Source organism: Streptomyces sp. HUAS 15-9, from assembly GCF_025642155.1.
GTDB lineage: Bacteria > Actinomycetota > Actinomycetes > Streptomycetales > Streptomycetaceae > Streptomyces.
The window spans coordinates 7655109-7885794 of the sequence record NZ_CP106798.1 but is presented as its reverse complement, the minus strand read 5'-3'; the positions used below and the strand labels follow the sequence as shown (position 1 = coordinate 7885794).

Annotated in this window: 195 protein-coding genes, 3 tRNA genes and 11 pseudogenes (2 of these 209 only partly in view); 103 read left to right on the top strand and 106 right to left on the bottom strand. The window is 71.6% G+C overall.

Going from position 1 to position 230686, the window contains the following annotated elements:
• Nucleotides 1–1098, top strand: the 3' portion of a protein-coding gene (locus N8I87_RS35895) for a LutB/LldF family L-lactate oxidation iron-sulfur protein (RefSeq protein ID WP_263215022.1). It extends 414 nt beyond the left edge of the window; the window shows 1098 of its 1512 coding nt (coding positions 415–1512); its start codon lies beyond the left edge, outside the window; its stop codon occupies nt 1096–1098.
• Nucleotides 1095–1736: a LutC/YkgG family protein gene (locus N8I87_RS35890; RefSeq protein WP_263215021.1), complete on the top strand. Its 642-nt coding sequence runs from the start codon at nt 1095–1097 to the stop codon at nt 1734–1736. Before N8I87_RS35895 ends, N8I87_RS35890 begins: the two co-directional genes overlap by 4 nt.
• A 28-nt stretch (nt 1737–1764) precedes the next feature.
• Here the strand turns inward: N8I87_RS35890 and N8I87_RS35885 are convergent, their stop codons facing one another.
• On the bottom strand, nt 1765–2664 hold the full coding sequence (locus tag N8I87_RS35885) for a hypothetical protein (RefSeq protein ID WP_263215020.1): 900 nt from the start codon (nt 2662–2664) through the stop codon (nt 1765–1767).
• Between the two features lie 220 nt (nt 2665–2884).
• On the opposite strand from N8I87_RS35885, the gene N8I87_RS35880 reads away from it, so the two are divergent.
• The 4 genes from N8I87_RS35880 to N8I87_RS35865 all read left to right on the top strand — a co-directional run bounded on the left by N8I87_RS35880 (nt 2885) and on the right by N8I87_RS35865 (nt 7298).
• Nucleotides 2885–3742, top strand: coding sequence for an AAA family ATPase (locus tag N8I87_RS35880; protein WP_263215019.1), 858 nt, complete (start codon nt 2885–2887; stop codon nt 3740–3742).
• The gene (locus N8I87_RS35875; RefSeq protein WP_263215018.1) at nt 3739–5097 is read left to right on the top strand and encodes a VWA domain-containing protein; all 1359 of its coding nucleotides are present in this window, start codon (nt 3739–3741) and stop codon (nt 5095–5097) included. Before N8I87_RS35880 ends, N8I87_RS35875 begins: the two co-directional genes overlap by 4 nt.
• Before the next feature lie 63 nt (nt 5098–5160).
• On the top strand, nt 5161–6135 hold the full coding sequence (locus N8I87_RS35870; protein ID WP_263215017.1) for a D-cysteine desulfhydrase family protein: 975 nt from the start codon (nt 5161–5163) through the stop codon (nt 6133–6135).
• 191 nt (nt 6136–6326) lie between these two features.
• Nucleotides 6327–7298 carry an NAD(P)-dependent alcohol dehydrogenase gene (locus tag N8I87_RS35865; RefSeq protein ID WP_263215015.1) on the top strand — a complete coding sequence of 324 codons (972 nt, stop codon included), beginning with the start codon at nt 6327–6329 and terminating at the stop codon, nt 7296–7298.
• A gap of 67 nt (nt 7299–7365) precedes the next feature.
• Here N8I87_RS35865 and N8I87_RS35860 read toward each other — a convergent pair whose 3' ends face one another.
• Complete coding sequence (locus tag N8I87_RS35860; RefSeq protein ID WP_263215013.1) at nt 7366–7731, bottom strand: cupin domain-containing protein; 366 nt, start codon at nt 7729–7731, stop codon at nt 7366–7368.
• Nucleotides 7732–8132: 401 nt separating this feature from the next.
• Here N8I87_RS35860 and N8I87_RS35855 point away from each other — a divergent pair, with 401 nt between their 5' ends.
• Nucleotides 8133–10007 (top strand): glycoside hydrolase family 47 protein, encoded by a 1875-nt coding sequence (locus tag N8I87_RS35855; RefSeq protein ID WP_263215011.1) that lies wholly within the window; start codon nt 8133–8135, stop codon nt 10005–10007.
• A 7-nt stretch (nt 10008–10014) separates the two neighbouring features.
• Here the strand turns inward: N8I87_RS35855 and N8I87_RS35850 are convergent, their stop codons facing one another.
• Nucleotides 10015–10689, bottom strand: a complete 675-nt coding sequence (locus N8I87_RS35850; protein ID WP_263215009.1) for a transmembrane-type terpene cyclase — start codon at nt 10687–10689, stop codon at nt 10015–10017.
• A 56-nt stretch (nt 10690–10745) separates the two neighbouring features.
• Between N8I87_RS35850 and N8I87_RS35845 the strand changes: the two genes are divergently transcribed.
• Nucleotides 10746–11345 carry an HD domain-containing protein gene (locus tag N8I87_RS35845; RefSeq protein ID WP_263215008.1) on the top strand — a complete coding sequence of 200 codons (600 nt, stop codon included), beginning with the start codon at nt 10746–10748 and terminating at the stop codon, nt 11343–11345.
• A gap of 2 nt (nt 11346–11347) precedes the next feature.
• The gene (locus tag N8I87_RS35840; protein ID WP_263215007.1) at nt 11348–11893 is read left to right on the top strand and encodes a GNAT family N-acetyltransferase; all 546 of its coding nucleotides are present in this window, start codon (nt 11348–11350) and stop codon (nt 11891–11893) included.
• Between the two features lie 9 nt (nt 11894–11902).
• On the opposite strand, the gene N8I87_RS35835 is transcribed toward N8I87_RS35840, so the two are convergent.
• Nucleotides 11903–12808, bottom strand: coding sequence for a LysR family transcriptional regulator (locus tag N8I87_RS35835; RefSeq protein WP_263215006.1), 906 nt, complete (start codon nt 12806–12808; stop codon nt 11903–11905).
• A gap of 167 nt (nt 12809–12975) precedes the next feature.
• Between N8I87_RS35835 and N8I87_RS35830 the strand changes: the two genes are divergently transcribed.
• The 6 genes from N8I87_RS35830 (at nt 12976) to N8I87_RS35805 (ending at nt 16614) form a co-directional block, all read left to right on the top strand.
• Entirely contained in the window at nt 12976–13305 is a 330-nt protein-coding gene (locus N8I87_RS35830) for a TfoX/Sxy family protein (protein WP_263215004.1), read from the top strand.
• A gap of 142 nt (nt 13306–13447) precedes the next feature.
• Entirely contained in the window at nt 13448–14413 is a 966-nt protein-coding gene (locus tag N8I87_RS35825) for a pirin family protein (protein WP_263215002.1), read from the top strand.
• A gap of 90 nt (nt 14414–14503) precedes the next feature.
• On the top strand, nt 14504–14992 hold the full coding sequence (locus tag N8I87_RS35820; RefSeq protein WP_263215001.1) for a MarR family winged helix-turn-helix transcriptional regulator: 489 nt from the start codon (nt 14504–14506) through the stop codon (nt 14990–14992).
• The gene (locus N8I87_RS35815) at nt 14989–15456 is read left to right on the top strand and encodes a MarR family winged helix-turn-helix transcriptional regulator (RefSeq protein ID WP_263215000.1); all 468 of its coding nucleotides are present in this window, start codon (nt 14989–14991) and stop codon (nt 15454–15456) included. The genes N8I87_RS35820 and N8I87_RS35815 overlap by 4 nt, the downstream gene beginning before the upstream one ends.
• Before the next feature lie 62 nt (nt 15457–15518).
• Nucleotides 15519–15866: a tetratricopeptide repeat protein gene (locus N8I87_RS35810; protein WP_263216829.1), complete on the top strand. Its 348-nt coding sequence runs from the start codon at nt 15519–15521 to the stop codon at nt 15864–15866.
• A 94-nt stretch (nt 15867–15960) separates the two neighbouring features.
• Nucleotides 15961–16614: a peptide deformylase gene (locus tag N8I87_RS35805; protein WP_263214998.1), complete on the top strand. Its 654-nt coding sequence runs from the start codon at nt 15961–15963 to the stop codon at nt 16612–16614.
• Nucleotides 16615–16658: 44 nt separating this feature from the next.
• On the opposite strand, the gene N8I87_RS35800 is transcribed toward N8I87_RS35805, so the two are convergent.
• Nucleotides 16659–18089 carry a dihydrolipoyl dehydrogenase family protein gene (locus N8I87_RS35800; protein WP_263214996.1) on the bottom strand — a complete coding sequence of 477 codons (1431 nt, stop codon included), beginning with the start codon at nt 18087–18089 and terminating at the stop codon, nt 16659–16661.
• Between the two features lie 120 nt (nt 18090–18209).
• Between N8I87_RS35800 and trxA the strand changes: the two genes are divergently transcribed.
• Nucleotides 18210–18590: a thioredoxin gene (gene trxA / locus N8I87_RS35795; RefSeq protein ID WP_263214994.1), complete on the top strand. Its 381-nt coding sequence runs from the start codon at nt 18210–18212 to the stop codon at nt 18588–18590.
• An 88-nt stretch (nt 18591–18678) separates the two neighbouring features.
• Here the strand turns inward: trxA and N8I87_RS35790 are convergent, their stop codons facing one another.
• Nucleotides 18679–19725, bottom strand: coding sequence for a LacI family DNA-binding transcriptional regulator (locus tag N8I87_RS35790; RefSeq protein WP_263216828.1), 1047 nt, complete (start codon nt 19723–19725; stop codon nt 18679–18681).
• Between the two features lie 136 nt (nt 19726–19861).
• On the bottom strand, nt 19862–20542 hold the full coding sequence (locus N8I87_RS35785) for a TetR/AcrR family transcriptional regulator (protein WP_263214992.1): 681 nt from the start codon (nt 20540–20542) through the stop codon (nt 19862–19864).
• A gap of 100 nt (nt 20543–20642) precedes the next feature.
• Here N8I87_RS35785 and N8I87_RS35780 point away from each other — a divergent pair, with 100 nt between their 5' ends.
• Entirely contained in the window at nt 20643–21200 is a 558-nt protein-coding gene (locus N8I87_RS35780; protein ID WP_263214991.1) for an NADPH-dependent FMN reductase, read from the top strand.
• 65 nt (nt 21201–21265) lie between these two features.
• On the opposite strand, the gene N8I87_RS35775 is transcribed toward N8I87_RS35780, so the two are convergent.
• The 5 genes from N8I87_RS35775 to N8I87_RS35755 form a co-directional block, all read right to left on the bottom strand.
• Complete coding sequence (locus N8I87_RS35775; protein WP_263214989.1) at nt 21266–22147, bottom strand: LLM class F420-dependent oxidoreductase; 882 nt, start codon at nt 22145–22147, stop codon at nt 21266–21268.
• Between the two features lie 244 nt (nt 22148–22391).
• Nucleotides 22392–22862 (bottom strand): (2Fe-2S)-binding protein, encoded by a 471-nt coding sequence (locus N8I87_RS35770; RefSeq protein ID WP_263214988.1) that lies wholly within the window; start codon nt 22860–22862, stop codon nt 22392–22394.
• Between the two features lie 31 nt (nt 22863–22893).
• Nucleotides 22894–25005 (bottom strand): xanthine dehydrogenase family protein molybdopterin-binding subunit, encoded by a 2112-nt coding sequence (locus N8I87_RS35765; protein WP_263214986.1) that lies wholly within the window; start codon nt 25003–25005, stop codon nt 22894–22896.
• A gap of 192 nt (nt 25006–25197) precedes the next feature.
• Nucleotides 25198–29217, bottom strand: coding sequence for a bifunctional nitrate reductase/sulfite reductase flavoprotein subunit alpha (locus N8I87_RS35760; RefSeq protein WP_411577404.1), 4020 nt, complete (start codon nt 29215–29217; stop codon nt 25198–25200).
• A gap of 240 nt (nt 29218–29457) precedes the next feature.
• On the bottom strand, nt 29458–30846 hold the full coding sequence (locus N8I87_RS35755; RefSeq protein ID WP_263214984.1) for a glycoside hydrolase family 43 protein: 1389 nt from the start codon (nt 30844–30846) through the stop codon (nt 29458–29460).
• A gap of 213 nt (nt 30847–31059) precedes the next feature.
• Between N8I87_RS35755 and N8I87_RS35750 the strand changes: the two genes are divergently transcribed.
• The 5 genes from N8I87_RS35750 (at nt 31060) to fxsT (ending at nt 40540) form a co-directional block, all read left to right on the top strand.
• Nucleotides 31060–32484, top strand: a complete 1425-nt coding sequence (locus tag N8I87_RS35750) for an amidase (RefSeq protein WP_263214982.1) — start codon at nt 31060–31062, stop codon at nt 32482–32484.
• Nucleotides 32485–32638: 154 nt separating this feature from the next.
• A complete protein-coding gene (locus N8I87_RS35745) occupies nt 32639–33592 on the top strand; it encodes an effector-associated domain 2-containing protein (protein WP_317633520.1) in 954 nt (317 codons plus the stop codon).
• On the top strand, nt 33589–35094 hold the full coding sequence (locus N8I87_RS35740; RefSeq protein WP_263214981.1) for a VMAP-C domain-containing protein: 1506 nt from the start codon (nt 33589–33591) through the stop codon (nt 35092–35094). Before N8I87_RS35745 ends, N8I87_RS35740 begins: the two co-directional genes overlap by 4 nt.
• The gene (locus tag N8I87_RS35735; RefSeq protein WP_263214980.1) at nt 35091–36164 is read left to right on the top strand and encodes an AAA family ATPase; all 1074 of its coding nucleotides are present in this window, start codon (nt 35091–35093) and stop codon (nt 36162–36164) included. The genes N8I87_RS35740 and N8I87_RS35735 overlap by 4 nt, the downstream gene beginning before the upstream one ends.
• A complete protein-coding gene (gene fxsT / locus N8I87_RS35730) occupies nt 36161–40540 on the top strand; it encodes an FxSxx-COOH system tetratricopeptide repeat protein (protein ID WP_317633519.1) in 4380 nt (1459 codons plus the stop codon). The genes N8I87_RS35735 and fxsT overlap by 4 nt, the downstream gene beginning before the upstream one ends.
• Nucleotides 40541–40546: 6 nt before the next feature.
• Here fxsT and N8I87_RS35725 read toward each other — a convergent pair whose 3' ends face one another.
• Genes N8I87_RS35725 through fxsA form a run of 3 tightly spaced genes read right to left on the bottom strand, consistent with a single transcriptional unit; the run spans nt 40547 to nt 43205 of the window.
• On the bottom strand, nt 40547–41770 hold the full coding sequence (locus N8I87_RS35725) for an aKG-HExxH-type peptide beta-hydroxylase (protein WP_263214978.1): 1224 nt from the start codon (nt 41768–41770) through the stop codon (nt 40547–40549).
• Nucleotides 41767–42996, bottom strand: a complete 1230-nt coding sequence (locus N8I87_RS35720) for an FxsB family cyclophane-forming radical SAM/SPASM peptide maturase (protein ID WP_263214976.1) — start codon at nt 42994–42996, stop codon at nt 41767–41769. Before N8I87_RS35720 ends, N8I87_RS35725 begins: the two co-directional genes overlap by 4 nt.
• The gene (fxsA, locus tag N8I87_RS35715; RefSeq protein ID WP_263214975.1) at nt 42993–43205 is read right to left on the bottom strand and encodes an FxSxx-COOH cyclophane-containing RiPP peptide; all 213 of its coding nucleotides are present in this window, start codon (nt 43203–43205) and stop codon (nt 42993–42995) included. Before fxsA ends, N8I87_RS35720 begins: the two co-directional genes overlap by 4 nt.
• Before the next feature lie 259 nt (nt 43206–43464).
• Between fxsA and N8I87_RS35710 the strand changes: the two genes are divergently transcribed.
• The 4 genes from N8I87_RS35710 (at nt 43465) to N8I87_RS35695 (ending at nt 47416) form a co-directional block, all read left to right on the top strand.
• Nucleotides 43465–45048, top strand: coding sequence for a chloride channel protein (locus N8I87_RS35710; RefSeq protein ID WP_263214974.1), 1584 nt, complete (start codon nt 43465–43467; stop codon nt 45046–45048).
• Between the two features lie 44 nt (nt 45049–45092).
• Complete coding sequence (locus N8I87_RS35705; protein ID WP_263214972.1) at nt 45093–45311, top strand: NfeD C-terminal domain-containing protein; 219 nt, start codon at nt 45093–45095, stop codon at nt 45309–45311.
• Between the two features lie 131 nt (nt 45312–45442).
• Nucleotides 45443–46924: a flotillin family protein gene (locus N8I87_RS35700; RefSeq protein WP_263214971.1), complete on the top strand. Its 1482-nt coding sequence runs from the start codon at nt 45443–45445 to the stop codon at nt 46922–46924.
• A 45-nt stretch (nt 46925–46969) separates the two neighbouring features.
• Nucleotides 46970–47416, top strand: a complete 447-nt coding sequence (locus tag N8I87_RS35695) for a type II toxin-antitoxin system PemK/MazF family toxin (protein ID WP_263214970.1) — start codon at nt 46970–46972, stop codon at nt 47414–47416.
• Here N8I87_RS35695 and N8I87_RS35690 read toward each other — a convergent pair.
• Nucleotides 47401–48228, bottom strand: a complete 828-nt coding sequence (locus tag N8I87_RS35690) for a TIGR02452 family protein (protein WP_263214969.1) — start codon at nt 48226–48228, stop codon at nt 47401–47403. The two genes, N8I87_RS35695 and N8I87_RS35690, sit on opposite strands and share 16 nt — an antisense overlap.
• A 269-nt stretch (nt 48229–48497) precedes the next feature.
• Here N8I87_RS35690 and egtA point away from each other — a divergent pair, with 269 nt between their 5' ends.
• From egtA to egtD, 4 genes are read left to right on the top strand one after another with little or no spacing between them, the layout of a single operon-like run.
• The gene (gene egtA, locus N8I87_RS35685; protein WP_263214967.1) at nt 48498–49859 is read left to right on the top strand and encodes an ergothioneine biosynthesis glutamate--cysteine ligase EgtA; all 1362 of its coding nucleotides are present in this window, start codon (nt 48498–48500) and stop codon (nt 49857–49859) included.
• Nucleotides 49856–51172, top strand: a complete 1317-nt coding sequence (gene egtB / locus N8I87_RS35680; protein WP_263214966.1) for an ergothioneine biosynthesis protein EgtB — start codon at nt 49856–49858, stop codon at nt 51170–51172. Before egtA ends, egtB begins: the two co-directional genes overlap by 4 nt.
• A complete protein-coding gene (gene egtC / locus N8I87_RS35675) occupies nt 51172–51951 on the top strand; it encodes an ergothioneine biosynthesis protein EgtC (RefSeq protein WP_263214965.1) in 780 nt (259 codons plus the stop codon). The genes egtB and egtC overlap by 1 nt, the downstream gene beginning before the upstream one ends.
• Nucleotides 51948–52916: an L-histidine N(alpha)-methyltransferase gene (egtD, locus tag N8I87_RS35670; RefSeq protein ID WP_263214963.1), complete on the top strand. Its 969-nt coding sequence runs from the start codon at nt 51948–51950 to the stop codon at nt 52914–52916. The genes egtC and egtD overlap by 4 nt, the downstream gene beginning before the upstream one ends.
• A 54-nt stretch (nt 52917–52970) precedes the next feature.
• On the opposite strand, the gene N8I87_RS35665 is transcribed toward egtD, so the two are convergent.
• Nucleotides 52971–54242 (bottom strand): extracellular solute-binding protein, encoded by a 1272-nt coding sequence (locus N8I87_RS35665; RefSeq protein WP_411577322.1) that lies wholly within the window; start codon nt 54240–54242, stop codon nt 52971–52973.
• 213 nt (nt 54243–54455) lie between these two features.
• Between N8I87_RS35665 and N8I87_RS35660 the strand changes: the two genes are divergently transcribed.
• Complete coding sequence (locus N8I87_RS35660; RefSeq protein ID WP_263214961.1) at nt 54456–54671, top strand: dodecin; 216 nt, start codon at nt 54456–54458, stop codon at nt 54669–54671.
• A gap of 36 nt (nt 54672–54707) precedes the next feature.
• Here the strand turns inward: N8I87_RS35660 and N8I87_RS35655 are convergent, their stop codons facing one another.
• Nucleotides 54708–55199, bottom strand: coding sequence for a phosphatase domain-containing protein (locus N8I87_RS35655; RefSeq protein WP_263214959.1), 492 nt, complete (start codon nt 55197–55199; stop codon nt 54708–54710).
• A 206-nt stretch (nt 55200–55405) separates the two neighbouring features.
• On the opposite strand from N8I87_RS35655, the gene N8I87_RS35650 reads away from it, so the two are divergent.
• A complete protein-coding gene (locus N8I87_RS35650; protein ID WP_263214958.1) occupies nt 55406–56428 on the top strand; it encodes an LLM class flavin-dependent oxidoreductase in 1023 nt (340 codons plus the stop codon).
• Here the strand turns inward: N8I87_RS35650 and N8I87_RS35645 are convergent.
• Entirely contained in the window at nt 56410–58881 is a 2472-nt protein-coding gene (locus tag N8I87_RS35645) for an ATP-dependent Clp protease ATP-binding subunit (RefSeq protein WP_263214956.1), read from the bottom strand. The genes N8I87_RS35650 and N8I87_RS35645 overlap by 19 nt on opposite strands.
• Before the next feature lie 150 nt (nt 58882–59031).
• On the opposite strand from N8I87_RS35645, the gene N8I87_RS35640 reads away from it, so the two are divergent.
• On the top strand, nt 59032–59223 hold the full coding sequence (locus tag N8I87_RS35640; RefSeq protein WP_263214954.1) for an antitoxin: 192 nt from the start codon (nt 59032–59034) through the stop codon (nt 59221–59223).
• 83 nt (nt 59224–59306) lie between these two features.
• Nucleotides 59307–61640 (top strand): excinuclease ABC subunit UvrA, encoded by a 2334-nt coding sequence (locus N8I87_RS35635; RefSeq protein WP_263214952.1) that lies wholly within the window; start codon nt 59307–59309, stop codon nt 61638–61640.
• 3 nt (nt 61641–61643) lie between these two features.
• Here N8I87_RS35635 and N8I87_RS35630 read toward each other — a convergent pair whose 3' ends face one another.
• The 6 genes from N8I87_RS35630 to N8I87_RS35605 form a co-directional block, all read right to left on the bottom strand.
• The gene (locus tag N8I87_RS35630; RefSeq protein ID WP_263214950.1) at nt 61644–62549 is read right to left on the bottom strand and encodes a lysophospholipid acyltransferase family protein; all 906 of its coding nucleotides are present in this window, start codon (nt 62547–62549) and stop codon (nt 61644–61646) included.
• Nucleotides 62549–63325, bottom strand: a complete 777-nt coding sequence (locus N8I87_RS35625; RefSeq protein ID WP_263214948.1) for a GNAT family N-acetyltransferase — start codon at nt 63323–63325, stop codon at nt 62549–62551. Before N8I87_RS35625 ends, N8I87_RS35630 begins: the two co-directional genes overlap by 1 nt.
• 156 nt (nt 63326–63481) lie before the next feature.
• On the bottom strand, nt 63482–64507 hold the full coding sequence (locus N8I87_RS35620) for a hypothetical protein (RefSeq protein WP_263214946.1): 1026 nt from the start codon (nt 64505–64507) through the stop codon (nt 63482–63484).
• A gap of 117 nt (nt 64508–64624) precedes the next feature.
• Nucleotides 64625–65374 carry a succinate dehydrogenase/fumarate reductase iron-sulfur subunit gene (locus tag N8I87_RS35615; protein ID WP_263214945.1) on the bottom strand — a complete coding sequence of 250 codons (750 nt, stop codon included), beginning with the start codon at nt 65372–65374 and terminating at the stop codon, nt 64625–64627.
• Nucleotides 65371–67320 (bottom strand): fumarate reductase/succinate dehydrogenase flavoprotein subunit, encoded by a 1950-nt coding sequence (locus tag N8I87_RS35610; RefSeq protein WP_263214944.1) that lies wholly within the window; start codon nt 67318–67320, stop codon nt 65371–65373. Before N8I87_RS35610 ends, N8I87_RS35615 begins: the two co-directional genes overlap by 4 nt.
• Nucleotide 67321: 1 nt before the next feature.
• Nucleotides 67322–67993 carry a succinate dehydrogenase gene (locus N8I87_RS35605; protein ID WP_263214943.1) on the bottom strand — a complete coding sequence of 224 codons (672 nt, stop codon included), beginning with the start codon at nt 67991–67993 and terminating at the stop codon, nt 67322–67324.
• A gap of 120 nt (nt 67994–68113) precedes the next feature.
• Here N8I87_RS35605 and N8I87_RS35600 point away from each other — a divergent pair, with 120 nt between their 5' ends.
• On the top strand, nt 68114–68998 hold the full coding sequence (locus N8I87_RS35600) for a LysR family transcriptional regulator (protein ID WP_263214941.1): 885 nt from the start codon (nt 68114–68116) through the stop codon (nt 68996–68998).
• Nucleotides 68999–69372: 374 nt separating this feature from the next.
• Here the strand turns inward: N8I87_RS35600 and N8I87_RS35595 are convergent, their stop codons facing one another.
• The 3 genes from N8I87_RS35595 to N8I87_RS35585 all read right to left on the bottom strand — a co-directional run bounded on the left by N8I87_RS35595 (nt 69373) and on the right by N8I87_RS35585 (nt 73716).
• Nucleotides 69373–71514 carry a putative bifunctional diguanylate cyclase/phosphodiesterase gene (locus tag N8I87_RS35595; RefSeq protein ID WP_263214939.1) on the bottom strand — a complete coding sequence of 714 codons (2142 nt, stop codon included), beginning with the start codon at nt 71512–71514 and terminating at the stop codon, nt 69373–69375.
• Nucleotides 71511–72323: an SAM-dependent methyltransferase gene (locus tag N8I87_RS35590; RefSeq protein WP_263214937.1), complete on the bottom strand. Its 813-nt coding sequence runs from the start codon at nt 72321–72323 to the stop codon at nt 71511–71513. The genes N8I87_RS35595 and N8I87_RS35590 overlap by 4 nt, the downstream gene beginning before the upstream one ends.
• Nucleotides 72324–72750: 427 nt before the next feature.
• On the bottom strand, nt 72751–73716 hold the full coding sequence (locus tag N8I87_RS35585) for an SCO0930 family lipoprotein (protein ID WP_263214935.1): 966 nt from the start codon (nt 73714–73716) through the stop codon (nt 72751–72753).
• Nucleotides 73717–74036: 320 nt separating this feature from the next.
• Here N8I87_RS35585 and N8I87_RS35580 point away from each other — a divergent pair, with 320 nt between their 5' ends.
• Together N8I87_RS35580 and N8I87_RS35575 are read left to right on the top strand one after the other, a co-directional pair.
• The gene (locus N8I87_RS35580; protein ID WP_263214934.1) at nt 74037–74513 is read left to right on the top strand and encodes a hypothetical protein; all 477 of its coding nucleotides are present in this window, start codon (nt 74037–74039) and stop codon (nt 74511–74513) included.
• Between the two features lie 42 nt (nt 74514–74555).
• Complete coding sequence (locus N8I87_RS35575) at nt 74556–75320, top strand: bestrophin-like domain (protein ID WP_263214933.1); 765 nt, start codon at nt 74556–74558, stop codon at nt 75318–75320.
• Between the two features lie 329 nt (nt 75321–75649).
• On the opposite strand, the gene N8I87_RS35570 is transcribed toward N8I87_RS35575, so the two are convergent.
• Entirely contained in the window at nt 75650–76666 is a 1017-nt protein-coding gene (locus tag N8I87_RS35570; RefSeq protein ID WP_263214932.1) for a hypothetical protein, read from the bottom strand.
• Nucleotides 76667–77000: 334 nt separating this feature from the next.
• Here N8I87_RS35570 and N8I87_RS35565 point away from each other — a divergent pair, with 334 nt between their 5' ends.
• Nucleotides 77001–77672 (top strand): class F sortase, encoded by a 672-nt coding sequence (locus N8I87_RS35565; protein ID WP_263214931.1) that lies wholly within the window; start codon nt 77001–77003, stop codon nt 77670–77672.
• Between the two features lie 28 nt (nt 77673–77700).
• Here the strand turns inward: N8I87_RS35565 and N8I87_RS35560 are convergent, their stop codons facing one another.
• Together N8I87_RS35560 and lysX are read right to left on the bottom strand one after the other, a co-directional pair.
• Complete coding sequence (locus N8I87_RS35560; protein WP_263214930.1) at nt 77701–78534, bottom strand: polysaccharide deacetylase family protein; 834 nt, start codon at nt 78532–78534, stop codon at nt 77701–77703.
• A gap of 89 nt (nt 78535–78623) precedes the next feature.
• Complete coding sequence (lysX, locus tag N8I87_RS35555) at nt 78624–81902, bottom strand: bifunctional lysylphosphatidylglycerol synthetase/lysine--tRNA ligase LysX (protein WP_263214929.1); 3279 nt, start codon at nt 81900–81902, stop codon at nt 78624–78626.
• Nucleotides 81903–81989: 87 nt separating this feature from the next.
• Here lysX and N8I87_RS35550 point away from each other — a divergent pair, with 87 nt between their 5' ends.
• Nucleotides 81990–82460 (top strand): universal stress protein, encoded by a 471-nt coding sequence (locus N8I87_RS35550; RefSeq protein WP_263214927.1) that lies wholly within the window; start codon nt 81990–81992, stop codon nt 82458–82460.
• Here the strand turns inward: N8I87_RS35550 and N8I87_RS35545 are convergent.
• Nucleotides 82396–83676 (bottom strand): MFS transporter, encoded by a 1281-nt coding sequence (locus N8I87_RS35545; protein WP_263214926.1) that lies wholly within the window; start codon nt 83674–83676, stop codon nt 82396–82398. The genes N8I87_RS35550 and N8I87_RS35545 overlap by 65 nt on opposite strands.
• 76 nt (nt 83677–83752) lie before the next feature.
• Between N8I87_RS35545 and N8I87_RS35540 the strand changes: the two genes are divergently transcribed.
• Both N8I87_RS35540 and N8I87_RS35535 read left to right on the top strand, forming a co-directional pair.
• Nucleotides 83753–84715: a LysR family transcriptional regulator gene (locus N8I87_RS35540; protein ID WP_263214925.1), complete on the top strand. Its 963-nt coding sequence runs from the start codon at nt 83753–83755 to the stop codon at nt 84713–84715.
• A gap of 51 nt (nt 84716–84766) precedes the next feature.
• Nucleotides 84767–86179, top strand: a complete 1413-nt coding sequence (locus N8I87_RS35535) for an amino acid permease (RefSeq protein ID WP_263216823.1) — start codon at nt 84767–84769, stop codon at nt 86177–86179.
• Nucleotides 86180–86197: 18 nt separating this feature from the next.
• On the opposite strand, the gene N8I87_RS35530 is transcribed toward N8I87_RS35535, so the two are convergent.
• A complete protein-coding gene (locus N8I87_RS35530) occupies nt 86198–87349 on the bottom strand; it encodes a CapA family protein (protein ID WP_263214924.1) in 1152 nt (383 codons plus the stop codon).
• A gap of 228 nt (nt 87350–87577) precedes the next feature.
• Here N8I87_RS35530 and N8I87_RS35525 point away from each other — a divergent pair, with 228 nt between their 5' ends.
• The 3 genes from N8I87_RS35525 (at nt 87578) to N8I87_RS35515 (ending at nt 89589) form a co-directional block, all read left to right on the top strand.
• A complete protein-coding gene (locus N8I87_RS35525) occupies nt 87578–88126 on the top strand; it encodes a sigma-70 family RNA polymerase sigma factor (protein WP_263216821.1) in 549 nt (182 codons plus the stop codon).
• Nucleotides 88127–88272: 146 nt separating this feature from the next.
• Nucleotides 88273–88788 (top strand): hypothetical protein, encoded by a 516-nt coding sequence (locus N8I87_RS35520; protein ID WP_263214923.1) that lies wholly within the window; start codon nt 88273–88275, stop codon nt 88786–88788.
• 141 nt (nt 88789–88929) lie between these two features.
• Complete coding sequence (locus tag N8I87_RS35515; protein ID WP_263214921.1) at nt 88930–89589, top strand: zf-HC2 domain-containing protein; 660 nt, start codon at nt 88930–88932, stop codon at nt 89587–89589.
• 7 nt (nt 89590–89596) lie between these two features.
• On the opposite strand, the gene N8I87_RS35510 is transcribed toward N8I87_RS35515, so the two are convergent.
• From N8I87_RS35510 to N8I87_RS35500, 3 genes are read right to left on the bottom strand one after another with little or no spacing between them, the layout of a single operon-like run.
• Entirely contained in the window at nt 89597–90460 is an 864-nt protein-coding gene (locus N8I87_RS35510; RefSeq protein WP_263214920.1) for an Fpg/Nei family DNA glycosylase, read from the bottom strand.
• A 31-nt stretch (nt 90461–90491) separates the two neighbouring features.
• Nucleotides 90492–92579, bottom strand: coding sequence for a SpoIIE family protein phosphatase (locus N8I87_RS35505; RefSeq protein ID WP_263214918.1), 2088 nt, complete (start codon nt 92577–92579; stop codon nt 90492–90494).
• A 59-nt stretch (nt 92580–92638) separates the two neighbouring features.
• Complete coding sequence (locus tag N8I87_RS35500) at nt 92639–93970, bottom strand: DUF6777 domain-containing protein (RefSeq protein ID WP_263214917.1); 1332 nt, start codon at nt 93968–93970, stop codon at nt 92639–92641.
• 101 nt (nt 93971–94071) lie between these two features.
• Here N8I87_RS35500 and N8I87_RS35495 point away from each other — a divergent pair, with 101 nt between their 5' ends.
• Nucleotides 94072–95493, top strand: coding sequence for a lipase maturation factor family protein (locus N8I87_RS35495; RefSeq protein WP_263214916.1), 1422 nt, complete (start codon nt 94072–94074; stop codon nt 95491–95493).
• On the opposite strand, the gene N8I87_RS35490 is transcribed toward N8I87_RS35495, so the two are convergent.
• From N8I87_RS35490 to N8I87_RS35455, 8 genes are read right to left on the bottom strand one after another with little or no spacing between them, the layout of a single operon-like run.
• Entirely contained in the window at nt 95481–96320 is an 840-nt protein-coding gene (locus N8I87_RS35490) for an amidohydrolase family protein (protein WP_263214914.1), read from the bottom strand. The genes N8I87_RS35495 and N8I87_RS35490 overlap by 13 nt on opposite strands.
• Nucleotides 96317–96631 carry an L-rhamnose mutarotase gene (locus N8I87_RS35485; RefSeq protein WP_263214912.1) on the bottom strand — a complete coding sequence of 105 codons (315 nt, stop codon included), beginning with the start codon at nt 96629–96631 and terminating at the stop codon, nt 96317–96319. The genes N8I87_RS35490 and N8I87_RS35485 overlap by 4 nt, the downstream gene beginning before the upstream one ends.
• Nucleotides 96628–97596 carry an aldo/keto reductase gene (locus N8I87_RS35480; RefSeq protein WP_263214911.1) on the bottom strand — a complete coding sequence of 323 codons (969 nt, stop codon included), beginning with the start codon at nt 97594–97596 and terminating at the stop codon, nt 96628–96630. Before N8I87_RS35480 ends, N8I87_RS35485 begins: the two co-directional genes overlap by 4 nt.
• Entirely contained in the window at nt 97593–98348 is a 756-nt protein-coding gene (locus N8I87_RS35475) for an SDR family NAD(P)-dependent oxidoreductase (RefSeq protein ID WP_263214909.1), read from the bottom strand. Before N8I87_RS35475 ends, N8I87_RS35480 begins: the two co-directional genes overlap by 4 nt.
• On the bottom strand, nt 98345–99685 hold the full coding sequence (locus N8I87_RS35470) for an L-fuconate dehydratase (protein ID WP_263214908.1): 1341 nt from the start codon (nt 99683–99685) through the stop codon (nt 98345–98347). Before N8I87_RS35470 ends, N8I87_RS35475 begins: the two co-directional genes overlap by 4 nt.
• 41 nt (nt 99686–99726) lie before the next feature.
• On the bottom strand, nt 99727–100752 hold the full coding sequence (locus tag N8I87_RS35465; protein WP_263214906.1) for an ABC transporter permease: 1026 nt from the start codon (nt 100750–100752) through the stop codon (nt 99727–99729).
• Nucleotides 100745–102247: a sugar ABC transporter ATP-binding protein gene (locus tag N8I87_RS35460; RefSeq protein WP_263214905.1), complete on the bottom strand. Its 1503-nt coding sequence runs from the start codon at nt 102245–102247 to the stop codon at nt 100745–100747. Before N8I87_RS35460 ends, N8I87_RS35465 begins: the two co-directional genes overlap by 8 nt.
• Nucleotides 102244–103323 (bottom strand): sugar ABC transporter substrate-binding protein, encoded by a 1080-nt coding sequence (locus N8I87_RS35455; RefSeq protein WP_263214904.1) that lies wholly within the window; start codon nt 103321–103323, stop codon nt 102244–102246. Before N8I87_RS35455 ends, N8I87_RS35460 begins: the two co-directional genes overlap by 4 nt.
• Nucleotides 103324–103487: 164 nt before the next feature.
• On the opposite strand from N8I87_RS35455, the gene N8I87_RS35450 reads away from it, so the two are divergent.
• Nucleotides 103488–104189: a FadR/GntR family transcriptional regulator gene (locus N8I87_RS35450; RefSeq protein ID WP_263214902.1), complete on the top strand. Its 702-nt coding sequence runs from the start codon at nt 103488–103490 to the stop codon at nt 104187–104189.
• Nucleotides 104190–104204: 15 nt separating this feature from the next.
• Here N8I87_RS35450 and N8I87_RS35445 read toward each other — a convergent pair whose 3' ends face one another.
• Genes N8I87_RS35445 through N8I87_RS35415 form a run of 7 tightly spaced genes read right to left on the bottom strand, consistent with a single transcriptional unit; the run spans nt 104205 to nt 114125 of the window.
• Nucleotides 104205–104672 carry a DUF4231 domain-containing protein gene (locus tag N8I87_RS35445; protein ID WP_263214901.1) on the bottom strand — a complete coding sequence of 156 codons (468 nt, stop codon included), beginning with the start codon at nt 104670–104672 and terminating at the stop codon, nt 104205–104207.
• Between the two features lie 7 nt (nt 104673–104679).
• Nucleotides 104680–107715, bottom strand: coding sequence for an alpha-mannosidase (locus N8I87_RS35440; protein ID WP_263214900.1), 3036 nt, complete (start codon nt 107713–107715; stop codon nt 104680–104682).
• A 29-nt stretch (nt 107716–107744) separates the two neighbouring features.
• On the bottom strand, nt 107745–109745 hold the full coding sequence (locus N8I87_RS35435) for an endo-beta-N-acetylglucosaminidase (protein WP_263214898.1): 2001 nt from the start codon (nt 109743–109745) through the stop codon (nt 107745–107747).
• Nucleotides 109742–110998: a glycoside hydrolase 5 family protein gene (locus N8I87_RS35430; RefSeq protein ID WP_263214896.1), complete on the bottom strand. Its 1257-nt coding sequence runs from the start codon at nt 110996–110998 to the stop codon at nt 109742–109744. Before N8I87_RS35430 ends, N8I87_RS35435 begins: the two co-directional genes overlap by 4 nt.
• A 29-nt stretch (nt 110999–111027) precedes the next feature.
• A complete protein-coding gene (locus tag N8I87_RS35425; RefSeq protein WP_263214894.1) occupies nt 111028–111933 on the bottom strand; it encodes a carbohydrate ABC transporter permease in 906 nt (301 codons plus the stop codon).
• Complete coding sequence (locus N8I87_RS35420; RefSeq protein WP_263214892.1) at nt 111930–112826, bottom strand: carbohydrate ABC transporter permease; 897 nt, start codon at nt 112824–112826, stop codon at nt 111930–111932. The genes N8I87_RS35425 and N8I87_RS35420 overlap by 4 nt, the downstream gene beginning before the upstream one ends.
• 6 nt (nt 112827–112832) lie before the next feature.
• On the bottom strand, nt 112833–114125 hold the full coding sequence (locus N8I87_RS35415) for an ABC transporter substrate-binding protein (protein WP_263214890.1): 1293 nt from the start codon (nt 114123–114125) through the stop codon (nt 112833–112835).
• A gap of 220 nt (nt 114126–114345) precedes the next feature.
• Here N8I87_RS35415 and N8I87_RS35410 point away from each other — a divergent pair, with 220 nt between their 5' ends.
• Entirely contained in the window at nt 114346–115413 is a 1068-nt protein-coding gene (locus N8I87_RS35410; RefSeq protein ID WP_263214889.1) for a LacI family DNA-binding transcriptional regulator, read from the top strand.
• 74 nt (nt 115414–115487) lie between these two features.
• Here the strand turns inward: N8I87_RS35410 and N8I87_RS35405 are convergent, their stop codons facing one another.
• Nucleotides 115488–116618 (bottom strand): RNA-guided endonuclease InsQ/TnpB family protein, encoded by a 1131-nt coding sequence (locus tag N8I87_RS35405; protein WP_411577403.1) that lies wholly within the window; start codon nt 116616–116618, stop codon nt 115488–115490.
• Nucleotides 116619–116700: 82 nt separating this feature from the next.
• Between N8I87_RS35405 and tnpA the strand changes: the two genes are divergently transcribed.
• The 4 genes from tnpA to N8I87_RS35385 all read left to right on the top strand — a co-directional run bounded on the left by tnpA (nt 116701) and on the right by N8I87_RS35385 (nt 119354).
• Complete coding sequence (tnpA, locus tag N8I87_RS35400) at nt 116701–117099, top strand: IS200/IS605 family transposase (protein WP_263216820.1); 399 nt, start codon at nt 116701–116703, stop codon at nt 117097–117099.
• A 124-nt stretch (nt 117100–117223) separates the two neighbouring features.
• Nucleotides 117224–117517 carry a hypothetical protein gene (locus N8I87_RS35395; protein ID WP_263214886.1) on the top strand — a complete coding sequence of 98 codons (294 nt, stop codon included), beginning with the start codon at nt 117224–117226 and terminating at the stop codon, nt 117515–117517.
• A 2-nt stretch (nt 117518–117519) separates the two neighbouring features.
• Entirely contained in the window at nt 117520–117882 is a 363-nt protein-coding gene (locus N8I87_RS35390; RefSeq protein WP_263214884.1) for a hypothetical protein, read from the top strand.
• A 128-nt stretch (nt 117883–118010) separates the two neighbouring features.
• Nucleotides 118011–119354: an amidase gene (locus tag N8I87_RS35385; RefSeq protein WP_263214882.1), complete on the top strand. Its 1344-nt coding sequence runs from the start codon at nt 118011–118013 to the stop codon at nt 119352–119354.
• A gap of 22 nt (nt 119355–119376) precedes the next feature.
• Here N8I87_RS35385 and N8I87_RS35380 read toward each other — a convergent pair whose 3' ends face one another.
• Both N8I87_RS35380 and N8I87_RS35375 read right to left on the bottom strand, forming a co-directional pair.
• Nucleotides 119377–119862 (bottom strand): GNAT family N-acetyltransferase, encoded by a 486-nt coding sequence (locus N8I87_RS35380; protein ID WP_263214881.1) that lies wholly within the window; start codon nt 119860–119862, stop codon nt 119377–119379.
• 55 nt (nt 119863–119917) lie between these two features.
• The gene (locus N8I87_RS35375; protein WP_263214879.1) at nt 119918–120091 is read right to left on the bottom strand and encodes a hypothetical protein; all 174 of its coding nucleotides are present in this window, start codon (nt 120089–120091) and stop codon (nt 119918–119920) included.
• 448 nt (nt 120092–120539) lie between these two features.
• Between N8I87_RS35375 and N8I87_RS35370 the strand changes: the two are divergent.
• Nucleotides 120540–120945: pseudogene (locus N8I87_RS35370) on the top strand (HD domain-containing protein).
• Nucleotides 120946–120970: 25 nt separating this feature from the next.
• Nucleotides 120971–121834, top strand: a pseudogene (locus N8I87_RS35365) (SDR family oxidoreductase).
• A 46-nt stretch (nt 121835–121880) separates the two neighbouring features.
• On the opposite strand, the gene N8I87_RS35360 reads toward N8I87_RS35365, so the two are convergent.
• The 6 genes from N8I87_RS35360 to N8I87_RS35335 form a co-directional block, all read right to left on the bottom strand.
• Entirely contained in the window at nt 121881–123374 is a 1494-nt protein-coding gene (locus N8I87_RS35360) for an SDR family NAD(P)-dependent oxidoreductase (RefSeq protein WP_263214877.1), read from the bottom strand.
• A 115-nt stretch (nt 123375–123489) separates the two neighbouring features.
• On the bottom strand, nt 123490–124827 hold the full coding sequence (locus tag N8I87_RS35355) for a wax ester/triacylglycerol synthase family O-acyltransferase (protein WP_263214876.1): 1338 nt from the start codon (nt 124825–124827) through the stop codon (nt 123490–123492).
• A 145-nt stretch (nt 124828–124972) separates the two neighbouring features.
• On the bottom strand, nt 124973–127294 hold the full coding sequence (locus N8I87_RS35350; RefSeq protein WP_263214874.1) for a GH92 family glycosyl hydrolase: 2322 nt from the start codon (nt 127292–127294) through the stop codon (nt 124973–124975).
• Nucleotides 127295–127428: 134 nt separating this feature from the next.
• Nucleotides 127429–128649: a glucose-1-phosphate adenylyltransferase gene (gene glgC, locus N8I87_RS35345; protein WP_263214873.1), complete on the bottom strand. Its 1221-nt coding sequence runs from the start codon at nt 128647–128649 to the stop codon at nt 127429–127431.
• 52 nt (nt 128650–128701) lie between these two features.
• Nucleotides 128702–129871 (bottom strand): glycogen synthase, encoded by a 1170-nt coding sequence (gene glgA / locus N8I87_RS35340; protein ID WP_263214871.1) that lies wholly within the window; start codon nt 129869–129871, stop codon nt 128702–128704.
• Nucleotides 129872–129909: 38 nt separating this feature from the next.
• Nucleotides 129910–130686, bottom strand: coding sequence for a (2Fe-2S)-binding protein (locus tag N8I87_RS35335; protein WP_263216818.1), 777 nt, complete (start codon nt 130684–130686; stop codon nt 129910–129912).
• Between the two features lie 210 nt (nt 130687–130896).
• Between N8I87_RS35335 and N8I87_RS35330 the strand changes: the two genes are divergently transcribed.
• On the top strand, nt 130897–132072 hold the full coding sequence (locus N8I87_RS35330) for a DMT family transporter (RefSeq protein ID WP_263214869.1): 1176 nt from the start codon (nt 130897–130899) through the stop codon (nt 132070–132072).
• On the opposite strand, the gene N8I87_RS35325 is transcribed toward N8I87_RS35330, so the two are convergent.
• Nucleotides 132062–133282: a transglycosylase family protein gene (locus N8I87_RS35325; RefSeq protein WP_263214868.1), complete on the bottom strand. Its 1221-nt coding sequence runs from the start codon at nt 133280–133282 to the stop codon at nt 132062–132064. The genes N8I87_RS35330 and N8I87_RS35325 overlap by 11 nt on opposite strands.
• Nucleotides 133283–133620: 338 nt before the next feature.
• Between N8I87_RS35325 and gnd the strand changes: the two genes are divergently transcribed.
• Complete coding sequence (gene gnd / locus N8I87_RS35320) at nt 133621–135060, top strand: NADP-dependent phosphogluconate dehydrogenase (protein ID WP_263214867.1); 1440 nt, start codon at nt 133621–133623, stop codon at nt 135058–135060.
• A gap of 439 nt (nt 135061–135499) precedes the next feature.
• Here the strand turns inward: gnd and N8I87_RS35315 are convergent, their stop codons facing one another.
• The 4 genes and pseudogenes from N8I87_RS35315 to N8I87_RS35300 all read right to left on the bottom strand — a co-directional run bounded on the left by N8I87_RS35315 (nt 135500) and on the right by N8I87_RS35300 (nt 137498).
• Nucleotides 135500–136150 (bottom strand): aspartate/glutamate racemase family protein, encoded by a 651-nt coding sequence (locus tag N8I87_RS35315; RefSeq protein WP_263214865.1) that lies wholly within the window; start codon nt 136148–136150, stop codon nt 135500–135502.
• Nucleotides 136150–136502: pseudogene (locus tag N8I87_RS35310) on the bottom strand (GNAT family N-acetyltransferase). The gene N8I87_RS35315 and the pseudogene N8I87_RS35310 overlap by 1 nt, the downstream one beginning before the upstream one ends.
• Before the next feature lie 42 nt (nt 136503–136544).
• Nucleotides 136545–136964: an aspartate 1-decarboxylase gene (gene panD, locus N8I87_RS35305; protein WP_263214863.1), complete on the bottom strand. Its 420-nt coding sequence runs from the start codon at nt 136962–136964 to the stop codon at nt 136545–136547.
• A 330-nt stretch (nt 136965–137294) separates the two neighbouring features.
• On the bottom strand, nt 137295–137498 hold the full coding sequence (locus N8I87_RS35300) for a hypothetical protein (protein ID WP_263214861.1): 204 nt from the start codon (nt 137496–137498) through the stop codon (nt 137295–137297).
• 360 nt (nt 137499–137858) lie between these two features.
• Between N8I87_RS35300 and N8I87_RS35295 the strand changes: the two genes are divergently transcribed.
• The 4 genes and pseudogenes from N8I87_RS35295 to N8I87_RS35280 all read left to right on the top strand — a co-directional run.
• Nucleotides 137859–140639, top strand: a complete 2781-nt coding sequence (locus N8I87_RS35295) for a SpoIIE family protein phosphatase (RefSeq protein ID WP_263214860.1) — start codon at nt 137859–137861, stop codon at nt 140637–140639.
• A gap of 299 nt (nt 140640–140938) precedes the next feature.
• Nucleotides 140939–142078, top strand: a complete 1140-nt coding sequence (locus N8I87_RS35290) for an ABC transporter substrate-binding protein (RefSeq protein ID WP_411577321.1) — start codon at nt 140939–140941, stop codon at nt 142076–142078.
• Between the two features lie 221 nt (nt 142079–142299).
• The gene (locus N8I87_RS35285) at nt 142300–142506 is read left to right on the top strand and encodes a hypothetical protein (RefSeq protein WP_263214859.1); all 207 of its coding nucleotides are present in this window, start codon (nt 142300–142302) and stop codon (nt 142504–142506) included.
• 1917 nt (nt 142507–144423) lie between these two features.
• Nucleotides 144424–146121: pseudogene (locus N8I87_RS35280) on the top strand (SpoIIE family protein phosphatase); the annotation flags it as partial.
• A 467-nt stretch (nt 146122–146588) separates the two neighbouring features.
• Here the strand turns inward: N8I87_RS35280 and N8I87_RS35275 are convergent.
• Nucleotides 146589–148466, bottom strand: coding sequence for an ABC transporter ATP-binding protein (locus N8I87_RS35275; protein WP_263216814.1), 1878 nt, complete (start codon nt 148464–148466; stop codon nt 146589–146591).
• Nucleotides 148467–148637: 171 nt separating this feature from the next.
• On the opposite strand from N8I87_RS35275, the gene N8I87_RS35270 reads away from it, so the two are divergent.
• The 4 genes from N8I87_RS35270 to N8I87_RS35255 all read left to right on the top strand — a co-directional run bounded on the left by N8I87_RS35270 (nt 148638) and on the right by N8I87_RS35255 (nt 154195).
• Nucleotides 148638–149612 carry a lysylphosphatidylglycerol synthase transmembrane domain-containing protein gene (locus N8I87_RS35270; RefSeq protein ID WP_263214858.1) on the top strand — a complete coding sequence of 325 codons (975 nt, stop codon included), beginning with the start codon at nt 148638–148640 and terminating at the stop codon, nt 149610–149612.
• Between the two features lie 64 nt (nt 149613–149676).
• Nucleotides 149677–150441: a crotonase/enoyl-CoA hydratase family protein gene (locus tag N8I87_RS35265; RefSeq protein ID WP_263214857.1), complete on the top strand. Its 765-nt coding sequence runs from the start codon at nt 149677–149679 to the stop codon at nt 150439–150441.
• A gap of 275 nt (nt 150442–150716) precedes the next feature.
• Nucleotides 150717–151808: a mechanosensitive ion channel family protein gene (locus N8I87_RS35260; RefSeq protein ID WP_263214856.1), complete on the top strand. Its 1092-nt coding sequence runs from the start codon at nt 150717–150719 to the stop codon at nt 151806–151808.
• A 167-nt stretch (nt 151809–151975) separates the two neighbouring features.
• Nucleotides 151976–154195, top strand: a complete 2220-nt coding sequence (locus tag N8I87_RS35255; RefSeq protein WP_263214855.1) for an NADP-dependent isocitrate dehydrogenase — start codon at nt 151976–151978, stop codon at nt 154193–154195.
• 222 nt (nt 154196–154417) lie between these two features.
• Here N8I87_RS35255 and N8I87_RS35250 read toward each other — a convergent pair whose 3' ends face one another.
• Nucleotides 154418–154759, bottom strand: coding sequence for a DUF5713 family protein (locus N8I87_RS35250; RefSeq protein WP_263214854.1), 342 nt, complete (start codon nt 154757–154759; stop codon nt 154418–154420).
• Between the two features lie 83 nt (nt 154760–154842).
• Between N8I87_RS35250 and N8I87_RS35245 the strand changes: the two genes are divergently transcribed.
• Together N8I87_RS35245 and N8I87_RS35240 are read left to right on the top strand one after the other, a co-directional pair.
• Nucleotides 154843–155655, top strand: a complete 813-nt coding sequence (locus tag N8I87_RS35245; protein WP_263214853.1) for an N-formylglutamate amidohydrolase — start codon at nt 154843–154845, stop codon at nt 155653–155655.
• Between the two features lie 71 nt (nt 155656–155726).
• Nucleotides 155727–156958 (top strand): annotated as a pseudogene (locus tag N8I87_RS35240) (cytochrome P450); the annotation flags it as partial.
• Nucleotides 156959–157006: 48 nt separating this feature from the next.
• On the opposite strand, the gene N8I87_RS35235 reads toward N8I87_RS35240, so the two are convergent.
• The 3 genes from N8I87_RS35235 to N8I87_RS35225 are packed head-to-tail and all read right to left on the bottom strand — an operon-like array spanning nt 157007 to nt 159611.
• Nucleotides 157007–157531: a hypothetical protein gene (locus N8I87_RS35235; protein WP_263216813.1), complete on the bottom strand. Its 525-nt coding sequence runs from the start codon at nt 157529–157531 to the stop codon at nt 157007–157009.
• A 5-nt stretch (nt 157532–157536) separates the two neighbouring features.
• Nucleotides 157537–158139 (bottom strand): RNA polymerase sigma factor, encoded by a 603-nt coding sequence (locus N8I87_RS35230; RefSeq protein WP_263214852.1) that lies wholly within the window; start codon nt 158137–158139, stop codon nt 157537–157539.
• A 35-nt stretch (nt 158140–158174) separates the two neighbouring features.
• A complete protein-coding gene (locus N8I87_RS35225) occupies nt 158175–159611 on the bottom strand; it encodes a S8/S53 family peptidase (protein WP_263214850.1) in 1437 nt (478 codons plus the stop codon).
• 171 nt (nt 159612–159782) lie between these two features.
• Between N8I87_RS35225 and N8I87_RS35220 the strand changes: the two are divergent.
• A pseudogene (locus N8I87_RS35220) lies at nt 159783–162348 on the top strand (CHAT domain-containing protein).
• A 93-nt stretch (nt 162349–162441) separates the two neighbouring features.
• Here the strand turns inward: N8I87_RS35220 and N8I87_RS35215 are convergent.
• Complete coding sequence (locus N8I87_RS35215; RefSeq protein WP_263214849.1) at nt 162442–164244, bottom strand: LuxR family transcriptional regulator AbsR2; 1803 nt, start codon at nt 164242–164244, stop codon at nt 162442–162444.
• 76 nt (nt 164245–164320) lie between these two features.
• Between N8I87_RS35215 and absR1 the strand changes: the two genes are divergently transcribed.
• Nucleotides 164321–165406, top strand: a complete 1086-nt coding sequence (absR1, locus tag N8I87_RS35210; protein ID WP_263214847.1) for a beta-glucuronidase AbsR1 — start codon at nt 164321–164323, stop codon at nt 165404–165406.
• 119 nt (nt 165407–165525) lie between these two features.
• Here absR1 and N8I87_RS35205 read toward each other — a convergent pair whose 3' ends face one another.
• The gene (locus N8I87_RS35205) at nt 165526–165966 is read right to left on the bottom strand and encodes a GNAT family N-acetyltransferase (RefSeq protein ID WP_263214845.1); all 441 of its coding nucleotides are present in this window, start codon (nt 165964–165966) and stop codon (nt 165526–165528) included.
• A 106-nt stretch (nt 165967–166072) separates the two neighbouring features.
• Here N8I87_RS35205 and N8I87_RS35200 point away from each other — a divergent pair, with 106 nt between their 5' ends.
• From N8I87_RS35200 to N8I87_RS35145, 12 genes and pseudogenes are all read left to right on the top strand, one after another.
• A complete protein-coding gene (locus tag N8I87_RS35200; RefSeq protein ID WP_263214844.1) occupies nt 166073–166429 on the top strand; it encodes a hypothetical protein in 357 nt (118 codons plus the stop codon).
• 175 nt (nt 166430–166604) lie between these two features.
• On the top strand, nt 166605–167411 hold the full coding sequence (locus tag N8I87_RS35195; protein WP_263214843.1) for a hypothetical protein: 807 nt from the start codon (nt 166605–166607) through the stop codon (nt 167409–167411).
• 53 nt (nt 167412–167464) lie between these two features.
• Entirely contained in the window at nt 167465–168625 is a 1161-nt protein-coding gene (locus tag N8I87_RS35190; RefSeq protein WP_263214842.1) for an NAD(P)/FAD-dependent oxidoreductase, read from the top strand.
• Nucleotides 168622–168915, top strand: a pseudogene (locus N8I87_RS35185) ((2Fe-2S)-binding protein); the annotation flags it as partial. The gene N8I87_RS35190 and the pseudogene N8I87_RS35185, both read left to right, overlap by 4 nt.
• A 58-nt stretch (nt 168916–168973) precedes the next feature.
• Nucleotides 168974–170379: pseudogene (locus tag N8I87_RS35180) on the top strand (FAD-dependent oxidoreductase).
• Between the two features lie 59 nt (nt 170380–170438).
• On the top strand, nt 170439–171335 hold the full coding sequence (locus tag N8I87_RS35175; protein ID WP_263214840.1) for a dihydrodipicolinate synthase family protein: 897 nt from the start codon (nt 170439–170441) through the stop codon (nt 171333–171335).
• Between the two features lie 15 nt (nt 171336–171350).
• Complete coding sequence (locus tag N8I87_RS35170; protein WP_263214839.1) at nt 171351–172352, top strand: proline racemase family protein; 1002 nt, start codon at nt 171351–171353, stop codon at nt 172350–172352.
• Nucleotides 172353–172404: 52 nt separating this feature from the next.
• Complete coding sequence (locus N8I87_RS35165; protein WP_263216810.1) at nt 172405–173112, top strand: GntR family transcriptional regulator; 708 nt, start codon at nt 172405–172407, stop codon at nt 173110–173112.
• A gap of 217 nt (nt 173113–173329) precedes the next feature.
• A complete protein-coding gene (locus N8I87_RS35160) occupies nt 173330–176083 on the top strand; it encodes an ATP-binding protein (protein ID WP_263214838.1) in 2754 nt (917 codons plus the stop codon).
• Between the two features lie 357 nt (nt 176084–176440).
• On the top strand, nt 176441–177469 hold the full coding sequence (locus tag N8I87_RS35155; protein ID WP_263214837.1) for a polyprenyl synthetase family protein: 1029 nt from the start codon (nt 176441–176443) through the stop codon (nt 177467–177469).
• 64 nt (nt 177470–177533) lie between these two features.
• Entirely contained in the window at nt 177534–178700 is a 1167-nt protein-coding gene (locus N8I87_RS35150) for a terpene synthase family protein (protein ID WP_263214835.1), read from the top strand.
• On the top strand, nt 178697–180085 hold the full coding sequence (locus N8I87_RS35145; RefSeq protein WP_263214834.1) for a cytochrome P450: 1389 nt from the start codon (nt 178697–178699) through the stop codon (nt 180083–180085). The genes N8I87_RS35150 and N8I87_RS35145 overlap by 4 nt, the downstream gene beginning before the upstream one ends.
• Nucleotides 180086–180157: 72 nt before the next feature.
• Here the strand turns inward: N8I87_RS35145 and N8I87_RS35140 are convergent.
• Nucleotides 180158–180231: transfer RNA gene (locus N8I87_RS35140), tRNA-Pro, on the bottom strand.
• 43 nt (nt 180232–180274) lie between these two features.
• A complete protein-coding gene (locus tag N8I87_RS35135) occupies nt 180275–181702 on the bottom strand; it encodes an MFS transporter (RefSeq protein WP_263214833.1) in 1428 nt (475 codons plus the stop codon).
• A 187-nt stretch (nt 181703–181889) separates the two neighbouring features.
• Here N8I87_RS35135 and N8I87_RS35130 point away from each other — a divergent pair, with 187 nt between their 5' ends.
• Nucleotides 181890–182468: a TetR/AcrR family transcriptional regulator gene (locus tag N8I87_RS35130; protein WP_263214831.1), complete on the top strand. Its 579-nt coding sequence runs from the start codon at nt 181890–181892 to the stop codon at nt 182466–182468.
• A 2-nt stretch (nt 182469–182470) separates the two neighbouring features.
• Here N8I87_RS35130 and N8I87_RS35125 read toward each other — a convergent pair whose 3' ends face one another.
• Both N8I87_RS35125 and N8I87_RS35120 read right to left on the bottom strand, forming a co-directional pair.
• Nucleotides 182471–183685 (bottom strand): serine hydrolase domain-containing protein, encoded by a 1215-nt coding sequence (locus tag N8I87_RS35125; RefSeq protein WP_263214830.1) that lies wholly within the window; start codon nt 183683–183685, stop codon nt 182471–182473.
• A gap of 67 nt (nt 183686–183752) precedes the next feature.
• Nucleotides 183753–184262: a hypothetical protein gene (locus N8I87_RS35120; RefSeq protein WP_263214828.1), complete on the bottom strand. Its 510-nt coding sequence runs from the start codon at nt 184260–184262 to the stop codon at nt 183753–183755.
• Nucleotides 184263–184393: 131 nt separating this feature from the next.
• Between N8I87_RS35120 and N8I87_RS35115 the strand changes: the two genes are divergently transcribed.
• Complete coding sequence (locus tag N8I87_RS35115) at nt 184394–184738, top strand: cupin domain-containing protein (protein ID WP_263214826.1); 345 nt, start codon at nt 184394–184396, stop codon at nt 184736–184738.
• Here N8I87_RS35115 and N8I87_RS35110 read toward each other — a convergent pair.
• Nucleotides 184728–185738: a LacI family DNA-binding transcriptional regulator gene (locus N8I87_RS35110; RefSeq protein WP_263214824.1), complete on the bottom strand. Its 1011-nt coding sequence runs from the start codon at nt 185736–185738 to the stop codon at nt 184728–184730. The genes N8I87_RS35115 and N8I87_RS35110 overlap by 11 nt on opposite strands.
• Nucleotides 185739–185867: 129 nt before the next feature.
• Here N8I87_RS35110 and N8I87_RS35105 point away from each other — a divergent pair, with 129 nt between their 5' ends.
• On the top strand, nt 185868–187028 hold the full coding sequence (locus N8I87_RS35105; protein ID WP_263214822.1) for a Gfo/Idh/MocA family protein: 1161 nt from the start codon (nt 185868–185870) through the stop codon (nt 187026–187028).
• Here the strand turns inward: N8I87_RS35105 and N8I87_RS35100 are convergent.
• A complete protein-coding gene (locus tag N8I87_RS35100; protein WP_263214821.1) occupies nt 187009–188040 on the bottom strand; it encodes a LacI family DNA-binding transcriptional regulator in 1032 nt (343 codons plus the stop codon). The two genes, N8I87_RS35105 and N8I87_RS35100, sit on opposite strands and share 20 nt — an antisense overlap.
• Nucleotides 188041–188149: 109 nt before the next feature.
• On the opposite strand from N8I87_RS35100, the gene N8I87_RS35095 reads away from it, so the two are divergent.
• Both N8I87_RS35095 and N8I87_RS35090 read left to right on the top strand, forming a co-directional pair.
• Nucleotides 188150–188926, top strand: coding sequence for an SDR family oxidoreductase (locus N8I87_RS35095; RefSeq protein ID WP_263214820.1), 777 nt, complete (start codon nt 188150–188152; stop codon nt 188924–188926).
• Nucleotides 188927–188986: 60 nt separating this feature from the next.
• On the top strand, nt 188987–189991 hold the full coding sequence (locus N8I87_RS35090) for a Gfo/Idh/MocA family protein (protein ID WP_263214819.1): 1005 nt from the start codon (nt 188987–188989) through the stop codon (nt 189989–189991).
• Nucleotides 189992–190085: 94 nt separating this feature from the next.
• Here N8I87_RS35090 and N8I87_RS35085 read toward each other — a convergent pair whose 3' ends face one another.
• From N8I87_RS35085 to N8I87_RS35060, 6 genes are all read right to left on the bottom strand, one after another.
• A complete protein-coding gene (locus N8I87_RS35085) occupies nt 190086–190274 on the bottom strand; it encodes a hypothetical protein (RefSeq protein WP_263216997.1) in 189 nt (62 codons plus the stop codon).
• Nucleotides 190275–190324: 50 nt separating this feature from the next.
• Nucleotides 190325–191578 carry a serine hydrolase domain-containing protein gene (locus N8I87_RS35080; protein WP_263214818.1) on the bottom strand — a complete coding sequence of 418 codons (1254 nt, stop codon included), beginning with the start codon at nt 191576–191578 and terminating at the stop codon, nt 190325–190327.
• 169 nt (nt 191579–191747) lie between these two features.
• Nucleotides 191748–192650 (bottom strand): sugar phosphate isomerase/epimerase family protein, encoded by a 903-nt coding sequence (locus N8I87_RS35075; protein WP_263214817.1) that lies wholly within the window; start codon nt 192648–192650, stop codon nt 191748–191750.
• Between the two features lie 2 nt (nt 192651–192652).
• Entirely contained in the window at nt 192653–193561 is a 909-nt protein-coding gene (locus N8I87_RS35070; RefSeq protein WP_263214816.1) for an ATP-binding cassette domain-containing protein, read from the bottom strand.
• Between the two features lie 4 nt (nt 193562–193565).
• Nucleotides 193566–194642 (bottom strand): ABC transporter permease, encoded by a 1077-nt coding sequence (locus N8I87_RS35065; RefSeq protein WP_263214814.1) that lies wholly within the window; start codon nt 194640–194642, stop codon nt 193566–193568.
• Complete coding sequence (locus N8I87_RS35060; RefSeq protein ID WP_263214813.1) at nt 194642–195661, bottom strand: sugar ABC transporter substrate-binding protein; 1020 nt, start codon at nt 195659–195661, stop codon at nt 194642–194644. The genes N8I87_RS35065 and N8I87_RS35060 overlap by 1 nt, the downstream gene beginning before the upstream one ends.
• A 220-nt stretch (nt 195662–195881) precedes the next feature.
• Here N8I87_RS35060 and N8I87_RS35055 point away from each other — a divergent pair.
• The 7 genes and pseudogenes from N8I87_RS35055 to N8I87_RS35025 form a co-directional block, all read left to right on the top strand.
• A pseudogene (locus N8I87_RS35055) lies at nt 195882–195983 on the top strand (5-dehydro-2-deoxygluconokinase); the annotation flags it as partial.
• An 81-nt stretch (nt 195984–196064) separates the two neighbouring features.
• Entirely contained in the window at nt 196065–197936 is a 1872-nt protein-coding gene (gene iolD, locus N8I87_RS35050; protein WP_263214812.1) for a 3D-(3,5/4)-trihydroxycyclohexane-1,2-dione acylhydrolase (decyclizing), read from the top strand.
• A 71-nt stretch (nt 197937–198007) separates the two neighbouring features.
• A complete protein-coding gene (locus tag N8I87_RS35045; RefSeq protein WP_263214811.1) occupies nt 198008–198793 on the top strand; it encodes a GntR family transcriptional regulator in 786 nt (261 codons plus the stop codon).
• A gap of 270 nt (nt 198794–199063) precedes the next feature.
• Nucleotides 199064–200377 (top strand): ABC transporter substrate-binding protein, encoded by a 1314-nt coding sequence (locus N8I87_RS35040; RefSeq protein WP_263214810.1) that lies wholly within the window; start codon nt 199064–199066, stop codon nt 200375–200377.
• Nucleotides 200378–200385: 8 nt separating this feature from the next.
• Nucleotides 200386–201366 carry a carbohydrate ABC transporter permease gene (locus tag N8I87_RS35035; RefSeq protein WP_263214809.1) on the top strand — a complete coding sequence of 327 codons (981 nt, stop codon included), beginning with the start codon at nt 200386–200388 and terminating at the stop codon, nt 201364–201366.
• Nucleotides 201363–202259 (top strand): carbohydrate ABC transporter permease, encoded by an 897-nt coding sequence (locus tag N8I87_RS35030; protein WP_263214807.1) that lies wholly within the window; start codon nt 201363–201365, stop codon nt 202257–202259. The genes N8I87_RS35035 and N8I87_RS35030 overlap by 4 nt, the downstream gene beginning before the upstream one ends.
• Before the next feature lie 118 nt (nt 202260–202377).
• A complete protein-coding gene (locus N8I87_RS35025) occupies nt 202378–204396 on the top strand; it encodes a beta-galactosidase (RefSeq protein WP_263214805.1) in 2019 nt (672 codons plus the stop codon).
• Here N8I87_RS35025 and N8I87_RS35020 read toward each other — a convergent pair.
• The 6 genes and pseudogenes from N8I87_RS35020 to N8I87_RS34995 all read right to left on the bottom strand — a co-directional run.
• Nucleotides 204393–205264: pseudogene (locus N8I87_RS35020) on the bottom strand (aldo/keto reductase); the annotation flags it as partial. The gene N8I87_RS35025 and the pseudogene N8I87_RS35020 sit on opposite strands and share 4 nt — an antisense overlap.
• A 94-nt stretch (nt 205265–205358) precedes the next feature.
• Nucleotides 205359–206027, bottom strand: coding sequence for an NUDIX domain-containing protein (locus N8I87_RS35015; RefSeq protein WP_263214803.1), 669 nt, complete (start codon nt 206025–206027; stop codon nt 205359–205361).
• 62 nt (nt 206028–206089) lie between these two features.
• On the bottom strand, nt 206090–206338 hold the full coding sequence (locus N8I87_RS35010; protein ID WP_263214801.1) for an NAD(P)-dependent oxidoreductase: 249 nt from the start codon (nt 206336–206338) through the stop codon (nt 206090–206092).
• Nucleotides 206335–206730 carry a hypothetical protein gene (locus N8I87_RS35005; protein ID WP_263214800.1) on the bottom strand — a complete coding sequence of 132 codons (396 nt, stop codon included), beginning with the start codon at nt 206728–206730 and terminating at the stop codon, nt 206335–206337. Before N8I87_RS35005 ends, N8I87_RS35010 begins: the two co-directional genes overlap by 4 nt.
• A gap of 147 nt (nt 206731–206877) precedes the next feature.
• Nucleotides 206878–207186, bottom strand: a complete 309-nt coding sequence (locus N8I87_RS35000) for a hypothetical protein (RefSeq protein ID WP_263214799.1) — start codon at nt 207184–207186, stop codon at nt 206878–206880.
• A gap of 1180 nt (nt 207187–208366) precedes the next feature.
• Nucleotides 208367–209143, bottom strand: coding sequence for an MBL fold metallo-hydrolase (locus tag N8I87_RS34995; RefSeq protein WP_263214798.1), 777 nt, complete (start codon nt 209141–209143; stop codon nt 208367–208369).
• Nucleotides 209144–209195: 52 nt separating this feature from the next.
• On the opposite strand from N8I87_RS34995, the pseudogene N8I87_RS34990 reads away from it, so the two are divergent.
• Nucleotides 209196–209336: pseudogene (locus N8I87_RS34990) on the top strand (IS5/IS1182 family transposase); the annotation flags it as partial.
• A 363-nt stretch (nt 209337–209699) separates the two neighbouring features.
• On the opposite strand, the gene N8I87_RS44520 reads toward N8I87_RS34990, so the two are convergent.
• From N8I87_RS44520 to N8I87_RS34985, 3 genes are all read right to left on the bottom strand, one after another.
• Entirely contained in the window at nt 209700–209849 is a 150-nt protein-coding gene (locus N8I87_RS44520) for an effector-associated constant component EACC1 (protein ID WP_411577320.1), read from the bottom strand.
• Nucleotides 209850–209886: 37 nt separating this feature from the next.
• Entirely contained in the window at nt 209887–210063 is a 177-nt protein-coding gene (locus N8I87_RS44515; protein WP_411577319.1) for an effector-associated constant component EACC1, read from the bottom strand.
• Between the two features lie 232 nt (nt 210064–210295).
• Nucleotides 210296–210369 (bottom strand) — tRNA-Pro (locus N8I87_RS34985).
• 105 nt (nt 210370–210474) lie between these two features.
• Between N8I87_RS34985 and N8I87_RS34980 the strand changes: the two genes are divergently transcribed.
• Both N8I87_RS34980 and cobF read left to right on the top strand, forming a co-directional pair.
• Complete coding sequence (locus tag N8I87_RS34980; RefSeq protein WP_263214797.1) at nt 210475–211011, top strand: DUF309 domain-containing protein; 537 nt, start codon at nt 210475–210477, stop codon at nt 211009–211011.
• A gap of 56 nt (nt 211012–211067) precedes the next feature.
• Nucleotides 211068–211841, top strand: coding sequence for a precorrin-6A synthase (deacetylating) (gene cobF / locus N8I87_RS34975; RefSeq protein WP_263214796.1), 774 nt, complete (start codon nt 211068–211070; stop codon nt 211839–211841).
• Nucleotides 211842–211848: 7 nt separating this feature from the next.
• Here the strand turns inward: cobF and N8I87_RS34970 are convergent, their stop codons facing one another.
• Complete coding sequence (locus N8I87_RS34970; RefSeq protein ID WP_263214795.1) at nt 211849–212595, bottom strand: cobalt-precorrin-6A reductase; 747 nt, start codon at nt 212593–212595, stop codon at nt 211849–211851.
• A gap of 112 nt (nt 212596–212707) precedes the next feature.
• Between N8I87_RS34970 and N8I87_RS34965 the strand changes: the two genes are divergently transcribed.
• Nucleotides 212708–213493 (top strand): HAD-IIA family hydrolase, encoded by a 786-nt coding sequence (locus N8I87_RS34965; protein ID WP_263214794.1) that lies wholly within the window; start codon nt 212708–212710, stop codon nt 213491–213493.
• Here the strand turns inward: N8I87_RS34965 and N8I87_RS34960 are convergent.
• Nucleotides 213482–214255: a sulfite exporter TauE/SafE family protein gene (locus N8I87_RS34960; RefSeq protein WP_263214792.1), complete on the bottom strand. Its 774-nt coding sequence runs from the start codon at nt 214253–214255 to the stop codon at nt 213482–213484. The genes N8I87_RS34965 and N8I87_RS34960 overlap by 12 nt on opposite strands.
• A 93-nt stretch (nt 214256–214348) precedes the next feature.
• Entirely contained in the window at nt 214349–215536 is a 1188-nt protein-coding gene (locus N8I87_RS34955; protein WP_263214791.1) for a thiolase family protein, read from the bottom strand.
• 133 nt (nt 215537–215669) lie between these two features.
• On the opposite strand from N8I87_RS34955, the gene N8I87_RS34950 reads away from it, so the two are divergent.
• Nucleotides 215670–216479, top strand: coding sequence for an alpha/beta hydrolase (locus tag N8I87_RS34950; RefSeq protein ID WP_263214789.1), 810 nt, complete (start codon nt 215670–215672; stop codon nt 216477–216479).
• A gap of 25 nt (nt 216480–216504) precedes the next feature.
• Here N8I87_RS34950 and N8I87_RS34945 read toward each other — a convergent pair whose 3' ends face one another.
• Together N8I87_RS34945 and N8I87_RS34940 are read right to left on the bottom strand one after the other, a co-directional pair.
• Nucleotides 216505–217437: an NADP-dependent oxidoreductase gene (locus N8I87_RS34945; RefSeq protein ID WP_263214787.1), complete on the bottom strand. Its 933-nt coding sequence runs from the start codon at nt 217435–217437 to the stop codon at nt 216505–216507.
• A gap of 71 nt (nt 217438–217508) precedes the next feature.
• A complete protein-coding gene (locus N8I87_RS34940; RefSeq protein WP_263214786.1) occupies nt 217509–218390 on the bottom strand; it encodes a Cof-type HAD-IIB family hydrolase in 882 nt (293 codons plus the stop codon).
• A 153-nt stretch (nt 218391–218543) separates the two neighbouring features.
• On the opposite strand from N8I87_RS34940, the gene N8I87_RS34935 reads away from it, so the two are divergent.
• The 4 genes from N8I87_RS34935 to N8I87_RS34920 are packed head-to-tail and all read left to right on the top strand — an operon-like array spanning nt 218544 to nt 222525.
• The gene (locus N8I87_RS34935) at nt 218544–219356 is read left to right on the top strand and encodes an SAM-dependent methyltransferase (protein WP_263214784.1); all 813 of its coding nucleotides are present in this window, start codon (nt 218544–218546) and stop codon (nt 219354–219356) included.
• 35 nt (nt 219357–219391) lie between these two features.
• A complete protein-coding gene (locus N8I87_RS34930; protein ID WP_263214783.1) occupies nt 219392–220795 on the top strand; it encodes a type I glutamate--ammonia ligase in 1404 nt (467 codons plus the stop codon).
• Between the two features lie 2 nt (nt 220796–220797).
• Entirely contained in the window at nt 220798–221955 is a 1158-nt protein-coding gene (locus N8I87_RS34925; RefSeq protein ID WP_263214782.1) for an amidohydrolase family protein, read from the top strand.
• 42 nt (nt 221956–221997) lie between these two features.
• On the top strand, nt 221998–222525 hold the full coding sequence (locus tag N8I87_RS34920; RefSeq protein ID WP_263216809.1) for an NUDIX hydrolase family protein: 528 nt from the start codon (nt 221998–222000) through the stop codon (nt 222523–222525).
• A gap of 6 nt (nt 222526–222531) precedes the next feature.
• Here N8I87_RS34920 and N8I87_RS34915 read toward each other — a convergent pair whose 3' ends face one another.
• Together N8I87_RS34915 and N8I87_RS34910 are read right to left on the bottom strand one after the other, a co-directional pair.
• The gene (locus tag N8I87_RS34915; protein WP_263214780.1) at nt 222532–223461 is read right to left on the bottom strand and encodes a carbohydrate kinase family protein; all 930 of its coding nucleotides are present in this window, start codon (nt 223459–223461) and stop codon (nt 222532–222534) included.
• Complete coding sequence (locus N8I87_RS34910) at nt 223458–224144, bottom strand: class II aldolase/adducin family protein (protein ID WP_263214779.1); 687 nt, start codon at nt 224142–224144, stop codon at nt 223458–223460. Before N8I87_RS34910 ends, N8I87_RS34915 begins: the two co-directional genes overlap by 4 nt.
• Before the next feature lie 57 nt (nt 224145–224201).
• Here N8I87_RS34910 and N8I87_RS34905 point away from each other — a divergent pair, with 57 nt between their 5' ends.
• Nucleotides 224202–224858: a TetR/AcrR family transcriptional regulator gene (locus N8I87_RS34905; protein ID WP_263214778.1), complete on the top strand. Its 657-nt coding sequence runs from the start codon at nt 224202–224204 to the stop codon at nt 224856–224858.
• Nucleotides 224859–224906: 48 nt separating this feature from the next.
• On the opposite strand, the gene N8I87_RS34900 is transcribed toward N8I87_RS34905, so the two are convergent.
• Nucleotides 224907–224980, bottom strand: a tRNA-Pro gene (locus tag N8I87_RS34900).
• Between the two features lie 122 nt (nt 224981–225102).
• On the opposite strand from N8I87_RS34900, the gene N8I87_RS34895 reads away from it, so the two are divergent.
• Both N8I87_RS34895 and N8I87_RS34890 read left to right on the top strand, forming a co-directional pair.
• Complete coding sequence (locus tag N8I87_RS34895) at nt 225103–225810, top strand: thiamine pyrophosphate-binding protein (RefSeq protein WP_263214776.1); 708 nt, start codon at nt 225103–225105, stop codon at nt 225808–225810.
• Between the two features lie 34 nt (nt 225811–225844).
• Complete coding sequence (locus tag N8I87_RS34890; RefSeq protein WP_263214774.1) at nt 225845–226756, top strand: transketolase family protein; 912 nt, start codon at nt 225845–225847, stop codon at nt 226754–226756.
• Between the two features lie 46 nt (nt 226757–226802).
• Here N8I87_RS34890 and N8I87_RS34885 read toward each other — a convergent pair whose 3' ends face one another.
• From N8I87_RS34885 to N8I87_RS34865, 5 genes are all read right to left on the bottom strand, one after another.
• A complete protein-coding gene (locus N8I87_RS34885; protein ID WP_263214772.1) occupies nt 226803–227162 on the bottom strand; it encodes an MmcQ/YjbR family DNA-binding protein in 360 nt (119 codons plus the stop codon).
• A gap of 130 nt (nt 227163–227292) precedes the next feature.
• A complete protein-coding gene (locus N8I87_RS34880; protein WP_263214770.1) occupies nt 227293–228195 on the bottom strand; it encodes a LysR family transcriptional regulator in 903 nt (300 codons plus the stop codon).
• 31 nt (nt 228196–228226) lie between these two features.
• Nucleotides 228227–229426 (bottom strand): glycine C-acetyltransferase, encoded by a 1200-nt coding sequence (locus N8I87_RS34875; RefSeq protein WP_263214768.1) that lies wholly within the window; start codon nt 229424–229426, stop codon nt 228227–228229.
• Nucleotides 229427–229453: 27 nt separating this feature from the next.
• On the bottom strand, nt 229454–230482 hold the full coding sequence (tdh, locus tag N8I87_RS34870; protein ID WP_263214766.1) for an L-threonine 3-dehydrogenase: 1029 nt from the start codon (nt 230480–230482) through the stop codon (nt 229454–229456).
• A 194-nt stretch (nt 230483–230676) separates the two neighbouring features.
• Nucleotides 230677–230686: the final stretch of a GAF domain-containing protein gene (locus N8I87_RS34865; protein ID WP_263214764.1), read on the bottom strand. It continues 563 nt past the right edge of the window; the window shows 10 of its 573 coding nt (coding positions 564–573); the start codon falls outside the window, past its right edge; it ends in the stop codon at nt 230677–230679.

The following is a 230686-nucleotide window of genomic DNA, read 5'->3' as shown; positions in this document are numbered from 1 at the left end:
GGCATCCGCGCCTACGAGACCGATCTCGCCGAGCTGATCGTGCAGTTGGGCAAGGACCGGCCCTCGCACATCCTGGTCCCGGCGATCCACCGCAACCGGGGCGAGATCCGGGACATCTTCCGCGCCGAGATGGGCGAGTGGGGCCGCCCGGCCCCCGAGGGCCTGACCGACACGCCCGCCGAACTGGCCGAGGCCGCCCGCCTCCATCTGCGGGAGAAGTTCCTGCGCGCCAAGGTCGGTGTCTCCGGCGCCAACTTCATGGTCGCCGAGACCGGCACACTGGTCGTGGTCGAGTCGGAGGGCAACGGCCGGATGTGCCTGACCCTGCCCGAGACCCTGATCTCCGTCGTTGGCATCGAGAAGATCGTGCCGGCCTGGCGGGACCTGGAGGTGTTCCTGCAGACCCTCCCCCGCTCCTCCACGGCCGAGCGCATGAACCCGTACACGAGCATGTGGACCGGCACCACGGACGAGGACGGCCCCAGCACCTTCCATCTGGTCCTGCTCGACAACGGCCGCACCGACACGCTCGCCGACCAGGTCGGACGCCAGGCGCTGCGCTGCATCCGCTGCTCGGCGTGTCTCAATGTGTGCCCGGTGTACGAGCGTGCGGGCGGCCATGCGTACGGCTCGGTCTACCCCGGCCCGATCGGCGCCATCCTCAGCCCCCAGCTCCGGGGCACGGCGAGCGAGATCGACGCCTCCCTCCCCTATGCCTCCTCGCTCTGCGGGGCCTGTTACGAGGTGTGCCCGGTGGCCATCGACATCCCCGAGGTGCTGGTGCATCTGCGCGAGCGGGTCGTGCAGGGCGGTCGGACGATCCGGGACGGCAACAAGGTGGTGCTGCAACCCGCGAAGGGGCATGCCGCCGAGCGGGCCGCCATGCGCGCGGCGCGTTGGGCTTTCACCCACCCGGGCGCCCTGCGCACCGGCCAGCGGCTCGCCTCCCGCACCCGCCGCCTGCATCCCCGTACGCTCCCGGGCCCCGGCCGGGCGTGGACCGGCACCCGCGATCTGCCGACCGTGCCTCCCGAGCCCTTCCGTGACTGGTGGCGGCGCACGAGCGGCGAGAACGGCGACAAGGGGGCCGCCAAGTGAGCAGCAGGGAACGCATCCTGGGCCGGGTGGAGCGCGCGCTCGCGGACGTCCCGCGGGACGACACGCCGTACGAGCAGGCCGTCCCCCGGGACTATCTGCGCGAGCACGGCGAGCGCACCGGGACGGAGACGGTGGACGTGCTCGCGGAGAACCTGGCGGACTACCGGGCGCTCGTGCACCGCTGTACGGCCGCTGAACTCCCTTCGGTGATCGCCGGGTTGCTGGCCGCGCGGGAGTCGGCCTCGGTGCTGGTCCCGGCCGGGCTCGACGAAGCCTGGCTGGCGGCCACGGAGGTCGCGCGGGTCGCCGACCGGCCGGACAGCACCCCGCAGGAACTCGACCGGGTGGACAGCGTGGTCACGGCGTGCGCGGTGGCGATCGCCGAGACGGGCACCCTCGTGCTGGACGGCGGCCCCGACCAGGGGCGCCGCCGGATCACCCTTGTCCCCGACCATCACATCTGCGTGGTCCGCGTCCCCGGGCAGGTCGTCTCCGCCGTCCCGCAGGCCCTGGAACGCCTGGACCCGACCCGCCCGTTGACCTGGATCTCCGGGCCGTCGGCGACCAGCGACATCGAGCTGGACCGGGTGGAAGGGGTGCACGGGCCGCGGACCCTGGAGGTCGTGCTGGTGAACTGACACCGGGGCCCCGGCCGTCGGTTCCGGGTCAGCTGCCGCTGGTGTCGGTGGTCGGCGCCTGGCGCGGGGGCTGGTCACGGCGGTCGGTCCGGGAGCGGTCAAGCAGGCCGAAGGCCCAGCGCTCGTTGAAGCCGGCCAGGAAGCCGACCGCACACCAGAAGCCCCAGAACGCGGTGCCCGCCCCGTCCGCGTGGGCGGCGCAGATCTCGCCGGTGGTCGCGGGCGTGTCGATCACCTGCACGATGTCCGCGTTGAGCAGGAAGTACACCGCCAGGGCCAGGATCCAGCCGACGAACACCCGGTACACGCCCTCGTGGCGCATGCCGCGCGCCAGCTGCCCCGGGGCCACGGTGCCACGGTCGCCGTTGGTCCGCCGGCGGACGAGCGCCTCCCCGTTCCTGCGCAGCCGTACCAGCACGCTGAGCACCGCGCCGAACGCGCCCACCCCGCCGCACACGAAGGCGCCCATCAGGTTCCACCGGTCGCTGCACCCGATGTCCACGCTCAGGACGTCGAGCAGCCCCGCGGCCCCCACCACGAGCGGCGCGCTCAGCAGCACCAGGCTGATCAGCGCGCCGAGGCTGAGTCCGACGTTGATGCCGCGGCTCACGGCGAGCGCGCAGTCCTGGTCGATCCGGGCCCGCAGGCCCGCGATCTCCTTGTTGAGGTACTCCTTGAGATGCCTGTCGCACTCCCCGCCGGCCAGCCGCGGGTCGCGCAGTACATTGCCCAGGACACAGCCGACCGTGATCCGCAGCGACTGCCGGGTCTCGTACTCGAACGACCGCTGTGCCTCGCCGTGGATCAGCTGGAGGTTCATGTGCTGGCCGGGACAGCCGACGATGAACTGCTCGTACGCCGCCTCGCGGCCCGGTTCCACCAGGTTGGCCAGTCCGTCGGCCTTCGTGTCGGTGCGGGCGCCCAGCACCGCGTCGCGTAATCTCCGCCACCTCGATCGGCGGCAGCCCCCGTTGCTCGTCATGGACAACCTGTACCCGCACCGCCGCCCGACGGGAAGGCGGGCACGGCACCAGTACGGTCACTGTCGTCACGGAGCGGTCACCACCGCGGTACCCAGGTGACAGGGGCGCTGAACAAGCGCTTAGATAGGGACCTGGACACCGAACCCGAACCAGCCGGAGGCCCCGTTGTTCACTTCCGTAGACGACGTCTCCGCACGCCTCGCCGAGACCGGCTATCTGGCGTCGCCCGCCGTCGCCACGACCGTCTTCCTGGCCGACCGGCTGGGCAAGCCGCTGCTGGTGGAGGGCCCCGCGGGGGTCGGCAAGACGGAGCTGGCCAAGGCCGTCGCCCAGGTAGCGGACGCCCGGCTGGTACGGCTGCAGTGCTACGAGGGCGTCGACGAGTCCCGCGCGCTGTACGAGTGGAACCACGCCAAGCAGCTGCTGCGGATCACCGCCGGCAGGGACGAGACCTGGGACGAGACGCGCACGGACATCTTCAGCGAGGAGTTCCTGCTCGCGCGTCCGCTGCTGACCGCCATCCGCGGCGACGACCCCAAGGTGCTGCTGATCGACGAGACCGACAAGGCCGACGTCGAGGTGGAGGGGCTGCTCCTGGAGGTGCTCAGCGACTTCCAGGTGACCGTCCCCGAGCTGGGCACCATCGCGGCCACCCGCCGCCCGTTCGTCGTACTGACCTCCAATGCCAGCCGTGAGCTGTCCGAGGCCCTGCGCCGGCGCTGTCTGTTCCTGCACATCGGCTTCCCGGACGAGGAGCTGGAGCGGCGGATCGTACGGCTGAAGGTGCCCGGCCTCGGCGAGGCGCTGGCCGAGTCCGTGGTGCGGGTGATCGGCGCGCTGCGCGCGATGGACCTGCGGAAGGTGCCGTCGGTCGCCGAGACGATCGACTGGGCGCGCACCCTGCTGGCGCTGGGCGCCGACACGCTCGACGAGACGGTGGTACGGGACAGCCTGGGCGTGATCCTCAAGCACCAGGACGATGTCCTCAAGGCGGCCGCCAAACTGGACCTGGACAACCTGTGAGCACCCCCGGCGGCGTCACCGAGCGGCTGACGGGCCTGGTCGGGGCGTTGCGCGCGCACGGCGTGCGGGTCGGCACCGGGGAGAGCGTGGACGCGGCCCGCGCGGTGGAGGCGCTCGGGTTCGCCGACCGGGAGCTGCTGCGGGAGGGCCTGGCGGCGACGCTGCTGCACGGGACGGGCCAGCGGGCCGTGTTCGACCCGGTCTTCGACCTCTACTTCCCGCGGCGCGTCGGCGCGCCCGGCACACGGTCCACGGACCGGGAGGAGCTGCGCGACCGGCTCGCTAAGGCGCTGGCGGCGGACGACCGGGACATGATGGCGCGGCTGGCGGCGGAGGCCGTCGACGGGCTGGGCGGATACGGGAGTTCACCGGAGTCGGACGGCTGGTCGTCGTACCAGACCCTCGACCGGCTCCGCCCCCAGACGCTGCTGGCCCGGGTGCGGATGGACGTCCGGCAGCGGGACGGGGGCGCGGGCTTCGCCGACCGGCTGCTCGACGACGAGATCCGGCGCCGTATCGAGGCGTTCCGTGGGATGGTCGCGGCCGAGGCGCGGCGGCGGGTCGCCGAGCGGCGCGACCGGGACATGATCGCCCGGCGGGCGGTGCGCCCGACCGCCGACCGGGTGGACTTCCTGTTCGCCGGTCGGGACCAACTGGCCGAACTGCGCAGGACCGTTCAGCCGCTCGCCCGCAAACTGGCCACCCGCCTTGCCGCGCGGCGCCGCCGGGCCGCGCGCGGCACCATCGATCTGCGCCGCACCCTGCGCGGGTCGCTGTCGACGGGCGGTGTGCCGATGCGGCCGGTGCTGCGCAGGCGCCGTCCGGTGCGGCCCGAACTGGTCCTGCTGTGCGATGTGTCGGGCTCGGTGTCGGGCTTCTCCGACTTCACGATGCTGCTGGTGCAGGCGCTGCACGACCAGTTCAGCAAGGTGCGGGTGTTCGCCTTCGTCAACCGGATCGACGAGGTGACCGGCCTCCTCGACCACGGCAGGGCCGACCCCGAGGGCCTGAGCGCCCGCATCCGCGCGGAGGCGACGCTCACCGGCTGGCACGGCAGCAGCGACTACGGCGTGGCCCTGGGCGAGTTCGCGGAGCGCTACGGCGACGCGGTCGGCCCGCGCACGACGGTGTTCGTCCTCGGTGACGCCCGTACGAACATGAGCGACCCGAATCTGCCCGCGGTCCGCCGGATCGCCGAACGGGCTTGCCGTGTCTACTGGTTGAACCCCGAGCAGCGCTCCCAATGGGGCACCGGCGACTCCGCCGCGCCCGCCTACGCGGAACTGGTGGAGATGCACGAGTGCCGCACGGCGCGGCAACTCGGCGGGCTGGTCACGAGGCTGCTGCCGGTGTGAGGCGGCCGGGGCCGATGTGTGGTCGACTTGCGGCACATCCGCCCGCAGACGAGGACGTACGACATGACCCACCCGCCCGTGGAACTCGGCACCTTCCCCACTCCCGTGGAACCGGCGCCCCGGCTGGCCGCCGCGCTCGGGCTCGGCCCGGACGACCTGTGGATCAAGCGGGACGACCTGACCGGTCTCGGCGGTGGCGGCAACAAGATCCGCAAGCTGGAGTGGACGCTGGGCGCGGCGCTCGCGGAAGGGGCCGACACACTGGTGACCACCGGCGCGCCGCAGAGCAACCACGCCCGGCTGACGGCGGCCGCGGGCGCCCGGCTGGGCCTGGACGTCGTCCTGGTGCTGCGCGGCTCGCCGGGCGTGTCGCGCTCCGGGAACCTCGCGCTCGACGGGTTGTTCGGGGCACGGCTGGTCTGGGCGGGCGAGGTCGACCGGGCGGGCCTGGACGCGCTGGCGGACGAGGTGTGCGAACGGCTGCGGAAGAACGGCTCCCGGCCCGCGCTCGTCCCGTTCGGCGGGTCCAGCGCGCTGGGGGCGCGCGGCTATGTGCGGTGCGGCGAGGAGCTGCGCCGGCAGGTCCCGGACCCGCGGACCGTGGTCGTCGCGCTCGGATCCGGCGGCACCATGGCAGGACTCGTCGCCTCGCTCGGGACGGAGGCGGTGCTCGGGGTCGACGTGGGCGCGCTGCCCGACCCGGCCGCCGCCGTCGCCAAGTTCGCGGCGCCGCTCACCACGCAGGCGGTCACCCCGGACCGACTGCGGGTGCGCCGCGACCAGGTGGGCGACGGCTACGCGACGCTCACCGCCCCCGCGGCCGAGGCACTCCGGCTCGCCGCCCGCACCGAGGGACTCGTCCTCGACCCCATCTACACGAGCCGCGCCCTGGCCGGGCTGACCGCCGCCGTCCAGGACGGCGACATCCGGCCCGGCGAACGGACCGTGTTCATCCACACCGGCGGACTACCCGGCCTGTTCGGACACGCGAAGGCCGTCGCGTACGCCGAAGAAGGGATCGTCACCCACGAGGCCTGACGGCACCCGACCCCGGCACGCGACACTCACCGACGCTGCGGCTCGCCGCCCGCATCGACAGACGAGCCTCGACGGCACCCGGCCCCTTACACGCACCCGCGCTCCTCCTTCCCCGGAACTACGGCACTTCCCCGATGCCCTGTCGGCGGGCCTGCCCCTAACCTGCCAGTACGTGGCAAGGGGGCGATGACATGAAGGCAGTCGTCCAGGACCGGTACGGCTCACCGGACGTGCTGGAGCTCAGGGACGTGGAAAGGCCCGTGCCCGGTGACGACGAGGTGCTGGTGCGGGTGCGGGCCGCCGGGCTGAACGCGTACGACTGGCACCTGATGCGCGGTGACCCGTACGTGGCCCGGCTGGCGCTGGGGCCCCGCGCGCCCCGCGCCCGGATCCGGGGCCGCGACTTCGCGGGCGAGGTGGAGGCGGTCGGCCGGAACGTGGCGGGTCTCCGGCCCGGCGACGAGGTGTTCGGCGAGGTCGACGGCACCTTCGCGGAGTATGTGTGCGTCCCGGACGCCTGGGTGGAGCGCAAGCCCGCCGCCCTCACCTTCGAGCAGGCGGCGGCCCTGCCGCTGGCCGGGAACACCGCCCTGCGCGGACTGCGTGACGTGGCGGGGGTGCGGCCGGGCCACCATGTGCTGGTCAACGGGGCCTCCGGCGGGGTCGGCACGTTCGCCGTGCAGATCGCCAAGTCACTCGGCGCCGAGGTGACCGGCGTGTGCAGCACACGCAACGTCGAACTGGTCCGCTCACTGGGCGCGGACCACGTCGTCGACTACACGCGCGAGGACTTCACACGCGGCGGGCGACGGTACGACGTGATCCTCGACCTCGCGGCGAGCCACGGCATCTCCGGCCTCCGGCGCGCCCTGACACCCACCGGGACGCTGGTCCTCGGCAGCGGGGGCAGCCCGGGGCAGGTCCTCGGGGCGCCCGTCCTCATCCTCAAGGGGCTCGTCCTCTCCCCCTTCGTACGCCAGCGGCTGCGCCCGCTCATCGGCCCGGCGCCCAGCAAGGCGGTGCTGGCGAAGCTGCGGGAGCTGGCCGACTCCGGGAAGCTGGCCCCGGTGATCGACCGGACGTACGCGCTCGCCGAGGCGCCCGAGGCCATCCGGTACCTGGAGGACGTGCACGCCCGGGGGAAGGTCGTCGTCACGGTGTGACCGGGCCGGCCCGTTCATGCCGGTGCCCCGCGGAGCCACACGCACCGCGGGGCACATCGGGATCCGCTCAGGTCCCCGGAGCCTTCGCGTAGTCCTGTGCCATGGCCCCCGCGAAGTCGTACACCACGCACTGTTCGTCGCCCACGACCCAGGCGTCGTGGCCGGGCGGGCACACGAAGACGTCGCCGGGGCCGACCTCGCCCTCGCCGCCGTCGTCCATGCGCAGATGCATCCGCCCTCGGACCACATAGCCGTTGTGGTGGATCTGGCAGGTCTCGGTGCCCACGACCGGGCCCACGGACTCCGACCAGCGCCAGCCCGGCTCGAACGTGGCCACGGCGAAGTCGAGTCCGGTCAGATGGACCGCTTCGAGGTGGCCGCGGGGGAAGTCGCGCCGCTCGTCAGGCTTGTCGACCGTCTTCACTTCCAACATGACGGTGTCCTCCCTTCCGGCCGCTCACCACGGCCGGGGCCGGTCTCCGTCTCCCGGCGGCCCCGGGCGGCACCGGGCGCTCGGACGGCGGCCGTGCCCCACCACTCCATCGTCTGCCCGTCAACTGGGCGCCGCCATTCGGGGAACGGCGGAGTCCGGCGGGGCTCCTGGGGCGTCGAAATCGACTCGCGCTCGACTCGCGCGCAGGATTGACATGCTCATGCAATTCACCCCAGACTCGGCCGTCCGCGCTCCGCTCCCCCCGTTCGGCCGACCCGCGCACGTACGCCCGACTCCCCGCGACGCACGGTCCGTTCACCGAAAATCCCGTGCCATCCCCGCATGCTGAGCCAGGAACCATGCCGAGACAACGTTGTCAACGCCCTGGACGGAGGCCCCTCATGACAACACCCCCCACCAGCAGTTTCCCGGTCGGACCGCCGGGCGCCCGGCTCACGCGCCGCTCCCTGCTGCGCACGGCAGCCGGGGCCGCGGCCGCGCTCACCGCGCTGGGCGGACCCGCAGCGGCATCCGCAGCGTCCGCGCCCGGACCGGCCGACCCCGACCTCGCCGAGGACGTGCGCCAGGAGTTCCTCACCTCCTGGACCGCCTACCGGCGGCTGACCTGGGGCCACGACGAGCTGCGCCCGGTGTCCGGCACCGGCTCCGAGTTCTTCATCAGCGGGGTGCCGCTGGGGCTGACCGTCGTGGAGTCGCTGGACACGCTCTATCTGATGGAGCTGGACGGCGAACTCGACACGGCCGTCTCCTGGATCAGCGGGAACCTGGACTTCGACCGCAACGCGAGTGTGCAGGTCTTCGAGACGATCATCCGACTGGTCGGCGGTCTCCTCTCCGGCTACCACTGCACCGGCAACGCGCTCCTGCTGACCAAGGCCCGCGATCTGGCCGACCGGCTGCTGCCGGCCTTCACATCGTCGCCGACCGGGGCGCCGTACCGGTACGTCAATCTGCGCACGGGCGCGGTCAGCGGCAGCCAGGTGCCGCTCGCCGAGCTCGGCAGCAACATCACCGAACTGGGCTGGCTGTCCCGGCTGACCGGCGACCCGAGATACTTCGACGCGGCCAAGAACGCCCTGAAGGCCCCGTACGACCGGCGCTCCTCGCTGAACCTGGTCGGGACGACGCTCGACGTCGACACCGGCGCCTGGACCGACGCCACCGCCCGGGTGGACCCGCCCGTGGACTCCTACTTCGAGTATCTGTGGGACGCCTATCAGTTCTTCGGCGACACCGAGATCCGCGGCTGGTACGAGACCCTTACCTCGGCCGTCCTGCAACGGCTCGGGGAGACCTACGACGGGCGGCTGTGGTTCAGGTCCGTGAACATGAACAGCGGGGCGCTGGTCAACCGGAGACAGTCCGAACTCAGCGCGTTCTACGCCGGGTTGCTCGCCCAGGGCGGCAACCTGAACGAGGGCGAGTCCTACCACTCCTCGTGGGCGGCGGCGCTGGAATCGTTCCGGCTGCCGCCGGAGAAGATCGACTACGCGACGCTCTCGGCGACCAGCACGCAGTACCAGCTGCGCCCCGAGTACGTGGACTCCGCGCTGTTCCTGTGGCTGCTGACCGGCAAGGAGGTCTACCGGGACCGCGCCAAGTGGCTCTGGAGCGCGCAGAAGAGCCACTGCAAGGTCACGAACGGCTACTCGATCGTGTCGGACATGACGACGACCCCGACGACCAAGGGGGATCTGACACCGGCGTACTGGTTCTCGGAGAACATGAAGTACTTCTATCTGCTGTGGTCCGGTGCGCCGCGCTTCGACTACACCGCCAACTACCTGACCACCGAGGGCAATGTGCTGCGCGGTGCCAACCGGGTCGCCGCGCCCGCGCCGAGCGGCACCTTCCGGCTGGTCAACCGGGCGACCGGGCGGGCCGTGGACGTGAGCGGGGCATCGACGGCGGACGGTGGCGCGGTGATCGCGTGGACCCCGCACTCCGGCGCCGACCAGAGCTGGATCGCCACCACTTCGGGCGGCCTCACCAAGCTGACCAGCCTCAACAGCGGCAAGGTGCTGGAGGTGCCGCGCTCCTCCACCGCGGACGGCACGGCGCTGAACCAGTGGGCGCACAACGGCAGCGCCACCCAGCAGTGGACGCTCCAGGCGATGGGCGGCGGCTACCAGCGCCTCGTCAACCGCAACAGCGGCAAGGCCCTGGACGTCGACGGCACCGCCAACGGCGCGGCGGTGGTGCAGCGGACGGCCGGTGACGCGGCCTCGCAGCAGTGGCGGCTGGAGAAGGTGTGAGGGCGCGTCAGCCCTGGACGGCACTCTGCGCGGCCAACTCGCCGGGAACGGCGGCGCCTTCGGCACGGCGTACGGCGAACACCGCGTACACGTAGGCGAGGTCGACGACGAGGCAGCCGATGTAGAGGTAGTACATCAGGGCGTTGTCGTAGCGCGGGTCCCCGTCGGGGTCGCTGAGCATCGTCAGGGAGGCGCAGGCGGTGCCCAGGAGTTTGGCCAGCGCGATGCCCACGGACTGGCCGCGCGTCCCACGGCGCGCGGCCAGCATCGCCAGGAACATCCCGGACATCGCCAGGTTGCTGCCGAACGCGGTGAGGACGCCGTCGCCCGCGTCGAACTCCTCGGAGACGTAGTTCATGCCCGGATAGGCAAGGAGCAGCAGTGCGGCCAGCGCGGGCAGGAACAACCGGTCGGGCAGGTAGGGGAACTCGGCCCGGCCGAAGCGGACGACGGTGTAGCCGACGGCCACGTCGAAGCAGAACCACACGATGTTGATGACGTGTCCGAGACCGGACGGCGGCCGCACGAAGGCGAACATGAACTCCCAGCTGATGTTGGTGGCGAACGCCACGACGGGCATGCCGAACGTCCGCTCCCGTGATCCGGTCCGGATCAGCAGCACGTAGGCGGTGGTCCAGAAGACTCCCGTCCCCAGGAGAAACACCGTGTGCACCGCGTGCATGGATACCCTCCGTAGGCCGTTACGGTCCGGCTCGCGCCGGTGACTACTCTGGCACGGTGACCCTCACGAACGTGCTCTCGATCGCCGTGGACGAAACCCGGGACCCGCCGCTGAGACCGCTTCCGCCGAGGGCCGCCGCGCTGCTGCAACGACTTGATGCCCCGCCCCGCCTGGTCGCCCACCTCCGGGCGGTGCACGATGTCGCGGCACGGCTGGCCGGCTGGGCCCAAGAACACTGCCCGGCACTGGAGTTCGACCGGGACGCGGTGCTCTTCGGGGCCGCCACCCATGACATCGGCAAGACCCTGCGCCGCGGCGAGCTCTCCGGTCCCGGCGCGCGGCACGAGGAGGCCGGACGTGAACTCCTGCTGGCGCACGGGGTCGAGGCGTCACTGGCCCGGTTCGCCGGTACGCACGCGTCCTGGGACGTCCCGGGGGTCGGGGTGGAGGACCTGCTGGTGAGCCTGGCGGACAAGGTCTGGAAGAACAAGCGGGTCCCCGCCCTGGAGGACTCGGTCGTGGCGCGGCTCTCCCGGGCCGGCGGTCGGCCGGAGTGGGAGGAGTTCCTGCGGCTGGACGAGGTCCTCACGGCCATCGGTGAGGTCGCCGACCGTAGGCTGGCGTACCAGATGTCCCATCCCGTGACACGAAGGTGACGATGTACGCGACTTCCCTGGGCGACGACGGCGCCGTGCTCTGCCCCCTCGAGCCGTGTCAGGCAGGGGAGTTCCTGGCCCATGTGGACCGGGGGCGGGAGTTCATCGGCCGGTTCAACGGGCTGCCGGACGTCGTCAAGGACCTGGAGTCGAGCCGGGCGTTCCTGCGCGCGTACGCGGAGAAGGCCGCGTCGGACACCGGGCGGATCGCCGGGATCCTGGTGGACGGCGATCTGGTCGGCGCGGTCGTGCTGCGCCGGCTGGACGTCGGGCAGGGGATCGCCGAGGCGGGCTGCTGGCTGGAGCCCTCGGCGGTGGGCAGGGGGCTGGTGACGCGCGCCGCGCGCGTGCTCATCGACTGGGCGGTCAGGGAGCGCGGAATCCACCGCGTCGAGTGGTGGGTGTCCCCGGAGAACGCGCCGAGCATCGCCGTTGCCCGGCGGCTCGGGATGAGCAAGGACGGGGTACTGCGGGAGAGTTACCTCTATCGGGGGAAACGGCACGACGAGGAGATCTGGTCGGTGCTGGCACCGGAGTGGCTCCGCTGACGGCGGTCGCTACCAGGACCGCGCGATCTGCAGCAGATGGTCGCGGACGCGGGCCACGTCGGGGTTCTCGGACCGGCCGGGGCGCTGGACCAGGAAGGCCGTGTTGATGGGCGGATCGGCGGGCTCGTGGAGCGGTACGAGGGCGCCGGAGGCCAGCTGATCGCGGCAGAGGTAGCGGGGCAGCACGGTGAAGCCCGCGCCCGCGGTCACCGCCGCCAGGACGCCGCGCAGATCGGGCACCGTCAGGGCAGCGGGGCAGGAGAGCCGCCGGCCGAAGACATGGCGCCAGTAGCGGCGGGCGATCGGAAGGTCCTCGGCGTAGGTGATCAGGGGCACCAGATGCAGCACGGCGGGGCCCTCGACGGCCAATTGCCGTTTCAGCCGCTCGGCCCACACGGGAGCGGCGACCAGCACGAACTCCTCGTCCGCGAGCGGGACCGCGCTCAGAGTGCGGCCGCGCGGACGGGTCGTGGAGATCACCAGGTCGTGGCGGCCCGCGCGCAGTTCGTCCAGCAGCGGGTCCGTGAGCCCGGTCGCCACGCGCAGCCGTACGCCCTCCGCCACCAGCGGTGCAAGGGCGGGCAGCACACTGATGCACAGGAACTCCGCGGGCCCGGCCAGATGGACCGGGTCGGTGCGGCCGCCCGGCCCGGGGTGCGGGCTTACCACGGCCGCGAGTTCGTCGAGCGGTGCGGCGATCCGCGCGGCCAGCTCGTCGGCGACGGCCGTCGGCGCGACGCCCCTGGGAAGCCGCTCGAACAGCTCCCGCCCGGCCTGCCGCTCCAGGGTGCGCATCTGGGTGGTCACCGTGGGCTGCGACAGCCCCAGCAACTGCCCGGCACCGGTGAAGGAGCCCGACCGGTAGACGGCCAGGAAGGTGCGCAGCAGGTTCAGGTCGAGGGAGGAGCTGTCCACCCGTCCGAGTATGGTCCGCGACCCATAGATCTTCCAATGCCGGACAGCGGCTGTCTCGGCGATTGCCTATGGCTCGCCGCCTTCGACGCCGACGATCGCGGATCCTGGAGCCACGACAGGCCGGTGCGACGGCATCCACGGTGGCCCGGCCGGAAGCGAGGCTCCTCATGGCGTACGACGAAGGACTGGCCCAGCGGATCCGGGAGCGGCCGGGCGGGGATCCGGACATCGTGGAGAAGCGGATGTTCGGCGGGACCGGCTTCCTGTGCCGCGGCAACATGGCCGTGGGCGTGAGCGGTGACGACCTGATCGTGCGCACCGCCCCCGACGCCACGGATGCGGCCCTGGCCCGCCCGGGTGCCCGCCTCTTCGACCGGCCCGGGCGTCCGATGCGCGGCTGGATCCTGGTCGCCGGCCCGGCCCTGACCGACGACGCGGTACTGGGCGAGTGGATCGACGAGGGACACGGCTTCGCGGCGGGCCTGCCGCCCAAGTGAGGCGCGCGTCCCGGGCGAGGACCACGACGGCATGGCCACGGGCTGCCGGGGCGACGTCGGCGGGTGCGTGACCGGCCGAACGGGCGGCCGTACCGAGGCGTTGGTCTGCCGGTGAGGCCGCGCCGGGGCTAGGTTGTGCGGCATGAGCAATCTTGACCGTCATGCGGTCCCCAGTGTGTGCGGCGGCCGGGGTTTCGTCGTCGCGGAACCCGTCCGGGAGCTGCTGAGTCCTCGTCAGGTGCGGCTGGGCGAGTCGACCGAGGTACGGCGGCTGCTGCCCAACCTGGGGCGCCGCATGATCGGCGCGTGGTGCTTCGTCGACCACTACGGCCCGGACGACATCGCCGACGAGCCGGGCATGCAGGTCCCGCCGCATCCGCACATGGGACTGCAGACGGTGAGCTGGCTGCACGAGGGCGAGGTGCTGCACCGCGACTCGACCGGCAGCCTGCAGACGATCAGGCCGAAGGAGCTCGGGCTGATGACCTCGGGCCGGGCCATCAGCCACTCCGAGGAGAGCCCGCGGCCGCACGCCCGCTTCCTGCACGGCGCACAGCTGTGGGTCGCGCTGCCGGACGCGCACCGCGACACCGACCCCCACTTCGAGCACCACCCCGACCTGCCCACGGTCACCGCCCCCGGTCTCACGGCGACGATCGTCCTGGGCGCCCTCGACGGCTCGGCCTCGCCCGGTACGGCGTACACACCGATCGTCGCCGCCGACCTCGCGCTCAGCCACGGCGCCGACGTCCGGCTGCCCCTCGACCCCGACTTCGAGTACGGCGTCCTGGCGATGTCCGGCGAGGTGCACGTCGACGGGGTGCCCGTGCTGCCGGGCTCGATGCTCTACCTCGGCTGCGGACGCACCGAACTGCCGCTGCGCGCCGAGTCCGACGCGGGGCTGATGCTGCTCGGCGGTGAGCCGTTCGAGGAAGAGCTGATCATGTGGTGGAACTTCGTCGGGCGTACCCAGGCGGAGATCGAGCAGGCCCGCGCGGACTGGACGACGGGCTCTCGCTTCGGTGAGGTCAAGGGGTACGACGGCGCTCCGCTGGCGGCGCCAAGCCTGCCGCCGACGCCCTTGAAGCCGCGAGGCCGCACGCGGTAGCGGGCCCCCGGGGCCGTGCCGCGGTCGCCCTGAGCTTTCACACGCCATAAATAGTAGCCATGGACATAGTAGCCATGTACTGTATCCGCCATGAGCAAAGGTTCCGCAGGGGCCACGCCCGGCTTCCTGGTGTGGCGGCTGTCGATGAAGTGGCGGGTCGCGGTCGACCGCGCGGTGGCTCCGCTCGGACTCACCCACGCGCAGTACTCGCTCGTCGCGTCCCTGTACGGCATGCGACGCTCCGGACTGCGGCCCAGCCAGCGCCGCCTGGCCGACCACACCGGACTGGAGGCCCTGTACGTGTCCAAGCTGGCCCGCAGCCTGGAGTCGGCCGGCCTCGTCGAACGCGCCAGGGATCCGCACGACCCCCGTGCCGTACAGCTGGCACTCACCGAGGAGGGCCTCGAGGTCACCCGGCGGGCGATCGATGTCGTCCAAGGACTCCTGAAGCAGCTGCTGGAGCCGCTCGGCGGGCTCGACAGCCCGCGGGCCCGGGAGTTCACCCGGGACCTGGCAACCCTGCTCGACGCACCACTCGATCCGTTCAGCACGTCCGACAACGAGACGGAGCAGTCATGACCACCAGCGCACCCGTCGTCGACGGCCGCGTCGTCGGCCTGGCCCACTACGCCGCGCGCGCCGTCCTGGAACGCGTCCTGTCCGCGCACGACGTCACCTTCCAGCAGTTCATCACCCTGCGCCTGGCCGCCGCGGCGGACGGCCCGGTCGAGCTCGACGCGCTCGTCGACGGCGTCACCGGCGCCGTGAAGGTCGACGCGTCCGATGTGTACGTCACGGTCGACGAGCTGATCGCCGTGGGGCTGCTCGCCGAGGAGGAGCCGTCCCGTGTGCGGATCACGGACGTCGGGCGGGAGTTGTACACCAAGGGCTCCGCCGAGACCGCGGCGGCCGCCGCCCGGATCTACGCCGGTATCTCCGAGGAGGACCGGGCCGTCGCGGGCCGGGTGCTGACGCTGGTCACGGAGCGGGCCGACGCGGAGCTGGCCGCCCTGAGCGAGCAACCGGCCACCCCGAGCAAGTAGTGGAATATTGAACCATCGGGTTCCGTTGTCGGCCTCGAAGGAGGTCACGAGTGGAAACCCAGATGGACACGACGTACTACGACCACGGAACCGCGGCGGAGCGCTGGGAGCGCGCCCAGCAGTTCTTCGACGCCAAGGACTACGCGCGAGCGGCACGCGTCCTGGCCGGGCTGGTCGAGGAGGCGCCGGAGCAGACCGGACCCCGGCTGCTGCTGGCGCGGGCCTACTACCACTCGGCCCAACTGCGCCGCGCGGAGGCCGAGTTGCGTGTCATCGTCGAGCGCGACCCAGTGGAGCACTACGCCCGGCTGATGCTGGGCCGCACGCTCCAGCGGCAGGCACGGCACGAGGAGGCGGAGCGGCACCTGCGGATCGCCTCGGCGCTCGCGGGCGACTTCGACCGCGGCTGAGAACGGCACCCGGTACACGGGGGCCCGGTTCACCGACCAGGAACCGGGCCCCCGTTGGTCCGGACAGGGCGCAGTGTCGTGTCATGCTGACGCGATGCCGACTCCCCATGACCATGCCCCTCGTGCGCCCCTCGCCGAGCGGGTCGAGCAACTCCTCACCGCTGACGGTCCGTTGCCCATCGTCGCGGCCGGCGACCCGGTGCTGAGGCGCGACACCGAGCCGTTCGACGGGCAGTTGGAGCCCGCCCTGCTGACGCGCTTCGTCGAGGCCCTGCGCATCACCATGAACGCGGCCCCGGGCGTCGGGCTAGCCGCGCCGCAGGTCGGCGTGGAACTGCGGATCGCGGTCATCGAGGATCCGGCGTCGGTACCGGAAGAGGTACGGCTGGCCCGGGGCCGGGTGCCGCAGCCGTTCCGCGTCCTGGTCAACCCGTCGTACCAGCCGGTCGGCACCGCCAGGGCGGCGTTCTTCGAGGGCTGCCTGAGCGTCCCGGGCTGGCAGGCGGTGGTGGCCCGGCACGCCGAGGTGCGGCTTCGCGCCCAGGACGAGCACGGCCGCACACTCGACGAGCTCTTCACCGGCTGGCCCGCCCGGATCGTCCAGCACGAGACGGACCACCTCGACGGCATGCTCTACCTCGACCGCGCGGAACTCCGCTCGCTGTCCTCGAACGAGGCGATGGCGGAGCGGTGGACGCAGCCGACACCGCGAAGGGCGGCCGAGGAGCTGGGCTTCCGGCTGCCGTGAACCGGCAGGGCCCGCGACGCCGGGATGATCCGAACGACACCCCCCTAGCCCCGGTACGCCTCCAGCAACCGCAGCCACACCTCGCTGATCGTCGGATACGACGGCACCGCATGCCACAGGCGGTCGACCGGGACCCGGCCGGCGACCGCGATCGTCGCCGAGTGGATCAGCTCGCCGACTCCCGGGCCCACGAAGGTGACGCCGCGCAGGATCTCTTCGTCCAGGTCGACGATCATGCGGGCGCGGCCGCGGTAGCCGTCGGCGTACAGGCCTGCTCCGGCCACCGAGGAGAACTCGACGTCGACGGCGCGGACACGGTGTCCGGCCTGTTCCGCCTCCGCCAGGGAGAGGCCCACGGCGGCGGCCTCGGGGTCGGTGAAGACGACCTGCGGTACGGCGTGGTGGTCGGCGGTGGCGACGTGGGCGCCCCAGGGGTCCGTCTCCAGGATCGGGACTCGCAAGGCGCGGGCAGCGATCACGGCGCCCGCGATGCGGGCCTGGTACTTGCCCTGGTGGGTGAGCAGGGCGCGGTGGTTGACGTCGCCGACCGCGTAGAGCCAGTCGCTGCCGGTGACGCGGAGGCTGTCGTCGACCGGCAGCCAGGAGCCGGGTTCCAGGCCGATCGTGTCGAGGCCGATGTCGTCGGTGCGCGGGGCGCGGCCGGTGGCGAAGAGGATCTCGTCGGCCTCGATGCGGTCGCCGGCGTCGGTGATCGCCACGACGGTGCCGTTCTGCCTGGTCACGGACTGCACGGAGGTGCCGGTGCGGATCTCGGCGCCGGCCTCGGTGAGGGACTCGGCGACCAGTTCCCCGGCGAAGGGCTCCATGCGGGACAGCAGGCCCTTGCCGCGGACCAGCAGGCTGACCCGGGATCCGAGGGCCTGCCAGGCGGTGGCCATCTCGGTGGCGACCACACCGCCGCCCACCACGATCAGCCGGCCGGGGGCGGCCTGCGCGGCGGTGGCCTCGCGGCTGGTCCAGGGCTTCACCTCGGCGAGCTCGGGCAGGCCGGGCAGCTGGGCGCGGGTGCCGGTGCAGACGGCGACGGCGTGCCGCGCGGTGAGCGTCCTCGTCACGCCGTCGGGGCCGGTCACGGTGACCGTGCGGGGTCCGGCGAGGCGGCCGTGGCCGCGGTGCAGGTCGGCGCCGATGCCGTCCAGCCAGCCCACCTGGCCGTCGTCCTTCCAGTGCGAGGTGTATTCGTTGCGTCGGGCCAGGACGGCGGCCGTGTCGAGGGGGCCCTGGGCGGCCTGGCTCAGGCCGGGCAGGCGGCGGGCGTCGGCGCGGGCGATGACCGGGCGCAGCAGGGCCTTGCTGGGCATGCACGCCCAGTACGAGCATTCGCCGCCGACCAGCTCGCTCTCCACGACCGCGGTGGACAGTCCGGCCGCGCGGGTGCGGTCGGCCACGTTCTCCCCCACGGGTCCGGCCCCGAGCACCACGACGTCGTACGCGATGGATTCCGTTTCCGTCATGGGGTCAGTCTGGTGGGTGGTGTGCGCGGTGGCCACATGGGTAAGCGCGCGGAATAGGTACCCGGGCCGCCGTGTTGTGCGGACGGTTTCGCCCCCCGCAGCAGGAAGTAGGGATCACGCATGAGCAGCACCGTGGAGCTCACCAAGGAGAACTTCGACCAGACGGTCACGGAGAACGAGTTCGTCCTGATCGACTTCTGGGCGTCCTGGTGCGGGCCGTGCCGTATGTTCGCCCCGGTCTACGAGAAGGCCGCGCAGGAGAACCCGGACCTGGTGTTCGGCAAGGTGGACACCGAGGCCCAGCCGGAGCTGGCGCAGGCCTTCGGTATCCAGTCGATCCCGACGCTGATGATCGTCCGTGACCAGGTGGCCGTGTTCGCTCAACCGGGCGCGCTGCCCGAGGCCGCCCTGACCGATGTCATCGGGCAGGCCCGGAAGCTGGACATGGACGAGGTCCGCAAGAACATCGCCGAGCAGCAGGGCGGCACGCAGGGCGAGTAGCCCGCGCTTCCCGGGAACGGCCGTGCCCCTGGGAGGGGTACGGCCGGGAGCGGTACGGCGCCCGTCAGGGGCACGTCGGCGGCAGCCGTCAGCTGGAGTCCCGGGGGACCATCGACGCGCCCAGGACCTTGTGCGTCTCGGGTGCCGCGCCGGGGTTGCGTACCGCGCGGTCGACCAGTTCAGCCAGGTCGCGGCCGGACGGCAGTTCGATGTGGACCGTGCTGAGCCGGGGCCGCAGCAGCCGCCCCAGCATCAGGTCGTCGGCACCGATCATGGCGGTGTCCTCGGGTATGCGGACGTCCTCGTCCTGCAGGGCGCGCATCAGGAGCATCGCGTACTCGTCGTTGTAGGCGAACACCGCGTCCAGGTCGAAGTCCCGCCAGCGGGCGGCGAGTTCGGCGGCGGCCCGTTCGTCGTAGGCGAGGGGCAGCTCGGTCACCGTGGCGTCCGTGCCGTGCAGGGCCTCGCGCAGGCCCTTGAGGCGGGGCCGGGAGAAGGCCTCCAGGCCGGGTTCCTCGGGGACGACCACGCCGATGCGGCGCCTGCCACGGGCATACAGATGGGCGCCGGCACAGTGGCCGACGCCGTCGTGGTCCATCAGCAGGGCGTGGGCGCCCTCGACGCCCTCGGGGCCGAGGGTGACCACCGCGCGGGCGCCGGCGCGTTTGAGGACGGCGACTCCCTGGGGGCCGAGTCCGGTGCCGGGCACCAGGACGGCGACCGGCCGCAACTCGGCCCAGGCGCGGGCGGCTTCGTCGCCCTGCAGTCCTGCGGTGCCGTACTGGACGACCGTGTAGTCGAGGCGGCCGAGTGCCCACTGGAGTTCGTTGAGGAACTGGCCGTAGAGCGGGCCCACCGGGATGGCCGGGGCGGGCATCAGGACCATACGGCTGTGCCCGGCGCGCAGGCTGCGGGCGGCCGCGTGCGGCACGTACCCGAGTTCCTTCGCGGCCTCGTGGACGCGGCGGCGCGTGGGCTCGCTGATCCGTACGGCACTGGTGTTGTTGAGGACGTAGGAGACGGTCGCGCGCGAGACGCCGGCCAGGCGGGCCACATCGGCGCTCGTGGGGACGGAGCGCGGTGCGGGCGACGCGGACGAGGGCGTGTTCGGTATCTGCACCATGACGTACCGCATCTTGGCAGAAGCGCCGAGCGACGGTCGCGGCGGGGGAACGTCATTCACGATTGCACCAGAGCGGGCGCACAACGGGCACAGGTGCCCGGCAGCTCTGCCGCCGCGCCGGCCGCCTACGAGGAGCGGCTGTTCGGGGTCAGGCGGGTGGTTCCGTACCGGTCACCCGGGCGACGAGGTCGGTCCAGCCGGCCTCCAGCCGCTCCATGGGCATCTGGCACTGCCTGGTCAGATGGTTGATCAGGGCCGGGTCGAGATACGCCAGCAGCGTCTGTGCGAGGAGCTCGCAGTCGGCGTCGGGCAGGATCTGCCGCAGCAGCATCGTGACGTGTGTGCGCAGCGCCTGCACCGAGGGGTGGGAGAAGCGGCGGGTCGGCTCCGGCTGGGCGGCCAGTTGCAGGTCCAGCTGTTCCTCCGCGCGGTACAGCACCGCGATGCCGAACGCGCGCAGTCGCTCGACGGGCGGCGCCCCGGGGCCCAGCGGCGGCGGGCCGCCGAGGAAGTCGGCCTGCAGTTGCCGCGACGAGTGGTCGAGCAGCGCCGTCAGCAGGCCGGTGCGGTCGCCGAAGCGCCGGAAGACGGTCCCCTTGCCCACCGCGGCGGCCGCGGCCACCGCCTCCATCGTGACCCCGGCCACCCCGTGCTCGGCGATCAGCCGGGCCGCGGCCTCCAGCAGCCGGGCGCGGTTGCGGGCCGCGTCGGCGCGCAGGCACGGCTCATCGGGCCCCAAGCCGACCTCCAGAAGCCGAGGCGCGTCGAAGGGCTCCTGGGGCTTCGGGAAGGGCGGCGGAGCGCTGGACATGGAGACAGCGTAAAGCACCGGGAAGAAAACTGGACCGTGGTCCGGTTATGGTGTTACAACGATAAGCGGACCCCGGTCCGGATCGTGACCGCACCGTTTCAGCCCCCTGGAGTTCCCCATGTCCGTCCGTATCCTCGCGCTCGTCGGCAGCCTTCGCGCCGGTTCGACCAACCGCCGGCTCGCCGAAGCCGCCGTCAAGCACGCTCCCGAGGGCGCCGAGATCGCTCTGTTCGAGGGCCTGGCCGACATCCCCTTCTACAACGAGGACATCGACGTCGAGGGCAACGTCCCCGAGGCCGCCGTCAAGCTGCGTGAGGCCGCTCGGGCCGCCGACGCGTTCCTGCTCTTCTCCCCCGAGTACAACGGCACCATCCCGGCGGTGCTGAAGAACGCCATCGACTGGCTGTCCCGCCCGTACGGCGCCGGCGCCTTCGGGGGCAAGCCGGTCGCCGTGGTCGGCACCGCCCTCGGCCAGTACGGCGGTGTGTGGGCCCAGGACGAGGCCCGCAAGGCCGTGGGCATCGCCGGCGGCAAGGTCCTCGAGGACGTCAAGCTGTCCATCCCCGGCTCGCTGACCCGCTTCGCCGAGACCCACCCGGCCGATGACGCCGAGGTCGCCGCCGCGCTGACCGACGTCGTGGCGCGGCTGCACGGCAACGTGGGCGCGGCTGCCTGAGCCGGGCCGTCGCGAGTCCCGCAGGGGCCGGAGCTCCCAGAGCTCCGGCCCCTGCCGCATCCCCCTCAATCCAGCTCGGCCAGCCGCTCGACCACCGGGGCGGCGAAGCGCTCGATCCATCCGGCGGGCTCACCCAGGAACGGGAAGAGGACGACGGTGTCGATGCCGAGCTTGGTGTAGCCGCCGATGTCGGTCAGGAACGCGTCGAGGTCCTCGGCGGTGGCCGACTCGCCCATGTAGCCGATGGTCTTGCGGATCGCGTCGTAGTCACGGCCGAGGGCGTCGCAGTGCCCGCGCAGCACGTCGAGCTTGTGGCGCAGCTGCTCCGGGGACGTGGCGATCAGATTGCAGGCGTCCGCGTACTGGGCGACCAGACGCAGCGTCTTCTTCTCTCCCGTGCCGCCGATCATGATCTCCGGGTGCGGGGCGCTGACCGGGCCCGGCACGCACAGCGTCTCGGCGAGCCGGTAGTACTCCCCCTCGAACGGCCCGTTGTTCTCCGGGTCCCACATCTGCAGGCAGATGCGCAGGGTCTCCTCCAGCCGCTCGAACCGCTCCGCGAGCGGCGGGTACGGCACGCCCAGCCCGTGGTGCTCACGGTCGTACCAAGCCGCTCCGATGCCCAGCGTGGCCCGGCCGCCGGACAGGACGTCGAGGGTGGTGACGATCTTGGCGAGCAGGCCGGGGTGACGGTACGTCACACCGGTGACCAGCGCGCCGAGACGGACGGTCGAGGTCTGGCCCGCGAGGTAGCCCAGGGTCGAGTAGGCCTCCAGCATGGGGTCCTCGGCGCCGCCGTTGATCTCCATCTGGAAGTAGTGGTCCATCACCGAGAGCCAGCTCACGCCCGCCGCCTCGGCCGCGCTGCCCGCCGCGGCCAGTTCGGCGGCGAGCGCGGGAGCGCCCTCGGAATGGTTGAACCGGTTGATGTGCACGCCCACCCGCATGTCCGTCTCCGCTTCGCCCAGGCCCTCAACGACAAGAGCGAGGTTAGGACTTGAAGCGCGGACTGGGCCAAGGTCCTTCAGCGGTCCTCGATCCGGGCGCTAGCGGTGGCCTCGCGGCACACAGCTCCTGATACGTCCGAACCGGCCACCGCGGCAGCGGGCACAGCTCCGCCCCGTCGCGGAACCTGGGCACACCGGCCGGGCTTCACGCCTGACCAGCCGCGCCGCCCGATCATCCGGAGGGTCAGTGATCATTCCGGGGGCCGGCGCCCGACGCCTTCTTGATCGCTTCTCGGACCCGGAAGTACGTGCCGCAGCGGCAGACGTTCTCGATGCGGTCGATGTCGTCGTCCGTCGGGTGGGGTGTCTTCTTCAGCAGGGCCGCAGCGGCCATGATCTGGCCGGGCTGGCAGAAGCCGCACTGCGCCACGTCGCAGTCGATCCAGGCCTGTTGCACGGGGTGGAGGGTGTCACCGTCGGCCAGGCCCTCGATCGTGGTGACGCTGCGGTCCGCGCAGTCCGCGACCGGTACGACGCAGGGCTGGATCTCCGCGCCGTCGAGATGGCTGGTGCAGGCGCGGCAGACGCCCACCCCGCAGCCGTACTTGGGGCCGGTCACCCCGAGCATGTCGCGCAGCACCCACAGCAGCGGCATGTCGGCAGGTGCCTGCACGGTGACCGGTTTCCCGTTGAGGACGAAGGAGTACGAACGCATCGGAGCCTTCTCGGAGTCGATCGACGGCTGATCAGAAGTCGAGGGGGAAGCGGCGGGGCTTGGTGCCGGTCGCCCGGGCGTAGGCGTTGGCGACGGCGCCGGAAGCGGCCGGCACGCCGAGTTCACCGGCCCCGCCCGGCTCCCGGTGGGAGGGCATGACGTGCGCCTCGAAGTGCAGCGGGGCCTGCGCCTGACGGGCGTAGCGGAAGTCGGCGAAGCTGCCCTCGCGGACGGCTCCCCGGTCGATGTGCAGACCCGCCTGGAGGACGGTGGAGATCCCGTCCATCGCGGTACCCATGAGCTGGGCCTGAAGACCGCGCGGGTTGACGGCGGTCCCGACGTCGGCGGCCATCACCACCTTGGTCACCCTGGGATGCTTCGGGTCGGTGGCGTCGATCTCGGCGAGACAGGCCACGCAGGAGCCGTACTCCTCGTGGACGGCCACCCCCTGGGCCGTGCCGGGCGGCATGGCGCGGCCCCAGTGCCCGGCGGCCGCGACCTTGTCGAGCACGGCCTTCACGGTCTTGCTCCGCAGCGTGGTGCGCCGGAACGCGACCGGGTCCTTGCCCAGACTGCGGGCGACCTCGTCGACGACGACCTCCTCCGCGGTCCGCATCGTGCCGGAGTCCACCGACCGCCAGGCCCCGAGCGGTATCGGCAGCTCGATCCCGCCCGAATTCCCCGACACCCGGCCGAAGTTGTACAGGCCGCTGTCGCTGGGCAGCGGTCCGGCCGCGGGCGTACGACGGGTGACGAGCGCGGCGGGGACCGCACCACCCTGCGCGGTCAGTCCCTTGCCCTGGGACGACTCCCCCACCGAGGCCATCGCGTGCTCGAAGGCCACCACCCGGCCGCGCGCGACGCTGGCCCGGATCCGGTGGTGGCTGGCCGGGCGCATCCGGCCGTGCCGTATGTCGTCGTTACGGGTCCACATCAGCTTCACCGGGCGGCGGGCCGCCTTGGAGATCAGGGCCGCCTCGATCGCGGCGTCGAAGTTCAGCCGCCGCCCGAACGAGCCGCCGCCGCGCACCACATGGACCCGGACCTTGGACTTCGGCAGCCGGAGCAACTCGGCCAGTGTGTCCCGGGCGTCCATCGGTGTCTGCGAGGAGAACCAGAACTCCGCGTGGTCGGCGCGTACGTCGGCCACCGCGGTCAGCACCTCCATCGGGGCATGGCTGACGAAGGCGAACTCGAACTCGCCCTGGACCTGCGTCGATCCGTGCGGCGGGGTGGAGAGCCGGGGCACCGCGCCCTTGAGCCGGGTGCGGATACCCGCGTCCGAGAGCGGGGCGAGCGGGCCCGGGGCCCAGGCGACGCGCAACGCGTCCCGGGCCTTGAGGGCATGGTGGAAGGTCTCCGCGACGACGGCGACACCACCGGCCGCCCTGACCACGGCGAGGACCCCCGGCATGGCACGGGCCGCGGCGGCGTCGACCGAGACGAGCTTCCCCCTGACCGTCGGCGGCCGGGCCACCACGGTCGGCTTCGCTCCGGCCGCCGACAGGTCGCCCGTGTACTCGGCCCGGCCGGTGACGATGTCCCGGGCGTCGATCCGGTTCGCCGGCCGTCCGATCACCCGGTGCCGGGAAGCCGGCTTAGGCCGGTCGGGCACGGCCGGGCGGCGGATGCGCGCGGCGCTCGCGGTGAGTGACCCGAAGGTGGCGGTGCGCCCGTCCGGCGCGACGACCATGGTGTCCCGGGTGTGCAGCAGCCGCGCGGGCAGATGCCACTGGCGGGCGGCAGCGGTCACCAGTCTGGCGCGTGCGGTGGCGGCGAGCTGCCGGGCCGGTCCGTACAGCGAACTGACCGAACTCGAACCACCGGTGTACTGGTTGCCCTTGGCCCGGGCGTCGGCGAGCGGAATGCAGACATCGGTCAGGCGGGCGTCCAGCTCCTCGGCGATCATCATCGCGACCGCGGTGGTGATGCCCTGGCCGACCTCGAGGCGGGGCAGCCGTACGACGATCCTGTTCGCCGCGGTGACCTCCAGGACCAGCATCTCCTCGTCGGTGCCGGTCACCAGGACGTCGGAGGCCCGGCGCGCGTCCGCCGCGGTGGGTTCGGCGCCTTCCGCGGACGGTGTGTCGCAGCCGAGCGGGGCGGCGACGGTCAGCGTGGTCGCCGCCACTGTGTAGACCATGAATCTCCGGCGGGACACCCCGTCGGCCCGACGGGGCCGCGGGGACTCGTTGGCGTCCAAACGAGGGCTCCTGTCGATTGTCGGTGCGTCACGACTGCCTGTGCGTCACGACTCGTCTCGACAGATATGAGGGACCGGCCGCGCCGTCGGTTGCGTGCCGGGGCCGCCGACCGCGGGCGGGGGCCGCCACGGTCAGTAGACGTCCCGGACGTATCGCCGGTCGGTGCCGAGTTGCTTGACGTAGGCCGCCGCGTCCTCCTCCGTCAGCCCGCCGTGCACCACGGCGATGTCCCTGAGCGCCCGGTCGACGTCCTTGGCCATGCGGGAGGCGTCCCCGCACACATAGAAGTGGGCGCCGTCGCGGAGCCAGGACCAGAGCAGGGGGCCGTGTTCGCGCATCCGGTCCTGGACGTAGACCTTGGCCCGCTGGTCCCGGGAGAAGGCGGTGTCGAGGCGGTCCAGGGTGCCGTCGGCCAGGAACGCGGTCAGCTCCTGCTCGTAGTAGAAGTCGGTGGCCCGGTGCTGCTCGCCGAAGAACAGCCAGTTGGGGGCGCGGTGGCCGCGGGCCCGGCGCTCCTCCAGAAAGCCGAGGAAGGGCGCGACGCCGGTGCCGGGACCGACCATCACCATGGGCGTCGCCGGGTCGGCGGGCGGCCGGAAGTGCGGCGAGCGCTGCACGTGCACCGGTACGGCCGTGTCCGGCCCGGCGTCGGCGAGGAACGGGGAGCAGACGCCCTGGCGGGGGCGGCCGTGCAGGTTCTCGTACCGCACGACGGAGACCGTCAGCGACACCAGGTGCGGGTCGGTCAGCGGGCTGGAGGAGATGGAGTACAGGCGCGGTTGCAGCCTGCCGAGCACGCCGGCCCATTCCTCTGCCCCGGCACGGATCCCGAACTCGGCGGCGACGTCGATCGCCTGCCGTCCCCAGGACCACTTGGCCAGCTCGTCCTTGTTGTCGGGGCGCAGGAGCTTGCGCAACTCACGCGGGTCACCGGCGTGTTCGGCGACGAAGCGGAGCAGGTCCGGGGTGATCCGGGTGATGTCCAGATGCCGCAACAGGGCCTCGGAGAAGCGAACTTCACCGACTCCGTCGACCGCCACTGCGGTTGCGGCGTCGAGCCCGGTGACGGTCAGCCATTCCTCCACCAGATCACGGGAGTTGAGGGGGCGAACGCCCAGCGCGTCGCCCGCCTCGTAGACCAGCGGCGTCTCGGTGTCGCGGGTGTCGAAGGTGAAACGGCGGACCTCCTTGCCGGCGCCGGGCAGGCTGAGCAGCCGGTTGCCGACGAGCCGGGCGGTGACCGGGGCGGGGCGCCGGGACCTGGCGGGGGCGGGGGCGGGGGCGGCCACCGGAGAAGGCTCGGACTCGTCCTTGAGCGCGGTCAGCACCTGGTCCAGCCAGGCCTCCGCCTGTCTCCCGTAGTCCGGTTCGCAGTCGGTGCGCGGCGCGAGCCGGACCGCGCCCAGTTCGTCCATACGGCTGTCCAGGCGCCGTCCGTGCCCGCAGAAGTCGTCGTAGCTGGAGTCGCCGAAGGCCAGGACGGCGTACCGACGGCCGGTCAGACGCCCGGCGTCGAGGGCGGCGAGACCGTCCCAGAAGCCCGCGCCGTTGTCGGGGGCGTCACCGTCGCCGAAGGTGCTGGTGATCAGCAGCAGATCGGCGCCCGCGGGCAGGGCGGCCGGGTCGGCCTCGTCCATGGCGACGAGGGAGGCCGCGTGGCCGCCCGCGGTGATGCGCTCGGCGGTGCCGGCCGCGAAGTCCTCGGCGTTGCCGGTCTGCGAGGCCCAGAGGACGACCACTTGGCGGCCGGGTGCCTGAGCCGTCACGGTGGCCGCGGCGGACCGGGAGTACATGCCGGCGAGGGTGCCGTTGACCCACAGGGCGTGTGCGGGGCTGAAGGGCGCGTCCGGCGGCAGGACGGGAACGCCGGGGGCGCCGACCGGGATGCCTGCGAGGAAGCCGACCAGGTACTGCCGTTCGCGGTCGGTGAGGACCGGCGGCGGGGCGGGCTCCAGGCCGAAGGCGGAGGCGACGGAGGGCAGCACGGCCGTGGGCGTGAGAGGACCGGGCGTAGGTGTGAGAGGACCGGCCGGAGTCTGCTCGGTCCCCGGCGTCTGCACGGCGACCGGTGTGGACACCTTGGTCAGCGACACCGCGCACACCTTCAGCTCCGGCTGGAAGGACAGCGGGTCGACCGCGTCGCTGGTCACCGCGTTGACGCTCAGATACTCACCGAACAGGTCGTTCCAGTGGAAGGGTGCGAAGCAGCAGCCGGGCCGTACCCGGTCGGTGACGACCGCGGGCAGTACGGCCCTGCCGCGCCGGGAGGCGACCTCCACCGAGTCGCCGTCCTCGATGCCGAGCCCGGCCGCGTCCTCGGGGTGCAGTTCCACGAAGGGCCCGGGGTTGAGCTTGTTGAGCCTGTCCACCTTCGCCGTCTTGGTGAGGGTGTGCCACTGGTGCTGGAGGCGGCCGGTGTTGAGGACGTACGGGTAGTCGTCGTCCGGCAGCTCGGCGGGTGGGAGGTGCGGGCGGGCGTGGAAGACGGCCCGGCCGGTGGCGGTGGGGAAGGTGAGGGTGCCGTCCGGGGCGACGTACCGTACCGGGTTGCGGTCGGGGCCGTCGGGGGTGGGCGCGGGCCACTGGACGGGGGTGGAGCGCAGCCGCTCGTAGGTGACACCGTGCAGGTCGTAGCCGGTCTTCGGGTTCCGGGCGCGTTTGATCTCCTCGAAGACCTGCTCGGCGCTGTCGTACGCGAACCCCTTCTCGTAGCCCATCGCGCGGGCGACGGCCGCGATGATCCGCCAGTCCGCCATGGCCTCGCCGGGCCGGTCGGCGGCGGGCCTGGCGAGGGTGAGGTTGCGTTCGCTGTTGACGAGGACGCCCTCGGTCTCGGTCCACAGCGCGCCGGGCAGTACGACGTCGGCGTACGCGTTGGTCTCGGTGTCGGTGAAGACGTCCTGGGTGACGACGAACTCGGCGGCCTCCAGGCCCTCGATGACCGTCTTGCGGTTGGCGACGGAGGCGACCGGGTTGGTGCAGATGATCCAGCAGGCCTTGATGTCCCCGTCGGCCATCTTCCGGAACATCTCGACGGTGCCCTTGCCGACGCCGTCCGCGCGGATCGTGCCCGGGGGCAGCTCCCACAGCTCCTCGACGAAGGCGCGCTCGTCGTCGACGAGGACGGACCGCTGTCCGGGCAGCCCCGGGCCCATGTAGCCCATTTCCCGTCCGCCCATCGCGTTGGGCTGGCCGGTGAGGGAGAAGGGGCCGCTGCCGGGGCGGCAGATCGCACCGGTGGCGAGATGGAGATTGATGAGCGCGTTGGTGTTCCAGGTGCCGTGCGTGGACTGGTTGAGGCCCATCGTCCAGCAACTGGTCCACTCCCCCGCCTCGCCGATCAGCCGGGCGGCCTCGCGGAGATCGGCCTCGGGGATGCCGGTGAGCTCGGCGACGGTGGCGGGCGGGTAGTCGGCGAGGAACCCGGGCATCGCCTCCCAGCCCTCGGTGTGGGCGGCGATGAAGCCGGGGTCGGTGTGGCCGTTCTCGTGCAGGAGGTGCAGGAGGCCGTTCAGCAGGGCGAGGTCGGTGCCGGGCCTGAGCTGCAGGAAGAGGTCCGCCTTCGCGGCCGTCGCGGTGCGGCGCGGGTCGACGACGATCAGCTTGGCGCCGGCCGACTTCACCCGGTCCATCATGCGCAGGAAGAGGATGGGGTGGCAGTCGGCCATGTTCGAGCCGATCACGAGGAAGACGTCGGCCTTGTCGAGGTCCTGGTACGAGCCGGGCGGGCCGTCCGCGCCGAGCGAGAGCTTGTAGCCGGTGCCGGCGCCGGCCATGCACAGCCGGGAGTTGGACTCGATCTGGTTGGTGCGGATGAACCCCTTGGCAAGCTTGTTGGCGAGGTACTGCGCCTCCAGGCTCAGCTGCCCGGAGACGTAGAGGGCGACGGCGTCCGGGCCGTACCGGTCGATGATCGCCCGCAGCCGCGTGGCGGTCTCGTCGATCGCCACGTCCATGGGCACGGGGACCGGCTCCTCACCCCGCTCGGGCCGCAGCAGAGCCGTGGTCAGCCGCCCCGGGGCGGACAGCATGTCGGCCGTGGTGGCACCCTTGGTGCACAGCCGCCCGAAGTTCGCCGGGTGCTCCTTGTCCCCGGAGGCCTTGAGCACCGTACGACGGCCGTCAGGTGCCCGTCCGACATCCAGGACCATGCCGCAGCCCACGCCGCAGTACGAACAGACCGTCCGCACCGTCGAGCTGCCGTCGGTCCGCGGGTCGGGCGTGGCCACGGGCGCTTCCTCTCCCTGGTGATCGGCCGGTTCGTACAGGGAGAACGTACGTAACGCTGATTACGTCGAGATCACCTCGGCCGATCATCGGGAGTTAAGCCCACCGCACAGGACCCGACGGGCCGCTGTGAGCGGGGCCGCCGCCGGGCTCCGTCCGGCCACTCAGCCCCAGGCCGTCACCGACACGAACGAGCTGTCCTGCCGGAACAGGTCCGTGCCGTTCGAAACGTCCACGCGGAGCTGGTAGTTGTAGTGGCGCAGGTAGGAGCCGGGGTAGTTGTACGACTCGAAGCGCACCGAGCCGGTGGTCGGGCCCAGCCGCGCGATGAACGTGGCGTCCTCGGCGAACGTCGTCGTGCCGTCGTCGGCGTCGAAGCGGGCACGGAAGTCGTAGTGGCGGAGGTAGTTGCCGGACGCGTCGCGGAACGAGTAGCCGTTGGCGTCGGCCAGGCCCGCGACGACCGTGAATGTCGCGGCCTGCTTGTCGGCCGTGGCGCTGGAGCCGCTCACCACCGGCAGGTTGAGCAGGGTGGACTGCTCCGCCCAGTACCGGGTCGGGTAGTTGGCGGACCGGAAGGAGCGGGTGGCGTTCCGGGTGATGCTCGGGCCGCTGGAGACGGTCTCCTTGACGACCGTGAAGTGGCGGGCCGTGCCCGAGATGCCCGGCAGTGCCTTCGGCGCGGTCCAGGTGGCGAAGGAGTCGTAGCTGTCGCTGTAGTAGTAGGTGCCGTCGCCGTAGCCGTCGAAGAAGATCCGCCAGCCGCCGTTGTCGAGCTGGATCACCGACGGGCCCTCTCGGTAGCTGCCCCAGCCCGCCCAGTCGCCCGTCCTGGAGATCGTGTACGGGCCGGTGAGGCTGAAGGCGGTGCCGTATTCGATGTACTTGGCCGTCTCGTTCTTGGTGAAGGCGTGGTAGGTCGAGCCGGTCCGCACGATGTACGTGTCGATGTGGTTGCTGCCGATGCCGGACAGGGCGACCGGTGAACTCCAGGCGGTGAGCGTGGAGTTGGTGGCCTTCAGCACATACGGCGTGAAGTTCCATTCGTTGTCTGCGGTCGAGCAGGACACGATGACGTGGACGCTGCCGTCGCCGTCCACGAACCACTCCGGCGCCCAGGCGCGGGAGAGGTTGGTGATCGGGACCGGATAGTCGTACAGGTAGGTCCAGTTGACGCGGTCGGAGCTGCGGGCGAAGCCGATGGTGGTGCTGACGTCCTGCCAGGTGTGGGTGGTGTAGGTGAGGTAGTAGGAGCCGTCCGTGTGCTTGAGGACGCTCGCGTCCCGGATGCGGTTGGCGGGCGGGGTGTACGCGGAGGCCCGCAGCAGGCGGAAGTCGGTGGCGTCGTCGGACTGGTAGACGTTCACCGTGCCGTCGTCACTGTTGAGGAACGGCACGATGGTGTAGCGGGTGGCGGAGCCGCTCGCGGGGGCGGCGACCGCGGCCGTGCCGAGCAGTCCGGGCAGTTCGCCCAGGGCGAGGGCCGACACGGGCAGGGCGGCCATCGCGCGGAGCAGGGCGCGACGCGAGGGGGTGGAGGGACGTGGGGTCACGGGCGGCTCTCCCTGGGGTTCGTGCATCTCGTGCACACTCCGCACGTCCGAGATTTCGGACGAGGTTCGAGAAGTCGAGCAGAAAGTAGATGGACGGCAGGTGCACGTCAATGCTTTCGACACGGCTCGCCGTCACCTGTGCGAAACATGTACTGCGCCGCCCGTTCCGACGTTACTCTCCGGTAAACAACGTGCTCCGGAGGTGGTCCCGCAATGTCGCTCGACCGTGCCCAAGGCCTGGCCGAGTCCGCCCGCGCACTGGCGGCGGGGGAGGTGACCTCCCGTCGCCTGGTCGAGCAGGCCCTCGCCCGCATCGAGGCCACCCAGGGCTCCCTGAACGCCTTCCGGATCGTACGCGGCGAGGCGGCGCTCGCCGAAGCGGACGCCGCCGACCGGGCGTTGGCCGCGGGAGAGAGCGGCCCGCTGCTCGGCGTGCCGGTGGCGGTGAAGGACGACACGGACGTCGCGGGCGAGCCGACCGCCTTCGGCTGTCCGGGCGACTTCCCGCCGGTGGCCGAGGACGGCGAGGCGGTACGGCGGCTGCGCGCGGCCGGAGCCGTGATCGTCGGCAAGACGAACACCTGTGAGCTCGGGCAGTGGCCGTTCACCGAGGGGCCCGCGTTCGGCGACACCCGCAATCCCTGGCACACCGACCACAGCCCGGGCGGCTCCTCGGGCGGTTCGGCGGCGGCGGTCGCCGCGGGGCTCGTCCCGGCCGCGCTCGGCTCCGACGGTGCGGGGTCGGTGAGGATCCCGGCCTCCTGGACCCATCTGATCGGCATCAAACCGCAGCGCGGCCGCATCTCCACCTGGCCCCGCGGCGAGGCCTTCCAGGGCATCACGGTCAACGGCACCCTGGCCCGGACCGTGGCCGACGCGGCCCTGCTCCTCGACGCGGCGAGCGGCAACCACGACCTGGACCCGCACCAGCCACCCGCGCTGACGGCCTCGGACGCGGTCGGCCGGGACCCCGGGCGGCTGCGCATCGCGCTGTCGCTGAAGCCGCCGTTCACCGCGGTACCCGCCCGACTCCAGCCTGCGGTGCGCGCCCGGGTGCTGGAACTCGCCGAGAAGCTGGCCGCGTTGGGCCACACCGTGGAGGAGGCCGATCCGCCCTACGGCCAGATCGGGCTGACCTTCGTACCGCGTGCCACGGCCGGCATCGCCGAGCACGTCGCCGACACGCCCGACCCCGCCCTGCTGGACCGCCGCACCCGGGACGCCGCCCGGCTGGGCCGGCTGCTCGGCGGGGCGCCGCTGCGGGTGGCCCGGCGCGCGGAGGCGGCCCTGCACCGGCGGATCGGCGGCTTCTTCGGGACGTACGACGTCATCCTCGCCCCGACGACGGCCGCTCCCCCGCCCCGCATCGGCTCGATGCTGAAACTGGGCGGCCTGGCCACCGACCGCGCCATCATCGCCGCGTGTCCGTACGCCTGGCCGTGGAACGTCCTGGGCTGGCCCGGGGTGAACGTCCCGGCCGGCTTCGTCGACGGTGGGCTGCCGGTCGGCGCCCAGCTCCTCGGCCCGGCGAACAGCGAGGCCCTGCTGATCTCCGTCGCCGCCCAGCTGGAGGCGGAGCTGCGCTGGCACGAGCTGTGGCCGCCGGAGCCGGGCGCGGCCGCGTCGCAAGCCGCGTGACGACGCGGGCGCGAGCCGCCGAATCCCGCTTCTCCAGCCACTGCTGACACACCCTCACAGTGGCCGGGAAGCTCGGTCGCAGGATTGGGACACATGCCTGTTACCGGCCGCCGTTGTCTGTCAACATCGTGTCAAGACAGAGCGAACGGGGCGCGTGGTGTCGCAGTCGATCGAGGACTCATGGCGAGTACGCCTGCTCGGCGCGGACCACACACCAGTGGGGTCGGGTGTTCTGGTGCACGGGGGAAAGATACTGACATGTGCTCATGCGGTACAGGCGGCACTGGAGCTGGAGGACCATGAGCATCCCGGGCAGCGGCGGGTGGCACTCGACCATCCGGCGTCCCGGACCGGCGGGGTGTCGTACGCCACGGTCCTGTCGGGCGGGTGGGCACCCGCCGACGGGCAGTTGCAAGACGTCGCGGTCCTGCGGCTGACCGATCCGGCGCCCGCCGACTGCGAGCCGGCCCGGCTGCGGCCGTGCGGTCCGGCCCGCGGCCGTACGGTGCGGATCTTCGGTCAGGCCACCGACGATCCGCCCGGTCTCTGGGTCGCCGCCCGGCTGCTCGGGGCGGCGGGACCCGACTGGATCCAGCTGGACAACCTCGACGCCGCGGCCTCCCGGATCCGCGGCGGATACAGCGGCGCCGGGGCCGTCGACGAGCACGGCGACGTCGTCGGCATCGTGGTCGCGGCCCTCCGGTCGGGGGCGGCCACCGCCTGGATGATCCCGGTCGAGGCCGCCGTACGCCACTGCCCGCCGCTCGCCGACGCGGTGGACGACGGGCCCGAGGTCACACACCGGCCCTGGCCGCGCGGCGCCGGCCGGGAACTGGCGGCCGCCCTGGTACGGGTGCCGAGCATGCGGGACCCGCAGCGCCGGGACAGCGTGCTGCGCGACACCGGTGAGGACATCTTCGGCCTGGCGGAGCGGTCGCCCGTCCTGATCGAGGATGTGCGCGCTGTGGTCGAGCTGTGCCTGCAGTACGCCGACGGCATCGACCGGCTCGTCGACGCCCTGCGCTGGTACGAGCAGGGCTCGCTGCCGATGCGGGAGCTGGAGCGGGTCGTCCTGCGACTGCGCGGCACACCCGGGCCGACGCCGTGAGAGGCACCGGGGCACCCCGCACGAACCTGTTCTGGGAGCTGGCGGGGCTGATCGCGCGCATTCCCGGCCTCGGCCAGCGGGCCCCGCTGCGGCGCGCCGCCGACGCCTTCACCGAGCAGATCGGACCGTTGGACGTCGAGCAGTCGGGCATGCTCCAGGAGGATCTCTACGCGGTACTGCGCCGGTGCGACGACTATCCGAACGGGCTGCGGTTCTATCTGGACACGCTCGGCAGCAACCGCACCAACACCCTGGCCTGGGCGGAGGTCGAGCGCCTGTACCGGCGTCTGTGCCCGGAGAGCCTGCTCACCCCCGCCGAGCGCGACGAGCTGAGCACCCTGCTGGGCGCCCGGCGCTCCGACCCGCCCCTGGAACGGGTGGCGCTGCGCTTCCTGCCCTGCCTGCCCTCGGCCGCTCCCGGCGGTTCCCCGCGGCGGGACACGACGGCGGAACTGCTCGATGCCCTGGAGGACGCCGTCGTCCTGCCGGACGAGGCCCATCCCCTGCTGTCCTTCGTCGAAGCCGTCGCGGTCCACCAACCGACGCCTCTGGAGGCGGAGTTACGGGCCTGGAACGAGAAGGTCGCGCACCGGATCGGCGGTGAGCCACGGCTGCTGGCACGCGTCAGGGCACTGGAGTCGGCCCGGCTGGGGCGTCCCTTCGAGCCGGGCCGGCTGCTCGTGGAGATCGTGGCCCACCCCGCCGTACCCGACGAGTACCACGTACGGGGGTCGCTGCTGGCGCCGGGCGAGGGGCCGCAGGCCCTGCTCGCCGACTGCCGGGTGACCTCGCGGCCCGCACTGGAGGAGACGGTCGCGCAACTGCACCAGCGGGTGCTGGACCGGCTCGGCGAGCTGAGCGCCGGGCTGACGGTCGAGTTCCTGCTGCCGCGGCCGCTGCTGTGGCTGGACGTGGACCAGTTCGCGGTCAGACCGGCCGGGTCGGTGGCCCGCCCGATCGGCGCCGACCACACCGTGCTGGTGCGCAGCCGGGACCGGTTCAGCAACCGGCACTGGTGGCCGGCGCTGCACCGGCGTCTCGCCTGGCTGGAGTCCCACCCGAACGGGGCCTTCGACACCCCCGCCGTACGGTTCGTCCCGGCCGGCCGTCCCCCGGAGCCGTATGATCTGCTCCGTCAACTTCGGGACGAGGAAACGCCGTTCTGCTTCGTTCTCCTCGAACCTCCGCCCTATGAAGGGGACTTGGCGACGGATCCGGTCTACGTCCTGCTGGAGGTCGGCATCCCGGCCATCGTCGCGCTGCGCGGTGGCGGCCGACGTGCCGACGCCCGGCCGGAACTGGGGAAAGTACTGGCCGGCAGGTTGGCCGCGCTGCCCGAGCGGGTACGACATCTGCGGGGCGGCGCCCCTGCGTGCAACGGTGCTCCGTCGGTGACGCTGGACCTGCATCGCCACGTCACCCTAGTGTGGGACAGCCGTGACGGACTGGAGGGGGCGGAGGCCGCACTGGGGCATCCGCGGACCGGGGGTGGCCATCCATGAACCGGGAGTCGACCGACCTGCGACAGGCGCGACCCCGGCCTCCCTCCTGGTGGGTGTTCCGGGACAACGGCGCCCGGCACGCGCCCTCCGACCCGCTGCCGCCGCTGCCCACCCCACCGCCCTGGCGGCGCTTCCGCCCCGACACCGACAGCCCGCCGCTGGACGTCCCCGTCCCGGCCGACTCCGCGGACACCGAGCGGAAGCTGGGCGCGCGCCGGGCGGGCACCCTGGACCCCGCGGTCGTCGACGTGATCAACGCCGCGATCCAGCTGCGCCGCCCGCTGCTGGTCACCGGACAGCCCGGAACCGGAAAGTCCAGCCTCGCCCATCAGATCGCGGCGGAACTGGGACTGGGCCGGGTGCTGTGGTGGCCGGTGGTCAGCCGCACCACCCTGCGCGACGGGCTGTACGACTACGACGCGATCGGCCGGGTGCAGGACGCTCCCCTGGGCTCCGGCTCCGGCGGCGAGCGCGGCCCGCTGCCCGACATCGGCCGCTACCTCACGCTCGGCCCGCTGGGCACGGCTTTGCTGCCGTGGAAGCGGCCGCGGGTGCTGCTCGTCGACGAACTGGACAAGAGCGACGTCGACCTGCCCAACGACCTGCTGCACATATTCGAGGAGGGCGAGTTCCGCGTCAGGGAGCTGGAGCGGCTCGGCCAGTCGCGGCGCGAGGCGAGCGTCGGCACCGCCGACCACGGCGCTCCGGTCGTGGTGCGCGACGGCAGGGTGCGGTGCGCCGAGTTCCCGGTGGTCGTCATCACCAGCAACGGCGAGCGGGCCTTCTCCCCCGCCTTCCGGCGCCGGTGTCTGGAGGTGGAGCTGGCCGCTCCGGACGAGGCCCGGCTCGCGGCGATGATCGAGGCGCACTTCGGTCCGCAACCGGACCCGCGCGCCCTGGAGTTGATCCGTTCCTTCCTGGAGGAGCGCGGCGACGCCTCGCTCGCCGCCGACCAGCTGCTCAACACCGTGCACATGCTCACCAACGGCGCCGCCGACGCCGACGAGACGTCCTGGACGCGGTTGCGCGCGGCCCTGTGGCGCAATCTGGCCACGGACTCCTCGCCATGACCGGCGAGGCGGGCCGGGGGCCGAGCGCGCGCGAGTGGGCGGAGGCGATATGGCTGGCGCAGCGAATGCGCAGGGACGACGGGGCGTTACCGGACGGCACACCAGCACCGACGAGGCGGGACGGGCAGACGCCCCGCAGCGCGCCCTCGTCCCCGCCTTCGTCCCCGTCCGCTTCCCCGGCTCCACCTGAGCCCGCACCCGCGCAACGCCCCGACGTCCCGCCGCCCGGCCAGGTGAAGGACACCCGCCGACCGCGGGTGGACGCATCACCGGGAAGGGGCACGGTCGCCCCGGCTCCCGCCGGCCGGCCCCCCGCGGCTGCGGGAACCGCGCCCGTCCGGACCCCGCCTCCTCTCTTCGACGCAGACACCCGCCCGGGGGTCCTGCGCGACCCGCTCCGCCTCGCCCGCGCCCTGCGCCCCTTCAACCGGCGGATCCGCTCCCGGCACCGGTTCGCCCTCGACGCCGAGGAGACGGCGGTCAGGTCCGTGGAGCTCGGCCGGTGGCATCCCGTACTCACGGCCGAGCCGGACCGCTGGTTCGAGGTCGCACTCGTCGTCGAGCAGAGCGTGTCGATGGCGGTGTGGCAGGGCGTCGCCGCGGACCTGGCCGAACTCCTGCGCCGGCAGGGCGCGTTCGCCGACGTACGGATCTGGCGGCTGGACACCCGCGGTGGCAAGGCGGCCCAGTTGCGGCCCGAGCGGGGTGGCCCACCGCGCGCCCCCGAGGAACTGTTCCATCCGCACGGCAGACGCCTGGTCCTGCTGATGAGCGACTGCGTCGGCGACGCCTGGGCGGCCGGCACGGTCCCCAGGCTGCTGCACCGCTGGGCGCGCCACGCTCCGGTCGCCGTGCTCCAGCCACTGCCCAGCCGCCTGTGGGACCTGTGCGAGGCGGTGCCCCGCGATGTGCGGGTACGGGCCGACGGGCCCGCGGTACCGAACGCGCGGCTCCTGCTCCGGCACGGCGGGCGCTGGGCGCGGCCGGGGCCGGTGGCCGTACCGGTACTCGAACTCGAGGCCGCCTGGTTCTCGGGGTGGGCGCGTCTGGTCACGGGTGAGCCGGGGGCGCACGGCGACGTGACGGCGCTCCTGCTGGACGGGGAAGGTCTGGTCCGGGCGTCCCTGCCGCCGCTCGACCCGGAGCGCCGGTCCCGTCCGGTCTCCGCCGACCAGGCGGTGCGCCGCTTCCTGCGGCACGCCTCGCCCCAGGCCCGGCGGCTCGCCGCCCGCCTGGCGATGGTGCCGCTGCGGCCGGAGGTGGTCGGCGCGGTGCAACGGCTGCTGGGACGGGCCGACGGGCCGCTTCCGCTCGCCGAGATCCTGCTCGGCGGGCTGCTGTCGGCACGCACCGACGGCGCCGAGGACGAGTGGGCGGGCGGCGGCCCGCGCTACGAGTTCCTGGACGGCGTACGCGACCGCTTGCTGCACGGCCTCGGCCGCACCGAGACCCTGCGGACCCTCCAGGAGGTCTCGGCGGTCGCGGGACATGCGATGGGAACGGACTCCGGTCTGCTCGGCACCCTGGTGTCGGCGCCCGAGGAACTGGACGACGTCACGCTCGACGCCGCGGCGCGGGAACTGCTGTCGGCGGCGGTGCCGGCGCTCGCCGCCCTCGGACCGGCCTACGGAAGTGCGCTGGCCCGCGCACGGGAGCGCGTGTCTTTGGACGGTACGGGCGCGGGGCAGGACAGCCCAGGTGGCGGTGGGCAGGACGGCCCGCCTGGACAGGTCCCGTCCAGCCCGCTCGAGGTGCCCGCCACTTTCCGGCCGAGGGACCCGGCTCTGCTCACGGAGGTCGTGTCGATGGATCCCACATCTTCCCGCACCACCCCGGCGGCGACCGGCGGCGGAACGGGCGTCCCGGCCCGACCGCGGCTCCCGGCCCGGCTGCCGCGTGCCATGCCCCTTCCCCAGGCCTCCTACTTCACCGGCCGTGAGGCCGAACTCGACCGGCTGCGGGCGCTGTTGAACGCGGGCGACCGCGCGGCCGTCCTGCCGTACGCCCTGTACGGCCTGGGCGGAGTCGGCAAGACCCGGCTGGCCGTGGAGTATGTGCACCGGCATCACACCGAGTACGAGCGCATCTGGTGGATCGACGCCGAGCAGCCCGCCGTGATCCGGGAGCAGCTCGCCTCCCTCGTACCGGACTTCGGGTCGGCCGCCGAGGGGGCCGGGGACCCTGTCGACCGGGTGCTCGCGGCGATGGCGACCGGGAGCCCGTTCTCGCGCTGGCTGCTGGTGATGGACAACGCGGGGGCGCCCGAGGACGTCGTGCCCTACATCCCGTCGATGCTCGGCGTGACCGGCGGTGCGGGCCATGTGCTGGTGACCTCGCGGCACTCGGGCTGGGCCGAGCGGGTCAACGCGCTGCGCGTCAGTGTGTTCACCCGGGAGGAGAGCATCGGCTTCCTGCGCCACCGCACACCGTGGGCCACCCGGGAGGAGGCGGACCGGCTCGCCGAGTCACTGGGTGATCTGCCGCTGGCGCTGGAGCAGTCGGTCGCCGCGCAGGCGCAGTCCGGCATCCGCACCGGCGCCTATCTGGACCTCCTGGAACACCGCCGCAGGGAAGTGCTCGCCGAACCCACCGCCTCCGGCACCCGGCCCGTGGCCACCACCTGGCGCACCTCCGTGGACCTGCTCAGCGCTCAGCATCCGCACGCGCTGGAACTCCTGCGGCTGCTGGCCTTCTTCGGGCCGGAGCCGATCGCCCAGGCGTTCCTGCGCGACGCCCGGTTGCTGCCCCTGCCCGACTCCCTCGCGCCGGTGGCCCGCGACGAGCTGGCCCGGGGGCGGGCGATCCGGGCCATCAACCAGTTCTCGCTGCTGACCGTCAACACGGCGACCGGCACCCTCCAGGTGCACCGGCTGCTGGCCGGCGTCCTCCAGGACGAACTGCCCGACGACGAACGCACCGAGCTGCGCCACCTGGTGCACCGGATCATCGCCGCGCACGACCCCGGGGACTCCCAGCGTCCGGAGCACTGGCGCAACTACGCCGACATCCTGCCCCACCTCGAGCCCACGCGCCTGCTGCACTGCGGGGAGGAGGCCACCCGGGACACGGCGCTGAACATCCTCGGCTATGTGATCGCGCGCGGCGACTTCCCCGGGGCCGTGCAGCTGGGGCGCAGGATCGCCGACGTCTGGACGGGCACCCTGGGGCCCGACCACCTCCAGACCCTGTGGGCACGGCGCCAGCAGGCCAGCGCGCACTGGCAGCTGGCCGAGTTCGAGGAGTCCCGGCGGATCAACGAGGACGTGCTGCGGCGGCTGCGGTCCACCGTGGGCGACGACCACGAGTACACCCTCGCGGTGGCCGGCGCGACCGCGGCCGACCTGCGCGCGGCCGGCCGCTTCGGCGAGGCGCTGGCGCTCGACCGCGACGCCTACGAGCGCAGCGTCCGGCTGCACGGCGACGACGCGCCCAAGGTCCTCACCGTCGGCCACAACTACGGGGTCAGTCTGCGCGTCAACGGCCTGTACGAGGAGGCCCTGGCGCTGGACGAGCACATCCACGAGGCCCGGCTGGAGATCCTCGGTCCGACGGCCCGCTCCACCCTCTTCTCCATCAACAACGTCGCCCGCGACCTGCGCGAGTGCGGCCGGTACGTGGACGCGCTGGTGCTGCAGACCAGCACGCTGGCCCGGTACCGCGAGGAGTACGGGGACCAGCACCCGCACACCCTTCGGGCCATCAAGAACATGTCGGTGACGTGCCGGAAGGCGGGCGAGTTCGAGCAGGGCCTCGCGCTGGCGCAGGAGGTGCTGGACCTGTACCGGGGACACTTCGGCCTGGAGCACGTCGACACGCTGGCGGCGCTGACGAACATCTCCAACGACCTGCGGCTGACGGGCGACCCGGAGGCGGCGCGTGCCCACAGCGCCGAGGCGCTGCACCGCTACCACGCCGTCCTGGGACCGCGGCACCCGCTGTCGGCCGTCGCCGGGGTGAACCACGGAGCCGCGCTTCGCGCGACCGGTCAGTACGGCGAGGCCCGCCGGGTCGACCAGGAGGCGGTGACCGCGCTGGCCGGGGCGCTCCCGGAGGACCATCCCTGGCTGCTGGTCGCCCGGGTGAACCTCGCCACGGACCTGTCCCTGGCCGGCGACCCGGCGGCCGCCCGAACACTGGGCGAGGAGTGCGCCCGGAGCCTGGAGACCCGCTACGGCGACCGGCACCCCACGACCCTGGCGGCCCTCACCAATGTGGCCCTGGACATGACCACGCTGGGCGACGGCGAGGCGGGCGGTGAGCTGCTGGCCTCGGTGCAGCGCCGCTATCTCGCGACGCTGGGGCCGGACCATCCGGAGAGCCGGTCGGCCGCGGCCGGAAAACGCGCGGAGTGCGACATCGAGCCGCCACCGGTCTAGTCACCCCTAGGCCGGCCGCTCCGGTCCGCGCAACCCGTCCTCGGCGTCCCACTCGCCGAGGACCTTCAGCAGGGCGTCCACCAGCCGGTGGCCGTTCGCGGTGAGCCAGTCGCCGCGCGCGAGTTCGTGGGCGGCGAGGTGGGCGGTGCGCCGCCACCGCTCGTGTGGCGCGCGGGCGACCCCGTTGCCGTGGGCCGACTCGGTGCGCCAGAAGGCCGAGGTGACCAGGAACGCGGCCGCGCCGTGCAGCAGTGCCGAGGGCGGCCGGGGACGGTCGCTCCAGGGCGCCGCGCCACGTGTCCCCGGCGGTGCTTCGAGGAGCGGGGTGAGGTCCTGGAGGGCGTAGAGCAGGGAGTGCTGGGTTTCGTGGACGAGAGCGGCCGCGATGTCGGCCGGGTCATCCAGGGGTGCCAGGGCGACGAGCCCGAAGGCGTCGCTGAAGGACGCGCTCAGCCACGGCGCGTCGGGCCGCGGGGCGAGCGGGACCACGGCACGCACCGTCCCGCGCACGGCGTCGGCCCGGCCGGGATGCCGGGCGACGAGCAACTCCCAGGCCGCCCCGAGCCGCCGCGGCCCGTCGGGGAGGGAGCCCTCCGCCCCCGGCGGGCCATCGACGGCCGGGCCCGCAACGGCGTCGGTGTCCAGGCGCACGGTCCACCGTCTGCCCTGTGCCGTGAACCGGAGCCGGGGCAGCGGTGTCCAGCCGGGGGCGCCGTCCTGGGGCCGGTCCGGGATCCGCACGGGAGCGGGCGCGGCCGGCGCGGTGACCGTCGTACCGTACGCGCCGCGCTCCACGCGCGCGGTGACGGTGTCCGGCGGCACGGTGACATGGCCTAGCCCGGGCAGGGCGAGGGTGCCGTCGCGGACCGGTATCTCCAGGCGGAACGGGATCCGGGCACGGTGTCCGGCGACGGCGGCGAGCACGGGCACCGTGTCGAAGCGGCCGCCGCGTACGGCATCGGCGAGCAGGACTCCCGTGGCGGGGTCGGTGATCAGCGCGTCGAAAACGGCGGGGGCGCGCCCGCGCACGGCCGCCAGGAGCGCGCTCGCCGGACCTCGATCGGCGCTGCTCCGCGGGTCGTTGTGAAGGGCGCGCAGCAGCAGGAGGTTGCGGCTCGCGCGGGCGGCGCGCAGCAGCCGAAGGACGGCGGGGTCCGGCGTACCGTGCGCGATCTGCCGCCACAGCCGGGGCGGCAAGGGCAGCGCGGCGGCCCGGTGACGGTCGGTCAAGGGCGCGCCTCGGCGGCTCGGGCGAGATCGGCGCGGACCGTGTCGGCCACGTGCCGGATCAGTGCCATGAGGTCCGGGCAGTAGACGGAGGGGTTGAGGTAGCCGTGTCCGGCGCGGTAGCGGTGGGGGTAGTGCCCGCCACCGCAGACCGCGACCACTGGGCAGGCCCGGCACTGGGCGGCGAGCCCTCGTGCCGCCGACTGCCTGGCCACCACCCCGGGATGGTCCAGGAGCGCGTCGAAGGAGTGGTGGTGGACGTCGAGGCCGCTGCGGTCGGCGCCCTCGTACGCCGACTTGAGCTGGTCGGAGAGGGTGAGCGAGCCGTCCGTGTCGACGACGGCGAGTTGGGAGGGCGCCCCGCCGATGGTCTCGGTGCGGGTGACTCCGCCGAGCAGCAGGTCCAGGACCGATTCGAAGAACGCGATGCGCACCGGTGGCCGGGGCTCGCGGTACCAGCGGTCGAACACCGCGCCGAGCCAGTCGCCGTAGGGCGTGCGGGCGGGGTCGGCGGTGCGCTCCGGCGGGCGGTGGGTCCAGTTGCCGAGGGGCAGCAGGAGGCGGAGCGCGGGCGGGTCGTACGACAGCAGGTGCTCGTAGGCGGCGACGGGGTCGGCGGTGACGTCGACGGTGCACAGGATGCCGGCCCACAGGGCGCGGTGCTCGGGTGCGGCGAGGCGGCGCAGCGCGGCGGCGACCCGGGCGTGGCTGCCGCGTCCGGCGTGGTCGCGGCGGGCCTTGTCGTGCACCTCCGGGACACCGTCGAGGCTCACCGCCACGGTGATGCCCTCGTCGTGGCACAGGCGCAGCACGTCGTCGTCGAGGAGGATGCCGTTGGACTGGATGACGACCTCGGCGCGGGTGGCGGCGGGCAGGGACCGGCGCAGGGTGCGGGTGAGGTGCCGGAGCAGCGGAAGGCCGGCGAGCAGGGGTTCACCGCCGTGCAGGATCACGCGCAGCGAAGCCGGGCGATGACGCTCGGCGTGCTCGCCGATCCGGTGGCACACCTGCTCGGCGGTCCGCCGGGACATGGTGTGCGGCTGGGTCCGCCAGAGCTGGTCGGCGGCCTCGTACACATAGCAGTAGGTGCAGGCCAGGTTGCAGCGGCTGTGCACCTTGAGGACGAACTCCCGGAAGGGTAAGGCCTGTTGTCCTGCGCTCCGCAGGGCGGCGACGTCGAGGAGGTCGTCGGGCCACCGGCCGTGCGGCGCGTCGGCCGTGGAGGTCACAGTTCCGGTGCGGCGTGCGGAGGGGGGCCTTCGGAGCTGTCTCCCCCGGAGTCGTAGGCGGCCACGGGCAGTTCCTCGCCGGCCAGGTGGCGCAGCACGCGGTGCAGCGCCGCCGCGAGCGCCGGGTCAGCCCCGTCGAGGATCCGTTCCAGGGGCAGCCCCGTCAGATCCGGCATGTCCGCCGTGCGCTCACCGGCCCTGCTCGGCATCGGCCTCAGCCCCCCTGTCGCTGTCCCGATGACTGTCTGTTGAACCGACTTTGAGGATAACCAGAGAAGCGTGCGCAGGTCTGCCCGCGATCCGGGCGCTGCGCAGCGCTTCTGCCGGGGTGCGGGTGACGGTTGTGCGCTGTCGCGCGGCCCCGCGCGCCCTGGCGGCATCAGCCCTGCGGCGCGGCGCCGTTGACCTTGCCACGCCCGCCCGTCACCCTCACAAGGGACGAGGAAGTCGACTGTCGGGAGTGTGCGGGTGGAGACGGGGGCGCGAGGTACGCGAGGGCGTTCGGGACGGCGTTCGTTACGGGTTCCGGCCCGGTTCTTCCCACTGCCGGACACGGACGACTCGCTCGCCCGCTGGGTCCTCCCGGCCGCTCTGATCGGTGTGGTGGCCGGTCTCGGGGCGGCCGCGCTGTTCGGACTGCTGCATCTGTGCACGGGCTGGCTGCTGGAGTCGGTGGCCGGTTACCGGCCCTACCGGACATCCGGCGAAGGTGGTTTCCGAGCGCTGTCCGGATCCGACCGGCCGTGGCTGGTGCCGTTGGTGGCGGCCGGCGGCGCGCTGGTCGCCACGGCGTTCGCCGTCCGGCTGGCGCCCGAGGCGCGCGGCCACGGCACGGACGCTGCGATCGCGGCGGCGCACCACGATCCAACGGGCATGCGGGGCCGGGTGACGGTGGTGAAGCTGGTGGCGTCGGCGGTGACCATCGGCTCCGGCGGCTCGGGCGGCACGGAGGGGCCGGCCGCGCAGATCTCCGCGGCGTTCGGCTCCGTCATCGCCCGGCGCACCGGCATGACGCGCGAACAGGCCCGTACGGCGCTGGTGATCGGTCTCGCGGCGGGCGTCGGCGCGATCTTCCGGGCGCCGCTGGGCGGGGCGCTGCTCGGGGCGGAGCTGCTGTACCGCAGAGACATGGACGCCCGTGTGCTGCCCAAGGCGCTGATCGCCTCCGTGGCGGGCTGGCTGGTGTTCGGCGCCTGTCACGGCTTCTCGCCGTCGCTCGGCGGGCACGGCGGCCATGGGGTCGGCGGGGCGACGGGGCTGGCTCTGGTCGCGGTGGTGGGTCTGGTCGCGGGCAGTGTCGGACGGCTGTACACGGCCTGCTTCTACGCGGTGCACACGCGCGTCGAGAAACGGGCGCGCGGGACGTTCGCCCGGGTCGCGGCGCCCACGGTCGCGGGGCTGCTGGTGGGCGGGCTGGGGCTGCTGGTGCCCGGGGTGCTGGGCACCGGATACGGGCTGATGGAGGCGCTGACCTCGCGGAGTGTGCTGCTGGACCTGCCGTTGGCGGTGGTGCTGGCGATTCCGCTGGCGAAGATCGTGGGCACGGCGCTGACGGTGGGCTCGGGCGGTTCGGGCGGCATCTTCGGGCCGTGCATGGTGGTGGGCGCCGGGGTGGGTGCGGCGGTGTGGCGGCTGGCGGAGCCGCTCGGGCTGGCGCCCGGCAGCCCGCTGGTCCCGGTGGCGGTGGGCATGGCCGCCTGTCTGGGCGCGGTCGCGCACGCGCCGCTCGGTGTCCTGGTGATGGTCGCGGAGATGCTCGGGGACGCCTCGCTGCTCGGCCCGGGCATCCTCGCGGTGCTGTGCGCGCGGTCGGTCACCGGGGGCGTGACGCTGTACCGCAGCCAGTTGGAGCGGATCACGGACGAGCCCGAGGACCGGATCGCGGACCGGGCCCCGGACCGGATCGGGGACGAGCCCGAGGACACTCCGCCCCCACCGACCCTGCCCGGCCCGGTGGTCCTGGATCGCCGCGCGAGGCTCGCTCCGGTACGGCGGGAGCCCGTGGGCCCGGGCCCGGTGACGGTCAACTCGGCGGACCCCGCACCGGACTGAGCCCGCCCGGTCCCGTGAGCGATGCGCTGACCTACCCTGTGACCATGGACGATGCGTCGATGGTCGGGCTCATGGGGCGGGTCACCGGAACGATCGGGCCCGGGCTCGTCGGCGAGGTGATGGTCCGGGTGCGCGGGGGTGCGGAGCACTTCCTCGCGTACGCCGCGGACGGCACGGGGCGGATGGAGCGGGGCACGGTGGTGATGGTGGTGGAGCACCTGCCGCCGCGGACCGTCTACGTCACTGCTGCGTACGACAGTTGAGCATGCTCCGCCCCAGGTGAGAGCCGCGTATCAAGATTGCGACAAGGATCCGTCAGCGTCTTCTCCATGGGCCCCCGCGAGAGCACACTCCCTTCGTTCGGTGCCGAAAGGGCACCATGCAAAGGGGGCGTATGCCGATGGTTGTCGGCGTCGTTGCGGGGGCGGCGGTCGTTGCCGTCCTCGTGTTGATCGGTGTGTTCAAGATGATGTGGCGGGTCGCCGAACCCAACGAGGCGCTCATCATCTCCGGTTCGAAGCATCGGACCGAGGGCCTCGAGGAAGGCATGGGATTCCGTATCGTCACGGGGCGCGGCACGCTGGTGCTGCCCGGTGTGCAGGCGGTGCGCAAGCTCTCCCTCGACCTGAACGAGACCGAGTTGTCGGTGGACTGCGTGACCCAGCAGGGCATTCCGCTGAAGGTGCGGGGTGTGGTCATCTTCAAGGTGGGCGACGACTTCGTGTCGATCGCCAACGCGGGCCGCCGTTTCCTGGACCAGCAGAAGATGATGTCCGAGCGGGTGCACAACGTGTTCGCGGGTCATCTGCGGTCCATCGTGGGCGGACTGACGGTCGAGGACATGATCCGCGACCGGGAGAAGCTCACCGGGCAGACCCGGGCCGCCTGCGGCACGGAGATGGAGAAGCTGGGGCTCATCGTGGACTCCCTGCAGATCCATGAGATCGAGGATCCGACCGGGTACATCCAGAACCTGGCGATGCCGCACGCGGCGGCCGTCCAGCGGGACGCGCGGATCGCGCAGGCGGAGGCGAACCGTCTCGCCACCGAGGCGGAGCAACAGTCGTTCGCCCGGATGGCGGAGGCCACCCGGGACAGCGAGATCCTCCAGGCCGGCTACCAGGCCGAGCGTGACAAGGCGGCGGCCCAGGCCAGGCAGGCCGGTCCGCTCGCCGACGCGGCCGCCCGGCAGGAGGTCGTGGTCCAGGAGACACGGGTCGCCGAGCTGGAGGCGCACCGACGGGAGCAGCAGCTCCAGGCGGACGTCCGCAAGCCGGCCGACGCCCGGGCCTACGAGAAGCGCACGCTGGCCGAGGCCGAGCGTGACGCGCGTATCTCGGGGGCCCAGGCCAAGGCGAAGGAGACGGAGCTCGCGGCGGCGGCCGAGGCGACCCGGGTCAAGACGGCCGCGAGCGCCGAGGCCGAGGCGACGAAGGCCCGAGGTGTGGCATCGGCCGCGGCGACCCGGGCCACCGGTGAGGCCGAGGCGGCCGCGGCGCAGGCGAAGGGCCTGGCGGACGCGGAGGCGACCAAGGCCAAGGGTCTCGCCGAGGCGGAGGCCATCAAGGCGAGGGCCGCGGCCCTCGCCGAGAACCAGGAGGCGGTCGTCGCCCAGCAACTCGCCGAGAACTGGCCGGAGATCGTGAAGGCCGGCGCGTCCGCCTTCGGCAACGTCGACAACATGGTGTTGCTCAACGGTGCCGACGGCATGGCCGACATGTTCGCCAAGGCGCTCACCATGGGCGGCACCGGTCTCGGTCTGGCGCGTCAGCTGCTGGCCTCGATGAACCAGAACGGGCAGACCTCGAACGGGACTTCGTCCCTCAACGGGATCACGACGCCGCCGGCGCAGAAGGTGCCGGTGGAGAAGGAGTAGGTGACGGGCTGACACGGTCACGGGGGCACCCTCTAAGGTGCCCCCGTGACTGCGTTTACCGAAGAGAACGTCCCGGGCCGGCACGGCCCCACCGCCACCACCGAGGCCGACCCCCGTGCGGTCGGCCGGGTGCGTACCGAGTACTCCCCCGCGCACGACGGCGATCCGGATCCCGGTGAGATCGTGTGGACCTGGGTGCCTTTTGAGGAGAACGACGGACGGGGCAAGGACCGGCCGGTGCTGGTCGTGGCACGGGAGGCCGAGGGGACGTTCCTCGCCGTCCAGCTGTCCAGCAAGCGGCACGACGGCGACCGTGAGTGGGTGGCCATCGGCAGCGGGCCGTGGGACCGGTCGGGGCGCGACTCATGGGTGGACGTCGACCGTGTCCTGCGGCTGCACGAGGAGGGCATGCGCCGGGAGGCGTGCGCGCTGGACCGCGGCCGGTTCAACCTGGTGCGGCAGCGGCTGCACGAGCGCTACGGCTGGACCTGACGCTCCGCGAACGTCCGTTCGAAAGCTGCTCGCACCACGGCTCCCGGTGTGCGGTCCAGGATCCCGAACACGATGTGTTCGAAGGCTCCGGCGAACCGCCCGCCGGGCCCGAGCAGCCCGTGGAAGGCGTCCGCGACCTGCGCGGGGTCGTTGCGGAAGACTCCGCAGCCCCAGGCGCCGAGGACCAGCCGCCGGTAGCCATGCGCCGCGGCCGTCTCCAACACCCGCTCGGCCCGCACCGCGAGGGCCCGCGGCAGATCGGGCGCCCGCTCCGGAACCGTACGCAGGACGACTCCGGCGTTGGGGGCCGGAGAGGTCAGGAAGCCGGCCGTGTACGGCTCGTCGAGCAGCCGGCCGCGGTCGTCGCGGAAGACCGGCACGGCCGGTGAGTGGATGACACGGTCCGTGTAGAACGGGTCGCGGTGGGCGCGGTGATGGTCGTAGAACTCCGGGGCCCGCAGCAGGCACGTGTACAGCGCGGAGGCGCGGCACAGGGCCTCCTCCTGGGCCTGGGCTCCGTTGAGATAGCCGCCGCCCGGGTTGCGGGCCGAGGCGAAGTTCAGGACGGCGACCGGTCCCGGCAGACGGCGGGCCGCCTGAAGGCTGCTCTCGCCGGTGACCTCCAGGAGCGTTGCCGTCGAGGAAGGGACGGGGGCGAACGGGACCGGGTCGGGCCCGTGCATGCGCGTGCCCGCCCGCGCGGCCTCGATCCAGGCCGCGAGCGACACCTCGTGACCGCCGGGCGCGCGATACGCCCCCTGCGCCACGATCCGCTCGGTCTCCGTCGCGATACCGCGCAGCCGCGCGCTCATGGCGCCACCCCCGTGTGCGCCACGACCGCGTGCCGCGCGGCCTCCCCCGTCGTCCTCATGAACGCATCGTGATCGATGCCGGTCCTGCGGTGCAACGGAGTTTCCCGGCCCCGAGAACGCGCGGAAAACGGATATGACGAGACGCGAACGCACCGATGTGCACCCTTGTGCGAATCGAGGCGAGGGTCTTGGGTGGGACGAGTGCCGCCGGGCGGGGCCCGTCGAACGCCCGACCGGTGGCATCGCGGAATCTCTGAGAGGATCGCGATATGTCCGATACATCCAGTGTCGGTTCGGTGGGTGACTGTAGCGACTGTACGCAGCCACGCACCGCCGTCACCGAAGCCGAGGTGGAGGCCCTGGTCCGGGGCATCTGCTTCAAGACCGGCCCGCCCCGCTGCCTCGGGGTCGAAGTGGAATGGCTGGTCCACGAGCTGCGGCAGCCGCAGCTCCCCGTGACACCCGAACGACTCGAAGCGGCCTATGCCGCACTGCGTACCGTGCCTCTGAGGTCGGCGCTCACCGTCGAGCCCGGCGGCCAGCTCGAGCTCAGCTCGCCGCCCACCGCCTCCCTGATGGAGTGCATCGGTACCGTCTCCGCCGATCTGGACGCCGTCCGCGCGGTCCTCGCCGAGGACGGCCTCGGTCTCGTCGGCGTCGGTCACGACCCCTGGCACCTGCCCCGCCGGTTCCTGCGCGATGCGCGCTACGAGGCCATGGAGACCAGTCTCGACCGCAGGGGCACGGCCGGCCGGCACATGATGTGCGCCTCGGCCTCCGTCCAGGTGTGCGTGGACGCCGGGTACGAGGAGCCCGGCCCGCTGGGCCACGGCCGCCGCTGGTGGCTGGCGCATCAGCTGGGCCCGGTGCTGGTGGCCGCGTTCGCCAACTCCCCGCTGGTGGGACGGCAGCCCACGGGCTGGCTGTCCACCCGGCAACTGCTGTGGCTGGAGATCGGCCCCGGCCAGGCGGGCGCTCCGCCGCTGGACGGGGAGCCGCGCGACGCCTGGGCCCGGCATGTCCTCGACGCCCCGGTGATGTGCGTACGGCACGACGACGGCCCGTGGGAGGTGCCCGAGGGGCTCACCTTCCGGGAGTGGACCCGCTCGAAGGCGCCCCGGCCGCCCACCCGCGAGGACCTCGACTACCACGTCACGACGCTGTTCCCGCCGATCAGACCGCGCGGCCACCTGGAACTGCGCATGATCGACGCACAGCCCGGCGACGACGGATGGATCGTGCCGCTCGCGGTGACGGCGGCGCTGTTCGACGACCCGGAGGCGGCCGAGACCGCGTACCGGACCGTGAAGCCGCTGGCCGAGCGGGCCCTGTCACGCCCCGCGCCGCACAATCCGCTGTGGATCGACGCGGCACGGACCGGGCTCGCCGACCCCGAGCTGCGCGATGCCGCCGTCACCTGCTTCACGGCGGCGCTGGAGGCCCTGCCCCGCCTCGGCGCGACCCACGACGTCACGGCCGCCGTCGCGGCGTACCTGAACCGCTATGTCGTCCGGGGCCGCTGCCCCGCCGACGATCTGCGGGACCGTCTGCACGGCACGGAACTCCCCCGGTCCCGGCTCCGCTCGACCGGAGGGACGCCCACCGCCCACGGGAAGGACATCCTCACATGACCGCCCCCGAGACCGACTCCGAGACCCTGCGCCGTCGGGCCCTGACCTCGCTCACCACGGCCCGCGACCGCACCACGCTGCTGACCAGCTGCGTCGAGGAGCCCGACCTCACCGCCCAGCACTCTCCGCTGATGTCCCCGCTGGTGTGGGACCTCGCCCACATCGGCAACCAGGAGGAGCTGTGGCTCCTGCGCTCGGTCGGCGGCCGGGAGGCGATGCGACCCGAGATAGACAGCCTGTACGACGCCTTCGAGCACCCGCGTGCCGAGCGGCCGTCGCTGCCGCTGCTGCCGCCCGCCGAGGCCCGCCGCTACGCGGCCGAGGTGCGCGGACGCGCCCTGGACCTGCTGGAGAGCACGGCGTTCGGCGGCACCCGGCTGACCGAGGCGGGCTTCGCCTTCGGGATGATCGCCCAGCACGAACAGCAGCACGACGAGACCATGCTGATCACCCATCAGCTCCGCAAGGGCCCACAGGCCCTCACCGCCCCGGACCCGGACCCGGCACCGCTGTTCACCGGCCCCGCCGAAGTGCTGGTGCCCGGCGGCCCGTTCACCATGGGCACCTCCACCGAGCCGTGGTCGCTGGACAACGAACGCCCCGCGCACCAGGTCGAGGTGGCACCCTTCCACCTCGACACCACCCCCGTGACGAACGCCGCCTACCAGGCGTTCATCGAGGACGGCGGCTACGACCAGGAGCGCTGGTGGACGCCGGAGGGCTGGGAGCACATACGCCGGCAGTCGATCACGGCACCGCTGTACTGGAGCCGCGACGGCGGGCAGTGGCTCAGACGCCGCTTCGGCGTCACCGAGGTGGTGCCGCCCGACGAGCCGGTGCTGCACGTGTGCTGGTACGAGGCGGACGCCTACGCCCGCTGGGCCGGTCGCCGGCTGCCGACCGAGGCGGAGTGGGAGAAGGCGGCCCGCCACGACCCCCCCCAGGACCGCTCCACGCGCTACCCGTGGGGCGACGCCGATCCGGCGCCGGTCCACGCCAACCTGGGCCAGCGCCATCTGCGGCCCGCTCCGGCCGGCAGCTATCCGGCCGGTGAGTCCCCGCTGGGGATACGGCAGTTGATCGGCGACGTATGGGAGTGGACGGCGAGCGACTTCCTGCCGTACCCGGGGTTCGCGGCGTTCCCGTACAAGGAGTACTCGGAGGTGTTCTTCGGGTCCGAGTACAAGGTGCTGCGCGGTGGTTCGTTCGCCGTGGACCCGGTGGCCTGCCGGGGGACGTTCCGCAACTGGGACTACCCGATCCGGCGGCAGATCTTCTCCGGATTCCGCACCGCCCGCTCGGAGTCCGCCTGATGTGCCGTCATCTGGCGTATCTGGGACCCGAGGAGCCGCTGGGCCGGCTGCTCGTGGAGCCCCCGCACGGTCTGTACCGCCAGTCGTGGGCGCCGCGCCGACAGCGGTACGGGACGGTCAACGCCGATGGCTTCGGGGTGGGCTGGTACGCCCCGGGCGATCCGGTACCGGCCCGCTACCGGCGCGCCGGGCCGATCTGGGCGGACCTCTCCTTCGCCGATCTGGCCCGCGTCGTCCGCACCGGAGCACTGCTCGCCGCGGTGCGCGACGCGACCCTGGCGGGCGCCGACGCGGAGGCCGCGGCGGCACCGTTCGCCGCGGGCCGCCTGCTGTTCAGCCACAACGGCGCCGTCGCGGGCTGGCCGCAGTCGGCGGCGCCGCTCGTCCCCGGACTGCCTCCGGTCGATCTGCTGTCCCTGGAGGCGCGCAGCGACTCGGCGTTCGTATGGGCCCTGGTCCTGCACCGGCTGCGCGGCGGCGACGACCTGGGCCGGGCGCTGGCCGGCACGGTGCGGCAGGTCGCCGAGGCGGCCCCGGCCTCCCGGCTCAACCTGCTGCTCACCGACGGCGAGACCGTCGCCGCCACCGCCTGGGGCGACACCCTCTTCTCTCTCGCAGAACCCGGCGGACGCACCGTCGTGGCCTCCGAGCCGTACGACGACGACCCGCACTGGCAGGAGGTCCCCGACCGCACGCTGTTCACGGCGAGCCGCACGGGGGTGCTGCTCACCCCGGTCGAGGACCCGGCCTCCGTACCGAAGAAGGAGCCCTGTACGTGAGTTCCCTCCGTGTCACCCGCACGCTTCCCGAGGACGCCACCGACGCCGCGCTGCGCGCCGACGTCCGCGGCGGCCTCACCGTCACTCCCAAGACCCTGCCGCCGAAGTGGTTCTACGACGCCCGGGGCAGCGAGCTGTTCGACAAGATCACCGAACTGCCCGAGTACTATCCGACGCGCGCCGAACGCGAGATCCTTCTCGCCCGGGCCGGCGAGATCGCGGCGGCATCCCGCGCCCGCACCCTGGTCGAGCTGGGTTCCGGCTCGTCCGAGAAGACCCGCTTCCTGCTCGACGCACTCACCGACCTGCACACCTATGTCCCCGTGGACGTCAGCGAGAGCGCGCTCGTCCAGGCCGGACAGGCCCTCGTCGAGGAGCGGCCGGCCATCGACGTACACGCCCTGATCGCGGACTTCACCGCCCGGCTGGCCCTGCCGGACACGCCCGGTCCACGGCTGGTCGCCTTCCTGGGCGGCACCATCGGCAATCTGCTGCCCGCCGAGCGCGCCGACTTCCTGGCGTCGGTGCGCGGGCTGCTGTCGCCGGGCGACGCGCTGCTGCTCGGCACGGACCTGGTCAAGGACGAGGAGGTGCTGGTCAGGGCGTACGACGACGCGGCCGGGGTGACGGCCGAGTTCAACAAGAACGTCCTGGCCGTGGTCAACCGCGAACTGGGCGCCGACTTCGATCCGGACGCCTTCGACCATGTGGCGCTGTGGGACGCCGGGAACGAGTGGATCGAGATGCGGCTGCGCTCCCGTACGGCCCAGACCGTGAAGATCCCCGCGGTCGATCTGGCCGTGGAGTTCGCGGCGGGCGAGGAACTGCGCACCGAGGTGTCGGCGAAGTTCCGGAAGGAGGGGATCTCCGCCGAACTGGCCGCGGCGGGGCTGACGCCGACCGACTGGTGGACCGACCCGCAGAACCGTTTCGCGCTGTCGCTGAGCACGGTGCGCGATCTCTGACCACCATGCGGGATCACTGACCACGGTGCCGGTCACCGAGCAAGGTGCCGTGCCTCAGCCGAACTTCGGTGCGAGGGCCTCGGTGATCCGCCGGGAGGCGCGGCGCGCCTCGGTCGCCGGGTCCGCGCCCTCGAGCACCCTGGTCATGTACTCCTTGATCGGGTTGTCGGCCTCGACCGCGGTCCACTGAGGTGTGCTGGGGGTCGCCCGGCCGTGCGCGGCACCGGCCGCCATGGCGGCGACCCCCTCCTCCCCGGCGACCGCGCTCGCCAGGGTCGGCTTGTTGGGGACGTAGTTCATGGTGCGGGCCAGCTCGGTGTCCCACTTGGCCCCGGCGAGCGCCCCGATGACGGCCGCGGCGTCGTACGGCCGGTCGGTGTTCTGCGGTACGACGAGGTCGGAGCCGCCGGTGAAGACGGTGCCGGGACGGGCGGCGGTCTTGCCGGGGACGGGGAAGTAGCCCAACTGGTCGGCGAGCGCGGGGTTCTGCTGCGTGATGGCCTGGGCGAGTCCCGGCACGGCCACGATCTGCGCCACCTTGCCGTCCGCGAACACGCCCGCCTGGGGCGGGTGTTCCTCGTCGGCGCCGACGGGCCCTCGGCCCAGTGCCTGCAACCGGCGGTAGAACTCCATGCCGCGCAGGGCGGCCGGGGTGTCCAGGGTGCCCTTCCAGCGTCCGTCCGACTCCCGGGCGAGGTCGCCGCCCTCGTCCCAGATGAACCCGGAAAGGGTGTACCAGTCCTGTCCGGCGAGGTAAATGCCCTGGCTGCCGCCGGAGTTGAGCTTCCGGGTGTCGACGAGCCACTCCTCGCGGGTCTTCGGCGGCGCGTCGATGCCGGCCTTCTCGAACATGTCCTTGCGGTAGATGACGACGCGGTTGGCCGCGTACCAGGGGATGCCGTACTGCTGGGTGTTGTCCCGTCCGGGTTCGGCGAGGCCGGGCAGCCAGTGCGTCATCCCCCAGTCGCGCGCGGACTCCAGCGTCAGGTCGGTGAGCCGGCCGTCCTCGACGTACTGCGGGACCTGGGTGTTGCCGACCTCGATGACGTCGGGGCCGTCCTTGGACGGCGCCTTCAGGGCCGACTGCACCTTGTCCACGATGCCGGTCCACTGCTGGATGCGGATGTCGAGCCGGATGCTCTTGTGCGTGCGCTCGAAGTCCTCGGTGAAACGGCTCAGGAACTCCTTCGACGCGCTGTCCTTCATCAGCCACACCGTGACCGTGTGGCGCTCGTTCCCGCCGGGCAGGACGCCGCAGCCCGTGGCGAGGGAGGCGGACACACAGATGAGGGCGAGCAGCCGTCGGCGCGCCGGTTCGAGTCTCACGAGGGGTCCTGTTCTGTCTGGCGGACAGGGGAAGAGGCCCGACGTGGGGGGACGAGCGCGGGGCTCGTACGGGTGTGGAGGATTTTGGTATGGACCAATGCGGCGGTCAAGGGCTACCGGGGGTTCGGACGTGACGCCTCGCGCTCCGCCTCCACATACGGCACGGTGGAGTGACGCGTGACACACCAGTCACGGAGAGAGAGGAGCACCCGCATGACCAACCACACCTACCGGGTCACGGAGATCGTCGGCACCTCCCCCGAGGGCGTCGACAAGGCCATCCGCAACGGCATCGCCCGCGCCGCCCAGACCGTGCGCAATCTGGACTGGTTCGAGGTGACACAGGTCAGGGGCCAGATCGCGGACGGGCAGATCGAGCACTGGCAGGTCGGCCTGAAGGTCGGCTTCCGCATCGAGGACGAGACCTGACCCGACCGGGGCCGGGACCCGACGTGCCCGGCCGGCTCAGGTCCGCCCCTCCCGTTCCTGGGCGTCCTCCAGCGCGGCCGACCGGTCGGCCCAGCGCGCCCGTACGACGGTGAATCCCGCCCGTTCGGCGTCCTCGCACACCAGCTTGTCGTCGTCCACCAGGACACGGATCTCGCGGTCACGGGCGAGTCGCCGCAGGATCTCCAGCTTGGTGTGACGGGCGCCCCGGCGGTCGGCGTCGCGCCGCATGAAGACACATCCCTCGGGCAGCCCCTGGGCGGCCAGCCAGTCGACCGTGTCGCGCCGGCACCGCTCGGGCCGCCCGGTCAGATACACGACCTCGCACTCCAGCGCGCTCTCCAGCACCAGCGCCACTCCCTCGGCGAGCGGCGGATCCAGCGACGCCGCGGCGAAGAAGCCCTCCCAGTCCCGCGGCTTGTCCTGAAGAAACCGCTGCCGGTGCGCGGTGTCGGCGAGCGTGTTGTCGAGATCGAACACGGCGAGCGGTCGCGTACGGCTGTCATTCACCCGGCCACCCTAGTCAGCGCCGGCTCCCGGGACCCGGACGGAGCCCCTCCGGCCGACCCGACGCCCCTGCGCCCTCGTCGTGTGCCGGGGCTGCCGCTGCGGCGACCCGCGCAAGCATCCCGGCACGGACCACGTCCGGCAGCTCGACCGACTGCCTGGGCCCCTGCGACCAGGAATGCCGTGGGCGCCGCGGTGTTCTACCTCGTATGAGTTCCGCTCTCGCCTCGGCCCGCTTCTCCGTTCTCGACCGCTCCCGCACCCGGGAGGGTCATCCGCACGCCGAGGCGCTGCGGGACACCGTCGCGCTGGCGCGGGAGCTGGAGGGGCTCGGGTATCACCGGCTCTGGGTCTCCGAACACCACGGCGTGCCCGGTGTCGCCGGGTCCGCGCCGACCGTGCTGGCCGCCGCGGTGGCCGCGGCCACGCGCACGATCCGGGTCGGCACCGGCGGAGTGATGCTGCCGAACCACCGACCCCTGGTCGTGGCCGAGCAGTTCGGGGTGCTGGAGTCCCTGTTCCCGGGGCGGGTCGACATGGGTCTGGGCCGGTCCGTGGGCTTCACCGACGGGGTGCGCAGGGCGCTGGGACGCGGCAAGGACGACGCGGAGGACTTCGCGGCGCAACTGGACGAACTGCTCGGCTGGTTCGAGGGGACCTCCCCCACCGGGGCGCACGCGCGCCCGGCGGAGGGACTGCGCGTGCCGCCGTTCGTGCTGGCCGTGGGCGAGGGTGCCGGGATCGCGGCCCGCGCCGGGCTGCCCATGGTCATCGGCGACCTCCGCAACCGGGAGAAGATGCTGCGCGGCATCGACCACTACCGCACCCACTTCCGGCCCTCGCCCTGGGCGTCGCGGCCGTACGTCGTCGTCTCCGGCACGATCGCGGTGGCCGCCACGCCCGAGGAGGCCCGGCGCCTGCTCGTCCCGGAGGCCTGGTCCATGGCGTACGCGCGCGCCCACGGCACGTTCCCGCCCCTGCCGCCCGCCGAGCGGATCGAGGCGCACACGATGACCGCGAAGGAGCGGGGCCTGTACGAGTCCGGCCTGGCCGGGCACATCGCGGGCACCGAGGATCAGGTGGCCGACGAGCTGGAAGTGGTGTTGAAGGACACCGCCGCCCAGGAGATCCTCGTCACGACCAGCACGTACGACCGACCGGCACTGCTGGACTCCTACCGGCGGCTCGCCGGGATCGTGAACCTGGAGGGTCCTCAGACGGCGGCCGCCTGATCCGTCCGGATCGCGATCGTTCCGTCGGACGCGTCCACCACGGCCCGGTCGCCCGCGTTCAGCTGGCCGGACAGGAGCAGGTCGGCGAGCCGGTCGTCGACCTCGCGCTGGATGGTGCGGCGCAGTGGGCGGGCGCCGAACTCCGGCTGGTGGCCGATGTTCGCGAGCAGGTCGGCGGCCGCGTCGGTGACCTCCATCGAGACGTCCTGCGCGTGCAGCCGGCGCCGGGTGTGTTCCAGCAGGAGATCGACGATCCGGCGCAGTTGGGCGCGGTCCAGGCCGCGGAAGACGATGATCTCGTCGATGCGGTTGAGGAACTCGGGCCGGAAGTGCTGGTTCAGGACGGGCATCACCGACTCGCGGACCTTGGTGTAGTCCTCGACGCCGGACGACAGGATCCGATCGGCGCCGATGTTCGAGGTCATGATCACGACGGTGTTCTTGAAGTCCACCGTGCGGCCCTGGGAGTCGGTGAGGCGGCCGTCGTCGAGCAGTTGCAGCAGGGTGTTGAAGACGTCGGGGTGCGCCTTCTCGACCTCGTCCAGGAGCAGCACGGCGTACGGCTGCCTGCGCACCGCCTCCGTGAGCTGGCCGGCCTCCTCGTGGCCGACGTATCCGGGAGGCGCCCCGACCAGCCGGGAGACGGTGTGCCGCTCCTGGAACTCGCTCATGTCCAGGCGGATCATGCGGTTCTCGTCGCCGAAGAGGGCGGCGGCGAGCGCGCGGGCGAGTTCCGTCTTGCCGACGCCCGTGGGGCCCAGGAACAGGAAGCTGCCGACCGGGCGGTTGGGGTCGCTCATGCCCGCGCGGGCGCGGCGGACGGCCCGGGCGACGGCGGTGATCGCCTCGTCCTGGCCGACGACCCGCTCGTGGAGGTGCTCCTCCAGCTTCATCAGCCGCTCGCGCTCCTCCTCGGTGAGCTGGGCGACGGGGATGCCGGTGGTGCGGGAGACGACCTCGGCGATGTCCTCGGCGGTGACCTTGGGCGCGTGCTCCTCGGCCCGGTCCGACCCGGCCAGCTGCTCCTCGGCGTCCTTGATCCGGTCGCGCAGTTCCTTGGCGCGCTCGTACTCCTCGTCGGCGACCGCCTGGTCCTTCTCCCGGTTGAGGGCGGCGAGTCGGTCCTCGATCTCCCGGGTGTCCGACAGGGGCGTCTTGGACCGCAGCCTGACCCGGGCGGCGGCCTGGTCCATCAGGTCGATGGCCTTGTCGGGCAGGAAGCGGGAGGTGATGTAGCGGTCGGACAGCTCGGCCGCGGCGACCACCGCCTCGTCGGTGATACGGACCTGGTGGTGGGCCTCGTAGCGGTCGCGCAGGCCGCGGAGGATCTCGATGGTGTCGTCGACGGTGGGCTCGCCGACCAGGATGGGGGCGAAGCGGCGCTCCAGCGCGGCGTCCTTCTCGATGTGCCTGCGGTACTCGTCGACGGTCGTCGCGCCGATGAGGTGCAGTTCGCCGCGGGCCAGGGCGGGCTTGAGCATGTTGCCCGCGTCCAGGGCGCCCTCGCCGCCCCCGCCGGCCCCCACGACGGTGTGCAGTTCGTCGAGGAACAGCACCAGTTCGTCGCCGTGCTCGCCGACCTCGTCGAGCAGTTTCTTCAGCCGCTCCTCGAACTCGCCCCGGTACTTGGTCCCGGCCACCATCCCGGCCAGGTCCAGGGAGACGAGCCGCTTGCCCTCCAGGGTCCTGGGGACGTCGCCCGCGACGATGCGCTGGGCGATGCCCTCGACGATGGCGGTCTTCCCGACGCCGGGGTCACCGATGAGGACCGGGTTGTTCTTGCTGCGCCGGGAGAGCACTTCGATCGTCTGTTCGACTTCCTCGTCCCGTCCGATCACCGGGTCGAGCCGCCCGGCCCGGGCGTCCTCGGTGAGGTCACGGCCGTACTCGTCGATGGTCGGCGTGCTGCTGGGCCTGCGGCGCTCCGCCGCCCCCTCCGCGGGCATCCGGGTCGGCTCCCAGCCGCTGTCGCTGAGCTCCCGCGCGGCCACCGACTCCGGGTTGGCGGCGAGCGCCCGCAGCAGATGCTCGGGGCCGATGTAGGAGGCGCCCTCGGCGCGGGAGATCTGGTAGGCGTCCAGCAGCGCACGCTTGGCGGCCGGGGTCAGCGTGGTGGGCTCGGACTTCTCGGTGCCGCCCGGGGGCGTGCCGAGCCGCTCCCGGATCCGGTCGGGGTCCGCGCCCGCCTCGGTCAGCAGCCGGCGGGTGGATTCGTGCTCGGTGGCGGCGGCCAGCAGGTGCCGCGCGTCGAGCTCCTCGCTGCCCTCCACGGCGGCGATGTCGCGTGCGTCCGCGACCAGCTCGCGGGCGCGCTCCGACAGCAGGCTGCCGATGTCGATCCGCTGCACCCGCCTGCCGGACGAGGCCGGCCCGGATCCGCCGAAGAACCGATTCATGAGGTCGTCGAACTCTTCGAAGGGGCTGCGTCCGAAACCGAAACCGGGAGTAGTCATGGGAACGGGCCTTTCTGGTGCGCCAGGCATACCGCGTCTTCCAAGCTCGCACAGGGTGGGCACGCCCGCACGGGGACGGCCGCCGAGATGCGGACGGCGCCCGGGCCGACCAGGCTGGCAGAGGGAACGTCTACCGGCTGGGAGGACCCCATGTCCTTCATGGACAAGATCAAGGGAATGCTCAAGGGCCACGAGGACATGGCCTCCAAGGGCATCGACAAGGGCGGCGACTATGCCGACCAGAAGACCGGGAACAAGTACCAGTCCCAGGTCGACACCGCACAGCAGAAGCTGAAGGACGAGCTCGGGGGCCAGGAGCGGGACATCCCGCCGCACCCCTAGGCCCCGCTCCCGGGGGGCCGCGGGCGCCGGACTAGAATCGTGGGGTCTGCCCCCGCCCGGCCGGCCCGTACGGAGTACCCCCCATGCACAGCGCCCACGATCCGTACGTCCGTGTCCGCGGCGCCCGCGAGCACAACCTCAAGGGCGTCGACGTGGACATCCCACGGGACGTGCTGGCCGTGTTCACCGGCGTGTCCGGCTCGGGGAAGTCGTCGCTGGCGTTCGGCACCATCTACGCGGAGGCACAGCGTCGCTACTTCGAGTCGGTGGCGCCCTATGCCCGGCGGCTGATCCACCAGGTGGGCGCGCCGAAGGTCGGGGAGATCACCGGGCTGCCACCCGCGGTCTCGCTCCAGCAGCGCCGCTCCTCCCCGACCTCCCGCTCCTCGGTCGGCACGGTCACCAACCTCTCCAACTCGCTGCGCATGCTGTTCTCGCGGGCCGGCGACTACCCGCCGGGAGCCGAGCGGCTCGACTCCGACGCCTTCTCCCCCAACACGGCGGCCGGGGCCTGCCCCGAGTGCCATGGGCTCGGTCAAGTGCACCGTACGACCGAGGAGTTGCTGGTCCCCGACCCGTCGCTGTCGATCCGCGAGGGCGCGATCGCCGCCTGGCCGGGCGCCTGGCAGGGCAAGAACCTGCGCGACATCCTCGACGTCCTCGGCCACGACGTGGACCGGCCCTGGCGCGAGCTGCCGGCCGAGCGGCGGCGGTGGATCCTCTTCACGGAAGAGCAGCCGGTCGTGACCGTGCATCCGGTGCGGGACGCCGACCGCATCCAACGGCCTTACCAGGGCACGTACATGAGTGCCCACCGGTACGTCATGAAGACGTTCTCCGACTCCAAGAGCGCGTCCCTGCGGGCGAAGGCGGAGCGCTTCCTCACCAGCGCGCCCTGTCCGGTGTGCGGCGGTGGCAGGCTGCGGCCCCGGGCGCTGGCGGTGACCTTCGCGGGCCGTACGATCGCGGAACTGGCCGCGGTGCCGCTCGCCGAGCTGGCCGGACTGCTCGAGGGCACGTCACAGACCGCGCGTGTCCTCACCGAGGACCTCAAGTCCCGTATCGCGCCGGTCGTCGAGCTCGGCCTCGGCTATCTCAGCCTCGACCGCGCCACACCCACCCTCTCGGCGGGCGAGCTGCAACGGCTGCGGCTGGCCACCCAGTTGCGGTCCGGGCTGTTCGGTGTGGTGTACGTCCTCGACGAGCCGTCGGCCGGTCTGCACCCGGCGGACACCGAGGCCCTCCTCACGGTCCTGGCCCGGCTGAAGGCCGCGGGCAACTCGGTGTTCGTGGTGGAGCACCATCTGGACGTGATGCGCGGCGCCGACTGGCTGGTGGACGTGGGCCCGCGCGCGGGCGAGCACGGCGGACAGGTGCTGCACAGCGGCCCGGTGACGGAGCTGGCGGGGGTCGACGGTTCGGCGACAGCACGCTTCCTCTTCGGCCGCACGCCCACGCCGGCGCGTCAAGTCCGCTCTCCGCAGGGCTGGTTGACGGTCGGTCCGGTGACCCGGCACAACCTGCGCGTGGTGACGGCCGAGTTCCCGCGCGGTGTGTTCACCGCGGTCACGGGTGTCTCGGGCTCCGGGAAGTCCACGCTCATCGGCGAGATCACCGAGGAGGCGGCCGGGGTCGGCCGGCTGGTGTCGGTCGACCAGAGGCCGATCGGGCGGACCCCGCGCTCCAACCTCGCCACGTACACGGGTCTGTTCGATGTCGTACGGAAGGTGTTCGCGACCACCGACGACGCTCGCGCATGGGGCTACGGCGTGGGGCGGTTCTCCTTCAATGTGGCGGGCGGGCGCTGTGAGACCTGCCAGGGCGAGGGGTTCGTGAGCGTCGAGCTGCTCTTCCTGCCGAGCACCTACGCGCCGTGCCCGGACTGCGGCGGGGCGCGCTACAACCCCGAGACGCTCGAAGTGACGTACCGGGGACGGAACATCGCCCAGGTCCTCGACCTGACCGTGGAGAGCGCGGCGGAGTTCTTCGCGGACACCCCGGCCGTGGCCCGCAGCCTGGGCACGCTGCTGGACGTGGGGCTCGGCTATCTGCGGCTCGGGCAGCCCGCGACCGAGCTGTCCGGCGGGGAGGCTCAGCGCATCAAGCTGGCGAGCGAACTCCAGCGCGCCCGCCGGGGTCACGCCTTCTACCTCCTCGACGAGCCGACGACCGGACTCCACCCGGCCGACGTCGAGGTACTGATGCGTCAGCTGCACGGCCTGGTCGACGCCGGACACACGGTCGTGGTCGTCGAACACGACATGACGGTCGTGGCGGCCGCGGACTGGGTGATCGACCTGGGCCCGGGCGGCGGCGACGCGGGCGGCCGAATCGTGGCAGCGGGCCCCCCGCACAAGGTGGCACAGGCCCAGGGGAGTGCGACGGCACCGTATCTGCGGCGGGCACTCCCCCAGTGATCTTCAGGCGCGCTCCAGGTCCTCCCGGGAATCCGGGTGCACCGGCGGCGCACCCGAACCGGGGCGGGCCTCGGCACGAGAGCGATCGCTGAACACCTGCTCGCGGGCCACCAGGGCCGCGTGGGTCCAGGTGGGCCCGTGTGTGGCCGGTTCGGCGGCTCGGGCGAGGGTGCGGCGGTCGGGGTGGGTGCCCGGTGGTATCGCCGGCAGCACCTCCACCTCGGCCACCAGGCCGCGCGCCGACACCACCCGCCACACCGAGGCGAACAACGTGTCCTCGCCCACGAACGCGGGCGCGGTGCTGGCCGCGCCACCGGCGATCCGGTAGTGCAGCCGCACCGGCTGGACGGGGACCCCGGCGTCGAGCGCGGCCTGGAAAACGGCCCGGTGGAAGCGGCCCTGGGCGCGGCCGCACCACGTGCTGCCCTCGGGGAAGGCGACGACCGCGGCGCCGTGACGCAGGGCGTCCGCGATGCGGGCGACCGTCTCCGGGAGCGCCCGCAACCGGTCGCGCTCGATGAACAGGGCCCCGCCGCGTGCCACCAGGGCCCCGGCCACCGGCCACTGCCGTATCTCCGTCTTGGCGAGCATCCGCGCCGGACGCACGGCGCCCAGCAGGGGGATGTCCAGCCAGGAGATGTGGTTGGCCACCAGGAGCAGCCCGCCGGTGGGTGCGGCGGCGCCGGTGAGGCGGACCCGGACCCCGGCGGCCCGCACGATCACCCGGCACCACCGCATGACCAGCCCGGCGGGGATCAGCCCACCGAGCGGGGCCAGCACGATCCCGGTCAGGACCAGGAGCGTGACCACCGTGAGCCGCAGCACGGCACGCGGTACGGCCGTCGCGGACACCGTCGGCTCCACACACGCCCCCGGGGTGCAGGGCGCGCTCGGCAGCCAGACGCTCATCAGGCCGGCACGAGAAAGAGGAAGTGCCGCAGATAGCGCGGGTTGACCCGGCGCATCGACAGCAGCACGTACAGGTCGGCCACCCCGAAGTCCGGGTCGTGCGCGGGCTCGGCGCAGACCCAGGCGCCCAGGCGCAGATAGCCGCGCAGCAGAGCGGGCAGTTCGGTGCGCGCGGCCTGGGCCGGAACCTCGGCGTCCGGGACCCAGGGCAGCAGCGGCCGTACCCGGAACTCCTCCGGGGCCAGGTGCTTGGTGCGCACCCGCTCCCAGGTGGCGGCGGCCAGGGCGCCGCCGTCGGCGAGCGGGATGGAGCAGCAGCCGGCCAGCCACTCGTGGCCGCGGTCGACCATGTAGCGGGCGATTCCGGCCCAGATCAGGCCGATGACCGTGCCGTCGCGGTGGTCGGGGTGCACACAGGAGCGGCCGACCTCGACCAGGCCGGGCCGGATCGTGTCGAGCGCGGCCAGGTCGAACTCGCCCTCCGAGTACAGCCGGCCGGCCACCGCGGCCCGCTCCGGCGGCAGCAGCCGGTAGGTGCCGACGATCTGCCCGGTCGCGGTGTCGCGCACGAGCAGGTGGTCGCAGTACGCGTCGAAGGCGTCGATGTCGTACCCGGGCTGCGGGCTCGACAGCAGGGCGCCCATCTCCCCGGCGAACACCTCGTGCCGCAGCCGCTGCGCGGCACGGACATCGGCCTCGTCATGGGCGAGGGTGACGGTGTAGCGGGTGGGGGCCGCAGGCTGCGGGGGACGGTCGAGGGTGGAAACGCCGGTCATGGCTCTCTCCTGGTCATGGGCCGGTTCGGCGGGGGAAGAGGGCGGACCGGGTGCGTACGGGCCGCCGCTCCTGTTCTTCCGATGCCGGTTGGCCTGCGCGTGACCTGCGCCAGGAGAGTGGATGTGGGGATGTTGAACGCCGGGGTTACCGACCGGTCAGCCGTCCTTGGTCACGCATCCGGCGAGCAGCCGCCCGGCCTCCTCCGGGGCGAGCACCCGCTCCAGGACGAGGTCGCCGGTCATGTTCGGGAAGAACCGGCCCGAGGGCCAGCTCCGCTCGTAGGGCGGGGGGTCGAGGACGAGCAGCCGTACTCCGTCGACGACGGGGATGTCACTGGGCGTCCCCTCGTTCCACACCCACTCCCCGGTGGGGGTGACGAGGTTGAAGGAGCCGGTGGTGTGCACCTGTCCGGGCTGGTCCCGGCACACGGCCGCCTCCTGGGCGGACGGGGCGCGGCCGGGCACGTGGCCGCCGCCGACGAGGACGTCGGCGAGCAGGGTGTGCAGCTGGAAGTTGTCGCCGATGCCGCCCATGCGCATCGCGTAGCCGGTGCCGGTGGGGCGGTGCAGCACCATCAGCGGCTCGTCGAGGACCAGCAGGGCGTACGCCAGACACTTGAAGCTGTGCCCGGACGCCTCCGCGACGGACCCCACGGCCCGCAGCAGCCGGTCGCGCAGGGAACCGTCGAGCGCGGTGCGCACGGCCGCGTGGCTGAGCATGGCCACGGAGGCCATCTCCCACTGGGGCAGCGTCAGCCAGGCCAGGGCCTGCTCCGGGCCCACCCGGTCGAAGAGGGCCGGGTCGGGCTCACCGGCGTCCGGGTCGGGGAAGTCCCCGCCGCCGGTCTCCTCCCAGCGTTCGCAGAACTCACCGACCGCGGCGAGCGTCTCGGCGAGCTCCGCGAAGACGTACGGCGCGCAGGGCACCGCGTCGGCGCCGCGCTCCACGCAGGCGCCGACCATCACGGCTATGGTGCCGCGCGGCCCCGGCGGTACGTCGGGCAGCAGCGCGGCGAGCCGCGGCGCGGCCTTGCCGGCCTCCTGCTCCCCCGCCTCCCCGATGCTCCGGTACAGCTCTCCGAACGCGCGCTCCGAACGGTCCACGTCCCGCTCGCGCACAGCGGCCTCGAAATCCGTGACGGCCTCGAGGAACCGCTCCCTCCCGTTGTTCTCGAAGATCATGCGCGCAGCCTATCGAGGGCCGGGTGCCCGGCGGGGCCGGGGGAGGAACACCGCTCCCGGCCCCGCCCGTCCGCACCCGCCCGACGAACGGCCGACGGCCCCGCGCCCACAACAGCCCTACCGCTTGCCCGCCTTGCGCGTGGCCCGCAGCCACTCCTTGTTCATGTTCGTGATGGACGTCAGCGGAATGCCCTTGGGGCAGGCCGTGTGGCACTCCCCGGCGAGCGTGCAGCCGCCGAACCCCTCCTCGTCCATCTGCGCCACCATGTCCAGCACCCGTGTCTCCCGCTCGGGCGACCCCTGCGGCAGCACGTTGAGGTGGTTGACCTTGGCGGAGGTGAACAGCATCGCCGCCCCGTTCGGGCACGCGGCCACGCACGCCCCGCAGCCGATGCACTCGGCGTGCTCGAAGGCGAAGTCGGCGTCCGGCTTGGGCACCGGCGTGGCGTGGGCCTCGGGGGCGGCACCCGTCGGCGCGGTGATGTAACCGCCCGCCTGGATGATCCGGTCGAGGGCGGACCGGTCCACGACCAGGTCCTTGACCACCGGGAAGGCGGACGCCCGCCACGGCTCGATGTCGATCGTCTCGCCGTCCTTGAAGGACCGCATGTGCAACTGGCAGGTGGTGGTGCGCTCGGGGCCGTGCGGGTCGCCGTTGATGACCATCGAGCACGCGCCGCAGATGCCCTCGCGGCAGTCGTGGTCGAAGGCGACCGGGTCCTCGCCCTTGAGGATGAGCTCCTCGTTGAGCGTGTCGAGCATCTCCAGGAAGGACATGTCGGAGGAGATGCCGTCCACCTCGTACGTGGACATGGCGCCGTCGGCGTCGGCGTTCTTCTGCCGCCAGACGCGCAGGTTGAGCTTCATGCGTAGCTCCGCTGAGTGGGGTGGACGTACTCGAAGACCAGGTCTTCCTTGTGCAGGGTCGGGGCCTCACCCGTACCCGTGAACTCCCAGGCGGCCGCGTAGGAGAACTCGTCGTCCTTGCGGGCGGCCTCGCCGTCGGGTGTCTGGGACTCCTCGCGGAAGTGGCCGCCGCAGGACTCCGAGCGGTGCAGCGCGTCGAGGCACATCAGCTCGGCGAGCTCCAGGTAGTCGACGATGCGGTTCGCCTTCTCCAGGGACTGGTTGAGCTCCTCGCCCGTACCCGGAACCTTGATGCGCCGCCAGAACTCCTCGCGTATCTGCGGGATGCGCTCGAGGGCCTTGCGCAGTCCGGCGTCGGTGCGTGCCATGCCGCAGAACTCCCACATGAGTTCGCCGACCTCGCGGTGGAAGGAGTCGGGGGTGCGGTCGCCGTCGGCGGACAGGAGCAGGTCGAGCCGGCCCTGGGTCTCCGCCAGCACCTCCTGGACGACCGGGTGTTCGACCGTCACCGCCTCCTGGTGAGGGTTGCGGGCGAGGTAGTCGTTGATGGTGGCCGGCAGCACGAAGTAGCCGTCGGCCAGGCCCTGCATCAGCGCGGACGCGCCGAGCCGGTTGGCGCCGTGGTCGGAGAAGTTGGCCTCGCCGACGGCGAACAGGCCCGGGACGGTGGTCTGCAGGTCGTAGTCGACCCAGAGGCCGCCCATCGTGTAGTGCACGGCGGGGTAGATGCGCATCGGCACCTCGTACGGATCCTCGTCCGTGATCCGCTGGTACATGTCGAACAGGTTGCCGTACTTGGCCTCGACGGCCCCCCGGCCCATCCGCGCGATCGCGTCCGCGAAGTCCAGGTACACGCCCTGCCCGCCGGGGCCCACTCCCCTGCCCTCGTCGCAGACGTTCTTCGCGGCGCGGGAGGCGATGTCGCGCGGGACCAGATTGCCGAAGGCCGGGTAGATGCGCTCCAGGTAGTAGTCGCGCTCGTCCTCGGGGATCTGGTTCGCGGGCCGGGTGTCGCCCTTGGCCTTGGGCACCCAGATCCGGCCGTCGTTGCGCAGCGACTCGCTCATCAGGGTGAGCTTGGACTGGTGGTCGCCGGTGCGCGGGATGCAGGTGGGGTGGATCTGGGTGAAGCAGGGGTTGGCGAAGTACGCGCCGCGCCGGTGCGCCCGCCAGATCGCGGTGGCGTTGGAGTTCATGGCGTTCGTCGACAGATAGAAGACGTTGCCGTAGCCGCCGCTGGCGAGTACGACGGCGTCCGCGAAGTAGGTGTCGATACGGCCCGTGATCAGGTCGCGTGCCACGATGCCGCGCGCCCGTCCGTCGATGACGATCAGGTCGAGCATCTCGGTGCGCGGGTGCATCTCCACGTTCCCGGCCGCGATCTGCCGTGACAGCGCCTGGTAGGCGCCGAGCAGCAGCTGCTGGCCCGTCTGACCGCGGGCGTAGAACGTGCGGGAGACCTGGACACCGCCGAAGGAGCGGGTGTCGAGGAGACCGCCGTACTCGCGCGCGAAGGGCACGCCCTGGGCCACGCACTGGTCGATGATCTCGACCGAGATCTGCGCGAGGCGGTGGACGTTGGACTCGCGTGCCCGGAAGTCGCCGCCCTTGACGGTGTCGTAGAACAGCCGGTACACGGAGTCGCCGTCGTTGCGGTAGTTCTTGGCCGCGTTGATGCCGCCCTGCGCCGCGATGGAGTGGGCGCGGCGCGGCGAGTCCTGGTAGCAGAACTGGACGACGTGGTAGCCCTGTTCGGCGAGGGTGGCGCCGGCAGAGCCGCCGGCCAGGCCGGTGCCGACGACGATCACGGTGTGCTTGCGGCGGTTGGCCGGGTTGACCAGCTTGGCCTCGAAACGGCGCTTGTCCCAGCGCTCGTGGACCGGGCCCGAGGGCGCCTTGTCGTCGACGACGGGCGCGCCGTTCTCGTAGTTCGCGTAGGTTGTCATGTCAGCTCACCACTCCGGTCATGACGCCCACGGGTACGGCGACGAAGCCGGCCGTGAGCAGCAGCGCCAGTACGTTGGCGACGGTCTTCAGGGCGCGGTCGCGGGCGCGGCTGCCGACGCCGAGGGTCTGTGCGGCGCTCCAGAAGCCGTGCCGGATGTGCAGGCCGAGCGCGAGCATCGCGACGATGTAGATGACGTTGCCGTACCAGGTGGAGAAGGTGTCCACGACGTTCTGGTACGGGTGGCCGTCCTGGAAGCCGCCGGGGTGCACGGTGCCGGTGGTCAGGTCCAGGAGGTGCCAGACGATGAACAGGCCGAGGATGATCCCGCCCCAGCGCATGGTGCGCGTGGCGTAGCTCGCCCGGGGCCTCTTGTGCACGTACTTGGTGGGGCGCGCCCTGATGTCACGGCGGCTGAGCTGGTAGGCGGACGTGGCGTGGGCCACCACGGCGACGACCAGGACGACGCGGATGAGCCACAGCGTCCACTCGTAGTGCATGAACGGTTCGCCGACGGTGCGCAGCCAGTGGGCGTAGTGGTTGAACTCGCCCGCCCCGAAGTAGATCTTCAGGTTCCCGATCATGTGCGCGACCAGATACAGCAGCATGATCAGGCCGCTGACCGCCATCACGGTCTTCTTGCCTACGGTGGAGTCCCACACCGTGCGTGCCATGGACGGCCCTCGGTCCGTCCGCGTTGCCAGAGCCATGAGTCAGAACGCTAGGGCCGATGGTCCCGATCGGTCCAAGACATGGTCCGGCTTGTTTCAATAGGCTGGGGCTATTCTGAAACCATGCAGTTCCAACAGCTCCAGTACTTCGTGGCGGTCGCCGAGACCCGGCACTTCACCCGGGCCGCCGAGCTGGTCCATGTCGCACAGCCGTCCCTGTCCCAGCAGATCAAGGCGCTGGAGCGGGAGCTGGGGGCGGATCTGTTCCTGCGGGCGCGCGGCAACATCACGCTCACCGATGCGGGCGAGGCTCTGCTGCCGCTGGCCCGGCGGATCCTGGCCGACGCCGACACGGCCCGGCACGAGGTGCAGGAGCTGGTGCAGCTGCGCGGTGGCCGCGTCCGGCTGGGCGCCACGCCGAGCGTGTGCACCGGGCTGCTGCCGGACGTGCTGCGGGCCTTCCACGACCGCTATCCCGGCATCCGGCTGCTGATCGAGGAGGGCGGCTCCCTCGATCTCGTACGGGAGCTGGCGCGCGGCGCCCTGGACCTCGCCCTGATCGTGCTCCCGCTGCCGCCCGCCTCGCCCGCCCTCACCACGGTGGAACTGCTGCGGGAGGACCTGGTGGTGGTGTCGTCGCCGGAGGCGCCCGCACCGGGGCGGGGCGAGCCGGCCGTGCGCATCGCCGACCTGGAGGGCGAGCGTCTGGTGATGTTCCGGCACGGCTACGACCTGCGCGAGCTCACGGTGGCGGCGTGCCGCTCCGCGGGGTTCGAGCCGGACTTCGCCGTGGAGGGGGGTGAGATGGACGCGGTGCTGGGGTTTGTGCGGGCGGGGCTCGGCGTGGCCGTCGTACCGCGGATGGTGGCGACGCGGTCGGGCCGGGGCCTGCGGGTCACTCCGCTCGCTCGGCCGGGGTTGTATCGGACGATCGCGTTGGCACATCGCAGCGATGTGGCTCCGCCTCGGGCCGCGCGGGAGTTGCAGCGGATGTTGCTCGAGCGGTGAGGTTGCTTTGTGCCCGGGGGCGTGTGCCTCGGAGGCGCCGTTCGGGGGTGCGGGTGCATGGTGGCTTGTCGCGCAGTCCCCCGCGCCCCTGGGGAACTGCGCCGGCCGTGCTCCAGAGGGTCAGGCCGGGTGATGTGCGCCCGGTTGCGTCTGCCTCGCAGGCGCCTTCGGGGGGTGCGGGTTGTGTGTGGTTGCTCGCGCAGTTCCCCGCGCCCCTGGGGAACTGCGCCGGCCGTGCTCCAGAGGGTCAGGCCGGGTGATGTGCGCCCGGTTGCGTCTGCCTCGCAGGCGCCTTCGGGGGGTGCGGGTTGTGTGTGGTTGCTCGCGCAGTTCCCCGCGCCCCTGGGGAACTGCGCCGGGCGTGCTTCGGAGGTTCAGCCCGTTGCGTCCACCAGGGCCAGGTCGTGCAGGCGGTCCGGGGGGCCCGGGCGGGCGTAGTACCAGCCCTGGGCCGTGTCGCAGCCCAGGATGCGCAGTTGTTCGGCCTGGGCGCCTGTTTCGACTCCCTCCACCGTGACCGCGAGGTCCAGGCTGTGGGCCAGGGAGACGATTCCTTCGACGATCTTGAGGTCTACCGGGTCCGCCGGGAACTGCTGCATGCTCTGGGTGAAGGAGCGGTCCAGCTTGAGGATGCTCACCGGCAGACGACGCAGGTTGGCCAGGTTGGAGTAGCCGGTGCCGAAGTCGTCGAGGGCGATGTCGACGCCCATCTCGGCGAGCCTGCGCAGCGGTTTGAGCAGAGCGTCGTCGGCGCCGATGAGGGCGGACTCGGTGACCTCCAGGCACAGCGAGTCGGGCGCGACGCCCGCGCGTTCCAGGATCTCCACCGTGTCCTGCACCAGACCGGGATGGGTGAGCTGGCACGGCGAGAGGTTGACGTTGATGCGCAGCGGCCCGTCGGCCGCCCGGTCGTGCCGTTCGCGCCAGTCGCGGGCCTGGCGGACGGACTCCTCGAGGACCCAGCGGCCCAACGGCACGATCAGGCCCGTGTGTTCGGCGAGCGGGATGAACCGGTCGGGGCCGAGTACGCCGTGCTGCGGGTGCAGCCAGCGCACCAGGGCCTCGGCGCCGCGCACGCTGCCGTCGCCGAGGTGGACCAGCGGCTGGTACTCGATGAAGAACTCGCCTCGGTCCAGGGCCGCGGGAAGCGCGGTGGTCAGACCGTGCCGGGTGATGGCGCGGGCGTCGGCCTCGGGGTCGGCCAGCTCCGAGCGGTTGCCGCCCGCCGACTTGGCCCGGTACATGGTGATGTCGGCGCTGCGCAGCACCTCGGCCGGGGTGCGCTCGCCCGCCGGCCCCTCGACGATGCCGATGCTGCCGCGGACCAGGAGTTCGCGGCCGTCGATGCTGATCGGGGTGACGAGCGCGTGCATGATGCGATCGGCGAGCTCGTCGACCTCGCGCTCGGTGCCGGGACCGGTGGTCAGCGCCACGAACTCGTCGCCGCCGAGCCGCGCCACCATCTCACCGGGCGCGGTCGCGCAGGACTGGAGCCGGTCGGCGACCTCGACGAGCAGCCGGTCGCCGGCCGCGTGACCGAGGCTGTCGTTGATGGTTTTGAAGCCGTCGAGGTCGAGGTAGCACAGGCCGAAGCGCTGGCCCTCGCCCGCGGCCAGGGCCTTTTCCAGACGTTCGAAGAACAGGGTGCGGTTGGGCAGGCCGGTGAGCGCGTCGTGGGTGGCCTCGTAGCGCAGCCGCAGATTGAGCAGCCGGCGCTCGGTGGTGTCCTCCATCAGGGCGAGCTGGTACTGCGGACGGCCGTCGGCGTCCCTGAGCAGGGAGACCGTGAGATTGGTCCACAGGACCGTTCCGTCGGTGCGGTTGAAGGCCTTCTCGACGTGGTAGTGCTCACGGTCGCCGCGCACCAGCTCGTCGTAGAGCCGCCAGGTCTGGGGCGCGTCCTCGGGATGGGTCCACTCCATGACGTTGCGGCCGAGCAGACTCTGCTCGGAGCCGCCGAACATGCGCAGCAGCGCCCCGTTGACCTGGAGGACGTTACCGGCGAGGTCGGCGATGCCGATGCCTATGGCGGCGCCCTCGAACACCGCACGGAACCGGGCCTCGCTGGCGTGCAGCGCCTGGGCGACCACGCCCTGGGCCAGCAACGCGGCCTGGGCGATGGCCTCCTGCTCGGCCAGGGTCCGCTCGCGCAGCGCCTGCGCGAACCCGGCGGCCATGGAGTGCTGGACCCGCGAGGAGCGCATCCGCAGCTCGTCCTGGGGGCCGTCCTCGCCGCAGTAGAGCACCAGGTAGGCGTCGACGCAGTCCAGGGTGCGGGTGAGCGCCTCGGGGTCGGTGCAGTGCGCCTCGATCAGCGCCGCGCCGACCGCCCGGGCCTCGTCGGCGTCGAAGCTGCGGGCCCGCAGCGCGTCGCTCAACCGGCGTGCGAGCGGCAGGAGTCGCTCTTCGAACTCCGGCCGGGTCAGCGACGTGGAGGTCACCGGGAAGACGGCCCGGCTCCAGATCGTCGCGAACCGGCGCAGTCTGCCTTCCGGCCCGTCGGGCTCCGCGGTCACGCCGTGCGCCCCACGCCGGCGAATCCGGAGAAGGCGTAGGGATCCTCGTCCTCCGGCGCCGTCTGCGGCCGCCAGTGAGGCATCGGCACCAGCCCGGGTTCCACCATGTCGTACCCCTCGAAGAACCGCGCGATCTCGTCGCGCGAACGCATGATCAGCGGGTTGCGAATGTCCTTGTATACGTCCACCGCACCCTCCGCCCGCTTCGGTGGCAGCGGGATTCCCTCGTACGAGGCATGCGTGAGGATCAGCAGGCTGCCGGGCGCGAGCGCCTCGCGCAGCTCGGCCACCGCACTGTACGGGTCGTCCGCGTCTTCCACGAAGTGCAGTATGGCAACGAGAAGCAGCGCCACTGGCCGATTCAGGTCGATCAGACGCTCCACTTGGGGGCTCGACAGGATCTCCTGGGGCTTTCGGAGGTCCGCGGCGACGACATCCGCGCGCTCGTTGCCCGCCAGGACCGCCTGGGAGTGCGTCACGGCCACCGGGTCGTGGTCGACGTACACGACGCGGGCGTCGGGCCGGGCCGTCCGGGCCACCTCGTGGACGTTGCCGAAGGTCGGGATGCCCGAGCCGATGTCGAGGAACTGGTCGATGCCCTCCTCGGCCGCGAAGGTCACGGCCCGGCGCATGAACGCCCGGTTGGCCTGCATGATCTTCGGGAGGCCCGGCATGAACTCCATGGCCTTGCGGGCCGCCTCGCGGTCGACCTCGAAATTGTGCGATCCGCCCAGGTAGTAGTCGTAGATACGCGAAACGCTCGGCACCGTGATGTCGATGCTTCGTGGGGCCCAGGCGGGACGCTCCATGTATCTCTCCAAGGCGTAGGCGACAGGTCAGCCGATCCGGTGTTCGAGCAGAGGCTACTGATCGCCCGCCAATGGAGCGACCCGAACCGGAAATTGACCGTCCGTTCCCGGTCACTGCCTGCAGCAACACCGGGCTGCGCTTTGGGGTGTGTTCGGCCCGTCGGTCGGGTGCGGGCGGTTCGTGGCCAGTCGCCCCGTTCCCCCCGTCTCCGTTCCCCCCGTCGTCTCCGTTCCCCCCGTCTCCACAAAGCGCGCGGCCCCGCGCCCACGCGAAGAGGTCCGCCCCCTCCGTGCGGTGCGAAGGGGGCGGACCTGTGGTCGCGCGCCGATTGTCGTGCGTCCGGCACTCTCGCTCGTCCTCGTCCCTCCCTTCCGCGGTGGGTCCGATACGACATGGGCGAGGCGATCAACCCTGGGGAGGTGATCTCTACTCCGACGCGCCGACCAGCTTTCCTTCGGGCGAGACGGCGTACCACGTGCCGCCGACGCCCTGACCGTTGGTGTCCCCGGGGGCCTTGTCACCGGAGAAGGTGTAGATCGGCCAGCAGTTGACCGTCATCTGCTTGGTGCCGTTGTCGGGCCGGGTGAAGCCCATCAGGCCCTTCTTCTTGACGCCCTTGGTGTCGTTCGCGCTGACCTCGGCGACCGCCGGCCACTTCTCCAGACAGGGCCCGGTGCAGTTCGAGACGGACTTGGGCCATGCCTTGTCCTTGATGAAGCGGTAGACCGTCATGCCGTTCTTGTCGACGACGATGTCGCCGAGCTTGGCGTCCTTGCGGACGGACAGACCGGGCAGAGCGGAGAGGGTCGCCTTCTTGCCATTGGGGGCGAGCGCGAACCACTTGCCGCCCACACCCTGGCCGTTGACGTCACCGGCGTTGACGTCCTTGGCGTAGCGGTACGCCGGCCAGCCGCCGATGGTCAGCTGCTTGGTGCCGTCGGAGCGGGTGACCTCGCCGAGGAGCGACTTGTCGATGCCCTCACCGGCCGTGGCGTCGTCCGCGGGAACCGGCGGCCAGGTCGTGGCGCAGTCGCCGTCGCAGTTCGACTTGGGGGGATTGGCGGTGTCCGCGTCGAAACGGTAGAGGGTGAGACCGGAACCGTCGGTCAGCACCTTGCCCAGGTCCGGGTTGGCGGCCACGGACAGCTTACCGGCGGGGGCCGCCGGGCTCGGGGAACTCGAACTCTGGCTGCCGTCGGCGCCGTAGCCGTTGCCGGCGCCGGTGCCCGCACCGGCGGTGGCGCTGCCGTAATCGCCCGCCGCGGCCGTCGCACCGACGTTCTGGGCCGCCGACGACGGAGTGGTGGCATTGTCCTGACCGCACGCCGTCGTGAGCATCAGCACCGACGCGGCCGTGGCCACAAGTGAGGCGCTCCGCCAGGAGGTCTTCATCGTCAACTCCCCATAATTGCCTGGATATTGCAGGGCCTCTGCGCCGCCGCACGACATTGGGTACGGATGGGGACGGCCGTTGTGTTCAACCGGCGCACAAATTTCTTTCCGCACGCTGTGCCACACCCCGCCGCACACCGCACGCGCGTGCGCAGTCGCCCGGCCGCCGCGCCCCGCCGTTCAAACCGCCGTGCGGCGTCGGTCCCCCCTTCGGGGCAATCCCCGGGCACGGCGGCGTGGGGCGGTGTTCCGCTGCCCATGATCTCCTCGTGCATGGACCCGAACGGACCCGACTCGCGCCCGCTCCAAGGGCGTTGGCGGTGCTGGCGCTGACGTGGACCCTGGTAGGCTGCCCGGCGGGACCCGCGGCGGCCGACGCCTGCGCGTACGCCTCGGCCGGCCCGGACGGCATGGTCGCGGTGGCCGTCGCCGGGGGCCGCTCCTGGCCCACGCCGCCCGCCTGCCCGTCGCCCACTCCCACGCCGACGCCCACCCCGGCGCCGCCGAGGCCGCCGCCCGCCCCGCGTCCGACGCCGCCCCCGCCGCCGAAGCCCGCGCCGAAGCCGCCGCCCGCCCCCGCGCCGCCCCCGCTCCGGCCGACGCCCACTCCCCCGCCACCGAAGCCCAGGCCCAGGCCGAAGCCCACCCCGCACCCGTCGCCGACGCCGGTGAGGTACCCGCACTACCGGCCCAAGCCGACCGGCGGGACGACGCACGGGCGTACGTCCCCGGTCACCTACGTCCTGCTCATCACCGTCCCCGCGGTGGTCGCCGTCGCCGCGCTGCGTCCGCGCTGACGCGTCGACGCACGGACACGCGCTGTTCTCTGGAGGCACCTGTTGTCGGAATGGCTTGTTCTCGCCCTCGCGATGCTGGGCGCGTGCGCCGTGGTGGTCATCGTCACCCTCGTACGGCATCGCACGGCCGCCGAGGACGACGATCCCAGCGAGACCCCCGACGTCATCGAGTACATGACCATGTGGATCGGCGTCGTGTACGCCATCGTGCTGGGCCTGGCCATCGCCGGGGTGTGGGAGGCACGCAGCGCCGCCCAGGACCACGTACAGGCGGAGGCCCAGGCGCTGCACGAGGTCTCGGAGCGGGTCCGGGTCTATCCGCCCGATGTCCGCGACCGGATTCGGGCCGATGTCAACGCCTATGTCGGACACGTCGTCACCACCGAGTGGACGTCGATGACCGACCACGGCCGGCTCACCCCGCGCGGCACCGAACTGCTCGACCGTGTCCGCCACGACGTCACCGACTTCCAGCCGAAGACGGATTTCCAGGCACAGGCCTACCAGCCGCTGGTCGACCAGGTGGCCACGGCCGACCAGGCGCGCAACGCCCGCGCCGACTCGACCGGGGCGACGATGCCCGGCGTGGTGTGGTTCGGGCTGCTCACCGGGGCCGCGGTCACCATCGGCATGGTCTTCGCCCTGCAGATCAGACGCACCACACGCGAACTCGTCCTGGCCGGGCTGTTCTCCGCGACGATCGCCTTCATGCTGTTCCTCATCTGGGACTTCGACGCGCCCTACAGCCGGGGCATCGCGGCGACGGCCGAACCGTTCCTCGCGTTCTTCCCGCACGTCAAGGGATAGGGACGCCGACGGCCGGGGGACGTCCCCTCACCCGTGCGGCCCACGGGCCCAACCCGTTCGCCCCACCCCGATCGCGCCCGTGGGCCGACATGCCTAGCGTTCGAATCAGCGAGGTGCATGTCAGGCGCGAGCGGAGCGGTTCCGCCGCCGCTCCTCGGTGACCGGAGGGACAGACCATGGGCGCGATACGCGTTGCCTCGGACGGTGTCCGCGCCCGTCAACGCCCTTGCAGGCCTTCGCCCCGGGATCCGTCGAGGACCGGGGCGAAGGCCTGTCACCGTGCGCTGCTCTCTCCGAAGGGGACCTTGCCAGGGAGAGGGGCCGCCCGGTCAGATCCGCTTCTCGTGCCTGCGGCGCACCCAGAAGGCCCCGCCGCCGATCACGGCCGCGGCCACCAGACCGCCGCCGATGGCCATGTCGGTCTTCGTCGCCCCGGACGAGACGCTGCCACCGACGCCGCCGTTGACGCCGCCGAGCACATTGAAGGCCGCCGGGCGGGTCAGTGTACGGCCGTTGCAGTTGACGTCGATGTCGAACGGTCCGGCCAGGGCGTCGTTGTTGACCGTCGCGATGCCCCGCGCGGTGTCGGTCGTGCCGGCGAGCGGCGACAGCGCGATGGCGCGGAAGGCACGCGAGGACGCCGTGCCACCGCCCCGGCAGCCCTCCGCCGTGATGGTGAGCCGGCCGCCCGCGGCGATCGCGTTGGGCGCGGCGTTGATGTTCCGCGCGAAGTCACCCAGGTTGTTGTTGCCCGGCCCGTTGTTGTTGTCGGCGCCGTTGTTGCTCCCTGGCCCGTTGTTGCTCCCGACGCCGTTGTTGGTGCCGACCCCGTTGCTGTTCCCGGCGCCGTTCTCGGTGCCCTGCCGGGATTCGTTGTTGTTCCCGGCACCGTTGTTGTTCCCGGCACCGTTGTTGTTGTTCCCGACGCCGTTGTTCCCCGAACCGTTGGCATTCCCGTACCCGTTGTTGTTGCCGGGCCGGTTCTCGTTTCCGTTCCCGGAACCGTTGTTGTTCCCGTACCCGTTGTTGTTCCCCGGCCGGTTCTCGTTGTTCCCGTTGTTGTTGCCGTTGTTGTTGCCGTACCCGTTGTTGTTGCCGGGGCGGAGCCCGTTGTTGCCCTGATCACCCCCGACGAGCACGCCACCTACACCGCCGACGCCGCCCACACCCCCTACACCGGCCACGCCGCCTACACCACTCACGCCGCCTACGCCGCTCACACCGTTCAGATCGGTGCTGCTCGGACCGCCGCCGCTGCCCACACCGTCCGCGACGGCCGCGGGGGCGGCGAGCCCGAGGGCGGCGGCCGTCAAGGCCGCGGCCGCCAGGGCACGTGTGTTCCTCATGTGATCCTCCGCGGGAGGCACCCCGGGACCCGTCCCCGGTCGATCGGCGAGAAAGCACCTCCAGGAAAGACCCTCGGGCGCGGGGAACACGCCCGCATGTCGAGAATGGTCCGTCCTGGTGAGTGGACACGCCGACGGAAAACCGCATAATCGGACAACATCGCAGGTCACGGACCGTCAGAAAATTTCCGGCCGATGGCAACTCGGATGGCGCACCCATGGGCGTCCGGGCCACCCGTTCGCCGTAGGCCCCGTCGCCGGTCGCGCGTGCGGGACTTAGCGTTCTCGTATGCGTGAATGACGTGGCGACGGCTTCGTCGAGAGGGGATGGCGAATGTATGCGTCCGGGCTCTCCGAGCTCGTCGAAGTGGAGGAGCGGAAAAGGAAGCGCGCCCCTTGGGGCGTGATAGCGCTTGTTCTGCTGACCGGGCTCGCGCTCATCCGCAACGGCTCGGGGGAGTTCGACGTCGGGCCGCCGCAGCCCGCCCAGGCAGCGGCCGCGGACAGCCGGGTGCCCGGTGCCACCGTCGCGGGGGGCCGGCAGGCCCTGCCGTTCGCCGCGCCCGACCGGGTCAGGATCCCCTCGATCCGGGTCGACGCACCGATCATCACCGTGGGCCTGGACTCGAACGGCTGGGTCGGCGCGCCGCCGCCCGAGGACCCGAACCTGGCCGGCTGGTTCACCGGCGCCGTCTCGCCCGGCGAGAAGGGCACGGCGGTGATCGTCGGACACGTCGACAACAAGCAGGGCCCGGCCGTGTTCTACGGACTCGGGTCGTTGAAGAAGGGGAACCGCATCGAGGTCGCCCGCAAGGACGGGAAGACGGCGGTCTTCGAGATCTACGGCATCGAGGTCTTCGCGAAGAACAACTTCCCCGGCGACCGGGTCTACGGCTCCAAGGGCACGCCCGAGCTGCGTGTCATCACCTGCGGAGGCGGATTCTCCAAGCAGCACGGCTACGACGGCAACGTCGTCGTCTTCGCCCGCCTGGCCGAGGTGCGCTGAGCGTTCCCCGGCGGGGCGGGCCGGTCCCTCAGGCGGTGCGGCGTCGGGGAACGGTGAAGTGGTAGCCGTCGTCGAGCAGATGGGGCAGCCACTTGCGCAGTGCCCGCACGGTCTGCGAGCGGTCGCCCCCGGCGTCGTGGGAGAGCACGACGACGCCGGGGGCGGCGCCGTTCTCGACCCGGTCGATGATGGTGCGGGTGCCCGGGGTGGTCCAGTCGAGGCTGTCGACCGTCCAGGCCAGCGGTTCCATCCCCATCTCGGCGCCCAGCTGGAACGCCGCGCGGTTCCAGGCCCCGTAGGGCGCCCGGAACCACCAGGGCCGTTCCCCGTAGGCGTCCTCGATGACATCGCTGGTGCGCACCATCTCGGAGCGGATCTCGGCGCGGTCGAGCTGGGTCAGCAGCGGATGCGTCCAGGTGTGGTTGCCGACGATGTGCCCGGCCTCGGCCATCCGGGCCAGCAGTTCCTTGTTGTCCACGGCCATCTCCCCGCACACGAAGAACATCGCGCGGACGCCGTACTCGTCCAGGGTGTCCAGGATGTCGGGGGTGTAGCGGGGGTCGGGTCCGTCGTCGAAGGTCAGCACCATGAGCCGGCCGTGCACGGGCAACTCCATGATGGGCTCGCTGCGCACCGCGACCCTGCCGGGCCGCCTGCGTGGCGGTGCGTCACCGGCGAGGGGCTGGAGCCGGTAGGCGCCTGGCTTGAGCGCGGCACGCGCCTGCGGGCCCCAGGCGGGCGCCGCCGACCGTACCGATTCGCCGCCCGTGCCGGACATGAGCAGTCCCGCGGTACCGGCGGCTCCCAGAGCGGCGGCACCGAGCAGCACCCGGCGCCGTGTGAGCAACAGATCCTTCTGCATGACTCATCAGTCGCCCGAAGAGGCTCCGGCACACCACAGCGACACCGGTACGGCCCCCGGAAAGCACCCGCTCGGCCCAGTCCCGGCGGTCAGCGATGGCGCACAAGGGGGAACGGCAGCGTCTCACGGATCGTCAGTCCGGTGAGGAACATGACCAGTCGGTCGACGCCGACGCCGAGTCCGCCGGTGGGCGGCATCGCGTATTCCAGGGCGTCGAGGAAGTCCTCGTCCAGCTCCATCGCCTCGGGGTCTCCCCCGGCGGCGAGCAGGGACTGGGCGGTGAGGCGGCGGCGCTGTTCCACGGGGTCGGTCAGTTCGGAGTAGGCGGTGCCGAGCTCGGTTCCGAAGGCGACCAGGTCCCAGCGTTCGGCGAGCCGCGGGTCGGTGCGGTGCTGCCGGGTGAGCGGGGAGACCTCGGTCGGGAAGTCCTTGTAGAAGGTCGGCTGCTGGGTCCTCTCCTCGACGAGCCGCTCGTACATCTCCAGGACGATGTCGCCGTGCCCGTCGTCCGGGGTGTACGGCACGCCCGCCCGGTCGCACAGCCGGCGCAGCCGCGCCGGCTCCGTGCCGGGACCGATCTCCTCCCCCAGCGTCTCGGAGATCGCGCCGTAGACCGTGCTGACCGTCCAGCGCCCGGAGATGTCGTACTCCTTGCCGTCCTTGTGGGCGACCGGGCGGCCGTAGGCGGCGGTGGCCGCGCCCTGGACGAGTTCGCGGGTGAGGTCGAGCATCACGTCGTAGTCGGCGTGGGCCTGGTAGGCCTCCAGCATCGTGAACTCGGGGTTGTGCTTGTGGGAGACGCCCTCGTTGCGGAAGGTGCGGCCCAGCTCGAAGACCTTCTCCAGGCCGCCGACGCACAGCCGCTTCAGATACAGCTCGGGGGCGATCCGCAGATACAGGTCGAGGTCGTAGGCGTTGATGTGGGTGGTGAAGGGACGGGCGTTGGCGCCGCCGTGGATCTGCTGGAGCATCGGGGTCTCGACCTCCAGGTAGCCACGGTCGAGGAGGCCCTGGCGCAGGGCCTGTACGGCGGTGGAGCGGACGCGGACGATGTCGCGGGCGGCGGGGCTGGTGACCAGGTCGAGGGAGCGCATGCGCACCTTGGCCTCGGGGTCGGTGAGGCCGCGGCGTTTGTCGGGCAGGGGGCGCAGGCACTTGCCGGTCAGCTGCCAGGAGGTGACGAAGACGGTCGGTTCGCCCTTGTCGCTGCGGCCGGCGCGGCCGGTGGCGGTGATGTGGTCGCCGATGTCGGTGTCGGCGGTGAAGCGGTCCAGTGCGGGCCCGGAGTCGCGGCGGGTGAGGGCGAGTTGGTGGTCGCCGGACCAGTCGCGCAGGACGACGAAGACGATGCCGCCGAAGTCACGGACCAGCATGATCCGGCCCGCGACGGTGACTTGCCGGCCTTCGGTCACCTCGGCGAGGGCGTGGGTGGGCCGGGGGCTTCCCACGGGGTAGGGGTCGGTGCCGTCGGCGCGCAGCCGGTCGAGCCTGTGGTGGCGGACGCGGACCTGTTCGGGCAGGCCCGCGTCCACGGCCGCGGGCCCGGTCTCGCCCCCTCCGTCGAGACCGAGCTCCGCCAGGGGCGGCAGACCCTCGGTGGCCGTGGGCCGCTGCCCGGCCTTCGAGTGCCCCTTTCCCCAGAGTTTGCGCAGCGAGGGTACGGCGACGAAGCCCTCGGCGATTCCGGAGGCGAGGCCGATGCGGGCGAGGGAGGCGGTGTCGGCGTAGCAGATGAAGCGTGGGTACCACTCGGGCAGGTACTTGGCGTTGGAGCGGTACAGGGCTTCCAGCTGCCACCACCGGGAGAAGAACAGCAGCAGTCGGCGCCAGAGCCTGAGGACCGGTCCCGCGCCGATGCGGGCACCCTCCTCGAAGACCGAGCGGAACGCCGCGAAGTTGAGGGAGATGCGGTGCACGCCCAGTTTGGGGGCGGCCGCGCAGAGTTCGGCGACCATGAACTCCATGACGCCGTTCGGGGCGGTGCGGTCACGGCGCATCAGGTCGAGGGAGACGCCGTCGCCGCCCCAGGGCACGAAGGAGAGCAGGGCGAGGAGCCGGCCGTCGTCGCTGAGGGCCTCGACGAGGAGGCAGTCGCCGTCGGCCGGGTCGCCGAGCCGGTCCAGGGCCATGGAGAAGCCGCGTTCGGTCTCGGTGTCGCGCCAGGCGTCGGCCTTGTCGACGACCCCCTCCATCTCCGCGTCGGTGAGGGCGGCGTGGCGGCGCACGCGGCAGGTGGCGCCGGTGCGCCGGACCCGGTGCACGGCCTGCCGGGTGACGCGCATGTCGCGGCCGTCCAGGTCGAAGCCGGGTACGTGCACGATGGCCTCGTCGCCGAGCTGGAGCGCGCCGAGTCCCGCGCGGACGTAGGCCCTGGCGCCGTCCTCGGAGGCGCCCATCACGGCGGGGGCCCAGGCGTGGCGGCGGGCCAGGTCCAGCCAGGCGGCGATGGCGTGCGGCCAGGCCTCGCGGTCGCCGACGGGGTCGCCGCTGGCCAGGCAGACGCCGGCCTCGACGCGGTAGGTGACGGCGGCCTTGCCGCTGGGCGAGAAGACGACGGCCTTGTCGCGGCGGGTGGCGAAGTAGCCGAGGGAGTCGTCCTCGCCGTACGCCGTGAGGAGGGCGCGGATGCGGGCCTCCTCGTCGCCGTGCAGGGCGGCCTCCAGGCGCTGTGAGCGGAAGAGGGTGGCCGCGGCGTTCAGCAGGGCGAGCGCGCCGAACAGGCCGAGCACGAAGGTGACGGCGCGGGGCGGGCGGCCGTCGAAGGACTGGTCGGAGACCAGACCGCCGCACACCCGGTCGGCCGCCCAGGCCAGGTGCTGGCCCTCGGGCAGGGTGCCGGGAAACAGCGCGACCAGGCTCCAGCCGACCAGGATCGCCACGGCGAGTCCGGCGACCAGGACGGCGAGCGCCCGCCATACGGCTCCGCGCCGGGAGGCGGCGTAGAACTCCTTGCGGGCCACGACCAGCAGGAGCAGCGCGAGACCGCACACCACCAGGGACGGGACCGACTCGCCGTACTGGCCGAGCACGAGGCCGAGGATGTCCGAGAGGACGATCAGGCCCAGATAGACGACGACCAGCCACCAGGCGACCTTCTTGCGCGCGCCGGTGGCGGCGGCCAGCAGGAACAGGAAGACGGCGTAGGCGAGGTTGGCGCTGACCGGGACGGGGAGCAGGTCGAGGATGTGGACGAGCGGGCGCAGCAGCACGCGCAGCGGGGCGATGATGGCGAGCAGCCCGCACAGGAGGCCGAGGGCGCCGAAGAACGTCGCGAAGTCCTCGGGCACCCGGCTGAGGAAGCCGCTCGCGGGCGGCCGTATCGGGCCCGCGGCGCCCTTGCCCGTGGCGGCCTCCGCGGTGGCACTCATGTTCCGACTGTAGGAAGGCGCCGTGCGGCTCGCTCGTCGAGCGGTCCCGTGATCGCCGGAGCGGGGTGTTCCGATAGCCTCACGGCTGTGACGGAACAGCACGAACAGCACACGCACCGGTTCGAGCGGGGCACGGACGGGCCGAAGGTCATCGTGGTCGGCGTGGACGGTTCCGACTCGTCGCTGCGCGCCGCGGCCTATGCCGGCGGGCTGGCCCGGCGGCAGCGCGCGTTGCTCGCGGTCGTGTATGTGCAGCCGTTGCTCACGGCGGGCGCGGCGATGGGGGCGCCGGTGGCGGAGACGACCGAGGAGATCGCCGAGGATCTGATCGGGCAGATCCGGGACGCGGCCGAGCGGGCCAAGGGGATATTCGAGGTGCGCTGGGAGTTCCACACGTTCCGCGGCGACCCGTACAACGGCCTGGTGAAGGCGGCGGACGAGCTGAAGGCGGACGCGGTGGTGGTGGGCGCCTCGGAGCAGGCGGGCCACCGCATCATCGGCTCGGTGGCGATCCGGCTGGTGAAGGCGGGGCGCTGGCCGGTGACGGTGGTGCCGTAGCCCTTCTGGGTGCCCGCAGGAGCAGCGGTGGGGTCGCCAGCAGCAGGACACCGGCGAGGGCGATGGCGGTGCGCGGTCCGGTGAGGCTCGCCAGCAGCCCCCACAGGGCGGTCAGGGCGGCAGTGGTGGCCTTGCCGGTGACCGACCAGGCGGACAGGGTGCGGGTGATGCGGTCGTCGGGGGTGCACTGCAGGCGGTGGGTGGCGGAGACCGGATTGAAGACGCCCGCGCAGGTGATCAGCCCGAGTTCCACGGCCATCACGAGCAGCAGTCCGGGCAGGCCGGGCCGGACGAAGGCCAGTCCGACGGTCCACAGGGCGCGCAGGGTGCCCGCGGTGCGCAGCACCCGCCGCTGCCCGTACCGGGTGACGAGCGGGCGGGCCAGCCGGGAGCCGATGAGGCCGCCCAGGCAGGGCACGGCGAAGGCGAGGCCGTACTGCCAGGGGACGAAGCCGAGCGGGCCGAGCATGAGGACGGCCAGCGGCGGTGCGGCGGCCATGATCAGGCCGTTGACCGCGAGCGTGTTGAGGAACAGGGGCCGCAGGTCCGGGCTGGTGAGGAGGTGCCGCCAGCCGTCGAGCAGGTCGGCGGCGCGCAGGCGGGCGGTGCCGGTGCGTTGGGGGCGGTGTTCGCCGCCGCCGACGGCCCGGATGCCGAGGGCCGACAGCAGAAAGCTGACCGCGTTCGCCACGACCGTCGTGACCGGTCCGAACAGGCCGAACGCGGCGCCGCCGAGGGGTGGTCCGAGAACCGTGGCGGTCCAGGTCGTGGATTCGAAGCGGGCGTTCGCGGTGAGCAACCGGTCTGCCGGTACGAGCCCTTTGAGGAAGGCGCCGGAGGCCGCGTTGAAGGTGATGTCGGCAGCTGCGACGACGACGGAAACGGCAAGGAGCTGGCCGAGGCCGAGGACACCGAACGCGTAGGCGGCCGGGATGCTGAGCAGCGCGGCGCAGCGGACCAGGTCCGTCCCGGTCATCACCGGCCGTTTGCGTCGGAACTCCACCCACGGCCCGAGCGGCACCGCGAGCACGGCGCCCACGGCGGGTCCGGTCGCGGCGAGCAGCGCCACCTGGGCCGACCCGGTGTGCAGCACGAGGACGGCGATCAGCGAGAACGCGTCGAAGGCGAGCCAGGTACCGAACGCGCTCACCGAGTACGCGGCCCACAGCCACCCAAAGCGCCGTCCCACGCACAACCTCCCGTTGACCGGGCCCATGAAAGCGAGCGGGTGGCCACGGGATCAAACAACCAGCGGCCCATGAGCCACAACCATCGGTTGTACGGTGAGGGGCATGGACCTCAAGGCGGTGCGCACCTTCGTCGAGGTGGCGGACTCGGGACAGTTCCAGGAGGCCGCGGCGGCGCTGATGGTCACCCAGCAGGCCGTGTCCAAGCGCGTGGCCGCGCTGGAGCGGGAGCTGGGTGTGCGGCTGTTCGCCCGGACGCCGCGCGGGGCGGAGCTGACCATCGACGGGCAGGCGTTCCTGCCGCATGCCCGCGAGCTGCTGCGGGCCGAGGAGCGGGCGGCGGCCTCCGTGCGGCCGGGCCGCCGGGCGCTGCGCGTCGACGTGATCGGTCAGCGCCTCGCGCCCGCGGCACTGCTGCGCGGCTTCCATCTCGCGCACCCCGGGACCGACCTCGACGTCGTGACCCTCTTCGACGCCGACGCGGCGGTCGCCGCCCTGCGCTCCGGCACGATCGACGCGACCTTCCGGGCCGTCACCATGCCCGGACGGCAGCTGCCCGAGGGCGTGGAGGCGGCCCGGGTCCTCGACGAGCCCCTCCAACTGCTCACCGGGCCGGGCCACGCGCTCGCGGCGGTCCGCTCGGTCACGCCCGCACAGCTCGCCGGGCACCGGATCTGGATGCCCGGGATCGTCCAGGGCACCGAGTGGGCCGCCTACTACGAGGCCCTGGCCGCCGAGTTCGGGCTCACCATCGACTCGATCGGGCCCAACTTCGGCATCGAGGCGCTCCTGGACGCGGTCGCCGACTCCTCGGCGCTGGCGACCTTCGTCGGCGAGCAGACCCGGCTCGTCTGGCCCGCCGGCCACGATCTGCGCCGGATCACCGTGCGGGACCCGACGCCGGTCTATCCGCACTCGCTGCTGTGGGAGTCCGCCAACGCCCATCCGGCGCTCGCCGCGCTCCGCTCGCATCTCGCCGCCGCCCGGCCCGCCCGCGCCGGGGCCAGGACCTGGACGCCCACGTGGGCCGAGGCCGTGCGTGGCGTCTTCCGCGAGGAACGCCCCTGAGCCATCATGATCGGCCGTCAGCCGTTTCCCGTCGGCGAAGAGGTGAGCCAGATGGCCAAGGTGCGCATGGGTGAAGGCATTCTCCGGCGCAAACCCATCGAACACATCGAGGAGACGGAGATCAGCGCGGGCCCCCGGCTCGACCGGGCGCTCGGCCTGTGGCAGCTGACCGCGATCGGTATCGGCGGCATCATCGGCGCGGGCATCTTCACGCTCGCGGGCACGGTGGCCAACGGCGTCGCCGGACCCGCGGTGGTGATCTCATTCCTCATCGCCGGTGTGGCGAGCGCGGCGGCCGCGCTGTCGTACGCCGAGTTCGCCGGGCTCATCCCGAAGGCGGGCTCGGCCTACACCTATGGGTACGCGGTGCTCGGCGAGTTCGCGGGCTGGTTCATCGGCTGGGACCTGCTGCTTGAGTACACGGCGATCGTGGCGGTGGTCGCGATCGGCATCTCCGGGTACTTCGGGTTCCTGGTCGAGGACATGGGCGCGCACCTGCCCGCGTGGATGCTGGGCGCGCCGGGGACCGGGCACGGGCACCGGGTCGATCTGTTCGCGGCGGTCCTGTGTCTGCTCATCGCCTGGCTGCTGAACCAGGGCATCCGCAGCGCGGCCCGCTTCGAGACGTTCGTGGTGGCGCTGAAGGTGCTGGTGGTGCTGGTGGTGATCGGCGTGGGTGTGTTCCACATCAACAAGGCGAACTACCACCCGTTCTTCCCGTTCGGCATCAGCGGGGTGTTCACGGGTGCGGCGACGGTGTTCTTCGCGGTCTTCGGGTACGACGCCATGTCGACCGCGGCCGAGGAGTCGAAGGACGCCGCGCGGCACATGCCGAAGGCGATCATCTACTCGCTCGCGATCTCGATGGTGCTGTACGTGGCGGCCTGTCTGGTGCTGACCGGCATGCAGAAGTACACGGAGATCGACCCGGAGAGCGGCTTCTCGTCGGCGTTCAAGTCGGTGGGCCTGAGCGCGCTCGCGGACGTGATCGCGGTGGGCGCGATCATCGGCATCCTCACCGTGATGTTCACGTTCATGCTGGGTGTGACCCGGGTGTGGTTCTCGATGTCGCGGGACGGGCTGCTGCCCGCGTGGTTCGCGAAGACGCACCCGACGCGGCATGTGCCGACGCGCGTCACCTGGATCGTCGGCTTCGCGTCGGCCGTGCTCGCCGGGTTCGTGCCGATCGGCGAGGCGGCCGAACTCACCAACATCGGCATCCTGCTGGCGTTCGTGGTGGTGTGCACGGCGGTGATCGTGCTGCGCTACCGGCAGCCGGAGCTGCCGCGCGCCTTCCGTACGCCGTGGATGCCGTTCGTGCCGGCGCTGGGTGTCGTCTTCTCGATCTGGCTGATCACGTTCCTGAAGTGGCAGACGTGGGTGCGGTTCGCCGTGTGGTTCGTGGTCGGGTGCGTGATCTACTTCGGTTACTCGTACAAGCGGTCGAAGCTCGCCGAACGCTGACCACCGCGGGGCACCGCGTCACTGACCCATGATCAGGCCGTCCTTGGCGGCACCCCGGCTGAGGACGACATCGCGGATCCGGTCGCGCACTCCGGTCAGTTCGGCGCCCTGCGCGATGGCCGCGTCGAGGTTGACGACACGGCCGGCGTCGAGGTCGTAGAGCTCCGGGATGAACTCGGCCCTGGTCACCTCCCAGCGGCCGCCGGGCCGGGTGGGCGGGGCGAAGGTGAAGCGGCCGAGCGTGGACTGGTTGCCGTGCAGATCCAGGGCTCCCTGGCCGTTGCGCAGATCGCCTACGACCTGGTCGCCCAGACCGTAGGCCACCCAGGTTCCGTTGACCTTCTCGTAGGGCTGCGGGAGGCGGGCGTGGCTGCCGAGGATCAGGTCGATGTCGGGGCGGCCGCCGGTGTTCGAGGCGGTGAGCCGCTTGGCCAGGGTGACCTGCTGGTCGTCGGGGTCCTCCCGCCATTCGGCGCCCCAGTTCAGGGAGACGACCACCACATCGGCGCCCGCCTGCCGCGCGGCCCGGGCGTCGGAGACGATCCGGCGCTCGTCGATCAGGTTGAGGGCCCAGGGCTGGTTCGGCGGGAGCGCGAGGCCGTTCGTGTCGTAGGTGTACGACAGGTGGGCGACCTTGGCCGAACCCGCGGGCATGATCGTGGAAGTGCGCGCCTCGCTCTCGGTGCGTGCCGTTCCGGCGTGCCGCACGCCCGCCCGGTCCAGGGCGTCCAGGGTGCGGCCGATCCCGGCGGCGCCGTCGTCCAGCGCGTGGTCGGAGGCGGTGGAGCAGCTGTCGTAGCCGGTGGCGACGAGGCCGAGGGCGACTTCCGGCGGATAGGTGAAGGCCGGGTAGCCGGTGCGGTCACTGCCCGCGCCGTAGACGGACTCCATGTGACACAGCGCCAGATCGGCGCCGGCGACGACCGGTTGGACCCCGGACAGCATCGGACGGAAGTCGTAGCCCTGGCCGCCGGCGTCGAAGCGGGCCCGGTCCATGACCGGGGCGTGCGGCAGGATGTCGCCGGAGGCGACGAGGGTGAAGCCGCGGGCGGCGGCCGGCGCCGGACGGCCGGGCGGGTCGGCGGCCTGCCGCTCCTGGGCCTGGCAGGCGGCGGCCGTCGCGAGGAGCGCGGTCAGCGCCAGGGCCACCTGTCGTCTGCGTGCGATCATCAACTCACCCCAGAGTCGTCGTATGAGCGGACAGTCATATCGATAGCCACATGGGTACGAATCTGGATGCCGTCGCAAACGGCTTCGGCCGTCTCATTAGCCCGTCCGGTGTCCGGGACCGTGTCTGACGGACCGTTCGTCGCACCGTTCGTCGACGCGATCGACCGTCCGTCGCAGATCCCGGTGCGCACCCTGTCCCGGCAGCGCGCCCTGCGATGCCATACGGCCATGACGGCCGGAACCACCCTTCCCCTTGGGACGACGACCGCCGAGCACGAGCTCGCCGCGCTGCAGCGCGAGCACGGCCGACCCCTGTTCGCGCTGCTGCTGCGGCTGTGCGACGGCGACCGGCAGCGCGCCGAGGACCTCGTGCAGGAGACCTTCGTACGCGCCTGGCAGCATCCCGAGGCACTGCGCGCCGACGACTTCGACTCCGTACGGCCCTGGCTGCTGACCGTGGGACGGCGGCTCGCCATCGACGCGCGGCGGGCCCGGCAGGCGCGCCCGCCGGAGGTGGGCGACGCGATCCTGGAGAACTCACGGGTGATCGCCGATCACGCCGAACGGTCGGCCGCGGCCCTGGACGTCCGCAAGGCTGTGAAGACACTCACTCCCGAGCACCGTGAAGTCCTGGTGCTGGTGTATTTCCATGGGGCGAGTGTGGCGGAGGCCGCGCAGGCCCTGGGAATTCCGCCCGGTACGGTGAAGTCTCGCGCGTACTACGCGCTGCGCGCCCTGCGCCGGGTGCTTCCGGGATACGCGGCCGACCTGCGGTGAAACCAGGGTCGCCGTAAAGCCTTCGCAAAGCGCCTTGCTGAGGACCACGTTTGAGCAATCAGCTGTCTTCATCCGTGTTCCGGATGGGGCCCTGCCCCAGGCCCGGGTTCGGGCGACGCGCACGCACCGGAGGAAGGCAGGAAGGGATGCTGCACAGAGGTCAAGAGAGCACGGACGGCACCGGCGGCGGTGAACTGACCGTCCCCATGGCGTGGTTGTACGCGGAGTACATCGCCGACGAGCTGCTGCGCACCGGCGACCTGATGCCACCGACGTCCTTCGAGTTCCGGGCCGGCCGGGACGCGCTGGCGCTGACCGTCTTCCTGTCCGACACCGACGGCGAGCTCTCCGGCATCCGGGTCGTCACCCAGCTGGAGACCTGGCTTTCGCTGACGGCGTACGACCAGCCGTGGAAGGACTGGGTGGCCGAGCGGATGGCCCAGCTGGCCGCCGCCGCGGCCGAGTCCGGCGCCCCGTCGCCCGACCTGGACCTCGCGGCCGGGGCCTGGCGCTGGCTGGAGGAGACCGAGCTGCTCGCCCCCGACCTGGACGCGGTGCCGGGCGGCGGTGCGGTGGTCGGCGAGGAGGACGGACCGAAGGTCTGGACACCCGCCTGGCAGCTCGGACTGCCCCTCGGACATCTCGCGATCCATCTTTTTTGATTCAGGACCAATCCGCGGGCCCGGCCGCTCCGAATCCCTTGATTACGATTCTGTGGGTGCCTTGAGTGATTCGGCTGTCTGGTGCGTACGGGTGGGAGCAAGGAGTAACCCCACCCACACCCTTCGGCACGAGGATTCTGCATGAGGTCCCTGGAAAGGCATCGCGACGTCGGCGCGTACGCGCTCGGCGTGCTGGACGAGGCGGAGGCCTTCCGCTTCGAGGACCACCTCATGGAGTGCGCTCGCTGCGCGGCACACGTGACCGAATTCGGGCCTGCGACACGGCAGTTGATGCTGTACCGGCGGGCCACGCCGCGCTTCGTGCACCCCATGACCCAGGCCGGCCCGCGGCTCCTGGACCGCCTGCTCGGCGAGGTGGTCGTACGGCACCGGGCGCGCCGTCGGCGCTTTCTGTACGGCCTGGCCGCCTCGGTGGTGTTCGCCGTGGCCGGTCCCGGGATCGTCGCCTACGTCGGCCATGACAGCCAGGCCGTCCGGGTCACGGCGGCGACCGACGCGAAGTCGGGCGTGTGGGCGCAGGTCAGGACCGCGGACGCGGACTTCGGCAGCCAGCTGGAACTGAAGGTGAAGGACGCGACGGGAACGCTCTCCTGCAGCCTCGTCGCCGTCGGCCACGACGGCTCGGAGGAGATCGTGACCAGCTGGCGCGAGAGCGGCGACGGCACCGGGACGAACACCATGCGCGGCGGCTCCGCGATGCATCCCGAAGAGATCGCCCGGTACGAGGTGCGCAGCGCGACCGGGGAGCGTCTGCTGACCATCGAGCCCCGACAGGGGTGAGGCGGGCTCACTTCAGCAGTCGGGACATCCTGCGGTCCGCCAGGGGCTTGCCGCCCGTCTGGCAGGTGGGGCAGTACTGGAGCGAGGAGTCGCTGAAGGAGACCTCACGGATGGTGTCGCCGCAGACCGGGCAGGGCTCACCGGTGCGGCCGTGAACGCGCAGGCCGCTCTTCTTCTCCGACTTGAGCCTCCCGGCGGCCAGCCCCCGGGAACGCTCGACCGCCTCGGCAAGCGTGCCGCGCAGCGCCTCGTGGAGTCGCCGGGTCTCCTCCGGGGTCAGGGACGCGGCGAGCTTGAACGGGGACATCTTCGCCGCGTGCAGGATCTCGTCGCTGTAGGCGTTGCCGACTCCCGCGATCAGGCTCTGGTCGCGCAGGGCGCCCTTCAGCTGCCGCCGCTCGTCCTTCAGCAGGGCGGCGAGGCGGGCCTCGTCGAAGTCGTCGGCGAGCGGGTCGGGACCGAGGCGGGCCACGCCGGGCACCTCCTGCGGGTCCCGTACGACGTACACCGCGAGGCGCTTTTGCGTGCCGGCCTCGGTGAGGTCGAAGCCCGCACCGGTCTCCAGGGCGACCCGCAGGGCCAGCGGGCCCTTTCCGGGGCGCGGCGGGCCGTCGGGCAGCCGGTCCTTCCACTGCAGCCAGCCCGCGCGGGCCAGGTGCGTCACGAAGTGCAGGCCCTTGTCCCCTTCGATGTCGAGGAACTTGCCGTACCGGCGCACGGCGGTGATCTCGCTGCCCTCGAACGCGCCGACCGGAGGGTCGTACGTCTTCAACACGCTGACCGCGACCGGCAGCACCCGCACGACCTCGTGCCCGACCAGCTGCCCGGCCAGAAAGTCCTTGAGCGCTTCCACCTCGGGGAGTTCCGGCATGGCTCCAGGGTGCCATCCGAAGCCGCCCCGGTCAGCCGCGCTCCGGTGCCAGGAACTCGCACCACACGCATTTGCCGCCGCCCCGTGCCTCCACGCCCCACACGTCTGTGAGCATGTCCACGAGCAGCAGCCCGCGCCCGGAGACCCCCGACTCCCCCGCCTCGCGGCGGCGTGGCAGGGCGCTGGAGGTGTCCTCGACCTCCACGCGCAGGCGTCGGTCGCTGCCGGTGAGGACTCTGAGGGTGACCACCGCGGAGCCCTCCGTGTGCATCAGGGCGTTGGTGATCAGCTCGTCGGCGACCAGTTCGATGTCGTCGGCGCGGTCGCCCGCGCCCCAGGCGCGGACCGCGGCGCGGATCATGTGCCGGGCCAGTGTCAGCGCCTCGGGGTCACCGGGGGCCACGTGCTGCTGGAGCCGGGCGGGGGTCCGCACGCTGTCCAGGACCCGGCGGCGCAGCAGAAGCAGGGCCACGTCGTCGTCGCCGCCGCGCGCCTCGGCCACCTGGATGAGCCGGTTGGCGAGGCTGCGTACGTCGTCCGGGCCCGTGGCGATCAGCGAGGTGAGGGTCCGAACGCCGTCGTCCAGGTCGGCGCCGGGCTGCTCGACGAGTCCGTCGGTGCACAGCAGCAGGGTCTGGCCGGGGTCGAGTTCGAGGGTGGAGACCGGGTACTCCAGCCGGCCGAACTCGGCGGAAAGACCGAGCGGCAGCCCGCCCTCCACCGAGACCCGGTGGCAGCTGCCGTCCGTCCGCCGCACCAGCGGGTCGATATGACCGGCGCGGACCACCTGGACCACGCCGGTGGACAGGTCGGCCTCCGCGTACAGGCAGGTGGCGAAGCGGTCGGTGTCGAGTTCGTGCAGGAAGACGGAGGCACGGGCCATCACGGTGGCCGGGGTGTGGCCCTCGGCGGCGTAGGCGCGCAGCACGATGCGCAGTTGGCCCATGACGGCCGCCGCGTGCGTGTCGTGCCCCTGGACGTCGCCGATGACGGCCCCGACCCGGCCGCTCGGCAGCGGGATGAGGTCGTACCAGTCGCCGCCGATGTCCCGGCCGAGGGAGCCTCCGGCTGAGGCCGAGCGGTAGCGGACGGCAACGTCGCCGCCGGGCACGCTGGGGATGGTGCGCGGCAGCATCGCCTGCTGCAGGCCCTGGGCGAGGTCCTTCTCCTGCTCGTAGAGCATGGCCCGCTGCAGGCTCTGCGCGATGCTGCTGCCGAGCGCGACGATGACGGTGCGCTCCTCGTCGGGGAAGCCCTGCCGGTCGTTGTAGAGCAGGCCCATGGCGCCGATCGGGCGGCCCTGGGCGATGAGCGGCAGATAGGCGGCCGAGGTGATGTTCAGGTCGGTGATGTGCGGCCACAGGATCGGGTACCCCTGGGCGAACTCCTCGCGGGACTCGATGAAGCGCGGGCTGAGGGTCCGTACGACCTCGCTCATCGGGTAGGGCTCGTCGATCCGGGTGACCCGGGTGCCGGGGACGAAGCTGCCCTCGGGGCCCTCGGCCACCAGCCGGATCCGCCCGGCCTCCACCAGGCCCATGACCAGACTGGCCGCGCCCAGGTGCCGTACACCGTGGGTGTCCTTGAGGACGTCGATGACGTCCTGGACGCTGTGGGCGTGCGAGAGGGCCGCCGTGATGACCTGCACGACGTTGGTCTGTCTGCGGACCGCCTCGTCCTGGGCCGCCCGCAGACTGCGGGCCTCACTGTCCTGCAGTTCCTGCGTGGCGTCCCGGACGATGCCGATGACCCGGCGCGGCCGGCCCGTCTCGTCCCGCCGGATGTAGCCCTGGGTGTGGGTCCAGCGCAGCGTGCCGTCGCGGCAGCGGATGCGGAAGTAGGCGCCGTAGTTCTCGCTGCCGTCCTTGATGGCCCGGGAGACCACGGCGTCCAGTCGGCTGCCCTCCGGCTGGGGCACGCGGAGCGACAGGCTCTCGGGGCGTCCGTCGTACTCCTCGGGGAGGATGTCGAACACCTCGTGGGCCTGGGCGTCCATGTGGAAGAGGCCGTTGTCCAGGTCCCAGTCGAACGAGCCCATGCGGTTGAGCGCGAGAATCGGATCCGGGTGGGCGGGCCAGTCGTCCGGGACTGACAGGGCCGTCGCCCCCTGATCAGCCATGGGGCCACCTTGCCAGGATTCGTCCGATTCTTCGACCGGGATCGAGGACACGGTGGGGCTCAGCCGCCGACGACGCCGGTGGGGCTGTCGAAGATGCTGCCGGTGACGGTCGTACCGTCGTCGGGGACGAGCCCGCCGCCGTCGGACAGGTCGGGGACGTCCGGGACGGTCCCGGGGCCGGTCTCGTCGGCGGTGTCCGGGGAGGCCGCGGACCGGGTGGAGTCCGTGGAGGGCTTGGCGATGCCGGGGGTGGGCCTGCCGCCGACGGGAGCCTGCTGGGTGCCGGGGACGGTCGCGGTCGGCGTCCTCGTGGCGCAGCCCGGCGCCTGCGGCCGTACCGGGGCCACGGTGCCACCGACGTCCGCGGCGACCGGGGCCGAGGCGCCGCCGGAGTCCGGGCGGCGCGTGGACGTCGGGGTGGCACAGCCGGACGGGACCGCGGAGGGGGCGGTCACCGGCGCCCTGCCGCTCTCACCGGGGGAGGCACTGGGACGGTTCTCGTGCTCGTGCGGCTTCGGCCGCTGGGTGCGCGACGGCTGTGTCGCGCTCACCGGAGGGTGTACGACGTGGTCGTGCTGGACGTCGTGGCCGATCGGGCGTTCGATCCAGGCGTGGGACCCGAGGTCGATGATCGTGATGCTGGTGACGGCGTGCGGTGCCGGCGTCACCTCGATAACCTCGCCGGGCCGGTAGCCCGACCAGACATGCCCGCCGATGCCGGAGCCACTGTGCGTCGCCGTGGGCGGCTTCAGCGGGTTGCCGCAGGCGCAGCGCACGCGCGGCACACCGCGGTCGTCGACCAGCACGGCGGTGCCGGCCTGCAGGACGGACTGGAATCCGGCCGCCCGCCCGTCCCGGAACCCGTGATTGGTGACCCGGGTGTCCGCGCGCAGCACGACCGGCGTCAGACCGCGCAGATATCCGGGTACCGCCTTCCGGGTGATGCCCTCGGCCCGGGCGAACGCGCTGCCCCTGGCCGGGTCGGCGGCCAGATACCCGATCTGCCGCTCGACGTCGCAGCTGCCGACCCGTGCGGTGCCGCCGTACAGGCCGGGCGTACCGCCGGAGACGGACCGCACCCCGCTCCCGGTCACGGAGATGTTCCCGATGCGGCCGCCCGACTGCGCCGCCCGGGTGAACTGGTCCGCGGAGTCCGGGCCGCCGGTCGCCGTGGATCCGGTGAAGGGGTCGGGTCCCTGGACCGCGACCGGCTGGAGGAAGACCTCGCCGCTCGGACCGGTGACCCTGATGCCATCGCGGGCGCATCCGACGACGAGGAGCGCCGCCGCGAGCAGACAGGCCAGAGGGGCCATGACGGCAGTTCCGGTGGGTATCCGCACCACGTTCTCCCACATCAGCCGGGACAATTCGTGCACTATTGTCTGCTTCACTCGCTTGGGTCACGCAAGTGGAGCGGTGCGGTACGCACAGTGACGAGCACGTGGGGCGCGCCGTGCTCGCGGCGCCACAATGGAGGCAGGAGCGCACGGCCGTGGACTGGTTCACCGCACCCGAGTACTGGTGGAGCCGACTGATCTTCCAGCGGGCTCTGGCCGGCGTGTATCTCGTCGCGTTCCTGACCGCGGCCCTGCAGTTCCGCGCCCTGCTGGGCGAGCGGGGCATGCTGCCGATCCCCCACTTTCTGCGCCGGGTACGGTTCCGGGACGCGCCCAGCCTGTTCCACCTCCACTACTCGGACCGGATGTTCGCGGGCTGCTGCTGGGCGGGCTGCGCCGTGTCGGCGGCGCTGCTCGCGGGCCTGGACTCACAACTGCCCCTGTGGGGCGGGCTGGTGCTGTGGCTGGTGCCCTGGGCGCTGTATCTGTCGGTCGTCAACGTCGGCCAGACCTGGTACGCGTTCGGCTGGGAGTCGCTGCTCCTGGAGGTGGGCTTCCTCGGCGCCTTCGTGGGCAACGACGAGGTGGCGCCGCCGGTCGTGGTGCTGTTCCTGCTGCGCTGGATCCTGTTCCGCGTCGAGTTCGGCGCCGGTCTGATCAAGATGCGCGGCGACGCCTGCTGGCGGAAGCTGACCTGCCTCTACTACCACCACGAGACCCAGCCGATGCCGGGCCCGCTGAGCTGGTTCTTCCACCATCTGCCGCAGCCGTTGCACCGCGTCGAGGTGGCCGCCAACCACTTCACCCAGCTCGTGGTGCCGGTCCTGCTGTTCACCCCGCAGCCGATCGCGACGGCCGCCGCGTCCCTGATGATCGTCACCCAGCTGTGGCTCGTGCTGTCCGGCAACTTCTCCTGGCTGAACTGGATCACGATCGTGCTGGCCCTGTCGGCGCTGCGGATCCCCGCCGCCGCGCCGTCCGTGCCGCCGGCGCCGCTCTGGTACGAGATCGTGGTCCTCGCCGTGGCCGCGCTCATCGTCTGGCTCAGCTACCGCCCGGTGACGAACATGATCTCCCGCCGCCAGGTCATGAACCGCTCCTTCGACCCGCTGCACCTGGTGAACACCTACGGCGCGTTCGGCAGCGTCAGCCGTATCCGCTACGAGGTGGTGGTGGAGGGCACGCTCGACGACGTCCCGCACGAGGACGCGCGCTGGCGGGAGTACGAGTTCAAGGGCAAGCCGGGTGATCCACGGCGCTGGCCGCGCCAGTTCGCGCCGTACCATCTGCGGCTGGACTGGCTGATGTGGTTCGCCGCGCTCTCGCCCGCGTACGCCGGGTCCTGGTTCGGCGGCCTGGTGGAGCGGCTGCTGGAGAACGACCGGGACACGCTGAAGCTGCTGCGTGGCTCGCCGTTCCCGCCCGACGAGCCGCCCCGCTACATCCGCGCCCGTCTCTTCCGCTACCGCTACACGACCTGGCGGGAGCTGCGGGAGACGGGCGCGTGCTGGGAGCGGACGTTTGTGCGGGAGTATCTGCCGCCGACGCGGCTCGCCGAGACTGTTCAGAGGCGGTAGACACGGGTGGCGGTGCCCGAGAGGACGGCGGCGCGCTCCGGCTCGCTGAGCTCGGCGGTCAACTCCCCGGCGACGATGAGCACTTCGCCGTAGCCGGCGGCCAGTGTGCACACCGGCCAGTCCGAGCCGAACATCAGGCGGTGCGGGCCGAAGGCCTCCAGGGCCACGTCCGTGTAAGGGCGCAGGTCGCCGACCGCCCAGGAGGCGTGGTCGGCCTCGGTGACCAGGCCGGAGAGCTTGGCCACCGTGTTGGGGAGTGCGGCGAGGGTACGGACTGCCGTCGCCCAGGGCTCGGGCTCCCCCGAGGCGATGGGGGGTTTGCCCAAGTGGTCGAGGACGAAGGTGAGCCCGGGCAGCCATGCGGCCGCCTCGGCGCAGGCGGGGAGCTGATGGGGCAGTACGACGAGGTCGTACACCAGGCCCGCGTCGGCCACGGCGGCGAGCCCTCGGCGGACGTCCGAACGAAACAGCCACTGTGGGTCAGACTCGCCCTGGACCTGGTGACGGATGCCCTTCAGGTACCGGCCGCCGGTGAGTTCGCGCAGCCGGGCCAGTTCGTCGGCGACATCGGGGCGGGTCAGATCGGTCCACCCGACGACCGCGCCGACGAGCTCGTGCGCCTCGGCAAGGGCGAGGAACTCGGGGGTCTCCTCGGGCACGGTGACCGTCTGGACCAGAACCGTGCGGTCGACTCCGGCCGCACGCGCCTGCGGTGCTAGTTCGGCGAGAGTGAAGTTCCGGCGCAGCGGCCGCAGTTCGGGACCGCTGATCCAGTCCTGGTCGCGGACCGAGAGGTCCCAGACGTGGTGGTGGGCGTCGACGATCACGGCAGCTCCCACACGACGGGCAGGCCGGCGCCCGCGCCGTCGGCGGAGTAGTCGTGCACGACGTCGAGTAGTTCGGCCATCCGCATCTGCCAGGTGACATTCACCGGCAGCTTCTCCAGTTCGGCGAGGAGGCGGCCGTAGTCCTCGCACTCCAGGAGGTGGAAGAGATCGGTACGGCTGCGCCAGATCGTCCAGGACGTGGCCCCGGCGGCCCGGATGGCATCCGTGAGCTCGACCGGAACCTCACGATGAGCGGCCTCGTACGCGGCCACGCGATCCGCGCGGACCTTCGTGTGCAGGGCGACTCTCATGACAGCTCCTCGCTCGGCAGAAGGCCCGCCTGTCGGAGGTCCCGCCAGCAAGCCTCCGGGACCGTGGCCTCGAACTGGTCGGCGCAGTCGTGGACTTCGGACGCCGAGCGGGCCCCGACCAGGACGCTCGCGATCGCCAGGTGCGCGGCGCAGAAGGCGAGGGCGACGGCACGCAGGGTGGTGCCGTGGTGCTCGGCGATCGTCTTGAGGCGTAGGGCGCGGTCCAGCAGTTCCTGCGGCGCCGCCTCGTAGTCGTACGTCGCTCCCGACCGTGGATCCGCCAGCAGGCCGGAGTTGAAGGCGCCGCCGATGACGACCGACGTGCCGCGTTCGCGGGCGGCCGGGAGCAGGTCGGTGAGCGCGCTGTGGTCGAGGAGGGTGTAGCGGCCGGCGCACAGCACCACGTCGACGTCGGTCTCGCGGACGAAGCGGGTGAGCATCGCGGTCTGGTTCATGCCCGCGCCGATCGCGCCGACCACGCCCTCGCCCCGGAGTTTCGCCAGGGCCGGGTATCCCTCGCGGAAGGCCTGTTCGGCGTGGTCGTCGGGGTCGTGGAGGTAGGCGACGTCCACCCGGTCGAGGCCGAGCCGTTCCAGACTGGCCTCCAGGGTGCGGCGGATGCCGTCGGCGCTGAAGTCCCACACGCGGCGCCATGTGGCGGGCACGGCGAAGCCGTTGGCCAGGTCGTCGCCGGGCAGGTCCGCGGGTTCCAGGCGGCGGCCGACCTTCGTGGAGACCGTGTACTGCGCCCGGGGGAAGTTCCGAAGGGCCGCGCCCAGTCGTCGTTCGGACAGGCCGAGGCCGTAGTGCGGGGCGGTGTCGAAGTAGCGGATGCCGCGCTGCCAGGCGGCGGCCACCGCCTCGTGCGCCTGCCCCTCGCCGACCTCGGTGTACAGGTTGCCGATCCCGGCGGCACCGAAGGCCAGCGCGCTGACCTCGACGCCGCTGCGGCCGAGGGCGCTCATCGGCCCGCCGGGCGCGGCCTGAGGCCCTGCATGCCGCCGTCGACGGCCAGGGCGGTGCCGGTGGTGGCGCCGGACAGCGGGCTCGCCAGGTAGGCGATGGCGCCCGCGACCTCTTCCGCGGAGACGAGGCGGCCGGTGGGCTGCCTGGCTTCGAGTGCGGCGCGCTCGGCGGCCGGATCCGGTGCCGCGTCCAGCAGCCGGCCGATCCACGGGGTGTCCGCGGTGCCGGGGTTGACGCAGTTGACGCGGATGCCCTCGCGGACGTGGTCGGCGGCCATGGCCAGGGTCAGGGAGTACACGGCGCCCTTGGTGGCGCTGTAGAGCGCCCGCCCGGGCAGTCCGGCGGTGGCGGCGATGGAGCAGGTGTTGACGATCGCGGCGTGCCGCGACCGGCGCAGGTGCGGGAGGGCGGCTCGGGCGGTACGGACCATCCCGAGGACGTTGACGTCGAAGACGCGGCGCCATTCCGCGTCGTCGTTGTCCTCGACGGTGCCCTGGGCGCCGATGCCGGCGTTGTTGACGAGTATGTCCAGCCCACCGAGTTCCCCGGCCGCCAGCTCGACTGCCGCGCGCACCGAGACGTCGTCGGTGACATCGGCCCGGCAGCCGAGCAGTGGCTTGTCCACCGACGACGGGTCGACGTCCAGGACGGCGACCCGGGCGCCGCGTGCGGCCAGGAGTGCGGAGGTGGCCCGGCCGATCCCGGAGGCGCCGCCGGTCACCAGGGCGTTCAGTCCCTCGAAGTCGCTCACGCCGCCCGTCCCTTCTGTGTGTCGGGGTCGGCGGCCCAGAAGGTGCCGCCGGGGAAGGTGTACCGCGCGATGGACTCGGGCCGCATGGTGGCCGAGAAGCCAGGCGTGGTGGGTGCCGTGTAGTGACCCTGGCGGATCACCACCGGGGCCAGGAAGTGCTCGTGCAGATGGTCGACGTACTCGATGACGCGGTCGTCCGTGGTGCCGGAGACCGCGAGGTAGTCGAACATCGCCAGGTGCTGGACGAGTTCGCACAGTCCGACGCCGCCCGCGTGCGGGCAGACGGGGACGCCGAACCTGGCCGCGAGCAGCAGAATGGCGAGGTTCTCGTTGACGCCGCCGACCCGGGACGCGTCGATCTGGACCACGTCGAGAGCGCCCGCCTGGAGCATCTGCTTGAAGACGATCCGGTTCTGGACGTGCTCGCCGGTGGCGACCTTGATTGGGGTGACGGCCCCGCGGATCGCGGCGTGTCCGAGGACGTCGTCGGGGCTGGTGGGCTCCTCGATCCAGTACGGGTCGAACTCCGCGAGGGCCTTGGTCCAGCGGATCGCCTCGTCGACGTTCCAGCGCTGGTTGGCGTCGACGGCCAGGCGGATGCCGGGTCCGACGACCGAGCGGGCGACCCGGCAGCGGCGTACGTCGTCGGCGAGGTCGGCGCCCACCTTCAGCTTGAGCTGCCGGAAGCCGTCGGCGACGGCCCGGGCGGCCAGCCGGGTGAGCTTGTCGTCGTCGTAGCCGAGCCAGCCGGCGGAGGTGGTGTAGGCGGGGAAGCCGCGCTCCAGCAGCCGGACTCTGCGCTGCGCGGCCCCTTCCCGGCCACGGCGCAGCAGGTCCAGCGCCTGCTGGGGGGTGAGCGCGTCGGTGATGTACCGGAAGTCGATCTGGCGCACGATCCACTCGGGTTCGGCGTCGGCGAGCAGTTGCCACAGCGGCTTGCGTGCGCGTTTGGCCGCGAGGTCCCAGACCGCGTTCACCAGGGCCCCGATCGCCATGTGCATCACGCCCTTCTCGGGCCCGAGCCAGCGCAGTTGGCTGTCCCCGATCAGATCACGGTGGAGCGAGCCCGGGTCGTCGCACAGGTCGTCCACGGAGCGGCCGAGCACATGGCCCCGCAGTGCGTCGATCGCGGCGACCTGGACCTCGTTGCCCCGCCCGATGGTGAACGTGAACCCGTGCCCCTCGTGTCCGTCGGGCGCGTCGGTGCGCAGCACGGCGTACGCCGCCGAGTAGTCGGGGTCGGGGTTCATCGCGTCTGAGCCGTCCAGCTCGCGCGAGGTGGGGAAGCGGATGTCGTAGGTGTCGAGCGCGGTGACACGGGCGGGGGGCGGGGTCACGGAAGGGCCTTTCGGTCGGTGAGGAGGGGGCGGGCGGGGGGTCAGTCCTGGGCCCGGCCCGTCGTCACGCGGGCGATCATGAGGGCGACGAGGATGATCCCGCCGTAGATGGCCTGGATCCAGAACGACGGCACCTGGGCGAGGGTGAGCAGGTTCTGTACGACACCCAACAGGAGTACGCCGGTGAGCGCGCCGGACATGGTGCCCTTGCCGCCGTCCAGGCCGATGCCGCCGATCACGGCCGCCGCGAACACGGTGAAGATCATGTTGTTGCCCTGGTTGGCGCTGATCGCGCCGACATAGCCGGTCTGCATGATCCCGCCGACCGAGGCGAGGACCCCCGCGACGACGAACACGCCGAGCATCACGCGCTCGACCCGGATGCCGGCCGCCCGGGCCGCGTCCGCGTTGCCACCGATGGCGTACAGGGCGCGGCCGACACGGTGGTACTTCAGTACGAACCCGGCGGCGGCGAAGGCGACGGCGGCGAGCCACACCGACATCGGGACGGAGAGGAAGGTGGTGGTCGCCAGCGAGTAGAAGCTGTCCGGCATGCCGAAGAGCGTCTTGCCCTTGGTCGCGCCGACCAGCAGTCCGCGCAGCACGATCAGCATCGCGAGCGTGACGATGAACGCGTTGAGCCGGAACTTGACGACCAGGATGCCGTTGAAGGCACCGACGGCCGCGCCGACGAGGAGGACGGCGAACAGCGCGAGCGGTGCCGGGAGTTCGGTGCCCCAGCCGGACTGGGCGGAGGGCAGCACCAGAAGCGCTCCGACGGCGGGCGCGATGCCGACGACCGACTCCAGGGACAGGTCGAACTTTCCGGTGATGAGCACCAGCGACTCGGCGAGCACGACCATCGCCAGCGCGGCGGAGGCGCCGAGGACGGAGACGAGGTTGCGCTCGGTCAGGAACGAGTCGTTGACCGCCGCACCGAGCGCCATGAGCAGCAACAGGGCGGGTACGAGGGCGAGTTCGCGGGCCCGGCGAATCAGTACGGCCCTGGCCGCCCACGGGTCGGCGGAGCGTACCGGGGTGAGCGGTGGGGCCTTGGTGTCAGCCATGGTCCACTCCTTCGATGGAGGCGATCAGCTCGTGGTCGCGCCAGCCGGCCGGGTGCTCGGCGACGACGCGGCCGTGGAAGAGGACGAGGACGCGGTCGCAGCGGCGCAGGTCGTCGAGTTCGTCGGAGACGACGAGCACGGCGGTGCCGTCCTCGCGGGCGCCGTCCATGCGGGCCAGCAGGGACTCCTTGGACTTCACGTCGACGCCGGCGGTGGGGTTGATGAGGACGAGGAGGCGGGGGTCGGAGGCGAGCGCGCGGGCCATGACGACCTTCTGCGCGTTGCCGCCGGAGAGGTCGGCGACGGGCTGTTCGGGGCCCTCGGTGTGGATGTCGAGGCGCTCGATCAGCTCGGTGGCGAAGCCGCGCCTGCGCCGGGTGCCGACGAAGCCGTGACGGCCGAGCCGGTCCAGGACGCTCATGGTGGTGTTGTCGCCGATGGTCATGGAGGGGACGAGGCCCTGTTCGTGCCGGTCGCGGGGGACACAGCCGACGCCCGCCGTCAGCGCGGCCCGCACGTCGCCGAAGGGGAGCGCCTTCCCGTCGATCCGGGCCGACCCGCCGCTCGGGGTGTGCAGTCCGGCGAGCGACTCGGCGAGCTCGATCTTGCCGCTGCCGCTGGTTCCGGCGAGTCCGACGACCTCACCGGCGCGAACGGTGAGGTCGACGTCCCGGTACGCGGCGGAGTGGAGGCCGCGCACGTCGAGCACGACGGGGGAATCGGCGGCGACGGTGGCGCGCGCGTGGTCGTACCGGGTGACCGTCTCCCCCGCCATCGCCTCCACCAGGGCCGCCCTGGGCAGGTCGGCGACGGGGGCGGTGGTGATCCAGCGGGCGTCGCGCAGCACGGTGACGGTCTGGCAGACCTCGTACACCTCCTGGAGGTGGTGGGAGATGAACAGGAAGGTGACGCCGGAGTCCTGGAGCGCCCGCATGCGACTGAACAGCCGCTCGATCTCACGGTTGTCGAGCTGGGCGGTCGGCTCGTCGAGCACGATGAACCGGGCGCCGAAGCTCAACGCCCGTGCGATCTCGACCATTTGACGGTCCTCGACCTTGAGGTCGGCGGTGCGGTCCTCGGGGTCGACATGGACGTCCCAGGTGTCGAGGAGTTCGGCGGCCTCGGTCTTCAGCCTGCGCCAGCTGATGAAACCCCGGTTGAGCGGCTGGCGGTTGATGAAGAGGTTCTCGGCAACCGTCGACTCCGGTACGACCGTGGGCTTCTGGTAGACGCAGGCGACCTTGCTCCGCCAGGCGTCGCGGTCGCCGAGCGGGGGCGCGGGCCGGCCGTCGAAGCGGACCGTGCCCTCGTCCGGCGCCTGGAGGCCGGTGAGGACGCCCACAAGGGTGGACTTGCCCGCGCCGTTGCGGCCGACCAGGGCGTGGGACTCGCCGGGCAGCACGGTGAGGCGGCCGTCGGCGAGGGCGAGGGTGGGGCCGTAGCGCTTGACGATGCCGCGTGCCTCCACCAGCGGCGCGTTCTCGGGTGCGCTCATTGGACCGTGTTGCCCCACAGCTTCGGGTCGTCGACGTTGTCCTTGGTGACCAGGGGCGCGGGCAACTGGTCCTCGAGGATGCCGCTGGGCAGCTTGACGATCGTCGAGTCGTGGTCGGTGGGGCCGGGCCGGAACGTCTTCCCCTCCATCGCCGCCTTGATGTAGTACATGCCGTACTTGGCGTAGGCGTCGGCCGGCTGGGAGACGGTGGCGTCGATCTCGCCCTTGCGGATGGCGTCGTACTCCTGCGGGATGCCGTCGTTGGAGACGATGGCGATGTGGCCCTTCTGGCCCGCCGCCTTGAGCATGTTCTTCGACTTGAGGGTCTGCAGGGTGGGCGCCAGATACACCCCGCCCGCCTGCAGGTAGATGCCCTTGATGTCGGGGTTGGCGTTGAGGAGCGTGTCGAGCTCGGAGGCCGCGGTGTCGGACTCCCACTTGGCGGGGATCTCCAGCACCTTGAGCTTCGGGTAGTTCTTCTTCACGCAGGTCCGGAAGGCCTCGGAGCGGTCACGGCCGTTGACCGAGGCGAGGTCGCCCATGATCTGCACGACCTTGCCGCCGGTGATGTGCTTGCCGAGGTAGTCGCAGGCCTTGGTGCCGTAGGCGACGTTGTCGGCGCGGACGACCATGGCGACCTTGCCCTTGTCGGGCGCGACGTCGACTGCGACGACCGGCACTCCCTTGCGGTCGGCCTGGTCGAGTCCGGCCTCGATGGCGGCGCTGTCCAGCGGGGCGACGACCAGGCCGCTGACGCCCTGGGTGAGCTCGTTGTTGATGTCGGTGATCTGTTGCGAGGCGTCGCTGTTGGAGTTGACGGTCTTCAGCGCGTCGACGCCTTCCGACGTGGCCATCTTCGGCACGTAGTCGTTGTACGACTGCCAGAACGGCGAGGTCAGCAGGGGCAGGATCACCCCGACCTTGCCGGTGCCGCCGCCCTTGGCACCCGTGGCGCCGTCGTCCTTGGTGCTGCCGCAAGCGGCGAGTACGAGCGAGGCGCCGACGGTGAGGGCCGCCACGCCGATGATCCGGGTCCTGTTCCGCTTCCTCGGTTTCCTCAGTGTTCTGCCGGGCATCTGACAGCTCCTCATCGAGCGTGTTCGAGCAGATGCCCGCATACTTATCAGACCATTCCCTTGGCACAACAGCCCGCGAACGCAGATTTCGCCGCTTCTTGCCCGTAGTGGTCGGACCACCTTGGTGGTTAGACTGCGACGCACTCGGCGACTGGAGGAATGGCGTGGAGGAAGAAGCCCCGCAGAAGGGCACCGTGACGCAGCGCGCCATCGAGCGGATCAAGGCGATGATCGCCGACGGCAGCCTCGAGCCGGGCCAGCGTCTGCCCACCGAGCGGGATCTAGCCGCCCAGCTGGGCATTTCCCGCAGCTCGATGCGTGAGGCGATCCGCGCGCTGACGGTGCTGGGCGTCCTGGAGGCCCGGCACGGATCCGGGATCTATGTGACCGCGCTGGAGGCGGGCGACCTCCTGGAGACCTTCGGGGTGGTCGCCGACCTCTCCCGGGGCCCGCGTCTGGTCGAACTGCTGGAGGTGCGCCGGATCCTGGAGTCCACGGCGACCGCCCTGGCCGCCGCGCGCATCACCCCGGACCGGCTCGCCGAGGTGGAGAAGCATCTGACGGCGATGAACGCCACCGACGACCCCGAGGAGATCCTCGCCCACGACCTCGCCTTCCACCGCGAGATCGCGGCCGCCGCGGGCAACGACACCATGGCGGCGATCCTGGAGGGCCTGTCCTCCCGCACCTTCCGCGCCCGCGTCTGGCGCGGCTACCAGGAAGAGGGCGCGTTCGCCCGCACCCGCCGCGAACACGCGGCGATCCACCGCGCCCTGGCCGCCCGCGACCCGGACGCGGCCCGCGCGGCGGCGGCCGCACACGTGTGCGAGGTGGAGGAGTGGCTCAGAGCCCAACTGGGGCCCTGACCCGCCCGCATCCGCTCAGCCTCCCACCGCGGGCACCGGCGGCTCCGGGCGCCCTCCCCGCGCCTCGGACCACGCCCGCAACTCATTCGCCCCGACCTCCTCGACCACCGTCTGCAGCGCCTGCCGGGCCTCGGTGTCGCGTTCGGACTCGGGCAGGAGGAGGTAGCGGTCGATCGCCCGGCGCAGGGTTTCGCGCGCCTGCGCGGCCAGCACCCAGCGCGAGCCGGCGCCGTACAGCTGACGCATGCCGGTGAAGAACACGGCGCCGCCCGCGATCAGCGCGGTCAGCCAGGCGGGAGCATGCAGACCGGCCGCCACGACCGTCACCGACGTGGTGAGGAGAGCGCCGAGCTCGGTGACGTGGTGCAGCCTCCTGGACCGGTCACAGGTCCGCGCGTAGAACGTCAACTCCCGTCGGGCGAGGGCGAGCAGGGGATCGGGCTCCGCGGCCCAGGAGTTGTCGGGGACCCTTGTTCGTCTCATCGGCACATCATCGTAGGTGGGCCCGCGCCAGGGAAAGCCTCAACGTCACCAGTTCGAACGGGCGCAGCCGTACGGTGACGCGATCGCCGTCCCGCTCCGGGGCCGCCCCCTCGTCCCAAGGCCGCTCCAACAGGTCCGTGGCCGTGACGTCCGCGACCTCGAAGCCCGCCTTCAGCGTCGGCCTGGCCCGCCCGCCGTGGGCCTCGTGCAGGCGCACCACCACGTCGTCGCTGCCGTCGTCCGCGAGTTTCACCGCCGTGATCACGACCGCGTCGTCGTCCACCGTGACGAGCGGAGCGACCTCGTGGGCGCCGGTCAGCCTGCGTTCCGGGAGGTTGATCCGCCAGCCCTCGCGGACCGCGTCGCCGATGCCCGCGCCCGGTACCAGCGCGTGCCGGAAACGGTGGACGCCCTGGTCGGTCTCGGGGTCGGGGAAGCGCGGGGCACGCAGCAGGGAGACGCGCACCGTGGTGGTCGTACCGCGGTCGCCGTCGGTGCGCACGGTACGGGTGACGTCATGGCCGTACGTCGAGTCGTTGACGACCGCGACTCCCCACCCTGGCTCCTCCAGATGGACGAAGCGGTGGTTGCAGGCCTCGAACTTGGCCGCCTCCCAGGAGGTGTTGGTGTGGGTGGGCCGGTGGAAGTGCCCGAACTGGGTCTCGGACGCATACCGTTCGGCGTGCAGGTCCAGCGGGAAGGCCAGCTTGAGGAACTTCTCCGTCTCGTGCCAGTCGACCTCGGTGTCGAGGACCAGCCGCCGCTCGCCCGGCGGCAGCGACAGCATCTGGGTGACCCGGGAGGCGCCGAAGGACCGTACGATCCGCACCGACCGGCCGTCCTCCCCCTCGGTCACCTCGTCGGTGTCCGTGAGGTCGGTGACCGTGTTGCGGTAGAAGGCGTCGACGTCCCAGGCGTCCCACATGTTCGGGAAGTCCGGGTGGAGTTGCAGGAGGTTCGCCGCCCGGCCCGGGGCGACCGTCTCGCGGTCGGCCTCGATGTCGTACACCGACACGACCAGGCCGTGGGCGTCGATCACGATCCGCAGCAGGCCGTTGTCCAGCACGTGTCCGCCGTCCGGGCCGGCTGCCAGGGTCGTCCCGCCCTCGGTCACCGGGGTGCCCGCGCCGCCCGCCGGGATACCGGCCCTGGCGTGCGGGGCCGCGTTGAAGGCGAGGGGGGTCGGCCCCTCGCCGGCCAGGGCCCGCTGGGCCGCGTCGATGATCGCGTCGAGCTCGGCGGCGAGACGGTCGTACGTGGCACGGGCCTCGCGGTGCACCCAGGCGATGGAGGAACCGGGCAGGATGTCATGGAACTGGTGCAGCAGGACCGTCTTCCAGATACGGTCCAACTCTTCGTACGGGTAAGGGAATCCGGTGCGCACGGCAGCGGTCGCCGCCCACAGCTCCGCCTCGCGCAGGAGGTGTTCGCTGCGGCGGTTGCCCTGCTTGGTCCGCGCCTGGCTGGTGAGGGTGGCGCGGTGGAGTTCGAGGTAGAGCTCACCGACCCAGACGGGCGGATGGGCGTACTCGGCCTCCGCCTTCTCGAAGAAGGCTCCGGGGCTCTCCCAGACGACCGTCGCCGAGCCCTCCAGGTCGCGCAGTCTGGCGGCCTTGGCGACCATCTCGCGGGTCGTGCCACCGCCTCCGTCTCCCCAGCCGGTGGGCGCGAGGGAGTGCCGGGCGGATCCCTTGTCCTTGAAGTTGCGGGCCGCGTGGGCGATCTCGGCGCCGCGCATGGAGCAGTTGTAGGTGTCGACGGACGGGAAGTGCGTGAAGATCCGCGTGCCGTCGATGCCCTCCCACTGGAAGGTGTGGTGCGGGAACTTGTTGGTCTGCGACCAGGAGATCTTCTGCGTGAGCAGCCACTTGGCGCCCGCGGCCCTGATGATCTGCGGCAGCCCCGCGGCGAAGCCGAAGGTGTCGGGCAGCCAGGCCTCGTCGTTCTCGATGCCGAACTCGTCGAGGAAGAACCGCTTGCCGTGCACGAACTGACGGGCCATCGCCTCCGAGCCGGGCATGTTGGTGTCCGATTCCACCCACATGCCACCGGCCGGCACGAACCGACCGTCCGCCACCGCCTTCTTCACCCGCGCCCATACCTCGGGCCGGTGCTCCTTCACCCATGCCCACTGCTGGGCCTGCGACATGGCGAAGACGAAGTCGGGTTCGTCCTCCAGGAGCGCGGTCATGTTGGCGGTCGTACGGGCGACCTTGCGGACCGTCTCGCGCAGCGGCCACAGCCACGCCGAGTCGATGTGCGCGTGGCCGACGGCGCTGATGCGGTGGGCGGAGGGGACGGCGGGAGCGGAGAGGACCTCGGTGAGGCATGAACGGGCCCGCGCCGCCGAGCCATTGACGTCCTGGAGGTCGATGGCGTCGAGCGCCCGCTCCAGCGCGCGCAGGATGTCCCAGCGGCGGGCCGACTCCACGGGCAGCTCGGCCATCAGCTCGCCGAGCACCTCCAGGTCGATCACCAGCTGCCACACGGTCTCGTCGAAGACCGCGAGGTCCATGCGGGCGAGGGTGTACTGCGGTTCGCTGCCCGCGGTCTCCTTGTCGCCCAACTGCGTGGGCCGGAAGGGGTGGTAGTCGAGGATGACGGGGTTGGAGGCCGCCTCGATGTGCAGCCGTATCTCCTCGCCGCCCTCGACGGGCGCGCCGACGCGCACCCACTGGTTGCGGGGGTTGAGGCCCTTCACCGGGGTGCCGTCGGGCCGATAGACCAGGCCCTCGCACTGGAAGCCGGGCATGTTCTCGTCGAAGCCGAGGTCGAGGAGGGCTTCGACGGTCTTTCCGGCCCAGGCCTCGGGCACGGTCCCGGTCACGCGGAACCAGCTGGTGCCCCAGGGCGCACCCCACCGGTCGCCGACCGCGATCGGCTCGGGCTCGGCCGTGAGCCCCTCGTCGACCGGTACGGGTTCGCCGGGCGCGTGCCACACCGCGACCTGGAGGGGCACGGACTCGGGGTACACGGCGGGGCGGACGCGTTCGTCGAGGACGCGCCTCAGTCGGGCTTCGACCAGGCTGCGGTCGTCATGCATGCGGGGTGCTCCCTGCTGGGTTCCGGTGATTACCAGGTGTGGGTGACGGTCACGGGAGGCGAGGCGTTGTACAGCTCCCCCACCGAGCGCATTTCGAATCGTGCGGTCGTCTCTCCCGGTGCGGGTTGCAGACCGGCCACGTGGTAGGCGCGCTGACAGGTACCGCCGAGGAAACGGCGGGTGCCGTCGGGCAGGAGGCGGTGGAGCTCGTAGTGGCGTACGGGGCCGGGAGCGGCGCCCCAGGCGAAGCGCAGGTCGCCCCCGGAGGCGGCAGTGATCCGCAGGTCGGCGGGGGCAGCCGGGGTCGCGGCGGTGTCGTGGACGGCGAGGCCGCCCAGCCGCCAGCGCACGGAGCCGCCGCCCGGGACGGTGAGACGGATACCGAGGGCGTGGATCGTCCCGGACAGGCCGGTGAGCCGTACCGTCGACGTGTGCCAGGCGTTGACCGAGTTCACAGGCAGGTAGGCGTACGGCAGTGTCGCACCGGCGCCGCCCGGCTCGGCGGTGGCAACAGCGAGCTCGACGTTCACACCCCCAGCGTCGGCCCGATGCGTCAGCTCGACAACCGTGTCAACAGTGATCGGCAGCCGTGTCGCATACAGGTCCAGCACGACCGGTTGATCCAGTTCACCGTCCACCAGCACACTGCTGCCGCCCCGCCACGCGTCCGCGAAGTCGAAGGTGACGGTCGGCCGCTGCCCCCTCGCGCGCACCACCCATCGGCGGGACGGCAGCCGGTCCTGGAGGCCGAGGTGGTTCCACGGCGTGTCCGAGGCGACCGCTCCGTCCTGGTACCAGCGCAGCCCGTGCCCGGTGTTGAAGACGCTCGCGAACGGCACCGACGACACGGTCGAACGGTCCGCGACCGACACCGCCGGCGCCCGCCACGGGTCGCTCCCGTCCGGCCGCGACGGATCCAGCGACCGCCCGGTCCAGAACCGGTCGTCGGCGGCGTGGAAGTCGCCCGGGGTGCGCCCCGCCGGCAGATGGTTGCGCGTCCACTCGGGCCGGTAGAAGCCGATCGAGGTGACGTGTGTCTTCCCGGTCGGCACGATCGCGTCCCAGTTCACCGAGGTGTTCGAGCCGCCTGACTCGACATCGACGCCCGCCCACAACTCATAGCGGCTGCGCCCCAGTTGGACGGCCTTGCGCCCCGAGGAGGCGAGCGTGCCCGAGCTCCAGCGGAAGTCGACGAACATGTCGTCGGCGGCCTGGAAGAACGCCTGGTTCCGGCTGTCGAGCGCCCCCTGCCAGCTCACGCTCCCGTTCACGGTCATGGCGTCGTACCAGGTGACCCGCTGCCCCTGCGCCGCGGCGAGCAACTTCAGCTCCCGTACGAATCCGAGCATGGCGGAGCCCAGGGCGCTGTTCCCGCCGCCCGTCTCGGCGTTCACGAACCAACCGTCGAAGCCGTGGGCCGCCGCCACGGCCACGAGCTGCGCGGCCAGCGGGTAGTGCCCGGTGGAGTCCTTCTGGACGAGGTCGCGGGTCCACTGGAGCTGACCGCCGTAGGCGACGGGCGGCAGGAAGATGTTGCCGAGGACGGGCACGCCGTGCCGGTGGGCGGCGTCCACGATCGGCGCGTTCGGGGCGAGGATCAGTCCCTCGCCCGCCGAGCCGCCCCAGAAGACGAGTTCGTCCAGGTACGCCCAGTGGGTGAGGGCGTAGTAGTCGGCGGTGGCGGAGCCCTGGGACGGGTTGCTCGACGTGGGCCCGAAGGCGACCAGCGCCTGGACGCGGGCCTGGCCCGAGCGGGCGGTGGTGTTGGCCGCGGTCGGGGTGAAGCGGGCGGCGAGCGGCACCGTGGCCGCGTTGAAGGCGAGGTCGGGGTCGTCGGCGGCCCGCCAGCTCTTCAGGCTGCGCCAGGTGACGCCGGTGTCCGGGGTGCCCGAGGGGAACGAGTCCGGGTACCAGTAGGAGGCGTACGGCTGGGTCGCGGCGCCGGCCTTCGGGGCCGCGGCGCCGGGCAGGGACGGCGTCAGGGCCGCCGCGCCGGCGGCGATCAGGACGGTGCGTCGGGTGGGGTTCACGAGCGGGTGCCTCCTTGTGGGGTGGGGAGTACCTGGTCGGGAGTGACGACTTCGGTGATGCCGCGGGCGGCGAGGTGGTCCTTGTCGTCCGCGCGGGAGTCGAGGACGGTGGTGGGGCGGGCGCCGTCGGCCACCAGCCGGAAGAAGGCATCGAAGACGGGTCCGCCGGGGGCGCACCGGGAGCGGTGGGCCGGGTCGGCGGGTACGACGAGTGCCGTAGCGCGGGCAGTGGGTGCGGCCCGGGGTGCGCGAGCGGCGGCCGCCAGCACGCGCGCGATGTCCTTGGGCCGTCGGTCGTTGGTCAACAGGCCCAGTGCGTATTCGAGTTCGGGGAAGTCGGCGAGCGTGCGGGAGACGTCGTGGGAGCACCACCAGGTGATGCCCCACAGATCGGGGCAGTCCAGCGCGTTCGCTACGGTGGCCTCGGTGAACGCAGGCGCGTGCGCGGCCGGGATGAACGGGGCGGGCGCGCCGACCTCCTGGAGCCACACGGGCCGGTGCGGGTCGTCGGCCCAGGCCTTGCTCAGTTCGATCAGATACGTGGCGTGGTGTTCGGTCGGCACGGAGGCACGGCCGTGGCGCTGGGCGGTGCCGTCGAAGACCCAGGAGTGCACGGCGGTGACGCCGCCGAGGCGGGCCGAGTGCTCCGGGGTGAACGGCTGGTCGTCCTGGTACCAGGCGGCGTCGTACGAGGCGTGCAGATGGAGCCGGCCGGGAGCACCGTCGGCGCAGGCGGCGAGGAGCCGGGACAGCCACCGTGCCGCCTGCTCGGCGGTGATGCGGTCGGGGTCGGGGTGGGGCCCGGCGGCGAACTGGTTGACCTCGTTGCCGATCGTCATCCCGATGAAGTTGGGCCGGTCGGCGAGGGCGGCCGCGAGGGTCCGCAGATAGCCGGCCTCCGCCTCGACCACGTCCGGGTCCGTGAAGAGGTTGCGCCGGTGCCAGGTGCCCGTCCAGGCGGGCAGGAAGTCGAAGCTGCTCAAGTGCCCCTGCAGTCCGTCCACGTTGACGTCGAGGCCGCGCTCGTCGGCGGCGTCGGCGAGCGCGACGAGTTGCTCCACGGCACGCGGCCGGATCAGTGTGCGGTTCGGCTGGAAGTACGGCCACAGCGGGAAGACCCGGATGTGATCCAGGCCCAGTGCGGCGATCGAGTCGAGGTCGGCGCGTACGGAGTCGAGGTCGAAGTCCAGCCAGTGGTGGAACCACCCTTCGCTCGGGGTGTAGTTGACGCCGAAGCGCACGGCAGGAGGCATGCGGTGTCCTTGCGAGCGGTGGTCGGGGTTCAGCCCTTGACGGCGCCCTCGCCGACCCCGCGGAAGAAGTACCGCTGGAGACAGGCGAAGAGGGCGATGAGCGGTGCCACGGCGATGACCGTGCCGGCGGCGACGAGCCGTTCGTCGCCCGCGAAGGTGCCGTGCAGATAGTTGAGTCCGATGGTGAGGGTGAACCTGGACGGGTCGCTGAGCACGATGAGCGGCCACAGGAAGTCGTCCCAGGCGCCCATGAAGGCGAAGATCGCGACGACGGCGAGGGTCCCCTTGACCGAGGGCAGGGCGATCCGCAGGAACCTTTGCCAGGCGCTCGCGCCGTCGACGAAGGCCGCCTCCTCGATCTCGTACGGCAGGTTGCGGAAGGCGTTGCGCATCAGCAGGACGTTCATGGCGCCGATGGAGCCGGGCAGGACGACGCCGATGAGGGTGTTGTTGAGGCCGAGTTCGCGCATGGTGGTGAACTGGGCGATGACGATGCCCTCGACGGGGACGAGCATCGCCAGGACGAAGACGAGGGTGGCGACCCCGCGGCCCCGGTAGCGCAGCCGGGCCAGCGCGTACCCGGCGAGCGCCGAACCGACGCAGTTGGTCACGACGTTGGCGCCGGCGACCTTCAGTGAGTTGAGGGCGTAGTCCCAGACGGGGATGGTGTCGGCGACCCGCGCGTAGTTGTGCAGGGTGGGATGGCCGGGCAGGAACGTGGGCGGGGAGCTGAAGATGTCCTCGGTGGGGCCCTTGAGCGAGGTGGACAGCTGCCACAGGAACGGTCCGACGGTGAGCGCGAGCACGATGAGCAACAGCGTGTAGCGGAGCGCCAGTTCCCACACCCGGATGCGGCGTCCGTGCTCGTCGGTGACCCGGGTCTCGCGGGCGGCGGCGGGCGCCCGCGGGGGTCGTACCTTCTCGATGACGCTCATGTCCCGTCCCTCCGGTCGGCGCACAGGACCAGCAGCATCAGTACGACGGTCACGGCGAAGACGACGACGGACAGGGCGGAGGCGTAGCCGAGGCGGCCGGTCAGGCCGGTGCCGGTGCGCTGGACGAGCATCACGAGGGTGGTGTCCTCGCCGGCCGGGCCGCCGCTCGGGCCCGCCATCAGATAGACCTCGGAGAACACCTTGAAGGCGGCGACCGAGGAGAGCGCGGCGACCAGGACCATGGTCGAGCGCACGGCGGGCACGGTGACGTTCAGGAAGCGGCGCACGGGGCCCGCGCCGTCCACCGCCGCGGCTTCGTGGAGTTCGCGGGGGACGTTCGCCAGCGCGGCCAGATAGATGATCATGTAGTAGCCGAGGCCCTTCCAGACCGTGACGGCCATGGCGCTCAGCAGGAGCAGCCACTGGTCGCTGAGGAAGCCGACCCGGCCGATCCCGAGCGTCTCCAGGAGGGAGTTGACCAGTCCGCGTTCGTCCAGCAGCCACACCCAGATGAGCCCGACCACGACGATCGACGCGACGACCGGGGTGTAGAAGGCGGACCGGAAGAAGGTGATGCCGGGGATGTTCTTCTGCACCAGCAGGGCGAGCAGCAGCGGCAGGACGACCAGTGCCGGTACGACGCCGAGGACGTAGAGCGAGCTGTTGCGCAGCCCGGTCCAGAACATGTCGTCGTGGAGCAGTTCGCGGAAGTTGGCGAGGCCCACGAAGCGGCCCGGGATCAGGGTGCGCCGGTCGGTGAGGGAGTTGTGCAGGGTGGAGAGGAAGGGGTAGAGCACGAAGGCGCCAGTGACGAGGAGCCCCGGGGCCGCGAACAGCCATGGGCTGGTGGGGAGTTGGCGCCGCACCCGGGAGCGTGCCGTGAGATCCGCCATGCCGGTTCAGCCCTGCTGCTGGAGGAGCCGGTCACAGGCCTTGACAGCGTTGTCAAGAGCCGTCTTGGGGCTCTCCTTGCCCTGCAGCGCCTTGGCCACCTCGTTGCGCAGCGCGGTCTTCATCTGCTCGCTGAACAGCACCGGCGTGTAATTGACCGCGTTCTTCAGGGACTTGGCGGCGGCGATCCGCACCTTCGTCTCGTCGGTCCCGTCCTCCTTGGTGAAGTACGGGTCGCCGAGCGAGCCGGCGGTGCTCGGGAAGATGGCGACCTTCTTGGCGAAGGACATCTGGTTCCGCGCGTCGGTGACGTAGTGCGCGAAGGCGACCGCCGCGGGCGGGTGCTTGGTGCGGGAGTTGACCATCACGCCCATCACATACATGTTGACGTGGCCGGTGCTGGTGATCTGGTCGGTGATGCCGATGTTCCGGTACAGGTTCGGCGCCTGCTTCTTGAAGTTGCCGAGGTCGAGGGCGCTGCCGGGGTTCATGGCGACGGCCTCGGTGAGGAACTTCTTGCCGGAGGACTCCGGGGTCGCGGTCAGGGCCTGCGGGTCGAGCGCCTTGGCGTCGTACAACTCCTTGTACTTGGTGAGGAGTTCGACGCCCTTCGCGTCGTCGAAGGCGAAGCCGGTGCCCTGCTGGTTCATGAGCTCGACGCCGTAGCGCCCGAAGTCCTCGATCGTGGGCACGTTGGCGAGGGTGGCGACCTTGCCGTCGCTCTGCCGGGCCACCTTCAGGGCGTCGGCGAAGAGTTCGTCGTAGGTCTTCGGGGGCTGTTCCGGGTCGAGCCCGGCCTTCTTGAACAGGGACTTGTTGTAGAACAGCGGGCCGGTGTTCAGATACCAGGGGAAGGCGTACGTCCCGCTCGTCCCCGGTATCCGGTGGCTCGCCCAGGCCCCGTCCAGGTACTCGGACTTGTACCGGGCGGCGGCCTTGTCGAGGTCGAGCGCGAGGCCCGCCCTGGCCAGCGGGGCGACGAGGTCCGGTGAGACGTTGACGACGTCGGGCAGGGTGCCGCCCGCCGCGTCGGCGCTGATCTTGTCGGCGTATCCCTCGGCGGGCTGGTCGATCCACTTCACATGGGTCCCGGGGTACTTCTTCTCGAAGTCGGCGATCACGCCCTCGAAGTAGGGCTTGAAGTTTGCGCGCAGATTCCAGGTCTGGAAGGTGATGTCGCCCTCGACCTTGCCGGAGGCGTCGGTCGATCCGCCGCCGTCGTCGCCGGAGCCGCAGGCACTCAGCGGCAGGACGAGGGCGGCGACGGCGGCAGCGGCGAAGGCTCTGCGGGATGTGGGCACGGTGACACGACTCCCTTGGCGGCGTTGGCGGCTGGGACGCCAGCGACCATGCCCGCGGCGTTTGGGAGAAGTCAATGGATTGGCCACAGCTAAAGAAATTCTCCTGACATTAGTGCAGGTCAAGACAGCATGGCCGAAAACTTGCCATGGATCGCTAATGCGCTTTAGGGTTCTCGTACTCAAGCGCATTAGCTGCAATCCGCGCAGAAATGGGAGCAACGTGACAGCCAAGCGTTCCCCCGCCCGCCGGCCGACGATGAAGGACATCGCGCAGCGCGCCGGTGTCTCCGAGAGCGCGGTGTCCTTCGCGCTCAACGGCCGTCCGGGCGTCTCCGAGGTCACCCGTGACCGGGTGCGCCGGGTCGCCGAACAGCTGGGCTGGCGGCCCAGCGCGGCGGCCCGCGCGCTGTCCGGGGAGGGCGCGGCCACGGTCGGCTTCGTCCTGGCCCGTCCCGCCCACACGCTCGGTGTGGACTCCTTCTTCCTGCAGCTCGTCGCCGGGATCCAGGAGGTGCTGGCGGAGCGTCATCTCGGACTGCTGTTCCAGGTGGTGGAGGACGTCGCCGACGAGTGCGCGGTGTACCGGCGCTGGTGGGCCGAGCACCGGGTGGACGGTGTGCTCGTCGTGGACCCGCGCGCGGACGATCCGCGTCCCGATCTGCTGGACGAACTCGGCCTGCCCGCCGTGGTGATCGGCGGCGCGCCCGACGAGCGGCACCCCGGTCTGTCGACGGTGTGGGCGGACGACGCGGGCGCGATGGCCTCGGTCGTCGACGAGTTGACCGCGCTGGGCCATCGCCGGATCGTCCATATCGCCGGACTGGCCGGGCTCGCGCACACCCAGCGCCGTATCCGCACGCTGCGTGCCGAGGCCGAGCGGCGGGGTCTGACCGGCGTGACGTCGGTGACCACCGACTACTCGGACGCGGAGGGCGCCGCGGTGACCCGCCGAGTGCTGCGCGGCTCCCCTCCCCCGACCGCCCTCATCTACGACAACGACGTGATGGCGGTCGCCGGTGTCGCCGCCGCCGCCGAACTCGGCTTCTCGGTCCCGGCGGACGTGTCCGTGGTGTCCTGGGAGGACTCGGCGCTGTGCCGCATGGTCAAGCCGTGGCTGTCGGCGCTGTCCCGGGACAGCGGGGAGTTCGGGCGTACGGCGGCACGCGAGCTGACCGCGCTGCTCGACGGGGGCGCGGCGCACGCGGTGCGGGTGCCGGTGCCGCGCCTGACGGTCCGGGGCAGCACCGCGGCCGCCGCTCGCCACGATGAGCCGTCCGTGTCAACTTGACCCGGTCCTGAAGGACCGGGCTTGGAGGTAGTGCCCAGCTGGCTGCTGGGTGGACTCCTCCGTCCAGACACCCCTTACGGGGTGGCAGGGACGCGTGACTCACGCCCCGCGTTCCACACCACGGCGCCACGTTGGGCGATGTTGTGGGAAGCGTTCCGGTCCGCGTGGGCAACGACCCCGCAGTTCCGGCAGATGAAGAGGGCCTGGTCGACCCGGTTCTTCTTGTCGACGTGCCCGCACTCGCAGCACATCTGTGAGGTGTGGGCAGGGTCGACGTGAACCACGGGCACGCCTTTGCGGCGTGCCTTGTACGCGATGAACTCTCCGAGCTGGGCGAAGGCCCAGGAGTGGAGCGTGACCCGTTGGGGCTTGCGGAGCCGTACCCTCTGCCGGACGCCGCCCAGGTCTTCCAGGGCGATTCCGGCCGAGGTGCGTTCAGCCTCGGTCACGATCGTTTTCGCGATGACGTGGTTGGTGTTGGAGACATGGCGCTGCTCGCGCCGGTTGCGCTTCTTCAGTAGCCGCTTGGCGGACTTGGTGCCCTTGCGCTGGAGCTTGGCGCGTAGATCGCCGTGGCGTTTGCGGTGCCGGTTCAGGTCGCGCCCGGCGGCCTGGTAGCCGGTGGACGTGGTGGCGATGTTGACGATGCCGAGGTCGACGCCGATGAACCCGTCGGGCTCGTAACTCTTCTCCTCGGGGACCTCGCAGGTGGCGATCAAGTAGAACACGCCGTCGCGTTCCACCAGATCCGATTCGCCCTGTCGGTGCTCGCGCAGCATCTTGAGGCCGTCGGCGGAGCAGGCGAACCGCACACCACGGATGCGTCCGGAGGTGGTCCAGATGGACACCGTCTGCGCGTCGTACTGCCAGCTCAGGCACCGGTCGTCGTACGGCTGGGCTGCCTCGGACCGAAAGGCGATGGGCTTGGACTCGGCCTTCTGGCGCCGCTTCGACCCCGGTTTGCCAAGGTTCCCGGCCTTGATGTTGGCCTTGAGCGTCGCGTAGGCGTCGCGGACCTTCTTGATGGTGTGCTGGGCCGCCTGGGCCCCCAGTCCCCGCGACTTCAACTCCGCGTAGGTGTGCTTGCGCAACTCGTACTCGCGCGGCACACCCTGCTCGAACGCCACCGCCGATACCCAGTTCGCGGCCTCGTTGACCGTGCGCAGGGTCGCGAGAAGCGCGGCGGCCTGCTCGGCCTCCGGCATCAGCTTCACCTGCACAACGAGTTTCACTTACGTGACCGTATCATCGCCCTGTGTCACCACGCTGGGAAACCAAACCCCCGGTATCCACAGGGGCAGAACAGGCGGCTACACCTTCCAGACACATTTGGTCTTCACACCCAAGTATCGGCGCGGCCCGTTCACTGATGAGATCCTTCGGCGCTGCGAGGAAGTCATGCGTGACGTGTGCGCGGACTTCAACACCGAGCTGGTGGAGTTCAACGGGGAGAGGGACCACGTCCACCTGCTGGTGCACTACCCGCCCAAAGTCGCCTTGTCCCGGCTGGTCGGCTCCCTCAAAGGTGTCTCCGCCCGGCGCCTCCGTCAGGAGTTCCCAGCCCATATCCGCAAGTACCTGTGGGGTGACCACTTCTGGTCACCTTCGTACTTCGCCGCCTCGTGCGGCGGAGCACGGCTGGAGATCATCAAGGAGTACATCGAGAACCAGAAGCGACCTGGCTGAGGTCAACAGTGCAGGCCCGTGGACACCTGCGGGTCAGAGCGATCCAGAGAAGCGCTTCCTCCCGCGCGTGAACGCCCGGGGTCCCGCGCTAGATCAAGCTGAAGTCGGTCGCGGGGGAAGGGACATGGGGCTGGACGAGGGCGCGGAGACGATGGTCCCGGTCGAGATCGACGGCCAGACGGTGCTGATGTCGGTCGCTCCCGGCGGACGGCAGCCGGGGCTCGACCTGGGTGAGGAACAGGAGATCGGCTGGCGCCGCCCCCTTCTCGAACCGGTGCTCGACGGCCTGACTGCGGTCGCCCGTGCCATGGGCACGCGCGGGCCGCCGCTCTGCTCGCCGAGGACCTGGGCGAGGAGGGCCGGGCCGTCCTGCGGTCGCTCTCCGGTCCCGGCACGACGGACCCCGAGGCCCATCTGAGCGTGGCTGCCGCCTGGGTGCAGCTGGACGTCGGGTGCGAGGCGGAGGCCGCCTACCGCCGGGTCGTGGAGGACGGACACGCACACGCCCGCCACCGTGTCCTGGCGGCGGACGGGCTCATGAGGTGGCGTTCGGCACGCGACCGGGCGCGGGAAGTCCTGCGTTCGGTGCTCGCCGACCAGGACGTGCCCGTCACCGTGCGGATCCAGGCGGCCGAGAAGCTGATCGCGGCCCACGAGCCCGCCGACGCGCACGTCGGGCTGCTGCGGCTGGCGCGGGACCCGGATGCAGAGCCTGCGGAACGGTCACGCATCGCGGAGTTGCTGCCCGCCGACCTGCGGGCGTACGTCGAGCGCGGGGGATGACCGGCGGCTCGACAGGCATCCCGCCGCCGACGACCTCTCGACGCGCCGCGCGCGACCGTGCACAGTTCTCCCTACGTACCGACCGGTACGCGCCCGCGCACCACCCCGCACCCTCCCCAGGAGCGCCCGTGACCAGCTGGATCGGCCGGACCGCCGCCGAGATCGCCGCCGCCGTACGCGAGAAGCGGGCCACGCCCCGTGAGGTGCTGGCGGAGCACCTGGCGCGGATCGAGCGCCTCGACGGCCGCGTCGGCGCGTTCCGCAAGGTGCTGGCCGACTCGGCGCTCGTGGCCGCCGACGAACTGGCGGCCCGCTCCGATCTGGCCGAACTCCCCCTGGCGGGCGTGCCCGTGGCGGTCAAGGACAATCTGGCCGTGCGCGGCGAGTCCACCCTCATCGGCTCGGCCGCGACCCCGGACACACCGGCCGACGACGACCATGTCACCGTGGCCCGGCTGCGGGCGGCCGGTGCGGTGGTGGTGGGCCTGACCAATGTGCCCGAGCTGTGCATCTTCGGCACCACGGAGGGCGCTCTCGGCACCTCCCGCAACCCGTGGGACACCTCGCGGACTGCGGGCGGCTCCTCGGGTGGCAGCGCGGCCGCGGTGGCCGCCGGGATGGTCCCGGTCGCCCTCGGCAACGACGGCATGGGTTCGCTGCGCATACCCGCGGCCAACTGCGGCCTCGTCACGCTGAAGCCGGGCCACGGGGTGGTGCCGGCCGGGATCGGCAACGGCGACTGGTTCGGCATGTCGGAGAACGGACCGCTGGCGACCACCGTCGAGGATCTGCGCCTGGTCCTCTCAATCCTCGCCCAGGAGGAGTTCGTACACCGGGAGGAGCCCGCGACCCGCACGATCGCGGTCTCGCTACGGAGCCCCCTGGCCGGTGTCGCCGTCACCAAGCCGTACACGACCGCGGTCCGTGAGGCGGCCGGTGTGCTGGCCGGGGCCGGTCACCAGGTACGGCGGGCAAATCCGCCGTACCCCCTCTCGCTCGGCGTCACCGCGCTCCAGCACTGGACGGCGGGCACGGCGGTGGACGCCGAGGGCCTCGACCCGGCGCGGCTGGCCCGGCGGACCCGCGTGCACGCGGCCGTCGGACGCCGCTTCGTACGGGGAGTACGCACCGGCGCGCAGCGCGAACGCCTCCTAAGCCGGCTGACCCCCTTCTTCACCGAGCACGACGTCCTGCTGACCCCGGCCCTGGCCCGCCGCTCCCCCAGGTCCGTGCCGTGGCACGAGCGGGGCTGGCTGCCCAACGTCCTGGCCAACACCAACTACTCGCCGATGACGCCGCCGTGGAACCTGACGGGCTGGCCCGCGATGTCCGTCCCGTTCGGCACCCTGCCCTCGGGCGCCCCCTGCGCCGTACAGCTGGTGGGCCGTCCGGGCACGGAGGCGGACCTGCTGGAGCTGGCCGAGCAGTTGGAGAAGCTGCACCCGTGGCAGCGCACGGCACCGCTCGACTGACGCACGCGTCCCGCGCCGTCCGTCAGCCCAGCGCCTTGTACATGATGTGCAGCCCCACCCGCCCGTGCCGGGGATGGTCGAACGCCTCCGGTACCGTGCCCAGGATCGTGAAGCCGAGGGAGGTCCAGAGTTTCACGGCGGGGTTGGTCTCGACGACGGCGTTGAAGACCATCGCGCGGTAGCCCTGCGCCTCGGCCTCGGCCAGGAGGTGTTCGGCGAGGGCGCGGCCGTAGCCTCGGCCGGCCCGGTCCGGGTCGACCATGAACCCGGCGTTGGCGACGCGCGCGGCGGGGCCGCCGTAGTTCGGGGTGAGATACGCGGAGCCGACCACGGCGCCGGTGTCGTCCTCGGCGACGTAGACCCGCTTGGCCGGGCCCGTCCACAGTGCGCGGGCCGCTTCCTGCGAAGTGTCCGGGTCCCAGGCGTAGGTCTCGGCAGCGGCGACGATCCGGTGCCAGAAAGGCCAGATCCGAGGCCAGTCGTCGGCCACGGCTTCTCTGATCAGCATGGGCGTGAGTCTCGCACGCCCATGCCAGGCGAACGCGATCCGGCTGACCGGTGGGTCAGTCCACGCTCGGCAGGATGTGGGGTTCGGCCAGGTCGTCCTCGTAGCCCGCGAGGCGGATCGGGGCGGACCGGGCCCACACGTCGAGGCTGCCGAGCTCTCCGGGCCTGCGGCCCGTGCGCTCCGTGCGTTCCTTGGGGCGCTGATCGCGATTCGTCTTCTCCGGTGTCACCGCGCACTCCTTATGTGTCGGGTCACCCTCGGGGCGTACCGGTCAGTCTGCGATCCGGTGCCTGACGCCCGCTCGGGTCTGGATTGAAGGCCAGTTCGGACGCGGTGGCGCCGGTCACTCGGAAGGGCAGGCCGTGATGAACCGGCTCGTCCCGGGACGGACCGTGGGTGTGGGTAGAACCCTGTACTGCTGTCCGTCGGAGTACAGACTAACCAAATGAGCGGGGGTCCGCTCGATAGGGAGTGCAAACAAGGTGTAACTATCTCGAGTCGCTCGGTACTCCATCGGCACCATTCTGGGACTATTCATTACATATTGCTCGGTTCGGATCACCCACTTGGCGTATATGAACGACCACGTCGTGCAGTTCAAGTGCCGTTGGCCCCGCCGCAAGCTCGCCATGATCTGCTGAGGTACCGCAACGGCTGTCTCGCGGGAGGACTGACGCATGGAGCTGCGCAGCGTCGAGGAGCTGATGGATCTGTTGTATGCCTGCCGGCATCAGCACGCGCTGCGGACCGCGGCCCTGCTGCGTCGCAGCCGTCCCGCCGACAAGGAGCTCCAGGTTGGCCGGGCTGGTGCACGGCATCGGCCGGCTGGTGGACCCGGACGGCGAGACCGGCCAGGCGGACCGCGCGGCCGACGCGGTACGGCCCCTGCTGGGCGAGCGCGTCTCCCACCTCGTACGTCACCACCGCGGTCCCCTCGGCCCCGCCGACGACGATCTCCAGCGGCTGCGCCAGGCGGACGAGGAGAGCCGGACCACCGGATTCGACGCCGGCGTCCTGGAGGACTGGCGCACCGTGCTGGAGCTGGTCTCGGCCCGGAACTCACCGCTGGGGGCTGTCGACTGACGGTCCGTCATGAGACGGTACGGCGATGACGTCGTCGTACGGGCTCAAAGGCAGGGCGGCCGTCGTCACCGGCGGCACGCGCGGGATCGGGCGCGCCGTCGCGGCAGCCCTTGCGGCCGCCGGGGCGCTGGTGTGCGTGAGCGCGCGGGACGCGGACGAGGTACGGCGTACGGCCGCTGAGCTGGGCGGCATCGGGCTGGCCGGGAACGTGGCCGACCCGGAGCAACCGCGGCGGCTGACGGATCTGGCCCTCCGCTAGTTCGGCAGGCTCGACGTCCTGATCAACAACGCGGCGACCAACCAGCCGTACGGGCCGCTCATGGACGTCGACCCCGAGGCGTGGCGTGACGCGTTCACGCTGAACGTGGAGGCACCGCTGCGGCTGGTGCAGTGCGCGTGGCGGGGGTGGATGCGCGAGCACGGTGGCGCGGTGGTCAACATCTGCACGGAGGGCGCGGGGCACGTCGGGCCGCGTGTGGGGGCGTACGGCACCAGCAAGGCCGCTCTCGTCCATCTCACCCAGCAGCTGGCGGGCGAGCTCGCTCCCCGGGTGCGGGTCAACTCCGTCTCTCCCGGCCTCGTCCGCACGGACCTGGCCCGGTTCGTGTGGGAGGCGGGCGAGGAGGAGATCGCCGCGGGGCTGCCGCTCGGGCGGATCGGGGAGCCCGAGGACGTCGCGCGGGCGGTGCTGTGGCTGGTCTCGGACGCGGCCGCCTGGGTCACCGGCGCCGATCTGCTGGTGGACGGCGGGACCCGGGTGCGGGCCGCGTCCGGCTCGGGGCCGTATGCGGTGCACGAGCGGCTGCGACGGGCGCCCGGGATCGAGTCGGCCGCGGGGGCGGTCCTGGAGGGCGGCGGACCCGGCGAGGGCCCGCCCGGCGGAATGTGAGCGTGACCTGCGCATCGGCCACCGGGTTACCGCCCCGGGGCGGGTGTCACCACTTGCCCGGTTCGTAGTCCTTCATGAAGACGCCGTACAGGTCGTCGCCCTGTTCGCCGCGCACGATCGGGTCGTAGACGCGGGCCGCGCCGTCGACCAGGTCGAGCGGGGCGTGGAAGCCGGCCTCGGCCAGGCGCAGCTTGTCGTAGTGCGGACGCTCGTCGGTGATCCAGCCGGTGTCGACGGACGTCATGAGGATGCCGTCGGTCTGGAACATCTCCTGGGCGCTGGTCCGCGTGACCATGTTCATGGCCGCCTTGGCGGCGTTGGTGTTCGGGTGCCCGGCGCCCTTGTAGCCGCGGCCGAAGACGCCCTCCATCGCCGAGACGTTGACGACGTAGGCACGGCGGCTGGCGGCCTTCTTCGCGGCGGCCGCCATCGCCGGGCGCAGGGCGCTGATCAGGATGAACGGCGACGTGTAGTTGCACAGCTGGGTCTCCAGCAGCTCGACCGGCGAGATCTGGTCGATGGTCTGCACCCAGGTGTTGCTCTCGACGACGTCGGGGACGAGGCCGCCCGCGTCGATGGCGGTGCCGTCGAGGTGCCGGGCGACGCTGGCGTTGCCCGCGACGAGCGCGAGGTCGGCGACCTTCTGGGCGTCCAGGCCGCCGGTGCCGAGGGGCAGTGCGGCGATGCCGTCGACGGCGCCGGAGCCGAAGGCGCCGATGACGTGGTGGGCGGGGAGCTCCCCGGCGGGCAGCGGGGCGCTCTCGCCCTCGACCAGGGCCGCGTAGGCGGAGGGCAGGCGGCGCACGGTCTGCGTCGCGTTGTTGATCAGGATGTCGAGCGGGCCCGCCTCGGCGACCTGCTCGGCCAGGGCCACGGCCTGCGCCGGGTCGCGCAGGTCGATCCCGACGACCTCCAGCCGGTGCATCCAGTCCGCCGAGTCGTCCATGGCCTTGAAGCGGCGGATGGCGTCCTTGGGGAAGCGGGTGGTGATCGTGGTGTGGGCGCCGTCGCGCAGCAGCCGCAGCGCGATGTACATGCCGATCTTGGCGCGGCCGCCGGTGAGCAGCGCGCGCTTGCCGGTGAGGTCGGCGCGGGCGTCGCGCTTGGCCCGGTTCGTCCCGGCGCAGTCCGGACAGAGCTGGTGGTAGAAGTAGTCGACCTCGACGTACCGGGCCTTGCAGGTGTAGCAGGAGCGGGGACGCTGGAGTATCCCCGCGATCCTGCCCTCCTCGGTGATCGACGACGGCAGGATTCCCTCCGTCTCGTCGTCGATGCGCTGGGCGGAGCCGGTCGCGGTGGCCTCGGTGACCGCCTTGTCGTGGGCGGTCTTGGCGGCCCGGCGCTCCTGGCGGCGGCGCTGCTTGACCGTGCGGTAGATGCCGGCGGTGGCCCGGCGCACCGTGAGGGCGTCGGGATGGTCGACGTCCAGCTGGTCGAGCTCCTCGAGCACACTGAGGCAGACGGCCAGGCGCTCGGGGTCGATGCCGGGGCCGTAGACCGCCTCGTCCTCGGCCGTCGGGCCGTCCTGTGTCACCGTCATCGCGCTGCCGTTTCCCTGGTCACTCGCGCGGCGCTCCGACTCGCGACCGCTTTCGAACGGGGAATTTTACGGAGCGCCGGGACGAACCGCCAAACTCGGTCCGCGGGCCGGTCCCTCAGGGGTCGCAGGCGGCGATCAGTGACTCCAGTTCGTCGGTCACCGCCCGTGCGAGCACGTCGAGGTCGGGCACCGCCCGTGCATCGGCGACCAGCCCGTAGTGCACCCGGCCGCGGTAGGTGGAGATCGCCACCGCCAGGGACTGGCCGGGGGCGAGCGGCGCGAAGGGGTAGACCTCGGTCAGCGGGTGGCCGCCGAGCCGCAGCCCGAGGCCGGGCAGGGGCACGCTGGTGACCAGGATGTCGAACCACAGCCGGGCCGCCTGACCGACCAGCGGGCCGCCGAGGCGGTGGCCGAGCGCGGGCACGTGGTCGGCGAGCAGGGCGACGGCGCCCGCGCCCCGGTTGGGGCCGGCGTCCTTGTTGCGGTTCATCGCCGTGCGGACCGTGCCGAGGCGGCTGACCGGGTCGGGGTCGTCGACGGGAAGCCGTATCAGATAGCCGGAGAGCCGGTTGCCCTGTGGGTGCGCGGTGCGCGGGCGGCGCCTGGAGACGGGGATCAGGGCGCGGGGCGCGACGCCCTCGCTGCCGTCGCCGCGTTCGTCGAGCCAGCGGCGCAGGGCGCCCGCGACGACGGCGATGAGCACGTCGTTGACGGTCCCGCCGACGGCCTTGCGGATCCGGTGCACGTCGTCGATGTCCAGGACCACCCCGGCGGTGCGCCGGGTGCCGCTGGGCTCGGCGGTCAGTGCCGAGGAGGAGCGGATGCCGAGGGTGGACAGGGCGACGGAGGCGCCGATGTCGAGGGCCCGGCCCACATCGGACAGCGCGCCCCGCAGCAGGCCGGGCAGTCTGCGCACATCGGGCAGCACACCGCGCGGCGGCTCGATCGGGCGGGGAGTGCGCGCCGGCAGCTCCACCGGGTCCAGGACCCCGGCGGCGAGCTTGAGCGCGCGCAGGCCGTCGGCGAGGGCGTGGTGGAACTTGAAGAGCACGGCGAAGGAGACGCCGTCCTCCCCCGGCAGGACATGGGCCTCCCACGGCGGCCGGCCGCGCTCCAGCGGGCGCTCCATGAGCCGGCCCGCAGCGGCGTGGAAGTCGGCGGTGGGGGCGTGCAGCCGTACATGGTTCAGCGGGTCGAAGCCGGGGTCGGGCTCGCGGGTGGCACCGCCGAAGGCCAGCGGCCGGCGCAGGTCCGGTGACTGCCAGACGTCCCGGATGCGCATCCGCAGTCCGGGCACGGCGGCGGCACGGGCGGCGAGCAGATCGGCCGCGTGGGCACCCGCGGTGGGCGAGTGCGCGGAGAAGACACCGAGTGCGCCCAGGTGCATCGGGTGCCGGTCGGACTCGATGTTCCAGAACGCCAGGTCGAGGGGAGCGAGCAGGTCAGCAGTCAAGGGCTTGCCTCGCGTCGACGGTGGGTGGACAAGAAGTCAACCTCCCACAAGCAATTACGGTCAAGTACGATCAGGCTACGCTCAGTTAACAGCAGATTAAGTCCCGCCTCCAGTGAAACGGACGGGACTCAAGAGCCGCCTGAGGTCAGTTCAGCACCGGTGGCGCCGCCTCTCGTGACGTACCCCACTCGGACGGGTCGGGGCCGACGGTGAAGGCGAGTTGGCGCAGGGAGCGCAGCGCATCGGTCGTCAGATAGGTCCGGCCGTAGGGCGATCCGTCGGTGCGGGCCGACTGGACGTAGCGGTCGCCGGCCGAGGTGCCGGGCGCGGTCACGGTCAGCCGGCCGCCCGGCCAGTAGCGGCGGTCCAGGGCGAGGTCGACCCGGTCGAAGACGGGCGTGGACAGACCCCAGGTGCCGTATCCGGGCTGGACCGGGAAGAGTCCGATCGACGACAGCACGTTCCAGGCGGACATCGTGCCCAGGTCGTCGTTTCCGGTCATGCCGGTCGGCGAGTCCGTGAAGAGCGTCAGTGCCGCGTGCACCACGTCGGTGGTCTTCCAGGGCTGTCCGGTCGACAGATAGGTGTACGGGGCGATGAGGTCGGGCTCGTTCTGCGGGTTGTAGGTGGCCGCGTTGTAGTAGGCGTACGCGTTGCCGTGCACCCACACCTCGCGCGCGGTGCGCTCGGGGTCGGCCAGCAGCCGGTCGTAGGCGAAGAACGCGTCGAGCCGGTCGTTGGCCGCCCGTTCGCCGCCGATCAGTCCGATCATGCCCGGCAGGTCCTGCGGCACCAGCCACTGGTACTGCCAGGCGGTGCCCTCGTGGAAGCCCACGCTCAGGGCCGGGTCGTCCGGTCCGGCGAAGGCTCCGGAGGCGTCCCGGGCCCGGAAGAACCCGGTCGAGGGGTCGAAGATGTTGCGGTAGTTGCGGGAGCGGGCCGCGTACCGCTCGGCGTCCGCGACGTGGCCGAGGCCGCGCGCCATCTGCGCCAGCATGGCGTCGGACAGGGCGTACTCCAAGGTGACCGAGGCCCCCTGGTGGTAGTCCGAGTCGCCCAGCTTGGTCTGCGGGCGGCCCTTGACGTAGGGCGCGAAGCCGTTCGCGATGTACTCGGCGTTGGCCTCCCGGCCCGCGATCGGCAGGTCGGCGGGCGGCACACCGTCGGCGTTGCGGCGCAGCAGCCGGTACGCCTGTTCCTCATGCCCCTTCAGCAGGCCCTGCTGGTAGGCGGTGGTCAGGAACGGGGTGACCGGGTCGCCGGTCATGATGTTCGTCTCGACCGTGCCGTAGCCCCACTTGGGCAGCCATCCGCCCTCCTCGCCGACCTTCAGCACCGACAGCGCCATGTCGCGGGCCTCCTGGGGCGCGAGCAGGGCGAGGAGCTGGCACTGGGTGCGGTAGGTGTCCCACAGGGACCAGTTCTGGTAGTAGGTGAATCCCTGGGCGCGGTGGACGCGCAGGTCCCAGCCCCGGTAGCGGCCGTCGGCGTCGCTGCCGGTGTTCGGGGCGAGGAAGGACCGGTACAGGGACGAGTAGAAGGTGCGCCGCAGGGTCTCGTCCCCGCCCTGGACCCGGACGGTGCCGAGGCGTTCCTCCCAGGCCCGCCGGGCCGCGTCGCGTACGGCGTCGAAGGAACGGCCGCCCTCCGCACGGAGGTTGACCGCCGCTCCGTCGGCGTCGACGTAGGACAGGGCGGTGGTCGCCGTGACGGTACGGTCCCGGGTCGCGTCGAAGCGGACGTAGGCGCCGTCCTTCCCGGTCCGCGAGCCGGGCGTGACGGCCTTGCCGTCCCAGGTGCCGTACGCGGTGAAGGGCCGGTCGAAGCGGGTGATCGTGTAGACCGTGTACGGCAGGGTGTCCCGGCAGAATCCATGGCCGGTGACGGCGGTGCGCACCGTGCGGTCGTCCAGCACCTCCACCTTGGCGGAGACCTTCTTGTGCAGCGACTGGCCCGCGTTGAGCAGGACATTGGCCTTGTCGGTGGCGGGGAAGGAGAAGCGCTGGACGCCGGTGCGCGCGGTCGCCGTGAGTTCGGCTCCGATGCCGGACGCCAGACCCACCCGGTAGTAGCCGGGGCCCGCCGTCTCGTCCTCGTGCCGGAAGCCGACGGCGTACTTCGCGTTGTCCGTCTGGGTGACGTCGCCGATGGTCGGCAGGACGGGCAGGTCACCGCCGATCCGGCAGCCGACGCCCGAGAGGTGGACCAGGGAGAAGCCACGGATGCGGTTCTGGGAGTAGTCGTAGCCGGTGCTGTGCCCGGTGTCGGGCGAGAGCTGCACCATGCCGAAGGGCATGGCCGCGCCGGGGAAGGTGTTGCCCTCGTTCTGGGTCCCGATGAACGGGTTCACCAGGTCGGTGAGGTGACCGCCGGTCGGCTCGGCGGCCCCTGCGGCGGGGGCGGCGAGCAGCGCGGACGCTGTCATCACCCCGGCCAGGCACAGCCGCGGGTGCCGGGTCCGTCTCATGTCGGATGACCTCCGATGGTTAGACATCGCTGTCTGCATCGTGAGGGTCGGAGATCCGAAACCCGGGCATCCAGGGCTAATTGAACAAAACGCGTCGCGCCAGAAGAGGGAGCCACCAAACAGGCGTACGAGACCTACGAGACCCGCTGCCCCTTCCCGAGGACGATCACCCCGCCCTTGGAGACCGTGTAAAGCTCGGTGTCCCGCTCGGGATTGACGCCGATGGTCGCGCCGGGCGGCACCTCGACGTTCTTGTCGAGGACGGCACCGCGCACGACCGCGCCCCGGCCGATGTGGACGTTGTCGTGCAGGATCGAGCCCTGGACGACCGCGCCCGGGTCGACCACCACGCCGGGTGACAGGACGGAGCGGGTGACCTGGCCGCGGATCAGGCAGCCCGAGCTGATGATGGACTCGCTCGCCATGCCGCCGGCGCCGAAGCGGGCCGGGGAGAGCTGGCCCGAGTGGGTGTAGACGGGCCAGCCGCGGTTGAAGAGGTTGAAGGCGGGGCGCTCGGCGATCAGGTCCATATGGGCGTCGTAGTAGGCGTCGAGCGTGCCGACGTCTCGCCAGTAGCCCTTGTCCCGGGTGGTCTCGCCGGGGACGTGGTTGTCGCTGAAGTCGTACAGCTGCGCCTCGCCCCGGCCGGTGAGCCGGGGCAGGATCGAACCGCCCATGTCGTGCACGGACCGCTCGTCCTCGGCGTCCCGCTGCAGCGCCTCGATCAGCGCCTTGGTGGTGAAGAGGTAGTTGCCCATCGAGGCGAAGACGCGGTCCGGGTCGTCCGCCAGGCCCGGAGGGTCGGCGGGCTTCTCCAGGAAGCGCTCCACACTCTGCCCGTCCGAGCCGGGGGTGATCACCCCGAAGGAGGAGGACTCCGCCCGCGGCACCCGGATGCCCGCGACCGTCACACCCGCGCCGCCCTCGATGTGCTGTGCGAGCATCTGGCGCGGGTCCATGCGGTAGACGTGGTCGGCGCCGAACACGGCGACGTAGTCGGGCTGTTCGTCATGGACGAGGTTGAGCGACTGCAGGATCGCGTCCGCGCTGCCCAGGTACCAGCGCGGGCCCAGCCGCTGCTGCGCCGGGACGGGGGTGATGTAGTTGCCCAGCAGGCTCGACATCCGCCAGGTGGTGGTGATGTGCCGGTCCAGCGAGTGCGACTTGTACTGGGTCAGCACACAGATGCGCAGGATGTCGGCGTTGACGAGGTTGGAGAGCACGAAGTCGACGAGACGGTAGGTGCCGCCGAAGGTGACCGCGGGTTTGGCCCGGTCCGCGGTCAGGGGCATCAGCCGCTTGCCCTCGCCGCCCGCCAGCACGATTCCGAGAACTGAAGGTCCTCCACGACGCATGGCCGCTCCCCCTCACCCTGGTTGCCCCATGCCTGCCCCCGGGAAAGGCGTGCTAAGCCTGCTTGAGGATCTCCTCGTACAGCCGGACCGTGCGCCGGGCCACCGTGTCCCAGCCGAACTCGCCCACCGCGCGCTCCCGTCCGGCCTCCCCCATCCGCCGGGCCGTCTCACGGTCGCCGACGACCGCGTCCAGCGCCCGCGCCAGGCCCGCCTCGAACTCCCCGGCGTCCTCGCCCTCCTTGTGCACGGGGACGAGCAGGCCCGTCACCCCGTCCTCGACGACCTCGGGAATCCCGCCGACCCGGGAGGCCACGACGGGCGTGCCGCAGGCCATCGCCTCCAGGTTGACGATGCCGAGCGGTTCGTACACCGAGGGGCAGGCGAAGACGGCGGCGTGCGTGAGGAGTTGGATGACGTCCGCGCGCGGCAGCATCTGCGGGATCCAGTGCACGCCCTCGCGGACCCGGCTCAGCTCCTGGAACAGGTCACGGAACTCCCGGTCGACCTCCGGGGTGTCGGGCGCGCCCGCGCACAGCACGATCTGTGCCGCCGGGTCGATGTGCCGCACCGCGCGCAGCAGATGGGGCACGCCCTTCTGCCGGGTGATCCGGCCGACGAACAGCACATAGGGGCGATCCGGGTCCAGGCCGACGCGAGTGAGCACGTCGGTGCCGTGGTCCGGCCGGTAGAGGGTGGTGTCGATGCCGTTGTGCACGACGTGGACCCGCGCCGGGTCCAGCGCGGGGTAGCAGCCGAGGACGTCCTCGCGCATCGCCGCCGACACGGCGATCACGGCGTCGGCGGCCTCGATCGCGGTGCGCTCGGCCCAGCCGGACAGGGCGTATCCGCCGCCGAGTTGCTCGGCCTTCCAGGGACGCAGCGGCTCCAGCGAGTGGGCGGTCAGCACGTGCGGGACGCCGTACATGAGCTTGGCGACATGGCCGGCGAGATTGGCGTACCAGGTGTGGGAGTGGACGAGTTCGCGGCCTTCGAGGGCCGCGGCGATGGAGAGGTCGACGGAGAAGGTGCGCAGCGCGTCGTTGGCGGTGTCGAGCGCGGACCAGGGCCGGTGACGTACGACGCCCACTGCGCGGCCCTCGCCCCAGCAGTGCACCTCCAGGTCGACCAGTGGCCTCAACTCCCTGGCCAGGAACTCGACATGGACGCCCGCGCCGCCGTACACGTCCGGGGGGTACTCCCGGCTCAGCAGTCCCACTCGCACCCGCAACCCCCTGGTCTCACCGGCCGGTCCCCTCATGGTCACCCAGACGGGGCGCCCGGGGAAGAGCACGGTGGCCGTGTGAAACAACAGTCACCGCAGACCCCGCCGCCGGGCACCCGGTAGTAGAGGCAGCAGCTGCGGCGCCGGAAGGAGGTGCCGGTGAGGGTGCCGGTGTCCTTCAGGAGGGGGTGGGTGAACAGTTCGGCGGTGAGCGCGCGCGCCCGGTCGGCCACGTCGCCGCGCCCGTCGCCGCGGGCCCACCGATCGAGCTCGCGGGCCGCGCCGACGAGCGCCGAGCCCGCGTTCCCCCACAGGAGGCCGGCCGCGAGGCCGTACCGGGCTCTCAGGGCTTCCCCTAGGGGCGCCAGATGGCCCCGCAGCACGGCGGCGGCAAGGGTGGCGGCGTTCCCGGGGTTCCCGGGCAGCGGGCGCGGCTCGGTCAGCCAAAGGTCGTCGGGGGCGACGGCGGCCGGGTCCCAGCGCAGCAGTTGGGGGTCCAGGTCGGGGAGGCGGCCGTACAGGGCGGCGCAGCCGAGGGCCGACGACCACAGGCGGGCCGCGAGCGCCTGGTGGGCGATCGACGCCGCCACCCGGGACTCCCGGGTGCGGAGGCGGTGTGCAACGGTCTCGACGCGGAACGTCAGCGCGTTGTCATCGATGTCCGCCGTCGCTTTTTCGTAGGTTTCGGCAAGTGTGGGCGGTCCTCCCGGTGTTGCCGCGGCCGCTTCTCCTGCCGTGCGCAGGACGAAGAAACCGCCGAGCGGGCGGAGCGCGGCAAGGTCCGGGTCGAGGTCCACGAGCAGCAGTAGTACCAGGGGCGGTAGCAGCGTGCCCCCGAGGGTCTCCACCCTGCGTCGCCCACCCTGGGGATGATCGGGGTCCAGGCGTACTCCATCGGCAGTAGGACCCATTGCCTGCTCAGGTACGACGACGGGAAGAACTCGACACGGCAGAGTGTTGGCCATGGAAGCAGACCGTTCGTCGAACCGGGCTCAGGGCCCCGGCCTCACGCAGAGGAACAGCTCATGAGCGCCCTCGCGGTGTCCGTGCTGCTGTCGTTCGTCTCCGCCGTCGCGTACGCGGGTGGAGCGATCGTGCAGGAGCAGGTCGCGGTGTCCTCCCCCGACGAGCAGTATGCGCCGCTGCGCCGCCTCAGCTGGTGGGCGGCCGTGGCGTTGAACGGGCTCGGCGGGCTGCTCCACGTGGTGGCGCTGGCCTATGGGCCCCTCAGTCTGGTCCAGCCGCTGGGCGCCCTGACCATTGTCTTCGCGCTGCCCATGGCGTCCCTGTTCGTCGGCCGCAAGGCCGGGGCGACCGCCTGGCGGGGCGCGATCATGGCGACGGTCGGGCTCGCCGGTCTGCTCTCGCTGGTCGGCTCGTCCGACGCCACGTCTCTGGACTCCGCGCAGCGCGTGGCCGTGGCCCTGGTCACCGGTGGCGCGGTCGTCGCGCTGATGCTCGCGAGCCGGGCCGCGCAACGGCACCCGGCCGTGCGCAGCGTGCTGCTCGCCACCGCGTCCGGCATAGCGTTCGGCATGTCGTCCGTGTTCACCAAGACCGTGGCCGTCGACTGGACCGGCGGGGTCTCCCTCGCGGAACTGCCGTCGCTGGCGGTGATCGCTGTGTTCGCGATCGCCGGTGTGCTGCTGTCGCAGGCCTCCTACCGCGGCGGCGGCCTCGCGGCGCCGCTCGCCACCCTGACCGTGGTGAACCCGGTGCTCGCGGCCGCGGTCGGCATCACGATGTTCGGCGAGACCTTCCGCCACGGCACGACGGGCACCGCGCTGGCCCTGAGCTGCGGTGTGGTGGCGGCGGGCGGTCTGATCCTGCTGACCACGGAGCGGCTGGAACACGCCCCGCGTACGACGGAGCCGCTGCCCGAGACCGGAACACCGTCGGTCGTCCTGCCCCAGCAGCGGGCCGCGTCGCCCCTGGGGGACCTCCAGGAGCTGGAGGGATTGGAGGGGTTGGAGAAGCTGGCGGACCTGGAGGACGCGGCGCTTGCCGACGCGGCCCTGGACGACGTCCTCGTACCGGCGGCGGCCGACGGGACACGCGGCGCCAACACCGAGGAGCCCTCGGACCCCTACCTCCTCGCGCCCACCTACAGCCCCTTCTACACGGGCGTCTACGTACCGCTGCCCGTCGTGGACCGGCGCCACACCGTCGCGGACAGGCACCGCATCAGGGTCAGATCCTGACGCCACCGGCCCGGAGATAGGCGACCGGGTCGACGTCCGAACCGAAACCGGGTCCGGTCCGCACCTCGAAGTGCAGATGCGGGCCCGTGGTGTTTCCGGTGGAGCCCGAGCGGCCGATGCGCTGACCCGCGGAGACTGTCTGCCCGGCCTTCACGGAGATGGCAGACAGATGGGCGTACTGGGTGTAGTGCCCGTCGGCGTGCCGGATGACGACCTGGTAGCCGAAGGATCCACCCCAGCCGGCCTCGACCACGTGTCCGGCGGCGACCGCTCGCACGGAGGTGCCGGTCGGCACGGGGAAGTCGACGCCGGTGTGGTAGCCCTTCGACCAGTGCGAACCTGCCTGGTGGTAGGGCGTGCCCATGGCGGCGTGGACCGGGGCGACCAGGGAGTGGCCGCTCGTGGACGTCGTGTGGGTGCCCTCGGACGAGGACTCCTTCGTCCCAGGAGCCGACGTCGAACGAGGCTTCGCATGAGGCTTCGAAGAAGGCTTCTTCGTCGAGGGCTTGGCCGGGGTGTGGGTGTCGGTGCCCGCCGCCGGGGTGGCCTTGCCGCGCAGGTTCAGTCGCTGCCCCGGCAGGATCAGATCGGGATCGGACCCGATCGTCGTGCGGTTGGCGTCGTAGAGCCGGTGCCAGCCGCCCGGTACGTGCCGCTCCTCGGCGATGCCGGAGAGCGTGTCGCCGTGCACGACGGTGTACATCTGCGCCTCGCCCGCCCGGGACTGGGGCGTGGTCTGCGGCTGTACGTCGCGCACCGAGCTCCTGGCGCCCTGCGTGTTCTTCGCGGGCCGGGTCGAGACGCTCTCGGTGTGGACGTCGGGGGCGGAGCCGTCCCGGGTGAGTCCCGCGCGCACCGAGCACACCGGCCAGGCGCCGGGGCCCTGCCCGTCGAGCACCTTCTCGGCGACCGCGATCTGCTGGTCCCTGGTGGCCAGGTCCGCGCGCGGGGCGTACTTGGTGCCGCCGTAGGCCTCCCAGGTGGACCGGGTGAACTGCAGTCCGCCGTAGTAGCCGTTGCCGGTGTTGATGCTCCAGTCGCCGCTGGACTCGCAGGCGGCGACCTTGCTCCAGGTGGTCGCGTCGGCCGCGCCTGCGGTCCCGACGGCCACCAGTGGGATCGCCATGCCGGCGCCGCCCGCCGTGACGGTGAGTGAGGCGCGGTTGATCCTGTTCGGCTGGTACCGGCGGTGCCGGCCGCGTGCGGCCATGGAGAGCCCCCTCGACATGCGTCAGGAGGGGCAAAAGTATGCGCTGCGAACAGGCCATGACAAGACGGCAATCGGGCCACCGGTCACCGCAAGTGGCCAGGAATCGGCCCTCGTTGGCCGGATCGGCCGAACCGGCTGAGGCGCTGGGCACCTTCCGTGCGTACTCAAGCCTGGCGGGTCGGATGTGCGGTCGCCGTACCGGCACGTCAGGATGGTCGCAGGGAAACGTCGCCGGGCAATGACAATGTCAGAGGACAGTCCTGACGAGCACGCCCGGCACCACCCTTGTTGTTTTGCAGGATCCAGCGGATCCACCGGATCTTTGAGGAGCAGGCGGTATGAGCACTTCAGCGCAGATCGGCGTCACGGGTCTCGCGGTCATGGGCCGCAACCTCGCGCGGAACTTCGCACGCAACGGCTACACGGTCGCCGTGCACAACCGTACGGTGTCGCGGACGAAGGCGCTGGTGGAGGAGTTCGGGAACGAGGGGGACTTCATCAAGGCCGAGACCGCCGAGGAGTTCGTGGCGGCCCTCGAGCGGCCGCGCCGCCTGGTCATCATGGTCAAGGCCGGCGGCCCGACGGACGCGGTGATCGAGGAGTTCGCCCCGCTGCTGGAGCCCGGTGACATGATCATCGACGGTGGCAACGCGCACTTCGCGGACACCCGCCGCCGTGAGAGGGCGCTGCGCGAGCAGGGCATCCACTTCGTGGGCATGGGCGTCTCCGGCGGTGAGGAGGGCGCGCTGCACGGGCCGAGCATCATGCCGGGCGGCCCGAAGGAGTCGTACGACTCGCTCGGCCCGATGCTGGAGAAGATCTCCGCGAAGGCGGCGGACGGCGCGCCCTGCGTCACGCACGTCGGCCCGGACGGCGCCGGTCACTTCGTGAAGATGGTGCACAACGGCATCGAGTACGCCGACATGCAGCTGATCGGTGAGGCCTACCAGCTGCTGCGCGATGTCGCCGGGTACTCCCCCGCGCAGATCGCGGACATCTTCCGGACCTGGAACACGGGCCGTCTGGACTCCTATCTGATCGAGATCACGGCGGAGGTCCTGTCGCACGTGGACGCGGCGACCGGCAAGCCCTTCGTCGACGTCGTGGTGGACCAGGCCGAGCAGAAGGGCACCGGCCGCTGGACCGTCCAGATCGCCCTCGACCTCGGCGTCCCGGTCTCCGGAATCGCGGAGGCGGTCTTCGCCCGCTCGCTGTCCGGTCACGCGGCGCTGCGCGAGGCCTCGCGGGGCCTTGCCGGGCCGAAGCCCACGGCACTGTCCGAGTCGGAAGCGGCGGCCTTCGCCGACCGGGTGGAGCAGGCGCTGTACGCCTCGAAGATCGTGTCGTACACCCAGGGCTTCCACGAGATCGCCGCGGGCAGCGACGAGTACGACTGGAACATCGACCTCGGCGCGGTCTCCTCGATCTGGCGCGGCGGCTGCATCATCCGCGCGGCCTTCCTGGACCGTATCCGCGCCGCCTACGACGCCCGGCCCGACCTGCCGAGCCTGCTCTCCGACGAGACGTTCGCGCAGGAGATCGCGGCCGCCCAGGACGACTGGCGCGAGGTCCTGATCGCCGCCACCCGCCAGGGCGTGGCGACCCCGGGCTTCGCCGCGGCCCTCGCCTACTACGACGGGCTGCGCGCCGAGCGCCTGCCCGCCGCCCTCACGCAGGGGCAGCGGGACTTCTTCGGTGCGCACACCTACCGGCGGGTGGACCGGGACGGCTCCTTCCACACGCTGTGGGGCGGGGACCGGTCGGAGGTGTCCGCGTAGGGACCGCCCGGCGCGGCCCTACGTCGTCCCGGCCCCGTGCCCCCTTCGGGGCGTGGGGCCGGGTGCGTTTCAGGGGCCGGGTGTGTTTCGGGTGAGCGGTGGGCCCGGTTCGGGGTTCGGGACCGGTTCGGGGCCCGGGGGGATCGGCGACGGGGACGGCTCCGGGGGCGGGGTCGGCCGGGGGCCGGGCGGGGGCTCCGGGGGCGGCGGCTGGGGAGCCGGCGGTGGTTCGGGGGCCGGGACCGGGTTGGGCGGCGGCTCCGGCTGCTGGGGGTCCGGGCCGGGGGTGGGCCCGGGCCCGACGGGTTCCGGATAGGGGGTTGTCATGGTGTCCTCCGGCCAGTCGCTCGACATCGCCTCTGGACTCATCCCCCACCTACCCGACGCCCGCTCCGCCACTCACCCGTGGGCGGCAACGCGGGGGCCCGGGTGGCCTTGCTCAGGAGTTCGAGCAGACCGCCGCGGCCCCCGCCGCCAGGCCCGGCCGGGGGCTCGACAGCACCGCGAGCGCGGTCGTCGTCAGCCGCTGGGCCGGGGCCGTCGAGGCCTGGGCCAGGACGATCACGTCGGCGCCGGTGACGGCGTCGGCGGCGGCCGCGACCCGGCGTACGTACCCCTCGTCGTCGCCGGCCTCGAAGCGGGCCCAGGCGTCCTCGACGAGCAGGGTGCGCACGGTGACGTCACGCCCCGCCCGGCGGGCCTCCTCCTCCACCAGGGCCGCGGTCGGGCCGAGCGTGCTCCGCAGAGCGGCCAGGACGACGACGCGGGAGCCCGCCGCCACGGCCGCGGCGGCCATCGGCCGGTCGACGCGCAGCACCGGCACCCCCGCCCCGGCGGCGGCCGCCTCCGCGACCGCGCCGATGGTCGAGCAGGTGCACAGCACGGCCCGTGCCCCGTCGGCGACGGCCCGCTGCACCAGGGCACCGACCTCCGGCGCCACCGCCTCCGGACCGTCCCGCCGGGCCCGCTCCAGCAGGCCTTCGTCGACGAAGTGCCGTAGTTCCAGGCCCTGGTGGTGCTCGTCGCGCAGGGCGTCGAAGACGGGGACGTGCACGGGTGAGGTGTGCAGAAGAGCGAGCGACGCGGGCATCAGAACCGGCCCGGATGCGCCACCAGCCACTCCTGCGCGGCCCGCCGCAGCCCGGGATCGGGCGTCGGGGCCACGTCGGGGTGGCGTTCGGCCCACTGGGCGACGTACGGGCACAGGGGAACCACGGTCACTCCCTCTCGCGCTCGCGCTCGGCGAGGGCGTACAGCTCGCGGGCCAGGGAGCCGGCGATGCCCTTCCCCTCGTGGGCCGGTTCCACGATCGTGTGGACGGGAACCAGGGCGCGCCCGGGAGACTCGAAGACGAAGTACTCGATCCGGCCGACCACTTCCCCGTCGCCGACGGCTTCCAGGCGGCCCGCCGCCCGGTCGTCCCGGATCCCGATGTCACTCATGGCCACGCACGCTCCTGGTCGTCCGTCCGCCGGTCCCGCCGGTCAGGCCGTGACGGCCTGCGGGCTGCGCTCCTGGTCCGAGCCCGGCACCGGCTCGGACGGGTCGGCCCCGAGGGCGACGATCCGGTTGCCCCGGTCGACGTGCACCACCCGCGGCTCCAGCGCCCGCGCCTCGGCGTCGGTCACCTGGGCGTAGCTGATGATGATCACCAGGTCACCGGGGTGGACGAGGTGGGCGGCCGCACCGTTGATCCCGATGACACCGCTGCCGCGCTCGCCCTCGATGACGTACGTCTCCAGCCGGGCGCCGTTGGTGATGTCGACGATGTGCACCAGCTCACCGGGCAGCAGATCGGCCGCGTCGAGCAGATCCGCGTCGATGGTCACCGATCCCACGTAGTGCAGGTCGGCCTGGGTGACGGTAGCCCGGTGGATCTTGGACTTGAACATGGTACGAAGCACGGAGTAACTCCCGGTTTGTCTGCTCCCTGCCTGCTTTTGCAGGTCAAGGGCGGCCTTCGGAGGCTACATCGTTTCGCATGTCCGGTCAGCAGTCACCACGTGTCTGAGGGCTCACACCGACCCGTTGCTGAACTTTCTGACGCCGCGTCCATCTCCGCGAGAACGCGCAGCGCTGGACCCAGCCGCCGACTCACCACGGCTTGGACCACAGTTGTCACGCGGTCGGTGGGCCACAGGAGGCCGTAATCAACAACAGGGGCGTGGTTCGTAGACCGGCACGCGCTGACACAAACAGCCGGGGCGAGACACCGCAGGCGGCCTGAGAGCACCTCAGCGGGTCAGGAGCATGTAGGTGTTCTCCAACTCGCCCTGGAGGATGTGAGCCTCTCCTGCCGCGGTCCGCAGTACGAGGGCGCACTCCGGGATCTCCGTGCGGTACGCCCATCCAGTCGGCAACTGCAGTCGATCCCCCAGCCCAGACAGCGCGTCCACGGTGAGGGTGTCGTCCACGATGTGCGAGTACGCCTGCATCACGTAGACACGGCCTTCGAGATCAAGCGGTCGGCGGGCGGATTTCCCCTGACAGCAGGTGGGTGCGCGCATCACTGTCGGTGCGCATCAGGGCCGACGTCGGCCGCCCCTCACGGTCCTCGGCACCGGCCCCGCCTGCCCGACCTCGCCGCGCTGTACCGAATGACATCACCAAGCGAGCTCGGACAAGACATCAGGGGTCGTGCCTGACTGCGGGAACCCGGGAGGGCTGATGCGCTCGTCGCCGTCCCTGCGTGGACCGGTCCGTCTCGGTCGCTTGGTGGTCGAGCACCCATAAACGATAGAAAGGTTTACATGAGGGAAGTTTCGGATCAATCCGGACGTGATGCGCCTGATGCGTCCATGAGGACTCATCGGCCCGGTCGGCCCCGTCAGGGGGGAGGGGCATGGCGGTCCGGCTCGCTGCTGAGCGTGCACAGCCTCGCCGGCCAGGTCTTCCTGCTCGAGCTGGCGATCGTGGTGCTGCTCGTCGCCGCCGCCCTGGTGGCCCTCGTGGTGCAGGCACGACGCGACGTCATGGCGGACGCCCGCCACCGGACGCTCACCGCGGCGCAGACGTTCGCGAACTCCGCGGGGATCGTGCCGGCGCTCAACAGCGCGAACCCGACCGCGGTGCTGGAACCGCGCGCGGAAGCGGCCCGGAAGGCCGCAGGCGTCGACGCCATCATCGTGTACGGACTGAACGGGATCACTCTCACCCACAGCGACCCCCGTCAGATCGGGAAACACACCATCGGGCCTTACGCGCAGGCGGCGACGGGCAAGCCCTTCACGAGTACCTTCCAGGGGTCCCTGGGGCTCTCCGTGATCTCGGCGGTCCCCGTCAGGGGCCCTGACGGCTCGGTCGTCGCCATCGTCGCCGTGCCCGTCACGGTCGAGAAGGTGCAGCACAGGCTGAACACACAGCTGCCGGTCCTCTTCGGCGGCGCCGTCATGGCCCTCGTCGTCGCCGCAGGCGGGTCGGGCCTGGTGAGCCGACGGTTGCGACGGCAGACCCACGGGCTGGGGCCGGCTGAGATGACCCGGATGTACGAGCACCACGACGCGGTGCTGCACGCGGTGCGGGAAGGAGTGCTGATCATCGGCGGGGACGGCCGGCTGCTGCTGGCCAACGACGAGGCACGACGGCTCCTGGACCTGCCGGCGGACGCGGAGCGGCGAGACATCACCGATCTGGGCCTGGACGAGGACCTCGCCGGGCTGCTGGCCTCCGACCGCCCCGCAACCGACGAGGTGCACCTGGCGGCCGACCGGCTGCTCGCGGTCAGCAAGCGGCTCACCGCACCTCACGGACCGGTCGGCAGCGTGGTGACGCTCCGGGACACCACCGAGCTGCGGGCCCTCTCCGGCCGGGCGGAGGTGGCGCGCGAACGGTTGAACTGGCTCTACGACGCCGGGCTGCGGATCGGCACCACGCTCGATGTGAAGCGCACGGCCGAGGAACTGGCCGAGGTGGCGGTGCCCCGGTTCGCCGACATCGTCACCGTCGAACTGCTGGACCCGGTCCTGCGCGGCGAGGAGTCCTCCGGTGCGACCGCCGGGATCACCGAGTTGCGCCGCAGCGCCGTCGCCGGTCTGGAGGAGGACCATCTCCTCCACCCCGTCGGCGAGCTGATCCGGTTCGTCCCGGGCCACCCCGTCTCCACGGCGATGGCCGACGGCAGGCCGGTCCTGGTCGGGGAACTGAGCGCCTCCGACGGCTGGCGGGACCAGCACCCCGAACGTGCCCGGCGGATCCTCGACCACGGCATCCACTCGATGCTCGTGGTTCCGTTGCGGGCCCGCGGCGTGGTGCTGGGAGCGGTGGACTTCTGGCGTGCGAAGGGCTCCCCGTCGTTCGAGGACGACGACGTGTCCTTCGCCGAGGAGCTGGCCGCCCGGGCGGCTGTGTGCATCGACAACGCCCGCCGCTACACCCGCGAACACGCCATGGCCGTCACCCTGCAGCACAGCCTGCTGCCACGCGGGCTGCCCGAGCAGTCCGCCCTCGACGTGGCCTACCGCTACCTGCCGGCCCGGAGCGGGGTGGGCGGGGACTGGTTCGACGTCATCCCGCTGTCCGGTACCCGGGTGGCACTGGTCGTGGGCGATGTCGTCGGCCACGGTCTGCACGCCGCGGCGACCATGGGCCGACTGCGCACCGCTGTGCGCAACTTCGCCGGCCTGGACATGCCCGTGGAGGAGCTGCTGGGCCGACTGGACGAGCTGGTGGCGCAGATCGACGCCGAGGAGGTCGCCGCGGAGGACGGACAGGGGATGATCACCGGGGCGACCTGCCAATACGCCGTCTATGACCCCACTTCCGGGCGACTGGCCGTCGCCACCGCCGGCCATCCGGGACCGGCGGTGGTCCGGCCCGACGGGACCGTCTACTTCCCTCAGCTGCCCGTCTCCCCGCCCCTGGGACTCGGAGCCGGCCTGCCAGTCGAGACCGCCGAGCTCACCGTGCCCGAGGGTTCCCGACTGGTGCTCTACACCGACGGACTGATCGAGGACCGCGTCCGAGACCCGGACGTCGGTCTGGAGGCTCTGCGCGATGCTCTGACAGGGCCGAGCCTCACGCCGGAGGCCACCTGCGCGGCGGTGATGGAGGCCATGCTGTCCGACCGGCCCAGGGATGACATCGCGCTGCTGGTGGCCCGCACGCACCGACTCGGACCGGAGCAGGTCGCCGAGTGGGACGTGCCCCGTGACCCGGCGGCGGTGGCCCCGGTGCGCACCGCCTGCGCCCGTCGGCTGACGGATTGGGGGCTGGAGCAGGTCGCCTTCACCGCCGAAGTCGTCCTCAGCGAGCTGATCACCAACGCCATCCGCTACGGCGCCGAGCCCATCGCCGTCCGGCTGCTGCGCACCGTGCCGATCAGCACCCCCGGCGCGGGCAGCCTGATCTTCGAGGTCTCCGACGGCAGCAGCACCTCGCCACGGCTGCGCCGGGCGAAAGTCACCGACGAAGGCGGCCGCGGGCTCTTCCTGGTGGCCCGGTTCTCCGAACGCTGGGGGACCCGCTACACGCCCACCGGCAAAGTCATCTGGGCCGAACAGTCCCTCCACGGCGGCGCCACGCCGGAGGCGGAAGGACTCGACGAGGTCCTGCTCGGCCAATGGGACGACACGGCGCTGTGAGGTGAGCGCGTGCGTTCCGTCCCTCCACCGTCGTGCACGCCCGCGCGCCCGCATGGGTGCGGCTGCGGCTCGGGGCGTACGGAGCCCTCGTCCAGCCGGGTAAAGATGCTGATCGCACGCTTCCGGTCGACATTCCGCCATCGAGGCGGCCGGGTACCCTGACCTCTATGACCACTTCGTCGGCGCAGTGGACCCGAGGAAGCCGGGAGGCACAGCCGAAGGACGGCCGATCCGGGCCCAGTAGTGCTGTCGGCAGCCGCTTGAGGTGACCACCTCACACCCCACGCCCGGGAGCAGTCGTGACCACACCGTGTGCCCGAGCAGCGGCGGTCTTCGGCTGCTTCGCTCTCGTGGCACTGGGCCTGAGCGCTTGCGAGAACACACCGCCCGCCACACCGGCGGAGCCGTCAGTGGCTACGTCCGCCGAGAACGTGGGCGGCATGCGCGCACTGATCTCCGCAGCGAAACAGGAGGGCACGCTCAGAGCGATCGCGCTGCCGCGTGACTGGGCCAACTACGGCGGCCTGATCGACGGCTTCGAGAAGAAGTACCGGATCAGGGTCACGGTCGAGGATCCGCTGGGCCACAGCGAGGACGAGATCGACGCCCTGAGGAAGAGCGGGAACCGACCGACAGCACCCGACGTGATCGACGTGGGCGATACGTTCGCGCGAAACGCCGCGGCGCGGAATCTGCTCGCGCCGTACAAAGTAGCCGCTTACGATGCGATTCCCGGCAATCAGAAGGACTCGAAGGCCCGCTGGTACAACAACTACGGGGGCTACATCTCCATCGGCTGCGACGCCAACCGGGTCAAGGTCTGCCCGGCAACGTTCGCCGATCTTCTGAAGCCCGATCACAAGGGCATGGTGGCGCTCGAAGGCGACCCGCCACGGTCGGCGACCGCCTTCGACAGCGTCTACGCGGCCGCGCTGGCGAACGGCGGGTCGTTCGACGACATCCAGCCCGGTCTCGACTTCTTCGCCGAACTCAAGAGGAACGGCAACTTCAACCCCCTCAACTCCAACTCGGCAACGGTCGAGGACGGCCGGACCCCCATCAGCATCAACTGGGACTACATCAACCTCCACTACACCGACCAACTCCGCGACAAAGGCGTGAACTGGCAGGTCGCGATCCCCTTCGACGGCAGCTTCGCCCAGTATCTCGCCCTGGCGATCAACAAGAACGCCCCGCACCCGGCGGCTGCCCGGCTGTGGCAGGAGTACCTCTTCAGCCCAGAGGGCCAGAACCTCCGGCTGCGCGCCTTTGCCCGCCCAGTACTCATGGACGCCATGGGGCGGGACGGCACCCTCGACAAGGCAGCCGCTGCACGACTGCCGACGGTCGAGGGAACACCGCAGTTCCCGACGGACGCGCAACTGGAGAAGGCGAGGGAGACGGTCAACCAGGGCTGGGCGAAGGCCGTCTCCGGCTAGCTGGGGCGGTCCCCGTCGCCCATCAGGTGTGCGGTGAACGGGCACCGACACGGACCGGGTGCGTTGGTGAAGTGGACGGTAGCGAGGTGGCGGGCGTCTCGGTGCCGTGTTGAACTGAGCAGAGGGCGCGTCACTACGGCGCCGATCGACGCCGCGGTATGACATCGGCCAAATTCGGGCGCACGTCGCAAAGCCTGACATCGAGGATGTGGAGGCGGCTCATGGCGGAGTCGCGAGACGACGAGCAGCTCTGTCTGCGCCTGACGGCCGTAGCGGCGGTGGGGTTCGTGCTGATCGTTCCACCGTTCTTGGCGCGGTTCGATCACATGGGCCAGGTCCTCGGCGTCCCCGTTCTCGCGGCTTACCTGTTTCTCGTCTGGGCGATCGTGATCGGTCTGGTCGCCGTGATCGGCGGCAGATCGAGGTAGGCCGTGCTCCAGACCTGGTTCGTCGTCGCTGTTTCGGCCGGGTACCTCGGCCTGCTCTTCGCTGTGGCCTTCTATGGTGACCGGCGGGCGGATTCCGGTCGGAGCATCATCAACAATGCCACGATCTACGCGCTGTCCTTCGGCGTGTACGCCACCTCGTGGACGTACTACGGCAGCGTGGGCTGGGCCGCCAGGGCTGGAGTCGGCTTCCTGCCGATCTACCTGGGGCCGACGCTCATGCTCGCGCTGGGCTGGCTGGTGCTGCGCAGAATCATCCGGATAAGCCACCGGCACCGGGTCACCTCGCTGGCCGACTTCGTCTCGGCCCGCTATGGCAAGAGCACCGCGCTGGGGTGTCTGGTGACGATCATCGCTGTGGTGGGGGTTGTTCCCTACATCTCGCTGCAGCTCAAGGCGGTCTCCATCACCTTTGCGATCATTCGGCGGCACCCCGAGGTCACCTCCGTCCCGAAGCTGAGCCATATCCCGTTGTTCCAGGACACCGGGTTGTACGCGGCGCTGGTGCTCGCCGCGTTCACCATCGTCTTCGGCACCCGTCATCTGGACGCCACCGAACGCCACGAGGGCATGGTCGCCGCCATCGCGTTCGAGTCCGTCGTCAAGCTCGTGGCGTTCCTCTCGGCCGGGATTTTTGTGACCTTCTGGATGTTCGGGGGGCTCCACGACCTGTTCTCCCGGGCCGCGGACGCCGGTCTCACCACCCTGTTCACGCTGCGCGAGCAGACCGGCTACGGCATGTGGGTCTGGCTCACGGTGCTGTCCATGCTGGCGATCGTGCTGCTGCCCCGGCAGTGGCAGATCAGCGTTGTCGAGAACGTCGACGAGAGGCACCTCAAACGGGCGATGTGGCTGTTCCCGCTGTACCTACTCGCGATCAGCATCTTCGTACTTCCGATCGCGGCCGGCGGGCTTCTGCGGTTCGGAAAGGGCGTCGACGCCGACACTTATGTGCTGACCCTGCCGATGGCCGGAGGCCAGCAGGCACTCGCACTGCTCGTCTTCATCGGCGGCCTCAGCGCGGCCACCAGCATGGTCATCGTCGAGACGACCGCACTCAGCACCATGGTGTCCAACTCACTCGTGATGCCGCTGCTGCTGCGCAGCAAGTCCCGGCTCGCGCACCGGGACAACCTCGCCGGGCTGGTGCTGGGCATTCGCCGGGCGACCATCGTGCTGGTCCTGCTGCTCGGGTACGCGTACTTTCGGGTTGCGGGCGAGCAGACGGCGTTGGTGTCGATCGGCCTGGTGTCGTTCGCGGCTGTGGCACAGTTCGCGCCCGCCATCCTGGGCGGCCTGTTCTGGAAGGGCGGTACCCGCCGGGGCGTGCTGGCCGGCCTGGTGGCGGGGTTCGCCGTGTGGGCGTACACCCTGGTGCTGCCGACCTTCGCCGATGCCGGGTTGCTGTCTCCTTCCTTCTTGCGGGAGGGCCCGCTCGGCATTGGGCTGCTCCGGCCGCAGCAGCTGTTCGGCATGTCGGGGATGGACCCGATCAGCCATGCGATGTTCTGGAGTGCACTGCTGAACTTCGGCGCGTATGTCGCGGTCTCCCTCGTGGACCGACCGGACGCCGCCGAGCGGGCACAGGCGGAACAGTTCGTCGAAATCCTCGAAGAGCCTGTCAGGGAGCGGCGCTGGCAGGTCCGTGCCACGGTCGGCGAACTGCAGACCCTGCTGGAGCGCTTCCTCGGGCGGGAGGGCGCCCAGCGGGCGTTGCGCTCCTACTCTGGAAGGAGGCCCGACTCGCTGGCAGCCGAAGCGCCGCCGGAGCTCGTCCATCACGCGGAAGCCCAGCTCGCCGGTTCGGTGGGTACCGCGTCCGCGCGGCTTGCGGTCGCCGCGGTGGCCGGAGAGGAGGAGGTCGGCACCGATGAAGTGATGGAGATGATCGGCGAGGCCTCGCAGAGGGTCGAGCTGGTCCGGTGGCGGCTGAAGTTGCTCTACGACGCGACCGGCGGCATCGGCACCACCCTCGATGTGACCCGTACAGCCGAAGAGCTGACGCAGGTCGCGGTTCCGCGCTTCGCCGACTACGTCACCGTCGACCTGGCCGAGTCCGTGCTGAGCGACGAGGAACCGGCGATGAACGGCATGGGCACCGGCAGTAAGCGGATGCGGCGCGCGGCCGTCAGCGGTATCCGCGACGACGCTCCCTTCTTCACCGTCGGCGACCTGATCGCCTACGGGCCGTCCTCGCCTCAGGCCCACAGCGCCGAGAGCGGGCAGGCGGTCCTGGTGCCTCGTCTGCGCGATGCCACGCGATGGCAGGAGGTGGACCCCGCGCGGGGCTCCCGCATCATCGACTACGGGATCCATTCGCTCATCACGGCACCGCTGTCCGCCCGTGGCGTGCTGCTGGGCGTCGTCCACTTCTGGCGCTCGGAGAAGCCCGAGCCCTTCGATCAGGACGATCTCTCCCTAGCGGCCGAACTGGCCACCCGAGCCGCCGTGTCCCTCGACAACGCACGCCGCTACACCCGCGAGCACGGCTTGGCCGTGGCACTGCAGCGGAGACTGCTGCCCCGCGCGCTGCCCGAACAGAACGCCGTCGAGGTCGCTTCCCGTTACCTCCCCGCGCAGGCGGTCGGCGGCGACTGGTTCGACGTCATCCCGCTGCCGGGCGCCAGGGTGGCGCTGGTCATGGGCGACATCGTCGGGCACGGACTGCATGCCGCGGCCACCATGGGGCAGCTGCGCACCGCCGTGCACAACTTCTCCACCCCCCTGGACCTGCCGCCCGACGAACTCCTCAGCCATCTCGACGAGTTGGTCACCCTCATCGACCAGGACGCGATCGCGGCCGGCGACCGGACCACCGTCACCGGCGCCACCTGCCTGTACGCGGTCTACGACTCCGTGTCCGGCAGCTGTGCCATCGCCAGCGCCGGCCACCTGGCGCCCGCGCTCATACAGCCCGACGGGACGGTGGAGTTCCTGGACGTGCCGTCCTGCCTTCCCCTCGGCATCGGCGGACTGCCCTTCGAGTGCGCCGAGTTGCGTCTGGCCGAGGGCAGCAGGCTCGTCCTGTTCACCGACGGCCTCGTCGAGCGCCGCGACCTGGACGTCGACACCGGGCTCCGGCTGCTGCGCGAGACGCTGGCGTGCGCGGACCGGTCGCCCGAGGAGACCTGCGACGCCGTGCTCGACGCCCTGCTCCCGGAGCTCCAGAGCGACGACATCGCGCTGCTCGTCGCCCGTACGCGGGTGCTGGGGCCCGGGCACGTCGCCGAGTGGGACGTGGAGTGCGACCCTGCCGCCGTTCGCCGCGTACGCGCGGCTGTCTCCGCCCGGCTCATGGAGTGGGAGCTGGAGGACCTCGTGGACACCACGGAGCTGATCTGCAGCGAACTGATCACCAACGCCATGCGCCACGCCACAGGACCGATCAAGGCGCGGTTGATTCGCGACCGCGCGCTCATCTGCGAGGTCTGGGACCACAGCAGCACCTCGCCGCATCTGCGCTACGCGGCCAGCACGGACGAGGGCGGACGGGGCCTCTTCCTCGTGGCCCGGTTCGCCAAGCGCTGGGGCACGCGCTACACCAAGGACGGCAAGGTCATCTGGGCGGAGCAGGCGACACCGACGTTCGGCGGCTGACCGGCGCGGCCCGCGGACCCGGCCGTGCGGTCCTCCACCGAGGGCAGGCCGTCGGCGGCCATGTCCGGGGTGCCGGCCGGGCCCGAGCCGGTCGCTGCTGCGGTTTCCGCGTCCATGGACGTGGCAGAAGAGCCGCTCGTCGCGGGTGGGGGCGCCCGGCCGAAGCCAGTGGGACACGTCCGCGGCCGGCACGATCCGTCCGTCGGCCGCTCGGCGGCGGCAGGCCGGCCAGGGCATCCGCGCGTGGCGCCGTGCCTGGGCCTGGGCCTTCATGGGAGTCGACCGGCACACGGTCGGCCTGGTGGGTACCGACCGGCTACGGCTTGCACCTCGACGGAGCGGCTGTCCGAGCGGGCGCCGGGCGACACGGCAGGGCACTGCCACGAGTGTGCGGCCCCGTCCGAGGCGCCCAACGAGCTGCAGGCCCGCATCCGTTACGGCGCGGGCCGGCTCGACCCGGTTGCCGTTCAGGGCGTCGTGACCTCCGCGGCCTGCTTCTCGAACTGGGTGCGGTGCAGTTCCGCGTAGCGGCCGCCGGCCGCCAGGAGCTCCTCGTGCGTGCCCCGCTCCACGATGCGGCCGGCCTCGACGACCAGGATCACGTCCGCCGCTCGGACCGTGGACAGGCGGTGGGCGATGACGACGGCGGTCCGATCGGCCAGCGCCTCGGTCAGGGCCTCCTGGACGGCCGCCTCCGAGGTGTTGTCCAGATGGGCGGTGGCCTCGTCGAGGATGACGACGCGCTGGCGGGCCAGCAGCAGGCGGGAGATGGTCATGCGCTGGCGCTCGCCCCCGGAGAGGCGGTAGCCGCGTTCCCCGACCACCGTGTCCAGGCCGTCGGGCAGGGACCGTACGACGTCGTCGAGGCGGGCGCGGCCGAGTGCCTCCCACAGTTCCTCGTCGGTGGCCGTGGGGCGGGCCAGCAGGAGGTTGGCGCGGACGGAGTCGTGGAAGAGGTGGCCGTCCTGGGTGACCATGCCGAGGGTGGCGCGCAGCGCGGCGGCGCTCAGATCGCGTACGTCGGTGCCGCCGAGGCGGACGGCGCCCTCGTCGACGTCGTACAGGCGCGGGAGCAGGGCGGCGATCGTGGACTTCCCGGCGCCGGAGGAACCGACCAGGGCGACCGTCTGCCCGGGTTCGGCGCGGAAGGAGACCCCGTGCAGGACCTCGGCGCCACCGCGGGTGTCGAGGGTGGCGACCTCCTCCAGGGAGGCCAGGGAGACCTTGTCGGCGGACGGGTAGCCGAAGCGGACGTCCTCGAACTCGACCGCCACCGGCCCCTCGGGCACTTCCTCCGGGTCCGGTCGCTCCTCGATCAGCGGCTTCAGGTCGAGCACCTCGAAGACCCGCTCGAAGCTGACCATCGCGCTCATCACCTCGACGCGGGCCCCGGCGAGCGCGGTGAGCGGCGCGTACAGCCGGGTCAGCAGCAGCGCCAGCGACACGACCGCGCCCGGTTGCAGGCTGCCGCGCAGGGCGTACCAGCCGCCCAGGCCGTACACCAGGGCGAGGGCCAGCGAGGACACCAGGGTCAGCGCGGTCATGAACACCGTCTGGGCGGTCGCCGTACGGATGCCGATGTCCCTCACCCGGGCGGCGCGGGCCGCGAACTCGGCCGACTCCTCCTCCGGGCGGCCGAACAGCTTGACCAGGGTGGCGCCGGGGGCCGAGAAGCGCTCGGTCATCCGGGTGCCCATCGCCGCGTTGAGCGCCGCCGCCTCCCGCTGCATACGGGCCATCCGGCTGCCCATCCGGCGCGCGGGGATCACGAACACCGGGAGCAGCACCAGCGCCAGCAGCGTGATCTGCCAGGACAGGGTGAGCATGACGACCAGGGTGAGCAGCAGCGTGACCACATTGCTGACCACGCCCGAGAGCGTGTTGCTGAACGCCCGCTGCGCGCCGATCACATCGTTGTTGAGACGACTGACGAGCGCTCCCGTACGAGTGCGTGTGAAGAACGCGACCGGCATGCGCTGCACATGATCGAACACAGCCGTCCGGAGGTCCAGGATGAGTCCCTCCCCGAGCGTCGCCGACAGCCGCCGGCCGAGAATGCCGAGCGCCGCCTCGGCCACCGCGATCAGCGCGATGAGCAGCGCGAGGCGGACGACCCTGCCCGGCTCGCCGTGCGACACGATCGCGTCCACGACGCGTCCGGCGAGCACGGGGGTCGCGACGGCGAGCAGCGCGGTCACCACGCCGAGCAGCACGAACCACACGATGCGGCGGCGGTGCGGGCGGGCGAACGCGGCGATGCGGCGCAGCGTGGCCCGCGCGAACGGGCGGCGCTCCTGCTGGGCGGTCATCACGCTGTGCAGCTGTGTCCAGGCTGTGGTCTCCATGCTCATGGGAGAGAACGTAAGACCTCAAGCTTCGTTGAGGTCAATGCCCGATGGACATCCCCCCGCTCTAAGGCCCCGATGACTCTCCCCCCTCAGCCGCTTTCCGTCCGTAAGCCGCCGTCCGCGATTCGGCCACCCGCCGTTGGCACGGCACGGAAAACCTCTCCGGATGTGACAGCGGTACAACTTCCCCAGCTCCCCCAGGGACGGTTCCCCCGACGCGTCCCCGTCCGCCAGGTCCTGTGCCTGGTGCCGCTCGTGCTCGTCACCGTGGCCGCGGTGCGGCACCGCTCCGTGCTCGCCGAGGGTTTCGGTCATCTGCGGACGGCCTCCTGGCCGTGGCTGCTGGCGGCGGGCGGTGCCACCTGTCTGACCTGGGTGGCCGCCGCGATCACCCGGCAGGGCGCGGTGGTGCAGGCGCTGCCGAAACGGCGGCTGCTGGCCACGCAGTTCGCGGCGGGCGCGGCGAACCACCTGCTGCCCACCGGGCTGGGCGCGAGCGCCGTGAATCTGCGGTTCATGACGGTGTGCGGCGTTCCGCTCGCCCGTTCCTCGTCGGCGCTCGCGCTGTATCTCCTGGCGGAGAGCGTCGGCCGGCTGTCCCTGCTGGCGGCCCTGCTGATCGCCTTTCCGGACGCGCTGCGGCTCGGCACCCTGCTGCCGCACGGGACCCTGGGCCCGCTGCTCCTCGGCGCCGGTGCCCTGCTGCTGGTCGCGGCGTGCGCGCTCATGTTCGTACGACGGCTGCGCAGGGCCGTGCACTCCTTCCTGCGCACCGCGCTGGGCGAGGCCCGGTCGGTGCACGCCCGGCCCACCCGGGCGCTGGCCCTGTGGGGCGGCTCCCTGGCGTTTCCCGCGCTGCAGGCCGCCGGTCTCGCCGCGGTGGGGCAGGCCCTCGGGCTGCCGGTGCCGCCCGCCCACATGGCGCTGGCGTATCTGGCCGCGACGGTCGCGGTGGCGCTGGTGCCCACCCCGGGCGGCCTCGGTTCCGTGGAGGCGGCGCTGATCGTGGCGCTGGTGGCGGCGGGCGGCCCGGCGGCGGTCGCCACCGCGGTGGTGCTCGCCTACCGGATCATCACGGTCTGGGTGCCGCTGGTACCGGGTGCCCTGACGCTGGGCGCGCTGGTGCGGCTGAAGGTCATCTGAGGCAGAGTGCTCCTTCGACCCGAGGGGGCGTCCGAGGGCGGCGCCCGAGGAAGGAGCGTCACCCGTGCCCGTACGTCTGGAGCGCAAGGATCACATCACCACGGTCGTGCTGTCCCGGCCGGAGGTCCGCAACGCCGTGGACGGCCCGACGGCGGCGGAACTCGCCGCGGCCTTCCGGGCCTTCGAGGCCGACGACAACGCCCGGGTGGCGGTGCTGTGGGGTGAGGGCGGCACGTTCTGCGCGGGCGCGGACCTGAAGGCGATGGGCACGGACCGGGGCAACCGGGTGGCGGAGGACGGCGACGGACCGATGGGCCCGACCCGGCTGCGGCTGTCCAAGCCGGTGATCGCGGCGGTCGCCGGGCACGCCGTCGCCGGGGGTCTGGAACTCGCCCTGTGGTGTGATCTCAGGGTCGCGGAGGAGGACGCGGTGTTCGGCGTGTACTGCCGCCGCTGGGGCGTCCCGCTCATCGACGGCGGCACGGTACGGCTGCCCCGGCTGATCGGCACCTCCCGGGCGATGGACATGATCCTCACCGGCCGCCCGGTACCGGCCCGGGAGGCGTACGACATCGGGCTGGCCAACCGGCTCGTGCCCACGGGCCGGGCCCGCCAGGAGGCGGAGGAGCTGGCGGCGGCGGTCGCCCGCTTCCCCCAGGCGTGCCTGCGCGGCGACCGGGCCTCGGTCCTCGACCAGGACGGGCTGGACGGGCCGACGGCGATGCGGGGTGAACTCCGGTACGGAACGGACGTCCTGGCGGAGGCGTTGGAGGGCGCGGCACGGTTCGCCGGGGGTACGGGACGGCACGGTTCGTTCACTGAGTTGTGAGTTGTGAGTTGTGAGCTGCGATCTGCGGGATGCGGGTGTTGCGAACCCGGTGCCGATGACGCTCCGTTCGGGACGGGTCGTCTGCTCCTCGGTGCCGGACGGGGTGCGAACTCCCGTGCCGGATACGGCAGGATGAGCGGTCGCGCCGGTCGACGACGCCGTACGGCCCGGTGCGACCGCACATCCCCGCAACGAGCAGGTGACATCGTGACGAGACTTCACATCCGGCCGTCGGCGGCCCCGTCCGCCGCAGCTTCCCGACCCGGAGGTGACCAGTGAACCGTGCGCTGACCCTGGACGATCTGATCCTCGCCGGCGTCGCCCTGGCGGCCGGTCTGCTGGCGGCCTTCCTGTCGCGCACGCTGCTGCGCTGGCTGGCCAAGCACGCCAAGCGGACCCGCTGGAGCGGCGACGACGTGATGGTGGACGCGCTGCGCACCGTCGTGCCCTGGGCGGCGATCGCGGGCGGTGCGGCCGCCGCGGCGGCGGTGCTGCCGCTGACCAGAACGGTCCAGCACCACACCAACCAGATCCTCCAGGTGCTGCTCATCTTCGCGGTGACCGTGTCGGCGGCCCGGGTGATCGCCGGTCTGGTGCAGTCGGTCACCCAGTCCCGCTCCGGCGTCGCCGGTTCGGCCACGATCTTCGTCAACATCACCCGGGTGCTGGTGATGGCGATCGGCTTCCTGGTGGTGCTGCAGACGCTGGGCATCTCCATAGCGCCCCTGCTCACCGCCCTGGGTGTCGGTGGTCTGGCGGTCGCGCTGGCCCTCCAGGACACCCTCGCCAATCTCTTCGCGGGCATCCACATCCTCGCCTCCAAGACCGTCCAGCCGGGCGACTACATCCGGCTGAGCAGCGGCGAGGAGGGGTACGTCGTGGACATCAACTGGCGTCAGACGACCGTCCGCCAGCTCTCCAACAACCTGGTGGTCGTCCCCAACGGGGAGCTCGCGAAGACGAACATGACCAACTTCACCCGGCCCGAGCAGCGGCTGACCATCCTGGTGCAGGTGGGCGTGAGCTACGACAGCGATCTCGACCAGGTCGAGCGCGTCACGACCGAGGTCATCGCCGAGACGATGACCGAGATCACCGGCGCACTGCCGGACCACGAGCCCGCCATCCGCTTCCACACCTTCGGGGACTCCCGGATCGGCTTCACGGTGATCCTCGGCGTGGGCGAGTTCAGCGACCAGTACCGGATCAAGCACGAGTTCATCAAGCGCCTGCACCGCCGCTACCGCGAGGAGGGCATCCGCATCCCGTCCCCCACCCGGACGGTGGCGCTGCAGCAGGGCTCGGTGGTCATTCCGCAGCAGCGCAACGCCGACGACCTGACATCGAGCCCGGCCGCCTTCGAGTAGCGGCCGGGAGGCTCGCGGGGTCCGTGGGGCGGTGACCGTACGCTCCGAAGCGGCATGGCTCCTCTCCCGGACCCCGATCTTTCGAGTCGCGGGCCCCTGTCGAGTCGGGGGCGGTCACGAGATATCTTGATGTCGAGCAATGTTGCAGACGTGGAGCGGAGCACCCGGTGACTGACTCGACCATCATCTACACCTACACAGACGAGGCCCCGGCCCTGGCGACGCATTCGTTCCTGCCGGTGATCCAGGCGTATGCCTCGCAGGCCGGTGTCGCGGTCGACACCCGCGACATCTCACTGGCCGGGCGCATCATCGCCGTGTTCCCGGAGTACCTGAACGAGGACCAGCGCATCCCCGACGCGCTGTCCGAGCTGGGCGCGCTGGCCAGGACCCCCGAGGCCAACATCATCAAGCTGCCGAACGTCTCGGCGTCGATCCCGCAGCTCAGGGCCGCCATCGCCGAGCTGCAGGGCAAGGGCTACGCCCTGCCGGACTACCCGGACGACCCGAAGACCGACGAGGAGCGCGAGATCCGCGCCCGCTACGACAAGATCAAGGGCTCCGCGGTCAACCCGGTCCTGCGCGAGGGCAACTCCGACCGCCGCGCCCCCGCCTCGGTCAAGAACTACGCCAAGACCCACCCGCACCGCATGGGCGCCTGGAGCCCCGACTCCAAGACCAACGTGGCGACCATGGACACGGACGACTTCTGCTCCACCGAGAAGTCCGTGGTGATCTCCGAGGCCGGTTCGCTGCGCATCGAGCTCAAGGGCGACGACGGCTCCACCACCGTCCTGCGCGAGTCGGTACCGGTCCTCGAGGGCGAGGTCGTCGACGCCTCCGTGATGCGCGTCGCCGCGCTGCGCGAGTTCCTGACCGCGCAGGTCGCCCGCGCCAAGGCGGAGGGCGTCCTGTTCTCCGTGCACCTGAAGGCCACAATGATGAAGGTCTCCGACCCCATCGTCTTCGGTCACGTGGTGCGCGCCTTCTTCCCGAAGACGTTCGCGAAGTACGGCGAGACGTTCGCCGCGGCCGGTCTGACCCCGAACGACGGTCTGGGCGGCATCCTCAAGGGCGTCGAGGCCCTGCCGGAGGGCGCCGAGATCAAGGCATCCTTCGAGGCCGAGCTCGCCGAGGGCCCGGCCCTGGCGATGGTCGACTCCGACAAGGGCATCACCAACCTGCACGTGCCGTCCGACGTCATCGTCGACGCCTCGATGCCGGCCATGATCCGCACCTCCGGCCACATGTGGGGCCCGGACGGCCAGGAGGCCGACACCCTCGCGGTGCTGCCGGACTCCTCCTACTCCGGTGTCTACCAGGCCGTCATCGAGGACTGCCGGGCCAACGGCGCCTACGACCCGTCCACCATGGGCTCCGTCGCGAACGTCGGTCTGATGGCGCAGAAGGCCGAGGAGTACGGCTCCCACGACAAGACCTTCGAGATCCCGACCACGGGTACCGTCCGCCTGGTCGACCAGGGCGGCAATGTCGTCCTGGAGCAGACCGTCTCCGCCGGCGACATCTTCCGCGCCTGCCAGGCCAAGGACGCCCCGATCAGGGACTGGGTGAAGCTGGCCGTCACCCGCGCCCGCGCCACCGGCGACCCGGCCGTGTTCTGGCTGGACGAGAACCGCGCGCACGACGCCAACCTGATCGCCAAGGTCAAGGCCTACCTGCCGGAGCACGACACGGAGGGCCTGGACATCCGCATCCTGTCCCCCGTCGAGGCCACCAAGCTGTCGGTGGAGCGCATCCGCCGCGGTGAGAACACCATCTCGGTGACCGGCAACGTCCTGCGTGACTACCTCACCGACCTCTTCCCCATCCTGGAGCTGGGCACCAGCGCCAAGATGCTGTCGGTCGTCCCGCTGATGGCGGGCGGCGGCCTGTTCGAGACGGGCGCCGGCGGTTCCGCACCGAAGCACGTCCAGCAGCTGCTCAAGGAGAACTACCTGCGCTGGGACTCGCTCGGTGAGTTCTTCGCCCTGGTCCCGGCCCTCGAGCAGTACGGCAAGACCACCGGCAACGCCCGCGCCCAGGTCCTCGCCGACACCCTCGACCGCGCCACGGCGACCTTCCTCAACGAGGACAAGTCCCCGACCCGTCGCGTCGGCGGCATCGACAACCGCGGCAGCCACTTCTACCTGTCCCTGTACTGGGCGCAGGAGCTGGCCCGGCAGACCGACGACGCCGACCTGGCCAAGGCCTTCGCCCCGATCGCCGAGACGCTCGCCGCCAACGAGCAGAAGATCGTCGACGAGCTGATCGCCGTCCAGGGCTCCCCGGCCGACATCGGCGGCTACTACAAGCCGGAGAAGGCCAAGGCGGACGCGATCATGCGCCCGTCGGCCACGTGGAACGAGGCGCTCGCGTCCCTGAGCTGACGCGTCACGCCTGCGGCCCACCAGCCGCCCCTGTAAGGAACCCCGCCCCGGTCGGCACCCCCGACCGGGGCGGGGGCATTTCCAGGCGGGGCCGGGGGCTGCGCGGGCGGCTGGGCCCCGGCCCAGGAAGTGCGGGACAGCAATGGCGAATCCGCCGAGGCACCCGTGTCACGTACCTCAGCGTCAGCCGACCGGCTCCGGGTGATCGCCCCTGGGAGAGGCTCACCAGTCCCGCGTCGCGATCAGCTCCTCCACATCCGCGTCGGCGAAGCCGTACGCGTCGGCGACGAACCCGAAGTCCTCGGCTATCTCCTCGCGGGCCACGGTCTCGATGTCGCTGTCGGCCGCCTCGAACTCGGCCTGCAGGTCGTTGAACTCGTTGGTGGCCGCCTGGGTCAGGACGTACAGCGCGGCCAGGTCCGCCGGACACTCCGTCTCGATGCGCTCGCACAGGCGCAGCAGGATCTCCCTGCCCCGGTCCACCACCCGGTCGGGTAGTGGTCGTCCCGGGTACAGGCCCCGCAGAAACGGATGCGCGATCACCTGCTCGTTGCTGATGGGCATGCGGCCCCCGCCCTCTGGTCGTCGCTCGAATGTGGCACCTTCGATCATGCAGCACGCCACTGACAACGCCCCGGGAGCAGCCCATGACCCCTGCCGCACCGTCCTTCGAGCTCCTGCCCGGTGCCGAGAACTCCCCGGTGATCCTTCATGTGCCGCACTCCGCACGGGAGATACCGGCCGACGTGCGCGAGGGCATCGTGCTGGACGACGCGGCGCTGGAGCGGGAGCTCGACCACATCGTCGACGCGCACACGGCCGAGATCGCACGGGCCGCGGCGGAGCTGGCCGGTGCCACCCCCTGGCGGTTCGTCAACCGGCTGTCCCGGCTGGTCGTCGACCCCGAGCGGTTCCCGGACGAGCGGGAGGAGATGCGCTCCGTCGGGATGGGCGCCGTCTACACCCGGACCACACACCGCGCTCCCCTGCGCCGCGAGGACACCGACCCCGAGCCGCTGCTCGACCGCTGTTTCCGGCCGTACGCGCGGGCGATGACCGAGGCGGTGCGCGACCGGCTCGCCGCCACCGGACGGGCCGTCGTGATCGACGTCCACTCCTACCCCACCGAGCGGCTGCCCTACGAGCTGCACGGCGCGGGCCCACGGCCGCCGGTCTGTGTGGGCACCGACGCCTTCCACACGCCGACCGGGCTCGCGGAACTGGCCCGCGAGGCGTTCGCCGGGTGCGGGGAGACGGGACTCGACAGCCCCTTCAGCGGGGCTTACGTACCACTGGAGTTCTACGGGAAGGACCCGCGGGTCGGGGCGCTGATGGTGGAGATCCGCCGGGACACGTACATGACGGAGCCCGGCGGTCCTGCCGGGCCGGGGCTGTCCCGGCTCGCGTCGGCGCTGGCCGCCCTGGTCGACGGCGTGGACGGCGTCGCCGTCGGCGGCTGACTCCTCGTGCCGCACTCCTCCTGGAGCACTCCTGCAGGACAGGCGCCGACCCCCGTACCAGGGTGGAGGGCATGACGGAGGACACCGGCACGCAGCGGGGCACGGTCATCGGCCGGGCGGCGCCGCCCGTGCGGGACTGGCCCGCCCTCGACCTGTCGGGGACGGAGTTCGACCCGGTCCTCGCGGAGCTCATGCGCAAGGGCCCGCTGACCCGGATCCACCTTCCGTTCGGCGACGGCTGGGCGTGGCTGGCCACCCGCTACGAGGACATCAGGGCGATCACCGCCGATCCGCGGTTCAGTCGCGCCGAGGCGACCCGGCGTCAGGTGACCCGGCTGGCCCCACACTTCAAGCCGCGCCCGGGTTCGCTGGCGTTCGCCGACCAGCCCGACCACAACCGGCTGCCGGGGCCCATCACCGGAGCGTTCACGTCGGCGGCGATGCGGCGACTGCGGCCCCGCGCGCGGGAGATCCTCGACGAGATCATGGACGGGGTCGTACGGGACGAGCCACCGGCCGATCTGATCGAGCGGGTGCTGGAGCCCTTTCCGATCGCCGTGGTCAGCGAGGTCATGGGCGTGCCCGCCGCCGACCGGGAGCGGGTGCACGGCTGGACGCGGCGGATCATCTCCACCTCCGGTGGGGCCGAGGCCGCCGACCGGGCGAAGAACGGCCTGTACGGGTGGATCACCGAGACGATCCGGGCCCGCGCCGACCACACCGACGACTCGGTGTACTCGCTGCTCGGCGCCGCGGTGGCCCGGGGCGGGATCGGCGAGGAGGAGGCGGCCGGCCTCGCGGGTCCGCTGCAGATCGGGGTGAGGCGGTCACCCACAACTGCGGCCAGATGCTGTTCCTGATGCTCACCCGCGCCGAATTGCTGGAGCGGATGCGTACGCGTCCCGAAGCGCGCACCGCCGTCCTCGACGAGCTGCTGCGCTACATCCCGCACCGCAGCACCGTGGGCCTGGCCCGTATCGCCCTGGAGGACGTCGATGTGCGGGGCGTGCGGATCGGCGCGGGCGAGCCGGTGTACATGTCCTGTCTGGCCGCCAATCGCGACCCGGAGGTCTTCCCCGACCCGGACCGCATCGACCCCGACCGCGATCCGAACCCGCACCTCGCCTTCGGCAACGGCCCGCACCACTGCACCGGCGCCGTCCTCGGCAGGCTGCAGACCGAACTGCTGATCGACGCAGCACTGGACCGCCTGCCGGGCCTGCGTCTGGCGGTCCGGGCCGACGCGGTGACCTGGCGCCGCAAGACGATGATCCGTGGCCCGCGGACCCTGCCGGTCACCTGGCGGGAACCGCGGACCCTACGGCAGGGTCCGCGGATGGGGCGGGCAGGGTCAGGCCCTGAGCCACTCCGTCACGATGACGTTTCCACCGGTGCGCAGGCGCAGGGCGAACGGACCCGCGGGGGGTGTTTCGCTGGTGAAGCGGCCCATCGCGTCCACCGGGACCTGGGCCGCCGTCTGGAGGCCGCCGAGCACCTCGATCCGCGCCTGCTGGGGCGGCAGCACCTGTCCCATCAGACCCGCGCCGGTGACCTCGACGTCGACGGTCAACTCGCCCGCGCAGAAGGTCAGCATCCGCGGCGGGTCCGTCGCCCCCCTCACCGGGATCGCGTCGACCAGGGAGTCGAAGGTCAGCTCGGCGATGCCGGCATCGAGGTCGTGCAACGCATAGGCCTCGATGGCCAGTTGGCGCAGCTCGGCCGGAACCGGGTCCAGTATCGCGGCCGCCTGGCGCAGTTCCTCCTCCAGGAGTCCGGCATCGAACTCGGCGTCGAACTCCGCATCCGCGAACGCCTCGTCCGGAGCAAGACCGTCGTCGCCCCCGCCGTTCAGCTCACCGCTCATGTCGTCGTTCATCCCGCTCACCGTGCCCCCCGTGCGTCCAGTCGCGCCCTCAGCCTGCGCAGACAGCGCTGACGCAGCGGTCCGATGCTGCCCACCGCGATGCCCAGCGCGGCGGACACCTCGACATAGCTAGGCGGTGGCGAGGCCATCAGGACCCGCAGCAACTGCCTGCAGCGCTCGCCGAGTTCCTCGAACTCCTGCCACAGCCACCGGATGCGCTCGGCCTCCGCGGCCTCCTCCTCGGAGTCGATCAGCGACTGCTCGGGCGTACGGTCCTCGCTGACCCGGTCCAGCACCTGCGGATCGTCGGTCGGCATCAGCCGCGTCAGGCCCCTGATCACCTTCAGGCACTCGTGCCGCGCCGTGCTGGCCAGCCAGGACCCCGCCTTGTCGGGTTCCCGGATCCGGCCGAGGTGCTGCGCGAAGCGGAACCACACGGTCTGGTACACCTCGTGGCCGTCGGCGTCCGAGAGCCGGTGCGCGCGCACGACCGACCACACCAGCGGGCTCAACCCCTCAACGAGCGCCTTCCAGGCAGCCGCGTCACCGTCGACGGCGGCAGACTGGACCAACGCGCCGACCTCTGATCGGTCCACGGCCTCACCCCTCGTGTACGGCATGTCATCGTACGCCGTGGAGGGGAGGGTTCCGGCCCTCACGCGGGAGGTGCCAGTCGTACGACGGGGACCGGGCGCCAGGTCGCCGGGCGCAGGGCCGGTACGTGCGCCCCGCGCACTTCCGCGTACTCGGTGTTGTTCTCCAGGAGTTGTTTGCGCGCCGCGCGCGGGTCGCGCTCCTTGTGCGCCGTCATCTGGGCGGCGACGAGCCCCGCCGCGACCGGAGTGGCGAACGACGTTCCGCTCCACTGCGCGAACCCCTCGAACATCACCTGGTCCGGCTTGGCCGAGGTGCTCTCCCGCGCCTCGCTCAACACGCCGGTGTGGCGCGGGGACTGGCAGGTACAGGCATAGGTGAAGCCGAACCGGCAGGCGTCGTAGGTGGAGTGCTGGTAGACATACGGCACGGGTACGTCGAAGCCGGTGAGGGAGCTGGTGAGGCGCTCGCCGGGGGCGTAGACCTTCACCCAGGAGCCGTGGTTGCTGAAGCAGGCGCCGAACTCGCCGTCGCCGCGCAGTGCTCCGACCGACAGGACGGCGTCCTCGTAGTCGGGCAGGGAGGCGTAGGCGGCGGGCCAGAACGGGGTGGCGCTGCCGTTGTTGCCGGCCGCGGCGACCAACAGGGTGCCCTGGGCGCGCAGTTCCCGCATGAAGGCGTCGATGCCGAGCAGACCGTCGGTGCGGCCGTTGGAGGTGCCCGCGGAGAGGCTGATGATGTCGGGCCAGCCGCCCCGGTCGACGGCCTCGAAGAGCTTGGTGCCGAAGTCCGACTCCAGGATGGCGCCCGCGTCGTTGAGGGTGTTGCGGACGGTGACGTCGGTGTTGGGCGCCACGGCCGCGACGAGCCCGGCGATGAACGTGCCGTGGCCGACGTACTGCTGGAGGACACCCGCCTCGTCGGTCTCCCTGATCTGGCCGTCGCCTCCGGTGTGGGTGAGCAGCGGGTAGGACCGGTAGTCGCGCATAAGGCCGGTGTCGATGACGAGGACTCCGACGGCGGTGTCCTCGTCGTACGGCGTTTCGGCCGTCGCCGGGTTCGGTGGCTGGGTGAGTGGTGCGGGTACTGGTTCGTCGCCCGGACAGGCATTGACCGCGATCGAGACCACATGGTTGCGGCTGATCAGCCGGTGCCCCCGGCGTCCCTCCGCCTCGCGCATGGCCCGCAGCGCGTGCCCGACCGCCCGGTCGCCGCTGCGGTCGCCGTGGCCGGGGTCGCCGACCTGGATGCGGGTGATGCCCGTCCGGTTCTCCGCCGGGCCCGCCCGGCGCACATGGTCCGCGACCAGGCCGGTGGTCTCCGTGAAGTGCGCGCGCACGGTGTCCTCGACGGCCCGTGCCTCTTCACCGTCGCGGGCCAGCACGACGCCCTTTTCGTAGAAGAACTCGGCGGAGTCGTCCGGCCCCATCGCCAGGGGGACATCGGGCATGGAGCGCTGGATCTGGTCGAACTGCTCGTGGAATCGCTGAGGTGCCATGGCGTGTCCTCCCACTGGTGCGGCGGTCGTCAGTCAGAGCGGCGGAACCACCGATTGATACAGCCGACGAGGACCGGACCAAACCCGTATGACATGTAGGACGGGTATCCGAAGACCACTAACATCCGAGGGGTGACAGCGGGAAGCGACTCGGTTCTCGAACTGCTGCCGATGGTGTTCGCCGCTCCCAACGAGGCGCTGGCGAGGGCGGAGCTGGTGCTCGACGCCGATCCGCCGCCGTTGCACGCCTCCGTCGCACACCAGGTGATCGGCATCTGGCAGCGGGACTTCGGCGACATGCGCATCGCCCTGCGCCATCTGTGGCGCGCCCGCGACCTCGCCGCGCGCGCTCAGACGCCGGACCGGGAGGCGGACGTCCTCGCCACGCTGGGGGTCGCACTGGTGCATGCGGGGCGCACACGGCAGGGTCTTTCGGCGTTCGAGCGCGGGGTCGCGCGCGGGAGCGGACACACCCGGGCCCGAGTGCTGTACCGCCGCGCCTACGTCTGGTGGGTACTGGGTCACCACCGGGAGGCACTGGAGGACGTACGCCGCGCCATACCCGTCCTGCGGCAGGCGGACGACGTCATCTGGACGGCACGGGCGCTGACCCTGCGGGCGACGGTGCATCTGGCGCTCGGCGCGGTGGACCGGGCCGACGCCGACTTCACCTCGGCCGAGCGGCTGTGGGACACCACGGGCCAGGAGCACGACAAGGCCGACGCGGTGGAGAGCCGAGGTCTGACGGCGTTCCGGTCGGGTGACATTCCCGCGGCGCTGCGGCTGCTGGACGAGGCCGAGGAGCGGTACGCCAAGCTCGGCACGCCCACCTTCATGCTCTACATCCGGCGCTGCGAGGTGCTGATGGCCGCCGGGCTGGCCCCGGAGGCGCTGGCCGAGGCGGACGCGGCGATCGGGGTGCTCGACGAGATCGGCGGGCAGTCCACCCGCAAGGCAGAACTGCTGCTCGCCGCCGCGCGGGCCGCCCGGTCGGCCGGGGACCCGCACACCGCCATCGCCCGGGCCGCCGTCGCCGTACGGCTGTTCGCCGGGCAGCGGCGCACCTGGTGGGAGACGCACGCACGGCTGGTGCTGATCGAGGCCCGGGTGGCCGCGGGGCGCAGTTCGGGGCGGCTGGTCGCCGACGCGGCCGCGGTCGCCGAGCGGTTGGCGTCCTTCGGTTCGCCCTACGCCCCGGAGGCCTCGCTGCTCGCGGGCCGGATCGCGCTGTCCCTTGGCTGGACGGCGGACGCGGAGCGGCATCTGGCCGTGGCCGCGCGCAGCAGACGCGGCGGGCCGCCGCTGGCCCGGATGACGGGATGGGCCGCGCAGGCGCTGCGGGCGCGGGCGGCGGGTTCCGGGCGGGGGTCCTGGAGGCCTGCTTGCGCGCGGTCTGGACGTCCTCGACGACCATCGGATGACGCTGGGCGCCTCGGAGCTCAGGGCCCGGGCCACCGCGCAGGGTGCGGAACTCGCCGCACTGGCCCAGCAGGCCAGTCTCGCCCAGGGCGGTCCGCGGCGGCTGCTGGTGTGGAGCGAGCGCTGGCGGGCCACGGTGCTGTCCGCGCCGCCCACCCGGCCGCCCGCCGATCCGGCGCTGCTGAGCGGTCTGACCGCGTTCCGGGAGATCGCGGCCCGTGCGGAGGCCGCCCGTATGGACGGCCGCCCGGTGCCCGCCCTGGAGCGCGAACAGCGGCGCCTGGAACGGGAGATCCGTTCCCGCACCCATCACATCCACGGCGACGCGCCCGGCTACGGGGACCGTTTCGACCCCGGCCGGCTCCTCGACCGGCTCGGTGACGGGCGGCTGGTGGAACTCGCGGTGCTCGACGGGCGGGTGCATGTGCTGCTGTGCGGGCAGGGGCGGGTACGGCGGTTCGACGGCGGGGCGCTGGCGGAGGCGGTGGCCGAGGCCGAGCATGTCCAGGCGGGGCTGCGGCGCCTGGCGCATCCGGGGGCGGAGGGCCGGTTGCCGCTGGTCGAGGCGGCCGGGCGGCGGCTGGAGGAGCTGCTGCTGGGCGGGGCCGTGCCGCACCTCGGTTCCGGGCCGGTCGTGGTGGTGCCGCCGGGTGCGTTGCACCGCGTGCCCTGGGCGCTGCTGCCCTCGTTGCGGGACCGGGTGCTCAGTGTGTCCCCGTCGGCGGGCAGTTGGCTGCGCGCCCGGGAGACGGAGCCGCCGCTTGGCGGGGCCCATGTCCTGGTGCGCGGGCCGGGGCTGGCCACCGGCGGCGCCGAAGTGCCCGAACTGGCCGACCGGTACGGCACCGCGAGGGTCCTGGAGTACGACGACGCGCAGGTGCCCCGGGTGCTGGAGGAGCTGGACGGCGCCGCGCTGGCCCATATCGCGGCGCACGGCACGTTCCGGGCGGACAGCCCCCTGTTCTCCTCGCTGCGGATGGCCGACGGCCCGCTGATCGTGCATGACTTCGAGCGTCTCGACCGCAGCCCGTACCGGATCATCCTGTCCAGCTGCGACACCGCCCGGCTCGCCTCGGTCGGCGCCGATGAGCTGCTCGGTCTGGTCACGGCACTGCTGCCGCTGGGCACGGCCGGGGTGGTGGCGAGCAGCGCACCGGTCAACGACGCCGCGGTGGTGCCGTTGATGCTCGCCCTGCACAAGGGCCTGAGCGCCGGCCTCTCCCTGGCCGAGGCCCTCCGCGACGCCCGCTTCGCACTGCCCGGCGACGCGGTGCACCAGGCGACGGGCTGGGCGTTCGCGGCGTTCGGGGCGGCATGAGGCCGTTCGCGGCTTTCGGGACGGCGCGAGGCGAGGGGCGGACGAGACGCACCACCCGCCACCGGGCTCGCGCCCACCCGCCCCGGGCAAGCCTCAGGCCGACTCGGTGGCCGGCAGGTCGACCAGCCAGGGCAGGGCGCCGCGGTCGGCCGCACCGAGACGGGCGTAGGCGCCGTAGAGGTGGTTGCCGACGGTGCGGATCGACAGGGTCAGCTGTTCGGCGATCTGGCGGTTGCTCAGCCCGGCTGCCGCGAGGGTGACGATCTGCCGCTGCCGGGCGGTGAGTTCGCCGAGGACCAGGCCTGCCAGGGCCGGGGTGCGGGCACCCTGGCAGCGGCGGGCGAGGGCGACCGCGCGGGTGCGGGAGGTGCGGGCGGCACGCGGGTCGCGGTGCGCGCGTACGGCCTGGGCATGCGCCTCGGCCGCGAACAGCAGGAAGCCGCGCTCCTCCAGGACCTCGGCGGCACGGTCCAGCGCGGCACCGTCCCCGCGGGCCAGCGCGTCGGCATGGCGGGCGAACACCCCGCCGGCCGGCAGCCGTCCGGCGGCCCGCTCGGGCGTGCCGAGCCGTACGGCGTCGTAGCGGGCGTACACGTCGTCCCCGGCGGCCGCCCGCGCGGCGTCGTCGACGTCACCCCGGGCCACGGTCGCCTCGTCCGCTCCCGTGACCTCGCCCAACTGCGCGGAAGCCCGGGCGAGTTCACCGCGGCAGGACACGTCGTCCGGCACCCACCGCAGCCCCTCCCTCGCCCAGGCCGCCGCCTCCCGCAGCTCCCCCCTGAGCCGCGTGTACCGGGCGCGTACGGCCGCGTAGCCGGCCGGCACCGGCGCGCCCTCCTCCGCCAGCCACTCCCCCACGGGCGCCGGCGTCCCCCGTACGTCCATGTCCTCCATCCCCCGGGCCAGCGCGTCCCGTTCGGCCTCCAGGGCCGCCCGGCACTGCTGCGGTGTGCGGGCCAGCCGTCGGGCCCGCAGCCGTCCGGCGGCGGCCCGCAGTGCCGGGCCGTGCAGGGGGTGGGTCAGGTGGGCGGCACCCCGGTCGTTCACCCGGATCAGGCCGTCCGCCTCCAGGCGTTCCAGGGCCGCGAGGTCTAGGTCGTCCAGCCGCGGTGGCACGGGTCCGGCGAAGGCGAGGCGTTCCAGGGTCTCCCGCTCCTCGGGACCACGGCGGTCCAGGACCGGGGCGGTGCGCTCGCGCACGGTGGGGGTCACCGGGAGCGGCCCCCGCCACGCCCATTCGTCCGTGTCCGGTACGCGGGTCAGCAGCCCGGACTCGCGCACCGCGCCCAGCAGATCGCGCAGCAGCCGCAGGTCGCCCAGGCAAACCCGGTGCAGCCGGTTCACGGTGAGCCGCTCCAGGGCGCAGCCCAGGGCGAGCAGCCGGGCCGTGTCCTCGCGGGGCAGCGGCTCCAGGGCCAGCCGCGGCAGAAGTTCACCCCTCCACAGCCGGGACACCGCGCCGGGCACCGGGGCGCCGTCCGCGGCGACCACGACCAGACGGGTACGGCCGTGCACGGCGAGCTGGTGGACCAGGGCGGCGGAGGCCTCGTCGAGCAGATGGGCGTCGTCCACCACGAGCAGTCGTACGCCGGACAGGATGTGCACCGCACGGTGCAGCGAGACCGACTCGGGCAACAGGTGCGCGAACGCGGCGAAGGACAGCCCATGGGACTCGGGCGTCCCGGTCACCCGGGCCCCGTCGGTGCCGCGCAGGGCCTCCGTGACGAGCCGGGTCTTGCCGCAGCCCGCCGGCCCGGTCACCACGATGCCGTGGCGTCCCGCGGTCAAGGACCGGCGGATCAGCTCCAGTTCGTCCTCCCGGCCGGTGAACGGCCAGGGCAGTTCCAGGGTCTTCGCGTCCTGTGCGTAAGTCGTCACGACATCAAGAGCCCGCATACTCACTCCTGATACAGGGGGACTTGAGCAGCCCTCGACTCAGGCGCCGGGACAGGGCCGGCGGCAGGCTGGGCGCATGACCCAGCGCTACTGCTCGCTCGCGCAGCAGTCGGCCCCGTCCTTTCCACCGGGGCTGGCCGCCGAACGCCTGAGCGCGCTGCTGAGCGGAAGCCGGATGTGGGTCAACGGCACGGTTCTGCACTACTACTTCTTCGACTCCGACGCCGACGCCTCGGTGATCCCCGTCCCGGGGACCGGGGAGACCCGCCGGATTTCGTGGGCGGGCGCGAAGGAGCAGCAGGACGTCGTGCGCGAGTGCTTCCAGGAGTGGCGGGACCTCGGCATCGGGGTGTCGTTCGCCGAGGTCTCCGACCGCCGCGAGGCGGAGTTCAGGATCGGGTTCCAGATCGGTGACGGTTCCTGGTCGACGGTGGGCCGGGACGCGCTCTCGACCGGTCTGAACGAACGCACCATGAACCTGGGCTGGGACCTGACCGCGCCCGGACAGCGCGGCACGGCCCTGCACGAGATCGGGCACGCGCTCGGCATGCTGCACGAGCACCAGAGCCCCTTCGCCGGCATCCACTGGGACGACGAGGCCGTGTACGCCGATCTGGCGGGGCCCCCGAACCACTGGAGCCGGGACAGGACGTTCCACAACATCCTGCGCAAGCTGGATCCGGCCGAGGTCAACGGCTCGGTGTGGGACCCGCAGTCGATCATGGAGTACCCCTTCTCGTCGGGGCTGATCCTGGAGCCGGAGCAGTTCCGCGGGGGGCTGCACCCGCCCGGGACGCTGTCCCCGGCCGACAAGGAGTTCGTGCTGCGCTGGTACCCGCCGGCGGACCGGCCCCGGCCGGCCGCACTGGTGCCGTTCCGCTCGGTGCCGCTGCGCCTCGGCCCGGGCGAGCAGGCCGACTTCGCCGTCGAGCCGCCGGAGACCCGTGAGTACACGGTGGGCACCTTCGGGGACGGAGACGGTGTGGTCGTGGTCTTCGAGGAGCGCGACGGCGAGCCGCGCTACCTCTGCGGCCGGGACGACGGGGGCGCACCGCACAACGCGACGATCGAGGTACGGCTCGTCAGGGGCCGCCGCTATGTCGTCCGCGTCCGCCAGTACTCCACGTGGGGTTCGGGCGAGACGGCCGTCATGTGCTGGTGACAGCACAGGCCGCGACGCGGATGTCCGGGCCACAGTCCGGCGCCGGGGGAGCGGTCCGAGGACGTCACCTTCGGGGGAGGGGGACGTCCTCGGCCGCACGGCGCCTCGCGGGCGCCCGCCTACAGGGCCCGGCTGAAGACCACCCGAGGCTGACCGGGCCCGTTGTACGCCTCCTCCACCCGTACGTCGAAACCGAGACCGCGGTGGAAGGCGACCGAGCCCTCGTTGCCGACCGTCGTGATCGCCTTCAGACGGACGGCACCCTGTAGACGGGCCGCGTCTGTGAAGGCCCCGTACAGGGCGCGGCCCAGGCCGGTGCCCCGGACGTCGTCGCGGGTGGCGACCAGGTGCACGTAACCGGTGCGGTCCGGGGTGACGAAGCCGATGAGGTATCCGCGGATGCCGTCCTCGTCGCGCGCGACGAGGCAGGTGGACCCGAACTCGTGCACCAGCGCCGGCAGGTGCAGCCCGCGCAGATCGCGCCCGCCCCAGTAGCGGGAGTGGTCCGCGAGGACCTGCTGGATGTCCGTGATGTCGGCGGGCGTGATGCGCGGGGCCATGGTGCCGATCATGTCAGGCCGGCGGCCCACGGTGTCCGAGTTGCCGTACGGGAGGCGGCGCGGTGCGCTGGAAGCGGGCCGATGTGTGCGGAAGGAGCCGGATCCCATGGCGGACGACCCACGCCCCGGGGCCCGTGCGGTGCCGGGAGCCGTGCCCGAGACGTTCGTGTTCGCGTGCCGGGACTGCCGATACGTGTGGCAGGCCGTCTTCCAGGTGGTGTTCTTCACCGACCCGACCTCGCTGGACACACAGGAGTACGTCGATGAGGCCGGACGGCCCGTACGGTCGCCGCTCGACGACGCGGTCTGCCCGCTCTGCCGCGGGCGGAACGTCCAGGTCACGACGCCCGAACTCATCGGCCGCGCCGGATCGCGGGGGGACGACCGGCACAGGCACCGGCACCGCTTCCACCTCCGCCATCGCCGTCGGGGCGGGCCCGGGAAGGGAAAGGGCTCCACCTGAGCGCCCGCGGTGGGCTGAGCACCCGCGGAAGGCCGAGCATCCGCGAAGGGCTGCGCACGTGAGCAGGTCCGGGCGCCCGCGGACCGCTTCACCCGAACGGCCCGGTGCGCTGGTCGGCCGCCGGGAGCGGTGGTGGCGTGGAAGGACGTACCGCGTTCCACTGGAGGCCGCCGCGATGAAGCGTCCGTACCGTCCCGCACGTGTTCTCGCCTCGGCCCTGGCCGCGGGGTCGCTCCTGGCCACGGTCTCCTGCTCGGAGGACAGCGGGTCCCCGGAGGCCGCACCCGCCTCGCCCGCGGCCCAGCGGCCCCCGTCGCCGTCCGCCACGCGCGCCCTGACCGGGCCCGGGGCCAAGGCCGCGCTGATCACGGAGGCTGATATCGAGGGCGACTGGACGCAGGTCAACAACGCGGCGACCTGGCGCAACGAACTGCTCGTCGGCAAGGTCGACGTCGCCCAGTTCCTCAGCGGGAAGGCCAATGCCGCCGACTGCCAGAAGCTCCTCGACGGGATGTACTCCGACACGCTGCTGGGGCGGGCGACCGGCGCGTCGGCGCTGACCGGCTTCAGCGCGGTGGACTACCGGCTGCTCTACCAGGTCGGCGACTACGGCAAGGAGTCGGTGGACAAGACCCTCGACTGGCTCAAGAGCCTTCCGCAGAAGTGCGCCCAGTTCACGGCGACCGCCTCCGACGGCAGCGAGCGGACCGTACAGGTCGTCGAACTCCCGCTGCCCAAGGCGGGCGACGCCAGACAGGGGCTGACGGTGACGGTGCAGGGCACCGCGGACGGTCAGCCGGTCACGCTCACCCAGGACGTCGCCGTGCTCCGGGTCGGCGCCTCCGGGGCCTCCGTCACCAACGGCGGTCCGTCGGGCGCCGATCACCCCAGCACCGTGTCGTCCGTGGAGGCGGGCGCCCTGCGACTGCAGGACGTGCTCGCCGGGAAGACCCCGACCGCGAACCCGAGCCAGTTCGACTGACCCTCTCCGGCGCGACCCTCCCCAGGCGCAGCGACATGTGACATAGTACTGGCGTGGGGAAGCGACTGACCTGCGATGTCGTGGTGGTCGGTGCCGGAATGGTGGGCGCGGCCTGCGCGCTGTACGCCGCACGGGCCGGTCTCGACGTGATGGTGGTGGACCGCGGTCCCGTCGCCGGCGGCACCACCGGCGCCGGTGAGGGCAATCTGCTCGTCTCCGACAAGGAGCCCGGCCCGGAGCTGGAACTCGCGCTGCTGTCCGGCCGCTTGTGGGCCGAGCTGGCGCAGGAGAAGGGCGACGCGATCGAGTACGAGCCCAAGGGCGGCGTCGTGGTCGCCGAGACACCCGAAAGCCTCTCCGCCCTGGAGAGGTTCGCGGACGGGCAGCGGGCGGCCGGAGTCACGGCGGAGGCGGTGGGCGCCGACCGGCTCCACCTGCTCGAACCCCATCTGGCACCCGGCCTCGCGGGCGGTGTGCACTATCCGCAGGACGCCCAGGTGATGCCGGCGCTGGCCGCCGCCCACCTGCTGCGTGCCTCGGGCGCCCGCCTCCTCACCGGCCGGACCGTGACCGCGGTGCCGCGCACACCGGGCGGCGCGGTGCGCGGGGTCCGCACGGACCACGGCGAGATCCACGCGCCGGCCGTGGTGAACGCCGCGGGAACCTGGGGCGGTGAGCTGGCAGGTCTGGCGGGCGTGCACCTGCCGGTACTCCCCCGGCGCGGCTTCGTCCTGGTCACCGAGCCGCTGCCCCGGCTGGTCCGGCACAAGGTGTACGCGGCCGACTACGTGGCGGACGTCGCCAGCGACTCGGCCGCGCTGCAGACCTCACCGGTCGTCGAGGGCACGGCCGCCGGACCGGTCCTGATCGGCGCGAGCCGCGAACGGGTCGGCTTCGACCGGTCGTTCTCCCTGCCCGCCGTACGAGCGCTGGCGGCCGGGGCGACCCGGCTGTTCCCGTTCCTGGCCCGGGTGCGCGCGCTGCGCACGTACGCGGGTTTCCGACCGTACCTGCCCGACCATCTGCCCGCCATCGGCCCCGACCCCCGGGTACCCGGACTGTTCCACGCCTGCGGGCACGAGGGCGCGGGCATCGGACTCGCCACCGGCACCGGGCACTTGATCGCCCAGGTGCTGAGCGGCACGGCGGCGGAGCTGGACCTCGCGCCGTTCAGGCCGGAGCGATTCCCGCGAGACGAGGTGAACACCCCATGAACCCCCTGGAGTTGGCCGGAGCGCGACCGGGTCCGGCGTTCACGGTGACGTTCGACGGCCGGACGATCGAGGCGCTGCCCGGCCATACGGTCGCCGCCGCGCTGTGGGCGGCGGGCGTGACCGTATGGCGCACCACCCGGAGCGAGGGCCGGGCGCGCGGGGTCTTCTGCGGGATCGGGGTGTGCTTCGACTGCCTGGTGACCGTCAACGGCCGCCCGAACCAGCGGGCCTGCCTGGTTCCGGTAAGGCCGGGCGACACGATCCGTACACAGGAAGGGGCCGGCCACGACGGCCGTACCGCGGAAGGGACGGGCGACGACGGCCGTACCCGGGAAGGGACGGATCACGATGGCTGAGCGACCGCGTCTCGCCGTGATCGGGGCGGGCCCGGCGGGCCTCGCCGCGTCGCTGGCGGCGGCCGCGCGCGGGGTGCACGTCACCCTCGTCGACGCCGCCGAGGAGGCGGGCGGGCAGTACTACCGGCAGCCCGCCGCCGCGTTCGGCGCGCGCCGCGCGCAGGCCCTCCACCACGACCGGCGGACCTGGAAGCGGCTGCGCACCGGGCTCGAGCACCACATCACGGCCGGACATCTCCTCCACCTGGCGGATCATCATGTGTGGTGCGTGGAGCGGGAGTCGGGGGCCGACGGGTTCACCGTGCACGCGCTGCGGGGTCCCGCCCAGGAGGAGGGCGTCGCGGTGCGCGCCGACGCCGTCCTGCTCGCCACCGGCGGTTACGAGAAGGTGCTGCCCTTCCCGGGCTGGACCCTGCCCGGGGTCGTCACCGCGGGCGGGGCGCAGGCCATGCTCAAGGGCGGGCTGGTGCTGCCGGGACGCACCGCCGTGCTCGCCGGGACCGGGCCGCTGCTGCTGCCCGTGGCGACGGGGCTCGCGGCGGCGGGCGCGCGCGTGGCCGTGCTCGTCGAGTCCGCGGATCCCGGGGCACTCCTGCGCCGGCCGTCCGCCCTGGCCGCGCAGCCCGGCAAGCTCGCGGAGGGCGCCTGGTACGCGGCCCGGCTGCTGCGTCACCGGGTGCGCACGCTCGTCCGGCACACCGTGGTCGAGGCGCACGGCACGGACCGCCTGGAAGCGGTGACCGTCGCGCCGCTCGACGCACAGGGGCGGACCGTGCCCGGCGCCGAGCGCCGCATCCAGTGCGACACTCTCGCCGTCGGGCACGGCATGCTGCCGCACACCGACCTGGCCGAGACGCTGGGCTGCCGGCTCTCCGACACGAACGTCCGGGTGGACGACGAGCAGCGCACCGATGTGCCCGGCGTCTGGGCGGCCGGGGAGGCCACCGGGATCGGCGGGGCGACGCTCGCCCTGGCCGAGGGCCACATCGCCGGCCGTTCCGTCGCCGCCCGTCTCCACGGGAGCCGGCCGACCCGCGCGCCTGGGCGGCCGCGGCCCGTGCCCGGACCCGGCTGCGCGCGTTCTTCGCGGCGCTCGAGACGGTGTACGAGCCGCCCGCGGGGTGGGCGGAGCGGGTCACGGACGACACTGTCGTGTGCCGCTGCGAGGAGGTCACCGCCGGGGAGATCCGGGCGTCCGTGAGCGGTCTCGGCGCAGGTGATCTGCGCACCGTGAAGCTGCTCACCCGGGCCGGGATGGGCTGGTGCCAGGGTCGGATGTGCGGGCCGGCGGTCGCCGGGCTCACCGGGTGCCCGCTCACCCCGGCGCGGCGACCGCTCGCCCGGCCGGTGCCCCTGGGGGTGCTCGCCGGGCAGGACGAGGAGCTCAGGTCGGACTGACTGCCGACAGCTGTCCGGAATCAGTACTATGTCACACACCATCGGATTGGGGACCACTCATGACCCTCCCGGAGAACCGCCCCTGGCGCGGTGTCCTGGTCGCCACCGCGCTCCCCCTGCGCGACGACCTCACCGTCGACTACGACGCGTACGCCGAACACTGCGCCTGGCTGCTGGAGAACGGCTGCGACGGCGTCGTGCCCAACGGCTCGCTCGGTGAGTACCAGGTGCTCACCCCCGAGGAGCGCGCCAGGGTCGTCGAGACGGCCGTGGCCGCGATCGGCGGCGCGCGGGTGATGCCGGGCGTCGCCGCCTACGGATCCGCCGAGGCCCGCCGCTGGACCGAGCAGGCGGGCGAGGCGGGCTGTGCGTCGGTGATGCTGCTGCCGCCCAACGCCTACCGCGCCGACGAGCGGTCCGTGCTCGCCCACTACGCCGAGGTCGCGAAGGCGGGCCTGCCGGTGGTGGCGTACAACAACCCGATCGACACCAAGGTCGACCTCGTCCCCGAACTGCTCGCGCGGCTGCACGGCGAGGGCCACATCCACGGGGTCAAGGAGTTCTCGGGCGACGTGCGCCGCGCCTACCGGCTCGCCGAACTCGTCCCGGAACTCGATCTGTTGATCGGTGCCGACGACGTACTGCTGGAACTCGCCGTCGCGGGCGCCAGGGGCTGGGTGGCCGGTTACCCGAACGCGCTGCCCGCCGCGTGCGCCGAGTTGTACCGGTCCGCCGTGTCGGGGGACCTCGCCGCCGCGCTTCCCCTGTACCGGCAGCTGCATCCGCTGCTGCGCTGGGACTCGCGGGTCGAGTTCGTCCAGGCCATCAAGCTGTCCATGGACATCGCCGGACGGCACGGCGGCCCGGTACGCCCGCCGCGGGTCCCGCTGCTGCCCGAGCAGGAGGCCGCCGTCCGCGCGGCGACCGGCAAGGCCCTCGCCGCGGGCCTCGGCTGACAAGGAGGCCCGAACGTGCGCAGCACACTCGTCCTGCACGCCGTCGACTCGCACACCGAGGGCATGCCCACCCGCGTGATCATCGGCGGGATCGGCACCGTCCCCGGTGCGACGATGAACGAGCGGCGACTGTACTTCCGTGAACACCTCGACCACATCAAGCAGTTGCTGATGAACGAGCCGCGCGGGCACTCGGCGATGAGCGGTGCGGTCCTGCAGCCACCGACCCGCCCCGACTGCGACTGGGGTGTCGTCTACATCGAGGTCTCCGGCTATCTGCCGATGTGCGGGCACGGCACGATCGGCGTGGCGACCGTGCTGGTGGAGACCGGCATGGTGGAGGTCGTCGAGCCGGTCACCACCATCCGCCTCGACACCCCGGCCGGACTCGTCGTCGCCGAGGTCGCGGTCGAGGACGGCGCCGCCAGGAACGTCACGCTGCGGAACGTGCCGTCGTTCTGCGCCGGCCTGGACCGCAGGGCGGTGCTCGCCGACGGGCGGACGGTGACGTACGACCTCGCGTACGGCGGGAACTTCTACGCGATCCTGCCGCTGGAGGAGTTCGGGCTGCCCTTCGACCGCGCCCGCAAGGACGACATCCTAAGGGCGGGTCTGGCCCTGATGGACGCCATCAACGCCGAGGACGAGCCGGTCCACCCCGAGGACCCCTCCATCCGCGGCTGCCATCACGTCCATCTGTACGCACCCGGCGCCACCGCCCGTCACTCGCGGCATGCGATGGCCATCCACCCCGGCTGGTTCGACCGCTCGCCCTGCGGTACGGGTACCAGCGCGCGCATGGCACAACTGCACGCGCGCGGCGAACTGCCCCTGCACACCGAGTTCGTGAACGAGTCCTTCATCGGCACGCGGTTCACCGGACGGCTGCTGGGCGAGACCGAGGTCGCCGGGATCCCGGCCGTGCTGCCGAGCTTCACCGGCCGCGCCTGGATCACGGGCACGGCCCAGTATCTGCTCGATCCCACGGACCCCTTCCCGGAGGGCTTTGTGCTCTAGCCCTCCATACTGGCAACACATGACATGGCACCAGTCGTTCGAGGAGAACCCGATGACCGCCCAGCGCAGCGGCGCCCCGTCTGCCGCACCCGAACTCCCCCGCCTGGGCGGCCGTCGGAGCAGCTACCGTGAGCGGGTCGCCGAGGCCCTGCGGGCCGCGCTGATCGCCGGTGAGCTGCGGCCCGGCGAGGTCTACTCGGCCCCCTCGCTGGCCGCCCGCTTCGGTGTCTCGGCGACCCCGGTGCGCGAGGCGATGCTGGACCTGGCCAAGGAGGGACTGGTCGACACGGTCCCCAACAAGGGGTTCCGGGTCACCGCCGTCTCCGACAAGCAGCTCGACGAGTACACCCACATCCGCTCGCTCATCGAGATCCCCACCGTGGTGGAGCTGGCCAGGACGGCCGACCGGGTCTGTCTGGAGGCGCTGCGCCCGGCCGCCCGGGAGATCGTGACCGCGGCGCTGGCGGGCGACCTCATCACGTACGTCGAGGCGGACACCCGCTTCCACCTGGGGCTGCTCGCCCTGGCCGGCAACGCCCATCTCGTCGAGGTGGTCGCCGATCTACGGGGACGCTCCCGCCTCTACGGACTCACCGCGCTGGTGGAGGCGGGGCGTCTGCTGGCCTCCGCCGAGGAACACCTGGAACTCCTGGACGCGTTGCTGGACCGCGACGAGCGGGCCGTGCGCGAGATCATGACCCGTCATCTTGGCCATGTACGGGGTCTGTGGGCCGCCCGGGCCGATCGGGAACCGGGCTGAGCGACCGCCTGGAGACGACGCTCCCCAGCGGTTCGCCGTAACCCGAAGTACGCGCCCACCGTTCACAAACGGGCGAGAAGGCGACAGTGTAGCCCCACTCACTCACACGCGGTGTATGTGCACATTGACTGCTCGCCGAACGTAGATCGGTGGATACGCTGTGTCAGGGTGGGATTCCCGGCGCGCCACGGAGGGCGCCATGCCGCGAGGGGGACGAGTGCTGGTGGGTCGGACCGGGACACAGCAACGCGGGACGCGGACGGGAGCCGGCGAGCGACGCCGCCGGAACAGCGCGATCACCCCGAGCACTCTGGAACGAGACATCGAACTGACTGTCGCGCAGACGTCGTTGGACGCCCTGAGCAGTCGTTCGCAGACCGGCGCGACCACCCCCGTGGCCCGCCGGGACGGTGTGCTGGCCTTCACCGGCGCCGCAGGCGCGGGCAAGACGACCCTGCTGGACGAGGTGCGCAGGCTCGCCGCGGAGCGCGAGTGCCGGGTGCTGTCCGCCAAGGGCGGCGAGCTGGAGCAGGGCGTGGCCTTCCACGTGGTGCGGCAGCTGTTCCAGCCGCTGCTGGCCTCGTACTCCGACAGTGAGCGGCGCGAACTGCTGGGCGACTGGTACGCGATCATCGGGCCCTGTATCGGCCTGTGCCCCGCGGGGGTAGGAGCGGCACCCGATCCGCAGGGCGTGCGGGACGGCCTGGACTGGCTGGTCACCAACGTGGCGCTGCGGCGTGGACCGTTGGTCATGATCGTCGATGATGCGCACTGGGTGGATCTCGAGTCCCTGATGTGGCTGACCTCCTTCTTCCGGCAGGCCGAGGATCTGCCGACGCTGATGGTGGTCGCCTACCGGCCGGAGGAACCGACCGAGGGCGCCAAGGCGTTCACCGGCATGATGGAGCGGAACCGGGTTCGGCCGCTGGACCTGGAGCCGTTGACGGCCGCGGCGGTCTCCGCGCTGCTGCGGGAGGCGCTCGTCAAGGACGTCGACGAGGGGTTCTGCCAGGAGGCGTGGCGGGTCACCGGCGGCAATCCCTTCGAGACGGTGGAGCTGGCCGCCCGGATCCGCGAACGGGAGGTCGATCCCGTCCGGGAGAACGTCCGGCTGCTGCGGGATCTTGCGGCCGCCACCACCATGGGCGGCGGCCTGGTGGACCGGCTCGAGCACCTGGGCACGTCCGCCACCCGCCTCGCCTGGGCGGTGGCCATTCTCGGTTCGGAGGCGACCCCGGATCTGGCCGCGTCCCTGGCGGCACTGGGCCCGGCCAATGTCGCGCAGACGGCGGACCTGCTGCGGGCCGAGCACATCCTCAAACCCGGCGAGCGGCTGGAGTTCGCGCATCCGCTCATCGCCACGAAGGTGTACCGGGCGATTCCCGGCGAGACCCGGGCGGCCATGCACGGCAAAGCGGCGTGGGAACTGATCGACGCGGGCCTGGGTCCGGCGGTGGCGGCACGCCACCTGCTGGAGACTCAGCCCGAGGGCGACGACGCGGTGGCCCGACAACTGCACGACGCGGCCCGCGAGTATGTGCGCCGGGGCGCTCCCGAGGCCGCCCACCGCTGTCTGAGCAGGGCGTTGCGCGAAACTCCGGTCGCGGAGCTGCGGGCCGCCATCCTGCACGAGCTCGGTTCGCCGGCGGTGACGCACGACCCGGTGACCGCGGTCAACCAGCTGCGGGCGGCGTTGGACGAACCCGACCTGCCGCCCGAGTTGCGTCAGGCCATCGTGATCCGGCTCGCGCGGGCGCTGGCGTACTGCGACCGGCTCGGCGAAGCGACGAGCGTCATGGAGGAGGAAGCCCGCACGACCGCGGACGCACGGGGTCGGCTGCGGCTGCTGACCGAGCATTTCATGCTGGCGGCCTTCACCTCCGAGGACCACGACGGCCCGGCGCTGTCACGTCGGCTCGCCCAGCTCACCGAGCGGCTGACCGGGCGCGAGGAGATCGAGCGGTATCTGTTCGGGCTGCGCGGGTGGGACGCCGTGGTGCGCGGCGAGGCGGTGTCGACGGCCCTTCAGTACGCCGAGCGGGCCATGAGCGACGAGATGAGCTGGACGGACGAGCGGTGGGGCTTCGAGGTTCCGGCGCTGGTGGCGCTCACCTACCTGTACTGCGACCGTCCCGACCGGGCCGAGGAGCTGTTCACCCGCGGCATCTCGGAGTTCGAGCGCCAGGGCTGGCGTGGTACTCCCCTGGCGCTCGGTTACACCTTCCTCGGCTACATCCGGTTCCGCTGCGGCCGGCTCACCGACGCGGAGGATTTCGTCAGGGCGGGACTGCGGCTGGCCGACCGGGTGAGCCCCGACGTGCCCGTGCACTGGTACGCGATCGGAAGCCTGATCGAGATCCTGCTCGCCCGGGGGCAGGTCGACGCGGCGGAAAGGATGGCAGCGGATCACGGTCTCGGTGAGCCGTTCCCGTCCGCCGTGACGTTTCCCGACGCCCAGACCGTCCATGCCGAGCTGCTGCTGGCCCGGGGGTTGGCGAAGGAAGCGGCGGCGGAACTGACCCGGGTGGGAGAACGGCTGGACGGACACGGGATGCGCAATCCGGGGCTGTATCCATGGCTGCTGCGCCTCGCCCTCGCATCCCACGTCACGGATGTCCCGCGGGCCCAGGCACTGGCGCACACAGCGGTACAGCGTGCCGAGCGCTTCGGCGCGGCCTCCACCACCGGGCATGCGCTGCGCGTCATGGCACGACTGAGCGACGGGCCCCAGGCCATCACCCTGCTGCAGCGTGCGGTCACGGAACTGGAGCGATCGCCCTCGACGTACGAACTCGCCTGCGCCCTGGTCGAGTTGGGTACGGCACTGCGCCGGGCCGGCCGGGTTTCGCAGGCCGCCGAGCCGCTGTACCAGGGGGTGGATCTGGCCACTCGGTGCGGTGCCGATCCCATGGTGACCCTCGCGCGTGACGAACTCATCGCCGCGGGTCTGAGGCCCCGCCGCCTGGCATAGGTGCCGAACAGCGGCCGTCGAGGACGCATGGGGAGTTCACCCCAAGGGCGCATGGGGATTTCATGGGGCGCGCCCGAACCAGAAATGCGCCCCCGTGCGCGCCAGATCGTGAGCCATGGGGCACATGGGGACCATATACACGTTTCGCCGACGGCCTCCCCGTGAAGGCTCCACGTGAGCCCCGGAGGACCAAGGTCTTTCGCGATCCGGCACGGTTGACGCAGGTGGCAGCAGCCTCCTCCGGAGCTCCGCTGTGACGGGCGTATCCCTGGGGGGGCCATGCGAGCGGCGACGGATACGGAGGATCGGGTCGTAACTCTCGATCACTCGGCGCCGGACCTTGCGCGGATCCGGCAGATGGCAGGCTCGGCCCTGGCCGATTTCCTCGACCAAAAATGTCACACGGCAGAGTCCTCCCGGTCGCTCGAACCCAAGGAGACGCTCCGCGGTTTCCTTTCCTCGGGCGGCAAACTCATCCGGCCGGTGATGTGCCTGTGCGGCTGGTATGCCGCGGGCGGCGCGTGGGATCCGGGGCCCGTGGTGAAGGCCGCAGCGTCCTTGGAGCTGTTCCACGCCTTCGCTCTCATCCATGACGATGTCATGGACGACAGCGACGCCCGCCGGGGGCGGCCGGCTCTGCACCGGCTCCTGGCCGAATTCCACCGGCACCGGCACACTCCCGGACACGCGGAACGGCATGGCGTCCACGCCGCCGTACTGCTCGGCGATCTCGCTCTTGCGTGGTCGGACGAGATGTTCCACACGGCAGGTCTCTCACCCGCGCAGATACGAGCGGCTCGCCCGCTGCTCGACACGATGCGCGGCGAGGTCATGTTCGGCCAGTGCCTGGATCTGCTGGCCACCGGACGGCCGATCGGCGACATCGAGCACGCCCTGACGATCAGCCGCTTCAAGACCGCCAAATACACGGTCGAGCGCCCCCTGCACATCGGTGCCGCGCTCGCGGGCGCCGGTCAGGCGATGCTGGACACGCTGACCGCGTACGCCCTCCCCCTCGGCGAGGCGTTCCAGCTGCGAGACGACCTCCTCGGCGTCTTCGGCGACCCCAGGGAGACCGGAAAACCCGTCGACGACGACCTGCGGGAGGGCAAGCACACCGTACTGATGGCTTTCGGCATCGCACGGGCCGATCACTCGCAACTGAGCGTGCTGCGCTCGCTGGTGGGCCGTTCGGACCTCGATGCGGAGCAGGCCGACGCGATCCGCGACGTTCTGGTGTCCACCGGTGCCCGCGCCGCGGTGGAACAGATGATCAGCAGCAGACGGCGCAGGGCCCTGAGCGCGCTCCACGGAGCGCCCTTACCCCCGCATGCCATCACGGCCCTGCGCCGGCTGGCTCACGCAGCCTCCGCACGCAGTTCCTGAGCGCCTCGGCGCAAGTGTGGTCATCGCTCGCCCGATATGAACTCCCGTGACTCCAGGGGACCCCATGTCTGACATCTCACCGCTGCGCACGGGCACCTCGCTGCTTGCCCGGCACGAGTACGAGCAGCCCGAGGGATTCTTCCTTCCGGAGCTGCCGCGGCTCCTTCCGGTGGTGTACCACCCCAAGGCGGCGCAGATCGAGTTCCGGTCGAACGCCTGGGTGCGCCGGCATCTGGCAGGGTGCTTCGCCGACGAGGAGGACCTGCTGAAACTCCTGCGCGAACGCGTGGGCCTGTACGCACCCCTCATCGCTCCGACGGCCGACGAACAACGCGTGCTGGATCTTGCCGACTTCTACCATTTCGTCGGGCTCATCGACAATCTGGCGGCGGACCACACCGGGCTGGGAGCCAGCCACCTCGGAGCCCGCGACGTCTTCGACGGGATCATGGCCGACTTCGCCGCCGGGGCGGCAACCAGGGCAGCGGCCGCGGCGAGCGACAACTCCCCGTTCGGGCGGGCGGCTCAGGATCTGTGGCGGCGCATCAGCCCAGGGCTGAGCCCACATCAGGTCCGGCGCTTCAAGTCGAGCATGAGCAGCTTCCTGCGGGGAGTCACCAGCGAGCTTCCCTACCAGCTGTCCGGCTCGGTTCCGGACTACGACGCCTATCTGGCCATGCGGCTCGACAGCTTCGGCTGCGACTTCATCCTCCTGCTCACCGAATATGCCCTCGCGATCGACATGACCGAGCCGGCCGCGTCGCCTCGGTTCGTGGACATGCACGCCCACGCGATGCGCCAGCTGATCCTCGTCAACGATCTGCTGTCCCTGCGCAAGGAGCAGGGAGACCCCATGAACGCGGTACGGGTGCTGTGCTGCCACGACGGGCTGACGCTCCAGCGGTCCGTCGACAGGGTCTGCGACTTGGTCGACCTCCATGAGCGGGCGTACATCGCGGCCCGGGACACCGTGCGGCACGGCCCGTTCGGCGCCCGCGCCGACGTCCGCGCCTACCTCGACGGACTTGATCATCTGCTGGCCGGCAGCCAGGAGTACGAGTACCTCACCCCGCGTTACTTCGGCGACGGATCCGTGTGGGACGGCTCCACCTCCGGGTGGATCAGCCTCACCACTCCCATCGCCCGATTCCTGCCCCGGACCGGCCACGGAAACGGGGCGACAGCGGACCAGCGCGCTCGGCATCCACACCGGAAGGAGCGGACGAGTTGACGGCGACCCATGAGGCACCACCGGTCCCGCGCCCCACGACCACGGGCGTGGCTCCCGGTGGGCTCCCCCTGCTCGGCCATGCGATACCCCTGCGGCGACGGCCGTTGGACTTCCTGGCCGCACTGCCCGCGTACGGCGACCTGGTGGAGGTACGGCTCGGTCCCCGACGAACGTACCTGGCCTGCCATCCCGACCTGGTCCAGCAGGTACTGCGTGACTCACGGACCTTCGACAAGGGCGGCCCGCTCTTCGACAAGGTCCGCCTCCTCACGGGCAACGGCCTGGCCACGTCCTCCTGGGCGGACCACCGGCGGCAACGCCGGCTGATGCAACCGGCGTTCCGTCCCGAGAGGATGGCCGGGTACACCCCCGTGATGGACCACGAGATCGGCTCCATGCTCGACTCGTGGGAGGAAGGGCGGGCCTTCGACGTCAATGCCGCGATGCAGGCGCTCACGGCGCGCATCATCGTCCGCACGCTGTTCTCCACCCGCATCGAGGACCGGGCCGTCGCCGAGATACAGCGCTGTCTGCCGGTCATCACCCGGGGTTTCTACACGCGCATGGTCGCACCGGTCGGCCTGATGGAGAAGCTGCCCACCCGGAGCAACCGCCGCTTCGAGCGGGCTCTGGAGCGGATGCGCGGCGTCATCGACGAGACCATCGACGCTCATCGAGCCGGAGTCGATCACGGGGACCTGCTGTCCGGCCTGCTCGACGCCGAGGACGAGGAGACCGGTGAGCGACTGGCCGGGGACGAGATCCACGACCAGGTCATGACCCTGCTCCTGGGCGCGACCGAGACCACGGGGAACACTCTGGCCTGGATCTTCCACCTCCTCGGCGAAAACCCGGAGGCGGAGGAGCAGTTGCACCGTGAACTGGACGGGCTCCGTCCCGGCCGTCGGCTCGGCGTCGACGATCTGCCCCACCTGGACTACACCCGGCGTGTGATCATCGAGTCGCTGCGCCTGTACCCGACCACCTGGTTGCTGACCCGGTCGACCACGTGCGAGACGGAACTCGCCGACGTCCGGCTCGCCCCGGGCACCATCGTGCTGCTCAGCTTCTACGCCCTCGGCCGTGACCCAGCCCTGTACTCCGCCCCCGAGCGGTTCGACCCCGACCGCTGGCTGCCCGAGCGGGCCAAGGCCGTACCGCGGGGCGCCTGGAACTCCTTCGGCGGCGGCAGCCGCAAATGCATCGGCGACCGGTTCGGCACGATCGAGGTCATGCTGGTCCTCGCCGCCGTCGCCGCGGACTGGCGGCTGAGGCCCCGGCCCGGCCCCGGCATCCGGCCGGAGCCGAAGGCGAGCCTGAGCACCGGCCCGCTCCCCATGATCCCGGAGCGACGTCGCCGAGGAAGCCCCGCCGCCTCGGAGTAGAACCCGGAGCAGAACAAGGAAGGGCCCGGACCGGATTGCTCCGGTCCGGGCCCTGAACTGCGCCTTCGCAAGTCGGGACGACAGGATTTGAACCTGCGACCCCTTGACCCCCAGTCAAGTGCGCTACCAAGCTGCGCCACGTCCCGGTGCGATGTCACACGGCGTTCCGTGTGATCGCGCAGGTCAACCCTACCGCACGCGTACGGGTGCTGCCGCCGCTCGCTCCGCGGCGGGGCCGGTGACCCGGCCGGCGCGCCGGACCGGGACGAGGAGCGCGGCGCCCGCGGCACCGAGGCACAGCAGCGCGAGCAGCGTGAAGCCATGGGCGTAGCCGGAGCCGTACGGCAGGCCGGAGGGCTGAAGGTGCCCGGTGACCAGGACACTGGTCAGCGCGGCGCCGACGGAGCCGCCGATGGTGCGGATGTTGGCGTTCATTCCGGTCGCGGCGCCGGTCTGCTCGGCCGGGACGCTGCCCACGATGAGGTTGGCCATCGAGGCGAAGGCGAGTCCGATGCCGAGGCCGAACACTCCCGCGACGAAGGCGATCTGCCACCGCTCGTCGTGCCACAGGGCGAGGAAGCCGAGGGCGAAAGCGCCGAGCGCGGCACCGGTCGTGAGCTGCGCCTTGGGACCCACGACAGGGGCGAGACGGCCGCCGAGGACGCCGGAGAGGAACATCGCGACGAGCATCGGCAGCATGAGCAGTCCGGACTCGGTGACGGTGGCGCCGAAGCCGTACCCGGCCGAGCGGGGCGTCTGCACGAATCCGGGGAGGAAGGACCAGATCGCGTACATGCCCGCGCCGAACAGCAGGGCCGCGGTGTTGGTGGTCCACACGGCGGGCAGCCGCATCACGCGCAGGTCGATCAGCGGGGTGCGGGAGCGGGCCTCGACCAGCAGCCACCCGGCGAAAAGCACGACGGCGGCGGCGAAGAGCCCGAGCACCTTCACCGATCCCCAGCCCCACTGCCCCGCCTGGCTGAGCGGCAGGAGCAGCGCCACCAGCCAGGCCGACAGCAGTCCGGCGCCGAGCCAACTGACGCTTCCCTCGGCCCGGTTGGGCGACTCGGGCACATAGCGGAGGGCGATCGGCACAGTGGCGGCGACGACGGCGACCGGGATCCAGAACAGCCAGCGGTAGTCGAGCGCGGACACGATGGGACCGGCGGCCACCATGCCGACACCGCCGCCGGCCGCGATCACGGCGGACAGGTTGCTGATGCTGCCGCTGACCCGGGCAGGAGCGAACTCGTCCCGGATGATGCCGAACGACAGCGGGAACAGGGCGCCACCGACGCCCTGCGCGACCCGGGCCACGATCAGGACGCCCATGTTCGGCGCGAGCGCGGCGACCAGACAGCCGGCCAGCACGGCCATGAGGACGGCGACGAGGGTGCGCTTGCGGCCGACCAGGTCGCCGACGCGGCCGAGGATCGGCGTGAAGACCGAGGCGGACAGCAGATACGCCGTCATCACCCAGGTCGCGGTGGACTGGGAGCTGTGCATGGCGTGCTGGACGGTCGGCAGGGCCGGCGCGATCAGCGACTGCAGCATGGCGAACACGCCCGCACCGGTCGCGAGGACCACGAAGGTGAGGCGGGTGGAGTTTCGGGGCACGGCAGAGCCTCTCCGAATCGGAGCGCGAGGAATGAGAGGAATGAAATGAATGAGGGGCGTCCGGGGTCGCCGCGGACACACCTCTGCGCACGGCCGGCGCACCCCCGGACTGCTAAAGTGGAGGTACCCCTCCACCATAGCGGAGGTACCCCTCCGTTTCAATCGATTCCCGTCCCGGGAGGCAGCAGTGTCGGCCCAGCCGTTCCCCGTCAGCGAGATCGTCGCGTCCCGGCGGCCGCACCGTAAGGACGCCGCCCGCAACTTCGACGCCCTGCTCGCGGCCGCGCGCGAGGCGTTCGCGGAGCACGGCGCGGAGGCCTCCCTGGAGGACGTCGCCCGGCGCGCGGGCGTCGGCATCGGCACGCTGTACCGGAACTTCCCCACCCGCCGCGACCTCTTCGAGAGCGTCTACGCGGACGAGGTGAACGCCCTGTGCCGGGCCGCCGTACAGGCCGCCGAGCTGCCGCCGTGGCAGGCGCTGACCACCTGGCTGGACCGGTTCACGGGCTACATGGTCACCAAGCGGGCGGTGCGCGAGGCCCTCAACGACGAGTCGGAGATCTTCCAGGCCTGCCGCGACTCGATGTACTCCGCCGGCGGACCGCTGCTGGAGCGGGCGCAGAAGGCGGGCGAGGCACGCGCCGACATGGACTTCGGCGACCTGGTGCGGATGGTCGCCGGGATCACGGCGACCTCCTTCACCGACGACGCCCAGCGCGACCGCGTGCTGGCGATCGCGCTGGACGGCGTACGCGTCAGCCGCTGAGCTCAGTCGATGTCGAGGCCGAGCGGGTGCTCCGGGGCCAGCGCCGCGGCGATGCGGTCGGTGATCGTCTGGGCCGTGTTGCCCTCGGGCGCCTTGGGGCCCACGGTGGTGGACACGGCGATGGCGAGCCGCTCGCCGGGCTCGTAGGCCTGCACCGCCGCGAAGCCGGCGAAGGAGGGGTTCTGCACGACCCAGCCGTTCTTGACGATGACGCCCACGCCGTAGTGGAAGGCGTCGGTCTGCTTCAGGCACACGGTGGCGGGGCAGGTCGCGGTCGGGGTGCCGAGCCCGGGAGTGCCGGGGTCGAGCTGCACCTGGTAGGAGTGCCGGGAGAGCAGCCGACCCGATCCGATGCCCTGGGCCGAGCGCGCCAGGTCGCAGATGTCGGTGCTGAGGACGGCGCCGGGGGCGGTGGTCCAGGACGGGTTCCAGAACGTGGACTCCTCGTACATGCCGCGTTCGGCGTCGTAGGCGTGCAGCACGGGCCGCGGGATCTCCGGAGTGAAGCTGTTGGCGGTCTGGCTCAACCGCAGCGGATCGAGGACGCGTTTGCGCAGCAGCCGGTCCAGCGGAGTGCCGGTGATCTTCTCCAGGGCCTGGCCGAGGAGGACGAAGTTGGCGTGCGAGTAGCTCCAGTTGGTGCCCGGCGCGTACCACAGGGGATGGCCGAGCGAGAAGGCCGGCAGCTCGCTCGGGGTCCAGTGCCGGAAGGGGTCGGCGTAGAACTGCTTCACGAACGCCGGGTCGGTGACGTAGTCGTGCAGGCCGGAGGTGGAGTCGCCGAGCATCCGCAGCGTGATCCGGTCGCCGTTCGGCAGGTCGGGCAGCCAGCGGGAGACGGGGTCGTCGAGGCCCACCCGGTGCTCGTCGACGAGTTGGAGGAGCACGGTTCCGAGGTGAGCGATGGCGACCGAGCCCGCCCGGAAGTGCAGCGCGGGCGTGGCCGGGACGCCGGTCATCGACTCACCGGCCGCGTCGGTGACCAGCTCGTGTCCGTCCACCGTGACCCGTACCAGGACGGCCTCGAGACCGAGCTCCCGCTGGGCCTGCCGCACGATGTCATGGACCTTCCGAACCCGGCCGTCCGTGCTCTGCCCGCCGACGACACAGCCCTGGCCGGGGCGCTCGGCGGCCGGTACCGCCGTCGTCTGGAGCATCACCGCGAGCAGGACGGCGACGCACAGCGAGAGCACGCGCATGCCCGCCATTCGGGTCATAAGCCTCATAGTGGCACCCCCTGGTGCGGGCCGCTCCCGGCGTCCGCCGCGACGGCCGGACTCCCGGCTAATGAATGAGCGCGTTCGCCACCACCACGACCACCCCGAGCAGCGCGTCCCCCGCGCCGATCAGCACGGCCACGGGCCAGCTCCGTGCCGCCCAGTGGGCGGTGACCAGCCCCAGGACGAACAGGATGAGGATGTTCAGGACGAACGCCGGGTACTCGACGCCGCTCGCGGACCACCAGCCCCACCCGGCCCCCGCGAGGATGAAGACCGTGGGGATCATGGCCGCGACCAGCGGCCACTCGTCGGCCAGGATGCGCAGGAACTCCCAGCCTCGGTGCGGGCCCCGCTCGGCGACGTAGTGGGCGTAGCCGTGCGCGAGGGCGGAGGCTAGCCCGGTCACCAGCAGCCAGAGGGCGTCGTAGCGGCGGGCGGCCTGGGAGGAGTGGCCGTACTCGGTGAGCGCGGCGACCATCGCGCTGGCCAGTACGGCGCCGTAGACCCCACCGAAGAGGACGGCTTCGCGGGTGCCGTGCGGGCGGGGCCCGGGGGCCGCCGTGGAGTCGTCCATGCTCCTCACGATCACCCGCGCCCGGCGCCGCCGCCACTTTGCTTCGCCCCGACGAAGTGTCCTCCCACCAGGCCCGATGCCCCACATTCTGTCGACGGCGCGAGCGCCGGTGAGCTCGCTAGGGTCGCCTCATGACGCACAGCTTCGCTCTCCACATCCCCGACGCCGAGCTCGAACCCGAGCCCCTCGACCCGGAGCAGATCGTCTCCGGGTCGCCCGAGGTGACCGGAAAGGTGGTCTGGGAGTCGGAGGACGGCCGGCGGATCCGCGGGATCTGGCAGATCACCCCGGGCGTGGTCACCGACACCGAGGCGGACGAGCTGTTCGTCGTCATCAGCGGCTCGGCGACGATCGAGGTCGGGGGCGGGCCGACGCTGGAGGTCGGGCCGGGCGACATGGCCGTACTGCGCGAAGGCGACCGTACGACGTGGACGGTGCACGAGACGCTGCGCAAAGCGTACGCGATCAATCTGTGAGGCCGGGGGGCGCCGCGGTGGTGCCCCTGATCTCCAGCGTCGGTGCGGCGAGGTGCACCCGGCCCGCTCCCCCGGGCCGCTCGAAGCGGTCGAGGAGGCAGCGGGCGGCGCGGCGGCCGACCTCGTGCGGGGCGGTGTCGACGGTGGTCAGCCAGACGTGGCGCAGCCGGGCGATGCTCGTGTTGTCGTAGCCGGTCACCGAGACGTCCCGCGGCACTCGCAGCCCCAGTTCCTCGGCCGCCGACAGCGCGCCGACGGAGGCGATGTCGTTGACGGCGAGGATGGCGCTGGGCCGGTCCGGGCGGCTGAGCAGCCGGATGGTGGTGCGGTAGCCGCCCTCCTCGGTCATGTCGCTCGCCTCGATCCGCGCCTCGGCGTCCAGGCCGTGCGCCCGCATCGTCGCCTCGAAGCTGCGTCGGCGCAGCTCGCCGACGGCGCCGTACCCGGCGATGTGCGCGATCCGGCGGTGGCCGAGCCCGATGAGGTGTTCGGTGACGAGGCGTGCGCCGGTCTCGTCGTCGCCCGCGACGACGTCCACGTCCGGCAGCTCGGGCTCCCGGGCGCCCGCGACGACGACCGGCATCCGCTCGGCGACCGCGCCGAGAACGGCCGGTTCGGGCAGGGTGCCGACCGCCACCAGGCCGTCGACGCCCAGGTCCAGGAACGGGCCGATGGGGTCGTGGCCGGTGCGGCGGTTCAGCCGGGCGTCGGCGAGCAGCATGTGCAGGCCGTTGTCGCGCAGCAGCGAGTTCAGGCCGTCGAGGAGGTCGACGAACCATGGGTTGCGCAGGTCGTTGAGGAGGACGCCGACGGTGCGGGTGCGCTGCTCGCTGAGACTGCGCGCGGCCGCGTTCGGCCGGTAGCCGAGCTCCCGTACCGCACGCAGCACGGCCTCCCGTTTCTCGGGGCGCACCTGGTCGGAGCCGCGCAGCACCAGCGAGACCAGCGACTTGGACACTCCGGCCTGCTCGGCCACGTCGCGGATCGTCGGCGGTCTCATGACATGGACCGTTCCATGGGGTGGGCACGGTTGTCAAAGGGCTTGACACATCGGAATTCGCCTCCCAGTGTGGCCTGGACAAGTAATGGACCGGTCCAAACAGGTTCCAACGAGGTACGAGGGGCTGTCATGGTGGATGCGCTCGGTGTCGCCGTCGTCGGATTCGGCTGGATGGGCCGGGTGCACACCCAGGCGTACGCCCGCGTCGCGCACCACTACCCCGGGCTCGCCCTGCGGCCGCGCCTGGTGACGGTCGCCGAGGAGGTGCCGGGCCGGGCCGAGGAGGCCGCGGCGCGGTTCGGGTTCGCCTCGACGACCCGCGACTGGCGCGAGGTGGCCGCGGATCCGCGCGTCCGGGCGGTCAGCATCACCGCGCCGAACTTTCTGCACCGGGAGATCGGCGTCGCGATGGCCGCGGTCGGCAAGCACATCTGGATCGAGAAGCCGGTGGGCCTGACCGCGGAGGACGCCCGCGCGGTGGCCGACGCGGTGGCCGGGGCCGGTGTGCACGGCGCGGTCGGCTTCAACTACCGCAACGCGCCCGCCGTTCAGGCCGCCCGCGAGCTGATCGCCTCGGGGGACATCGGCGCGGTGACGCATGTGCGGATCCGGCTGTTCAGCGACTACGCGGCCCATCCCGACGGCGCCCTGACGTGGCGGTACGAGCGTGAGCGCGGCGGCAGCGGGGTGCTCGGAGATCTGGCCTCGCACGGTGCCGACCTGGCCCGCTTCCTGCTCGGCGACATCGCCGCGCTGACCGCCGACACCGCGGTGTTCGTGCCGGAGCGGGCCCGCCCGACGGGTGCCACCGCCGGGCACGCCCGTGCCTCCGGCGGTGAGCTCGGCCCCGTCGAGAACGAGGACTACGTCAACTGCCTGCTGCGTTTCGCCTCCGGCGCCCGCGGTGTCCTGGAGGCCTGCCGGGTCTCGGTCGGCGAACAGAACAACTACGGCTTCGAGGTGCACGGCACCAGGGGCGCGGTCTTCTGGGACTTCCGGCGGATGAACGAGTTGGCTCTCAGCCGCGGCACGACGTACCAGGACCAGCCCGTCAGCACGGTGTACGTCGGCCCCGGAGACGGCGAGTTCGCCGCGTTCCAGCCGGGCGCGGCCAACGCCATGGGCTACGACGACCTGAAGGTCATCGAGGCGTACCGTTTCCTGCGCTCGATCGCCGAGGGCAGACCGTACGGCACCACCCTCGTGGACGCCGTGCACAGCGCCGCCGTACTGGACGCGATGACGCGGTCCGCGGAGACGGGCGGATGGGTCAACGTGCAGGCGCCGTAGGCATGTTGTACGGCGTGACCACCTGGATCGACGACGGTGCGACCGGTCCCGTGGGCGGTAGTGCGCCGTGGGCGCGCATCACCAGGTGGCAGGCCTCGCGCAGGTCGTGGCGCAGGTCGTGGTGGAGCACGGCGGACAGGCGGTGTTCGCGCAGCAGCCGGGTGTTCTCGTGGTCGAGGTCGTGGGCGACGAACACGGCGCACTCGCGGCCCAGGTCCTCGAAGGCCCGTAGCGTCGCGATGTTGCCGCCGCCGATCGAGTAGACCGCCCGTATGCCGGGGTCGCGTTCCAGGGCGGCCCGGACGTGGTCGTACTGGGTCGTGTCCAGGCCCTGCCCCTCGGCGATCTCGACGAGCGTGCGCTGGGGGTGCCGGGCCCGCATGACGCCGCGGAAGCCCATCTCGCGCTCCTCCTCGTTGCGGAAGAAGCCGCTGCTGAGGCTGGTGAGGACATGGCCGGGACGGTCGCCGAGCCACTGCCCCATGAGGTACGCCGCCGTCGCGCCCGCAGCCCGGTTGTCGATGCCGACGTACGCCATCCGGGCACTCGCGGGAAGGTCGGTCACCAGGGTCACGACGGGGATGCCCGCGGTGGCGAGGCGGCCGACGGCGGCCGTGACCTCGGGGACGTCCGGTGCCTTGAGGATCACGCCCTGGGAGCCCCGCCGGGTGACCCGGTCCAGGGTCGCCACCAGCTCCCGCACCGGCCCGGTCTCCCGGAAGTGGAAGCGGGAGCGCAGCACGGCCGGGTGCAGCGACGGCAGCTCCGCCTCCAGGGCGGCGCGTACGGCCGTGGTGAACCGCTCCGGCGCCTGCATCACGATGTCGACCATGAACGTACGGCCGACCAGCCGTACCTGGGTGCGTTGCCGGTCCAGGTCGGCGATGGCCCGTCGGACCTCCTCGGCGGTGCTCTCCCGCACCCCTCCCCTGCCGTTCAGCACACGGTCCACGGTGGCCTCGCTGAGACCTGCCTGACGTGCGATCTCGCGGATCGGGAAGGGGTGGCCCACGGCGGCGCTCCTTGAGGGGTTTTTGATGGCTCGCTGCTGGTTGTTGGAGGGGTTTGTACTGACAAGAATGACAGGACCGCGTCGCGAGAGCTGAAGGGGCAAGCACGTCATGGGACTTCTCGACGACAAGGTCGTCCTCGTCAACGGCGGCAGCCAGGGGGTCGGCGCCGCCATCGCCCGGGCCTCGGTCCGCGAGGGCGCCGCGGTGGCCGTCACCGGCCGGCGCCCCGAGCCGGGCGAGGCCCTGGTGGCCGAGCTGACGGCGGCCGGGGGCAGGGCGATGTACGTGCGGGCCGACCTGTCGGACGCCGGGCGGGCCAAGGTCTCCGTGGCCGAGGTGGTCGACGCGTACGGCCGGGTCGACTGTCTGGTCAACTCGGCGGGGCTGACCTCGCGGGGCACCCTGCTGGACACCACGCCCGAGCTGTTCGACGCGCACATCGCGATCAACCTCAAGGCCCCGTTCTTCGCGATGCAGGCGGCGGTGGCCGACATGGTGGAGCGCAAGGCGCCCGGCACGATCGTCAACATCATCACGTCGTCGGCGCACGGCGGACAGCCCTTCCTGGCCCCGTACGTCGCCGCCAAGGCCGGTCTGGTCGGTCTGACCCGCAACGCGGCGCACGCCCACCGCTGGGACCGGATCCGGATCAACGGCCTGAACATCGGCTGGACGGCGACCGAGGGCGAGGACGCGACGCAGCGGGCCTTCCACGACGCCGGGGACGACTGGCGCGAGCGGGCCGCGGCCGGGCTGCCGATGGGCAGACTGGGCCGACCGGACGAGATCGCCGACTTCGTGGTCCTCCTGCTGTCGGACCGGTCCGGGGTGGTCACGGGTTCGGTGATCGACTGGGACCAGAACGTTCTCGGTGGCCTCGACTGACCCTTTCGTACAGCCTCTTCGCACCAACCGCATCGCACCGCACCTAGGAGCCGCAACCCCATGCGCATCGGAATCCTCGGCCTCGGCCGCATCGGCGCCTTCCATGCCGAAACCCTGTCCGCACTGGACGCCGTCGAGTCCCTCGTCGTCGCCGACCCGTTCGCCGAGGCGGCCAAGGCCGCCGCGGAGCGGTTCGGGGCCGAGGTCGCGGACTCGCCCCAGGCGGTCCTGGCCGCCGGGGTGGACGGTCTCGTCGTGGCGGCGGCCACCGACGTCCACCCCGCCCTGCTCCTGGCCGGCGTCGAGGCCGGCGTCCCCGTCTTCTGCGAGAAGCCCGTCGCCCGCACCATGGCGGAGGGCGTCGAGGTGCTCAAGGCCGTGGAGGGCAGCGGCGTCCCGATCCAGATCGGCTACAACCGCCGCTTCGACGCCGGCTTCGTCGCCGCGCGGGCCGCCGTGCGCAGCGGCGAGCTGGGCAAGCTCCACACGGTCCGCTCGACGACGCTGGACCCGGCGCCGCCCCCGGCCGCGTACATCGCCGCGTCCGGCGGGATCTTCCGGGACTGCTCCGTCCACGACTTCGACATCATCCGCTGGGTGACCGGCCGCGAGGTGACCGAGGTGTACGCCGTGGGCGGCAACCGGGGCGCCGACTACATCAAGGACGCGGGCGACGCCGACACCACCGGGGCGATCCTCACCCTCGATGACGGCACCATCGCCGTGGTCTCCAACAGCCGCCACAACGCGCGGGGTTACGACGTCCGCATGGAGCTGCACGGCTTCCAGGACTCCATCGCCGTCGGTCTGGAGGACAAGCTCCCGCTGCGCTCGGTCGAGCCCGGTGTGACCTTCCCGTCCGGCACCCCGCACGACTTCTTCATGGACCGCTTCACCGACGCCTACCGCGCCGAACTGACCGCGTTCACCGAGGTCGTCGCCGGCACCCGGCCCTCCCCCTGCACGGTCGCGGACGCCCTGGAGGCCGGCTGGATCGCGGAGGCCTGCACGCTGTCACTGCACGAGCACCGTCCGGTGACGATCGAAGAGGTACGCGGCGCCTGACAGCAGGCCCCGGGCCCCGGCCCGCCCGGCAGACGTGCTCGACTGCGCGGAAGGACCGATCGAGCACGGCGCCGCCGGGCCGGCCGACCGAACCTCACAGACAGTAGCGGACCATCCACTCGTCGGGGTCATACGCGTCCCGTGCCGGATCCCGTGGTGCGGCCGGCCTCTCCTCCACCGTGTCCTCCGGGCGGACCCGCTCCGGCAGCGCGCCGAACCTGGCCCGCCGCAGTGTGGCCTCGTCGGCGGCCGGCGTCTTCTCCTCGTGCTCCGTGTGCGTCAACTCGTCCTCCCCGTCCGGCGTTCACGTCCCTGTCACCCTGCTGAACGTTCTCAGCGCGCCGCGGGTTCCGCCGGCAGGTTGAAGATGTGGTTCGGGGAGATGACCGACGTGATCGCGTCGCCGAAGACGGTGCTGGGCTCCTGACCGTTGTAATTGATGTCGGTGTTGAGGAGGACGACCAGGGTCGCCCGGGCCGACGGCAGGTAGATGGTCAGGGACTCGTAGCCGGGCAGGGAGCCGTTGTGCCCGATCCAGCCCTGGACGTTGAAGATGCCGAGCCCGTACCCGGCGCCCGGAATGGTGGTCGGCGGCGTGGTGAGCCGCTGTGCCTGGACGGCGGGGCTGATCAGGATCCCGCCGTCGGGAAGCCGGCCCGTGGCCACCGTGCGCGCCCAGACCCGCAGATCCTCCAGGTTGGAGATCATCGCGCCGGCCGCCCAGCCCCAGGAGGGGTTCCAGTCGGCCGAGTCCGTCACCTGGCCGGTCGCCGTCTGGTCGGTGTAGCCCTGCGCGTGCGGCTGCGGGAACTCGTTGCCGGTCGGGAAGAGGGTGTGTCTGAGGCCGACCGGGTCCAGGACGTTGTGCTGGATGTAGTCACCGAGCGGTGTGCCACCGGCCTTCTCGACGACCAGGCCGAGCAGGATCAGGTTGGTGTTGGAGTAGTCGAACCTCTCACCGGGCGGGAACAGCACCGGGTGCCGGAAGGCGTAGTCGAGCAGTTCCTGCGGGGTGAAGGGGCGCTGCGGATCGGTCGTCAGGGCCTTGAAGAAGCCGTCGTCCTCGGAGTAGTTGAAGAGTCCGCTGCGCATCCCGGCCAGCTGGCGCAGCGTGATCCTGTCCCCGTTCGGTACGCCGCTGACGTACTTGTCGATCGTGTCGTCAAGGCCCACCTTGCCCTCGTCGACCAGCTTCAGCAGCGCCGTCACCGTGAACGTCTTGGTCTCGCTGCCGATCCGCATGTACAGGTCGGGGGTCATCGCGCGGTCATTCGTCTTGTTGGCGACGCCGAAGGACTTCACGTACCGGCCCTTGTCGGGTGTCCAGATCCCGACGGTCACTCCCGGGACGTTCGCCTCCCGCATGACCCGCTGCACGGTCGCGTCGAGCTGCCGCCGCACGGCGGGCGTGAGTGCGCGGACGTCGCCGCCCGTGGGCGACGGCGAGGGCGGATCGGCGACCGTGGGGGCGAGGGGGGCGGCCGAGGGCAGGGCCTCGGCCGTCGTGCCCGCGGCCGGCACCAGCAGCATCCCCACCGCTGTGACGACCACGGCCCCCTTGCGCAGTCGGGTCGAGGAGTGCGACATGGGCTCAACTCCCAGGTGAGGACGCATGCCCTGGACCCCAGCATAGGAGCGCCCGCGTGCCGTCGCCTGTCGGAGACAGCGGCACGCGGGCACTCCCGCTCAACGACGTGACTCGACGACGCGGCTCGGTGACGTGACGGTACGGAGACGCTCCGTCACGCCGGCCCGTTCACGCCCCGCACGACCTCAGGAACCGGCGCGTGCGCACCGCGATGGGCAGCGGCTTGTCCGGCTCGCAGGGGTACATGTCCTGCTCGACGATGGCGAACAGATCGACGCCGAGCTTCTGGGCCGCTTCCAGCACGGGCCCCAACTCGGGTACGCCGGAGGGCGGCTCGCACATCACCCCGCGCTGCACCGCCGGGCCGAACGGTACGCCGTTCGCCACGACGTCCGCGAGGATCTCCGGGTCGACCTGCTTGAGGTGCAGATAGCCGATGCGCTCGCCGTACGTCTCGATGAGCTTGACACTGTCTCCGCCGCAGTAGGCGTAGTGACCGGTGTCCAGGCAGAGGTTGACCAGGTCGGAGTCGGTCGCGTCGAGGAACCGCTCGACGTGCTCCTCGGTGTCGATGTGCGTGTCGGCGTGCGGGTGCACCACGATGTCGAGGCCGTACGTGTCCTTGGCCTCGCGGCCGAGCCGTTCCATGCCCCGGGCGAGGTGGGTCCACTGCTCGACGGTGAGCTCCGGCGGCTCCAGCACCTCGGCGGTCTTGTCGTCGCGCCAGAAGGAGGGGATCACCACCAGGTGCCCGGCCCCCATCGCCCGGGTGAGCTCGGCCACCTGGCCGACGTGCGCCCAGGTGGACTCCCAGACGGCGGGTCCGCGGTGCAGGCCGGTGAAGACCGTGCCCGCCGACACCTTCAGGTTCCGCTTGTCCACCTCGTCGGTGAGGCGGGCGGGGTCCGTGGGCAGATAGCCGTACGGGCCCAGTTCGATCCAGGAGTAGCCGGCCTCGGCCACCTCGTCCAGGAAGCGTTCCCAGGGCACCTGCTGGGGGTCTTCGGGGAACCAGACGCCCCAGGAGTCGGGGGCCGAGCCCACCCGGATGCGGTCGAGGGCGTTCGCCATGGTCAGGAGGTCCCTTCGGGGTGGGTCGCGACGGGTGCGGTGAGGTCCTTCGCCTCGGGGAGCTCATCCACGTCCACACCGCGCACCTGCGCGAGTTCGTGCTTGAGCGCGGCGAGTTCGGCACCGCCGGCCATGTGGTTGGTCAGCTCCTCCAGGCTGACCTGGCTGCGGTCGGCGCTGAGTTCGAGGGTGCCCAGGCGCAGCACGCTGAAGTGGTCGCCGACCATGTAGGCGTGGTGCGGGTTGTGGGTGATGAAGATGACGCCGAGGCCGCGGTCGCGGGCGGCGGCGATGTACTTCAGCACGACACCGGACTGCTTGACGCCGAGTGCGGCGGTCGGCTCGTCCAGGATCAGGACCCGGGCACCGAAGTAGACGGCGCGGGCGATCGCCACGCACTGGCGCTGACCGCCGGAGAGCGTGCCGATGGGCTGCTCGAGGTCGTCGAGGACGATGCCCATGTTGCGCAGTTCCTGGTCCGCGGTCTGCTTCATGCGGTCGATGTCGAGACGGCGGACGGGCCAGGGGCCCTTGGTCATCTCGGAGCCGAGGAAGAAGTTCCGCCACACCGGCATCAGGGGCACGGTGGCCAGGTCCTGGTAGACGGTGGCGATGCCCTTGTCGAGGGCCTCGCGCGGGCTGCTGAAGCGCACGTGTTCGCCGTCGACCAGGAAGTCGCCCTCGGTGTGCTGGTGCAGCCCGGAGACGATCTTGATCAGGGTGGACTTGCCGGCGCCGTTGTCGCCGAGGACGCAGGTCACCCTGCCAAGGCGGACCGTCAGATCGACGCCGTGCAGGGCGCGGATGTTGCCGTACGACTTGCCCGCGTCGCGCAGTTCGACGATGGGGCGGTCCGCGCCGTCGGGCGTGGTGTCCTTCAGGACGGCTCCGTGGGTTCCATTGGTCGTCATGAAGTCACCTCCGGGTCGCCGTGCGACTGACCCACAGATTGATGAGGACGGCGCCGAGCAGCATCACGCCGAGGAAGGCCTTGAACCAGTCGGGGTTCCAGCCGGCGTAGACGATGCCCTGGTTCACCATGCCGAACATGAAGGCGCCGAAGACCGGGCCGATGGCGGAGCCGTAGCCGCCGGTGAGCAGACAGCCGCCGATCACCGCCGCGGCGATGTAGATCAGCTCCTGGCCGACGCCCTCGCCGGACTGCACGGTGTTGAAGGAGAACAGGTTGTGCATGCCGATGAACCAGGCACCGAAGCCGACGGTCATGAACAGCGTGATCTTGGTGAAGGCGACCGGGACACCGACCGCGCGGGCGCTGTCCTTGTTGCCGCCGACCGCGTAGATCCAGTTGCCGTACTTGGTGCGCAGCAGCACCCAGGTGGCGAGCGCGGCGAAGACCAGCCACCACACGATGGTGATCTTCACCTGGACGCCGCCGATGTCGAACGAGGACGCGAAGATCTTCTTGGCCTGGTCGAAGCCGTCCATGTCGCTGATGTCGTCGGTAGCGACGTTGCCGGTGATCAGCTTGGTGACGGCCAGGTTCACGCCCTGCAGGATCAGGAACGTGCCCAGGGTGACCAGGAAGCTCGGCAGCCCGGTGCGGATCACCATCCAGCCGTTGAACGCGCCGACCCCGAGGGAGGCGACGAGGGCGACGATCACGCCCACCCACACGTTCATGGTCAGCTGATAGCTGAGCATGCTCGCGGTGAGCGCCGAGGTGATCACGGCGACACCGGAGGAGAGGTCGAACTCCCCGCCGATCATCAGCAGGGCCACCGGCAGGGCCATGATGCCGATGGTCGACGACTGGTAGAGCACGGTGGCCATCGAGCTGCCCTGGCGGACCGTGGGCGCCGCGATCAGGAAGAACACGAGAACGGCCACCGCGCCGAGGAGGACGCCCACTTCGGGCCGGGCCAGCAGCCTCAGCGCCAGGGGGCGCCGGGCCGTACGGCCGTCGGTCTCCTTGGGGCCGGAGGCCGGCGGTGTGCCCACCGCCGGCCCCGACTGCTGGGTCATGCTCATCACCGGGTGCCCTTCGCGGCGAACTGGGCGACCTTGTCGACGTTGGTCTTGTCGACGAAGGCCGGTCCGGTCAGCACCGGCTGCTCCCCGCCGCCCATGTAGTTGCCGTTGTTCTTGTAGAGCCACAGGGAGTCGATCGCCAGGTAGCCCTGCAGATAGGGCTGCTGGTCGACCGCGAACTGGATCGTCCCCTTGGAGATCGCGCCGGTCAGCTCCTTGTTGAGGTCGAAGGTGGCGACCTTCGCCTTGCTGCCCGCGTCGCCCACGGACTGGACGGCGGTCAGGGCGTAGGGCGCGCCGAGGGCGACCACGTAGTCGATGCCGCTGTCCTGCTTGAGCTTGGCGGTGATGGTCGACTTCACCGACGGCATGTCGGTGCCGTTCACGTACAGCGTCTCAAGGGTGCCGGAGAACGTCTTCTTCACGCCGTCGCAGCGCTGGGTCAGGCCGATGTTGCCCTGCTCCTGGATCACACAGACGGCCTTCTTGGCGCCCTCCGCGTTCAGCCGCTTGCCGAGCGCCTCGCCGGCCACGCCCTCGTCCTGGCCGAAGAACTCCATCAGGCCCAGCTTCTTCCAGTCGCTCACACCGGAGTTGAGGCCGACCACCGGTATGTTCGCGGACTTCGCCTTGTTCACGACGTCCTTCATGGCGTCCGGCTTGGCGAGGGTGATGGCGATGCCGTCGACCTTCTGGTCGATCGCGTTCTGCACCAGGTTGGCCTGGGTGCCCGCGCTCGGGTCGGCCGAGTAGACGAGCTTGATGTTGTCCTTGGCCGCGGCGGCCTCCGCGCCCTTGCGGACGATGTCCCAGAAGGTGTCGCCCGGGGCCTGGTGCGTCACCAGCGCGACGGTCATCCGGGGAGTGGTGGCCTTGCCCGCGGAGGCGTTCGAACCACCCTCTTCGGACTTCTTGCCGCCGGAGCTGCTGGAGCAGCCGGCGAGGGTGAGCGCCGCCGCGGCGGCAACGGCCACCACGGGGGCCAGTCTGCGGGAGCGGGAGTACGAAGAGCGGTCCATCTTTCCGGCACCTCACTGTGCGACGAGAAGGAGGCGGATCCACGAGGATCCGGGCCCGGCGCCGGGCGGCGGTCCGGGTCATGTGCTGTGTGTTGGGACGCGATCAAAGTCTCCCGCACGCCCGCTGTCAATACTTTGTTAAGACATCATTTCACGCTCAGGTCCGAATGTAAGTACAAACCATTGACAGCACGACCCGCCGGGACCTACACCTGAGCCCATGGCCAAGTCAGCATCCCAGCCGTTCGACCTGATCACGACCAGCCGTATCGGAGTCGATCTCTACCCGTTGCAAACAGGTGTACCCCTGGCCCGGATGGAGCCCTCCGTGGATCCCTGACACCTGGCCGGACCGGCCCGTCGACCCCCGTCTGCCGCTGTTCACCGCACCCGAGAGGCCCTGATGAGCACGACCACTGTCCGCCTGACCGTCGCCCAGGCTCTGGTGCGGTTCCTGTCCGCCCAGTACACCGAGCGCGACGGGGTACGGCACCGGCTGATCGCCGGCACCTGGGGCATCTTCGGCCACGGCAATGTCGCCGGCATCGGCCAGGCGCTCATCGAGTACGCCGGCGACATGCCGTACCACCAGGGCCGCAACGAGCAGTCCATGGTGCACGCGGCGGTCGGCCACGCCCGTCATCTCAACCGCCTCTCCGCGCAGGCCGTGACGACGTCCATCGGCCCCGGCGCCACCAACCTCGTGACCGGTGCCGCCCTGGCGACCATCAACCGGCTGCCGGTGCTGCTCCTGCCCGGCGACTACTTCGCGAGCCACGCCCCCGATCCGCTGCTCCAGCAGCTGGAGCACCCGGTCGAGGCTGACGTCTCCGTGAACGACACCCTGCGCCCGGTGTCGCGATACTTCGACCGTGTCACCCGTCCCGAGGCGCTGATCCCCTCCGCGCTGAACGCCATGCGCGTGCTCGCCGACCCGGCCGAGACCGGGGCCGTCACCCTCGCCCTGCCGCAGGATGTGCAGGCGGAGGCGTACGACTGGCCCGAGGAGTTCTTCGCCGAGCGGATCTGGCGGGTACGGCGCCCCGCTCCCGACCCGGCCGAGCTGGCCGAGGCGGTCCGCGCGATCCGGGCCGCCGGGCGCCCGCTGATCGTCGCGGGCGGCGGAGTCCACCACAGCGAGGCCGAGAAGGCGCTGAAGTCCTTCGTGGACGCCACGGGCATCCCGGTCGCCTCCACCCAGGCGGGCAAGGGCTCCCTGCGCCACGACCACCCAGCCGACCTGGGCGGGATCGGCCACACCGGCACGGCGGTCGCCGACGGCCTCGCCCGCACCGCCGACCTGGTCATCGGCGTCGGCACCCGGTACACGGACTTCACCACCGCCTCCGGCACCCTCTTCGCCCACCCGGACGTGCGCTTCCTCAACCTCAACATCACGGCCTTCGACGCCCACAAGCTGGCCGCCCGGACCGTGGTGGCCGACGCCAGGGCCGCTCTGGAGGCGCTCGGCGAGGCGCTGACCGGACACCGTGTGGACCCCGCTTACGAGGCCGAGTACCGGGCGGGCAAGGAGCGTTGGGACCAGGTGGTCGAGGCCGCCCACCGCGCCGACGACGAGGACGCCGTACCGACCCAGACACAGGTGCTCGGCGCCCTCGACGCGGTGGTCGGCGACGACGACGTGGTGATCAACGCGGCGGGCTCCCTCCCCGGCGACCTGCACAAGCTCTGGCGGGCCCGCTCGCCGCGCCAGTACCACCTGGAGTACGGCTACTCCTGCATGGGTTACGAGATCCCGGCCGGCATCGGCGTCCAGCAGGCCGCTCCGGACACCGTCGTATGGTCCCTGGTCGGCGACGGCACCTATCTGATGATGCCGACCGAGATCGTCACCGCGGTCCAGGAGGGGCTGCCGGTCAAACTGGTCCTGATCCAGAACCACGGGTACGCCTCGATCGGCGGTCTGTCCGAGTCGGTGGGCGGCGAGCGCTTCGGCACCGCATATCGCTACCGCATCGCCGACGGCAGCTTCTCCGGCGCCCCGCTGCCCGTGGACCTCGCCGCCAACGCGGCCAGCCTCGGCATGGACGTCCTGCGCGCCAAGACCGTGCGGGAGCTGCGCGAGGCGCTCGGCACGGCCCGCGCCTCCGGCCGGCCGACCTGTGTCCATGTCGAGACCGACCCGTCCCCCACCGCTCCCCCCGCCGAGGCCTGGTGGGACGTGCCGGTCGCCGAGACCGCCTCGCGCGAGGCCGCCGTACGGGCCCGCGAGAGCTACGACCGCCAGGTCGCCGACCGCCGCCTGCACCTGTGAACTCCCCCCGCGGCCTCGGCTTGCCCAGCCACTCCTGATCCCGTCCGCGCTCTTCAGAAGGAGGTGCTCCGGTGGCGAGATCGGCTGATCAGCCTCGTCCGGCGGCCGGCTCCGCGCTCGACACCCTGGACTTCGCCCTGGACCGGGCCAGTCCGGTGCCGCTCTACTACCAGCTGGCCCAGCAGCTGGAGGCGGCGATCGAGCACGGGGTGCTGGCCCCGGGGAACCTCCTGGGCAACGAGATCGACCTCTCCGTACGCCTGGGCCTGTCCCGGCCCACGGTCCGCCAGGCGATCCAGTCCCTGGTCGACAAGGGCCTGTTGGTCCGCAGGCGCGGAGTCGGTACGCAGGTGGTGCACAGCCAGGTCAAGCGGCCGCTGGAACTCAGCAGTCTCTACGACGACCTGGAGTCGGCCGGACAGGGCCCGACCACGCGGGTGCTGCGCAACGAGGGGGTACCGGCGACCGCGGATGTGGCCGCCGCCCTCGGCGTCGCGCAGGGCAGCGAGGTCACGCTGCTGGAGCGGCTGCGCTGCGCCCACGGCCAGCCCGTGGCGTTTCTGTGCAACTACCTGCCCGCGACCCTGCTCGAACTCGACACGGCGCGACTGGAGTCGACCGGTCTGTACCGGATGATGCGCGCGGCGGGCATCACCCTGCACAGCGCCCACCAGACCGTCGGCGCCCGCTCCGCCACCGCCGAGGAGGCCGCCCGCCTCGACGAGAAGGAGGGCGCCGCACTGCTCACCATGCGGCGCACGGCGTACGACGTCACGGGCCGGCCCGTCGAGTACGGGACGCACGTCTACCGGGCGTCGAGGTACGCCTTCGACTTCCAGCTCCTGGTCAGACCGTAACCGGAAGCCTCCCCCTCACATCAGCCCCCACGGCCGTCCGCGCCGTGGGGGCTCTGTGGCTGTTGGTTTCTGAACGAACTTGCGAGTGATCGTGTCGATTACGTTTCGGGCAAGAGACGCATGAGAGGGACGTGAGGTATTGACGCATGCAAGGACCTGCGGCTGATATTAGGCCCACGATGTTCGGTCGAGTTGGTTTCTGATCGGTTTCGAGGACCTTTCGGAGGCCGGCTCACCCCCTTGACCGAACCCCTGCCTTCAGGAGCCGCCATGCGCCTCTCGCCCTCGGGTCTTGCCGTTCCGGGTCCCAGCCGCCGCTCCCTGCTCCGTGGAGTGGGTGGCGCCGCCGTCCTCGCCGGCGCCGGTATACCCCTGCTGTCCGCCTGTGGCGGCAGCGGCGCCTCGTCCGACCCGAAGACCGTCACCCTCGGCTCCAACGCGTCCGACGCCGTGCCGAAGAAGGCCTTCGAGTCCGTCTACGCCGCCTTCAAGAAGCAGGCCGGCATCACGGTCGACGTGAACACCAAGGACCACAACACCTTCCAGGAGCAGATCAACTCCTATCTCCAGGGCACGCCGGACGACGTGTTCAACTGGTTCGCCGGCTACCGGATGCAGTTCTTCGCGGCCAAGAAGCTCGCCACCCCGATCGACGACGTGTGGGCGAAGATCGGGGACAACTTCCCCGACGCGATGAAGAAGCTCAGCAAGGGCGAGGACGGCAAGTACTACTTCGTGCCGCTGACGACGTACCCGTGGGCGATCTTCTACCGCAAGAGCGTCTTCCAGCAGCACGGCTACAAGGTCCCCGCCACGTGGGACGAACTGGTCGCCCTGTGCAAGCAGATGAAGAAGGACGGTCTGGTCCCGATCGCCTTCGGCGACAAGGACGCCTGGCCCGCGATGGGCACCTTCGACCAGATCAACTTCCGCCTCAACGGCTACGACTTCCACGTCCAGCTGATGGCGGGCAAGGCCTCCTGGACCGACGCCAAGGTGAAGGCCGTCTTCGACCACTGGGCCGAGCTCCTCCCCTACCACCAGGACGGCTTCATGGGCCGCACCTGGCAGGACGCCGCCCAGTCGCTGGTGTCCAAGAAGGCCGGCATGTACCTCCTCGGCTCCTTCGTGGCCCAGCAGTTCACGAACAAGGCCGACCTGGACGACCTCGACTTCTTCGCCTTCCCGGAGATCAACTCCGCGTACGGCCAGGACACCGTGGAGGCGCCCACCGACGGCTTCATGGTCAGCAAGGCCCCCAAGAACCACGACGGCGTCGTCAAGCTGCTGGAGTACCTGGGCAGCCCTCAGGCCGAGCAGACCTACCTCAAGACCGACCCGAGCGTGGTGGCCGCCTCCAGCAAGGCCGACACCTCCTCCTACTCGACGCTACAGAAGAAGGCGTTCGACATGATCAGCGGCGCCAAGAGCCTCACCCAGTTCATGGACCGCGACTCCCGGCCGGACTTCACCTCGACGGTGATGCAGCCCGGACTGCAGAAGTTCCTCCAGAACCCCAAGGGCGTGGACGGCTTGCTGTCGTCGATCGAGCGCCAGAAGAAGCAGATCTTCGCGTCCTCGTGAGCAGCGGCATGACAACCGACATGACGACGAAGACCCCGGAGGCGGCTGCCGTGCCGCCTCCGGGCGCTGCCTCCGCATCCAAGCGGGCGAGCCAGGGCCACCGGCGCCTGCTGACCCGCCGTGACCGGTTCACGCTCGCCCTGATGGCGGGCGTGCCCACGGTCCTGCACGTGGCCCTGGTCTGGGTCACCGCCCTCGCCTCCATCGCGCTCGCCTTCACCACCTGGGACGGCATCGGGTTCGACTCGATCAAGTGGGTGGGCCTCGACAACTTCGAACAACTCTTCAACGACAACCCGCAGTTCTGGCCGGCCGTCCAGCACAACGTCATCTGGTTCGTCGTCCTGATCCTCATCCCGACGCCGCTGGGCCTCTTCCTCGCCATTCAGCTGGACAAGAAGATCCGCTTCAGCCGCGTCTACCAGACGGCGTTCTTCCTGCCGGTCGTCATCTCCATGGCGTGCATCGGCTTCGTCTGGCAGCTGGTCTACAACCCGGACACGGGCCTGATCAACAGCATCATCGGCGCCAACAAGCCGGGCCACTACATCGACTGGATCGGCGACCCCAAGCTCAATCTGTGGGCCGTCCTCATCGCCGCGTCCTGGCGGCACACCGGCTACATGATGATCCTGTACCTGGCCGGCCTGAAGAGCGTCGACCCGTCGCTCAGGGAAGCCTCCGCGCTGGACGGCGCCAATGAGTGGCAGACGTTCAAGAGCGTCATCTTCCCGACGCTGCGCCCCACCAACACGGTGGTCCTGGTCGTCACCATCATCGAGGCCCTGCGCGCCTTCGACCTGGTGTTCGTGTTCAACAAGGGCGCCCAGGGCACCGAGTTGCTGTCGATCCTGGTGACCAACAACATCATCGGCGAGTCCAGCCGCATCGGTTACGGGTCGGCGATCGCGGTGGTCCTGCTGGTCATCTCGCTCGCCGTGATCATCCCCTACCTGGTGGCCACCTTCCGGAAGGAGCGGCGATCGTGAGCGCCCCCACCCTCGCGGCCGGCGCGCTCAAGAAGCGCGCGCCCGTCCGCCCCGCCCGCATCCTGCTGCACGTCTTCCTCGCCGGCACGGCTCTGGCCTGGCTCGCCCCGCTGCTGTGGGCGATCTTCTCGGCACTGCGCCCGTACAGCGAGACCAGCGAGAAGGGCTATGTGTCCTGGCCGGACACGCTGAACTTCGACAACTTCAAGAACGCGTTCGAACAGTCGGACATGACGCACTACTTCGGCAACACGCTGCTGATCGCGGTGCCGGCCGTGCTGCTCACGCTGTTCCTGTCGTCGATGGTCGCCTTCTACGTCAGCCGATTCGACTTCCGCCTCAACCTCGCGCTGCTGCTGGTCTTCACGGCGGGCAACCTGCTTCCGCAGCAGGTCATCATCACCCCGCTGTACCGGATGTACCTGCTCACCGACCTGCCCGGCATCACGCAGAGCGGCAAACTGTACGACTCCGCGCTCGGCCTGGTGCTGATCCATGTGGCGTTCCAGTCCGGCTTCTGCGCGTTCGTGCTCAGCAACTACATGCGCTCGCTGCCGCACGAACTGACCGAGGCCGCGCTCGTGGACGGCGCCTCGGTGTGGCGGCTGTACTGGCAGATCACGCTGCCGCTGTGCAAGCCGGCCATGGCGGCTCTGGCCACCCTGTTGTCGATCTGGATCTACAACGACTTCTTCTGGGCCCTCGTACTGATCTCGACCGGCGAGAACATGCCGATCACCTCGGCCCTGAACAACCTCTCCGGCCAGTACTTCACGGACCCCAACCTGGTCGCCGCCGGCGCCCTGCTCACCGCGATCCCCACGCTGATCGTGTACTTCGCGCTCCAGCGGCAGTTCGTCAGCGGTCTCACCCTGGGCTCCAACAAGGGCTGACCCGGCTCCACTTGAAAGAGAACCCCGTGCACAACCCGTTCACCCCCGTCGCCTCGTTCCTCGTGGACCCGCGCTCCGCCCGGGTCCACGAGGAGGGCCGGCAGTCCGGAGCCACCCGATGAAGCGCACCCTGTCCGTCCCCGGCATCGCCTACGGCGGCGACTACAACCCCGAGCAGTGGCCCGAGGAGGTGTGGGCCGAGGACGTACGCCTCATGCGCGAGGCGGGCGTGAACATGGTGAGCGTCGGCATCTTCTCCTGGGCGCTGATGGAGCCGTCCGAGGGCGTGTACGACTTCTCGCGCATGGACCGGATCCTCGACCTGCTGCAGGAGAACGGCATCGCCGCCGACCTGGCCACGCCCACCGCGGCCCCGCCCGCCTGGTTCTTCCGGGCCCACCCCGAGGCCCTGCCCGTCGACCGGGACGGCCGGACCCTCTCGTACGGCAGCCGCCAGACGTTCTGCCCCAGCAGCCCCGCCTACCGCGAGGCGGCCCTGCGCATCGCGGGCGCGCTCGCCGAGCGGTACGCGGACCACCCGGCCGTCGTGATGTGGCACGTGCACAACGAGTACGGCTGTCACAACGCGGCCTGCTACTGCGACACCAGCGCCGAGGCCTTCCGCCGCTGGCTGCGCGCCCGGTACGGCGACGACCTGGCGGCGCTCAACCACGCCTGGGGCACGACGTTCTGGAGCCAGTGGTACTACGACTGGGACGAGATCCTCCCGCCCCGGGCCACCGGTGCCGTACCCAACCCCACGCACCAGCTGGACTGGCGGCGCTTCTGCTCCGACGAACTGCTGTCGCTGTGCACGGCGGAGCGCGACGTGCTGCGGGCGGCGGCCCCGGCGATCCCCGCCACCACCAACTTCATGGTGATGCACAACTTCGACGCGCTGGACTACTGGCGCTGGGCGCCGGAGCTGGACGTGGTCTCCAACGACCACTACCTCATGTCCGCCGACCCCGAGTCGGAGATCGACGTGGCGCTCAGCGGCGATCTGACGCGATCCCTGGCCGGCGGCCCCTGGCTGCTGATGGAGCACTCCACCGGTGCCGTCAACTGGCAACCGGTCAACCGCGCCAAGCACCCCGGCGAGCTGCGCCGCAACGCCCTCGCCCATGTGGCCCACGGCGCGGACGGCATCGCCTACTTCCAGTGGCGGGCCGCGAAGGCGGGCGCCGAGCAGTGGCACTCGGCGATGCTGCCGCACTCCGGCACCGACAGCCACATCTGGCGGGACGTGGTCCGGCTCGGCGCGGATCTGAAGGCCCTGGCCGAGGTGCGCGGCAGCACGGGCGCGGCGAAGGTCGCGATCGTCTGGGACTGGAACGCCCGCTGGGCCGTGGAACTGCCCTCCCAGCCGAGCGGCGAACTCCGCTACCAGGAGCTGGCACGGGCCTGGTACGAGCCGCTGTGGCGCTCGGGCGTGGCCGTGGACTTCGTCCGTCCCGACGCCGACCTCTCCGCCTACCGCCTGGTCCTGGCCCCGAACCTCTACCTGGTCGACGACACGGGCGCGGCGAACCTCACGTCGTACACCGAGCAGGGCGGCACGCTGGTCGTCGGCTTCCACAGCGGGGCGGTCGACGAGAACTGCCATGTGCGGCTGCGCGGTTACCCGGGCGCGTTCCGGGAGGTCCTGGGCGTGCGCACCGACGAGCTGTTCCCGCTCCTGCCGGGCGAGCCGGTCGGCCTGAGCGGTGAGGTGCCCAACGGCGCCTCGGGCACGCTGTGGTCGGAGCGGGTGCGGCTCGAAGGCGCCGAGGCGGTCGCGGCGTACGCGGACGGCCCGCTGACCGGTGTCCCGGCCGTGACCCGGCACGCGCACGGCACGGGCACCGCCTGGTACGTGGCGACACTCCCCGACCCGGACACCCTCGCCGAGCTCCTCGACCGCATTCGCGCCGAGGCGGGCGTCGCGCCGGTGCGCACCGCCCCGCCCGGGGTCGAGGTGGTCCTGCGGCGCGGCACCGACGCGGACTACCTGTTCGTCATCGACCACGTCGGCCGGGGCGCGGACGTCCCGGTCGCGCCGGGCGCGACGGAACTCCTGTCCGGCAAGGAGACCCTCGGCACGGTCACGGTCGCGCCCGGCGACATTGCCGTCGTACGGGAGCCACGGGCTCGGTGAGCCCCGTCCAGCCGGGCCCGCCGACCGGGCGTCAACTCCAGCTCCACGGCGGCGAGATTCTCCTCCAACTGCCCCACCGACGACGCCCCGACCAACGGGACGACCGGCAGCGGCCCGCCCAGTTGCCAGGCGAGCACCACCTGGCCCGGGGTCGCGCCGGTCTCCCGTGCCACGTCCCGCAGGGCGGCGAGGCGGGGCGGGGTGCCGGGGTGGTCGAAGTCGGCGTCCAGCGGTTTGTCCGCCCGGGTGTAGGCGCCCTTCAGCAAGGGTGAGTAGGCGACCAGGGTCAGTCCCGGTTCCGCGCGCAGGTAGTCCAGGAGCTGGGCGTCCGTGCCGCCCAGGCTGCCGTCCGGGAAGAGGTCGCTCGGTACGTCCGTGCGCGGTCGCAGGAGGCTGTGCTGGTACTGGAGCACCTCGTATCCGGGCAGACCCGCGGCGGCCGCCAGGGCCCGGGCCCGCTCGACCCGCCACACCGCGTGGTTGCTGACGCCGAGCAGGCCGACGGCGCCCTCGGCGACCACCGCGGCGAACCCTTCGACTGTCTCCCGCAGCGGGACCGTCCGGTCCTCTATGTGCGCGTACAGCAGATCGAGATTCGCCACCCCGAGGCGTTCCCGGCTCCGCTCGGCCGACTCGCGGATGACCTTGGCCGACAGTCCCTCCAGATGGTCGACATGGCTCGTGCCCGGGACCAGCGGCCGGGAGTTGTCGGACGTGTCGATGAAGCTCCCGCCGGCCTCGACATAGCGGTCGAGCACGGCGAAGGAGGTCTCTCGTCCGTCCGCGACCCGAACAGCATCGCGCCGAGCGCGAGCACGCTCGCCCTGCGAGGGGTGGCCGGACCGGTCCCGATGGTGCGGTACCTCATGCCGCTGCTCCCTCCGTCCGCGCACCCGGAACGTCGGGTGCGCGGACAGGAGTCTTCAGCTTGAAGCGCGCTTCAAGTCAAGAGGCAGCTGGTATCACGCCGCGGCGAACGGCCCGTCCAGCGCCGCCCATTGGAGGAGCATGATGGTCTTGGCGTCGGCGATCTCGCCGGTGCGGATCATCTCCAGGGCCCTGCGGAAGGGGAGTTCGAGGATCTCGATGTCCTCGCCCTCCTCGTCCAGTCCCCCGCCCTCGTGGGTGCGGGTGGAGGGACCGTAGGCGGCCGCGTAGAAGCTGACGCGTTCGGTGACCGAGCCCGGGCTCATATAGACGTCGAAGACGTGCTCCACCGCGCCGACGGTGTGCCCGGTCTCCTCCACCGCCTCGCGCCTGACGGCGATCTCCGGGTGCTCGTCATCGTCGTCGAGCAGCCCGCCCGGCGTCTCCACCAGCATGCCGTCCGGGTGCCCGTTGACATACACCGGGAAGCGGAACTGCCGGGTGAGCAGCACGGTTTCGCGTCCCTTGTCGTACAGCAGCAGGGTGGCGCCGTTGCCCCGGTCGTGCGTCTCGCGCTGCTGGGTGCTCCAGGTCCCGTCGGAGCGCCGGATGTCGAAGGTGGTGGCACGTTCGACGTACCAGTGACTGGACAGGAGCTTCACCTCGCGGACCTTGACCCGCGGATTGCGGCTCAGCTCCAGCCCGGTCCGGTCGAGTCCGGTACGGCCCCGGCGGTCCGGGATGTCGATGCCTTCGGTCGTCATGGTCACCTCTCTATCACCCCGGCCCGCGGTGCCTCGGCGACCATGGTCATCGGTGTGCTCGGTCAGTGGGCGACGCCCATCGTGCGCCGGATCGTCTCGGGACGGTCGAGCACCGACAGCATGTGATGGGCCACGTCGGCGCGGGAGATGCTGGTGCCACAGCGCAGGTTCTGTTCGAAGGCGGTGCGGTAGGCGCCGGTGAGGGGCTTGTCGGTGAAACGGGGCGGGCGCGAGATGGTCCACTCCAGACCGCTGTCGCGCACCAGGTCCCCATGGATCTGCACGCCGTTACGGCTCTGCTCCTCGGTCACTGCGCATGCAGGTCTTCGGCCCCCTGCCACTGCGGCAGCGTGGTCATGAACCCGTACTCCTCGGCAACCTTCTCAAGCTCGGTCTTCCAGGGCTTGCCGGTGAGCACCTCGTTGAAGGCGAGCATCGCCGCGTGCAGGATCCACAGGCAGTACAGCTGGCACGGCACGATCTCCTCATGGATCGGCATCTGGCTGACGTGCAACGCCTCGCTGTCATCCTTGAAGAACATCTGCACGCCGGTAGGCGTCGGGTGGGTGAAGCGAGACTCGGCGGTATAGAAACTCCACTCCTTCGTGAGCTTGTAGCCCTTGATCAGGTTGTCGATCTTGATCAGCTTCTCATTGGGGTCTGCCGCGATGGTCTCGTTCACCGTCTTCACGGTCTGCACCATGACCTCGTAGGCGTCCTTGAAGCGCTCCTTCGTGCCGTCTGCCTTCAGGGCCTTCGCAAGCTGGATCTGGTCGCCCCGAAGCTTTCGGTTTTAGATGTCGCCCATCCGATCCCCCTGGTCGACGCACCACCGCAGCGTGATGGCGTACTACAGTGCGCATCGCCGGTTGGGAGACGCAGCAGCGCATACGCCAGTCTTGTGCAGCGTGAGAATTGCGCACACCTGGTGGGCCACGTGAAAGAAGAGTCCCCAACCGATAACTGCGGCGCGGTTCATGGGGTCGATCTGCTCGTGCAGGTCGGCCGTGATCAAGTTCTCAAGACGGATCAGGGCTTCAGCGGGGTTTGGTTCGGTCATGAACTGCATGATGGCGGCGGGTTGGTTGATGCCGCTACGAGCTTTCCGCAGGCGCCAAGGGTGTCGGCCGGCCGCAGCGAGTGCGTCAGCCAGCAGCACGGATGTCATGGTGAGTCTGCGGGTGGGGCAAGGAGGGGGTGCCAGTTCTTCGGCGCCCGACCCTTGAAGATCCTCACGGCTTCGGGTTTGTTCTTGCAGGCCAGGGAAACGAACCGGCAAACAATGGGCACACACGGCCACAACGCAGCACGCGTCGACGGAAAGCTTGGTTCGCTACTGATGCGGAAGAGGCCAAAGTTCTTTCAAGGCCGGCTCATCGCGCCTGGAGGCCAAGAGGTGACGATATGAACCAAGCCAATTGGGCGCTTCTGCCCGGCGGTATCGGGCCAGATGGATCAGACCAGACACTAACGCCAAACGTCGGTAATTGTGGCCTCCTGAACTTCACTCCGCCCAGCTGGTGCAAAAAACACCTTCCACGCATTCGTCGACGAGACTTTTACGTCCCCTACGGCATCCCCTGCATATCCACTTGTTTTCATCTCTCCCGGGTGGAAGCAACGCCAATTTACGGCCATTCCAGCAACTGAGCCCGCCTGGCCTCCGGCGGCGGCGCACTGAACTACACCAGAACCCGGCGCTTTAATCTCCAGGGCCCAAGGAATCTCCCCAAGTCCAGTTCTATGGGGTCCGGTCCGATCAACAATTGGGTGATCGATGATATACGCCTCCGAATCCCATGGTGACGACAGGCAAGCAGCCTTGGTGTCCCATCCGAGGACCCAGCACGGGTCGAATACCTGAGACTTGTTGTCAAAACATCTCATCGCTTCTGGATCCGAGCTGTGATCTGAGGTACTGGCCAAGCATTTTCCGGTCGATCGGCCAGCCTCTCGATATGGCGGGAGCAGCTCCCCATTCTCACCGAATGCCCGCACCAGATGAACCTTGGTAGACGGCTTCGGAGGTGGTCCACTGGAGAACCATCCTTGTACGGCGCCGACGATGGTCACCAAGGCAGCCAGACCCGCCAGGAAGCCACCGATCTTCAGTTTGCCCAGGCGGCTATACCATGTTGGCCTCCCCGTCTCTCGGTCACCCGTTGATCCTTGCATCGTCATTGGATAAGTATCCCGCTCTCCGCAAAAGAGCGAAGGATATCTCACTTGATTGCGGGGCCAACGTGCTCCATATGGATGTAGAGCCTCGTCTGCAGCGTGACACTGAGACGTCGTCTCATTTGGAACACGACATGTCACGGGAGTCTCTAGCGTCCGCGTCATTCAGTGCCAGGAGCCGTTTGTCCGCCTCCACGGGCGAGGTCGGCGACGAGCCCGGGGGTGGCGACGTCGACGGGGTGCCGGAAGGTCTGCGCGGCTGTTTCGTGTGCGGCTTTCGGATCTGTCCCTGGCCACAGGTGGGTGAGCATGAGCCTGGCAGCGCCCGCCTGGCTCGCGTACTGGCCGGCCAGTCGTGCGGTCAGCAGATACGGTGCGTCGGCGGCCGGTACCTCGTGGGCGTACGTGGCTTCCGACAACAACAGGTCAGCACTTTCAGCGAGGCGCAGGATGTCGGGGCTTGGACCCGTGTCGCCGGTGTAGGCGAGCACGGTTTCCGGCGTGGTCAGTCGGATGCCGGCGTTGGGCACGAAGTGCGGCAGGAGCCAGGTGTCGGTTCTGAACGGGCCGATGTCGAACCGGTCACCGGGCTTGAACTCGCGAAGGCGGTACGTCTCGGCGAGCATGCTCGGTTTGTCGAGCGCGAGAACGGCATCGGCCGCGCCGTGGGGCGCGTATACCGGCAGTGCCGACGGTGGCGTGTCACTCAGGCCTCGGGCGCGCAGGAGAGGGTTGAGGTCAGCGCAGTGGTCGGGGTGTCCGTGGCTGATCAGCACGGCGTCAATGGAGTCGACGGTGTTGTGGTCGAGCAGGCGTGGCAGCGTGGCGTACCCGGGGTCGATGAGCAGGCGGAAACCCGCGTACTCGACGAGGTAGCCGCTGCATGCCTGAACTGCGGTGGGCCACGCCCCGCAGCCGCCGAGAACGGTCAGTTGCATGCCAAAGGACACTAGCTGTCATGCCGTGGTCGTGAGCAGGAATTTTCGGGGCATGGGAGCGGACGTGATCGAGACGTTGGTGCCAGAGATTTTGTGGAAGATGTTTCACCGCGTGGTTCCGTCTGCTCCAATGCGGCCGCAGGGCGGGGGCCGGCGCCGGTACGGGGACCGCGAGGTCCTCGCGGCCATCATCTGTGCGCGGTCGGCCCCGGGGATGCCTGCCCGATTCGGTGGACAAGCCTGCGGCCGACCTGGCTCCCGGCACGATATAGGCCACCGGCCCTCCAGGTCGCGTGACCGAACCTGTCACCTGAACCTGCACCAGACCCCTCGGCCTGATCAGCGGCGCGGCTAATCGGGTCGAGCAGGTCAAGGGAAGTCGCTGGTTCAGCCACCACCGTGCAGTGTTCGGCGGGCAATTCCCATGAGAGCGGGCTCATTAGGACAGCCGCAAGATCTCTGAGATTCTTCGCCACGGCCGGCAGAGACTCAAGCTTCGAGTAGCAGCTGACGCCTGCAAGAACGGCCTGCGTGAGAGCCGGGTCAGGCAGCGCTCTCATGACGGTGAAGAGGTCTCGTCCGCTTGCTCCAGCGCGTCCACCAGCCGACGAACTTCTTCCTCTGTCGCGTCCGTCAGACAGATTTCTACGTCGCCGCGCCTGATGATGATCTTCGGATGCCGTGGCCGGGTCTGCCGCCAGGTCACGAGGGAGAGGGCGAAAGATGCCGCACTCCACCCGTTACTAGTGAATCAGTCCAAGGCTGTCGATCAGACCACCCATGGATCCGCTTGCCGCAGTCTCTGTGCGCAACGAGACCGTAGCCGTTCGTCGAATGGCTGGCTCCTGACGCAACCACCCGTCCAGCGACCGAAGCTCTTCCTCCTGACGCTCGCTCTCGATCCGAATCACAACTTGCATTCGTCCCCCCTGATCGTGGTCGCGATGAGCCTGGCACAGCGGCATCGTGCCCCTCTCAGCGCTGCAGACCACCTTCACAATCGGGCAATTCTACCGATGTCTTACGGTGAAGGCTGATCGTTGGCGGGTCCGTGAGCAAATGTGACATGAGAGCCCAGAGCATGATCAAGGGCCTCACCCCATCGATGTGAGGTGAGGCCCAGTGACCTGCGACTATGGAGCGAAGCTCCCGTCGGGACGACAGGATTTGAACCTGCGACCCCTTGACCCCCAGTCAAGTGCGCTACCAAGCTGCGCCACGTCCCGGTGCGCTCACTCACGGTGACCCGTGTGATCGCGCGAACAGCACTTTACCGCACGTGGCGGGCCGCGCCGAAGGGGGCACCGCGGCGGCGGTGGACAATCGGTCGTATGGGCAGCGCAGAGGCATCGCGGGGACGGCCGGTGGAGACGCGGGACCGGGACAGTGAGGGACGTGCGCGGAACGCGCGGCCGCGGGACGGGCTCGGGCGGCCGTTGTCGTACGGCGCCGCCGGGGTGGAGCGGCAGCCCGAGGGGGTCGTACGGACTCCCCGGGAGACGGTCTCGCAGGCGCAGGCGCTGCTGGACGCGGGCAAGCCGTTCCACGCGCACGAGGTCTTCGAGGACGCCTGGAAGTCGGGCCCGCAGGACGAGCGCGCGCTGTGGCGGGGGCTGGCCCAGCTGGCCGTGGGGCTCACCCACGCGGCCCGGGGCAATGCCACCGGTGGCGTACGGCTGCTGCGGCGCGGCGCGGGCGCCGTCGAGGAGTGGGCGGCGGAGCGCGGGGAGCGGCGGCCGTACGGGATGGATGTCACCGGGCTCGTCGGCTGGGCGCGAGGACTGGCGGACGACGTGGAGCGGGATGCCGGTGCCTCGGTCGACGCCGGGGCGCGGGCGCCTCGGCTGCGGGGGGACGGGGCGCCGTAGCGGGGCGTGTGGAGGCGGTGCACGCACTGTCAGTGGCATGCGGCAGACTCGGGGGCGTGCGAAAGATTCATGTCATCGGTATCGGTGCGGGCGACCCCGACCAGCTGACCTTGCAGGCGGTCAAGGCGCTGCGCAGCACCGACGTGTTCTTCCTCGTCGAGAAGGGCGAGGTGAAGAACGATCTGACGCGGCTGCGCCGGGACATGCTGGACGCGCACCTGCCGGAGGGGTCGTACCGGCTGGTGGAGGCGCGCGACCCGGAGCGGGACCGGAGCGCCGGGGGTGCGGCGTACTCCCCGGCGGTCGGGGACTGGCGCAGCGCCCGCGCCGACATCTACGAGCGGCTGATCACCGAGGAACTCGGGGCGGACGAGAGCGGGGCGTTCCTGGTCTGGGGGGACCCGTCGCTGTACGACAGCACGCTCGGGATCCTCGAGGAGGTGCTCGCCCGCGGTGCGGTGGCCTTCGAGTACGACGTGGTGCCGGGCATCAGCAGCGTCTCGGCCCTCGTCGCGCGGCACCGCACGGGACTGAACCGGGTGGCCCGGCCGGTGCAGATCACCACGGGGCGGCGGCTGGCCGAGGGGTTCCCGCAGGGCGTGGACGACGTGGTGGTGATGCTCGACGCGCACCAGACCTTCCGGCGGTACGCCGACCAGGACATCGACATCTACTGGGGCGCGTACATAGGCACCCCGGACGAGATCCTCGTCTCCGGTCCCCTCGCCGAGGCGGGCCCGCGCATCGAGCGGGTGCGCGCCGAGGCACGTGAGCGCAAGGGCTGGATCATGGACACATATCTGCTGCGCAGGCGCCCCGAGGACGACTGACCGGCGCTCACGACGGGGTGAGGCCGAGTCTCTCCAGTACGGCCGCCACATCGGGGACCGCGCTCACGCCGGGCGGGAGCGGGGGGCGTTGTACGACGACCACGGGCAGGCCGAGTTCGCGCGCGGCCGTCAGTTTGGCGGCCGTCGCCTCTCCCCCGCTGTCCTTGGTGACCAGCACGTCGATGCGGTGGGCGCGCAGCAGCGTCAGCTCGTCGGCCACGGTGAACGGCCCGCGGGCCAGGATCACTTCGGCATCGGGCGGCATCGGCGGCTCGGGCGGCTCCACGGACCGTACGACGAAGTGCAGGTCCGTCAGCCGGGCGAAGGCCGCGAGGCCCAGGCGGCCGGTGGTCAGGAACACCCGTCGGCCGAGGCCGGGCAGCGCGTCCGCGGCCGCGGCCAGGGACGGGGCCGGGTGCCAGCGGTCGCCGGGTGCGGGCCGCCAGCCGGGGCGGCGCAGGACCACCAGGGGCAGCCCGGTGGCCTGCGCGGCCCGTGCCGCGTTCGCGGTGATCGACGCGGCGAAGGGATGCGTGGCGTCCACGACCGCGTCCGCCCGCTGCTCGCGAAGCCAGTCCGCCAGCCCCTCGGCACCGCCGAAGCCACCGATCCGTACATCCCCGTCCAGCGCCCCGGGCCGGGCCACCCGGCCGGCCAAGGAGGTGGTGACCCGGAGGCCGGGGCGGGTCGCGAGGTCGGCGGCCAGCCGGCGGGCCTCGGTGGTGCCGCCGAGGATCAGGACGTGCGGGGACATGGCAGTGAGCGTACGACGCCGGGTCGGGTGACGATCGGTGGGAGTGGGCCCGCTCGCTCGGGAGGCGATGTCGTACGGTCCGGTGCGCCGCCCGGATCGCTATCGTCCAGGCATGGAATCCGTGCGTGCCGTGCTGATCGACATCGACGGGGTGCTCACCGTCTCGTGGCGGCCGCTGCCGGGGGCGGTGGAGGCGCTGCGGGAGATCCGTGCGGCCGGGCTCGGGGTCGCGCTGGTCACCAACACCACCTCCCGTACGCGCGCGTCGATCGCCGCGACGCTGTCGGAGGCCGGGTTCGAGGTGAGGGCCGAGGACGTCCTCACCGCGCCCTCGGTCACCGCGGCCCATCTGGCCGAGCACTTTCCCGGCGCCCGGTGCGCCCTGCTCAACAGTGGGGACATCGCGGAGGACCTCGTCGGGGTCACCCTGGTCGACGGGGACACGGTCCCGGACGTGGTCGTGGTCGGCGGCGCGGGGCCCGAGTTCGGCTACACGGCCCTCAACCGGGCCTTCGGGCATCTGCAGCGGGGTGCGCGGCTGGTGGCCATGCACCGCAATCTGTACTGGCGGACGGACGAGGGTCTGCAGCTGGACACGGGGGCGTTCCTGGTCGGGCTGGAGAAGGCGGCACGGGTCGAGGCGGAGGTCACGGGCAAGCCGTCACCGGCGTTCTTCGCGGCGGCGCTGGCCCGGCTGGGGGTGGGTGCGGACGCGGCGCTGATGGTGGGCGACGACATCGAGTTCGACGTGCTGGCGGCGCAGCGCGCCGGGATCACCGGTGTGCTGGTGAAGACCGGCAAGTACCTGCCGGAGACCCACGAGAGGGCGAGCGGCACCCCGGACCACGTCCTGGACTCGTTCGCGGACCTGCCCGCGCTGCTGAAGCTAACGCAGTAGCAGCTGAGCGCCGCCCACGACGGTCGCCGCGATCACCAGTTGCTCGAAGAGCCGCTGGTTGATCCTGTTCACAGCCCATGTGCCGAACAACGCCCCGGGCACGACGAACACCGCGAGCGCGGCGTCAAGGAGCAGCGAGCGGCCGTCGATCAGACCGAGGCCGGCGCTGAAGGGCACCTTGGACAGGTTCACGATCAGGAAGAAGAAGGCCGACGTGCCGAGGAAGCCCAGCTTCCGGAAGCCCGCGGACAGCAGGTACAGCGACATCACCGGGCCGCCCGCGTTGGCGACCATCGTGGTGAAGCCGCCGAGGACGCCGTAGGAGCGGGCCTTGACCCGGCCGGCCCGGGTGGCGACCGGGTCCGGCTCCTCGTCCGCGCCGGCCCGGCGCCGCCGGCACACCGTGACCGCCGCCATCAGCAGCAGGGGCGCGCCGATGGAGATCCGTACGATCCCGTCGTCGGCCCACACGAGGAACAGCGTGCCGAGCACCACGCCGGCCGCCACCGCCGGGAACAGCCGCCACAGCGTGGGCCAGTGGGCGTGCCGGCGGTAGCTGGCGACGGCCAGCAGGTCGCCCACGATCAGCACGGGGAGCAGCACGCCGGTGGAGGCGCGGGCGGGCAGGACGGCCGCGAAGACGGCGAGGCTGACCGTGTTGGCCCCGCTGACGGCGGTCTTGGAGAAGCCGACGAGCAGCGCCGCGAGGGCGAGGGCGGCGAACTCCCAGCCGGTTATGTGCCAGAGCGTCATCGTGTTCATGCGGGCACCGATGCTATGCGCGTGCATACGGCGCCGTAATGAGTGTCTCGGCTGGTGGTCGTGGTATCGACGGGAGCCGCGAAGTGCCGACGCTCAGTGCCTTTCCACCAGCACCGCACTCCCCTGCCCCACGCCCACGCACATGGTCGCCAGCCCGCGCTCCGCTCCCGTGCGCCGCATGCGGTGGAGCAGGGTGGTGAGGATGCGGGCGCCGGAGCAGCCCAGCGGATGGCCGAGCGCGATCGCGCCGCCGGTCGGGTTCACCAGCTCCGGGTCGATGCCGAGCTGGTCGACGCAGGCGAGGGCCTGGGCGGCGAACGCCTCGTTGAACTCGGCCTCCTGGAGGTCGCGGGTCTCCCAGCCCGCGCGGGCGAGCGCCTTGCGGGTGGCGGGCACCGGGCCGATGCCCATCACGTCGGGGTGGACACCGGCGGAGGCACCGGCGACGTACCGGCCCAGCGACTCCAGCCCCAGCTCGTTCAGGGCCTCCTCGCTGACCAGCAGCAGTCCGGCCGCGCCGTCGTTCATCGGCGAGGCGTTGCCCGCGGTGACCGTCCCGCCGTCGCGGAAGACCGGCTTCAGCCGGGCGAGCTTCTCGTACGAGGTGTCCTCGCGGACGCACTCGTCGCTGTCGACGACGATGCCGTCCGGGCGCTCGACGGGCAGGAGTTCGTCGTCGAAGTGGCCGTTCTTCCGTGCGGCGGCGGCGAGTTGGTGGCTGCGCAGCGCGAACTCGTCCTGGCGCTCGCGTGTGATGCCGTACCGCTCGGCGACCTCCTCGGCGGTCTCGCCCATGGACAGCAGGCCGTGGAGCTCCTTCATCGCGGGGTTGACCAGGCGCCAGCCGAGGCGGGTGTCGACGGTCTCGATGCGGTGCGGCAGGGCCTCGTCGGGGCGGGGCAGGACGAAGGGGGCCCGGCTCATGGACTCGGAGCCGCCGGCGATCACGATGTCGGCCTCGCCCGCGGCGACGGTGCGTGCGGCGGTGGTGACCGCCTCCAGGCCGGAGGCGCAGAGCCGGTTGACGGTGGCGCCGGGTACGGATTCGGGCAGCCCGGCGAGCAGTGCGGCCATCCGGGCGATATTGCGGTTGTCCTCGCCCGCCTGGTTGGCTGCACCCCAGTAGACGTCGTCGATGCGGGCCGGGTCGAGCGCGGGCACCTCGGCGACCAGGTGGCGGATCACCGTCGCCGCCAGGTCGTCGGGCCGGACCGGGGACAGGGCGCCGCGCAGCTTGCCGATGGGGGTGCGGCGGGCGGCCGCGAAGTGGACGGGACGCACGACAGGACTCCTGACCGACGACGTTGTCGAATTAAGTCGAATTAATTAGCACTGCTAGTTTTGGACTATAGACCTCGGCCCGGCCCCCTGGGAAGATCCTCGGACACCTTTACCGAGGCAAGCCGGAGGAGACATGGGCGACACGCGGGAGCACGTCCTCACCGGGACCCGCGGCACGATCAGCGCACGCGAGTGGCCGCGCCCGCGGCCCCGGTACATCGCCCTGGTGGTGCACGGGTACGGCGAGCACGCGGGCCGCTACGACGCGCTCGCCGACGTCCTGACCGGGCACGGGGCGGTGGTCTACGGCCCCGATCACATCGGCCACGGCAGGTCGGCGGGCGAACGCGTGGTGATCGAGGACTTCGAGGACGTGGTCACCGATGTGCACACCGTGGCCGGTCTGGCCCGCACCGCGCACCCGGGCCTGCCCCTCGTCGTGATCGGCCACTCCATGGGCGGCCTGATCGCGGCCCGCTACGCCCAGCGGTACGGCGACGAGCTCGCCGCGCTCGTGCTGTCCGGCCCGGTCATCGGCGTCTGGGAGCTGCCGGAGCGGCTGCTCGCCCTCGACGAGATCCCGGACACCCCCATCAGCCCGGGCGCGCTCTCCCGCGACCCGGCGGTGGGCGCCGCGTACGCCGCCGATCCGCTGGTCTGGCACGGTCCGATGAAGCGCCCGACGCTGGAGGCGTTCGTACGGACCCTGGAGACCGTCGCCAAGGGCGGCGACGCCGGTCCGCTCCCGCTGCTGTGGCTGCACGGCGACGACGACCGGCTGGTGCCGCTGCCCGGCAGCCGCATCGGCGTGGAGCGGCTGAGCGACGGCCGATGGACCGAGCGGATCTACGCCGGGGCACGGCACGAGGTCTTCAACGAGACGAACCGCGCGGAGGTCTTCGCGGACCTGACCACCTTCCTGGACGGCGTGCTGACGGCCTGATCCCGGACGGTCCGCCGCCCCCGCTTCACGACACCCGGATGACGATCTTCCCGCGCCGGTTGGCGTGCTCCAGCGCGGCGTAGGCCTGCGGGGTCTCCTCCAGCGGGACCACCCGGTCCACGCGCGGGGTCAGCTTCCGGTCCTTGACGAGCCGGGACAGCTCCTCCAGCCCCGTCCGGTCCGGCTCCACCACGAAGAACACGCCGCCCGCCCTGGTCGGATCCGGCGGGGAGACGATGCTCACCAGGACGCCCCCGGGCCGCAGCACCAGCCAGGAGCGGTCCTGGGTGTCGCCGCCGACCGTGTCGAGGACCAGATCCACGTCCTCGACGAACGCCTCGAAGCGCCCGGCCCGACGGTCGACGACCTCGTCGGCGCCCAGTTCCCGGACGAAGTCCGCCGTCTCGGCGGTGGCCGTGGCGACGACCCGGGCCCCGAGGGCTGCCGCGACCTGCACGGCGATCGACCCGACTCCGCCCGCGCCGCCGTGCACCAGGACGTGCGCGCCGGGCCGCACACCGCCGTGGGTGACCAGCGCCTGCCACGCCGTGAGCCCGGCGAGCGGCAGGGCGGCCGCCCGGTCGTGATCGAGCCGCGGCGGCTTGGCGGCGAGCACGGCCGCCGGAACCGTGGTGAACTCGGCGGCCGCCCCGTCCCGGGTGAACGGGATCAGCCCGTACACCTCGTCGCCCGGACCCCAGTCCGTCGCCCCGGGGCCTGCCGCGACGACGACCCCGGACACCTCCTTCGACGGCACGATCGGCACGCGCAGGTTCCCGCTGCCGTCGAGGGCGTCCGTCCAGGTGGCGTCCCAGTCCAGCTCGCCCCGGGTGATCGAGGCGGACCGCACGGCCACCAGCACCTCGCCCGCACCGGGCACCGGGCGCGGTGCGTCCTCGTACGTCAGCTCCTTCGGGCCACCGCGCCGGTGACCCCGTACCGCGTGCATCGTGTCCATCCCGACCTCCGGATCCGCGGTCTCCAGACTGCGCACGCGGGCCGCCGGTCCGCATCCTCGGTGACCCGCGGTCAGGTCGCCGGTGCCAAGCCGCCGCCGGACATCCCCAGCACCCGGGCGATCGTGCGCAGCACCCCGTTGTCGTTGTTGGACGGGGCCAAATGGCGGGCGCGGCCGACCACTTCCGGGTGGGCGTTGGCCATGGCGAAGGACCACTCGGCGGCGTCGAGCATCTCCAGGTCGTTGAGGTAGTCGCCGAACACCATGGTCTGCGCGGGAGTGATACCGAGCTCGCGCTGCAGACCGCGCAGGGCGGCGCCCTTGTCGGCGGTGCGGTTCATGACGTCGACCCAGTGCTCGCCGGAGACGACGACCTGGTGGGTGTCCGCGAAGGCCGACAGGGCGGGCGCCGTGGTCCGCTCGGCCCGGCCGAAGTCGAACAGGGCCACCTTGATCACGTCGTCGTCGACCGCGGTGACGTCCTCGACGACGCGGTGCTCGACGTAGTACTTGCGCACCTCGGCCAGAAAGGGCTCGTCGGTCCGCTCCACGTACGCGGCCCGCTTGCCGCAGACGACGGCACCCACGTCCACGCCGTCCGCCACCAGCCGCCGTACGGCCCGCGCGAGGCCGGCCGCGACGGCGGGCGCCAGTACGTCCGAGCTCAGCTCCACCCCGTCGCGCACCACATAGGTGCCGTTCTCCGCGATGAACACCATGCCGTCGGCCACATCGGCGAACTGCCGTGCCAGCGTGGCGTACTGGCGGCCGCTCGCCGGGCTGAACAGCACACCGCGGCGGCGCAGTTCGGCCAGCATGGGCCACAGCCCCTCCGGGATCCGCTTGGCGTCGTCCAGGAGCGTGCCGTCCATGTCGGTGACGATCAGCCGGATGTCGGCGGGTTCGGTGGGCAGGCCGGGAGCGGCACGGAGGGACGCGGGGGAGGCGGGCATGTCCTGCTTCCGGTCGGGTACGGACGTAGTCGAACCAGTGTTCCTCATGCGCCGGGTGGTCCCGAACCCGCCCGCTGCGCCGATTCCCCGGACAAGACGATCAACGGACGGCACAATGGCGGCGGACAGCCACGCGGGACGAAGGGCGGCGACGTGAGCGAGAGTCACCCGGCGGAGGGTGGGACGGCGAGGCTGAACACCACCGTGGCGCACAACGCGCGGGTCTGGAACTACTGGATCGGCGGCAAGGACCACTACGAGGTCGACCAGCGGGTCGGCGAGCATGTCGCCGGGATGTTCCCGGTGATCCGCGCGGTGGCACGCGCGGACCGCGACTTCCTGGGCCGGACGGTGCGGTTCCTGGCCGGTGAGCGCGGGGTGCGGCAGTTCCTCGACATCGGCACCGGTCTGCCGACCGTCGACAACACGCACGAGATAGCACAGCGGATCGCACCCGAGTCCCGGATCGTGTACGTCGACAACGACCCGATCGTGCTCATGCACGCCCGCACACTGCTGACCAGCGCCCCCGAGGGCGTCACCGACTACATCGACGCGGATGTGCACGACCCGGACAGCATCGTCCTGCACGCCGCCGAGACCCTCGACCTGGCCCGGCCCGTCGCGGTGATGATGCTGGGCATCCTCAACTTCGTGCTCGACACCGACAAGGCGCGGGACATCGTGCACCGGGTCATGGCGATGGTCCCCTCGGGGAGTTTCGTCGTTCTCACGCACCCGACCTTCGACGCCGACCTCGGCGGCGAGGGCAACATCGCCGCGATGAAGTTCTGGAACGAGAACGCCACCCCGCCGATCACCGCCCGTACCCGCGCCGAGATCGCCGGCTTCCTCGACGGCCTCGACCTGCTGGAGCCGGGTCTGGTGCCGTGCTCCCAGTGGCGCGCCGGGACCGACTCCGCCGCCGCGGTACCGCAGTTCGGCGCGGTGGCCGTGAAACCCTGACCACCGCGGGCGAGCCGAGCCCGTCGAGGAGGACCATGACCACCCTTGTCGACCCCGTGCCCGGTGGACGTCCGGGCGATGTCCGGCGGGCCGACGCGCTCGCCGCGGAGCTGGCCGAGCGGGGCGTGCGCGGAGTCGTACTGGCCTATGTGGACACCGCGGGCATCGGCCGGGTGAAGACGGTCCCGACGGCGCGGCTCGCCGACGCGGCGGCCTGGGGCATCGGGATGTCCCCCGTCTTCGACACATTCCTGGCCGACGACTCCATCGTCACGACCGACGTCCTCGGCTCCCCGGACGGCGATCTGCGGCTCTACCCGGACCTCGACGGGCTGGTGGAGCTGGCCGGGCAGCCCGGCTGGGCCTGGGCCCCCGTCGACCGCATCACCCAGGAGGGCGAGCGCCACCCCGGATGCAGCCGCACCTTCCTGCGCCGCCTGGTCGCGGACGCCGAGGAGCGGCTCGGGTTCACCTTCCGCGCGGGCATCGAGATCGAGTGGTCGGCCGGTCTCGGATCGGCGCCCGCCGGGGAGTTCGTCCCGGCGGTGTCCGGTCCGGCGTACGGCGCGACCCGGCAGGTCGAGCTGAGCGACTACACCGCCGACCTGCTCGCGGCCTGCGCCGCGCAGGGGGTGGACGTGGAGCAGATCCATCCCGAGTACGCGCCCGGCCAGTTCGAGCTGTCGGCCGGGCCGCTGGACCCGGTGGCGGCAGCCGACAGCAGCGTGCTGGTGCGGCAGACCATCCGCGCGGTGTCGCAGCGCCACGGCCTGCGCGTGTCCTTCGCCCCGGCCGTGTCCGCCGAGGGGGTCGGCAACGGCGGCCACATCCATCTCTCCTGTCTGCGCGACGGGGTGAATCTGCACGCCGGGGGCGCGGGCCGGTACGGCATGACGGCCGAGGCCGAGTCGTTCACGGCCGGGGTGCTCACCCGGCTGCCCGCGCTGACGGCCGTGACCGCGCCGAGTCCGGCGAGCTATCTGCGGCTCAAGCCCTCCCAGTGGGCCGGGGTGTTCACCGCCTGGGGCCGGGAGACCCGCGAGGCCGCGCTGCGGGTGGTCACCGGTACGGCAGGCCGCCAGGAGCAGTCGGCGAACCTGGAGGTCAAACCGGTCGACCTGGCCGCCAACCCCTATCTCGCCCTGGGCTGCGTCATCGCCGCCGGGCTCGACGGGACGGCGTCGGCCGCGCCCCTGCCCGAGGAGATCACCGGGGACCCGGCACGGTTCGGAGCCGAGGAGGCGGCGGCCCGGGGCGTGCACCGGCTGCCGGTCTCGCTGAAGGAGGCCGTGGAACGGTTCCGCGCGGACGAGGTGCTGCGTGCCGCGCTGGGCCCGGTCCTCGCCGACGCCGTGAGCGCCGTACGCCTCGGGGAGGCCGCCGCCGTCGAGGGCCTCGACGACGCGCAGGTGGCGGCGGCCTACCGCTGGAAGTACTGACGATGGCCGCGTCCGGACCGGTCCGGGAGGCGCTCGCCGGTCTGCCGCTGGTGGACCACCACTGCCACGGCGCCGTCATGGCCGACCTCGACCCGCCGGAGTTCGAGTCACTGATCACTGAGGGCGAGGTGTGGCCCGGCAGCGGGATCTCCCCTTTCGACAGCCCCGTCGGCGTGGCCGTACGGCGGCACTGCGCGCCTCTGCTGGATCTGCCCCGGCATGCGCCCGCTGCCGACTATCTCGCCCGGCGCTCCGCCCTGGGCTGGCGCGAGGTCAACCGGCGGTTCCTCACCGCGGCGGGGGCCGAGGCGTTCTGCGTGGACACGGGTTATGCCCCGCATCCCGTCACCGGTCCGGCGGAGCTGGCGCGGGCCGCGGGCGCTGCGGCGCACGAGGTCGTACGCCTGGAGGGGGTGGCCGAGGCGGTCCTCGCGCGGGGCGTCGAGGCGGGCGAGTACGCGCGCGTGTTCCGGGCGGCCGCGGAGGACGCCGTACGGCGCCCGGGTGTGGTGGCGGTGAAGTCGGTGGCCGCCTACCGCACCGGCTTCGGCCTGGACCCCGCGAGACCGGCGGACGCGGACGTGACACGGGCGGCCCGGCACGCCCTCGGATCCGGCACCGGCCGCATGGCCGACCCGGTCCTGGTACGGCATCTGCTGTGGACCGCCGTGGACCTCGGACTGCCGCTCCAGCTCCACACCGGACTCGGCGACAACGACATCCGGCTGCACCGCTCCGACCCCGCCCTGCTGACGGACTGGCTGCATCTGACGAGCGGCACGATCCCGGTGCTGTTCCTGCACTGCTGGCCCTACCAGCGGCAGGCCGCCTATCTGGCGGCGGTGTTCGAGCACGTGTACCTCGACGTCGGGCTCGCCCTGCACTACGCGGGGCCGGCCCGGTCCCGGGCGATCCTGGAGGAGGCCCTGGAGATCACCCCGTTCCGCAAACTTCTGTACAGCTCCGATGCCTACGGTGTGGCCGAATTCCACCACCTCGGCGCGCTGTCGTTCCGGCAGGGGCTGACGGCGCTGCTCCAGGACCGGGTGGACGCCGACGAGCTGAGCCTGCCCGATGCCCTGCTGATCGCCGCCTGGACGGGGCGTGACAACGCCCGTCGCCTGTACGGACTGCCCGTATCCGACCACGGCCGCGACTGAGCGCGCGCCCCACCCGGAAAGTATGATCAAGCAATGTCTGACATGACCGAAACCACGCCCGGCTGGCTGTCCACGGACGAGCTGGAAATGGCCCGCGCCCGTATGCCGATCCTGTACGTCGAGGCCGTGCCCGTGCGCGTCGACGACAGCGGCGACGTCACCAGCATCGGCCTGCTGCTCCGCATCGGGCCGGACGGAACGGTCAGCCGGACCCTGGTCTCCGGCCGTGTCCTGCACCACGAACGGGTCCGTGACGCCCTGTTGCGCCATCTGGAGAAGGACCTCGGCCCGGTGGCTCTGCCGCGGGTCCCGCCCTCCCTGCAGCCGTTCACGGTCGCCGAGTACTTCCCGACCACGGGTGTCACCCCGTACCACGACCCGCGCCAGCACGCGGTGTCCCTCGCCTACGTCGTGCCCGTGGCCGGCGACTGCCGGCCCCGGCAGGACGCCCTGGACCTGGTGTGGTTCACCCCGCAGGAGGCCGTCTCGGCGGCGGTCCAGAGCGAGATGCCGGGCGGCCACGGCGTGCTGCTGAAGCAGGCCCTCGCGCATGTGGGCCACGTGGCCTGAGCCGGCTCAGGCGCGCGACTTGTGCGCCGCGGCGAACGCGTCGGCGGCCGCGAGGTCGAAGTCGCCGTGGTCACTGCCGAGTCCCTGGGCCACCAGGGCCGCCGCGGCACAGCCGAGCACGGCGGACTCGCGGGGTGTACGGCCCAGGCCCACTCCGCGCAGGAACCCGGCCGAGAAGGCGTCACCGCAGCCGGTGGTGTCGACGACGTCGATCGCGAAGGCGGGGACCGTTTCGGTGCCCTCCTCGGTGACCAGGAGCGCGCCGTCACCGCCGCGCGTTACCGCGACGAGGCCAGCACCCGCGCCGAGGAACTTCTTGGCGCCCGTGACCAGGTCCTCCTCGCCGGAGAAGCCCAGGACCTGTTCGTCGTTGGGCAGCAGGTGGTCGACGTACGGCAGGGCCGCCGCGATCTGCTCGAAGCCGCCGAGGACACCGGGGGCGAGCAGGTCCACGGAGGTGACGACGCCGTGCTCCTTGGCGTGCGCCAGGATGCGCGCGGCGACGTCGACCCCGATCAGTTCGGGGCCGCCGAGGTGCAGATGCGTGGCTTCGGCGATCGCGTCCCAGGGGATGTCGTCGAGCCCGTAGGTGATGTTGGCGCCGAGCAGATGCAGCGAGGGCCGGTCGCCGTTCGGGCGGACGGGCAGGACGCTCGCCGAGGTGGGGGTGTCCGCGCGGCGGACGAGGCACCCGGTGTCGATGCCCGCCCGGCCCAGCAGCTGGACCAGCATGTCTCCGGTGGGATCGGTGCCGATGGCGCCCGCACTGCGCACCGAGGCGCCCAGCTTGGCCAGGGTGAGCGCGGTCCCGCCTGCGGTGCCGGCGGCGGTCATCCGGATGTCCTCCACCAGGGTCGCGCCCTGGCCCTCGGGTATGGCCTCCACCGGCCGCACCAGCACGTCCAGCACATGTACGCCCAGCGTGACGACCTTCATCGGTTTCCCTCCCGTGCGGGTGGTACGGACTGAGCGGTGCCGTAATTGCGTGCGACCGCGGCCTCGATCACCGCGCGTTGCTGCTGCTCGTCGAGCACACGGGGAGTGCCGAGGGCGGCCGCGTGCTGGTAGACACCGCAGGCCCACTCCAGCAGCAGGGCGTTCTCGACCGCCTTGTCGAGCGTCGGGCCGTGGGTGAGCGCCCCGTGACTGGCCATCAGGGCGGCGCTGCGGCCCTCCAGTGCCCCGAGGACCGACTCGGCGAGTGCCGGGGTGCCGAACGTGGCGTACGGGGCCACCCTGACGCTGCCACCGAGGGCGAGCAACTGGTAGTGGATGCAGGGCAGTTCGTCCAGGACGCAGGACAGGGCGGTGGCCATCGGGGCGTGGGTGTGCACGACGGCGCCTGCGCCGTAGCGCCGGTAGACGCCGAGGTGGAGTTCCAGTTCGGAGGTCGGCCGCAGGGTCCCGGCGACGACCTTCCCGTCCAGGTCGACCACGCTCACCTGACCGGCGGTCAACTGGGCGAGCACCGCTCCGGTCGCGGTGACCGCGACCCGCTCCCCCACCCGCACACTGACGTTTCCGGCCGTGCCGATCAGCAGTCCCGCCGCCCCCAGACGGCGGCAGGCGTCCGCGACGGCGGCTCTCTCCCGGCCCAGCGCGGAGCTTGAGTCCGTCATGTCCGCGACGCTAACGTAAACCTGAAACAAAGTCACGTTCAGCTTCGGAGGCCATGCGTGGGCGAGCCGACCACGGAAACCGACCGCGCCGACGGCGTCACCCCGCTGCGCCGCACGCCCCGGCAGGCGCGCAGCAAGGCCCGCCTGGCCCAAGTCCTGGAGGCCGCCGAGCGGGTCCTGGTCTCCGAGGGCGTCGAGTCGCTGACCACCACACGCGTCGCGGCGGAGGCGAAGGTGTCGGTCGGCTCGCTGTACCAGTACCTGCCCGACCGCGACGCCATCATCGACGCCCTGGCGGGCAGATACTTCGCCCGGCTCGAGGCGGTCATGGAGGACTTCGCCCGGGCCGCGGCCGACGAGCGCTGGGACGACCCGGTCGGCGTGCTGATCGACGCCTGTGCAGCGGTCTACCGCACCGAACACGGCTTCCGGGCGCTGTGGTTCGGCAGCGGTCTGACCGAGCGGACCCGGGAGGCGGACCGCGCGCACAAGCACCGGATGGCCGACGGGGTCCGCCGCATTCTGCTCGCACTGGGCCTGGCCGAGGACGACGAGGCCCTGAGCCGGGCCTGCCACGCCGCGTTCCTGGCCGCCGACGCACTCGCCCAGGAGGCGTTCCGCCGCGGCCCCGAGGGCGACACCGCCCTCCTCGCCGAGGCCAGAACCATGCTGCGGGGCTACCTCACCGAGGTCACCGGACGCTACCGGCCCTAGCGAGAAAGGGCCCCCGCGGACTATTGCCCGCGAAGACCCTTCGCACCGTCGGGACGACAGGATTTGAACCTGCGACCCCTTGACCCCCAGTCAAGTGCGCTACCAAGCTGCGCCACGTCCCGGTGCCGTCTGACCTGGGGTTTCCCCGGTCGAAACGCGCAGGGAAACAATACCGCACTCGGGTCGGTGGTCGCGCACCCTTTGTCTTGACCTCAAGTTTGGTCGAGGTTGCACGATCATCCGTATGACGATCACCGAGACGCACGGGCGCACATACGCGTACACCGACCTGCCGGGGCTGATGAGCGGGATGACCGGCGACGAGAAGCACGGCCCGGCGGCCACCTCCACGCTCGACGTGCTGTGGGTGCTGTACGACCGGGTGCTGCGGGTCGGGCCGCGGTCGATGGACGATCCGGCGCGGGACCGGTTCCTGCTGAGCAAGGGGCACGGGCCGATGGCGTACTACGCGGTGCTGGCCGCCAAGGGCTTCGTGCCGGTCGAGTGGCTGGCGGGCTTCGGTTCGTACGACTCCCCGCTCGGCCACCACCCCGACCGCGTGCTGGTGCCGGGGGCGGAGATCGGCAGCGGATCGCTCGGGCACGGGCTGCCCATCGCGGTGGGCACGGCGCTGGGACTGCGCGCCCAGGGGCTGGACGATCCGCGGGTGTGGGTGCTGATCGGGGACGCCGAGCTGGACGAGGGCAGCAACCACGAGGCGATCGCCTTCGCCGGGCCCGCCGGTCTTCAGCGGCTGCACACCGTCGTCGTCGACAACTCCTCCGCGAGCCACGCCCGGCCCGGCGGGATCACCGCGCGCTTCGAGGCCGCGGGCTGGTCCGCGGTCACCGTCGACGGCCGTGACCACGAGGCGCTGTACGCCGCCTTCGGCGCGCCCCATCCGGGCCGCCCGCACGTGGTCGTGGCCCGTGTCGAGCCGAAGCACGCCTGAACCGATTCCCCATTTCCAGAAGGGCCTGACCTCCATGGACACCATGCGTGACCGCTTCGCCCCCGTCGTCTCCCGGATCCTCGACGAGGATCCCCGGGTCGCGGTCGTCCTCGCCGAGATCGGCAAGGACGGCTTCGCCGAGGCACGGCGCCGGCATCCGGACCGGGTGATCAACGTCGGTATCCGCGAGCAGCTCCTGGTCGGCGCCGCGGCCGGGCTGGCGCTCACCGGGATGCGGCCGGTCGTGCACACCTTCGCCAGCTTTCTGGTCGAGCGGCCCTTCGAGCAGGTGAAGCTGGACCTGGGGCACCAGGACGTCGGGGCGGTCCTGGTGAGCGCGGCCGCCTCCTTCGACTGGCCCGCCGGCGGGTACACGCACATGGCACCCGGTGACGTGGCACTGCTCGACACCCTGGACGGCTGGACCGTACATGTGCCCGGGCACCCCGACGAGGCCGAGACGCTGCTGCGGCACGCGGTCGCGGCCGGGGACGACAAGGTGTACGTCCGCCTGTCCGTGCAGGCCAACCGGCAGGGCCTCCCGGTGGACGGCCGGCGTTTCCGCACCGTCCGTGAGGGGCGCTGCGGTGTGGTCGTCGCCGTGGGTCCGGTGCTGGACGCCGTCCTGGCCGCCACCGAGCACCTCGATGTCACCGTCCTGTACGCGACGACGGTACGGCCCTTCGACGCGCCCGCACTGCGGCGGGCCACCGAGTCGGCGGGCACGGACGTCGTACTCGTCGAGCCGTATCTCGCCGGGACAACGACGGCCGCCGTGAACGAGGCCCTCTCGGACGTGCCCCACCGGGCGCTCGCACTGGGCGTGGGGCGCCGCGAACTGCGCCGGTACGGAAGCATCGAGGAGCACATCGCCGCGCACGGACTCGACGCGGCAGGCCTGCGGGACCGGATCGCGGGGTTCGTCGCGGTGCCGGTACGGGGGTGATCGGTGCGCGGTCACGGGGTTGCCCGCGCCGAGCGCCAGTCGGCTGTTACACCCCGCCCGGCAGCCCCAGTTCCGGGTGGGAGTCGAGGAGTCGGGTCGGGGCCGCCTGGCGCCAGGAGTCGGCGAGGATGTCGCGCAGTTCGTCCTCGCCCTCCAGCGCGGCGAGCCGGACGCGGACCCAGGCGAACTGGGCCTCGTGGTCGGCGATCCAGAACTTCTTCGGTTCCGCCAGGACCAGTTCGTCGCGCTCCTCCTTGGGACAGCGCACGGCGATGGAGGTCTCCTCCTCGGGCAGCGTGGCGAACATCTTCCCGGCCACCCGGAACGTGGGCATGCTCCAGGCGATCTTCTCCGTGGTGTCCGGCAGGGACAGGGCGATACGGCGTACGTCTTCGGCATCCGGCATGACAGGCACCGTAGCCCGTACCACTGACAATCACCTGGTCAGAGCGGACATCTGCTTGCAGGAGAGCGACGATGCCGGCACCGGCGGTCAGCCACCGCTCGACGCGTTCACCGCGCGGCCGGGACCGGCCTCACGCCTGGGCCGCCTCGCCGAGTGCGTCCAGCACCTGCCGGATCAAGGGGTGGCCCTCGGCTCCCCGCCGTACCGCCGCGAAGACCCGGCGGGTCGGGGCGACGCCGTCGACGGGGCGGACCACCACGCCCGTGAGGTCCATGCCGCGCAGGGCGGAGCGGGGGACGAGGGCGACGCCCGCGTCGGCCGAGGCGAGGGCGACGACCGCCCGGAAGTCGTCCGAGGAGTGTTCGAGGCGGGGCTGGAATCCGGCGCTCTCACAGGCCAGGACGACGACGTCGTGGCAGGGGTTGCCGGGGTAGGGGCCGATCCACGTGTCCTTGGCCAGCTCCGCGAGGGGGACCTCGGTGGCGTCGGCGAGGCGGTGGGTGACCGGGACGACCGCGTCGAAGGGCTCGGCGTAGAGCGGGACGTGGGTCAGCCGCGGGTCGTCGGCGGGCGGGGCCCCTCGGTACTCGACGGCGACCGCGACATCGACCTGCCGGTCCAGGACCATGGGCAGGCTTGCGTCGCCCTCGGTGTCCTGGACGCGGATGCGTATGCCGGGCGCCGCCTGCGCGAGCCGGGCCACCGCGGGTGCGACGACCTGGGCGATACCGGTCGCGAAGGCGGCGACCGTGACCGTGCCGGCCTCGCCCGAGCCGTACGCCGCGAGCTCCGCCTCGGCCCGCTCCAGCTGGGCGAGGACGGCGTTGGTGTGCCCGAGCAGGATCTCACCGGCCGGAGTCAGCCGTACGCCCTTGGCGCTGCGCTCGACCAGCCGGTGGCCGGTCTCCTGCTCCAGGGCCGCCAGCTGCTGGGAGACGGCCGAGGGCGTGAGATAGAGCGCGGCGGCAGCCGCTGTCACGGTGCGGTGGTCCGCCACCGCACGCAGGATGTGGAGCCGCCGCGCTTCGATCATGCGGCCAATTATCGCAAGGCGTGCGCCCCGCTCAGCCCGCCAGCTCCGCCCGGGCCGCGACGAAGGCGTCGACCGCGCGGTCGACGTCCTCGGTGGAGTGGGCGGCGGACAGCTGGACGCGGATGCGGGCCTGGCCCTGCGGGACGACCGGGTAGGAGAAGCCGATCACATACACACCGCGCTCCAGCAGCAGCTCCGCCAGCCGACCCGCCTTCGCCGCGTCGCCGATCATGACGGGCGCGATGGCGTGGTCGCCGGGGAGGACGTCGAAGCCCTCCTCGGTCATCCGGCGGCGGAACAGCGCCGTGTTCTCGGTGAGCCGGACGCGCAGGTCGTCGGCCGACTCCAGCAGGTCGATGACCTTCAGGGAGGCGGCGGCGATCACCGGGGCGAGCGTGTTCGAGAACAGGTACGGCCGCGAGCGCTGGCGCAGCAGGGCCACGATCTCGGCGCGGGCGGCGACATAGCCGCCGGAGGCGCCGCCGAGCGCCTTGCCGAGGGTGCCGGTGACGATGTCGACGCGGTCCATGACACCGTGCAGTTCGGGGGTGCCGCGGCCGCCGGGACCGACGAAGCCGACGGCGTGCGAGTCGTCGACCATGACCATCGCGCCGTAGCGGTCGGCCAGGTCGCAGATCTCCCGGAGCGGGGCCACATAGCCGTCCATGGAGAAGACGCCGTCCGTGACGATCAGCCTGCGGCGCGCACCGCCCTCGGTGGCCTCCTTCAACTGCCGCTCCAGGTCCGCCATGTCGCGGTTGGCGTAGCGGAAGCGGCGGGCCTTGGACAGACGGATGCCGTCGATGATCGAGGCGTGGTTGAGGGCGTCGGAGATCACCGCGTCCTCGGCGTCGAGCAGCGTCTCGAAGACGCCGCCGTTGGCGTCGAAGCAGGAGGAGTAGAGGATCGTGTCCTCCTGCCCGAGGAAGGCCGACAGCCGCGCCTCCAGCTCCTTGTGCACCTCCTGCGTACCGCAGATGAAGCGCACGGACGCCATGCCGTAGCCCCAGCGGTCCAGGGCCGTGTGGGCCGCGGCGATCACCTCGGGGTGGTCGGCGAGGCCGAGGTAGTTGTTGGCGCAGAAGTTGAGGACCTCGCCGGGGCGGCCGCCCGCACTGACGTTGACGGTCGCGGACTGCGGGGTGTCGATGACGCGCTCGGGCTTGTGCAGACCGGCGGCACGGATCTCGTCGAGGGTGGCGCGCAGGTCGTCGCGCACGGAGTCGAACATCGGAAAGCTCCTAGAAAAACGGGTGACTTACGCAGTCCAGTCGAGGATGACCTTGCCGCCCTTGCCGCTCGCCGCGTCGGCGAACGCCGCCTCGAAGTCGCGGTAGTCGTATCGGCCGGTGATCACGGGGGACAGGTCGAGGCCGGCTTCCAGCAGCACCGACATCGCGTACCAGGTCTCGAACATCTCGCGGCCGTAGATGCCCTTGATGGTGATCATCGAGGTGACGATCCGGGCCCAGTCGACGGGGAACTCCTGCGTCGGCAGGCCGAGCATGGCGATCCGGCCGCCGTGCGTCATGTTGGCGATCATGTCGCGCATCGCCTCGGCGCGGCCGGACATCTCCAGGCCGATGTCGAAGCCCTCGCGCAGGCCGAGTTCGCGCTGCCCGTCGGCGATGCTCGACTGGGCCACATCGATCGCGAGGCTCACCCCGATCTTCCGCGCCAGTTGCAGGCGCTCCTCGCTGACGTCGGTGATCACGACGTTGCGGGCGCCGGCGTGCCGGGCCACCGCCGCGGCCATCAGGCCGATCGGTCCGGCGCCGGTGATCAGGACGTCCTCGCCGACCAGCGGGAAGGACAGCGCCGTGTGCACGGCGTTGCCGAACGGATCGAAGATCGCGGCGACATCGAGGTCGACGGGGACGCGGTGCACCCAGACGTTGGTGGCGGGCAGGGCGACGTACTCGGCGAACGCCCCGTCCCTGCCGACGCCGAGCCCGATGGTGGCCCGGCAGAGATGACGGCGGCCGGCCAGGCAGTTGCGGCACTTGCCGCACACCAGATGGCCCTCGCCGCTGACCCGGTCGCCCACCTTGATGTCGGTGACGTCCCGGCCGGTCCCGACGACCTCGCCGACGAACTCGTGTCCGACCACGAGCGGGGTGCGGATCGTCTGCCGGGCCCAGCCGTCCCAGGACCGGATGTGCAGGTCGGTGCCGCAGATGCCGGTCCGCTGGACCTTGATCAGTACGTCACCGGGTCCGACCGTGGGCTCGGGGACGTCCGTGAGCCACAGCCCGGGCTCCGCCTTCTCCTTGACCAGCGCCTTCAACGCTACGGCTCCTGTGGGTGAGGCCCTGGTTCCGGGCATGCCGAGGGAGCCCTGAACCGGGGAAGAGGGTGGAATCTGAGCTGCAATCTGCCGCATGCGCGGGGCGCGGTCCATCGAGCTTTTCTTAACCGCCGCCTCAGCTTTCCTTCACGCCCCCACGGAAGCTTGCCTTCACGCCCCTCGGAAGCCGTCGTTCACGCCCCC

Coding starts and splice junctions, on each gene's coding strand:
- N8I87_RS35870 (WP_263215017.1), top strand. CDS start 5,161: ATGACCCACCCGCCCGTGGAACTCGGCACCTTCCCCACTCCCGTGGAA.
- N8I87_RS35865 (WP_263215015.1), top strand. CDS start 6,327: ATGAAGGCAGTCGTCCAGGACCGGTACGGCTCACCGGACGTGCTGGAG.
- N8I87_RS35860 (WP_263215013.1), bottom strand. CDS start 7,731: ATGTTGGAAGTGAAGACGGTCGACAAGCCTGACGAGCGGCGCGACTTC.
- N8I87_RS35855 (WP_263215011.1), top strand. CDS start 8,133: ATGACAACACCCCCCACCAGCAGTTTCCCGGTCGGACCGCCGGGCGCC.
- N8I87_RS35850 (WP_263215009.1), bottom strand. CDS start 10,689: ATGCACGCGGTGCACACGGTGTTTCTCCTGGGGACGGGAGTCTTCTGG.
- N8I87_RS35840 (WP_263215007.1), top strand. CDS start 11,348: ATGTACGCGACTTCCCTGGGCGACGACGGCGCCGTGCTCTGCCCCCTC.
- N8I87_RS35830 (WP_263215004.1), top strand. CDS start 12,976: ATGGCGTACGACGAAGGACTGGCCCAGCGGATCCGGGAGCGGCCGGGC.
- N8I87_RS35825 (WP_263215002.1), top strand. CDS start 13,448: ATGAGCAATCTTGACCGTCATGCGGTCCCCAGTGTGTGCGGCGGCCGG.
- N8I87_RS35820 (WP_263215001.1), top strand. CDS start 14,504: ATGAGCAAAGGTTCCGCAGGGGCCACGCCCGGCTTCCTGGTGTGGCGG.
- N8I87_RS35815 (WP_263215000.1), top strand. CDS start 14,989: ATGACCACCAGCGCACCCGTCGTCGACGGCCGCGTCGTCGGCCTGGCC.
- N8I87_RS35810 (WP_263216829.1), top strand. CDS start 15,519: ATGGACACGACGTACTACGACCACGGAACCGCGGCGGAGCGCTGGGAG.
- N8I87_RS35805 (WP_263214998.1), top strand. CDS start 15,961: ATGCCGACTCCCCATGACCATGCCCCTCGTGCGCCCCTCGCCGAGCGG.
- N8I87_RS35800 (WP_263214996.1), bottom strand. CDS start 18,089: ATGACGGAAACGGAATCCATCGCGTACGACGTCGTGGTGCTCGGGGCC.
- trxA (WP_263214994.1), top strand. CDS start 18,210: ATGAGCAGCACCGTGGAGCTCACCAAGGAGAACTTCGACCAGACGGTC.
- N8I87_RS35790 (WP_263216828.1), bottom strand. CDS start 19,725: ATGCGGTACGTCATGGTGCAGATACCGAACACGCCCTCGTCCGCGTCG.
- N8I87_RS35780 (WP_263214991.1), top strand. CDS start 20,643: ATGTCCGTCCGTATCCTCGCGCTCGTCGGCAGCCTTCGCGCCGGTTCG.
- N8I87_RS35775 (WP_263214989.1), bottom strand. CDS start 22,147: ATGCGGGTGGGCGTGCACATCAACCGGTTCAACCATTCCGAGGGCGCT.
- N8I87_RS35770 (WP_263214988.1), bottom strand. CDS start 22,862: ATGCGTTCGTACTCCTTCGTCCTCAACGGGAAACCGGTCACCGTGCAG.
- N8I87_RS35765 (WP_263214986.1), bottom strand. CDS start 25,005: ATGGTCTACACAGTGGCGGCGACCACGCTGACCGTCGCCGCCCCGCTC.
- N8I87_RS35760 (WP_411577404.1), bottom strand. CDS start 29,217: ATGGTCCTGGATGTCGGACGGGCACCTGACGGCCGTCGTACGGTGCTC.
- N8I87_RS35750 (WP_263214982.1), top strand. CDS start 31,060: ATGTCGCTCGACCGTGCCCAAGGCCTGGCCGAGTCCGCCCGCGCACTG.
- N8I87_RS35735 (WP_263214980.1), top strand. CDS start 35,091: ATGAACCGGGAGTCGACCGACCTGCGACAGGCGCGACCCCGGCCTCCC.
- fxsT (WP_317633519.1), top strand. CDS start 36,161: ATGACCGGCGAGGCGGGCCGGGGGCCGAGCGCGCGCGAGTGGGCGGAG.
- fxsA (WP_263214975.1), bottom strand. CDS start 43,205: ATGCCGAGCAGGGCCGGTGAGCGCACGGCGGACATGCCGGATCTGACG.
- N8I87_RS35705 (WP_263214972.1), top strand. CDS start 45,093: ATGGACGATGCGTCGATGGTCGGGCTCATGGGGCGGGTCACCGGAACG.
- N8I87_RS35700 (WP_263214971.1), top strand. CDS start 45,443: ATGCCGATGGTTGTCGGCGTCGTTGCGGGGGCGGCGGTCGTTGCCGTC.
- N8I87_RS35690 (WP_263214969.1), bottom strand. CDS start 48,228: ATGAGCGCGCGGCTGCGCGGTATCGCGACGGAGACCGAGCGGATCGTG.
- egtA (WP_263214967.1), top strand. CDS start 48,498: ATGTCCGATACATCCAGTGTCGGTTCGGTGGGTGACTGTAGCGACTGT.
- egtB (WP_263214966.1), top strand. CDS start 49,856: ATGACCGCCCCCGAGACCGACTCCGAGACCCTGCGCCGTCGGGCCCTG.
- egtC (WP_263214965.1), top strand. CDS start 51,172: ATGTGCCGTCATCTGGCGTATCTGGGACCCGAGGAGCCGCTGGGCCGG.
- N8I87_RS35660 (WP_263214961.1), top strand. CDS start 54,456: ATGACCAACCACACCTACCGGGTCACGGAGATCGTCGGCACCTCCCCC.
- N8I87_RS35650 (WP_263214958.1), top strand. CDS start 55,406: ATGAGTTCCGCTCTCGCCTCGGCCCGCTTCTCCGTTCTCGACCGCTCC.
- N8I87_RS35645 (WP_263214956.1), bottom strand. CDS start 58,881: ATGACTACTCCCGGTTTCGGTTTCGGACGCAGCCCCTTCGAAGAGTTC.
- N8I87_RS35640 (WP_263214954.1), top strand. CDS start 59,032: ATGTCCTTCATGGACAAGATCAAGGGAATGCTCAAGGGCCACGAGGAC.
- N8I87_RS35635 (WP_263214952.1), top strand. CDS start 59,307: ATGCACAGCGCCCACGATCCGTACGTCCGTGTCCGCGGCGCCCGCGAG.
- N8I87_RS35630 (WP_263214950.1), bottom strand. CDS start 62,549: ATGAGCGTCTGGCTGCCGAGCGCGCCCTGCACCCCGGGGGCGTGTGTG.
- N8I87_RS35625 (WP_263214948.1), bottom strand. CDS start 63,325: ATGACCGGCGTTTCCACCCTCGACCGTCCCCCGCAGCCTGCGGCCCCC.
- N8I87_RS35620 (WP_263214946.1), bottom strand. CDS start 64,507: ATGATCTTCGAGAACAACGGGAGGGAGCGGTTCCTCGAGGCCGTCACG.
- N8I87_RS35615 (WP_263214945.1), bottom strand. CDS start 65,374: ATGAAGCTCAACCTGCGCGTCTGGCGGCAGAAGAACGCCGACGCCGAC.
- N8I87_RS35610 (WP_263214944.1), bottom strand. CDS start 67,320: ATGACAACCTACGCGAACTACGAGAACGGCGCGCCCGTCGTCGACGAC.
- N8I87_RS35605 (WP_263214943.1), bottom strand. CDS start 67,993: ATGGCACGCACGGTGTGGGACTCCACCGTAGGCAAGAAGACCGTGATG.
- N8I87_RS35600 (WP_263214941.1), top strand. CDS start 68,114: ATGCAGTTCCAACAGCTCCAGTACTTCGTGGCGGTCGCCGAGACCCGG.
- N8I87_RS35590 (WP_263214937.1), bottom strand. CDS start 72,323: ATGGAGCGTCCCGCCTGGGCCCCACGAAGCATCGACATCACGGTGCCG.
- N8I87_RS35585 (WP_263214935.1), bottom strand. CDS start 73,716: ATGAAGACCTCCTGGCGGAGCGCCTCACTTGTGGCCACGGCCGCGTCG.
- N8I87_RS35570 (WP_263214932.1), bottom strand. CDS start 76,666: ATGAGGAACACACGTGCCCTGGCGGCCGCGGCCTTGACGGCCGCCGCC.
- N8I87_RS35565 (WP_263214931.1), top strand. CDS start 77,001: ATGTATGCGTCCGGGCTCTCCGAGCTCGTCGAAGTGGAGGAGCGGAAA.
- N8I87_RS35560 (WP_263214930.1), bottom strand. CDS start 78,534: ATGCAGAAGGATCTGTTGCTCACACGGCGCCGGGTGCTGCTCGGTGCC.
- lysX (WP_263214929.1), bottom strand. CDS start 81,902: ATGAGTGCCACCGCGGAGGCCGCCACGGGCAAGGGCGCCGCGGGCCCG.
- N8I87_RS35545 (WP_263214926.1), bottom strand. CDS start 83,676: ATGGGCCCGGTCAACGGGAGGTTGTGCGTGGGACGGCGCTTTGGGTGG.
- N8I87_RS35540 (WP_263214925.1), top strand. CDS start 83,753: ATGGACCTCAAGGCGGTGCGCACCTTCGTCGAGGTGGCGGACTCGGGA.
- N8I87_RS35535 (WP_263216823.1), top strand. CDS start 84,767: ATGGCCAAGGTGCGCATGGGTGAAGGCATTCTCCGGCGCAAACCCATC.
- N8I87_RS35530 (WP_263214924.1), bottom strand. CDS start 87,349: ATGATCGCACGCAGACGACAGGTGGCCCTGGCGCTGACCGCGCTCCTC.
- N8I87_RS35525 (WP_263216821.1), top strand. CDS start 87,578: ATGACGGCCGGAACCACCCTTCCCCTTGGGACGACGACCGCCGAGCAC.
- N8I87_RS35520 (WP_263214923.1), top strand. CDS start 88,273: ATGCTGCACAGAGGTCAAGAGAGCACGGACGGCACCGGCGGCGGTGAA.
- N8I87_RS35515 (WP_263214921.1), top strand. CDS start 88,930: ATGAGGTCCCTGGAAAGGCATCGCGACGTCGGCGCGTACGCGCTCGGC.
- N8I87_RS35510 (WP_263214920.1), bottom strand. CDS start 90,460: ATGCCGGAACTCCCCGAGGTGGAAGCGCTCAAGGACTTTCTGGCCGGG.
- N8I87_RS35505 (WP_263214918.1), bottom strand. CDS start 92,579: ATGGCTGATCAGGGGGCGACGGCCCTGTCAGTCCCGGACGACTGGCCC.
- N8I87_RS35485 (WP_263214912.1), bottom strand. CDS start 96,631: ATGAGAGTCGCCCTGCACACGAAGGTCCGCGCGGATCGCGTGGCCGCG.
- N8I87_RS35480 (WP_263214911.1), bottom strand. CDS start 97,596: ATGAGCGCCCTCGGCCGCAGCGGCGTCGAGGTCAGCGCGCTGGCCTTC.
- N8I87_RS35465 (WP_263214906.1), bottom strand. CDS start 100,752: ATGGCTGACACCAAGGCCCCACCGCTCACCCCGGTACGCTCCGCCGAC.
- N8I87_RS35460 (WP_263214905.1), bottom strand. CDS start 102,247: ATGAGCGCACCCGAGAACGCGCCGCTGGTGGAGGCACGCGGCATCGTC.
- N8I87_RS35455 (WP_263214904.1), bottom strand. CDS start 103,323: ATGCCCGGCAGAACACTGAGGAAACCGAGGAAGCGGAACAGGACCCGG.
- N8I87_RS35445 (WP_263214901.1), bottom strand. CDS start 104,672: ATGAGACGAACAAGGGTCCCCGACAACTCCTGGGCCGCGGAGCCCGAT.
- N8I87_RS35440 (WP_263214900.1), bottom strand. CDS start 107,715: ATGCATGACGACCGCAGCCTGGTCGAAGCCCGACTGAGGCGCGTCCTC.
- N8I87_RS35430 (WP_263214896.1), bottom strand. CDS start 110,998: ATGCCTCCTGCCGTGCGCTTCGGCGTCAACTACACCCCGAGCGAAGGG.
- N8I87_RS35425 (WP_263214894.1), bottom strand. CDS start 111,933: ATGAGCGTCATCGAGAAGGTACGACCCCCGCGGGCGCCCGCCGCCGCC.
- N8I87_RS35420 (WP_263214892.1), bottom strand. CDS start 112,826: ATGGCGGATCTCACGGCACGCTCCCGGGTGCGGCGCCAACTCCCCACC.
- N8I87_RS35405 (WP_411577403.1), bottom strand. CDS start 116,618: ATGCCGGAGGCCGAGCAGGCCGCCGCGCTTCTCGCGACCCTGCGCACG.
- N8I87_RS35395 (WP_263214886.1), top strand. CDS start 117,224: ATGGGGCTGGACGAGGGCGCGGAGACGATGGTCCCGGTCGAGATCGAC.
- N8I87_RS35380 (WP_263214881.1), bottom strand. CDS start 119,862: ATGCTGATCAGAGAAGCCGTGGCCGACGACTGGCCTCGGATCTGGCCT.
- N8I87_RS35360 (WP_263214877.1), bottom strand. CDS start 123,374: ATGACGGTGACACAGGACGGCCCGACGGCCGAGGACGAGGCGGTCTAC.
- N8I87_RS35350 (WP_263214874.1), bottom strand. CDS start 127,294: ATGAGACGGACCCGGCACCCGCGGCTGTGCCTGGCCGGGGTGATGACA.
- glgC (WP_263214873.1), bottom strand. CDS start 128,649: ATGCGTCGTGGAGGACCTTCAGTTCTCGGAATCGTGCTGGCGGGCGGC.
- N8I87_RS35330 (WP_263214869.1), top strand. CDS start 130,897: ATGAGCGCCCTCGCGGTGTCCGTGCTGCTGTCGTTCGTCTCCGCCGTC.
- N8I87_RS35325 (WP_263214868.1), bottom strand. CDS start 133,282: ATGGCCGCACGCGGCCGGCACCGCCGGTACCAGCCGAACAGGATCAAC.
- gnd (WP_263214867.1), top strand. CDS start 133,621: ATGAGCACTTCAGCGCAGATCGGCGTCACGGGTCTCGCGGTCATGGGC.
- N8I87_RS35315 (WP_263214865.1), bottom strand. CDS start 136,150: ATGCCCGCGTCGCTCGCTCTTCTGCACACCTCACCCGTGCACGTCCCC.
- N8I87_RS35295 (WP_263214860.1), top strand. CDS start 137,859: ATGAGGACTCATCGGCCCGGTCGGCCCCGTCAGGGGGGAGGGGCATGG.
- N8I87_RS35285 (WP_263214859.1), top strand. CDS start 142,300: ATGGCGGAGTCGCGAGACGACGAGCAGCTCTGTCTGCGCCTGACGGCC.
- N8I87_RS35275 (WP_263216814.1), bottom strand. CDS start 148,466: ATGGAGACCACAGCCTGGACACAGCTGCACAGCGTGATGACCGCCCAG.
- N8I87_RS35250 (WP_263214854.1), bottom strand. CDS start 154,759: ATGCCCATCAGCAACGAGCAGGTGATCGCGCATCCGTTTCTGCGGGGC.
- N8I87_RS35245 (WP_263214853.1), top strand. CDS start 154,843: ATGACCCCTGCCGCACCGTCCTTCGAGCTCCTGCCCGGTGCCGAGAAC.
- N8I87_RS35235 (WP_263216813.1), bottom strand. CDS start 157,531: ATGAACGACGACATGAGCGGTGAGCTGAACGGCGGGGGCGACGACGGT.
- N8I87_RS35230 (WP_263214852.1), bottom strand. CDS start 158,139: ATGCCGTACACGAGGGGTGAGGCCGTGGACCGATCAGAGGTCGGCGCG.
- N8I87_RS35225 (WP_263214850.1), bottom strand. CDS start 159,611: ATGGCACCTCAGCGATTCCACGAGCAGTTCGACCAGATCCAGCGCTCC.
- N8I87_RS35215 (WP_263214849.1), bottom strand. CDS start 164,244: ATGCGGGCTCTTGATGTCGTGACGACTTACGCACAGGACGCGAAGACC.
- absR1 (WP_263214847.1), top strand. CDS start 164,321: ATGACCCAGCGCTACTGCTCGCTCGCGCAGCAGTCGGCCCCGTCCTTT.
- N8I87_RS35205 (WP_263214845.1), bottom strand. CDS start 165,966: ATGGCCCCGCGCATCACGCCCGCCGACATCACGGACATCCAGCAGGTC.
- N8I87_RS35200 (WP_263214844.1), top strand. CDS start 166,073: ATGGCGGACGACCCACGCCCCGGGGCCCGTGCGGTGCCGGGAGCCGTG.
- N8I87_RS35195 (WP_263214843.1), top strand. CDS start 166,605: ATGAAGCGTCCGTACCGTCCCGCACGTGTTCTCGCCTCGGCCCTGGCC.
- N8I87_RS35175 (WP_263214840.1), top strand. CDS start 170,439: ATGACCCTCCCGGAGAACCGCCCCTGGCGCGGTGTCCTGGTCGCCACC.
- N8I87_RS35165 (WP_263216810.1), top strand. CDS start 172,405: ATGACCGCCCAGCGCAGCGGCGCCCCGTCTGCCGCACCCGAACTCCCC.
- N8I87_RS35155 (WP_263214837.1), top strand. CDS start 176,441: ATGGCAGGCTCGGCCCTGGCCGATTTCCTCGACCAAAAATGTCACACG.
- N8I87_RS35150 (WP_263214835.1), top strand. CDS start 177,534: ATGTCTGACATCTCACCGCTGCGCACGGGCACCTCGCTGCTTGCCCGG.
- N8I87_RS35125 (WP_263214830.1), bottom strand. CDS start 183,685: ATGACCCGAATGGCGGGCATGCGCGTGCTCTCGCTGTGCGTCGCCGTC.
- N8I87_RS35120 (WP_263214828.1), bottom strand. CDS start 184,262: ATGGACGACTCCACGGCGGCCCCCGGGCCCCGCCCGCACGGCACCCGC.
- N8I87_RS35115 (WP_263214826.1), top strand. CDS start 184,394: ATGACGCACAGCTTCGCTCTCCACATCCCCGACGCCGAGCTCGAACCC.
- N8I87_RS35110 (WP_263214824.1), bottom strand. CDS start 185,738: ATGAGACCGCCGACGATCCGCGACGTGGCCGAGCAGGCCGGAGTGTCC.
- N8I87_RS35105 (WP_263214822.1), top strand. CDS start 185,868: ATGGTGGATGCGCTCGGTGTCGCCGTCGTCGGATTCGGCTGGATGGGC.
- N8I87_RS35095 (WP_263214820.1), top strand. CDS start 188,150: ATGGGACTTCTCGACGACAAGGTCGTCCTCGTCAACGGCGGCAGCCAG.
- N8I87_RS35090 (WP_263214819.1), top strand. CDS start 188,987: ATGCGCATCGGAATCCTCGGCCTCGGCCGCATCGGCGCCTTCCATGCC.
- N8I87_RS35080 (WP_263214818.1), bottom strand. CDS start 191,578: ATGTCGCACTCCTCGACCCGACTGCGCAAGGGGGCCGTGGTCGTCACA.
- N8I87_RS35075 (WP_263214817.1), bottom strand. CDS start 192,650: ATGGCGAACGCCCTCGACCGCATCCGGGTGGGCTCGGCCCCCGACTCC.
- N8I87_RS35070 (WP_263214816.1), bottom strand. CDS start 193,561: ATGACGACCAATGGAACCCACGGAGCCGTCCTGAAGGACACCACGCCC.
- N8I87_RS35065 (WP_263214814.1), bottom strand. CDS start 194,642: ATGAGCATGACCCAGCAGTCGGGGCCGGCGGTGGGCACACCGCCGGCC.
- N8I87_RS35060 (WP_263214813.1), bottom strand. CDS start 195,661: ATGGACCGCTCTTCGTACTCCCGCTCCCGCAGACTGGCCCCCGTGGTG.
- iolD (WP_263214812.1), top strand. CDS start 196,065: ATGAGCACGACCACTGTCCGCCTGACCGTCGCCCAGGCTCTGGTGCGG.
- N8I87_RS35040 (WP_263214810.1), top strand. CDS start 199,064: ATGCGCCTCTCGCCCTCGGGTCTTGCCGTTCCGGGTCCCAGCCGCCGC.
- N8I87_RS35035 (WP_263214809.1), top strand. CDS start 200,386: ATGACAACCGACATGACGACGAAGACCCCGGAGGCGGCTGCCGTGCCG.
- N8I87_RS35025 (WP_263214805.1), top strand. CDS start 202,378: ATGAAGCGCACCCTGTCCGTCCCCGGCATCGCCTACGGCGGCGACTAC.
- N8I87_RS35015 (WP_263214803.1), bottom strand. CDS start 206,027: ATGACGACCGAAGGCATCGACATCCCGGACCGCCGGGGCCGTACCGGA.
- N8I87_RS35005 (WP_263214800.1), bottom strand. CDS start 206,730: ATGGTGCAGACCGTGAAGACGGTGAACGAGACCATCGCGGCAGACCCC.
- N8I87_RS34995 (WP_263214798.1), bottom strand. CDS start 209,143: ATGCAACTGACCGTTCTCGGCGGCTGCGGGGCGTGGCCCACCGCAGTT.
- N8I87_RS44515 (WP_411577319.1), bottom strand. CDS start 210,063: ATGCAAGTTGTGATTCGGATCGAGAGCGAGCGTCAGGAGGAAGAGCTT.
- N8I87_RS34980 (WP_263214797.1), top strand. CDS start 210,475: ATGGGCAGCGCAGAGGCATCGCGGGGACGGCCGGTGGAGACGCGGGAC.
- N8I87_RS34970 (WP_263214795.1), bottom strand. CDS start 212,595: ATGTCCCCGCACGTCCTGATCCTCGGCGGCACCACCGAGGCCCGCCGG.
- N8I87_RS34965 (WP_263214794.1), top strand. CDS start 212,708: ATGGAATCCGTGCGTGCCGTGCTGATCGACATCGACGGGGTGCTCACC.
- N8I87_RS34960 (WP_263214792.1), bottom strand. CDS start 214,255: ATGAACACGATGACGCTCTGGCACATAACCGGCTGGGAGTTCGCCGCC.
- N8I87_RS34950 (WP_263214789.1), top strand. CDS start 215,670: ATGGGCGACACGCGGGAGCACGTCCTCACCGGGACCCGCGGCACGATC.
- N8I87_RS34945 (WP_263214787.1), bottom strand. CDS start 217,437: ATGGACACGATGCACGCGGTACGGGGTCACCGGCGCGGTGGCCCGAAG.
- N8I87_RS34940 (WP_263214786.1), bottom strand. CDS start 218,390: ATGCCCGCCTCCCCCGCGTCCCTCCGTGCCGCTCCCGGCCTGCCCACC.
- N8I87_RS34930 (WP_263214783.1), top strand. CDS start 219,392: ATGACCACCCTTGTCGACCCCGTGCCCGGTGGACGTCCGGGCGATGTC.
- N8I87_RS34925 (WP_263214782.1), top strand. CDS start 220,798: ATGGCCGCGTCCGGACCGGTCCGGGAGGCGCTCGCCGGTCTGCCGCTG.
- N8I87_RS34920 (WP_263216809.1), top strand. CDS start 221,998: ATGACCGAAACCACGCCCGGCTGGCTGTCCACGGACGAGCTGGAAATG.
- N8I87_RS34915 (WP_263214780.1), bottom strand. CDS start 223,461: ATGAAGGTCGTCACGCTGGGCGTACATGTGCTGGACGTGCTGGTGCGG.
- N8I87_RS34910 (WP_263214779.1), bottom strand. CDS start 224,144: ATGACGGACTCAAGCTCCGCGCTGGGCCGGGAGAGAGCCGCCGTCGCG.
- N8I87_RS34895 (WP_263214776.1), top strand. CDS start 225,103: ATGACGATCACCGAGACGCACGGGCGCACATACGCGTACACCGACCTG.
- N8I87_RS34890 (WP_263214774.1), top strand. CDS start 225,845: ATGGACACCATGCGTGACCGCTTCGCCCCCGTCGTCTCCCGGATCCTC.
- N8I87_RS34885 (WP_263214772.1), bottom strand. CDS start 227,162: ATGCCGGATGCCGAAGACGTACGCCGTATCGCCCTGTCCCTGCCGGAC.
- N8I87_RS34880 (WP_263214770.1), bottom strand. CDS start 228,195: ATGATCGAAGCGCGGCGGCTCCACATCCTGCGTGCGGTGGCGGACCAC.
- N8I87_RS34875 (WP_263214768.1), bottom strand. CDS start 229,426: ATGTTCGACTCCGTGCGCGACGACCTGCGCGCCACCCTCGACGAGATC.